Source organism: Streptomyces sp. NPDC052064, assembly GCF_055585925.1.
The window spans coordinates 281,533-505,948 of the sequence record NZ_JBVJJE010000001.1 but is presented as its reverse complement, the minus strand read 5'-3'; the positions used below and the strand labels follow the sequence as shown (position 1 = coordinate 505,948).

Sequence of the window (224,416 nt, the reverse complement as noted above, 5' to 3'; positions counted from 1 at the left end):
TGTGGGGAAGGTCAGACCTCGTCGGCCTTCCGCAGCGCGCTCCACGTCCGCGCGTCCACCACCCCGTCCGCCTCCAGCCCCTCCCGCTTCTGGAACGTCATCACCGCGTCGTGCGTCAGCGGGCCGAAGTCCCCGTCGACCTCGCCGACCGCGGTGATGCCGTGCAGATAGCGGAGCAGGCACTGCGCCTCACGGACCTGGCTGCCGCCCTCGCCCCGCTTGACGGTGAAGTCCCAGGTGCTGTTCCAGCCCGCGGTGTAGCCGACGCCGTGCTCCTCGTCCTCGTACACCGCCGGCTTCTCGCAGCTGGGCGGTGCCGCGGCGGCCGGGGGATCGTCGCGGAGAGCGTACGTCACCGCGGTCCCGCCCAGCACCGCCGTCGCCGCGAGTACCGCGACCAGCACCGGACGCCGCCACCGCCGGGGCCGCAGCCTCGGCAGGCGGGCGGAGGGGGAGGTGCCCGCGGCCTCCTCCACCCGGCGCAGCAGTGCGCCGGTGTCAGGAACCCGGGCGGCGCGCGCCGCGTGCGTGGGGGCCAGGCAGTCCCGGACGATCTCCCGCCAGGCGTCCGGGAGTTCGGGAGATAGGCGCAACTCCTCGGTACCGCACGCGTACCGCGTCGCCGCGTCCGTGCGTGCCTGAGTGCTTCCGCCCGGCAACGGGAAGGAGCCCGTGAGGACGACATGGGCGAGCACGCCGAAGGCCCAGACGTCGGCGGAGGGGCGTATGCGGGTGCCCCGCTCGTCGATCTCGGGCCACAGCAGCTCCGGTGGTGTGTAGTCGGGCGTGGCGAAGGCGGGTGCGTAGGCGTGCGTGCCCTCCAGTTCCGCCGCCATGTTGAAGTCCGCCAGCCGGACTGAACCGTCTTCCATCAGCAGCACGTTGGCGGGTTTCAGGTCGCCGTGCACCCAGCCCGCGTGGTGCAACTGGTGCAGGCCCTCGCAGATCTGGGCCAGCAGGGCCGGACCCGGCTCCGGCTGCGGGTCGTGTTCCAGTACGGCGTCCAGGGAGCACTCGGCCAGCTCCAGTACGAGCACGGTGGCGCCGTCCAGCTCCGGGTGCCCCGGGTCGTCGACCGTCAGGGTGTCGTACATCCGGATCAGCCGGGGCGCTCGCAGGCGGCCCAGCAACTCGACCTCGCGCTCGGCCAGTTCCCGCAGGTGTCGCAGCTGGCGTGGGGTGCGGGTGCCGGTGGGCAGGAACTTCAGGGCCGCCCGACGGGGCAGCTCCAGGCCCCCTTCCCCGGCGAGCCGGGCCGCGTACACGGTGGCGAAGGCGCCGGAGGCGAGGGGTTCGCGCACCTCCCACCGGCCGACGCGGTAGCCCTTCGGGACGGTGACGGCGTATGACCGGCCGGTCATCGGACCACCTCGCCGGCCGGGGTGGCCAGCACCACCAGGTCGTCCTCGCGGACCAGGTCGAAGCGGAGCGCGAGCGAGACCAGTGACTCCTTCTTGCCGTTGACGCGTTGACCGGGCGCGGCGGTGTCGGGGCCGGGGCGCAGCCGTAGTTTGAGGGTCAGGTAGTCGATGTTCCAGTACACGGCGGACCGTGTGACCGTCGGCCAGACGCCCCGCAACCGCTCCACCAGCTGCTCCACCGCCGGCAGCGACGCGTGCGGCTCTCCGCGCAGCCGGGGCTCGCACAGGGCGGCCAGCACCGCGAAGTACCGGCTGGTGCGGTCCAGAGCGAACGCCGGTGCCGTGGCGGCGCCGGGGAGTCCCCGGCGGTCGACGCTGCGGAAGGCGTGGCGTGGCGCCCACACGTCGAAGCTGAGCAGGTCTCCCGCGGCGGGCAGGACCACCCTCGAGAACTCGAACGCTACCGGGGCTTCCATACGGCCCGGCGCGATCTTGAGGTGTTCTCCCGCGCCCTCGGGGTTCTCCACCACGTAGGTCTGGTCCTCGCTGAGGTTGCTCAGCAGCCAGAAGGACCGGTGCGCTGTGATCTCTCCGGCGGCCCGGGGCACCCCTTCGTGGTCGATCAGGAGTCCGCCGTCCGTCCCGGCCCTGCCGAACGTCAGCCGTTCGCCCGCGGCGATCCTGACCTGCCCCTCCGCGCTGCCGTACATCGGTGGTACGACGATGACGCTGTACATGGAGTCGTCCCCCTCCTCCTGTGACGCCAGGGAGCGCAGCCCCCGGTCCGACGAGGGGAAGAGTATGGGACGTTCTTGAACGAGTACGAAGCATCGTGCCTGATGCAGCGCGTCTGTGAAGGGTTTGTGAGAGAAAGCGGCGGCGCTTCCACCGTGCCGGACCCGGACGACGAGGGAACCTCGGACCTCTCAGGGTCACTTCTCACCGGGCGGGGCGTACTCCTTGAGGTAGTGGGCGACGCGGGCGGCGTAGTCGCGGTACTTCGGGGGAACGCCGCCCGCGTTGTTCACCGTCTTGTACGACGTCCGGTAGGCGGCGGCGACCAGCACCCGGCGGTCGCCGCTCAGTCCGGTCTTCAGGCGCGGTTCGGCGAAGCACAGATAGCGGGCCATGGCCGGGATGGACTCGGAGGGGGTGAGCGGCGGCCTGGGGGTCTCCTTCGCGGGGACGCCGTCGGCGCGGATCCACCAGCGCAGGATGCTCGGGGTCCAGCGGGCGATGCCGTACTCGCCCTCCTTGCCCGCGTCCGGGTCGGAGAGATCGGGGTCGAAGTCGCTCTCCACCTTCAGCATCGCGGCGATGAGCGCCGGGGTGATCTCCGGCTGGACGCACTCGTGGGCCGAGTCGACGATGAGCCGCCGGTAGGCCACCGGCACGCCCTTGTCGGTGCGGAGCTCCAAGGTGCCGTAGGTGGCTGGGGTCACCTTGCGGGTCTCGCCGGCCTTGCTCCCGCCGTCGTCGCCGGGATCGGCCCAGGTGGCGACGCCGTAGCCGAGGGCGGCGACAGCGGCACCGGCCGCCAGGACCGCCATGCGGCGGGAGCGGCGGCGGGCCGGGCGCAGGCGGGGCAGGCGGAAGGAACGGTGGCCGGTGCCGGCGGCCGCCCGGACGCGGCCGAGCAGGGTCTCGCCGGAGACGCGGTCCTGGTGGGTGCGGGTCAGGCAGGCCGAGATGATCTGCCGCCAGTCGTCGGGCAGTTCGGGCGACAGGCGCAGCTCGTCGGTGCCGCGGGCGTAGGCGGCGGCCGCGTCGCGGCGGGCCGTCGGGGTCGCGCCGGGCAGCGGGAACGAGTCGGTGAGGACGAGGTGCGCGAGGACACCGAAGGCCCATACGTCGGCGGACGGGCGGATCCGGCGGCCCCGTTCGCCGATCTCGGTCCACAGGAGCTCGGGCGGGGTGTAGTCGGGAGTGGAGAACGCCGGGGTGTAGGCGTGGGTGCCCTCCAGCTCGGCGGCCATGTTGAAGTCGGCGAGGCGGACCGAACCGTCGTCCATCAGCAGCACGTTGGCCGGCTTCAGATCGCCGTGCACCCAGCCGGCACCGTGCAACTGGGCCAGGCCCTCGCAGATCTGCGCGAGCAGCGCGGGACCGGCCTCGGGCCGGGGCGCGGCGGTGAGCAGGGCCGACAGGGAGCCCCTGGCCCGCTCCAGGACGAGGACGGTGGCGCCGTCCAGTTCCGGGCGGCCCGGGTCGTCGACCGTCAGCGTCTCGTACATCCGCACCAGCCGCGGATGCCTCAGCCGCCGGTACAGCTCGACCTCCCGCTCGATCAGCTCGCGCAGATGGGTCAGCCGGCGGGGCGTGGCCGTGCCGGTGGGCAGGAACTTCAGGGCGGCCGTCCGGGGCAGCTCCGTGCTCTCCCCGGTGCGCCGGGCCGCGTACACACTGCCGAAGGCGCCGGTCGCGATGGGTTCGCGCACCTCCCAGGCGCCGACCCGGTAGCCCTTCGGCACCGGAACGGCGTAGGGCTCGGTCACCGGGTCACCCGGCCCGGCGACGGGCCCGCCAGGACGGTCAGGTCGTCCTCGCGGACCAGGTCGAAGCGGAGCGCCAGGGAGACCAGGGACTCCTTCTTGCCGTTGAGCCGCGGGCCGGTGTCCGCGCTCTCCGGGCCCGGCTTGAGGCGCAGTTTCACCGCGAGGTAGTCGATGTTCCACCGCACCGACGTGCGGGACGCGGCCGGCCAGATGGGGCGCAGGCGGTCGGCGACCTGGTCGACGGTGGGCAGCGGGGCGTGCGGGGTGCCGCGCAGGCGCGGTTCGCACAGGGCGGCCAGGACCGCGAAGTAGCGCTTGGTGCGGTCGAGGGAGAAGGCCGGAGCGGTCGTGGCGCCGTCGAGGCCGCCGGTGCCGCTCAGGTGGTCGTGGCGCGGCGCCCACACCTCCAGGGTCAGCAGGTCGCCGGCGGCGGGCAGCACGATCCGCGAGAACTCGAAGGGGATCGGCGCGTCCAGCCGCCCGGGCGCCAGCTTGACGTGTTCGCCCGCGCCCTCCGGGTTCTCCACGACGTAGGTCTGTTCGCGGCTGAGGTTGCTGAGGATCCAGAAGGCGCCGTGCGCGGTGATCTCACCGGCTCGGCGGGACACTCCGTCGTGGGTGATGTGCAGGTCGTTGTCGGGCGCCGATCGGCCGAACGTGAGGCGCTCGCCGGGCGCGAGTCTGATCTGGCTGAGGTTTCGCTCGTCCTCCGTGGTCGGCGGAGGTACCACGATGATGCTGTACAAGGTGCTCTCCCCGTGCCTGACAGCTACCACCGTCAGACTAGGGCGACGCACCAGGGCCGTGCCCCCCTCGTACGGGTGAGACACGGCCCTTGGATGTGATTGGCGCGAACTGTTCCGCCCGCCGGGTCCGTTCAGTAACGGGGGCGGTTGAACCAGGCCTTGCCGCCCGCGTTGCCGACGAACACCGCGACCAGGATGGCCAGGACGGTGTGCACCAGGCCCACGAGGATGAACGGGTAGATGCCGAGGACGGCGGTGATGATGGCGAAGACCATGATGGTGACGCGGGCGCCGTTGCCGCCGTTCTTGAACTTCGTCGCCAGGACGGCCGCGAACACCAGCCAGGCCAGGCCGAACACCACGTAGCCCCAGATCACGCCGGTCGACTGACCGACCAGGTCCTGGAAGGCGGTGTTGTCCTTGAGGGACTCGTCGTCCTTCGCGGCGTTGAGGGCCACGGCGGCGAAGGCGAAGAACGCCACGCCGAGGACCTGGAGACCGACGATGACCCACATCATCACCTTGGCCGCGTTCACCGAGCCCGGCATCGTCGTCGGCGCGGCGGGACCGCCGTAGGGGGACACCGGAGGGGCCTGCGGGTAGCCGTAACCGGGCGCCTGCCCCTGCTGCTGCGGGTAGCCGTAGCCCTGCTGCGGCTGCTGCTGCGGCTGTCCCTGGGGAGCGCCGTAGGGGTTGTTCGGATCGCCGTAGCTCATGGGGGACTTTCCTCCGTTGTTCCGTGTGCGGGGACGCGCGTGGCATCCGCACGGAGGAGAGTTCTTCAGACAGCGACCGTCCCCCCGTTGAGCTGCCCGCGGCACTTGTCAGGTCATCGTTCTTCACCACTGACTGGCTTGTCCAGCCGCATTCCCGATGTGTTGTGCAAGTGCAACATCACTGATCATGGGCGGATACGGGAGGAGGGGCCCCCTGGTGCCCGTATTGCGGCCGGATTGGAACCGTGGGCGGGTCATCCGCGAGGATGGGGCCATGACCGCCCAGATTCTCGATGGCAAGGCCACCGCAGCCGCGATCAAGTCCGATCTGACCGCCCGCGTGGCGGCGCTGAAGGAGAAGGGCGTCACGCCCGGCCTCGGCACGATCCTGGTCGGGGACGACCCCGGCAGTCAGAAGTACGTCGCCGGCAAGCATCGTGACTGCGCGCAGGTCGGCATCGCCTCCATCCAGCGCGAGCTGCCGGCCACGGCGACGCAGGAGGAGATCGAGGCGGCCGTCCGCGAGCTGAACGAGGACCCGGCCTGCACGGGTTACATCGTGCAACTGCCGCTGCCCAAGGGCATCGACGAGAACCGCATCCTGGAACTGATGGATCCGGACAAGGACGCGGACGGCCTGCACCCGATGAACCTCGGCCGTCTGGTCCTGAACGAGCCGGCTCCGCTGCCCTGCACCCCCAACGGCGTGCTGACCCTCCTGCGCCGCTACGGCGTGGAGATCAAGGGCGCGGAGGTCGTGGTGGTCGGCCGGGGTGTGACCATCGGCCGGCCGATGCCGCTGCTGCTGACCCGGCGCAGCGAGAACGCGACCGTGACCCAGTGCCACACCGGCACGCGTGACCTGTCGGCGCACCTCAAGCGCGCGGACATCATCGTCGCCGCGGCCGGTTCCGCCCATCTGATCCGCGCCGAGGACGTCAAGCCGGGCGCGGCCGTCCTCGACGTGGGCGTCTCCCGCAGCGCCGAGGGCAAGATCGTGGGTGACGTCCACCCCGACGTGGCCGAGGTCGCGGGCTGGATCTCCCCGAACCCCGGCGGAGTCGGCCCGATGACCCGCGCCCAGCTGCTCGTCAACGTGGTCGAGGCGGCGGAGCGCAGTGTCGGCTGAACGGGACGCGGGGAGCGCGGGCAGCGCCTCGGAGGCCGGGAACACGGAGAGCGTGTCGGTCACCCGGAGCGCGCAGAACGGTGCGGGCGCGGAGGGCGCCCCGGCCGGCCGGAGTGCGCAGGCCGTGCAGAGCGAGCAGGACGGGCCGAGTGCGCTCGACGGTGAAGCCGATCCGGGGGTGCGGGAGGAGGGCGAGGATCTCACCGTGCGGGACCCCGTCAGCGCGCCCGATGCCGAGGGGCGGCCGCGGCGGGTCACCCGGCGGTTTCCGTTGTTCACCAAGGACACCGCGCGGCCCGAGGGCGGTGGCCGGGCCGCGCCCGGGGACGCGTTCGCGCCGGCGCGGCAGTGGCCCGTCCTCGCCGTACTGGGGCTGGTCGGACTCGGGCTGCTGGTGACCGCGTTCGGCCAGTTCCGGCTCGGGACGCTGCTGATCGGCCTCGCCCTGCTGGGCGGTGGCGGGATGCGGTGGCTGCTGCCGGACGTCGGCATGCTCGCCGTCCGCTCCCGGTTCACGGACATCGTCACGTACGGCGTCATGGGCCTGACGATCGTCCTGCTGGCGATGATGGCGCAGCCGAATCCCTGGCTCCAGATCCCCTTCCTGAAGGACACGCTGCACTTCACGGTCACCAGCGAGTGACCGGACGGCGGTCCGTCCTCTCCCCCGAGGAAGGACGGGCCGCCGTCACGGCCAACCCTCCTGCACGGCGAAGAGCCTGTTCAACGGCTGTCAGTGTGCTGTGGCACGGAAGTGACGGTTCCGGTACTGGTTCCGGTACTTCCTCCGGCAGATTCGGCACGAAGTGGTGCAAGCACGGGGTTGGCATGGACAATCGGGACGGTTCAGGGTGTAGCACGCGCGGCTCCTGCGCTCCTGTACGCCCCCGCTCAGGGAACTGAGATCCTGAGTGGACGCATCCCTGTGGGTAGCCAGAACGGGGACTCGGCCAAGGCCGCCGACGCGCGGGGCGAACAGCGCGGGTAATAACAGCACGTACCGGGGGGAAGAGGGGGGAAGCAATGCCTCGTTGGAGGGCCTTGCCGGATGAGCTCGATCCGCAGATCAGGGAGTTCACCAGCCAGCTGCGCAGGCTCGTGGACCGCAGTGGTCTGAGCATCGCGTCGGTGGCGGACCGCACGGGCTACAGCAAGACGTCGTGGGAGCGTTATCTGAACGGCCGGCTGCTCGCGCCCAAGGGCGCGATCGTGGCGCTGGCCGAGGTCACCGAGACCAACCCGGTGCACCTGACCACCATGTGGGAGCTCGCCGAGCGCGCCTGGAGCCGCTCGGAGATGCGGCACGACATGACGATGGAGGCCATCCGGATCTCCCAGGCGCGCGCCGCGCTCGGTGAGTTCGGCGGTCAGGACTTCGGGAGCCCCTCGGCCGGTGCCAAGGGCGACGGCAAGTCGGCCTCCGCGGGGGGTGGCCAGGCGGCCCGCAGAAGCGGCAGCGCCACGGTCACGCCGGGGATCGCGGGCCCGGCCGGCGTGGCTCCGACCGTGCCGCCGCAGCCGACGGTCCCCGAGGTGCAGGACTCCACCGGCAGCGGTGTACGGGAGGACGGCGGCCGCAGTGGTTCGACCGGGGTCAACTCGTGGGGAATGGCCGGGTACCAGGGTCCGTCCCAGGGCCGCGGGGGAACGGTCGGCAAGGGAACCGGCTCCACGCCCGGTTCGGGCCACGCAACCGCCCGGACGCCGGGCGCGGGCGCGTATGGCGCACCGCCGCAGGACGCCGTCCCGGCGGGCGCCGGTGGTGTCGGCGGCACGGGCGGTTTCGGCGGTTCTGGCGGTTCTGGTGGCAAGCGGCGGACCGCGACGTTCCTCGCGGGTGTCGTGGGCGTGCTCGTGGTGATCGCCGGCGCGTTCTACCTCACCGGTGGCGGTGGTGACGACGAGGCCAAGGGCGGCACCAAGTCGCCCACGCCGACCGCCAGCACGAACCCGGATCTGCCGCCCGGCGTGAAGTGCAGCGGCGACAGCTGCACCGGCAAGGACGCGGAGAGCATGGGGTGCAGTGGTGACCTGGTGACCACGGCCGAGACCGCGACCGTCGGCACGACCGTCGTCGAGGTCCGTTACAGCGAGACCTGCAAGGCGGCCTGGGGCCGTATCACCCAGGCGGCACAGGGGGACGAGGTCCAGGTCAGCTCGGGCAAGGCGAAGCAGACCGGGAACATCACCGTCGCCGGCGACACCATCGCGTACACCCCGATGGTGTCCGTGAAGAACGCCGCCGACGCCAAGGCCTGCGCCAGGCTGGCATCCGGCCGGCAGGGCTGCACGGAGTAGGGGGACCGCCTGGCGCCTGGCGGCGCGGCTTACGGAGGGCGCCTGGCTTTCGACCCGGGGGGGCTGGGATCAGGCGGGTGTTTGGCACACCGTGGGGCGCTTCGCACCGGGGGTGCCTGGCGTGTGGCGGGTCGTCCTGCTCCTGGCGGGCGCTTGGCTTTCGGCTGGGGGAATGGAGTCCGGGGGGTCTGGCACGTGGCGGGGCGCGCGGCTTGCGGAGGGTGCTGGGCTTTCGGCCGGAGCCCCCGGGATTCGGCGGGTGATTGGCACACTGTGGGTCGCTTCGCGCCGGCGAGTGCCCGGCGTGTGGCGGGTCGTTTCGCGGAGCGCCTGGCCTCCGGCTCCGGGGAGCCTGGGATCCGGCGGTGCCTGGCGTGTGGCGGGTCGTCTTGTGCCCGGCGGGGCGTCTGGTTTTCGGCCCGGGGGGGGGGTGGGATCCGGCCGTGCCCGGTGCCCGGTGTGCGGCGGGCCGCCTGGCCCTGCCGGGCGCGCGGCACCCGGCGGGCGTCTGGCACAGCGTGGGGCGCTTCGTGTCCGGGGAACCCGTCGCTTCCGGCCGCGCCGGGCGCCAGGAAATCCCAGCAGCAGACCGGTCGTGGAACGAATTTGGGAGAGGGAGGAATGCTCGGGGGAATCGAGGGCACGCGAACCGTACCCCCACGGGAGTCCGGCTTGGTCGGTTCCCCCCCGGCGGCCGCCCTCGTCCTCCTCTCCCGGACGGGCGGCCGCCTTTTTGTACGGGTGCGGGTGAGTTGTGGGCTGGGCCACACCGACCCGGCCGTCCGGGATCCCGGATGCGCGATAGCCTGACCGCTGGATGGATCTCTTGACGCCAAGAGATCGATCAAACGTCCGGGGCAGGGACGCCCCACCGCCAGCTGTCATACGGAGAACGCCATGACCCGCACTCCCGTGAACGTCACCGTCACCGGCGCGGCCGGCCAGATCGGTTACGCCCTGCTCTTCCGCATCGCCTCCGGTCAGCTGCTCGGCGCGGACGTGCCGGTGAAGCTGCGCCTGCTGGAGATCACGCCCGCGCTGAAGGCGGCCGAGGGTACGGCCATGGAGCTGGACGACTGCGCGTTCCCGCTCCTCCAGGGCATCGACATCACGGACGACCCGAACGTCGCCTTCGACGGCACGAACGTGGGCCTGCTCGTCGGCGCCCGCCCCCGCACCAAGGGCATGGAGCGCGGCGACCTGCTGGAGGCCAACGGCGGCATCTTCAAGCCGCAGGGCAAGGCCATCAACGACCACGCCGCGGACGACGTCAAGATCCTCGTCGTCGGCAACCCGGCCAACACGAACGCCCTCATCGCGCAGGCCGCCGCGCCCGACGTACCGGCCGAGCGGTTCACGGCCATGACCCGTCTCGACCACAACCGCGCCCTGACCCAGCTCGCGAAGAAGACCGGCTCCACGGTCGCCGACATCAAGCGGCTCACCATCTGGGGCAACCACTCCGCCACCCAGTACCCGGACATCTTCCACGCCACGATCGCCGGCAAGAACGCCGCCGAGGTCGTGAACGACGAGAAGTGGCTGGCCGAGGACTTCATCCCGACCGTCGCCAAGCGCGGCGCCGCCATCATCGAGGCCCGTGGCGCCTCGTCGGCCGCCTCCGCCGCCAACGCCGCCATCGACCACGTCTACTCCTGGGTCAACGGCACCGCCGACGGTGACTGGGTCTCCATGGGCATCCCGTCCGACGGTTCGTACGGCGTGCCGGAGGGGCTCATCTCCTCCTTCCCCGTCACCACCAAGGACGGTAAGTACGAGATCGTCCAGGGCCTGGAGATCAACGAGTTCTCCCGCGCCCGGATCGACGCCTCCGTCAAGGAGCTCGAGGAGGAGCGCGAGGCGGTCCGCGGCCTCGGCCTCATCTGACCGGAGCCTCTCCGCGTTTGTGCGCAGGCCCCGTACCGGTTCCGTCCGGTGCGGGGCCTGCGGGCTTTCCGGCGCCCTTCCGGGAGCCGCCGTACCCCGCGACCACCGCCGCCGTGGCCGCCAGGACCAGCAGGGCGACCGTGCGCAGGGCCGGGGCCATGCCGCCCGAGAGGCCGTCGCGGGAGGCCAGGACCGTCCCGGTGACCGCGACGCCGAGCGCCGCGCCGATCTCCCGGGCGGCCGTGCCGAGGCCGGAACCGAGACCCGCCTGGTGGGGCGGCAGGGACGTGACGACGCCCAGGGTCAGCGTCGGCATGCACAGCCCGGTGCCCGCCGAGATGACCAGCAGCCAGCAGGCGTACACCGCGTAGGGCGTGCCCGCGCCGGCCGTCGACACGCCGAGCAGGCCGAGGCCGATGAGGGCCAGGCCGCCGCCGATGACCGGCCGGGGGTGCGCGACCCAGCGTGCCGCCAGCCTGGGCACCAGCGCCATGCCGACGATGAGCGGGACGATGGCGACGCCGGTGTGGGCGGGGCCGTAGCCCTTGACGCCCTGGAGGTACTGCGAGTTGAGGTAGAAGAGGGCGAACAGGCCGAAGAAGCCGGTCGCCATGCCGAGGGTGGCCGCGCGCAGCCGGGGTGCCGCGAAGACCCGCGGGTCGAACAGCGGGGTGCGCGAGCGCAGGGACTGGACCGTGAACAGGGCGAGGAGCAGGGCGCCCGTCGCGAACGCGAGCAGGATCCGCGGTGCGCTCCAGCCGTACTCCGGGCCCTCGATGATGCCGAAGAGGACGGCGACCAGCCCGGTGGTCAGGAGCAGGGTGCCGGCGGGGGCGAGGTGGCTGTGCGGGGAGCGGTCGGTGCGCGGGGTGGTGACGGCCACCGCGAGGGCGAGCAGCGCGGCCAGCGGGACCATCACGGCGAACAGGGCGCGCCAGGACAGGAACTGGCCGGCCAGCCCGCCGCCCAGGTTGCCGGCGAGCCCGCCGAGGCCGATCGCCAGCGTCCAGGAGGCCATGGCCCGGGCGCGTCCGTGCGGGCCGGCCAGGTGCATCAGGATCGACATCGTCGCCGGTGTGATCAGCGCGGCCCCGGCTCCCGAGACACCGCGCCCGGCGATGAGCAGCGCCGGGTCCCGGGCGAGGGCGCTGAGGCCGGCACCCGCCGCGAACAGGGCGAGCCCGGCGAGCAGGGCGCCCTTGCGGCCGTACCGGTCGCCGAGGGCGCCGGCCGGGATGAGGAGCCCGGCGAAGACGATGACGTAGGCGTCGACCGTCCACAGGATCTCGCTGGACGAGGGGTGCAGGGACGACGAACTCAACTGCGGGATCAGCAGGTTGACGGCGGCGACCATGCTCTGGGCGACCAGGACGCAGGCGCACAGGGCGAGCAGGGTCCGCCGTTTCAGGGCGTGCGGGGGCAAGGCTCCTCCCGGGGAGCTCGGTGGATGGGGGATCGCCTCGTCACCGTAGGCTCGGGCCGTACCTGTACTCCAGTGCAACCTCTGCAAGGGATCGATGCGTGTGACGCAATCAAGCGGCCTGGACCTGAATCTGCTGGTCGCCCTGGACGTGCTGCTGGAGGAGCAGAGCGTCGGCGGTGCGGCACGGCGGCTGCATCTGTCCGAGCCCGCGATGAGCCGCACCCTGGGGCGGATCCGCAAGGCTCTCGGTGACCCGGTGCTGGTGCGGGCCGGGCGGCGGATGGTGCCGACGCCGCGTGCGCTGGCCGTCCGGGCCGAGGTGAGCGCCGTGGTGGAGCGGGCCCGGGCGCTGTTCGCGCCCGCCGACACCGACCTGAGGACGGTGACCCGTACGTTCACCCTCCTCTGCCATGACGCCGTCGCCGCCGCCTGCGGCCCGGACCTCTTCGCCCGGGCGGCCCGCGACGCCCCCGGGATCCGCCTCCGCTTCCTCACCGAGAGTCATGTGGACGGGCCCTTCCTGCGCGAGGGCACCGCCGATCTGGAGGTCGGGGTGATCGACACCGTGGCGCCGGAGGTGCGGGTGGAGTCGCTGTACGAGGACCGGATGGTGGGGGTCGTACGGGCCGGGCATCCGCTGCTGGAGGGCGAGTTGACGCCCGAGCGGTTCGCCCTGGAGGCCGATCACCTGACCGTCTCCCGGCGGGGGAAGCTGCACGGGCCGGTGGACGAGGCGCTCGCCGGGCTCGGCCTGGCCCGCCGGGTGGTGGGGTCGGTGGGCACCTTCCCCGCCTCCCTCTTCGTCGTCCGGGCCACCGACCTGGCGGGTCTGATCAGCTCCTGGAGCGTGCCGCTGGCGCGGGCCCTGGGCCTGACCACCTTCGACGTCCCCCTCCGGCTGCCGCCGGTCCAGGTCGGACTGGCGTGGCACCCGCGCCACGACGCCGACCCCGCGCACGGCTGGCTCCGGGAGGCGGTGCGGGAGATTCTCGCCGAGTGGCCGGACAGCCCATAGGGGGCGTCCGCAAAGTCCCGCCTGCCCTGCGACGCCCCCCCAAGTCGCGCTGCAAGGCCCGTTCCGCGCCCGCTTTGCCCCTGCTTGACCGCATCTCCAGTGACACAGCGCACTTTCGGCCATGGATGACGCATGCATCGAGGGGAGAGGGGCAGGCGCACTCGGTCTCTTAGTGACACGTGTGTGACACAGGGGCGCTGATCAGGAACGGAAGGCGAAAGCGATCATGGCGGAAAGCAACGAACTCCAGGCGCGCAGCACCATCCACGCGGGAGGGGAATGGCGTGCGGCCGTCTCCGGCGCCACGCGCGAAATTCTCGACCCCGCGGACGCCCTGCCGTTCGCCGTGGTCGCGGAGGGTGACGAGAAGGACACCGATCTGGCGATCGCCGCCGCCCGGCGCGCCTTCGACGAGGGCGAGTGGCCACGGACGTCCGCCGCCGAGCGGGCCGCGCTGCTGCGGCGCGTCGCCGACCTGCTCGTGCGCGACCGCGAGCGGCTCGGGCTGCTGGAGGCCCGCGACGCGGGCAAGACCGTCGAGGAGGGGCGCGTCGACATCGACTGCGTCGCCGACGCCTTCCGGTACTTCGCCGACCTGGTCGCCGGCGAGTCGCCCGGCCGGGTCGTGGACGCGGGCTCGTCCGACATCCACAGTGTCGTCGTGCACGAGCCCATCGGCGTCTGCTCGATGATCACGCCCTGGAACTACCCGCTCCTCCAGGCCAGCTGGAAGATCGCCCCGGCCCTGGCCGCCGGCAACACCTTCGTCATCAAGCCCAGCGAGATCACCCCGATGACGACGATCGCGCTCATCGAACTGCTCGTCGAGGCCGGTCTCCCCGCCGGTGTGGCCAACATCGTCACCGGTCCCGGCCACTCGGTCGGCGCCCGCCTCTCCGAGCACCCCGACGTCGACCTGGTCTCCTTCACCGGCGGCCTGATCAGTGGCACCAAGGTGGCCCAGGCCGCCGCGGCCGGCGTCAAGAAGGTCGCCCTCGAACTCGGCGGCAAGAACCCCAACGTCGTCTTCGCCGACGCCTGCGCCACCGACGAAGGCTTCGACACCGCCGTCGACCAGGCCCTCAACGCCGCCTTCATCCACAGCGGCCAGGTCTGCTCGGCCGGCGCCCGCCTCATCATCGAGGAGTCCGTCCGGGACCGCTTCGTCGCCGAACTCGCCCGGCGCGCCGAGAAGATCCGGCTCGGCCGCGGCACCGAGGACGGCGTCGAGTGCGGCCCGCTGGTCTCCGAGCAGCAGCGCGCCAAGGTCGAGATGTACGTCGAGTCCGCCCTCAAGGAGGGCGCCGTGCTGCGCTCCGGCGGCAAGCGCCCCGAGCCCTCCCCGCAGCGCCCGGAGAACGGCTACTTCTACGAGCCGACCCTGCTCGACCACTGCCACCGCGAGATGCGCGTCGTGCGGGAGGAGGTCTTCGGGCCGGTTCTCACCGTCGAGACCTTCCGCACCGAGGACGAGGCCGTCGCCCTCGCCAACGACACCGAGTACGGCCTCGCGGGCGGCGTCTGGACCACCGACGCGGGCCGTGCTCGACGCGTGGCCGGCCGGCTGCGGCACGGCACCATCTGGATCAACGACTTCCACCCCTACCTGCCGCAGGCGGAATGGGGCGGTTTCGGCAAGAGCGGAGTGGGCCGCGAACTCGGTCCGGCCGGCCTCGCCGAGTACCGCGAGTCCAAGCACGTCTACCAGAACCTGGCGCCGAAGCCGGTGCGCTGGTTCGCGGGCTGACCCCCCACTGGCCCCCACTGCCCCGCCCTCAGAGCCCGTCGAGCCCGATCTCTTCGTCCCCTCTGGTTCATCCCCTCTGGAGCAAGTACGCCATGTCCCACAACCATGAGTACGACTATGTCGTGATAGGCGGCGGAACCGCCGGTTCCGTCATCGCCTCCCGCCTGACCGAGAACCCCGACGTCTCCGTCGCCGTCATCGAGGGCGGCCCCAGCGACGTCGGCCGCGACGACGTGCTGACCCTGCGCCGCTGGATGGGCCTGCTGGGCGGCGAGCTCGACTACGACTACCCCACCACCGAGCAGCCACGCGGAAACTCGCATATCCGGCACAGCCGGGCCCGGGTCCTGGGCGGCTGTTCCTCGCACAACACGCTGATCGCGTTCAAGCCGCTGCCCGCCGACTGGGACGAGTGGGAGGCCGCCGGCGCCAAGGGCTGGGGTGCGGTGCAGATGGAGGCGTACTTCGCGCGTCTGCTCAACAACATCGTCCCGGTCGACGAGCAGGATCGGAACGCCATCGCCCGCGACTTCGTCGACGCGGCCCAGGCGGCGCTGGACGTGCCGCGCGTGGAGGGCTTCAACCAGAAGCCGTTCACCGAGGGCGTCGGCTTCTTCGACCTCGCCTACCACCCCGAGAACAACAAGCGGTCCTCGGCGTCGGTGGCGTATCTGCACCCGGTCATGGACGAGCGCCCCAACCTGACGATCCTGCTGGAGACCTGGGCGTACAAGCTGGAGCTGGACGGCAACCGCGCCGAGGGCGTGCACGTGCGCACCAAGGACGGCGAGGAGATCCTCGTCAAGGCGCGCAACGAGGTCCTGCTGTGCGCCGGCGCCGTCGACTCGCCCCGGCTGCTGATGCACTCCGGCATCGGCCCGAAGACGGACCTGGAGAAGCTCGGCATCCCCGTCACGCACGACCTGCCGGGCGTCGGCGAGAACCTGCTCGACCACCCCGAGTCGGTCATCGTGTGGGAGACCAACGGCCCCATCCCGGAGAACTCCGCGATGGACTCGGACGCGGGCCTGTTCGTGCGCCGCGATGCCGAACTGCCGCACCCCGACCTGATGTTCCACTTCTACCAGATCCCGTTCACGGACAACCCGGAGCGACTGGGCTACCAGCGGCCGGAGTTCGGCGTCTCGATGACCCCGAACATCCCCAAGCCGAAGAGCCGCGGCCGGCTCTACCTGACCAGCGCCGACCCCGAGGTCAAGCCCGCCCTGGACTTCCGCTACTTCACCGACGAGGACGACTACGACGGCCGCACCCTCGTCGACGGCATCAAGATCGCCCGCGAGATCGCCAAGACCGAACCGCTGGCCGGCTGGCTCAAGCGCGAGGTGGCCCCCGGCCCGGACGTCACCGGCGACGAGGAGCTCGGCGAGTACGCCCGCAAGGTCGCCCACACCGTCTACCACCCCGCCGGCACCTGCAAGATGGGCGACGCCGACGACCAGCTGGCCGTCGTCGACCCCGAGCTGCGCATCCGCGGCCTGGAGGGCATCCGCATCGCCGATGCCTCCGTGTTCCCCACCATGACCACCGTGAACCCGATGATCGGCGTGCTCATGGTCGGGGAGCGTGCCGCCGAGCTGATCGGTGGTGGTGCCAAGTGACCGCGACCCTCGAACCCCCCACGGAGCAGACCATGGACACCACCCCCGTCTTTTCGGTGGAGGGCCTGTGGAAGGTGTTCGGCCCCAAGGCCGACCGCGTTCCCGCCGACCCCGAGCTCACCGCCCTCGACCCGGCCGAGCTGCGCGCCCGCACCGGCTGCACGGCCGCCGTCCGGGACGTCAGCTTCGACGTGCGCAAGGGCGAGGTCTTCGTCGTCATGGGCCTGTCCGGCTCCGGCAAGTCCACGCTGGTGCGCTGTCTGACCCGGCTGATCGAGCCGACGGCCGGCACCATCGCCATCGACGGCGAGGACGTCCGCGCCATGGACCGCTCCCGGCTGCGCGAACTGCGCCGCCACCGGGCCGCCATGGTCTTCCAGCACTTCGGCCTGCTGCCGCACCGCACAGTCCTCGACAACGTCGCCTACGGCCTGGAGATCCAGGGCATGGGCAAGGCCGAGCGGCGCGAGCGGGCCGCCGAGGTCGTCGCCAAGGTCGGCCTGGAAGGTATGGAGCACCGCCGCCCCGGCCAGCTCTCCGGCGGCCAGCGGCAGCGCGTCGGCCTCGCCCGCGCGCTCGCCGTCGACCCGGAAGTCCTGCTGTTCGACGAGCCGTTCAGCGCGCTCGACCCGCTCATCCGGCGTGAGATGCAGGAGGAGGTGATCCGGCTGCACCACGAGGAGGGCCGCACGATGGTCTTCATCACCCACGACCTCCAGGAGGCCCTCAAGCTGGGCGACCGCATCGCCCTGATGCGCGACGGCCAGGTCGTCCAGCTCGGCACGCCCGAGGAGATCGTGGGCTCGCCCGCCGACGACTACGTCCGCGAGTTCGTCCGGGACGTCCCGCGCGAGCAGGTCATGACCGTCCGTACGGCCATGCGCCGCCCGTCGGCGGACCAGGACGACAGCGGACCGGCGGTCCGGCCCGAGGCGACGGTCTCCGAGGCGATCGAGGCGGTGGCCCGCGCCGGCGCACCGGCCCGTGTCATGGAGGAGGGCCGCTGCGTGGGCATGGTCGACTCCGACACACTGCTCGGCGTCGTCGCCGGCACGGAGCAGCAGGCCCCGCCGGGGACCGAGCAGCCCAAGGAGGCGGTGTGATGGCGACCATCACCGCGTCCCCGACCCGTATCGGTTTGCCCGGCCTCCTCAGGCACCCGGCTGTTCGCAAGCTTCTCTTCCTGGCCCTCGCGGCAGCGATCCTCGTGCCGCTGGCCGCCTCCCGCTGGGCGAGCGGCGCCTGGCCCGGCGCGCTGACCGTCGACGTCTCCGAGCCGCTCGCCAAGGCCAGCGACTGGATCATCGACAACCGCGACAGCCACCCGCTGTTCCTGTACTTCTTCGGCCACGTCAGCAACGTCGTCGTGATCGCCGTACGGGCCGTCTACCTCACCCTCCTGGCCATCGGCTGGGCGGGCGTCACGGCCCTGGGCGCGCTGGTCGCCTGGCGTGTGGCGGGCGTCCGGCTGGCGCTCGGCACGGCCGTCGCGTTCCTCGCCTGCGGCCTGCTCGGCATGTGGGTGCCGACCATGCAGACGCTCGCCCTGATGGTCGTCGCGGTCGTCGCGTCGGTCGTCGTCGGCATGCTGCTCGGGCTCGCCGCCGGTCTTTCCGACCGGATGGACCGCGTTCTGCGCCCGGTCCTGGACACCATGCAGGTGCTGCCCGCCTTCGCCTACCTGCTGCCGGTCGTGCTGGTCTTCGGCATCGGCGTCCCGGCGGCAGTCCTGGCCACCGTCATCTACGCCGCTCCGCCCATGGCCCGCCTGACCTCGCTCGGTCTGCGCGGCGCCGACAAGGAGGTGCTGGAGGCCGTCGAGTCGCTCGGCTCCACCGCACGGCAGCGGCTGCTGACCGCCCGGCTCCCGCTGGCCCGCAAGGAACTCCTGCTCGGCGTCAACCAGACGATCATGATGGCGCTGTCCATGGCCGTCATCGCGGCCGTCATCGGCGCGGGCGGTCTCGGTGACCGCGTCTACCAGGCGCTGGCCTCGGTCGACGTGGGCGCCGCGCTCGCCGCCGGTATCCCGATCGTGCTGCTGGCCGTCGTCCTGGACCGCGTCACCGGCGCGGCGGGGGAGCGGCTCGGCGCCGACCCGGAGCCCCGCAGCGGACTCGGCTGGCTCCTCGCCCTCATCGGCGTGGTCGCCGTGGCGGTCGCCGGGCGTTTCACGGGCCGGCTCGACTGGCCCGAAGCCTGGATCGTCGGCATCGCCGAGCCCGTCAACCGTGTCGTCGACTGGATGACCGCGCACCTGTACTCCGGCGTCCCCGTCATCGGCGGCACCGCCGACTGGGCCGGCCACTTCACCACCTGGGTCCTCGACCCGGTGCGCGCCGGCCTCCAGTGGCTGCCCTGGTGGTCGGTCCTGCTGATCGTCGCCGCCCTGGCCTGGGTGATCGGCACCTGGCGCACCGCGCTCACCGCCGTCCTCGCCATGTCCGCGATCGGCGTCCTCGGCGTCTGGAAGCCGTCGCTGGACACGCTGTCGCAGGTCCTCGCGGCCGTCGCCGTCACCCTCGTCGTCGGCTTCGCCACCGGCATCGCGGCGGCCCGCAGCGACCGCCTGGAGCGGCTGCTGCGCCCGGTCCTGGACGTCTTCCAGACGATGCCGCAGTTCGTGTACCTGATCCCGGTCGTCGCCCTGTTCGGCGTCGGCCGCGCCCCGGCCGTCGCGGCCGCGATCGTCTACGCGCTTCCGGCCGTCGTCCGCATCACCACCCAGGGCCTGCGCCAGGTCGACCCGGCCGCGCTGGAGGCCTCCGGCTCGCTCGGCGCGACCAGCTGGCAGCAGCTGCGGCAGATCCAGCTCCCGCTGGCCCGCCCGGCCCTGCTGCTCGCCGTCAACCAGGGCCTCGTCCTGGTCCTCGCCGTCGTCGTCATCGGCGGCCTGGTCGGCGGTGGCGCGCTCGGCTACGACGTCGTCTTCGGCCTCGCCCAGGGCGATCTGGCGACCGGTCTGGTGGCCGGCGCGGCGATCGTCTGCCTCGGCCTGATGCTCGACCGGGTGACCCAGCCCACCGAACGCCGCGCGAAGAAGGGAGCGTGACATGCGAGTCCGCAATACGGCCCTGGTCGCCGCTCTGAGCTCCCTGGCGCTGCTCACCGGCTGCGGCGCCGCCGACATGACCAAGCAGGCCTCGCCCTTCGCCAACGCGCAGGGCGCCAAGACCGTGACCCTCTCCGTGCAGTCCTGGGTGGGCGCCCAGGCCAACGTGGCCGTCGCCCAGTACATCCTGGAGCACGAGCTGGGCTACCGCGTCGACACCGTCCAGGTCGACGAGGTGCCCGCCTGGGACGCCCTCAGCCAGGGCCGCGTCGACGCGCTCCTGGAGGACTGGGGCCACCCCGAGCAGGAGCAGCGGTACGTCAAGGACAAGAAGACGATCAGCCCGGGCGGCGAACTCGGCGTCACCGGCCACATCGGCTGGTTCGTCCCGACGTACCTCGCCAAGCAGCACCCGGACATCACGAACTGGAAGAACCTCAACAAGTACTCCCACCTGTTCCGCACCCCGGAGAGCGGCGACAAGGGCCAGCTGATGGACGGTTCGCCGTCCTACGTCACCAACGACAAGGCGCTGGTGAAGAACCTGAAGCTGGACTACCAGGTGGTGTTCGCCGGGTCCGAGGCGGCGCAGATCACCCAGATGAGGCAGTTCGCCAAGGAGAAGAAGCCCTTCCTCACCTACTGGTACACGCCGCAGTGGCTCTTCAAGAAGGTCCCCATGACCGAGGTGAAGCTGCCGCCGTACAAGGAGGGCTGCGACGCCGACCCGGAGAAGGTCGCCTGCGCCTACCCGCACACGCCGTTGCAGAAGTACCTGAACTCGGGCTTCGCGAAGAACGGCGGCAAGGCGGCGGCCTTCCTGAAGAAGTTCAAGTGGACGACCGAGGACCAGAACGAGGTCTCCCTGATGATCGCCGACAAGAAGATGACACCGGAGGAGGCGGCGAAGAAGTGGGCGGACAGCCACAAGTCCACGTGGAAGAAGTGGCTGTCCTGAGCGTCCCTACGGTCGCAGGCCTTCGGCGATCTCCCGCAGGGCCCGGGCGGCCCGCCGCTGGAGTCCCGGCCCGAAGGTGATCCGGGTGGCCCCTCGTGCGCCGAGTTCGGCGGGCGAGGGGCCTTCGCCGACCGGGACGCCCACGTTGATCGGCCCCTGGATCCCGGCCCGCAGCAGCGGCAGCACGTCCGGCGGGGCGCCGATCGGGTACACGCAGTCGGCGCCCGCCGCGACGTACAGCGCGGCCCGTTCGACGGCCCGTTCGGGATCGGCGACCCCGCAGGCGAAGGTGTCCACACGGGCGTTGACGAAGAGCCGGCCACCGGCCGCCTCCCGCACCTCGGCCAGCCAGTCGGCGTGCGCACGCGGGTCCTTGAGCACCCCGCCCTCGGAGTCCTCCAGGTTGCAGCCCACCGCCCCCACTTCCAGCAGCCGCTCCACGAGTTCCTTCGGCGCGAGCCCGTACCCGCCCTCCACGTCCGCCGACACCGGCACGTCGACGGCCCGGACGATCCGGGCGACCGCCGCGAACATCTCGTCGGCGGGGACCTGCCCGTCCTCGTAGCCGAGGGAGGCGGCGACCCCGGCACTGGGCGTGGCGAGCGCCGGGAAACCGGCCTCGGCGAACACCCGGGCGCTGGCCGCGTCCCAGGGCCCGGGCAGCACGAGGGGATCGCCGGGCGCCCGGTGGTGGTGGAGGGCGCGGAACGTGTCTGCCTTACTCATGGCGTGTAACCCCCTGGCGGAATCCGGCGACCGACCATCACCCGGTTCCAGTTGTTGATGGCGACGACCAGGCCGATCAGATGGGCCAACCGGGCCTCGTCGAAGTGCTTCGCGGCCCGCTCGTACACCTCGTCCGGCACAAAGCCGTCCGTCAGGACCGTCACGGCCTCCGTCAGCGCGAGTGCGGCCCGCTCCCGCTCGTCGAAGACATCCCCGGCCTCTTCCCAGGCCGCCAGCAGATCGAGCTGCTTCTCGCTCACGCCGTGCTCGCGGGCGATCGCGAGATGCATGTCCAGGCAGAACGCGCAGTGGTTGAGCTGCGAGGCGCGGATCACGACGAGTTCGGCCAGGGCCGGGTCACCGAGGCCCTTCTTCGCTGTGGCACTCAAAGCCGACATGGCCCGGGCGACCGCCGGGTCGAGCGCCCGTGTCCGAGCCGTCACTTGTACTGGCCCGGCTGGTAGTGCCCCGGCGCCATCCGGCAGGTCACCCCGAACCGGTTCCAGGCGTTGATCGTCGTGATCGCGGCGATGAGCTGCGCCAGCTCGGCCTCCTCGAAGTGCTTGGCCGCGTTCTCGTACACCTCGTCCGGCACGAAACCGTCCGTCAGGACCGTCACGGCCTCCGTCAGCTCCAGGGCCGCGAGCTCCTTCGCGGTGTAGAAGTGCCGCGACTCGTCCCAGGCGCTGAGCTGCACGATCCGCTCGACGCTCTCGCCCGACGCGAGGGCGTCCTTGGTGTGCATGTCGACGCAGAAGGCGCAGTGGTTGATCTGGGAGGCGCGGATCTTCACCAGCTCGTAGAGCTTGTGGTCGAGGCCCTGCCGGGCGGCGATCTCCAGCCGGACCATCGCCTTGTAGACCTCGGGCGCGTGCTTGGCCCAGTCCAGGCGGGCGGGCTGCTCGGGGGCGTATTCCTCGGTCGTAGTGATCGTCGTGTCAGGGGTATGCGTCGTCATGCCCTCGACCCTAGGAAGGAAGCAGCCCAGGAGTATGGTCCATTTCCATGGCGGAACAGTGGGCCACTTTGGGTATCGACCTGCACCTGGAGCCGACCGGCCCAGGTCTGCGCCGGGGGCTGACCGACGCCCTGCGCGAGGCGGTGCGCTCCGGCCGGCTGGCCCCCGGCACCCGGCTGCCCTCCTCCCGCGCGCTCGCCGCCGACCTGGGCATCGCCCGCAACACGGTTGCCGACGCCTACGCCGATCTGGTCGCCGAGGGCTGGCTCGCCGCCCGGCAGGGTTCGGGGACCCGGGTCGCCGATCGGACGGTGGTCCCGCCGGCGGGTACGGCACCCCACGCCCGCGACCGCGGCCGCCCCGCCTACGACCTCCGCCCCGGCAGCCCCGACCTGGCCTCCTTCCCGCGTGCGGAGTGGCTCAAGGCCGCCCGCCGCGCCCTGACCGCAGCGCCCCACCACGCCCTCGACTACGGCGACCCCCGCGGCCGCCCCGAGCTGCGCGCCGCGCTCGCCGGCTACCTCTCACGGGCCCGGGGCGTACGCGCCGAGCCCGAACGGATCGTGGTGTGCGCCGGATTCGCGCACGGGCTGAAGCTGCTCGGCACGGCCCTGCGGGCGCGCGGGGCACGGACGGTCGCCGTCGAGTCGTACGGCCTCGATGTGCACTGGAGGCTCCTGGCCGCGTCCGGTCTGCACACGGTCCCGTTGCCTTTCGACCGGCTGGGCACCGACCCGGGCGCGTTGTCCGCCGCCGACGCGGTCCTCCTCACGCCCGCCCACCAGTTCCCCATGGGCGTCCCCCTGCACCGCGACCGCCGCACGGCCGTCGTGGACTGGGCGCGCCGCACCGGCGGGCTGGTGCTGGAGGACGACTACGACGGCGAGTTCCGCTACGACCGTCAGCCCGTGGGCGCGCTCCAGGGCCTGGACCCCGACCGGGTGGTCTACCTGGGCACCGCGAGCAAGTCCCTGGCACCCGGGCTGCGGCTGGCCTGGATGGTGCTGCCGCCGGGCCTCACGGAGGAGACCGTGGCGGCCAAGGGCGGGGTCGACACCTGCGGGGTGCTGGACCAGCTGACCCTGGCGGAGTTCCTCACGTCCGGGGCCTACGACCGCCATGTCCGCGCGACCCGCCTGCGCTACCGGCGCCGCCGGGACGCCCTGGTCGCAGCCGTCGCGGACCGGACGTCCGAAGCCCGGGTCACCGGCATCGCGGCCGGCCTGCACGTCCTGCTGCGGCTGCCGTCCGGCACCGAGCAGTCGGTGCTCCAGGCGGCCCACTGGCAGGGCCTGGCGGTCCACGGACTCACCCGCTACCGGCACGCCGCCTCGGTCGCCGAGCCGGCCGACGCCCTGGTCGTCGGCTACGGGACACCGCCGGACCACGCGTGGTCGGGGGCGCTGGACGCGCTGTGCGCGGTTCTGCCCGGATAATCGCTCGAATTCCTCACCGGAATGCCGTTCAGCGGATATGGTCACCCCATGAGCGAAAGCACTTCCCTGCCCCGTGTGGCCCTGAAGAAAATAACCCCCGACGTATCCGCTGCAATGGCCTCCCTGCACACCGCCGCCGTTTCCGCGGCCCAGGACGCCAAACTCGAACCGGAACTGCTGGAACTGGTCAGGATCCGCGCCTCGCAGATCAACGGCTGCGCGTTCTGCATCGACATGCACACCAGGGACGCTCGCGGCCAGGGCGAGACCGAGCAGCGCATCTACGCCCTGAACGCCTGGCGGGAGACGCCGTTCTTCACCGAACGCGAGCGCGCGGCACTGGCGTTGACGGAGGCGGTGACGCTCGTCCACGACGGTCGCGTCCCGGACGCGGTGTATGCCGAGGCGGCCGGGGTGTTCGACGAGAACCAGATCGCGGCGCTCATCTGGTCGGCCACCGTCATCAACGCGTACAACCGGATCGCGATAGCGACGCGTATGGTGCCGAAGAGCTGAAGAATAATTGAGGCAGCCAGCGGAAAACGCGCCGGGTCGAATTCGACCCGGCGTCACTGTTTCCTCGCTGTTTCCTCGATTCAGCCGTCCGGTAGCGGCTCCATGAGGCCGTCCAGCCAATTCCGCCATTCCCCGGCCCGCCCCGCCGGAGGCACCCGCATCGGCCGCCCGATCCAGCTCGTCACGGGCCGGATCCCGTGCAGCGCGTTCACCAGCCACACCTCACGGCCGTCCAGCTCGGCCACGGACCGCTCCCGGTGTGCGATCCGGATCCCGGACCGCAGCGCCCGCTCCTGGACCAGCCCGGCCGTCACACCCGGCAGGACGGGCAGCCGGGGCGGAGGCAGGCACAGGGCGTCGTCCTCCCACCACAGCACGCCGGCGGTGGCGGACTCCAGCACCGTGCCCGAGGGCGCGATCAGCACCGCCTCCTCCGCGCCCTCGCCGGCGGCCCGGCGGCGCACCCGGGCCAGGGTGTCCAGGTCCGGGCCCTTGCGGCGGGGCACGGTACGCGGATCGGACTGGCCCGCCGCCCACAGGCGCACCCCCGTGCCGAGCGGCGGAGCGGGCCGCAACAGCAGCCGCAACTCCAGGGAACCCGCCGCGAGTTCCACCCGCGGAAACCACGCACCCGTGCGCGGCAGCAAGGCGGTCACGTCCTGCCAGAACGCGACGAGCCGGCGTGGCTCCGGTCCACCGCAGTCACCGCAGGCCCGCGCGAACCGCTCCCGGTGCCGGGCATAGGCCCGCACCCGGCCGCCGCGCACCAGCCACGAGTCCGCGACGAGCAGCCGACCCCCGGCCGTCCGGTCCGGGGCCGGGGCCAGGCCACGGCCGGGCGTCCACGTCCACAGGCCTTCCGCCACCGCCGGTCTTGTCACCAACAGCCTCCTCAGTACTTGCGTCCCGCGACGGCCGGTGCCCCGTGCCGGGGTCCGTACGGCGCGTGCTCCAGCCATGACCCGCACCACGGCAGCACCGGCGCAAGTGCCGCCGCCGCACGCTGTCCGACCCGGACGATCCGGCGGCGCGGCCGCAGATGGTCCAGGGCGGCACCGGCGGCGGCGCTGTTGAACAGGGCCGCCGCCCGCCGCACCTCGGCGAACCCGGCGACCGCCTCGCCGGTCACGGCGGCGATCGCCTCGGCGGCGGCCGCCGCGTCCGCGATCCCGCTGTTCATGCCGCGTGCCCCGAACGGCGGGAAGAGATGTGCCGCCTCGCCGGCCAGCAGCACCCGCCGGTGCGGATCGGTGAACGAGGCCGCCACCTTGCGCAGGAAGCGGTACGTCGACACCCACAGGACCCGCTCGCCGTAGCCGTCCCCGACGACCGAGGGCAGCCAGCGCCGTACGGCCTCCTCGGTGCCGAACTCCTCCTGCCGGTCGTCGTCCCGGCACTGGAGGTCGACCTGGAAGCCCCCGGTGAACGGCACGCGCATCACGCTGCGCCCGCCCACCCCGGGATGCTCGTAATGGAAGACCCGCTCCAGCGGCAGCTCCGCGCCCGGCACGTCGGCGACGTCCACGACGACGTGGAAGCCCTCGCCGTGCGTGCCCTCCAGGGCGATGCCCAGCTCGCGCCGGACCGTGGAACGGGCCCCGTCGGCGGCGATCGCGAACGCGCCGGCCCACACCCGGCCGTCCTCACCCGTCAGCCGGACCTCCGTCTCCGTGGTGCTCACGCCCGTCACGCGCGCGCCCCACACGAACTCCACCCCGGCCTGCGCACAGGCCGCCCGCAGGAACCGCTCGGTGTCCGTCTGGCGAAGGCTGGTGAAAGGCGGCGGGCCGGACGGGGGCGGGAACGTGCGGGCGTAGACCTCACGTCCCCGGTAGAGGGTGCGCCTGGTGTGCCAGGTCCGCCCGTACGAGGTGATCTCGGCGGCGAGGCCGGGCCGCATCGCGTCCAGCAGGCCGAGGGTCTCGCGGTGCACGAACAGGGCCCGGCTGCCGGGCCGTTCCCGGTCCTCCGGCTCCGCCTCCAGCAGGACGGCGGGCAGGCCGTGCGCCCGCAGCGCGAGAGCCGCCGACAGGCCCACGGGACCGGCGCCCACGACGAAGACCGGGGTCATGCCCGGACGCCTTCGGTGAGCATCCGGGCGATCTCCACCCGCTTCACCTTCCACGTCGCGGTCATCGGCAGGTCCTCGAACCGCCACTGCCGCGGCTCGGCCATCGCCGGCAGCCCTGACGTGGCCCGCCGCCAGCGCTCCGGGTCCAGGGGCCGCTCACCGCGCACGCACACCACCGGCACCGGTTCCCGGTCCGCGCCCGGCACGATGACGACCTCGCGCAGCTCCTCCAGCCGGGACATCAGCGTGTCCTCGACCTCCAGATTGCTGTGCACGGCGTCGATCTGGTCGACTTCCCGGTCGATCAGATACAGCGCCCCCAGGCGGCTCCGGTAGCCCATGTCGCCCATCTCCCACCAGCCGTCGGTGAGCTGACGGCCGTAGCGCTCCGGCATGCCGAGGTAGGTGAGGATCCGGCCCCGGGTACGGGCCTCGATCCGGCCCGGCGTGCCGGGCGGCACCCGCCCGCCCCCCGCGTCGGTGACCCGGACCCGGGTGAAGCCCGGTATCCCGAACCCGACCCGGCGGCCGTCCGCGCGGGCCGCGCTGCGCCGGGTCACCACCTGGAACGCCACCGGGCCCGTCTCGCTCTGCCCGTACAGCTGGACCAGCCAGGGCGTACGGCGCCGTGAGGCGCCCAGCAGCCGCCGTACGGTGCGCGGATGGATCGCGTCGAACGTCGAGCCGTACGCCCGGACCCGGGACAGCGGCGCACCGGGCGCGTCGGCCAGCTCCTCCCACAGCACGAACGTGTTGGGGTGCGTCTCCACGATGCCGGGCCGGTGCCGGACCAGCAGCGGTCCCACCGCGGCCGGATCCGGGTCGGTGATCAGCACGAGCGGGCTGCCGAAGTGCAGCAGGACGCCGAGCAGATGGTAAAAGCGCGAGTGCACGAACGACATGTGCAGCGCCGCCGGCTCGCCCCGCGTGGGCCAGCCCATCGCCTGCTGCGGCACGAGCCGGTTCCACATGGTGTGCGCGCAGTGCACGGCCAGTTTGGGGACGCCGGTGGTGCCCGAACTGTGGGTGATCAGGGCGGGTTCACGGGGGTGCAGCCGGACCGGCGGGGGAGGCTCGGCGCCGGCGTACTTCGCCAGGGGCTCCGCCCCGGCCGCGTCGTCCACGCAGAGCGTCCGCCGCACGAGCCCGGACAGGGCGAGCTCCCGCAGGCCGTCCAGGGTGGCGCTGTCGGTGATCAGCCAGGGCCGGCGCAGCCGTTCGAGGAGCTGCCCGGCCACCGCGGGGGCCAGCGCGGGCGACAGCAGCACCGGCACGGCGCCGATACGGGAGACGGCGCAGGTCAGCAGCATGATGTCGACGTTGTCCGCCTTGTGCACGACGACCTGCTCCGAGGGCCGCACCCCGGCGTCCCACAGCCGGCCGGACAGGTCCTCGACCAGGTCGGCCAGCACGGTGTAGCTCAGGTCGACCCCGAGGGAGGGGGCGACGTCCAGCGGCCGGTCCAGGGTGACGAAGACGGCCCCGTGCCGGTCGGCCGCACGCCGGAAGACCGGTCCCAGGTAGAAGCCGCGGTCGGTCAACAGGGGTGCTCGCATGGGGTCGTTCCTCTCTGCGGGGTTCACCAGGCGCCCCGTCGCACCAGATGGCGGCGCAGCTTCCCGGTAGGGGTGCGCGGCAGCGACGGGACGAAGCTGACGCTGCGGGGGACCTTGAACGCGGCGAGGCTCTCCCGCGCCAGGCCGACGAGTTCGTCCGCCAGGCCGTCCCGCACCGGCGGGGCGGGGACCACGAAGGCTCGCAGCCGGCTCGCGCCCCGCCCGTCGGGCACCGCCGCGACCGCCACCTCCCGCACCGCCGGATGGCCGCGCAGCACGGCCTCCACCTCCAGCGGGGAGACGGTGATGCCGCCGACCATCTCCATGTCGTCGGCCCGGCCCAGGTGCCGGTAGGAGCCGTCCGGTTCGCGGCACGCCCGGTCGCGGGTGGCCAGCCAGCCGCCGACCAGGGTCCGGGCGGTCTCCTCGGGCCGGTTCAGATAGCCGGGCGTCACCGTCGGCCCGCGCACCCACATCTCGCCCTCCTCGCCGTCCGGCACCGGGTGGCCGTCGCGGTCCCGCAGCTCCACCTCGAAGCCGGGGACGGGACGGCCGACGGTGCCCGGGTGGTTGTGGGCGAAGCCGTTGGCGCAGAACGCGTGACCGGCCTCCGTGGAGCCGATCTGCTCCAGCACGGGAGCCCCGAGCAACGCGGTCACCTGCCCGGCGAGCCCCTCCGGCAGCCCCTCGCCGGCCGACACCGCGGCCCGCACCGAGGCGAAGCAGCCCTCGTGCCCGTTGCCCCGCTCGGCCACCAGCGCGGCGTACGCGGACGGCACGGAGTACAGCAGCGTCACCCGGTGCCGGGCGACGAGTTCGTCGATGGTCGCCGGGGTGGGACGCCGGTCCACCAGCACCGCGGACGAGCCGGAGAAGAGCGGGAAGACGAAGGCGTTGCCGAAGCCGTAGGCGAAGAACAGCTTCGACACCGACAGGGTGACGTCCTCCGCCGTGATGCGCAGCACCCGCCGGCCGACCAGGTCGTGGTACGTCCGTGGGTCGCCGTGCGTGTGCACGACGCCCTTGGGGCGGCCCGTGGTGCCGGAGGTGTACTGGACGTAGAGCGGGGTGTGCGCGTCGACCTGGTGGGCGGGCGCGGGCTCGGCGGCGGGGGCGAGCGCCATGAGCTGGTCGGCACCCAGGCGGGCCCGCTCGGTGAACCGCTCCTCCAGGCCCGGCCCCGTCACACAGAGCCCGGCCCCGGTGTCCTCGGCCAGGAACGCGTGGTCGGACGCGGGGAGTTCGGGGTTGACCAGGACCGCGACGGCGCCGAGACGGGCGGTGGCGAGGAAGGCCGTCACCCAGGCGAGGGAGTCGGGCAGCGCCAGCAGCACACGGTCCCCGGCGCGCACCCCGTGCCCGGCGAGCACGGTTGCCGCCCGGGCCGCGAGGTCGTGCACCTCGCCGTGGGTCCAGGCCCGGTGCCCCTGGTGGAAGGCGGTCCGCCCGCCCCACCCACGCCGCTCGGCGAGCTCCGCCAGCTGGGCCGCGAGGTTCCCGGGCGCCTCGGCCTCGACGGGGTGCAGCACGACCTGCGGACTGGTCATCGCCGGGCCTCCTCGGCCGCCCCGGCCCTGTCCCCCGGCGGGGCCTGCTGCTGGATCCGGTCGGCCGTGTGCTGGTGCAGGGCCCGCATCGGGGCCGCCGTCTTCAGCAGCATCTCCTCGTACTCCGCGTCCGGATCGGAGCCGAGGACGATCGCTCCGCCCGCACCCAGATGCATCTGGCCGTCGGCGAACACGGCGGTACGGATGACGATGCTGAGATCCGCACCGCCGCCACAGCCGAAGTAACCGAGGGCGCCGGAGTACACGCCCCGGGCCTCGGACTCCAGCGAGTCGATGATCTCCAGCGTGCGCAGCTTCGGCGCGCCGGTCATCGACCCGCCGGGAAAACAGGCCCGGACACAGTCCACCGCGTCCGTGCCCGCCCGCAGCCTGCCCTCCACGGTCGAGACGAGCTGGTGCACGGTGGCGTACGTCTCCGTGGCCATGAGCTTGGAGACCCGCACCGACCCCGTCCGGCACACCCGCCCCAGGTCGTTGCGGAGCAGATCGACGATCATCAGGTTCTCGGCCCGCGTCTTGGCGTCCGACGCCAGCGCGTCCCGCAGCCGGGCGTCCTCCTCCGGCCCGTCGCCCCGGGGAGCGGTCCCCTTGATGGGCCTGGCCTCGGCGGTGCCGTCCCGCCCGATGCGCAGGAACCGCTCGGGCGAGGACCCGGCCACCTCCAGCTCCCCGAATCTCAGGAAGGCCGCGTACGGGGCCGGGTTGTCGCGGCGGAGTGTCCGGTAGAACTCGAACGCGTCGGGCGGTGCGGTCAACCGGGCGGCGTTGGTCAGGCAGACCTCGTAACTGGTGCCCGCCCGCAACTCCCGCTTGCACGCCTCGATGTCCGCGAGATACGTCGCCCGGTCGCGCACCAGCCACGGCTCGGCGGCGCCGGGGTCCGCAGGGGCCGGTGGCACGGGCAGGGGCGGCCGCTCCGTCGCCACGCAGGTGAGATCGGCCAGCGCGCTCTCCAGCCATTCGGAGGCCTCCCGAGCGGCCTGCGGGGTGTCCTCCGCCAGGCAGACGGCGTACGTGAAGCCCTCCTGGTGGTCCACCGCGATCACCCGGTCGGCGAACAGCCAGGCGGCGTCCGGGACCGGGGAGCGGTGACGGTTGGGCGACCCGCAGTCCGCCTTCACCTCATAGCCGAAGTAGCCGACGTAGCCCCCCGTGAAGTCGAACGGCAGCCCGGTCGCGTCCACCCGTCGGCTGGTCAACTGCCGCTTGAGGTAGTCGAAGGCACTGGCCGCGACCTTCCGCACCGGCCGCCCCGCCCGCTCGATCTCACAGCGCCCGCCGGCGACGTCGTACCGCACGAACTCGGCGAGCGGCCCGCTGTCGTCCCCGAAGAACGAGAACCGCGACCGACCCGGCTCCACCAGCGAACTGTCCAGCCAGAAGGCACGCGAGGATCCCGCGTACATCCGCGTGAAGGCCGCCTCGGCATCCACCGCACCACCGATCCGCCGACTGTGCAGCCGGTATCCGACGCGCTCGGGGCGACGGGGGCGGGGGATGGTGGCGCTGGGCGGGGCGACCGCGTCGGACGGGGCGGGGGTGATGGACAGATCGGCCCCGGCGCGCGGCTTCCGCCCCGCGGACGGGGCGGCCTCACCGGACATCCCGGCGCCGACGGACGGATCGGCGGCGGCGGACGGATCGGCGCCGACGGACGGATCGGCCGCGCCGGACCAACCGGACCCTGCGGAAGCACCGGTGGATGGACCAGCACCGGATGCCGGCACGGCCCCGCCGGACCACATGGGCCCGTCGGACGCCCCACCCGACTGGATCGCCGCTGCCCGGCGCGCGGCCGCAGGCCGACGGTCCGCCGCCGAGGACCGGGAGACGCCCGCCTCGCACTCCGGTACCACCACGCGGCGCCGGGCCGGGGCCTCGTGCGACGGCACCGCCGTGTTCTTCGTCCGCAGTTTGCCGACCCGCTCCGCGGTCAGGTTGCGGAAGTTCACGAGCATGCGATGGCCGAACTCCGTGAGGACGGACTCCGGGTGGAACTGCACGCCCCACAGCGGCCGGCTTCGGTGCCGCAGTCCCATCAGGACGCCGTCCTCCGCCCAGGCCGTGGCCTCCAGCATCTCCGGCAGCGGCTCGAGCACGGACAGCGAGTGGTAGCGGACGGCGGTGAAGTTCTGCGGCAGGCCCTGGAACAGGTCGCGTTCGTCATGCCGGATCGTGGACAGGTGCCCGTGCCGCGGCTCCGGAGCGGGCCCCACCACCCCGCACTCCCCGAGCGCTATGCCCTGATGGCCGAGACACACGCCGAGCACGGGAAGCGGGGAGGTCGCGAGCAGCCTGGCCGCGATGCCGAAGTCACGCGCGTGGGCCGGGTGTCCCGGGCCCGGGGACACCACCAGGTTGTCGAACTCCCGGAGATCCGGAAGCCCGTCGACGGCGGCGTCGTTGCGGACCACCACCGGCTCCTCGCCGTTGACCTCGGCGATCAGCTGGAACAGGTTGTACGTGTACGAGTCGTAATTGTCGATGAGCAGGGTCTTCACCCGCCCACCTCCCTCTGTTCGTTCGCGGGCCTATGTGGCCCGGCGTTTGTGCCGTCCGCGGAGCGCCTGGAGCGACGGGTACAGCCATTTCCTGAAGAAACGCTGGAGCCGCGGCATGAGAATCCAGGTGACGAGGGCCGTCACGCACAGGCACAACAGCAGCGTGCGGATCAGTGCATTGAGGTCACCGAGATAGGGAAGCACCGTCAGATTGAACAGGAGCACCGGCGGAAAAACCGCGCTCATATTCACGAACCACAATTTCCATTTCGACGGCGGAGCCGGCGGCGCGGGTGTCAGCGTCTGAGCCTCGAACCAGGCCCGGGCTCCCCGCACCCTCCTGCGTTCCGCCTCCTGGGCGAGCCCCTCCAGCCGGGCGTCCCACTGTGCCCGGGAGGGCGAATTCTCCCAGGCCAGGGCCGAACCCTCGCTGGTGAAGCGATAGACGACATGCCACTCCGCCCCTCCGTCGACAAGTACCCCACCCCCCAGAAACCCCGGTTGCCGCGCGGTCGCGCCCAGCATGGCCCATCCCCAGGAGTGGAAGTCGGCCGCCCGGCCCGGCATCACGCGATAGGCCACGGTGACCGTGACGGGATTACTGGTCACGCCGTCCCATACGGAAAGCGGTTCACTCGCGTTCAAGATTCAACAAACAATTTTCCGGTCGTCCGGAACGTGAAGTTTTTCGGCAGATGGGAAACCCCTCTGATCACCTGGGCGGGAGCCTCCGATCATCTGGGCGCAAGCGCGCTCTCCGCCTGCTCGACCGGCGCCTCCCCGAACCGCGACAACGCCAGCGCCCCGGCCACCGCCACCGCGAAACCGAGCACCGCCGGCCACCCCAGCCCCGGCCGCGTACGGTCCCCGAGCCACGCCACGCCGATCAACGCGGGCGCGACGGTCTCCCCGAGCACCAGTCCCGCGGTCGCCGTGGTCACCGACCCGCGCTGGAGGGCGGAGGTCAGCAACAGGAACGCGGCCCCGCCGCCGAGTGGCAGCGCGTACGCCGCCGGGTTCGCGACGAGCGCCTCGGGAGTCAGACCGTCGATGAGCCGCACTGCCACCTCCACCACCCCGAACCCGAGCCCGGCGCCCAGCCCGAGCGCGAGCGCCCGCCCCCGCTCCGGCAACCGCCCACCCACCGCCCCGAGCAGCAGCACCCCGCCCGCCGCGGCGAGCATCGCCCACCTCAGCCAGACCGGCCCGGCCTCCTCGCCCTCCGCCCCGGACGTCAGCCCCAGCAGCGCGAGACCGGCACACACCACCCCCACCGCCGCCCACTCCGTGCGGCTCAGCCGCACCCTCAGCAGGCGCGCCGCGAGCACGGCCGTCACCGCGAGGCTCGCGGCCAGCGCCGCCCCCACGGCGTAGATCGGCACGGACCGCAGCGCGGCGATCTGGAGCAGGAAACCGAGCCCGTCCATCCCGAGCCCGACCAGATACCGCCACTGCCGCAGCGCCCGCCACAACAGCGCCAGGTCCCCGCCCGGCCCGGTCGCCGCCGCCCGCGCGGCCATCGCCTGCAACACCGTCGCCGTACCGAAGCAGACCGCCGCACCAAGGGCGCACACCATTCCAAAGATCACAAAACGACAGTAGGGGAGGGGGCGTGAGCCGGGGGGTCATGCCCGCTCGCTCACACCGGTCTCTAGGCTGGCCGCTCGGCAGTACATGACAGGACACGCAGTACGACGGGGACACGGGGAGACACGCGCATGGCTGAAACACGGCGACGACTGCGCTCGAGCACGGTGGTGCTGGGCGGCATGGGTGTCCTCGCGGCGGCCCTGTCCGCGTGCGGCTCCGACCCGGACCGCCGCTGTGTGGACCGGGACAGCTACGACTACGTCAACGGCTACAAGATCGTCGCCGACAAGAACTGCAAGTCCGGCTCCTCGTCCTCCTCCTACGGCAAGGGCCGCAAGAAGACCGGCAAGACCAGCACCACGAACGCCGACTGGTACTACGACGCCGACGTCAGCGGCCGCTACGCCGACAACGGCACCTTCAGCCGCAGCGAGGCCGTCGACCGGGGCGGCTTCGGCTGCTCGGGCTCCGGCAGCGGCGGCGGCTGAGCGGGCCGTACGCACATGGAACGCCGCACCATCACCCCCCGCCCCGACTGGCAGCAGACCGTCGAGGAACAGGGCCTGATCTACCCCCTCACCCGCTACCCCGACGACTCCCTGCGCCCCTACTGGGACGAAAGCGCCTACTACGTCTTCACCCTTCCGGAGGTCGAGGCCCTGGAGGAGGTCGTCGAGGAACTCCACCGCATGTGCCTGGCGGCGGCCGACCACATCGTCGCGGAGGACCGTTTCGCGGATCTCGGCATCACCGACCCGCGCGTGTCCCGGACGGTCGCCGAGTCCTGGCACCGCCGCGCCGAACTCCCCTCCGTCTACGGCCGTTTCGACCTCCGCTACGACGGAACAGGCCCGGCCAAGCTCCTGGAGTACAACGCCGACACCCCCACCTCGCTGGTGGAGGCCGCGTCCCCCCAGTGGTTCTGGATGGAGGACCGCTTCCCCGGCGCCGACCAGTGGAACTCCCTCCACGAACGCCTGATCGACGCCTGGAGGAAACAGGCCGCCCTCCTCCCGCCGGGCAGCCCCCTGTACTTCGCGTACTCCTCCGCCGACGAACTCGGCGAGGACCTGATGACGGTCGCCTACCTCAAGGAAACAGCCGAGCAGGCGGGCATGGAAACCGACTGGATCTCCATGGAGGAGATCGGCTGGGACCGCCTCTCCGGCCGCTTCGTCGACAACCGCCTCCGCTTCATCCGCAGCATCTTCAAGCTCTACCCCTGGGAGTGGCTCACCACCGACCGCTTCGCCGACCATGTCCTGGAGACGTTGGACAACGGCGGCGGCACCGGCTCCACCCTCTGGATCGAGCCGGCCTGGAAAATGCTCCTCAGCAACAAGGCGCTCCTGGCCATCCTCTGGGAGCTGTACCCCGACCACCCCAATCTCCTCCCGGCCCACCTGGACGGCCCCCGGGACCTACCGGGCTGGGTCGCCAAGCCCCTCCTGGGCCGAGAGGGCGCAGGCGTCACGGTCCACGAGCCCGGATCCGCGCCCACCCTCCGCGACGAACCGTGCGTGTACCAGCAGCTGGCCCCGCTGCCCGACTTCGACGGCAACCGAGTAGTCCTGGGCGCGTGGGTGGTGGAGAACGAGTCGGCGGGCCTGGGCATCCGCGAGTCGTCGGGCCTGATCACGGACGAGTACGCCCGCTTCCTCCCGCACGTGATCCTTTAGGAAGGGCTGAGGGGACACGCCCTTCCTTCAAGGGGCGCGGGGACATTCAAGGGGCGCGGGGCTGTGGCATTCGCGGCTCCGCCGCGTGGGCGCGACCAGCCACAACGCACCCGCACCCGACAACGAATGGCAACCCGGTAGGCTGACCCGGGGGCCGTGACTGGCGCGCTGGGATGGATGAACCATCGGGGAGCGGCCCAGCCGATGAGGGTCGTGCGCCTGGGCCGTACCGTGAACGCTGAACGCAACGTCCGGAGGTCCCACATGCCAGCCGAGCCCCTCTCCACCGCTTCCACCGCCTACCGCGCCGCCCTCGACGTCATCCGCGCCGTGGAGCCGCGCGTAGCCGACGCCATCGGCCAGGAGGTCGCCGACCAGCGCGAGATGCTCAAGCTGATCGCCTCCGAGAACTACGCCTCCCCGGCCACGCTGCTGGCGATGGGCAACTGGTTCAGCGACAAGTACGCCGAGGGCACCATCGGCCGCCGCTTCTACGCCGGCTGCCGCAACGTCGACACCGTCGAGTCCCTCGCCGCCGAGCACGCCAAGGAACTCTTCGGCGCCCGCCACGCCTACGTCCAGCCGCACTCCGGCATCGACGCCAACCTCGTCGCCTTCTGGTCGGTCCTCGCCCAGCGCGTCGAGGTCCCGGCCCTGGAGAAGGCCGGCGCCCGCCAGGTCAACGACCTCTCCGAGGCCGACTGGGCGGAGCTGCGCCGCGCCTTCGGCAACCAGCGCATGCTCGGCATGTCCCTGGACGCCGGCGGCCACCTCACCCACGGCTTCCGCCCGAACATCTCCGGCAAGATGTTCGACCAGCGCTCCTACGGCACGGACCCGGCCACCGGCCTCATCGACTACGAGGCCCTGCGCACCTCGGCCCGCGAGTTCAAGCCGCTGATCATCGTCGCGGGCTACTCGGCCTACCCGCGGCTGGTGAACTTCCGGATCATGCGCGAGATCGCCGACGAGGTCGGCGCGACGCTCATGGTCGACATGGCACACTTCGCCGGCCTGGTCGCGGGCAAGGTCCTGACCGGCGACTTCGACCCGGTCCCGCACGCTCAGATCGTGACGACGACCACCCACAAGTCGCTGCGCGGCCCGCGCGGCGGCATGGTCCTGTGCGACGACTCCCTCAAGGACCAGGTCGACCGCGGCTGCCCGATGGTCCTCGGCGGCCCGCTCCCGCACGTCATGGCCGCCAAGGCGGTCGCCTTCGCGGAGGCCCGCCAGGAGTCCTTCCGCGACTACGCCCAGCGCATCGTCGACAACTCCCGCGCCCTCGCCGAAGGTCTGATGCGCCGCGGCGCGACCCTCGTGACCGGCGGCACGGACAACCACCTGAACCTGATCGACGTCGCCTCCTCCTACGGCCTCACCGGCCGCCAGGCCGAGGCCGCCCTGCTCGAGTCGGGAATCGTCACCAACCGCAACTCCATCCCGGCCGACCCGAACGGCGCCTGGTACACCTCCGGCATCCGCATCGGCACCCCCGCCCTGACCACCCGGGGCCTGGGCACGGCGGAGATGGACGAGGTGGCGGCCCTGATCGACCGCGTCCTCACCACCACGGAGCCGGGCACGACCAAGTCGGGCGCCCCCTCCAAGGCGGCCCACGTCCTCGACGCGAAGATCGCCGACGAGATCAGCCACCGCGCGACGGACCTGGTGGCGGCCTTCCCGCTGTACCCCGAGATCGACCTCGGCTGAAGCGCCCCGTAAGGAGCGCGGGGAACTGCGACCAGCCACGACGGGTCCGCAGTTCCCCACCGCCGAAACCACCCGCGGCCCTCTGAGACAATAAGCAACATGGCCTCTGACCGACCCCGCGTGCTCTCCGGTATCCAGCCCACCGCCGGCTCGTTCCACCTCGGCAACTACCTCGGCGCCGTCCGCCAGTGGGTGGCCCTGCAGGAGACCCACGACGCGTTCTACATGGTCGTCGACCTGCACGCGATCACCATCCCGCAGGACCCGAAGGACCTGCGTGCGAACACGCGCCTGGCCGCCGCCCAGCTGCTCGCCGCAGGGCTGGACCCGGACCGCTGCACGCTCTTCGTCCAGAGCCACGTCCCCGAGCACGCCCAGCTCGCCTGGGTCATGAACTGCCTCACCGGCTTCGGCGAGGCCGGCCGGATGACCCAGTTCAAGGACAAGGCCGCCAAGCAGGGCGCCGAGCGCGCCTCCGTCGGCCTGTTCACGTACCCCATCCTCCAGGTCGCGGACATCCTGCTCTACCAGGCGCACGAGGTCCCGGTCGGCGAGGACCAGCGCCAGCACGTCGAGCTCACCCGAGACCTCGCCGAGCGCTTCAACGGCCGTTTCGGTCAGACGTTCACCGTCCCGAAGCCGTACATCCTCAGGGAGACGGCGAAGATCTACGATCTTCAGGACCCGTCGATCAAGATGAGCAAGTCGGCGTCCACGCCGAAGGGCCTCATCAACCTCCTCGACGAGCCGAAGGCCACCGCGAAGAAGGTCAAGAGCGCGGTCACCGACACGGACACGGTGATCCGCTACGACGTGGCGGAGAAGCCGGGAATCAGCAACCTGCTCACCATCTACTCCACCCTCACCGGGGCCGGCATCGCCGAGCTGGAGGAGAAGTACGAGGGCAAGGGCTACGGCGCGCTCAAGACCGACCTCGCCGAGGTCATGATCGACTTCGTGACGCCGTTCCGGGAGCGCACCCAGCAGTACCTGGACGATCCGGAGACGCTCGACTCGATCCTCGCCAAGGGCGCCGAGAAGGCCCGCGCCGTCGCCGCGGAGACCCTCGCCCAGGCGTACGACAAGGTCGGCTTCCTGCCCGCCAAGCACTGAACCCGCTCCCGCGCACAGCCGTACCACCGAACAGCGCTGTACATCACTTCGGTTGCGCCTGCCTGTAACCGGGTCGTGGCCGTACAGTCGATAACCGGGTGGTCGTATCAGCGACCCGCAAACTTAACGACAGGAGACGACGTGGGGACCGTAACGATCGGTGTCTCGATCGCGGTCCCGGAGCCTCACGGCAGCCGGCTTCAGCAGCTGCGCGCGGGCTTCGGCGACGCCGCGGCTCACGGCATTCCCACGCACGTCACCCTGCTGCCGCCGACGGAGATCGACGAGTCCGCCCTGCCGGCCGTCGAGGCGCATCTGACCGAGGTCGCCGAGGCCGGCCGGCCGTTCCCGATGCGGCTGTCCGGCACCGGCACGTTCCGGCCCCTGTCGCCGGTGGTGTTCGTCCGGGTCGTCGCGGGTGCGGAGGCCTGCACCCGGCTCCAGGAGCAGGTCCGCGACCCCGCCGGGCCGGTGGTACGCGAACTGCAGTTCCCCTACCACCCGCACGTCACGGTGGCGCACGGCATCGAGGAGGCGGCGATGGACCGCGCCTTCGAGGAACTCGCCGGTTACGAGGCCGAGTGGCCGTGCACCGGCTTCGCCCTCTACGAGCAGGGCGCCGACGGTGTCTGGCGCAAGCTCCGCGAGTTCCCCTTCGGCGGCTCGGTCGTCCCGCCCCAGGCCGGGCATGTGGAGCGCGGCTCGGTCCCCACCCGGTGATCCGCTCGTAGGTCAGATCGGCAGCCGCCGGAAGACCCCGCGCGGCAGGTGCCGCAGCGCCGACATCACCACACGCAGCGCGCCCGGCACCCACACCGTCTCCGAGCGGCGCCGCAGCCCCAGCTCGACGGCCGTCGCCACGGCCTCGGGCGTGGTCGCGAGGGGTGCCTCGGGCAGGCCGGCGGTCATCCGCGTCCGGACGAAGCCGGGGCGTACGACCATGACGTGCACGCCCGTGCCGTGCAGCGCGTCGCCCAGGCCCTGTGCGAAGGCGTCGAGGCCGGCCTTGCTGGAGCCGTAGATGAAGTTCGCGCGGCGGGCCCGCTCGCCCGCGACGGAGGACATGACGACCAGCGAGCCGTGCCCCTGGGACTGGAGCGCGCGGGCGCACACCAGGCCCGCCGAGACCGCGCCGGTGTAGTTGGTCTGCGCGACCCGCACCGCGGCCTCCGGCTCCCGTTCGTCGTGGGCCTGGTCGCCGAGGAGACCGAAGGCGAGCAGCACCATGTCGATGTCGCCCTCGGTGAATACCTTGCCGAGCACGGCCTCGTGGGAGGTGGGGTCGAGCGCGTCGAAGGCGACGGTGTGCACGTCGGCCCCGAGTCCGCGCAACTGCCCGGCGGCCTCCTCCAGGGCGGGCGACGGGCGGCCGGCCAGCCAGACCGTGCGGGTGCGGCGGGCGATCAGCCGGCGGGCGGTGGCCAGCGCGATCTCCGACGTTCCGCCGAGGACGAGCAGGGACTGGGGGAGACCGAAGGCGTCCTTCATGACAGCTCCTAGAGGTTGCCTGGTGTGCCTGTGCCTGTGCCTGTGCCTAGAGGCTGAGGCGGCGGGACAGATCGGACGTGAAGACCCCGTGCGGGTCCAGTTCCGCCCGCAGGGCCCGGAAGTCGTCCAGCCGCGGGTACATGGCCGCGAGCAGTTCAGGGCGCAGCCGGGCGTCCTTGGCGAGGTAGACGCGTCCGCCGGCGGTGGCGACCTCCTCGTCGAGTTCGTCGAGGAACGCGCCGAGGCCGGGCAGGCCCGCCGGGATGTCCAGCGCCAGCGTCCAGCCGGGCACCGGGAAGGACAGCCAGCCCGGGTCGGACTCCCCGAAGCGCTTGAGGACGGCCAGGAAGGACGGGCAGCGGCGTTCGGAGATACGGCGCACGATGCGGCGCAGGGCGTCCTCCTGGCCGTAGCCGACGACGAACTGGTACTGCACCAAGCCGCCCCGGCCGTAGACGCGGTTCCAGTGGGGCACGCCGTCCAGGGGGTGGAAGAAGGCGGAGACGCGCTGGAGTTGGCCGACACGCGCGCGGGGGGCCTTGCGGTACCAGAGCTCGTTGAAGAGGCCCACGGTCGTGCGGGTCAGCAGGCCCTCGGGGAGGACCGCGGGGGCGGACGGGAAGCGGGAGGTGCGGAAGGACAGCGGGTCCCGGCGCAGGCGGGCGGGGAGGGCGTCCAGGGGCGCGTGGTCGCCGTGGGTGAGGACCGCGCGGCCGGTGGAGGTGCCCCGGGCCAGCAGGTCGATCCAGGCGACCGAGTAGCGGTAGCGGTGGTCGGTGGCCGCCAGCCGGGCCATCAGGTCGTCCAGGTCCGTCGCGCGTTCGGTGTCGACCGACATCAGCGAGGTCTCGACCGGCTGGAGCCGGATCGTCGCGGTGAGGATCACACCGGTCAGTCCCATGCCGCCCGCGGTGGCGTCGAAGAGCGGCGTGCCCGGGATCACCGTGCGGATCTCGCCGTCGGCGGTGAGCAGTTCGAAGGCGAGTACGTGCCGCGAGAAGGAGCCCGAGACGTGGTGGTTCTTGCCGTGGATGTCGGCGCCGATCGCCCCGCCGACGGTGACGTAGCGCGTGCCGGGGGTGACCGGCACGAACCAGCCGAGCGGCAGCAGTACCTCCATCAGCCGGTGCAGGGAGACGCCCGCGTCGCACAGCACGGTGCCTCCGTCGGCGTCGATCGCGTGGACGCGGTCCAGGCCCGTCATGTCGAGCACGGATCCGCCCGCGTTCTGCGCCGCGTCCCCGTACGCCCGTCCCAGGCCCCGGGGGATCCCGCCACGGGCCCCGCAGTCGCGGACGGCCGCCGCGGCCTCCTCGTAGGTCTGCGGGCGGATCAGCCGGGCGGCAGTGGGAGCGGTGCGGCCCCAACCGGTGACGGTGGTGTGGTCCAGGCCCATGACGTCCGGGGCGGAATCGGTGTCGGCAGACATGTCCCTGACCGTATCGCCCCAATGTGAGCTATTAGTTAGAGAACATGGCACCCCTCCCCGAAACGGGTGATTAATGGGATGTCGCTCAATATTGCCGGAGTTCAGGCCAGGTGGGCGTGAACAGTGAGTCCACATGGACGACCTCGACCACCTGCACGACATGGATCACCGGATCGTTTCGGCGCTCAGGGCGTGCGGCACCGACCCGCGCGTGGCCGGCGCCGCGCGTGCCCTGTCCTGGGCGGGGGAACACGCGGCGCTGTGGCTGACGGCGGGGCTCGCCGGAGCCACCGTGGACGGCGGACGGCGTGGCGCCTGGCTGCGCGGCACGGCCCTCACCGCGGGGGCGCACCTCATCAGCATGGGGGTGAAGCGGGTCGTGCGCCGCCCGCGCCCCGCGCACGTCGAGCCCTTGGTGCGCACCGCAGGCCGGCACTCCTTCCCCAGCGCGCACGCCACCTCCGCCGCTGCCGCCGCCGTCGCCTTCGGCGCCCTGGGAGCGCGCGCCGTCCCGCCGCTCGCCGCCGCCGTGTGCGTCTCGCGGCTGGTGGCAGGCGTCCACTACCCCTCGGACGTCGCGGCGGGCGCGGCCCTCGGCGCGCTCACGGCCCGGCTCGGCGCCCGCTGGGTGAGGGGAGAGGCCCACCATGACTGAGACGGCCGTCCTGCGGCAGCGCACCCCCCGGGAGCGGCTCACGCCACCCCGCAAGGTCGAGCTCCTGGCCGGTCTTCTCCGGACCGCGCGGCCCAAGCAGTGGGTGAAGAACGTCCTGGTGGTCGCCGCCCCGGCGGCCGCCGGCGAGCTCTTCTCCCGGCACGCCCTGACCCAACTCGCCCTCGTCTTCGTCCTCTTCACCGCCTGCGCCGCCGCCGTCTACCTCGTCAACGACGCCCGCGACGTCGACGCCGACCGCGCCCACCCCACCAAGCGCCACCGCCCGGTCGCCGCCGGACAGGTCCCCGTGCCCGTCGCCTACGCCGTCGGCGGCTGCCTCGGCCTGCTCGCGTCCGCCGCCGCGGCCTGGCTCTGCTCCCCGGTCGTCGCCGCCCTGCTGACGGCCTACCTCGGCATGCAACTGGCCTACTGCATCAACCTCAAGCACGTCCTGGTCGTCGATCTCGCCGTCGTCACCACCGGCTTCCTGATGCGGGCGGTGGCGGGCGGTCTCGCCCTCGGCATCCCGCTGTCGCGCTGGTTCCTGATCACGACCGGCTTCGGCGCGCTGTTCATGGTGTCGGCCAAGCGCTACTCCGAAGCCGTGCAGATGGCCGGAGAAGCGGGCACCACACGCGCGTTGCTCACCGAGTACACCACCGGCTACCTCCGCTTCGTCTGGCAGCTCGCCGCCGGTGTCGCCGTCCTCGGCTACTGCCTGTGGGCCATGGAGGAGGGCGGCGTCCCGCACACCAGCGTGCTGCCCTGGCGGCAGCTGTCCATGGTCGCCTTCGTCCTCGCCATCCTGAGGTACGCCGTCTTCGCCGACCGCGGCACGGCGGGCGAACCCGAGGACGTCGTCCTGCGCGACCGGGCGCTCGCCCTCATCGGTCTGGTGTGGGTGGCGATGTACGGCCTGGCGGTGGCCAATTGGTGACCACGCGCGCGTGGTCGAGACCCACGGCCCCCTGCCGCCGGGAGCTCCTGGGCTTCGCCGCCGCCGGTCTCCTCGCCTACGCCGTCGACCTGGCCCTGTTCACCTGCCTGCGCGGCCCCGCCGGACTCGGCCCGCTCACCGCCAAGGCCCTGTCCTTCGTGGCCGCCTGCTCGGTCGCCTACGCGGGCAACGCCCTCGGCACCTACCGGGACAGGCGGACCAGGGGCCTGCGTCCGTACGCCGCCTTCTTCCTGGTGAACCTCGCCGGTGCCGCCGTACAAGTGCTCTGCCTCGCCGTCAGCCACTACGGCCTCGGGCTCACCTCGCAGCGCGCGGACACCGTCTCCGGCGCTGTCATCGGCATGGCGCTGGCCACGATTCTGCGGTTCTGGGGTACCCGTACATGGGTCTTCCGGGCGGAGGGCAGAGTCGGATCATGGACTGGCTGAAAAGGCTCCCGGTCATCGGGCCGTGGGCGACACGGCTGATGATCACCCACGCGTGGCGGTCGTACGAGCGGCTGGACCGCGTGAAGTGGACGCGGCTGGCCGCCGCGATGACCTTCACGAGCTTCGTCGCGCTGTTCCCGCTGCTGACCGTGGCCGCCACGATCGCCGCCGCCACGCTCAGCACGGAGCAGCAGGACACGCTCCAGGACAAGCTCGCCGAGCAGGTGCCCGGCATATCCGACCAGCTGGACATCGCCGGCCTGGTGGAGAACGCCGGCACGGTCGGCCTCATCGCGGGCGGGCTGCTGCTGTTCACCGGCATCAGCTGGGCCGGTTCGATGCGTGAATGCCTGCGGGCGGTGTGGGAGCTGGACGACGAGGAGGAGAACCCGCTCCTGCGCTACGCCAAGGACGCGGGCGTCCTGATCGGCCTCGGCGGCGCGCTCCTCGTCACCATCGCCGCCTCCGCCGTGGCCTCCGCGATGATCGGCTGGATCACCCGGCAGCTGGGCATCGACGAGGGCGGCTGGAGCGGGGTCCTGCTGCACGTCGCCGCGTTCCTGATCGCCGTACTCACCGACTTCCTGCTCCTGCTCTACGTCCTGACGCTGCTGCCCGGCGTGGAGCCCACGCGCCACCGCCTGGTCGTGGCGGCGCTGACCGGCGCGGTCGGCTTCGAGCTGCTGAAGCTGCTGCTCAGCGGCTACTTGCAGGGCGTGGCGGCGAAGAGCATGTACGGCGCGTTCGGCGTGCCCGTCGCGCTGCTGCTGTGGATCAACTTCACCTCGAAGCTGGTGCTGTTCTGCGCCTCCTGGACGGCGACGCAGAGCAAGGAGGACGAAGTCCCGGACGTCACGGGCGAGTCCGGCGGCGCACCAGATCCGGCAGCGGCCACCGGCGGTTGACCAGGAACGCGCCGCCCGCGAGCAGCACCAGCACGCCGCCGGTGATGCCGAGCGCGATCCCGATGCCGCTGGAGCCGTCCGCGGCCGGGGCGCTGGCCACCGGCTTGGAACCGGTCCCGGCCGTGCTGCCCGCGCCGTTCCCGGAGCCACCGGCCTCGCCGGAGGGGTTCGCGCCGGGCTGGACACTGGCCTGCGCGGCGCTCCTCGGCGGCACCAGCTCGCCCACGGGCTGTACCTTCCCGGCTGCCTCGAAGCCCCAGTCGAACAGCCGGGCGGTCTCCTTGTAGACCTCGTTGTGCTCGGGCTTCTCCGGGTTCATCACCGTGACCAGCAGCACCTTGCCGTTGCGCTCGGCGACACCGGTGAAGGTGGCGCCCGCGTTGGTGGTGTTGCCGTTCTTGACGCCGGCGATGCCCTGGTAGACGGGCAGGCCCGCGTCGCCGCTCAGCAGCCGGTTGGTGTTCTGGATCTCGAAGGACTCACGGACCGGCTTCCCCTTCTTGCCCTTCTTCGTCTCGCCGGGGAACTTCGCGCTGACCGTCGAGGCGTACTCGCGGAAGTCCTTCTTCTGCAGCCCCGATCGGGCGATCAGCGTCAGGTCGTAGGCGGACGAGACCTGCCTCTCGGCGTCGTATCCGTCCGGGCTGACGACGTTCGTGTCGAGGGCCTGGAGTTCCTCGGCGTGCTCGTTCATCTCCTTGACGGTGTTGTCGACGCCCTTGTTCATGGCTGACAGCACGTGCACGGCGTCGTTGCCGGAGCGCAGGAAGACGCCGAGCCACAGGTCGTGGACCGTGTAGGTCTCGTCCTCCTTTATCCCGACCAGGCTGGAGCCCGAGCCGATGCCCGCCAGGTCGGAGGGGACGACCTTGTGCTTGGCCGTCCTCGGGAACTTCGGCAGCAGCGTGTCCGCGAACAGCATCTTCAGCGTGCTCGCCGGGGCCAGCCGCCAGTGCGCGTTGTGCGCGGCCAGCACGTCACCCGACTCGGCGTCGGCGACGATCCAGGAGCGGGCGCTCACGTCCTTCGGCAGCACCGGCACGCCGCTCGCCAGGTTCACCTGCGTCCCCGGCTGTCCGAGCCGGGCGCCGCCCACGGTCGACATCGACGCCGGGGGAGTGGCCGACGGGCTCGCCGACGGACTGCCCGACGGGCTCGCCGACGGACTGCCCGAGGGGCTCGGTGCCGCGACGGCCGCGGGTGCGGCCAGGGCGAGGGACGACAGGACGGCGGAGGTGACCAGCAGGGATCGCCTGGCGGTCTTCTTCGGAGCGGGCACGATCGGAAACGTACATGCCGTACGGGGGGAAGTCCCGCCTGTGCCCCCACCCCGGGAACGGAACCGGACAGGTTCTGGCGATACTGGTCTCATGAAGCTCAGCCGCCCCGTGTCCTGGTTCCTGCTCGCCTTCGGGGTGTGGAGCTGGGTCATCTGGATCACTTTCGTCAAGAACCTTGTCAAGGACAGCAGCGGGCTCGCCTTCGACGACGGTCATCCCACGGCGTACTTCTGGGTGCACCTGCTGCTCGCCGTCGTTTCCTTCGTATTGGGGACGGCCATCGGGGCCATCGGGTTGCGTGGTCTGCGCGCATTGCGCCGGACGTCATAACGGCAATCGGGAGACACGACACCGTGGCCATCGTCTTCGTACTCGTCGCACTGCTCGTCCTGGCCGTCATCGTGACGGCCAACTGGTACGTGTGGCGCCGCCTGTTCCACGACACGACCCGCGGTCCGGGCCTCACCCGCCGCGCGGGCGCCGCGCTGATAGCGGGCGGCTGGCTGCTGGCGATCACGGCCCTCGTAGCCGAACGCACCGGCGCCCCCTTCCGGCTCCAGCAGGTCCTGGCCTGGCCGGGCTTCCTGTGGCTGGCCCTGTCGATATACCTGCTGTTGGCGGTGGTGGCCGGGGAGGTCGTACGGCCCCTGCTGCGGTGGTTCCTCGAACGGCGGGCGAGAGCGGCGTCGCCCGGCCCGGTGACGCGGAGCCCCCTGGGCGGGACGGACTCGGAGACGACGCCCGGCACCCCGGCGAAAGCCGAGCCGCCCTCCGGCACGGAGCACCGCCCCCGCACGCCTGCCGTGCCCGGCGGGGCGGCGGCTTCGGCGACGGCGGCGGTCGGGCCGCTGACGGATCCTGCCGGTGTGCCCGGCGGGGCGCCCGCTTCCGCGGCGGCGGCCGGGCCGCGGGTGGAGAGCGACGCCGGCGTGCGCGGCGGAGCAGCCGCTTCGGCGGTGGCCGGGTCGCTGACGGATCCTGCCGGTGTGCCCGGCGGAGCATCCGCGGCAGTGGCCGCTTCCCAGGCGGATCGCGCCGGTGCGGTCGGTGGAGCGACTGCTTCCGCCACCGCCCCCCACCCGCAGGCGGATTCCACACCCGCCACCCCCACCGGCCCCTCCCGCCGCCTCTTCGTCTCCCGCGTCGTCGCCGGGGCCGCCGCGGCCGCCGCTGTCGGGACCGTCGGGTACGGGACGTACGGCGTGCTGCGTGGGCCCAAGGTGAAGCGGGTCACCGTGCCGCTGGCCAAACTGCCGCGCGCAGCGCACGGGTACCGGATCGCCGTGGTCAGCGATATGCACCTCGGCCCGGTCCTGGGCCGCGGCTTCGCGCAGAAGGTCGTCGACACGATCAACGCGACCCAGCCCGACCTGATCGCGGTCGTCGGCGACCTGGTCGACGGCAGTGTGAAGGACCTGGGACCCGCGGCGGCCCCGCTGGCCCAGCTGAGGGCCCGTCACGGGTCCTACTTCGTCACCGGGAACCACGAGTACTTCTCCGGCGCCGAGCAGTGGGTCGAGGAGGTCAGGCGCCTCGGACTCGACCCCCTGGAGAACGCCCGCAGGGAGCTGCCGCACTTCGACCTGGCCGGAGTCAACGACGTGACCGGCGAGGACGAGGGGCAGGGCCCCGACTACGCCCGGGCCCTCGGCGACCGCGACACCGCACGCGCGTGCGTGCTGCTCGCCCACCAGCCCGTGCAGATCCACGACGCAGTCGAGCACGGCGTGGACCTCCAGCTCTCCGGCCACACTCACGGCGGCCAGCTCTGGCCCGGCAACTTCCTCGCCGCCGCCGCGAACCCGACCGTCGCGGGTCTGGAGCGCTACGGCGACACCCAGCTCTACGTCTCACGCGGCGCGGGCGCCTGGGGCCCGCCCACCCGGGTGGGGGCACCCTCGGACATCACGCTGATCGAGCTGGCGTCGCAGCAGGCCTGACCCTGTGAGAGCGCTGTGAAACCGGACCGAAACGCCTATAGGTAAGTTCTTTCCCAACTCGGCAGATCTTCCTTCCGCCAGGTCAAACACCTGTGATTGGGTGAGGCCGCCACAAAGGGGTGTGGCACTGGCACAAGGGCCCCAAGGGCCTCGGGAGGGCAGGGCCGATGCGGTCGGTTCGCATGCGGATACTCGCGGGACTGCTCGTCCTGGCGGCCGTGGGGGTGGGTGCCTGGCAGCTCGTGCCGTCGAAGAAGGACGGCACGACCATCACGGTCGGCACGACGGACGCCGTCACCTCCCTCGACCCGGCCGGCGCCTACGACGCCGGTTCCTGGGCGCTGTTCAGCAACGTCTTCCAGTCGCTGCTCACCTTCGCCCCGGGCGGCACCGCACCCGTACCGGACGCGGCCAGGAGCTGCGCGTTCGCCGACGGCGACCTGACCACGTACCGCTGCGAACTGCGCTCCGGCCTCACCTTCCCGAGCGGCCGGAAGATGACCGGCGAGGACGTGAAGTACTCCTTCGACCGGATCCTGAAGATCAAGGCCCCGGTCGGCCCGGCGTCCCTGCTCGACACCCTCCGTTCCGTGGACGCCGACGGCATGACCGTCACCTTCCACCTGTCCTCGCCCGACGCCACGTTCCCGTTCAAGGTGGCCACCGGCGCGGGCTCGATCGTCGACCACACCGCGTACCCGGCCGACAAGCTGCGCACCGGCGACGGTGCCGACGGCACCGGGCCGTACACCCTCACCTCGTACACGAAGGACGACAAGGCGGTCCTCGCGCCCAACAGCAGCTACCAGGGCGCCGTCAAGGGCGGCGCGGACCGGCCCGTCGAACTGCGCTACTACGCCACCCCCGACGCCCTGGACACCGCATGGAAGGACAAGCAGGTCGAGGTCGCGACCGACCAGCTGCCGCCCGCGGTCCTCGCCGCCCTGAACCCGAGCGACCCCGTGCAGCGCGTCTTCGAGGCGGACGGCTCCGAGACCCGGAACCTGTACTTCAACACCCGCGCGGGCAAACCCCTGCACAACCGGAAGGTCCGCCAGGCCATGGCCTGGCTGATCGACCGCGAGCGGCTGGCCGCCACCGTCTACGACGGCACCGTCGACCCGCTGTACTCCCTGATCCCGGCAGGCCTCACCGGGCACACCGCCTCGTTCTTCGACGACTACCCCCGGCAGGACCCGAAGAAGGCACGGAAGCTGCTCACCCAGGCCGGCGTGACCCTGCCCGTCCGCTTCACGTACGGCTACGCCAAGGGCCGCGGTGCCGGTGAGCAGGAGGCCGCCGAGATCAAGCGGGAGCTGGAGGCGAGCGGCCTGTTCAAGGTCACCCTCAAGGGCTACGAGTGGACCGACTTCCAGAAGCGCTGGGCGGCCGGCACGCTCGACGCGTACGCCGTCGGCTGGGCCGCCGACTACCCCGACCCGGACACTTTCGGCGCCGCGCTCGTCGGCACCGGCAGCGCCATGAACACCGGCTACAGCAGCAAGACCGTCGACCGGCTCATCAAGGACAGCCGGCGCTACGCCGACCGCGGCGAGGCCGGCCGGGACTTCCAGTCGGTGCAGCAGACCGTCGCCCAGGACGTGCCGGTGCTCCCGCTGTGGCAGGCGAAGGAGTACGTCGTCACCACCGAGGACGTCGGCGGCGGCCAGTATCTGTCGGACGGCACGGGCGTGTTCCGCCTCTGGAGCCTCAGCGGAATCTGACGCCGTGCCTCAGGGGCCGCTGCGACGCGGGGCCGCCGGATCCGGGATCGCCCGCGTCATCCCCGGCAGGAAGTCGGTGAACAGCTCGTGCACCTCGCGCACCAGCGGCCGCAGCACCCGGAAGCGGGCCAGCGCGACGCCCCGCGCTGTCAGCCGGGCCCCGCGCTCGGCGAGCCGGTAGCTGCGCTCCCGTCCCTCGGTCCGGTCGAAGATCCAGTACAGGACGAGGCCCATCTGGGACAGCCACATCAACTCGGGCAGGATGTCCCGCAGTTCCTCGGCCACCTTGGTCTTCGTCGCCCCGGCCAGCACCTCCCGGTGGACGCTGATGGCCTCCTCGCGCGCGTGCTCCGACTCGGGGGAGAAGGGGCTGAGCGGGCTGTCCGGGTCGGCGGCGTTCTTGAAGAACTGCACCGCGAACTCGTGGTAGGGCGCGGCGATGTCCAGCCACGCCCGCAGCACGCCCGCGAGCCGGGCCTCCAGATCGGTCTCCCGGTCCAGGATCTCCCGGACCGCCACCTGGTGCTCGGCGGCGATCCGGTCGTAGAAGCCCTGGATCAGGTGTTCCTTGCCCTCGAAGTAGTAGTACGCGTTGCCGACGGAGACCCCGGCCTCCTTGGCGATGGCCCGCATCGTCGTCTTGTCGTAGCCGCGCTCCTGGAACAGCCGCATGGCCGTCTCCAGGATCAGGGCGCGGGTCTGCTCGGACTTGGTCGGGGTGGCGCCGTCGTCGGGGCCGTCGTTCTTCGCGGGCACGGAAAGAGAGCCTAACGTCAGCGTCCCGGCACCCGGTGAGGGGCGCAGGTGCCGTCGGCGCAGCCCGGCGTCGCCGACGCGGTTGAGCACATAGACGTTGCCCAGGTGCATAAGCCGAGCTTGGCCGACAGGGCCTCGAAGACGCCGCGCGTGTCGGTGACGGCCTCTCACGAGCCTGGCCCGGCAGCTCACCGACCCCTCAGGCCGCGCACCCCCCGATCCTTCGCGTGCTCAGCGCGATGTCGTCCATCCGGACGTCGTACGAGGAGGGGCTCGGGTCGGCCTGGTACAGCTGCCAGCCCAGCTTGAGTTTGTCGAACGTCGGGAAGACGAACGGGTCCGCCGTACCGCCGTGCCGGTCGGTGGAGACGGTCAGGTCGGGCCGCAGCACGCCGTCGAAGTAGACCGTGACGCGGTTGTCCGTGGCGTCCAGGTGGAACTCGACGCACTGCCACTTCCCGGCCGTCGCCGGCGCCGTGGTCTTCCACGCCGTCCAGTCCCCGGTCGGTCCGAGGTCGGAGCCGACGCCGTAGAAGTTGTGCTTCTCCGTGGGCACGTACTGGCCGCCGAGCGGACGGACCAGGGTCGGGGAGTCCGGGCCGGAGGCCTCCGCCAGGGTCCAGTGCGCCCAGTCGGGGGCGGTCGGGAACGCGTCCACCTTCAGCCGCATCCGGGCCCAGAAGCTGTTGCCGGGCGGGGCGAGGTGCGGGAACACCAGGAAAGCGCGGCCGTTGCCCTCGGTGCGGATGCGGAGTTCACGGCCGTGGCCGGCGGAGGCGGGGGCGACGGTCAGCGTGCCGTCGGAGGTGTCCGAGGTCCAGTCGCGGCCTTCCGTGACCGGGCCGAGGGGGAGGCGGTCGAAGCTCTCCCGCGCGAGGACCGGGGAGGGGGTCGCCGAGGCTGTGGGGGATGCCGTGAGCAACGCGGACGCGGCGGCCAGCAGCACGGCGGCGGCCCTTCTGAGGTATGCCATGCGGGCAGTCTGGCCACGGGGGTCACACCCGTGACAGATGCCGAGCCCCAAGTGGCCGGACAAGTTCCGTTTCTGTCCGGATCGGGTCACCCGACCTTGACCTCGGCGGACAGGTCCGGGATGGCGGACTCTGGCGTGCGGGCCGCCGCTGCACGGCTTCCTGCTCGACCGTGTGCAGACCCCTCGAACGGGGACCTTGCACGGCGAGGGCCCCGCTCCGGACCGAACCGGAAACAGGGCCCTCACAGTCGTACGGCGGACGACCTCAGAAACGGCGCGTGATCAGCGCCCGCTTCACCTCGGCGATCGCCTTCGTGACCTCGATGCCGCGCGGGCAGGCGTCCGTGCAGTTGAAGGTCGTGCGGCAGCGCCAGACGCCGTCGCGGTCGTTGAGGACCTCCAGTCGCTGCTCGCCCGCCTCGTCACGCGAGTCGAAGATGAAGCGGTGGGCGTTGACGATGGCCGCCGGGCCGAAGTACTGGCCGTCGTTCCAGAAGACCGGGCACGACGTGGTGCAGGCCGCGCAGAGGATGCACTTCGTCGTGTCGTCGAAGCGCTCGCGGTCCTCGGCCGTCTGGAGACGCTCGCGCGTGGGCTCGTTCGTGTCCTTCGTGATGAGGAAGGGCATGACGTCCCGGTACGCCTGGAAGAACGGCTCCATGTCCACGACCAGGTCCTTCAGGACCGTCAGGCCCTTGATGGCCTCGACCGTGATCGGCTTCTCGGGGTTGATGTCCTTGATCAGCGTCTTGCAGGCGAGGCGGTTCTTGCCGTTGATCCGCATCGCGTCCGAGCCGCAGATGCCGTGGGCGCAGGAACGGCGGAATGTGAGGGTGCCGTCGAGTTCCCACTTGATCTTGTGGAGGGCGTCGAGGACGCGCTCCTTCGGGTCGATCTCCAGCTGGAAGTCTTCCCAGCTCGCCTCCGCCGCGACCTCCGGGTTGAACCGGCGGATGCGGAAGGTGACCGTGATGTAGGGGGAGTCGGCGAAGCCGGGCTCGGGCTTTCCGGCCGCGTCCGACTTGTCCAGAACGGGGGTAGCCATCAGTACTTACGCTCCATCGGCTGGTAGCGGGTCTGGACGACCGGCTTGTAGTCGAGACGGACGGTTTCGGAGCCGTCGGCGCCGACCTCGCGGTACGCCATGGTGTGCCGCATGAAGTTGACGTCGTCGCGGTTCGGGTAGTCCTCGCGGTAGTGACCGCCGCGGGACTCCTTGCGGGCGAGCGCGGAGACCGCCATGACCTCGGCGAGGTCGAGCAGGTTGCCCAGCTCGATGGCCTCCAGCAGGTCCGTGTTGAACCGCTTGCCCTTGTCCTGGATCGACACGTTCCGGTAGCGCTCGCGCAGCTCCGCGATCTTCTCGACCGCCGTCTTGATCGTCTGCTCGGTACGGAACACCATGACGTTGGCGTCCATGGTCTCCTGGAGCTCACGACGCAGCGTCGTCACGCGCTCGGTGCCGGTGGAGTCGCGCAGCATCTCCACCTGCTTGATCACGAACTCGGCCGGGTTCTCCGGCAGCTCGACGAAGTCCGCCGTCTGGGAGTACTCGGCCGCGGCGATGCCGGCCCGCTTGCCGAAGACGTTGATGTCCAGGAGCGAGTTCGTGCCGAGGCGGTTCGCGCCGTGCACCGACACGCAGGCGACCTCGCCGGCCGCGTACAGGCCCGGGACGACCGTGGTGTTGTCCGCCAGGACCTCACCCTCGACGTTCGTCGGGATGCCGCCCATCGCGTAGTGCGCGGTGGGCTGGATCGGGATCGGGTCCGTGTACGGCTCGATGCCGAGGTACGTACGGGCGAACTCCGTGATGTCGGGCAGCTTGGCGTCCAGCTGCTCCGGCGGGAGGTGGGTGAGGTCGAGGTAGACGTGGTCGCCCTCGGGACCGCAGCCGCGGCCTTCCCGGATCTCCGTGTAGATGGACCGGGACACGACGTCACGCGACGCGAGGTCCTTCATCACCGGCGCGTACTTCTCCATGAAGCGCTCGCCGTCCTTGTTGCGGAGAATGCCGCCCTCACCACGGGCGCCCTCCGTCAGCAGGATGCCCATGCGCCAGATGCCGGTCGGGTGGAACTGGAAGAACTCCATGTCCTCCAGCGGGATGCCCCGGCGGTAGACCGCCGCCTGGCCGTCACCCGTCAGCGTGTGCGCGTTCGACGTCACCTTGAAGAACTTGCCGCAGCCGCCGGACGCGTAGATCACGGCCTTCGCCTGGAAGACGTGGATCTCGCCGGTGGCGAGCTCGTACGCCACCACACCGGCCGACTTCTTGACGCCGTCGACCTCGGTGATCAGCTGGTCCAGGACGTAGAACTCGTTGAAGAACTCCACGCCCTCCTTGACGCAGTTCTGGTACAGCGTCTGGAGGATCATGTGGCCGGTGCGGTCGGCCGCGTAGCAGGAGCGGCGGACCGGGGCCTCGCCGTGGTTGCGGCTGTGACCGCCGAAGCGGCGCTGGTCGATCGTGCCGTTCGGGGTGCGGTTGAACGGCAGGCCCATCTTCTCCAGGTCGAGGACGGAGTCGATGGCCTCCTTCGCCAGGATCTCGGCGGCGTCCTGGTCGACCAGGTAGTCACCGCCCTTGACCGTGTCGAAGGTGTGCCACTCCCAGTTGTCCTCCTCCACGTTGGCCAGCGCGGCGGCCATGCCGCCCTGCGCGGCGCCCGTGTGGGAGCGGGTGGGGTAGAGCTTGGTGAGCACGGCGGTGCGGCTGCGCTTCGTCGACTCGATGGCGGCGCGCATACCGGCGCCACCGGCGCCGACGATGACGGTGTCGTACTTGTGGATCTTCATGATTCTCGCAGCCCCGTGCCTAGCGGATGTTCGGGTCGAAGGTGAAGATCACCAGCGTGCCCAGCAGGATGGTGAACACCGTGGCGGTGTAGAGCAGGCCCTTGAGCCACAGCCGGGTGTTCGCGCGCTCCGCGTAGTCGTTGATGACCGTGCGCAGGCCGTTGGCGCCGTGCAGCATCGCGAGCCACAGCATCAGCAGGTCCCAGACCTGCCAGAAGGGGCTCGCCCAGCGGCCCGCCACGAAGGCGAAGCCGATCTTGGAGACACCGCCGTCCAGCACGAGCTGGATCAGCAGGTGGCCGAGTACCAGCACGACCAGCACCACGCCCGACAGGCGCATGAACAGCCACGCGGCCAGCTCGAAGTTGCCCCGGGTGGACTTCGGGGTCTTCTTGGTGCGCTTGCGCGGGGCCTCGATGAAGGGCGCGGGGTTGTCGACGGTGTAGACGGCGCCACCCTCGACGGGGCCGACGCCGGCGGCGGTCTTCTCAGTCGTGGACATTGGCGTCAGCTCCCGAAGAGTTCACGAGCGGCGTGGCCGAGGACGGGGTAGATCGCCCCGAGCATCAGCACGACCCACAGGGCGACGACGGTCCAGAGCATCTGCTTCTGGTAGCGGGCGCCCTTGATCCAGAAGTCGACGGCGATGACGCGCAGGCCGTTGAGCGCGTGGAAGAGGATGGCGGCGACGAGGCCGTACTCCAGCAGCGCGACGATCGGCGTCTTGTACGTGGCCACGACGGTGTCGTAGGCCTCGGGCGACACACGGACGAGTGCGGTGTCCAGCACGTGAACGAACAGGAAGAAGAAGATGAGGACGCCGGTGACTCGGTGAGCCACCCAGGACCACATTCCTTCCCGGCCGCGGTACAGCGTTCCAGCCGGCACGGAAGTTTCCTCCGGGAGCGGGGATTGGGGCCGCGCCGGCTTGGTGTGTCGGTCGGGCCCGGCCGGGTACGGTCCACCGGCCCCCAGCATCGTAGCGATGCGCTGCCGCTGGGCTGAGCCGGGGTCTGGCTGTGTGATCAAACTGGCATGCGTACGGGCTAGCCTTCGGCGGCTTCTGGGGTGGGGTGTCCTGTTATCGGCCCGGTGCGGCGCCGTTGTGGCTTGTCGCGCCCACGCGGCGGCAGCCGCACATCGATTACAGCCCCGCACCCCTGAGGGCGCCGACCAGCCGTTCCCTTGCCAGGCGCCGTAGCTCGTCGGCGACCACCATCCGCTCTTCCTCCGGATCGTTGGTCAATCGTGATCGGATGGCTTCCAGGAGGCGGTCCAGGGTCTCCGCCGGCGCGACGTCAGCCAGGCAAATGACGAATACGTGTCCGAAACGGGCCTCATAGGCGGCGTGAGCCGCGCTGAGGGCCGTGTGGGCCGCGGAGTAGGTGTCCGGCGGGAGGGGCGGCAGAGACTCGGCTGCCAGGGCCTCCGTCAGGTCGGGCCAGGTCAGGTCGTACGCCGCCTCGTCCGCCGCGGCCAGCAGGGAGTTCAGGTTCGGATAGGGGCGGTGTTCCGCGACACGCCGGGACCAGCGGGGGCTGCGCAGGCAGGAGAGGAGCGTCTGCTCCAGGGCCTCCGCGGAGGCCGCGTTGAAGCGCTCCACCGGTATGGCGAGTCGGCCGGGGAGGTCTGGGAGACGGTGCGCAGGCAGCGTGGGTCCTCGTGGGAGTCACGTGTGTCGGCAGGGCATGTTGTGAGAGATGTGACGTCACGCTATCGAGTACGACCATGATGTGTCCGACGGATGCCCGAATTTCACCCGGGAGAGAGAGATTCGCAACGCGTGGTGGACGCGCGCCGGGCGGCATCGGGTCTTAGGTTGGCGGGTGTGAGTCAGCACAGGCGCCGGGGTTCGGCGAAGCAGGTGAAGCAGCGGCAGAAGCGGCAGGTGCTGGTCGTGGCCATGGCCGTCGCCCTGGTCGTGATCGCGGCCGGGGTGGGTCTGGGACTCTGGGCGGTCTCGGGCGGCGACGGTGGAGCCACCGGGCCGGAGGCCAGACCCTCCCAGGGCCGGACAGCGGCCGCCCCGCACGGCACCTCGCCGGAGGACGCCCCGAGTCCGAGCCGCTCGTACGCCCTGTCCAAGGCGCCGCAGACGATCCCCGCCGTGCGCGAGCACACCGCGGCGCGTGGCCCGGGCTGGCGTCCCGCGAGCGGGAACCGCGTCGTCGTGGACGACCCGGCTCTGGCCGACGAGGGCCGGCTGATCGCCGGCGAGCTGGGGCTGACGTACCAGGGCGAGAAGGACGACCGGCGCGCCGGGGACGTACGGCTGACGCTGAACGAGGACAAGGGCGCGAACCCGGAGTCGTACGTCATGACCGTGCGCGGCGGGCGGGTGGAGATCAGCGGGCCCGCCGACGCGGGCGTCTTCTACGGCACCCGCACCCTCAAGCAGGAGGTGCACGACGGCGGCACGGCGCCCGAGGGCGTGGTGCGGGACGAGCCGGCCAAGCCGCAGCGCGGGTTCATGCTGGACATCGCGCGCAAGAACTTCACGGCCGACTGGATCGAGGACCGGGTCCGGGAGCTGGGCGATCTGAAGTTCAACCAGCTCGGTCTGCACTTCTCCGACGACCAGGGGTTCCGGATCGAGTCCGACTCGCACCCGGAGATCGTGTCCCAGCAGCATCTGACCAAGGCGCAGGTGCGGAAGATCGTCGACCTCGCGGAGAGCCGGCACATCACCGTCGTGCCCGAGATCGACTCCCCGGGGCACCTCGGCGCGGTCATCGACGCCCACCCCGACCTCCAGCTGCGCACCGCGCAGGGGTCGGCGGTGCAGGGGGCGATCGACATCTCCAAGAGCGAGAGCGCCGACATCGTCGACGACCTGCTGAACGAGTACGCGGATCTGTTCCCGGGCGGGCCGTGGCACCTCGGCGGCGACGAGTACCAGGCTCTGGTGCGCTCCGACCCGGAGGCGTCGTTCCCGCAGCTGGCCACCGCCGCGCGGGAGAAGTACGGCTCCGGCGCGACGGTCGCCGACCTCACCACCGGCTGGCTCAACGACCGGGCCGACACCGTCCGCAAGCATCAGCGCACCCCGCGCGCGTGGAACGACGGTTTCTTCCGCGGCACCTCCGTCAAGGCCGCCAAGGACATCCAGGTCGCCTACTGGACGGGCAAGGAGATCGGCGCCCGGCAGCCGGCGGAGTACCTGGGCGAGGGCCGGAAGGTGATCAACTACAACGACGAGTTCCTGTACTACGTGCTCGGTGAGCCGCAGACCTTCGTCTATCCGACGGGGCAGCGGATCTACGAGCAGTGGACGCCGCGGGTGCTGCGCGGCACCGAGGCCGTGCCGGAGCGCTACGACGGCCAGATCCTCGGCGGGTCCTTCGCCGTCTGGTGCGACCTCGCGAACTCGCAGACGCAGGACCAGGTCGCGGCCGGGATCCGGATGCCGCTGCGGGCGACCGTCCAGAAGCTGTGGGACCCGGGTCAGCCCCAGCTGTCCTGGGCGGAGTTCCGGGCGCTTGCGGACAGGCTCGGCTGACTGCGCGCGAATTGGCATCGGGAACATGAACGCCCTCGCCGGGGAGACCGGGGCGCCCGCGCTACTTCATCGAACCTCGCGACGCCGCCGAGCACGCCGTCCGCCGGGCCGCCGAGGTCGGGTGTGAAGTGAACGCCGACGCACTGGTGGACGTACTCACTTCAGACCCTGATCCCCTGGCCGAAAACCTCTTCTTTCGCTTCCTCGGCCAACTGGGCGTCGTGCCCCTGTGACGTTCCGGGGCCGTTGCGCGCAGTAAGGGGAAGTGCGGGTTCCGTGAGGGGTGAGGGCTGGAAGCGGCCTGGTGGGGCCCTGGACAAGGCCCGCGGAGGGAGGCGTGGATGAGCCTGGTGGAGTTGATCGCACAGGCCGACGAACGCGGTCTGGCGGTGAGCGGGCTGGCTTGTTTGGATCGGTGCGTGCCCCTGCTGGGCGGTGACGACGAGATCCTGCGGCCGCTGTGGGCGAGCCTCACCGACGACGCCGGTACCGGCGACTGGGGCGAGGGGCTGGAGCAGGCGCGCGGAAAGCTGGACGCCGCCGGCGCCGGGGACGAGGCGGCCGTGCTCGCCCACCGGATGCTCGAGGCCGCCCCCGCCGAGCGGTCCCCCGCCGGAGTACGGGTGTGGGCCGACGCCTGTTCCGTCGCCGCCCTCCAGATCCACCGCCTCCTCGACACCGCCGAGGACGACGCCTCGTCGGTCGACGTGCGCCGGGAGGGCCGTACGGACGGCATGTCGCCGCTCGTCGCCGCGGAACTGCGCCGCCAGATCACCGTCCTGGAGGTCCTGGCCGGCCACGGCCCGGCCGGGCTGAGGCGAGCGCTGGAGGTGTCGACCGAGGGGCGGCGGGTGCTGCGCGCGGTCGTCTCGCGCCGGAGTCGGCAACAGGCCTGAGGGCGTGGCCACTGGCCTCCGACCGGCCTAAACCCGCTTTCCTGGAAGAGTCCTGTGACTGTCGTGGGGCCGAGGTGGGGCGGTCCTGCACCGGTTGCGGGAAGCCGTCGATTCCGTGTGACGAAACGCCATGCCGCAGCGCTTTCCGGGACGTGACGACTCAGCAGGAAACGAGGCCCTCGGCCGCGGCGAAGCCGCTGCGGTGGGCGGCGGACACGGTGGCGACGATGCGCGAGGGAGCCCGGCTGCACCTGGACTACTCGGCACAGAGTCTGTGGAGCATCGACCGGATGATCGAGGGGATACGGCGGGAAGGAGCGCCGTACGCCGCAGTGCAGGAGGTGCTGCGCGGGTTCGGGGCCTACGCCGGTGAGGTGATGGCGCGCCAGACCGGGGCCGAGTGGTGGGCGACGGGCGGCGACCACTGGATCCGCACTCCCGACGGACGCCTCTGGGATCCCATCGACGAGGCCCGCCGCTGTTACGCCGGGGACGGCTCGCTGCGGCTGCTGTGCCGGGACGCGACGACCGCCGCGCCCCGGCCCTAGCATCAGGGCGAGAGCGCCACCGTGGGGTCGTTCCCGGTTCCGGGAGCGGTCGGCTCAGCGGCCGGCTCGTCGGACTTGCCGGCCTGCCCGGCGAGGGTGCGGATCTCGGGCAGGTCGTCGTAGAGGTTCTGGCCGGGGCACTCGGTCGGGGAGCCGTCGCGGTGGCCGGAGATGCGGTGCAGCGTGGCCTGCTGGCCCGCCTTGTACTTGCCGTTGTCGGCACCGGAGGTCAGCACCACCGTCCCGGTCGGGTCGATGCCGTACAGGCCGAGCTTCCAGGCCGCGACCTTGGCGACCGACTCGCGCACGGCGGTGTTCGCGGTCGTCTTGCTGTAGTCGCCGAGCACCGAGATGCTGCTGGTGCGGGCGTTGAAGCCGTAGGTGTGCGCGCCGCGGACGGGCTTGTCGATGCCGCCCGCACGGCCCTCGAAGACCGTGCCGCACTTGTCGACGAGGAAGTGGTAGCCGATGTCGTTCCAGCCGTTGCTCCGCACGTGGTAGAGGAACACGCCGCGCACGATCGCCGCCGACTCGGCGCAGGTGTAGTCGTTGGTGCCCGCCGTGTGGTGGACGAACATCGCCTGGGTGTCGGTGGTGTAGGTGGCCGGGTCCTTCACCAGGGACTCGTCGGCGCCCCAGGCGGAACGCGGCGTGACGGCGGGACGTTCGGCGTTGGGCCTGACGACGGCCGGCCCGACGACATCCGGTTCGACGACCGTGGTGTGCACGGCGTCCGACCCGCCGTCGGGGTCGACCAGCTCGACGCGCAGCCCCTCGGGCAACCGCACGCCCGACACCAGCACCTGGACGCCGTCCGAGGGCCCGGTCCACAGCGGCTGGGTGCCGGCGCGGACGCCGGCGCGGTGACGGTCGGGGCCGGTCTCGGGCGTCCGGACGTCGGTGTCGAGTGTGCGCCACGCGCTCCATTCGCCGCTCTCGCGGGAGCGGGTGCGTACCTGCGCGGTGCCGTCCAGAGCCGCGTCCGGGTCGTCCCAGGTGATGCCGATCATGCTGAACGGCTCGGTGGTGCGCGGGGCGAGGGACCGTTCGTGCGGGTCGCCGTCCGGCACCCGGACGGTGTGCACGCCGTCTGAGGAGGAGGCCCGGGCGGACTGGGTCAGGCCGAGGGCGCCGGCGGCCAGGGCGGTGGCGACGGCGGTGTGCAGCAGGAGGCGTGTCATTCGGGGCTCGATTCCGGCCCTCTTGGGGGCGATGAGGGCGATGGGGGCCAGGGGGCGACGGGATGCTCTGATCGTCATCGTCTTTCCCCCTCGCGGAGCCGTCCGTTCGGTCCGCCGGAGAAATCCGGCAAACGGCGGAGGGCCGGCGGAGGACCGGCAGGGGCCCCGTGCGGTGCACGGGACCCCTGGATGTCGCTTGTACGTCGTTGCCGCGTATGCCGTTACCGCGGCGGGCGAGTTGTCACGGTGTCAGCGTCTGGCCCAGGTGGGCGTCCGTCGGGGTGCCCAGTGCGGACTTGCCGAAGACGACGGAGTCGTCGTAGCCGAGGCCGGTGCTGTTGCTCGGCAGGTGCAGCAGGACGCCGTCGCCCCCGTCCTCGCCGTCGGCGCCGAACGTGAGGTCCGCCCGGCCGTAGCCGGACAGGTCCGTCAGCGACACCGAGGAGCCGAAGCGGTCGCCGGTCTCGGTGGAGCCAGGGACCCCGGAGGTGTCCTGCGAGATCCCCACCGAGCCGGAGCCGGTCAGACCGGACGCGGTGCCCTTGACGAGGATCGCGCTGCCCGCGTCGGCGCGGTTGACGCCGTCCCGGGTCAGATCCTCGCCCGGGGCGCCCGCGAGGGCGTCCGCGTAACCGTCGGCGTTGTAGTCGCCGACCGAGACGGAGGTGCCGAGGGCGTCACCGGACTCGTTGCCGCCCGGCACGTACGCCGTGTCCTGGTGGATCACGGTCATGCCGGTGGTCGTGAAGCCCGTGGACGTGCCCGGGACCATGGTGATCTGGCCGCCGGACTTCCCGCCGGACTCGGAGGCGACCGGCTGGCCGATGACGATGTCGTCGTAGCCGTTGCCGTTGACGTCACCGGCCGCGAGGGAGCGACCGCCCTTGACGGAGATGACGCCGACCTTGGCCAGACCGGTCGCCGAGCCCGCGAAGCGGACGACCCGGCCGATGCCGCCGGTGTCGCGGTAGTTCAGGGCGATGTCCGCGTAGCCGTCCCGGTTGAAGTCGCCGGTCGCGGCGTCGAGGTAGGAGACGGCGCCCGTGGCCGTGGTGAGGGTGCCGTACTCGGTGGCGCCGCCGGTCAGCCGGGCGTTCCAGTTGCCGCCCTTGCCGGTGCCGGCGGAGAAGACGTCCGCCTTGCCGTCGCCGTTGAAGTCGCCGACGGTGACCGTGGAGCCGAGCCTGGCGCCCGTCGAGGTGACTCCTGACGTGGTGTAGGAGAAGCCGGTGTCGAGGGCGGGGCCGTACATCACCGTGACCGCGCCGCGGTCGGCGTGGCCGCTGGTGTCGTCCTCGCCGGGTGCGCCGATCGCGAGGTCGGCGTAGCCGTCGCCGTTGACGTCGCCCCACGCGGTGGACGTGCCGAAGCCGTCACCGGACTCGTGGGAGCCGGGCACGCCCGGGCTGCTCTGCGAGAGCGTCACCTTGGCGGCGGTGACCGGGCCGTCGATGCCGCCCGGGACGACGGTGACGGTGCCACCGCCGCTCAGGGCCTTGGGCGTGCCCGCGACCAGGTCGGCGACGCCGTCCCGGTTGTAGTCGGAGGTGGCGAGGGCGTGCGAGATGCCCGGGGTCCTGGCGACCTGGGCGATCCGGGAGAGCTGGGAGTAGAGGTTCGCGCCGGGGCAGGCCGTCGCGTTGGTGTCCCGGTGGCCGAAGACCCGGGGCAGGGTGATCGAGGTGCCCTTGTCGACCTTGTTGCCGTCCTGGCCGGCCGGGCTGCCGGAGGTGAGCGTCACCTTGCCGGTCGGGTCGACGCCGTACATCCCGAACTTCCAGGCCACGAGCCGGGAGATGGCGTCGAGCGCGGCGCGGCTCGGCCGGGCCTTCTCGAAGTTGCCGATGTACGAGATGCCGACGGTGTCGGTGTTGAAGCCGACGTCGTGGGCGCCGGTGACCGGCAGGTCCATGCCGCCGCTGCGGCCCTCGAAGATCTGGCCGCACCTGTCGACGAGGAAGTTGTAGCCGAGGTCGTAGTAGCCGCGCGCGAAGTGCTCCTGCTGGATGGAACGCAGCCGGGCGCGGGACTGGGCGCAGGACAGGGTGTTGTCGCTGTCCATGCCGGTGTGGTGGACGACGGCGGCCTTGATCTCGGTGCCGTAGGCCGGTGTGCCGTCGTAGTCCGTGGAGGCGCCCCACTCGGCCTGCGTGATGATCGGCGGCTTGACGACCGTGGAGGGGCGGGGCGCGGGGACCGTGGGGGTCGGGGAGGGAGAAGCCGTCGGGGACGGGGGCGACGTGTCGCTGGGGGCGCCGGTCGGCGTGGCCGTCTCGGTCGGGGCCGTTTCGGTCGGGGTCTGGGTGGGGTCGGCCGGCTCCGTAGGCGTCGGGACGGGGGGCGTCGGTTCGGTCGTCGGGGCGGGGGTCTCCTCGGTGTAGGCCGCGGGCCGGATGCCGCCCTTCGGGTCGGTGCCCGGGTCCAGGAGCTTCACGTCCATGCCGGTGGGCTGGCCGCCGGCCTCCGTGCCGTCCGCGTTCACGACGCGTACCTCCACGCCGTCCGCGTCGCCGGTCCACAGGGACTCGGTGCCGCCGCGCAGCGCGGCCCGCTGCCCCTCCGCGCCGTCGGCCTGGGCCGGTTCGGCCGACAGCTTGTGCCAGCCGGACCAGCGCCGGCTCTCCAGATCCCGCGTCCGGACCTCCGCCGTGCCCCGGACCGGGGCGTCCGGGTCGTCCCAGGTCACCAGCACCGCGCTGAACCGGTCCGTGTCCTGCTTGGCCAGGCCCTTGCGTCCGGAGCCCTTGTCCTTGAGCTTCACCGTGTGGACGGCCGGCTTGCGGCTCTGGGACGCGCCGTCGGAACCGCCGGGCGGATCGGCCATCGCGTAAGTGACGACCCCTGCTCCGCTCAGGACGACGGCGCCGATGGTCAGCCACGCCCGTCTCTTCAGACTGAGCGGTTTGTACGCACGCGTGCTGCGAGGACTCAACTACCCCACCCCTAGAACTGGACACATTGGCACCCGCTGTCACACAGGTGCCACTCACCCAGCGCACATCTGTGGCCAAACATCACCCGGCTGTGCCGCTGTCGCGGTCCGTAGGGCGCGGGGAAAACCCGCCTGCTGTGACATTTCCCCGGAGCCCGGCGCTGATGATCGTGGAGGGCGTGGCATGGACGCGTTCCCCGCGGTGCGGCGCACGGGGCAGGACATTCCGGGCATCCGGGGTGTTCCGGCCGGAGTGATCCGCCGCGAACCCGGTACGGACGAGGATGGTTTTTGGGCCAGCGAGAGGAACCCCGGCGCGTGCAGGCGCGCGACGGGGAACTGGGCGTGGCCGTCGCACGGGCCCAGGACGGTGACGAGGCGGCGTTCGCGGCCGCCTACCGGATCGTGCAGCCCGGACTGCTCGGCTATCTGCGCGGACTGGTCGGGGACGACGCGGAGGACGTGGCCTCCGACGCCTGGCTGGAGATCGCCCGGGATCTGGGACGGTTCAAGGGCGACGGGGCCGGTTTCCGCGGCTGGACGGCGACCATCGCCCGGCACCGGGCGCTGGACCATCTGCGCCGCCAGCGCGTACGGCCGAGGTCGTCCGCGCTGGAGCAGGACGTCCTGGACCTGCCAGGGCCGCACAGCACCCACGACCAGGCGCTGGAGGCCATGTCCACCGAGCAGGCCCTGCGGCTGGTCAGGGACCTGCCGCAGGACCAGGCCGAGGCCGTGCTGCTCCGCGTCGTGGTGGGGCTGGACGGGCCGGCCGCCGCCCGTGTCCTCGGCAAGCGGCCGGGGGCCGTGCGGACAGCCGCGTACCGGGGGCTGAAACGTCTCGCCACCCGGCTGGGCGCCGAAGGTGTGACGGATGAGGCTCCCAGGACGCTGGGGGAGTCGAAATGAACGATGACGGCGGGCCGGGCGGAACTCCCGGACCCGGCGCCCTGAACAGGGCGGACGAGCGAGACGTATGGATCGGACCCGGAACGACGGGCCGGTCGGCCGGGCTGGTCGGGTCGTACGGACCCGGCGGGCACCGCGAGACGTGTGGATCGAGCAGGGACGGAACAGAACATGGGTGAACATCAGAGCGACGGCGGGTTTCCGGGCCGTCGGCGTGTACACCCTGGGCGTTCCGCGTACGACCATTACCGGACGGCGCGCGACGCCGACGGCCGGCTGCCCGGCCACCGCGGGACGGCCGGTCTCGACAGCCCGGGTCCCGGCTCCCGTCGCGTCCTCGACGAAGCCGAGCTGGAGGCGCTGCTCGCGGCCGTCCTCATCCTGGACCGGATCGACGCCGAGGCCGAGCAGCGGGCCGTGGCCGCGTTCCTGGCCGCCCGGGACGCCGGCGCCCACCGGTCCCGCACGCGCCGCCGGGACGACTGGCGGCCCAGCGAGCGGCGGCATCCGGGGCGTTCGCTGAAGACCACGCTCTCCGTGCTGCTCGCCAGTCTCACACTGGGCGGTGTCGCGGTCGCGGCGATCGGCTCGGTGGGATCCACCGACGGCGCCGACGACCGCGGCCGCCCGCCCGCCCCCACGCGCGGCCCCGGTGCCTCGGCGGGCGAGCCCACCGGCACCGCGCCCGGTTCCGCCACCGGTTCCGCGTCCGCGCGCCCGGACCGCCCCGCCCCCTCCCGGGACACCGAGGCCCGCTGTCGCGCCTACGAGCAGGTCGACGGCCGGGGCAAGGCCATGGACGCGACGGCCTGGAAGCGCCTCGTCGAGGCCGCGGGCGGTGAGAGGAACGTCACGGCGTACTGCGCCAGGCAACTGGCCCGGGCCGAGGCGAAGACCGGCAGCACCGCCAAACCGGAGAAGACCGCGGGCGCCCCCGGTTCCGCGGGCGCCGACAGCCGCTCGGGCAACAACGCGGGCACCGGCGCCGGCAACGCGGACAACGGATCGGGTGCCGGGCAGAGTGGCGGGGACGGCGCCGCCGACGGCGCGTCGTCCGGGGCCAAGGGCAAGCCCGCCCAACCCAACGACCGCCGTCCGTAGCAGAATTCGGCAACAGGAGCCAGAGAGTCACGTGTCCGCGCCCGGCCGCACCGCCCAGGTGCCTGGCCGCACCGTCAGGGTGCCGGTGGGTCCCGCCATGGCAACGGCCGGGGCCGCCACCCCCCACAGGAGAGGCCCCGGCCGTCGCGCGGCACGGGTCGCGCGGCGGCCCGTACTACCTACAGCGTCCAGGGTGCGTTTTCTGTCACACCCCACCCTGTCACGGCTTAGTTGCATCTCGGGCGGACATGGACGGGGAGTGGTTTCAGGTCGTAACGTGCCTTTCGCGCCAACGCGGAGGCACCAGGACCACCGCAACCACCTGCGGTCTTGTTACCGCAACGGCCTGCGGTCTTGACACCGCAACCATCAATTGAGGAACCACGACGGCGAGAACCCGGTCCGCGAGAGCGGCGCCGGCTTTAGGCGCATAAGGGGTGCGGTGCTGGGGGACGACGCGGAGCTGACCGCCGCGGTGCGTGCGGCACAGGACGGAGACGAAACCGCGTTCCGGACTGTGTACCGAGCCGTGCACCCGCGGCTGCTCGGGTACGTACGGACGCTGGTCGGCGACCCCGACGCCGAGGACGTGACGTCCGAGGCCTGGTTGCAGATCGCCCGGGACCTGGAGCGGTTCACCGGCGACGCGGACCGATTCCGAGGCTGGGCCGCCCGGATCGCCCGCAACCGCGCGCTGGACCACATACGCATGCGCGGGCGCCGGCCGGCGATCGGCGGCGACGAGACGGAACTGACCGGCCGGGCCGCCGAGTCCGACACCGCCGACGAGGCCATCGAGGCGCTCGCCACCGACGGCACGTTCTCCCTGATCTCCCGGTTGCCGCAGGACCAGGCCGAGGCGGTCGTGCTGCGCGTGGTCGTGGGGCTCGACGCGAAGACCGCGGCCGAGACCCTAGGCAAGCGCCCGGGCGCCGTCCGGACAGCGGCCCACCGGGGCCTGAGGCGGCTCGCCGAACTGCTCGGTGACGATCCGGAGGCCGATCCGGAATCGGCGGGGGTGCTCGACGCTCTGCCGCCCCAGCGAGAACCGCGCGGCGGTGCCATGGCGTCCGCACGTGTGAAGCAGAGCGTCGCGCGGACGCAGAAGGATGTGTGATGGCCGACGAGCAGTACTGGTGGCTGGACCGCGAAACGACGGAGCGTTTGCTGAGCGGAGAGCCACTCGAAGCTGTCGACGGCGCAGCCCCGGGCGAGGCCGAACGGCTCGCCGCAGCACTCCGCGCGCTCTCCGCCTCATCCCCGCTGACCAGCGAGGAACTCCCCGGTGAGGCCGCGGCGATGGCTGCCTTCCGCAAGGTGCGCGCGGAACGCCCCGACACCCCAGCGGCCCCCGCGGCCGATGGCGGACAGGCCGGTACCGAGGACCCCCATGCCGGGCTGGTCCGGATCGGAAGCCCGGGCGGCAGCGGCTCCGGCGACGTCCGGCGGCCGCGCTGGGCCCGTCCCGCGCGCCACGCCCTGGCCGCCGTGCTGGCCGTCGGCGTGGCCGGAGGTGCCGCCCTCGCGGCCGGAACCGGAGCCCTGAGGGCACCGTTCGGCAACGACGATCCCCACCCCGGCTCCTCGGTCTCGGCCGCTGTCACTCCGTCCGAGCGCCCGCTGGTGTCACACTCGCCGAGCGACGACGCGCAGGGCGGCTCCACGTCCGACGGAGCCCCGGGCGGCGGCTCGACGGGCGACGCCGGTGATCCCGGCAGAGACGCGGCACGCGACGACCCGGCCCCGAAGCCCGGCTCCGGCGACCGGGGAGACCGCACCGGCGGCAGCCGCGGGAAGATCGCTTCGGCATGCCGCGACCTCAGCGACGGCAAGCGGCTGGACGCCGACCGCAGGCGCGCCCTGCGGGACGCGGCGGGCGGCTCCCGGGTCGGGAAGTACTGCGAGGGCGTCCTGTCCGGCGCCGACGGCCGCTCGGGGGAGCGGCAGGACGAGGACACGGAACGGCGCAACCGCGAGGACAGGTCCGGCAAGCAGGACCGGAAGCAGGACGAGGCCGAGGAGAAGGCCGAAGAGAAGGCCGAGAAGCGGGCCGAGAAGCGGGGCGGCGACGATGACGGCGCGGACCGCGGCCGGTCCACGCGGTCTCTCGAACCCCTCCGACCTGCGGTTTCGTACTCCGCGAAAATCTCCTCGCCGAGGGTGTGACGTTTTCGGTCGCCCTGGCGCAGTAATGAGTGAGCCGACTGGTCATCGGCCGTCGCACGGAGCCGGGGTTCCCCCCGTACCTACGGCTCGTGCACCTGAGCGCGGGCGGGACACGTTCCCCCGGTCCCGCCCGCGCCCCAATTCCCCTTCCGCGTCCTCACCAGGACACGACGACCTTGTCGCCGTCGCGGACCTGCGCGTACAGCTCCGCGATCGCCCCCTCGTCCCGTACGTTGACGCAGCCGTGCGAGGCGCCCGCGTAGCCCCGGGCCGCGAAGTCGGGGGAGTAGTGCACGGCCTGGCCGCCGCTGAAGAACATCGCGTAGGGCATGGGCGAGTCGTAGAGCGTCGACACGTGGTCGCGGGACTTCCAGTAGACGGAGAACACACCCTCCCGGGTCGGTGTGCCGCGTGAGCCGAAGCGGACCGCCATCGTCGACACCGTCCGGCCGTCGATCATCCAGCGCAGCGTCCTGCTGGTCTTGTCGATGCACAGCACCCGGCCGGTCGTGCAGCGCGGATCCGGCGGATCGGCCGGCTGGCCGCCCATGAGGTACAGGTCCCAGGTGCCCGGCTCGCGGGTCATCCGCAGCAGCCGCTGCCAGGTGACGGTGTCGGTCCGCCCGGTGCGAGGCAGCCCCCGCTTGCCCTGGAAGCCGCTGACCGCCCGCTCCGTCGACTCGTCGTACGTGCCGGTCGGCCCGTCGAAGAGCCAGGCGACCTGTCGCAGCCGGGCCTGGAGTTCGCGGACGTCCCGGCCGGTGTCGCCGCGGGACCACAGCACGCGGGGCGGGGCGGGGGCGGCGCTCGGCTTTTCGTCGCCGGGCGGGGCGGGAGCGGTGCCCGGTCCGCCGTCGTCGGCGGGGGTGCGGGCCGGGGACGGGGTGCCGCCGGGTAACTCGATGTGTACTGGTGAGCGGCGCCTCCCGTCGCCGTCAGGGGCCTGCACGGTACAGCCCGCCAGCACGGCCGCCCCGGCGACTGCCACTGCGATCGCTGCTCTCCCCATGCCCGTGGTACGCACGCGGCCCTCCGTCGTCTCACCGGTGTGCCCGGATGTCACCTGAGATGTTCCCCGGGGATGACCCGTCGCGAACCAGGGGGCATGGTGGTGAGCGAGGTCCCTACAGTCCGTCCTGCGGGAGGCATCAGACCATGGCGCGCGAGTCGGAGTCCGGACTGCCCATCGAACCGGTCTACGGGCCGGACGACCTGCGGGACTGGAACCCGGCGGAGAAGCTGGGGGAGCCGGGGGCGTACCCCTTCACCCGTGGCGTGTACCCGACCATGTACACCGGCCGCCCCTGGACGATGCGCCAGTACGCGGGCTTCGGCACGGCCAACGAGTCCAACGCCCGCTACCGGCAGCTGATCGCCCACGGCACGACGGGCCTGTCGGTCGCCTTCGACCTGCCCACCCAGATGGGCCACGACTCCGACGCCCCGCTGGCGCACGGCGAGGTCGGCAAGGTGGGCGTCGCCATCGACTCGATCGACGACATGCGGGTGCTGTTCGGCGGCATCCCGCTGGACAAGGTCTCGACGTCGATGACGATCAACGCCCCCGCGGCCCTGCTGCTGCTCCTCTACCAACTGGTCGCGGAGGAACAGGGTGTCGCCGCCGACCGGCTCACCGGCACGATCCAGAACGACGTGCTGAAGGAGTACATCGCCCGCGGGACGTACATCTTCCCGCCGAAGCCCTCGCTGCGCCTGATCGCCGACATCTTCAGGTACTGCCAGGCCGAGATCCCGAAGTGGAACACGATCTCGATCTCCGGCTACCACATGGCCGAGGCGGGCGCGAGCCCGGCGCAGGAGATCGCCTTCACCCTCGCCGACGGCATCGAGTACGTCCGCACGGCGGTCGCGGCCGGGATGGACGTCGACGACTTCGGGCCCCGCCTGTCCTTCTTCTTCGTCGCCCGCACGACGCTCCTGGAGGAGGTCGCCAAGTTCCGCGCCGCGCGCCGGATCTGGGCGCGGGTGATGAAGGAGGAGTTCGGCGCGGAGAACCCCAAGTCGCTGATGCTGCGCTTCCACACGCAGACGGCGGGCGTCCAGCTGACGGCCCAGCAGCCGGAGCTGAACCTGGTCCGCGTCTCGGTCCAGGCCCTGGCGGCGGTCCTGGGCGGCACCCAGTCCCTGCACACCAACTCCTTCGACGAGGCGATCGCGCTGCCCACGGACAAGTCCGCGCGCCTCGCCCTGCGCACCCAGCAGGTCCTCGCCCACGAGACGGACGTGACGGCGACCGTCGACCCCTTCGCTGGCTCCTACGTCGTCGAGAGGATGACGGATGACATGGAGGCCGCGGCCGTCGAGCTGATGGCCAAGGTCGAGGAGCTGGGCGGCGCGGTCGAGGCCATCGAGCGCGGCTTCCAGAAGAACGAGATCGAGCGCAGCGCCTACCGCATCGCCCGGCAGACCGACTCCGGCGAGCGGGTCGTGGTCGGCGTCAACCGCTTCCAGCTCGACGAGGAGGAACCGTACGAGCCCCTGCGCGTCGACCCCGCCATCGAGGCGCAGCAGGTGGAACGCCTCACCAGGCTCCGCGCGGAGCGCGACCAGCCGACGGTGGACGCGGCCCTGGCCGCCCTGAAGAAGGCCGCCGAGGGCACGGACAACGTCCTGTACCCGATGAAGGACGCGCTGCGGGCCCGTGCCACGGTCGGCGAGGTGTGCAACGCCCTGCGGGAGGTGTGGGGGACGTACGTACCGAGCGACGCGTTCTGATCCTCCTGCCGCTCCTTCGGTGGTGTGCGTGCCGGGTATCCCGCGGCGGCGGGTGTCCGGTGCGGGGACACGGTGTCGACTAGAGACCGGCGCGCGCCATGTACTGCCCCAATCCGTCGCCCGTTTCGCCCGCCCAGCCCACATAGCCGTCCGGCCGTACCAGGAACAGGCCCTTTCCGTACGTGGCCTGCTCCGCCCCGCTGACCGCGTGCACCGGTTCGGGCAGCGCCGGCGCCGCCGTCCCCACCGTCACCAGCGTCCAGTGCGGCCCCCGGAAGGCGTCGAAGAGCCGTACGCCGTCCAGCGTGCCGTCCGGTGCGCGGTCGCCGGCCCGGAGGGCGCCCGGGGCCGTACGCGTCTCCTGGGTGAGGGACGACTCCCGGTACCCCAACCCAAGTTGGCGGGTCGCCTCGCCGCGCCGCGTCTCCCCGCGGTGGACGCTCGTCGACAGCCCGAGCATGTCCGCGGCGATCGGGCGCCGTTCCTCCTCGTAGGTGCCGAGGAGCGATGCCGGTGCACCGCCCGTCAGCACCGCGCCCAGCTTCCACCCCAGGTTGTAGGCGTCCTGGACGCTGGTGTTGAGGCCTTGGCCGCCGGCCGGGGAATGCACGTGCGCCGCGTCGCCGGCGAGGAAGACCCGACCGGAGCGGAAGCGGTCCGCCAGGGCCGCCCGGGGGCGGAAGTCCGAGGCCCAGCGCAGCTCGGTCACGGCCTCCGGCGTGAGGTGCGAGCGGGCGGCGACGACCTTCCGTATGGCCTCCAGGGAGAGGTCCGGGGTCGTCCCGTCCGGGAACTGCGCCATCAGCTGGAAGTCCTCCGTGCCGGCCAGCGGGCAGATCGCGAGGAAGCCGTCGCCGTCCCCGTCAGGCGGGAAGATGTGCCAGTTGTCCCGGTCCAGGCCGCTGATCCGGATGTCCGCCACCAGCGTCGGGTTCGGGTCGACGGTCTCACCCGTCATGCCGATGCCGAGCAGCCTGCGTACCGTCGAGCGGCCGCCGTCCGCCGCGACGGCGTACCGGGCGGTGACAGGCTCACCGGAGGTGAACTCCGCGCGGACCCCGTCCGCGTCCTGCGTCAGGCCGACGACCTGCCGGCCGAAGGCCACCTTTCCTCCCAGCTCCGCCAGCCGTGCCCGCAGGATCTGCTGCGTACGCCACTGCGGCACCATCCAGGGCTCGGTGTACGGCGAGTCCTCGCTCGCCTCGGCCGGGTCGAACATCCGGTGCTCGACCGTCCGCCTGCCGTCCTGCCAGACCACCCCCACCGGGTAGGGGCCGCCCGCCGCGCGGATCGCGTCGAGCACGCCCAGGTCGTCGAAGACCTCCATCGTGCGCGGCTGGATGCCCTTGCCGCGCGAGCCCGGGAAGAGCCCTTCCGCCCTCTCGACCACCAGCGCGGCCACGCCTCGCCGGGCGAAATCGATGCCGAGCGCCAGACCGGTCGGGCCCGCACCCACCACCAGTACGTCCGTATCCATGAGCCACCCCTCCTTAACGCTGTTAAGTTCTCTCCTTCCGATGATCGGCTTAACGGTGTTAAGTTGTCAAGCGTGAGTACGGAACGACGCGAGCCCCTGGACCGCCGACGAGTCGCGGACACCGCGCTGCGGCTGCTGAACGAGGTGGGCCTGGACGGCCTGACCCTGCGTGCCATCGCCCGGGAACTGGACGTGAAGGCGCCCGCCCTCTACTGGCACTTCAAGGACAAGCAGGCGCTGCTCGACGAGATGGCGACGGAGATGTACCGCCGGATGGTCGCCGGGGCCTCGCTCGACCCGGCCGACACCTGGCGGGAGCGGCTGCTGAAGGCCAACCGGGGGCTGCGTGCCGCCCTGCTGGACTACCGGGACGGCGCCAAGGTGTTCAGCGGCTCACGCTTCACCGGCATCGAGCACGCCGGGCAGATGGAGGACAACCTGCGCTTGTTCACGGCCGCCGGCTTCACCCTCGCCCAGGCGGTCCGCGCCCTCACCACGACGTATCTGTACACGCTGGGCTTCGTCACCGAGGAGCAGGGCGTCCAGCCGCTGCCGGGCGAGCGGCGCGAGGGCTACGACATGGACGAACGCGCCCGCCTGATGGCCGACTTCCCACTGTCGGCCCAGGCGGGCGCGGAGATCTTCGAGGACTACGACGGGCACTTCGAGGAGGGACTCGCCCTCGTGATCGAGGGGATCGGGGCGAGCTACGGCGTCTCATGACACCCCGGCTCAGGACCGCTGCGCGCGTGCCCGCCGTACGGCCCGGGTGACCACGGGGGGCAGCAGGTCCTTGGCGAGCCGGCGGGCCCGGGACGGGGCGGGCCGGGCCGGGCGCGCCGCGCGGGACTCGGTGACGGGGGCGGCCGGGGGACTGGCCGGTCCCGGTGCCACGTAGTGCCGGGACGGCGGGAAGGGCGGCGGCTTCATGCCCTTGGACCGGGCGCGGACCAGCCGGTGCCCGGCCGCCTCCTGCACGCTCAGCCCGACGTCCGTGCGCTGCCGCAGCATGTCGAGCAGTTCCTCCTGAAGCGGCTCGGGGTCGCCCCAGGTGCCGTAGAGCTTCTGCGTGCTGAGGCAGACCGGGCGCAGCCCGCGGTTGAGGACGGCCTCCCAGGCGGCGACCGAGACGCCCGGCGTGTGCTCGGAACGGAAGTCGTCGAGGACCACGATGCCCTCGGGCAGCAGGATGTCGTGGGCGGCGCCGATGTCGCCGTACACGTGCTCGTACAGGTGCGAGGCGTCGACGTGGACGAAGCGGCAGGTGTCCGGGGCCACCTTCTCGGACACCACCGAGCTGGGGGCCGCGATCACCGTCGGCAGCGTGTCGTGGAAGGACAGGTAGTTCCGCTCGAAGGCCTGCTGGGTGAGCGAGGCGTACGACTTCGTGGACTCCGCCTTGTTGGCCTCGTCCGGGGCGTCGCCCTCGAACAGGTCGCAGACGGTGAACTTCTCGCCGTCCTGGAGGTGGTGGCCGAGGAGGATCGCGCTCTTGCCCATGTAGACGCCGAGCTCCAGCAGGTCTCCGCTCATGCCCTGCTTCTGCTGCCGCTCCAGGAACCAGGTGAACAGCATCTGGTCCAGCGGCGGGAACCAGCCCGGGACGTCGGCGAGTTCGCCGGGGTACGTGTCGGTCGCTTGTGCGTTGGTCATGAGACGAGCCTTCTCCTTGAGCGTTGCCCCAACCGACGGTTGGTTGAACGTCCCGTGAACAGCTCAGCGACCCTTGGCCAGCAGGGCCCGCAACCGCGGCGTCAGCGGCTTCTCCACATACTGGTTCAGCAGCCACGCCAGCAGCAGCATCGAGGCAGCTGTGAGGGCGAATGTCGCCGCGGACGGCAGATCCAGGCCGCGGTGCAGGGCGTGGATCACCACCCAGCCGAGGTGTTCGTGGACGAGGTAGAACGGATATGTCAGCGCCCCCGCCACCGTCAGCCAGCGCCAGTTCGCCCAGCGCAGCCAGCCCAGCGCGATCGCGGCGACGGCGACGAAGCCGAAGGTCACGACGAGGGCGATGCCGAGCGAGGAGCGGTAGGAGAAGCCGCCCGCGTCGGGCGCGTGCCACAGCCCCTGCACGGCGTAGTGCTGACCGATCAGCCAGCTCACGGCGACGATGCCCCACCCGTAGGCGTCCCGCCGGTCGAGGTGGACGAGGTAGAGGCCGACGCCGCCGATGAAGAAGGGGGCGTACTCGGGCATCACGACGACGTCGAGCAGCGGCATGTGCGCGCTCGCCGCGATCACCGCCGCCAGCATCCAGCCGGCGCAGAACATGATCACCCGGCGCCGGTTGGCCCCGGGGAGCACGACGCACAGCGCGAACAGCGCGTAGAAGCGGACCTCCGCCCACAGCGTCCAGCACACCCCGAGCACCCGGTCCACGCCCAGCGGCATCTGAAGCATGGTCAGGTTCACCAGCGCGTCGCTCGGCGAGACCGCCTGATAGGCCACCATGGGCAGCGCGAACACCGCCGTCACGAGCATGACCGCCACCCAGTAGGCGGGCAGCAGCCGGGAGGCGCGGGAGGCGAAGAACGACTTCAGCGGCCGGCCCCAGCCGCTCATGCAGATCACGAACCCGCTGATCACGAAGAAGACCTGGACGCCGAGGCAGCCGTAGGCGAAGTACTCGTGCAGCGTGGGGAACTGCTCCTTGGGCGAGCTGCCCCAGGCCTCGGAGACCTCACCGTCGCGCCCGCCGTAGTGGTACGCCGCCACCATCAGCGCGGCCACCAGCCGCAGTCCGTCCAGGGCGCGCAGCCGGCCGCCGGAGTCCTTCCGGCGCGGTGGGACGGTCGTGGCGCCTGGCGGTTCGACCAGCACGGCGACTTCGGGCCGGGGCTTGGGAGTGCTGACGACCGTCTCGGTCACGCTGAAAACCTCTGTAGCTCGCATGTCGTTTCACCTGAGCCGCCTGTGGGCGGGCAGGGCGCCGGCTGTCACCCTAGGGCGGAGATCGACGCCAAAATGTTCGACGGAGTCAGCCTTCGCCTGCCGGCCTTCATGGGTTCATCTGGATGTCGCCGAGCCAGGCCGCCGGGCGGACCTGCCTCAGCGGCGCACCGCCTTGCGCAGCGCCCGCGCCCGCCGGACCACCCTGCGTGCCGTGGAATTGCGGGGCAGGAACGCCAGCCGCTGCGGAATACCGCCGGGCAGTCCGAGCGAGGTGAGTCGGCGCTTCTTGAAGTAGCGCCGGGTGCGCGGACCGAGATGGCGGGCGAGGAACTGTTCCGCCTGCGGGCGCAGGTCCGGATAGATCTGCGGCTGCATGGTGAACCCGACCGCGGTCACCAGGTCGGACAGCAACTCGGCCGGGAGCAGGTCGCCGTCCTCGCCGCCGTCCAGGTCGGGCAGCAGCGCGTCCGCCAGGGTGGTGGGGATCCGGTTGCTGTTCTGGTACGGCGTCAGCCGCTCCAGCAGCAGTTCGGTGCCGATGCGCGCGACCGGCAGCTCGTAGAACACCGAGGCCGTGAACAGCGCCGTGGAGAAGCAGCCGACGACCAGCGCGGGCCGGGTCCGGTCGAACAGCACCTCGGCGAGCACGGGCGTGTCCAGCACGGTGAGGTCCACGCCGAGCTTCTCGGCCTCGGTCTCCAGGGCGCGGCTGTAGCGGGCCGGTGCGGTCGGGTGGGGCTTGAAGACGACCGTGCGGTGGCCACGGGCGACGGCGCCCCGCATCATCCGCACGTGCAGGTCCTCTTCCTCCTCGGGGGAGAGGATGTTCAGCGCCGACAGGTACTGGCCGAGCAGCAGCGCCGCGTCGCCGGGCAGGTCGGGCAGCTCGGGCACGGTCTCGGTGACCTCGCCCAGCACCTTCAGGAACGCGGGCGACGGCACCAGACGCGCCGGCACCTCGAACTCGGTCAGCAGCATCGGCGTGAGCCCCGGCACCAGGTCGAGGTGCAGCAGCCGCCGCACGCGCGTGCCGACCAGCGGGTCGAGCTTGTTGCGCGTGGGGCCGTAGCTCATCAGCCCGTCGGCGTAGACGTCGATGGGGGCGTCGGTGAACAGCTGCGCCACCGTGAGCGCGGGCGCGACCTGGATGGACTCCAGCACCAGGCTCACCCGGTCGTCGCCGAGGCCCCACAGCATCCGCAGATAGCGCTCGAACAGCGGGATGTCGTCGGAGCGCGGCGTCCAGGCCCCGGGGTGGAACGGGCGGATGGCGTCGTTCCAGGACAGCACGTCGTCGAAGTGCTCGCGCAGCGGCGCGAAGCCCGGCATCTCGTCGAGGGCCGGGGTGGTCTCCGGGTTCGCGGAGTTGTTGAACACCAGCAGTACCCGGCGGTCCGGCTCCTCGAAGAGGTCCGAGTCGATCGCGGCGGCCAGGGTGGCGACGCCGTACAGCGTCGAGGCGCAGAAGATCTGTGTGGTCCCGGGCATCAGGCGGCCGCTCCCGCCGGGGTGACCCTGCGCCGCAGCCGCCGCAGCTTGGACGAGCGGTCCATGTCCATGGCCTCCAGTGCGTCACCGAGCGCGTCCTGTGGCATGCGCTTGATGGCCGCCGCGCTCATCGACCGCAGCTGCCTGGCCACGGCCGGTTCGAACCTGTCTTCGTTGGAAAGGTGGTGCGCGATGATCGCGCAGTACGTCCGTACCGCCTTCGGCAGCAGCCGGTCGGCCTCACGGTCGGCGGCCGTCTCCTCGATCACCTGGTCGAAGGCACGGATGAAGTCGAGCTGGCGGACATCGCCGATCTGCGTCAGGGACGAGGCCACCCCGCGCCGGTAGAACACGCCCAGCAGGCTCACCACGGCGAACGACTCCGCCTCGCGGTGCAGCTTCCATATCCACGGCCGGTCCTCGGCCGTGCGCAGCCCGTCGGTGAAGTGCAGCACGCCCCGGTCGAGGAGGCGGCGGTGGTAGGCGCCGGCCCAGGCGTAGGCGTAGTCCACCGAGGTCGAGCGGTGGGCGGGCAGGATCGCCTCCCGCGGGTCGAACGCCTCCCAGCGCCGGCCGACCGGCACCCGGGACACGGAACGGGCGCGCGCGGTGGCCTGCACATGGTCGGTGCGGATGAAGTCGCAGCCCAACTCGTCCAGGGCGGAAACCAGTTCGGCGAGGTAGCCGGGGGCCAGCCAGTCGTCGCCGTCCAGGAACGTCAGGTACTCGCCCTGCGCCGCGTCCAGGCCGGTGTTGCGGGCGGTGGCGAGCCCCCCGTTCTTCTCGTGTCGGATGTAACGCACCTGCGCGACATCCGAAAGGTCCTCGGCCGCCCGTTCGAGAATGGCCGGTGTTTCGTCCTTCGAATGGTCGTCGACCAGGATGAACTCGAAATCGCGGTCGGCATTCAACCGAAGGCTTCTGAGGGTGTCCGGGGCGTATTGCTGCACGTTGTAGAACGGCACGATCACGGAAAGCTTAGGCACCCGCAAAACGTTAGGAGGCCGTCCGGCTCCGCAACTTTCCGGTGCGCGTACACTGGGTGAACTCAATGTGTCAGAACGGTGCACCCCGTGTACTTCCCGGTTCGCCACGGGCCAGTTCGGCTCCCGGTGGGGTGTTGTTAACTTTTCGTTGAGTCGCGGTTCCGCCATACCTAGGAATTGCTTCCTAGCGTCTTCGACGTGCCAGCAAGTACACCGAACCGCCCGCGAATCGCCGTCCTCGCGGACTCCGACACCCGCTGGAAATGGGGTGCGCTCACCGCGCACCGCATCGCCCCGGGACAGTCCATGGAAACCGCACCGCGCGAGGCCGCGCAAGTCGGCCCCGCCCTCGACGGATTCCTGCTGCGCGGCCGGGCCACGCCCACGCCGCGCCAGCTGGAGGAAGTGGGCGTGCGCGCCGACTCGCTGCGGGAAGTCACCGCCGTCGAGTTCCTGCGCACCATGGCCGAGGAGTCCTACGACATCCTCGTCCTCGCCCTCGTCGGCGGCGGAGTGCAGGCGATGCTGCACGGCCTCAAGCGCGCTTGGGAGAACCGGACTTCGCGGCCCGTCGTCGTCACCGGCTACGTCGGTGTCGTCTACGAGAAGCTCGCCGACGGCCTGCTGCTGCGGCACGGCGCGGACCTGGTCCTCGCCAACTCCCGTCAGGACGCGGACCGTTTCCGGGCCGTCTACGAAGGGGTGGGCGCCGACGCCTCGTCGGTGACCGAGGTGGCCCTGCCGTTCCTCGGCGGTGCTCCCTACGCCGGCGAGCACGACCCCTCTGCGAAGCAAGGGCGCAAGCCCTACACGGTCGTCTTCGCCGCCCAGCCCTCCGTGCCGGACAGCCGCAAGGACCGTACGTACCTGCTGAACCGGCTGGTCCAGCACGCCCGTCGGCACCCCGAGCGCGAGGTGCTGCTGAAGCTGCGCTCCAGGCCGGGCGAACACACCACCCACATCGAGGAGTTGCCGTACCAGAAGCTGGTGCAGCGCCTCGATCCCCCGGCCAACTTCCGTCTGGTCTACGGGAACATGGGCGAGGTCCTCGACCGCACCGACCTGCTCGTGACGGTCAGTTCCACGGCCGCCCTGGAGTCGCTGCACCGCCGCATCCCGACCGTCGTGCTGACCGACCTCGGCGTCCGTGAGGCCCTCGGCAACCACCACTTCGTGGGCTCCGGCTGCCTCGCCTCCTGGGACCAGCTCGACGCCGGGCACCGGCCGGCGCCCGACGAGGAGTGGGTCGCCCGGCAGGGCGTCGCGGCGGACGGCACCTACGACTCCGCCTTCGACGCGGCACGCGAACGCATCGCCAAGCTGCTCGACCGGCCCGGCGGCCTGCCCCCGCTGACCCCCTACTACACACCCGTCACCGCGCCCGGCTATCTGCCCGGGATCCTCGCCCGCCACCACCTCGGCCCGGACGGCACCCCGCTGCCCGGCGCGCCGGCCGCCGACAGGGAGCCCGGACCGGTCCGGCAGATCGTGCGCCGGGCGGCGCGCGGCGCCTACCGGCACGGCGTGCAGCGCGTGGCGCCCGTCATCCGGCGGATGGGGGAGCTGTGAGCCGCCCCGAGCCCTCCGCCCAAGGAGCCCAAGGAGTAGACCCCATGTCCCACCCGGAAGCGGGACGAGGCGCCGCGGTGCGCCGCGTGCTCGCGGTGATCCCCGCGCGCGGCGGCTCCAAGGGCGTGCCCGCGAAGAACCTCGCCCCCGTCGGCGGCGTCCCCCTGATATCGCGGGCGGTGCGCGAGTGCCGCGCGGCCCGGCTGGTGACGGACGTCGTGGTCTCCACCGACGACCAGGCCATCGCGGCCGCCGCCCGTCAGGCCGGCGCCGAGGTCGTGCTGCGGCCGGCCGCCATCGCCGGCGACACGGCCACCTCCGAGGCCGCCGTCCTGCACGCCGTGGACGCCCACGAGGCCCTGCACGGGGCGGTCGTGGACGTGGTGCTGCTGGTGCAGTGCACCAGCCCGTTCATCGTCCGGGAGGACGTCGACGGGGTCGCCGCGGCCATCGTGGAGAACGGCGCCGACACGGCGCTCACCGTGGCGCCCTTCCACGGCTTCGTCTGGCGCGACGCCGAGGACGAGGTCGCCGCCGGGAGCGTGTCCGAGGCCGACGCCGCCGTCGGCGGCGGCTACGGCGTCAACCACGACAAGTCCTACCGCCCCCGCCGCCAGGACCGCCCCCAGGACCTGCTGGAGACCGGCGCCGCCTACGCCATGGAGGCGGCCGGCTTCCGCAAGCACCAGCACCGCTTCTTCGGCCGCACCGAACTGGTCCGCACCGACCCCGCACGCGTGCTGGAGATCGACGACCCGCACGACCTCGCCCGCGCCCGGGCCCTGGCACCGCTCTTCGACGCGGACCGCCCCGGCGCGCTCCCGACCGCCGACGACATCGACGCGGTCGTACTCGACTTCGACGGCACCCAGACCGACGACCGGGTGCTGATCGACGCCGATGGACGGGAGTTCGTCTCCGTGCACCGCGGAGACGGCCTCGGCATCGGGGCCCTGCGCAACTCGGGCCTGAAGATGCTGATCCTGTCCACGGAACAGAACCCTGTGGTCGCCGCCCGGGCCCGGAAGCTCAGGCTCCCGGTGCTGCACGGCATCGACCGCAAGGACCTCGCGCTGAAGCAGTGGTGCGAGGAGCAGGGCATCGCGCCGGAGCGCGTGCTCTACGTCGGCAACGACGTCAATGACCTCCCGTGCTTCGCCCTCGTCGGCTGGCCCGTGGCGGTCGCGAGCGCCCACGACGTCGTGCGCGGCGCCGCACGCGCGGTCACCACCGTCCCCGGTGGCGACGGCGCGATCCGAGAGATCGCCAGCTGGATCCTCGGCCCCTCTCTCGATTCCCTCACCAAGTAAGGAACTCTCTGCAATGAGCACCAACTCCCGCATCCGCACCTTCGGTACGCGCGAGGCCGGCCCCGGCCGCCCCGTCTACGTCACCGGCGAGATCGGCATCAACCACAACGGCGACATCGAGAACGCCTTCAAGCTGATCGACGCCGCCGCCGAGGCCGGCTGCGACGCGGTCAAGTTCCAGAAGCGCACCCCGGAGATCTGCACCCCGCGCGACCAGTGGGACATCGAGCGTGACACCCCCTGGGGCCGGATGACGTACATCGACTACCGCCACCGGGTCGAGTTCGGCGAGGACGAGTACCGCCAGATCGACGCCTACTGCAAGAAGAGGGGCATCGACTGGTTCGCGTCCCCGTGGGACACCGAGGCCGTCGCCTTCCTGGAGAAGTTCGACGTCCCCGCCCACAAGGTCGCGTCCGCTTCCCTCACGGACGACGAGCTGCTGCGCGCCCTGCGCGCCACCGGCCGCACGGTCATCCTCTCCACGGGCATGTCCACCCCGAAGCAGATCCGCCACGCCGTCGAGGTCCTGGGCAGCGAGAACATCCTGCTCTGCCACGCCACGTCGACCTACCCGGCGAAGGCCGAGGAGCTCAACCTCCGCGTCATCAACACGCTCCAGCAGGAGTACCCGAACGTCCCGATCGGCTACTCCGGCCACGAGACCGGCCTCCAGACCACCCTCGCCGCGGTCGCCCTGGGCGCCACCTTCGTCGAGCGCCACATCACCCTCGACCGCGCCATGTGGGGCTCGGACCAGGCCGCTTCCGTGGAGCCGCAGGGCCTCACCCGCCTCGTCCGCGACATCCGCACCATCGAGGCCTCCCTCGGCGACGGCGTGAAGAAGGTCTACGAGTCCGAGCTGGCCCCGATGAAGAAGCTGCGCCGCGTCGCCGGTGTGGTCGCCGAGGCGGAGATCGCCGACGCGGCGGGCGAGCCGGTAGGCGTCTGAACGCACAACCCCCACAACCCCCCTACGACGGGACGGTCGTACGTCGATGAGCCCCCGCGCCGGGAATGCCGGCCCCCACACTCTCGCCTTCGTCGAGAGTCCGGTACAGCTGCTGAACGTGCTGGAGTGGGCGCACGCGCATGCGTCCGGCGTGGGGCTCACCCTCGTGGTGCTGTCGCCCGTCGACCCGATGACGCGCGGCCAGCTGCGGCGGATGTCCGACCTGGCCCGCGACGAGGGGCACGAGGTCCGCTGGGAGGAGGCGCGCGGCGGCCCCATGGCGCCCTTCCAGACCATCGGCGGCCTGGCCGGCCTGCTCCGCAGAGCGCGCCGGGTGGTGCTGGGGGACCCCTTCTCCCGTTACGTCCAGCTGCTGCTGACGATCACACGGGCTCGCGACCTGGTCGTCGTCGACGACGGCACGGCGACCATGGAGTTCGTCGGGCAGCTGGCCCGGGGCGAACGGCTGGTGCGCTGGCACCGCAAGGGCGGCCGCCCCGGCCCGCGGGACCTGATCTTCGCGCCGGTGTCCTCCTCGGCCCGCCGCAGGCTGACCCCGGGGGACAAGCGCCAGGTCGAGATCTTCTCCTCCATGCCGATGGAGGAGACCCCGGCGGGCGTCACCGTCAGCGCCAACGACTTCGCCTGGACCCGGGCCCGCTTCGGCCCGCCCCGCATCACCAAGGGCGCCGACATGGTCGGCACGTCCCTGGTGGAGACGGGCGTGGTCGACGACGACCGCTACCTGGAGGCCGTCCGCGCGCTGGCCAGGACCCACGGCGCCACCCGCTACTTCGCCCACCGCCGCGAGAGCACGGACAAACTCCGCCGGCTCGCGGTGGAGACGGGCCTGGAGATCGTCCGCCCCGAACTCCCCCTCGAACTGATCGCCCGCCGCGGCCCCATCGGCCGGACGATCCTGAGCTTCCCCTCCACGGTCGTCCACACCCTCCCGCTCGCCCTCTCCGGCACCGAGGTCCGGGTCGCGGTCTGCGACATCGACCCGGCCTGGCTGACCGACCACGCCTCCCCTCGCGCCCAGGGCTTCCTGTCGGGGGTGACGGGGGCGGCGCGGGATGTGCATCGGTTGTCTACGGCGGGGGCGAGGGCGGGGGCTGGTTCGGAAGGTCCGACTGGTCCGGCGAGTCCGGCCGGACCGGGGGGACGGAGGGGCTCGGCGGCCTCCGAGGGTCCGACTGGCCCGGGGGATACGGCTGGCCCGGGAAGTATCACGGGCACGGGCACGGGCACGACGGGCTCGGCCGGGACGGCGGACTCGGTGCGCATGGCCGGCCCGGCTGGGACGCCGGGTGCAGCGGACATGGTCGGCTCGTCCGGGGCGGCAGGCCCGGCAGGCCCGCCCGGGCCGGCGGGCGCGGTGGCTGCCGGCTGAGGTGCCGGAGGCGCATCGGGAGCCGGCGGGGTCAGCCGGGTCAGGCGGCCTGTCAGGCGGCCCGGCGGTTCAGGCGGACCTGATCGCCAGGCAGGCCGGGCGGCGACGAGCCGAAGACCTGCGGCGGCTCACGCACGGGCAGGGCAGATCCATGCACCGACCGCGGTGGCTCGGCACGCACCGGTGGGCTCGGCCACGCTCCGGGGCGGGCTCACGCTCCGGCAGACGCCGGCTTGCGTGCCAGCAGGAACGCCCGAGGGCGTTGCTCCTCACCCTCGGCCTCCCGCAGCACGCGGGAATGGAGCTCCAGGCCGGCCTCCCTGAGCTGCGCCGCGACGGTCTCCGGGGTGCGCCAGTAGTAGTCGAGCGAGATCTCCTGCCCGAAGCGCTCGGTGAGGTGCGCACGGCCGTCCTCGGCACCGGACTGGAACCCGATCAGCACGGGCGCACCCGGCACCAGGACGCGGTGGAACCCGGCGAAGACCGAGGGCAGATGGTCGTCGGGCACATGGATGATCGAGTACAGCGCGACGATGCCGCCGAGCGTCTCGTCCGGCAGGTCCAGGGCCGTCATCGAACCGACGTGGAACCGCAGCCCCGGGTGCGCCCGGCGGGCCAGGGCCACCATGCGGGGTGAGACGTCCACCCCGAACACCGGCAGCCCCAGGTCGTGCAGCCGGGCCGCCACGTATCCGGGACCGCTGCCGATGTCGGCGACCGGGGGCTGCACCGGCGCCCCGGGGGCACGCACCAGGTCGACGAAGGCCGTCAGGAGGGCCCGCTCCAGCGGCCTCCCGGCGAGACTGTCCGGGAACCCGGCGGTGTAGTCCTCGGCGATGGCGTCGTACGAGGCCTGGGTGGACTGGACGAACTCGGGGCTGTCGGCGCGCACCGGGCGCACACTATCGGGGCCGTGCGTCCGCTAGGGCCTGTTGCGAAAGTGCCGCCTGCCGCGCGACGCCCGGCACGCACTCTCGCCGCACCGGCCGAAAGCCCGAGTACGCCCAGTACGAGGGCTTCCGGCCGGCACGCCGAGAGCACGCACCGGACGCCGCGCGGCCGCCCTTCGGGCGACGACGCCACTTTCGCAACAGGCCCTGGACGAACAAGGCCGTGTTCCCCGCGCAGGGCGTGGTATCCGTGGAGGAGGATGGATGGATACCGGCGCCGTGAGCCAGGTGTGGCCGATGTCACATGCTGTGGGTCGTGGTGCTGGGCTCGGCCCTAAAGGCGGGCGAGTTTACCCATCTCAGTTGATAGCTATGCGTCGGGCGGTCGTATTTTCTTCCTCGAATGGGTTGAAGTTTTGTTGATCGAGGGTCGGAAGACCACCCTGGCGCCCTACCCTTCAGAGGGTGAAGCAATTGATGTCACTGGAGTCCGAGGTCGATCTTCCCGGGGCAGCCGTACTTCCCGGTGCGCTGCCCGACGCTCTGTGCGCCGAGCTCATCGCGTTCCGGCGCGACCTGCACATGCACCCGGAGCTGGGCAACCAGGAGTTCCGCACGACAGCCGCGATCAAGGAGCGGCTCGAGAAGGCCGGCCTCAAGCCGCGCGTACTCGCCGTCGGGACAGGACTCGTCTGTGACATCGGCGTAGAGGGCGAGCAGTGGGGCGGGGGCCCCAGCATGCTCGCCATGCGGGCCGACATCGACGGCCTGCCCATCCCCGACATGAAGAGCGAGTGCCCGTACCGCTCGACCGTGCCCGACCGGGCCCACGCCTGCGGTCACGACGTGCACACCACCGTGGTCCTCGGCGCCGGTCTCGTCCTCGCCGAACTGCACAAGCAGGGCCTGCTGCCCCGCCCGGTCCGGCTGATCTTCCAGCCCGCCGAGGAGGTACTGCCCGGCGGTGCCGCCGACGTCATCAAGTGCGGGGCGCTGGAGGGGGTCGGCGCGATCGTCGCCGTGCACTGCGACCCCCGCGTGGACGCGGGGCAGGTCGGACTCCGGGAGGGGCCCATCACCTCCGCCTGCGACCGGCTGGAGATCGCCCTGAACGGCCCGGGCGGCCACACCGCACGCCCGCACCTCACGACCGACCTGGTCACCGCGGCCGCCCGCGTCGTCACGGACGTACCGGCCCTGGTCGGCCGGCGCTTCGACAGCCGGAGCGGGCTCGCCATCACCTGGGGCCGCGTCGAGTCCGGGCACGCGCCCAACGTCATCCCGCAGCACGCCGAGCTCTCCGGCACGGTGCGATGCCTCGACATCGAGGCGTGGCGGCAGGCTCCCGACGTCGTGGTCGCCGCGATCGACGAGATCGCCAACCTGCACCGTGCCAAGTCGGAGATCAACTACGTCCGCGGTGTCCCGCCCGTCGTCAACGAGCCCGGCGTGACCGAGCTGCTGCGCGACGCCATGATCGCCCGACGCGGCGTCGACTCGGTCATCGGCACGGAGCAGAGCCTCGGCGGCGAGGACTTCTCCTGGTACCTGGAACACGTCCCCGGTGCCATGGCCCGCCTGGGCGTGCGCACCCCCGGCGAACGCCACGTACGCGACCTCCACCAGGGCGACTTCGACGTGGACGAGTCCGCGATCAAGGTCGGAGTGGAACTCTTCACCGCCGCGGCCCTCGTCAACGGCCTGCGCTAGGGCTCGCCCGCTGGTGCCACGGCCGCAGCGGGGCGGCTCTTTTCGCGGGCTGCGGGTCGTCGTCACTTGTGGTCACGAAGGAACGTGGGGATCTCGCTGCGGGTCGGATAGTTCGGCAGGGGCGCGGGCTCGTCCTCAAGGAAGGCGGTGACGACGGCGGCGGCTCGGTTGTCGTTGTCGTCGAGGCCGTTCCACATGTGGTGTCCGACGCCGGGCATGTACTGCGTGCGCTGGATGGCGGGATCTTCGGCAAGGATGGCGGTCGCCCATTGACGGACCTGGGAGGAGCACTCGGCGATCATCAGCATCGTGGGGGTCCGGGAGTGCCTCAGTCGCGGGGCGATGGACGGAGAGTCCTTGAGCGTCTGCTGGACGCGGAGGCTGGCGGCGGCGCTGAAGGAGAAGTTCTGTTCCGTGTCCTCGACGGGAATGCGGTGCGCGTCGCGCGCGCAGTAGCTGGCTGCGGTGTCGCTGCCGAGATCGGCGGCGGTGAACGCGTTGTCGCCCTCTGCCTGTCCGATCAGCCCGGTGTCGGGGGTGAGGAGCCCGAGTCGCATGAGGCCGAATGCGACGGCGTACCGGGGGGTGCGTGTCGACCGCGGTCCGGTCATGGCCGGCGCGAGGCCGCGCGCGGATTCTTGGCCCTTGTGTCCGGCGATGCGCGTGGTGGGGCCGTCCATCGGGCCGGGCTCGGCGATGATCGCCCGGTGCAGGCGCGCCGCGACGCGTGGGTCGGCCAGGGCTCGCGTGAGCACGACTCCGCCTGAGGAGAATCCGAGGATGTCGACCCTGCCCTTGCCCAGGCGATCGACGAAGGCGGAGAGATCGCGGACCGACCTGGAGATCGTGTACTGGCTCATGGGGAGCAGGTCGCTTCGTCCCCCGCCGGCCTGCTCGTAGGCGTAGACGTCGTAGCCCTGTCGCGCCAGGAGCCGCAGGAACCGGTGGTCGAGCACCGAGATGCCGCGAACCGGTCCGCCGTGGAGGTACACGAGCGGAACGGGGTGCCGGGTGCCGGCGTTCGCGGGCGGGTAGTGATACACCGCGACCCGGCTGCCTGTGGCCAGGCTCCAGTGCTGCGCGGCCAGGAAAGGCAGGTCGGGCGGGTACCGCCGTTCCGTGGGCACGGTCGGGATGCAAACCGACGCCGTCAACGCCGCCGCGACGGCCACCGGCAGGAACGGTACGAGCCGCGCCGACCAGGTACGGCGCCGACCCCGCCACAGTGCGGCGGCAGTCGCGATTCCCAGGGTGGTCAACCACGCGGGGAGCCCCGAGCCTGCCCCGTCCGTGAGGACGATGAACGCCAGGAAGAGGACGACCAGCCCGGCGATGGCAGCCAAGGCCAGCAGCAGGCGACCGGCTAAGCGGACAGGACGTATCACGGACGGTGGCATGAGGGACTCCCCGTAGTTTCAGAACGCTGTTTCAAAACGACGTTATCAGGAAAGGTAGGCTGTTGGCGTGGGTAGGCCGAGAACGAACGACGAGGCCGTCAAAGAGCGGCTCCTGGCGTGCGCGATCGAGATGCTCGCCACCCGCCCGCGGGAGTCGGTCACGGTCCGCGCCCTGGCCACCGCCGCCGGGACGTCGACGACGGCCGTGTACTCCTTGTTCGGCGGCAAGGACGGCCTGATCGGCGAGGTGCGCAACAGGGCCGTGGCCGGCCTGTTCCAGGAGGTGTCGGCAGTGCCGGCCTCCGAGGACCCCCTGGCCGACCTCTACGCACTGGCCGCCGCGTACCGTCGATGGGGGCGTGAACACAGCCACCTCTACACGGTGCTGTTCGGTGGTGTGCAATCTTTCGACCCGTCCGGCGAAGTCGGCACCAGTGACCCCATCCGGCCGCTCCTCGCGGCGATCGATCGCGCCTTGGCGGAGTCCGTCCTCGCCGGCGAAGCGACGTTCATCGCCCTGTCGATCTGGGTGACCCTGCACGGGCTCGTGACGCTCGAACTGGCTGGAGCCCTCGACACCGCCACGGCCGAGGTCACATTCCGATCGACGATTCACGCGACGCTGCGCGGCTGGGCGACCCCCGCGGTGTTCCGCACTCTGCGGCACGCCGAGTCCCGAAGTCGGTAGCTCTTCCCTCGGACCCGCCCGGCTGACGCCCCCGCCCGACGGAGCCTCCGGTTGCGCCCCCGGCGGCCCGGGGGCAGCCTGGTGCGCGTGACGAGCAGGCACGCGCCGTGTCCCCGAGTGCACCTTTCGCCCCCGTTCGATCCCGTGGTTCACAAGGGCGTAACCGGCCATCGGCACAAATGGGTAACGGCCCCGCAGCGACCCGTTCCCAGGAGTGTCTACGCGCGTTAATGTGCGCCGAACCGAGCACCCGCTGCGGGGCTTTGGAGAATGGGGAGCTTCAAGATGCGTCGGATTTCCAAACTGACCCGCGTCGCGGTGGGGGTCGCGTCGCTGGGGCTCGTCGCCACGGCCTGTGGCGGCACCAGCAGTGACAGCGGTGACAGCGGCAGCGGCGACCGCGGCGTCGCCATCGCGTACGACGTCGGCGGCAAGGGTGACCAGTCCTTCAACGACGCCGCCTACGCCGGCCTGACCAAGGCGAAGGACGAGTACGGCTACAAGACCGCCGACATCGAGCCCACCGAAGGCGAGACCGACGCGGACAAGGAGCAGCGCCTGGTCTCGCTGGCCAAGCAGGGCTACAACCCGGTCATCGGCGTCGGGTACGCCTACGGCCCGGCGATGAAGAACGCGGCCGCCAAGTACCCGGACACCACCTTCGGCATCGTGGACTCCGTGGTCGAGGGCAAGAACGTCGCCTCCCTCGTCTTCGCCGAGGAGCAGGCTTCGTACCTCGCCGGTGTCGCCGCCGCCAAGGCCACCAAGTCGGACGTCGTCGGCTTCGTGGGCGGCGTGGACATCCCGCTGATCCACAAGTTCGAGGCCGGCTACAAGCAGGGCGTGGCGGACACCAAGCCCGGCGTGAAGGTGCTGTCCCAGTACCTGACCCAGACGGCCGAGGAGGGCGGCTTCGCCAGCCCCGACAAGGGCAAGGCCGCCGCCGAGGGGCAGATCGAGAAGAAGGCCGACGTCGTCTACCAGGCGGCCGGCCTGTCCGGGCAGGGTGTCATCGAAGCCGCCGCCAAGGCGAAGGTCTGGGCGATCGGCGTCGACTCCGACCAGTACAAGCAGGCCGCCCTCGCCCCGTACAAGAACTCCATCCTCACTTCCGCCCTCAAGGACGTCGGCGGTGCGGTCTACGCGCTGGCCAAGTCCGTCCATGACGACAAGCCCCTGACCGGCACGCAGACCTTCGACCTGAAGGTCAACGGCGTCGGCCTCTCCGAGGCGAACCCCGAGTACGCCAAGATCGCGGGACTCAAGGCGGCCGTGGACAAGGCCAAGGAAGGCATCAACGACGGCTCCATCAAGGTCAAGACCGAGTAGGCGAGTAGTACGTCAACGGTCTGCGGCAGCCGGAGCGGGCGGGCACCCCAGGGTGCTCGCCCGCTCCGCCGTTCCCAGGGGGCAGGGGCCAGGAACCAGGAATCGGATCACCCAGCGCCACGCCCCGTTTGCGGTCGGCAACCCCCGGGCCAAGACCCGGTGATGGCTTGGGCACGGGCGCATAACAAGGTGGACAGAAGGGGTTTTCAGGCAGGTCTACGCGCGTTAATCTGCGGCGAAGCCAGCGCCGAAGCTGAACCGTCCCGGCGCTAAGCGCCCCCGGGGTAGTGCGAGCACGTCCCCACGCCGCCCGGTACGCACTCTCGCCGCACCGGACGACGCGCGAACGCACTCGCACTGCCCCGGACCCGCTAGTACGACAGGAGCACCCACACATGCGCCGGATTTCCCGGATCACGGTCGCAGGCGCAGCGACCGCCTCCCTGGCCCTCGCCCTCTCCGCCTGCGGCAGCACCTCGACCTCCGGGTCGTCGGACTCGAAGGGGGACAAGGGCCTCGCCATCGCGTACGACGTCGGCGGCAAGGGCGACCAGTCCTTCAACGACGCGGCGTACGCGGGCCTGGAGCAGGCGCAGAAGGAGTTCGGCTACAAGACGGCCGACCTCGAGCCCACCGAGGGCGAGACGGACGCCGACAAGGAGCAGCGCCTGGTCTCGCTGGCGAAGCAGGGCTACAACCCGGTCATCGGCGTCGGCTACGCGTACGCCGCGGCCGTCAAGGGCGCCGCGGAGAAGTTCCCGAAGACCACCTTCGGCATCGTCGACGACGCCACGATCAACACCAAGAACGTCGCCGACCTGGTCTTCAGCGAGGAGCAGGCCTCGTACCTGGCCGGTGTCGCCGCCGCCAAGAGCACCAAGTCGAACGTCGTCGGCTTCGTGGGCGGTGTGGACATCCCGCTGATCCACAAGTTCCAGGCGGGCTTCGAGCAGGGCGTGAAGGACACGAACCCGAAGGTCAAGGTTCTCTCGCAGTACCTGACCCAGACGGCCGAGGAGGGCGGTTTCTCCAGCCCCGACAAGGGCAAGACGGCCGCCGAGGGCCAGATCGAGAAGAAGGCCGACGTGGTCTACGCGGCCGCCGGCCTGTCCGGCCAGGGCGTGATCGAGGCCGCCGCCGCCAAGAAGGTGTGGGCCATCGGCGTGGACTCCGACCAGTACAAGCAGGAGGCCCTCGCCAAGTACAAGGACTTCATCCTCACCTCTGCGATGAAGGACGTCGCCAAGGCGGTGTACAACCTGGCGAAGTCGGTCGAGGACGGCAAGCCCGAGACCGGTATCGTTCGTGGCGATCTGAAGACCGGCGAGGTGAGCCTGTCGGACTCCAACCCGAAGTTCGCGGACGACGCCGAGCTTCAGGAAGCCATCAAGACGGCCAAGGAGAAGATCATCAGCGGCGAGATCAAGGTCAAGAGCAGCTGACGACCGACTGCCTCGAAGCAGGCGGTAACCCCCGGGGTTACGTCCGCTCGACGGGGTACGGGGAGGCTGCTCCTCGTACCCCGTTGTCGCGGTGCGTCGGCCCCTTTGCATGCCGTAGGGGCGCTACGCGCGTAGACGACCCCCGTCCCCAGGAGAGTGCGCCATCAACGCGTCCAGCAGCCCTCCGGCCGGAGCGGCGGTCAAGGAATCGGTGACCGCCGTCGAGCTCGCCGGGATCACGAAGCGTTTCCCGGGCGTCGTGGCCAACCACGACATCCACCTCAGCGTCCGCAAGGGCACCGTGCACGCCCTCGTCGGTGAGAACGGCGCCGGCAAGTCGACGCTGATGAAGATCCTCTACGGCATGCAGAAGCCGGACGAGGGCACCATCACCGTCGACGGCGAGCAGGTCAGCTTCTCGTCGCCGGCCGACGCCATCGTCCGCGGCATCGGCATGGTCCACCAGCACTTCATGCTCGCCGACAACCTCACGGTCCTCGAGAACGTCGTCCTCGGCAGCGAGAAGCTGTACGGCATCGGCGCCAAGGCCCGCCGCAAGATCAAGGAGCTCTCCGAGCGCTACGGCCTCGGCGTCAAGCCCGACCTCCTGGTCGAGGAGCTCGGCGTCGCCGCCCGCCAGCGCGTGGAGATCCTCAAGGTCCTCTACCGTGGCGCCCGCACCCTCATCCTGGACGAGCCGACCGCCGTGCTCGTGCCGCAGGAGGTCGACGCCCTCTTCGCCAACCTGCGCGAACTGAAGTCCGAGGGCCTGTCGGTCATCTTCATCTCGCACAAGCTCGGCGAGGTGCTCTCCGTCGCCGACGAGATCACCGTCATCCGCCGCGGCACCACCGTCGGTACGGCCGTCCCCGCCGAGACCACCCCGCGCCAGCTCGCGGAGATGATGGTCGGCAGCGAGCTGCCCACGCCCGAGACGGCCGAGTCCACGGTCACCGACCGCCCCGTCATCAGCGTCGACCAGCTGCGCCTCGCGGCCCCCGGCGGCAAGGCCCTCCTCGACGACATCAGCTTCACCATCCACGCGGGCGAGGTCCTCGGCATCGCCGGTGTCGAGGGCAACGGCCAGACCGAGCTGGTCGACGCCCTCATCGGCCTGCGGTCCGCCGACTCCGGCACCATCCGGCTCGCCGACGAGGAGATCACCGCCTGGCCCACCCGCAGGCGCCGCGAGCAGGGCATCGGCTACATCCCCGAAGACCGGCACCGCCACGGCCTGCTCCTGGAAGCGCCCCTCTGGGAGAACCGCATCCTCGGCCACGTCACCGAGAAGCCGCTCGCCAAAGGCGTCTGGCTGGACCCGAAGGCGGCCCAGGAGGACACCCGCCGGATCGTCATGGAGTACGACGTCCGCACCCCCGGCATCGACGTCACCGCCGCCTCCCTCTCCGGCGGCAACCAGCAGAAGCTGATCGTCGGCCGCGAGATGAGCCACAAGCCGCGCTTCCTGATCGCCGCCCACCCCACCCGGGGCGTGGACGTCGGCGCCCAGGCAGCCATCTGGGACCACATCCGCGAGGCCCGCCGCGAGGGCCTGGCCGTGCTGCTGATCTCCGCCGACCTGGACGAGCTCATCGGCCTGTCCGACACGCTGCGCGTGATCTACAACGGCAAGCTGGTCGCGGACGCCGACCCGGCCACCATCACCCCCGAGGAGCTCGGCTCGGCCATGACCGGTGCCGCCACCGGGCACCTCGAGCACGCAGAGACCCCCGAGATCTCGAAGGCCGACGCCCCCGAGTCTCCGGAAGACGAGGCCCGCTGATGAAGAAGTTCGACAGGGAGCGCGTGCTCCTCGCGGTGGCCGGACCGGTCATCGCGCTCGCCGTGGCCTTCGTCCTGAGCGCGATCGTGCTGATCGCGTCGGGCAAGAGCCCCGTCGAGCCGTTCGCCCTGATGTTCGAGCAGATCGGCTTCTCGGACATCCAGGTGCTGGTCATCAACCAGGCGTCGATGTACTACATCGCGGCGCTCGCGGTGGCCATCGGCTTCCGGATGAACCTGTTCAACATCGGCGTCGACGGCCAGTACCAGCTCGGCGCCATGATGGCCGCCATCGTCGGCGCCCACATGAACCTTCCGGCCGCCCTCCAGGTCCCGCTGCTGCTCCTGACGGCGGTCCTCACCGGCGCGTTCTGGTCCGGCATCGCCGGTGTCCTCAAGGTCACCCGCGGCGTCAGCGAGGTCGTCGCCACGATCATGCTCAACGCGATCGCCACCTCCGTGATCGCCTACCTGTGGCTGCCGAACGTCTTCGGCGTGAAGGTCGGCAACAACAACACCACCGGCGAGATGCACGAGTCCGGCTGGATTCCCGGCATCGGCATGGGCGCGGCCGGCGAGATCTACGGCCTGGTGCTGCTGGCCGTCCTGCTCGGCATCGGCTACTGGGTCGTCCTGAACCGCACCCGCTTCGGCTTCGACCTGCGCGCCTCCGGCGCTTCGCAGACCGCCGCCGCGGCCAGCGGCGTGGACCCCAAGCGCATGGTGCTCAGCGCCATGCTGATCTCCGGCGGCATCGCGGGCCTGGCCGGCCTGCCGATCCTGCTCGGCGACACCCACACCTACAGCCTGAACTTCCCCACGGGCATCGGCTTCCTCGGCATCGGCATCGCCCTGCTCGGCCGCAACAGCCCCGTGGGCATCGCCTTCGCCGCCCTGCTGTGGGCCTGGCTCGACAAGGCCTCGCCCGAGCTGGACTTCCACGGCTACGACAAGGAGATCGCGGTCATCATGCAGGGCCTGATCGTGCTCTCGGTCGTCGTCTCCTACGAGGCCGTCCGCGAGTGGGGCCTGCGCCGCCAGCAGCGCCGGGTCGGCGCCGAACTGGCCGCCGGTCACGTCCTCGGCAACAACAACACCACGAAGGAGGTGGCTGGCCGATGACCACCGCGACCGACCTCAACCAGCCCACGCTGCAGCCCGCGGCGCCGACCGGCCGCCGACTGTCGTGGCCCGTGCTGCTGCTGATCATCGCCGCAGGCCTGGCGCTCACCTCGATCGTCCGCCTCATCACGGGCGCCGACGGCATCACCAACGTCAGCCAGATGTCCACCGCGCTCCAGCTCGCCGTGCCGATCGGCCTCGCCGGTCTCGGCGGCCTGTGGGCCGAGCGCGCGGGCGTGGTCAACATCGGCCTCGAGGGCATGATGATCCTCGGCACCTGGTTCGGCGCCTGGGCCGGCTTCCAGTGGGGCCCGTGGACCGGTGTCCTGGTCGGCATCGCCGGCGGCGCGATCGGCGGCCTGCTGCACGCCTTCGTGACCGTCACCTTCAACGTCAACCACATCGTCTCCGGTGTGGCCATCAACATCCTCGCCCTCGGCGCCACCCGCTACCTCGCGCCCCTCGCCTTCGAGGGCCACACGGGCGGCTCCGCCAAGCAGTCCCCGGCGGTGGACTCCCTCGGCAGCTTCACGGTGCCCGGCCTGTCCGACGTCCTGCGGGACCTCAACGCGCACGGCTGGTTCCTGATCTCCGACATCGCCGGCCTGCTCGGCGGCCTGGTCACCAACGTCTCCTGGCTGACCCTGATCGCCATCGCGCTGATCCCCGGTACCTGGTGGGTGCTGTGGCGCACCGCGTTCGGCCTGCGACTGCGCTCCTGCGGCGAGAACCCGGTCGCCGCCGAGTCCCTCGGCGTCAACGTCTACAAGTACAAGTACATCGCCGTGGTCATCTCCGGCGGTCTGGCCGGCCTCGGCGGCGTCTTCCTGTCCATCGTGGCCAACCCCTTCTACCTGGAGGGCCAGGTCAGCGGCCGCGGCTACATCGGTCTCGCCGCGATGATCTTCGGCAACTGGATGCCCGGCGGCCTCGCCATCGGCGCGGGCCTGTTCGGCTACACCGACAGCCTGAACCTGCGCGGCGGCTCGGCCAACGTCCACGCCCTGTTGCTGCTCGGTGCGCTCCTGCTGCTCATCGGCGCCATCTGGCTGGTGGTCCGCAAGAAGTACGTCCAGGCCGTGATCACCCTGGTCGTCGGCGGCCTGGTGTTCGCCTGGTACGCGACCACCAACGAGGTCCCCAACCAGGTCGTCTCCGCCACGCCGTACGTCATCACCCTGGTGGTCCTCGCCCTGTCCGCCCAACGCCTGCGGATGCCGAGGGCGAACGGCATGCCGTACCGGAAGGGACAGGGCAAGTGACCGGCGCAGGCCCGGACGTCGACTGGGAGAAGCTGCGCGCGGTGGCCCGGGACGCCATGTCCCGGGCGTACGCCCCGTACTCCGGCTACCCGGTCGGCGTGGCGGCCCTGGTCGACGACGGCCGGATCATCTCCGGCTGCAACGTCGAGAACGCCTCGTACGGACTCGGCCTGTGCGCCGAGTGCGGCTTGGTCTCCGAGCTGCACAACACCGGCGGCGGCCGGCTGACGCACTTCACCTGCGTCGACCGCGACGGCGCCACGCTCGTCCCGTGCGGCCGCTGCCGCCAGCTGCTCCACGAGTTCGGCGGCCCGGACCTCCTGCTGGAGACCCCGGCGGGCATCCTGCCGCTGTCGGAGATGCTGCCCCAGGCCTTCGGCCCGGGCCACCTCAGCAAGTAATCCCGTGCGGTCCCTCTGAGTCGCTCAGCGACCGGCTCAGGGGGGCCGTACGGCTTCTGGAATCCTCGGAAGGAAGCCCACGCCATGGCCATGGACGCCATCTCCGTCATCCGCACCAAGCGGGACCGCGGCGAACTCAGCGACGAGCAGATCGACTGGGTCATCGACGCGTACACCCGCGGGGAGGTGGCCGACGAGCAGATGTCGGCCCTCGCGATGGCCATCCTGCTCAACGGCATGAACCGCCGCGAGATCGCCCGCTGGACGGCCGCGATGATCGCCTCCGGCGAGCGCATGGACTTCTCGTCCCTGTCCCGCCCGACGGCCGACAAGCACTCCACGGGCGGCGTCGGTGACAAGATCACGCTCCCGCTCGCCCCCCTGGTGGCCGCCTGCGGCGCCGCGGTCCCGCAGCTGTCGGGCCGCGGCCTCGGCCACACGGGCGGCACGCTGGACAAGCTGGAGTCGATCCCCGGCTGGCGTGCCCTGCTCTCGAACGAGGAGATGCTGTCCGTCCTGGACGGTACCGGCGCGGTGATCTGCGCGGCGGGCGACGGCCTGGCCCCGGCCGACAAGAAGCTGTACGCCCTGCGCGACGTCACGGGCACGGTCGAGGCGATCCCGCTGATCGCCTCCTCGATCATGTCGAAGAAGATCGCGGAGGGCACCGGCTCGCTGGTCCTGGACGTGAAGGTGGGCACGGGCGCCTTCATGAAGACCCTGGAGGACGCCCGCGAACTGGCCTCCACCATGGTCGGCCTGGGCACGGACCACGGCGTGAAGACGGTCGCGCTCCTCACGGACATGGCCACGCCCCTCGGCCTCACGGCCGGCAACGCCCTGGAGGTCCGCGAGTCGGTGGAGGTCCTGGCGGGCGGCGGCCCCGCGGACGTGGTCGAGCTGACGATAGCCCTGGCCCGCGAAATGCTGGACGCTGCCGGGGTGAAGGACGCCGACCCGGCGAAGGCCCTGGCGGACGGCTCCGCGATGGACGTCTGGCGCCGCATGATCACGGCCCAGGGCGGCGACCCGGACGCGGCGCTTCCGGTGGCCCGCGAGCAGCACGTGATCAAGGCCCCGGCCTCGGGCGTCCTCACCCGCCTCGACGCCTACGACATCGGCGTCGCCGCCTGGCGCCTGGGCGCGGGGCGTGCCCGCAAGGAGGACCCGGTCCAAGCGGGTGCGGGCGTCGAGATGCACGCCAAGCCGGGCGAGAAGGTCACCGAGGGCCAGCCCCTCCTGACCCTTCACACGGACACCCCGGAGCGCTTCGAGTACGCGCTCCAGGCAGTCGAGGGCTCCTACGACATCGCGGCACCGGGCACGGACTTCACCGCGTCGCCGGTGGTGCTGGAACGTATCGCCTGATCTGGGCTTTCCACCTTCGGGTGAACGGGACCGGTGGACCGCCGCCGGTCCCGTTCGGTGTGTTGGATGGCGCCATGAGCGTGCGCGACGGCGACCACATCCTGACCGACAACGAGTGGGACCAGCTGGATCTGGGGGCAGACACGCTGCCCGAGCCCTTCGGTCTGGAACTCGACACCGGCGAGTTACCGGAGACGTGAGTCACCCGAGAAGCGCTGCCACCACCACCAGAACCGGCACCGCCAGCACCGTCGACAAGAGGATCGCCTCCCGCGCCAGCACCTCGCCCACCCGGTAACTGCTCGCGTACGTGAACAGGTTCTGGGCCGCCGGAAGCGCCGACGTCACCACCACGTCGAGCAGGGAGGCCCCGTGGAGGCCGAAGACGCCCGCTGCGAGGGCCCAGGCGGCCAGGGGCTGGATGACCGACTTGAGGGTGACGGCGAGGAGGACAGGGGCCCGTTCGGTGCCGCGCAGCGGGAGTGTGCTGCCGCGCAGGGAGATGCCGAAGGCCAGGAGGACTGCCGGGACCGACATGTTGCCGATGAGGGTCAGGGGGTCCATCAGGGGGCCCGGCACCGTCAGGCCCGACGCCGAAGCCGCCACACCGGCCAGGGAGCCCAGCGCTATCGGGTTGCGGAGGGGCGTGAGCAGGCGTTGCCACAGGGGCCGCTTCTCGCCGCCGCTCGCCAGGTCCAGGACCGTCAGTGCCACCGGCGTGACCCCCACCAGTTGGAACAGCAGCACCGGCGCGACCAGTGACGCGTCGCCCAGCACGTACACCGCGATCGGGATGCCGAGGTTCCCCGAGTTGACGTAGCTGGAGCACAGCGCGCCGATCGTCGTCCGGCCCACACCCCAGCCGCGCGCGACGCCCACCGCCACGAAGACACCCGCCGCCGCTGCCGTGCTCATCGCCGTGACCAGCAGCCGGTCGGAGAAGATCACCGACAGGTCGGCCTGGGCGAGGGTCGTGAAGAGCAGGGCGGGAGACGCCACGTGGAAGGCCAGCTTGGTCAGGACCTCCCGGCCGCCGTCGCCCAGATATCCCCGGCGACCGATCAGATAGCCGACCGCGATGACGACCGCGATGACCGCGAAGCCGCTCAGTACCCCCTGCACGACGCCCCCTCACCGGCGAGACGGGCATCGGACGGCGCGGGAGGGGCAGATGCATGGGGCATACAGCCAACCCTCGGGGGAAGGCCGTATGAAGGTCAATGTGATCCTTACGGTGCCGTCAGGACGAACAGCCGCGATGAGTTACAGCCGCCCGCCCGGTCTACCGATTGTGGACGCCATGACACCCCCCGTGCTCGTGCTCCCCGGCCCCGTCGCCCGGGACGAGGTGAGCGGACTGAGCGACGATGTGAGGGCACTGCTGCAAGCCGGCCGTGCCCGGGTCGTGGTGTGCGATGTCGGAGGCCTCGGGCCGCCCGGGCTCGCCGCCGTCGACCTGCTCGCGCGGCTCCAGCTCGCCGCCCGCCGGGCCGGGGGCCGGATCAGGCTGCGCGACCCCGATCCGGCCCTACGCGCCCTCCTCGACCTTGCCGGTCTCCGCTTCGAGGTGGAGGGGCAGGTCGAAGAGCGGGAACCAGCGCTTGGTGTCGAGGAAGCAGTGGAACCCGGTGATCCGGCCGTCTGAGATCTCCAGCACCTGGACCGCCCACGGCGTGAAGCCGCCGGTCTCCGGGTCCGGCTTGTACTGGGCGAACCCCGGCAGGCCGTTGACCTGGACCGGCACCAGCCGGGAGCCCGCGCAGGGCGCGCCGAGCGTCGTCATGAAGCCGGTGATGTCGCCGACGCCGGTCAGCCACAGGTCGAACGGCGGCATCGTCATGACCGCGTCCTCGTGCAGCAGGGCTGTCAGCGCCGTCATGTCGTAGCCCTCGAAGGCCGCCACATAGCGGTCCAGCAGCTTCTGCTGGTCCTCGTCCAGCGGGTCGGAGACGGTCGCGTCGGCGCCCGGCTCCTGCCGCTCGGCCAGGGTGGCGCGGGCCCGCTGGAGGGCGCTGTTGACCGACGCCACGGACGTGTCCAGCAGCTCGGCGACCTCGCTCGCCTTCCAGGCCAGCACCTCGCGCAGGATCAGCACGGCCCGCTGCTTGGCCGGCAGCTTCTGAAGGGCGGCCATGAAGGCGAGCCGCACGGACTCCTTGGCTATCGCCGCCTCCGCCGGGTCGCCGGTCGTGGGCAGCACGCGGGCGTCCGGCATGGGTTCCAGCCAGGTGTTGTCCGGGCGGGGGGAGAGGGCCGCCTGTGCGAGGGGGGTGGACTCGGTCAGGTCCATGGGCCTGGCGCGCTTGTTGCCCGCGGTCAGCATGTCCAGGCACACGTTGGTCGCGATGCGGTAGAGCCAGGAGCGCAGGCTGGAGCGGCCCTCGAACTTGTCGTAGCTGCGCCAGGCGCGGACCATCGTGTCCTGCACCGCGTCCTCGGCCTCGAAGGAAGAGCCGAGCATCCGGTAGCAGTACCCCGTCAGCTCGGTGCGGTGTGCCTCCAGCCTGGTGTCCAGATCTGTCGGTGTCGCCGTGCCGTTCGTCATCGTCCACCCACCCCTGGGGAATTTCTGTCACGCGCCATCGCGCCCAGCACTTCGGAAGCTACCGCAGCGCACTGACAACGGCCCTCCGAGCGCACAAACGCGCAGGCGGGAGCAGCGCATCAGACCAGCTGCTTGACCGACATCAGCAGATGCCGGTGCTCCCCGGCCACCTCGGCGGCCCCCTCGCCCGGCACCGCGTGCAGCAGCGCCCGCTGCCCCGCCCCCAGCAGTTCCAGCCGTACGCGCGGGCTCTCGAAGGACGTCAGCGCGTCCAGCAGATAGGCCGGGTTGAAGGCCACCGGCATCTCGTCGGCGCCGCTCAGCGTGGCCGGCAGCCGCTGGGCCGCCACGTCGTCGCCATAGCCGGCGCGGAGCAGGACGGACCCGTCGGACGAGAAGTCCAGTCGCACCGGACTGTTCGCCTCCGCCACCACCGCGACCCGCCGCACGGCCTCCGCGAGCCCTTCGCACTCCACCTCGGCGACCGCGGCCCCCGCCATGTCGAACAGCGACTTGTACGTCGGCAGCCGCCCCTCCAGGAGCCGCAGCGCCGTCCACGTGGGCCCGCCCTCGAAGCCGATCAGCCCGCCGCCCCCGGCCTGGCCCCACCCGATCCGCACGTCCCCGCAGCGCCCCAGCGACCGCGCGACATCCAGCAGGCGCCGCGCGGGCAGCAACGCTTCCACCACTCCCTCGGCCGCCGCCCCCGGTTTCCACTCCAGCCGCCGCACGGCGTACCGGTAGCGGTCCGAAGCGGCCAGTGTCATCTCCCCGCCGTCCAGGCGCAGTTGGACGCCCGTCAGGAGCGGCAGCGTGTCGTCGCGGCCGGCCGCGACGGCGACCTGGGCGACGGCCGTCGCGAACGCGGCGCCGTCCACCGTGCCGTACGGCGCGGGCGGCGCCGGCAGGGCCGGATACTCGGCGAGGGGCAGCGTCGACAGCCCGAACCGTGTACCGTCCGCCTCCACCGTGAACCGCGATGCCTCCAGCGCACAGCTCACCGGCCCGTCCGGCAGCACCCGGCAGACGTCCAGCAGCCGTCGCCCCGGGACGAGCACCCGTCCGGGCACCGCGATCCCGCAGTCGGCGTCCACCCGCACCGCGGCCTCGAAGTCGAACCCCGTCACGGCCAGCCGTCCCGCGTCCGCCTCCAGCAGCAGCCCGCCCAGCACCGGCACCGGCGTCCGCGCGGGCAGCGCCCGTACCGCCCGGCCCACGGCCTCGGCGAACGTCGTACGGTCGATGCGGAACTCCATGAAAAATCCCCCTGCTCGGTCCGGTGGTCAGCGGAGGCGGACGTTATCCGCGCCCACTGACAACCGGCCCCGACCAGGGGGCACAGTCCGGCTTCGAGGCTCAGGCGGCCGTGGCCAGCCGCCGCTGCATCCGCGCCGCCCGCGTCCCGAACACCGTGATCGTGACGACGCCCAGCACGGCGAGCAGGCCGACCCCGACCGTCCCGGCCCAGCCGCCCGCGTGGAAGGCGATCGCGCCGACCGTGCTGCCCGCGCTGGAGCCGATGTAGTACGCCGACTGGTAGAGCGCCGAGGCCTGTGCGCGGCCGGTCGTGGCCGTCTTGCTGACCGCCGACGAGGCCACCGCGTGGCCCGCGAAGAAGCCCCCCGTGATGAGGACCAGGCCCAGCAGGACCAGCGGGAGGGAACCGGCCAGGGACAGCAGCAGACCCGCCGCCGTCGTACCGCCGGCCGCGTACAGCGCGCCTCGGCGGCCCAGCCGGCCCACCAGGCGGCCGGCCGTCGACGCCGACACCGTACCGACGAGGTACACCAGGAAGACCGAGCCGATGATGCCCTGCGGCAGTGAGAACGGCGCCTCGGTCAGCCGGTAGCCGATGACCGTGTACACACCGCCGAACACCGTCATGAACAGCGCGCCGATCGCGTACAGCCGGCACAGCAACGGGTTGGACAGGTGGCCACGGACCGTCCGGGCCAGCACGCGCGGGCGCAGCGAACCCGCCCGGAAGTTCCTCGGCGCCGGAAGCAGCGTCCGGAAAGCCACCGCGCAGGCCACGGCGAGCGCGCCGATCACACCGACGGCGACCCGCCAGCCCCACTCCTGGGCGACCCAGCCGGTGATGACCCGGCCGCTCATCCCGCCGACGCTGTTGCCCGCGACGAACAGCCCGATCGCGGTGACCAGCGCCTTGGGGCTGACCTCCTCCGCGAGGTACGCCGTCGCCGACGCGGGAAGCCCGGCCAGGGCCGCGCCCTGGAGCGCCCGCAGCACGACCAGCACACCCAGCGACGGGGCGAAGGGCACCAGCAGTCCGACGGTCACCGCCACGGCCAGCGAGGCCGTCATGACCGCACGCCGTCCGAAGCGCTCCGACAGGGCGCTCATCGGCAGGACGAACAGCGCCAGCCCGCCCGTCGCGGCGGCCACCGTCCAGCTCGCGTCGCTCGCCGCCACTCCGAACTCGCCGGAGATCAGCGGGAGCAGCGCCTGCGTGGAATACAGCAGCGCGAAGGTCGCGACACCCGCGAGGAAGAGGGCGAGGCTCATCCGGCGGTAGCCGGGCCCGCCCGGGGACATACGTGAGTCGACAGCAGGGACAGAGGCATCGGCGCCCACGATGGTGGACGCCCCGGTACTGGCGGGAGACATGCCTCGAACCTACGGACGCGCCCACTGATCCGTCCAATGCATGAAACCGCCATAATCGTTCCCATGGAGCATCAACACAGTTCAACGGCTCGACTGTCACCGTCCAGTGACACAGAAGACATGGCGGAGATGTCGAAGGTGCTGGCGCCCCGTCTCGCGTACTTCGCCGGCGTCGCCCGCACCGAGCACGTCACCCGGGCCGCCCAGGAGATGAACGTCCCCCAGTCGACCCTCTCCCGGGCCATGGTCCGCCTGGAGCAGGACCTCGGCGTGGACCTCTTCGCCCGCCACGGCCGTACGGTCTCCCTCACCCCGGCCGGGCGCACCTTCCTCACCTCCGTCGAGCGGGCCCTGGCCGAGGTCGAGCGCGCCGCCGAGGAGGTGCGGGCCGACGCCGACCCCGCCACCGGCAAGGTCGCCTTCGGCTTCCTGCACACCATGGGCGCCGAGACGGTCCCGGGCCTCCTCCAGGCCTTCCGCGCCGACCATCCGCGGGTCCGCTTCAGCCTCGTCCAGAACTACGGCGAGGCCATGCTCGAACGCCTCCGCGCCGGCGAACTGGACCTGTGCCTGACGTCCCCCGTCCCCGACGCCCCCGACCTGGTCGCCCGCCGCCTCGACGAACAGAAGCTCCGCCTCGTCGTCCCCGCGGACCACTCCCTCGCGGGCCGCCGCCGCATCCGCCTCGCCGAGGCCGCGGACGAAATGTTCGTCACCCTGGAACCCGGCTACGGCCTCCGCCGTATCACCGACGACCTCTGCAAGGAGGCCGGCTTCAAGCCCCGGGTCGCCTTCGAGGGTGAGGAGGCGGAAACCCTCCGCGGCCTGGTGGCAGCGGGCCTCGGGGTCGCCCTCCTGCCCCCACCGGCCGTCCCCCGTCCGGGGGTGGTGGAGCTGACGGTCACGGCCCCCCGAGCGGCCCGCGAAATCGGCGTGGCCTGGCTGGAAGGCCACCCGGACACGCCTCCGGTGGCAGCCTTCAAAAGGTTCCTGCTCTCAAGAAGGGGCAGTCTCTTGCCCACCTGAGGGGCGCGGGGAACTGCGCGACAAGCCACAGACGACCCGCACCCGCCGGCGGCAAGAACCCCACGACGCTACCGGCGCAACGAAGAACCGAACCCCGCAGCCAACGGCATCCGCAACCCCAACGGCGGCGGCGCGGCGAACGCATCCCGCACAGGCCGGGACACCGCCCGACCGAACAAGGCCCCCATCACGAAGTCCTCGGCCAGCGCGAGGACTTCATCCCGGTACTGAGTCAACCCGTGCCCGTCCGCGTGCACTTCGAACCGGCACACATCCCGATTCGCCTTCTTCGCCCGCGCCGCCAGCCGGAACGACAACTCGGGATCCGTCCGCTCGTCGTTCGTGCCGTGCGCGATCAGTACCTGTCGTCCCACCAGCTGTTTCACCGGTTCGGGTGGCGCCGCCGCATCCTCCTCCGGCAGCCAGGGGGCGAGCGCCAGCACGGAGTTGACGGCCTCGTGCCCACCCGCCCGCAACCCGGCCCGGCCACCCATGCCGATGCCGGTGAGGCAGACGGGGACGTCTCCGTAACGCCGTACGACCTCGTCGGCGGCCCAGGCCGCGTCGGCCGCGAGGTTGGCCTCGCTGCCGTTCCAGCCGCGGTAGCGGTAGTGCACCACGTGCGTGGCGAGACCCTCGTCCCGGCCCGCGCGGGCCAGGCGCCGCCCCAGGGCGCGTACGGAGGCGGTCGCCACCATGGGGGACGGCCTGCGGCCGGAGACCTCGTCGCCGCCGGGGAGCAGCAGCACCACGCCGCTCACCGCCGACGGCTCCGGACCGAATGTCCTGCCCAGCCGGGCCCTGCGAACCGGCGTCGGTTGGTGTGCCATGACAGAACAGTGTCAGAAGCGCGGGTGTACTCGACCCGTCCTTGGGGTCACCGTTACGTATCGACGGAAACGTAAAGGATCCGAGCACGCGCCATCTACGCGCGTAGGAGTTAGAGTGCGGAAATGACGAGCCAGACCATCGCGAACACCCCGACACCGGACCAGATCCACCGGGCGCCCAAGGTTCTGCTGCACGACCACCTCGACGGCGGCCTGCGCCCCGCCACGATCGTCGAACTCGCCCGTGAGAACGGCTACTCCCAGCTCCCCGAGACCGACCCGGAGAAGCTCGGCGTCTGGTTCCGCGAGGCCGCCGACTCCGGTTCCCTGGAACGGTACCTGGAGACCTTCTCCCACACCGTCGGCGTCATGCAGACCCGCGACGCCCTGGTCCGGGTCGCCGCCGAGTGCGCCGAGGACCTCGCCGAGGACGGCGTCGTCTACGCCGAGGTGCGCTACGCCCCCGAGCAGCACCTGGAGGGCGGTCTGAGCCTCGAGGAGGTCGTCGAGGCCGTCAACGAGGGCTTCCGGGAAGGGGAGCGCCGCGCGCGGGAGAACGGCCGGCGCATTCGCGTCGGGGCCCTGCTCACCGCCATGCGGCACGCGGCCCGCGCGCTGGAGATCGCCGAACTCGCCAACCGCCACCGGGACCTGGGAGTGGTGGGTTTCGACATCGCCGGCGCCGAGGCCGGCTACCCGCCCACCCGGCACCTGGACGCCTTCGAGTACCTCAAGCGCGAGAACAACCACTTCACCATCCACGCCGGCGAGGCCTTCGGGCTGCCGTCCATCTGGCAGGCCCTCCAGTGGTGCGGCGCCGACCGGCTCGGGCACGGCGTGCGGATCATCGACGACATCCAGGTCCACGAGGACGGCAGCGTCGAACTCGGACGGCTCGCCTCGTACGTCCGGGACAAGCGCATCCCGCTGGAGCTGTGTCCGAGTTCCAACCTCCAGACCGGGGCGGCCGCCTCGTACGCCGAACACCCCCTCGGGCTGCTGCGCCGGCTGCACTTCCGGGCCACGGTGAACACCGACAACCGCCTCATGTCCCACACCAGCATGAGCCGGGAATTCGAGCACCTGGTCGAGGCATTCGGTTACACGCTCGATGACATGCAATGGTTTTCTGTCAATGCTATGAAGTCAGCGTTCATTCCTTTCGATGAACGGCTGGCCATGATCAATGACGTGATCAAGCCCGGATATGCCGAGCTGAAATCCGAATGGCTGTTCCGGCAAACCGCCTCCACCAGCGGTTCTGTGGCCTCGGAGGGCTGACCCGGGGGCTCATCGGCGCACAGGGAATGCGGGCGGTGTTCACCATCCGTCCGCATTTCGATGTTTGCGGCGGACGGCGCCGCGTGATTACGGTCGCTGTACCGCTCACACACCCCGTCATCCCATTATGAGGACGCATTTCATGAAGCAGTCTGCTGCCAAGTCCCTCGGTGTCGCCGCTCTCGGTGCCGCCTTCGCCGCCGCCGGTGCGGGTGCCGCCAACGCCGCCCCGGCCCTCCCGGACACCGCTCAGACGCTGGAGACCGTCACCCAGGCGGCCCCGGCGGACCAGCTCTCCCAGGCGCTGCCGGGCTCGGGCGAGGCGCTGGGCCAGGGGCAGACGGCGGCCGCTGCCGCTCCCGCCGCCGCCCAGCTGCTCGGCGGTCTGCCGGTGGAGGGCGTGCCCGCGCACGGTCTGCCGGTGGAGGGCGTGCCCGCGCACGGTCTGCCGGTGGAGGGCCTGCCCACGCACGGCCTGCCGGTCAACGGCGTTCCGGTCAGCTGAATCTCCCCGCCCGGACGGACCACACGCCGATGGGGCGCACCCGAACCAGGGTGCGCCCCATCGGCGTTCTCGTGAACGGTCGTCACCAGGCTGCCTGCGCCTTGTTCTGCACCTTGCTCTCCGAGGGCAACAGGATCCACAGCGCGATGTACAGCAGGAACTGCGGGCCGGGCAGCAGGCACGAGACCAGGAAGATCACCCGCATCGTCGTCGCGGAGGTGCCGAAGCGCCGTGCGAGCGCGGCGCACACTCCGCCGATCATGCGGCCGTTGGTGGGGCGGGCGAGGCGGGACATGTGCGGCTCCTTCAATGTCGGTGTGTGAGGCCTCTCGTCCGAGTACCCCATCTGCACTCCACGCTACGGAGACGAAGGGGGCAAAGCGTCGCTCCACGGGGCGATCCCGACCCTGGGAATCGTCGGGGTCCGACCCTGAGCCGGCTCCTCCGGGGGCGGGAGCGTACCGGTCAGGCGCACGATGGTGCGGCGGCGCAGCCAGGAGCGCCCGGCCGGGACGAGCGCGAGATGCGCGAGGGCCACGCCCGCGGTGTTCAGGAACAGCGAGTCGACGTCGACGACCTGACCCGGAACGCCGGTCTGGAGCAGTTCGATGCCCAGCGACAGCAGGGCACCGGCCGTGACGGTGCGCAGCAGGGACGCCAGCGGCGAGACGACCAGTCTGCCGCTCACCATCGGCAGCAGCACGCCCAGCGGGGCGAGCAGGGCCAGCCCCTCGCAGATCCGCCGGGCCGCCTCGGGCCAGCCCAGGGCGAGATCGGCCCGGATCCCGTCGAACGGCCGCAGATTGGCGGGCATCACCCAGGGCACGTCCAGCGGCCGCAGCGTGAGCCAGGCGACGAACGCGAGGTGTGCGACGAGGAGGACACCTCCTGTCACACGGATGCGGAACTCGGCGCTGCCGCCGATGGAGCCTTGACGCTGCACGCCCCCCTAGACGCGGCCTCCGGCAGGATCGGTTCCGGGAGACACCCCGATACGCCTGTGAGGCATGCGCCACAGCCCGGCGGAGCCCGGCCCGCTCACTCCCCGGCCACGTCCTTGGACGGCGGCTCCTTGCTGCCCGGGCGGGCCCGTACCTCGTCGGTGCACTCCCAGCGGCGCGGCGGCTCGGCGCCGGGGCCGCCCAGGACCACGGAGCCGTCGCCCTCGGCGGCCGCCGATTCGGAGAAGGTGCAGACGATCTGGGCGAGGGCGTAGGAGGTGAGGCTGTCCGGCGCCATGCTCAGCCGCAGCGTGTCCTCCGGGTCGCCGGGCCGCGGCCCGCCCACCGTGATGCCGCCGCGTACGTCCGTGCTGTAGCCGGCCTCCTTCTCGGCGGGCGACGGCGGCGTCGCGAGCTGGTCCAGCAGTCCCTGCGCCACCAGCATGCGCCGCTCGGAGTCGGCCGCGCCGTCCGGGACCCGTACGGTCCGGTCGACGGTCACCAGCGACGACCCGCACAGCAGGAACACCTGCACCGGCAGCCCCCGGGCGGCCTGCGTCGACACGTCCGGCTCGGCGAGCGAACACCGCACCCGCGAGGGCGCGGGCCCGAAGTTCGTCGGCACCTCCGTGGCCCGGATCCCGCAGCCGGCGAGCAGCAGGGCGAGCACCGACACGGCACCGATCCGCGCCCTGGACACGAGACGTGTGGTCATCAGGCGTCCCCCTTCGAGTCCTCGCCCCGGTCCTGGCCGGTGTCGTCCCCGTGCTTCGGCTCGCCCTCGGCGGGCTGTTCCCCCGGTGCGTACGTGTGCCGCGGGAGCCGCAGGGTGAACACCGCGCCCGAGTCGGGCGAGTTGGCCGCGGTGATCTCGCCGCCGTGGATGTGGGCGTTCTCCTGGGCGATGGACAGGCCCAGGCCGCTGCCCTCGGAGCGCGGCCGGGAGGCGCTGGCCTTGTAGAAACGGTCGAAGACGTGCGGCAGGACGTCCTCGGGGATGCCGGGCCCGTGGTCCTGCACCTCGATGACGAGCGAGTCGTCCGCCTCGCGGACGGACACCCGCACCGGGGAGCCGCCGTGCTTGAGCGCGTTGCCGATGAGGTTGGCCAGGATGACGTCCAGACGGCGCGGATCCAGCCGGGCGTGGATGCCGCGCTCGGCGTCCAGCTCGACCGCGTCCAGCCAGGCGCGGGCGTCGATGCACGCGGTGATCTGGTCGGCGATGTCGACGTCGTCCAGGACCAGCCGGGCGGTGCCCGCGTCGAAGCGGGTGACCTCCATCAGGTTCTCGACCAGGTCGTTCAGCCGCCGCGTCTCGCTGACCACCAGCCGCACGGCGGGCTCGATCATCGGGTCCATGCTCCCGGTCTCCGCCTCCAGCTCCTCCTCGAGCACCTCCGTAACGGCGGTGATCGCGGTGAGCGGCGTACGCAGTTCATGGCTCATGTCCGCCACGAACCGCCGGGACGCCTCGTCCCGCGCGGCCATGTCGGCGACGCGCTTCTCCAGAGCCTCGGCCGCGTTGTTGAACGTCCGGGAGAGGTCGGCGAGTTCGTCGGTCCCGGACACCCTGAGCCGGGTGTCGAGCTTGCCCTCGCCGAGCCGCCGTGCGGCCGCCCCGAGTCGCTGCACCGGCTTCAGCACGGTCGTCGCGGCGGCCTGCGCGAGCAGCGCCGAGCCGATCAGCGCGAGCCCCGTGGCGATCCCCAGCGACCAGGCCAGCGAGTTGAGGTCCTTCGCCTCCGGCTCCAGCGACTTCAGCATGTAACCGGTCGGACCGCCGCCGATCACCCGCGTCCCGGCCACGAGGTACGGCGTGTCGTGGTCGACAACCCGCTGCCAGTACAGGTGGTGCGGGTGCTTGTTGGCCTCGTCGACCTTCTGCGTCTTGTTCACCGCCGTGCGCAGCGAGACCGGCACGTCCCGCAGCGAGAAGCCGCTCAGCCCGCCGGAGCTGCCGTAGACGGTCCTGCCGTCGGCGTTGCTCGCGACCAGCAGCACGCTGAAGCGCTGGTCGCTGCCGGCCATCTGGCCCGCGGTGTGCTGGAGCTCGTCCTGCGTCGGATGCTCGGGCAGCGCACCCGCCCGGTTCTGCATCTCCTGCTCGAAGTCGCGCAGTACGGCGTCCTGGGCGCGGGTGAGCACCGCCTCGCGGTTGAGCCAGTACGCGATGCCGGACGCGGACACGGCGGCCGTCAGCGCCACCAGGCCGAAGACGACGACCAGCCTCAGACGCAGGCTCGTGAAGCGCAGCCGCGACAGAACTCCCTTGCGCGCCGCGGTCCAGCCGCGGTCCCCCCCTTGGTGGTGCCGCTGTGTCACTGAGGCGGATCCAGCCGGTAGCCGACACCACGCACGGTACGGATCAGCGTCGGGGACGAGGGCACGTCCTCGACCTTGGCGCGCAGCCGCTGGACACAGGCGTCCACGAGCCGCGAGTCGCCCAGGTAGTCGTGCTCCCACACCAGCCGCAGCAGCTGCTGCCGGGACAGCGCCTGCCCCGGCCGCCGGCTCAGCTCCAGCAGCAGTCGCAGCTCGGTCGGCGTGAGCTGGAGATCCTCGCCGTTCTTCGTCACGGTCATCGCCGAGCGGTCGATGACGAGGCTGCCGAACGTCGCCGCGTCGTTGGACTCCCGCTCCCCGCGCCGCAGCACGGCCCGGATCCGGGCGTCCAGCACCCGCCCCTGCACCGGCTTGACGACATAGTCGTCGGCGCCGGACTCCAGGCCGACGACCACGTCGATGTCGTCGCTGCGCGCGGTCAGCAGAATGATCGGCAACTGGTCCGTGCGCCGGATGCGCCGGCACACCTCGAACCCGTCGATGCCGGGCAGCATCACGTCCAGCACGATCAGATCCGGCCGCTGCTCGCGCAGCAGCTTCAGACCGTCCTCACCACTGGCAGCGGTCGCCACCCGGTGACCCTGGCGCGTCAGAGAGAGCTCCAGGGCCGTCCGGATGGCGTCGTCGTCCTCGATCAGCAACAGGGAAGGCACGGGCACATTCTGGCCCATGGAGGGGTCGGGGTTCGACCTGTGGGCCGAGATGAGACCCGCGCGTAGCGCCGATGTCTGTGTACGGGCCGTGGCGGCCCTGTGGCCGACCCCTGTGACAGGTCTGTGACAGTCGGCGGACACGGCCATGAAAGTGCCGCGGCAAGCTTTTCGGCACAAGGCAGGAAAGCCCGCCCGACGGCGGGCCGCACACCGGAAGTCCACGACGGGGGGCGCGAGATGAACACGCTGCACGGCATCAGCACCAGCGCAGTGATCACGCGTCTGCACGACGTGAACCGGGGTTCCGAGAAGTCCGGTGCCGTGAGCGGGCGGGGGTGCGCTCGCGGCACCGGGCGTCAGCACACCGCGTTCATGACGGTGGTTGACGCGCACACGGGGGAGAGCAAGGGGACGGGGGCGGCTCACGGGGGAGCCGCGTACAGGGAGGACTCGGGGGAGCGCCGCTCGCTGTCGGAGGCGGAGTTCACCGCCTACGTCCAGGAGCGCCGCGCCTCCCTGTACGCCACCGCCTACCACCTCACCGGCGACCGCTTCGAGGCCGAGGACCTGCTGCAGAGCGCGCTGTTCTCGACGTACCGGGCGTGGGACCGGATCAGTGACAAGGCGGCGGTCGGCGGATACCTCCGCCGCACCATGACCAACCTGCACATCAGCGCCTGGCGGCGCCGCAAGCTCAACGAGTACCCGACCGAGGAACTGCCGGAGACGCCCGGCGACACGGACGCGATGCGCGGCACCGAACTGCGCGCGGTCCTGTGGCAGGCGCTGGCCCGGCTGCCCGAGCTCCAGCGCACCATGCTGGTCCTGCGCTACTACGAGGGCCGCACGGACCCGGAGATCGCGGACATCCTCGACATCAGTGTCGGCACGGTGAAGTCCAGCATCTGGCGGTCGCTCCGCCGGCTGCGCGAGGACGAGGTCCTCAGCTTCGGCCGTGACGAGGAGGACGCCTTCGGCGAGCTCGTCGCCTGAAGGCTGGGGGGGGGAGCACCAGAAGGGCCCCACGGGGGACTGGAACCGGGGCCCACGGGGGAACTGCGGAGACGCTGGGGGGCGTCTCCTCAGGACAGTGGGGGGACCACGGGGGAGGACAAAGGGGGAGCACAAGAGCGGGACTGGAGGGCCGGGGGGTCCGTCCAGTCCCGCTTTTTCGTTGCCTAGGCCGCCGTACCGAGGCTCGCGCACCGGCCGGCCGCCGCGGCCGCCAGCCGGCCCATCGCCTCGTCGCGGTCGCAGGCGTACGCGCCCAGCGTGGTCTGGCGGGCGACGATCGAGCGTTCCTCCCGCATCAGACGCCAGCCGCGGCGCAGCAGGAACGGCACCGACTTGCGGCCCTCCTTCAGATCCCGCAGGAAGCGGCGGCGGAACGTCTTCACCGGGCCGCGGCTCAGGCACAGCGCGTCGGCGAGGACGCCGAGCTCCTGGCAGCGCGTGACGATCTCCGCGGCGAAGATGCCCTCCGCGATGAACAGCGGGGTACGCCCGATGTCCACCGTCTCCGTGCCGGTGCGGGCGCTCAGCGCGATGTCGTAGACGGGGACATCCGTATGGCCCGTGCGGCACAGCCGGGTGATCGCGGCTATGGCGGTGTCCGCGTCCCACGACTCCGGATGGTCCCAGTCGATGTCCGAACTGCCCGCCACCAGCGGCAGCGTCGGGTCGTCGCCCTCCTTGTAGAAGTCGTCGAGCCGCAGCACCGGGAGGCCGGAGCGGGCCGCGAGGAGGGACTTGCCGGAGCCGGATGGGCCGCAGAGCAGCACGACTCGCGTCGGTATGGGCAGAGGAGAACTCACGGGACACCAGTGTGAGGCATCCATCGGGGGCCGTACGACCCCGCGGGGCGCCTTTGATGCACGCGTCACACCTCAACTACCCTTTGTTCTCAAGTGATTACCCAGTGCATCAGAAGGTGGCCGTCCTCGCGACCGCTGGAGCGGCGCTGGGAGCGGGTACGGGGACGGCCGCCGCGGACACCGGCCCGGTCCTGGGCATGGTCAACACCCGCCCCACCTTCCCCGGCACAATCGGCCCCCAGTCCGGCCTCCAGGCCACGACCGGCACGCTCGGCCACGTCACCGGCCCGGTCGCGGGCCTCAAGCCCAACCCGCTCGCCGGCACGGGAGCCGACCCGCTCGACAACGGCGTCGGCACCCAGCTCGCCGACTTCAAGCCGATGACGTCCCAGGCGCTGACGGGGCCGGTGACACAGGCGCGGTCGGTCGGAAGCATTCCGGTGCCGGGCCAGGCCGCGGGGCTGCTGTCGCAGTAGCTCACCGGCTCCGCAGCGGGACCTCCCGGACCAGCCAGGACACCGCGAACGCCACGGCGCACAGCGCTGCCGTGCCGAGCGCGACTCCGTGCAGCCCGTCCACCACGCCCGTCCGGAAGGCGTGCCGGACCGGTTCCGGCAGGTCCCGCAGCAGCTCGGGGGTGAGCTCGCCGTTGGTCAGCCGCGCGCCGTCGGCACCGAGCCGGCCCGTGACGGCGTCAGTGAGCCGGCCCGTGTAGACGGAGCCGAGGACGGCGACACCGAGCGAACCGCCGATGGTGCGCAGCAGCGTCTGGGTGCCACTGGCCGCGCCCATGTCGCGCGGTTCCGCGCTGTTCATCGTGATGAGCATCGTCGGCTGCATCAGGCAGCCGATGCCCACGCCGAGCAGCAGCGTCAGGCCGGAGGCCACCGGCGCCGACGTGGTGGTGCCGAGGGCCAGCAGGGCCGTCGCCCCCGCCGCGGCCAGCGCGCCGCCCGCGATGGGGTAGGCGCGGTAGCGGCCGCCGTCGCCGACGCGGCGGCCGATGACGAGCTGCGCGCCCATCATGCCCAGCATCAACGGGAGCAGCAGCAGCCCGCTCTCGGTGGACGACATGTCCCGCACGAACTGCATGTACTGCGGCAGATAGCTCGCCGCCGCCAGCATGGCCGCGCCGGTGACGAAACTGAGGATCTGCGCCACGGTGAAGTTGCGGTCGCGGAACAGCCGGGGTGGGATCACCGGTTCCGGGGCGCGCCGCTCGACCCGCACGAAGGCGGCCAGCGCGGCCGCGGAGACCACGGCGAGCCCGATGATCTGCGGTGACGACCAGGCGTACGTCGTCCCCGCCCAGCTCCCCAGCAGCGTCAGGGCGAGAATCGCGCCGGTCAGCAGTCCGGCGCCGGCGAGGTCGATGCGCGGCTCGGCGCGGGTGGCGCGCAGTCGCACGCCGAAGCCGACGAGGGCGAGCGCCGCGGCGCCGACCGGAACGTTGACGTAGAACACCCAGCGCCAGTCGAGCTGGTCGGTGAGGAAGCCGCCGACCAGTGGTCCGCCGATCATCGCGGCGGGCAGCAGTATCCCGATCAGTGACTGGGCGCGCCCGGCCTCCGCCGGGGTGAGCAGCGTGCCGATGAGGGCGAGCGCACCCACGAACAGTCCGCCCGCGCCGATCCCCTGGAGGGCACGGAAGGCGATCAACTGGCCCATGTCCTGGGCGACTCCGCACAGCACGGAGCCGATGAGGAACACGGTGATGGAGGTGAGGTAGCCGTACTTGTGGCCGTACAGGTCGCCGAGTTTGCCCCACAGGGGCGTGGTGACGGCCGTGGTGAGCAGGTAGGCCGTGATCACCCAGGACAGGTGCTCCAGGCCGCCCAGGTCTCCGACGATGGTGGGCAGTGCGGTGCCGACGACGGTCCCGTCGAGCGTGGCGAGGACGATGCCGAGCAGCAGGCCGAGGACGACGAGCCGGGAGGGCGGGGCGTCCGACTGGGCCGGATGCGCTGTGTCCGCAGGCGAGTCCGCGGTCTGCTCGGGGCGGGCCTCGGCCGTCATGCGACGTAGCCCCGGACGGACTTGGCGTCCCGCAGGGCGTGGCCCCACCAGGCGAGCTGGTCGAGCAGGGCCTTCGCGGCCGTGTCGGCGGCGGGGTCGGCGCAGTTGCCGTCCGCGTCGAAGCGGCTCCACGCGTCGTGGAAGCTGACGGTGTTGCGGATGGTCATGGCGTTCAGCTCGGCCATGACGACCCGCAACTGTTCCACAGCGCGCAGACCGCCGGACAGGCCGCCGTACGAGACGAAGCCGACGGGCTTGCCGTGCCACTCCTCGTTGTGCCAGTCGATCGCGTTCTTCAGGGACGCCGGGAAGCTGTGGTTGTACTCGGGCGTGACGAGGACGAAGGCGTCGGCCTCTGCGAGCCGCGGTGACACGAGGGCCAGCCGCTCCTCGGTGCCGGGCGGCGGCTGCTGACCGAACGCCGGGAACACCGTCGGGAGCGGTGTCTCCGCGAGGTCCACGACGTCGGCGCGCAGGTCGTCGCGCTGGTCGAGGTGGCCGGTCAGCCACTTCGTCACGACGGGCGCGAAACGTCCTTCACGGGTCGAGCCGACGAGGACGGCGACGCGGAGGGGCGGGGTGGTCGTGGGCATGGGTCTCCCCCTGGTGGTGTACGGCGTATCTCTGTGCGTACAACGTACACATCGATGTGTACGACGTCTACTGGCGATACGCTGTACACGACAGTCGAGGGAGAGGAGCCGGGCCATGCCGGTCGCGAAGCAGGAGGGCGACGAGAGCGGGACCGAGGCGCCTTCTCTCTGGGAGCGCATGGAGCGGTCGGCCCCGGCGCCCCGTGCCTCGCTGACCCTGGAGCGGATCGCCGCCGCCGCGGTCGAGATCGCCGACGAGGAGGGCGGTGCCGCCGTCACCATGCGCCGCCTCGCGGCGAAGCTCGGCGTCGCCCCCATGGCGGCCTATCGGCACGTCGACGGCAAGGACGACCTCTGGGCGCTCATGATCGACCGGGTGTCCCGGGAGTTGACCGCGCCGGACGGGACGACGGACTGGCGGGAGGTGCTGCGCTCCTACGCCCTCCAGGCACGGGAGCTCATGCTCGCCCACCCGTGGATGGCGGCCATGCCCACCCCGGTGATCATGCTGACGCCGTCGCGCATGGCCGTGGCGGACCGGCAGGTGGCCGCGCTCGCCGCCTGCGGCCTGGACGCCGACTCGGTCATGGCCGCCCTACGGACCGTCACCTCCTTCGTGCACGGCTCGGCCCAGACCGAGATCGGCCTGCGGGAGTACCAGGAACGCCACGGATGGACCAGCGGCGACGAGACGCGTCAGGCGCTCGCCCCGCAGATGCGCTACCTGATGAGCACGGGCCGATACCCGGCCTTCGAGCAGTACCTCCTCAACGCGTCCCGCAAGGACGACCGGGCCTGGGAGTTCGTGTTCGGCGTCGACTGCGTGCTCGACGGCATCGCGCAGCGGCTCGGCATCTGACGGGGCTTCTCCAGTGCGCGCACGAGAGAAGCCCCGGCCCTCCTGGACGGAGGAGGACCGGGGCTTCCGCTGTGAGGGGCACTTAGTACGAGGAACCCGACGCGCCCAGTGACCCTGTCGGGTGCCAGACCGTTTTTGTCTCCAGGAACGCCGTCATGCGGTCGATACCGGGAGTCTCCGCGTAATCCACAGGCTGTGGACGGAGGACGCGCTTGAGGTTGTCGGCCGCGGCGATCTCCAGTTCCTTCGCCAGGACCTCGTCGGCGCCCGCGAGGTCGATCGCGTTGACGTCCTGGTGGGCGGCCAGCGGGGTCGCGATCTCCGCCGTACGGCCCGACAGGACGTTGACCACGCCGCCGGGGACGTCCGAGGTGGCCAGGACCTCGGCCAGGGACAGGGCGGGGAGCGGGGACTTCTCGCTCGCCACCACGACCGCCGTGTTGCCGGTCGCGATCACCGGGGCGACGACCGACACCAGGCCGAGGAAGGACGACTCCTGGGGTGCCAGTACCGCGACCACGCCCGTCGGTTCGGGGGAGGACAGGTTGAAGAACGGGCCCGCGACCGGGTTGCCGCCGCCGACCACCTGGGCGATCTTGTCGGTCCAGCCCGCGTACCAGACCCAGCGGTCGATCGTCGCGTCCACGACCGCCGCCGCCTTGGACTTCGACAGACCCTCGGCGTCGGCCACCTCACGCGTGAACTGGTCGCGGCGGCCCTCCAGCATCTCCGCGACGCGGTAGAGGACCTGGCCGCGGTTGTACGCCGTCGCGCCGGACCAGCCGCCGAACGCCTTGCGGGCGGCCACTACCGCGTCACGGGCGTCCTTGCGGGAGGACAGGGGCGCGTTCGCCAGCCACTTGCCCTTCGAATCGGTCACCTCGTACACCCGGCCGCTCTCGGAACGCGGGAACTTCCCGCCCACGTACAGCTTGTAGGTCTTCAGTACGGTGAGTCGCTCAGACATCGAGGTACGCCTCCAGGCCGTGGCGGCCGCCCTCGCGGCCGAAGCCCGACTCCTTGTAGCCGCCGAACGGCGACGTCGGGTCGAACTTGTTGAACGTGTTGGACCAGACGACGCCCGCGCGCAGCTTGTTCGCGACCGCCAGGATGCGGGAGCCCTTCTCCGTCCAGATGCCGGCGGAGAGGCCGTACGGCGTGTTGTTGGCCTTGGCGACCGCCTCGTCCGGGGTGCGGAAGGTCAGGACCGACAGCACCGGGCCGAAGATCTCGTCGCGGGCGACGGTATGTGCCTGGGTGACGTTCGTGAAGAGCGTCGGGGCGAACCAGTAGCCGCTCTCCGGCAGTTCGCAGGCCGGTGACCAGCGCTCGGCGCCTTCCGCCTCGCCCTGCTCCACGAGGGAGGTGATGCGCGTGAGCTGTTCCTCGGAGTTGATCGCGCCGATGTCCGTGTTCTTGTCGAGCGGGTCGCCGAGGCGGAGCGTCGACAGGCGGCGCTTGAGGGAGTCGAGGAGCTCGTCGTGGATCGACTCCTGGACCAGGAGGCGGCTGCCGGCGCAGCAGACCTGGCCCTGGTTGAAGAAGATGCCGTTGACGATGCCCTCGACGGCCTGGTCGATCGGAGCGTCGTCGAACACGATGTTGGCGCCCTTGCCGCCCAGTTCGAGCGTGACCTTCTTGCGGGTGCCGGCGACCGTGCGGGCGATCTCCTTGCCGACGGCCGTGGAGCCGGTGAAGGCGACCTTGTTCACGTCCGGGTGGGCCACCAGCGCCGCGCCCGCGCCGCCGTAGCCGGGGAGGATGTTGACGACTCCCTTGGGCAGGCCCGCCTGGCGGCAGATGTCCGCGAAGAACAGCGCCGAGAGCGGGGTGGTCTCGGCCGGCTTCAGGACGACCGTGTTGCCGGTCGCGAGCGCCGGGGCGATCTTCCACGCCAGCATGAGCAGCGGGAAGTTCCAGGGGATGACCTGGCCGGCCACGCCGAGCGGCCTCGGGTTCGCGCCGAAGCCCGCGTGGTCGAGCTTGTCGGCCCAGCCCGCGTAGTAGAAGAAGTGCGCCGCGACCAGGGGGAGGTCCGCGTCGCGGGTCTCCTTGATCGGCTTGCCGTTGTCGAGGGTTTCGAGGACGGCGAGCTCGCGGGAGCGTTCCTGGATGATCCGCGCGATGCGGAACAGGTACTTGGCGCGCTCCGAGCCGGGCAGCGCCGACCACTTCTCGAAGGCCTTGCGGGCGGCCTGCACCGCGCGGTCGACGTCCGCCTCGCCGGCCTGGGCTACCTCGGAGAGCACCTCCTCGGTGCTCGGCGAGACCGTCTTGAAGACCTTGCCGTCGGCCGCCTCCACGAACTCGCCGTCGATGAACAGGCCGTACGAGGGCGCGATGTCGACGATCGAGCGCGACTCGGGGGCCGGGGCGTATTCGAATACCGATGACACGTTTTCCCTGTTCATGGGGTCTCAGTCCACCGTCACGTAGTCGGGGCCGGAGTAGCGGCCGGTGGCCAGCTTCTGGCGCTGCATCAGCAGGTCGTTCAGCAGCGAGGAGGCGCCGAAGCGGAACCAGTGGTTGTCCAGCCAGTCCTCGCCGGCGGTCTCGTTGACCAGGACGAGGAACTTGATGGCGTCCTTGGAGGTGCGGATGCCGCCGGCCGGCTTCACGCCGACCTGGATGCCGGTCTGTGCGCGGAAGTCACGTACCGCCTCCAGCATGAGGAGCGTGTTCGCCGGGGTCGCGTTGACGGCGACCTTTCCGGTGGACGTCTTGATGAAGTCCGCGCCCGCCAGCATCCCGAGCCAGCTCGCGCGGCGGATGTTGTCGTACGTCGACAGCTCGCCGGTCTCGAAGATGACCTTCAGGCGCGCGGACGTGCCGCAGGCCTCCTTCACGGCGGTGATCTCGTCGTACACCTTCAAGTATCGGCCCGAGAGGAACGCCCCGCGGTCGATGACCATGTCGATCTCGTCGGCGCCCGCGGCGACGGCCTCGCGGACGTCGGCCAGCTTGACCGTGAGCGGGGCGCGGCCGGCCGGGAACGCCGTGGCGACGGAGGCCACCTTCACGCCGGAGCCGGCGACGGCCTCCTTGGCCACGGCCACCATGTCGGGGTAGACGCAGACCGCGGCCGTGCTGGGCGTCGTACGGTCGGTCGGGTCGGGTCGGACCGCCTTCGCGCCGAGCGCCCGGACCTTGCCCGGGGTGTCCGCGCCTTCCAGCGTCGTCAGGTCGACCATCGAGATGGCGAGGTCGATGGCGTACGCCTTCGCGGTCGTCTTGATCGAACGGGTACCGAGGGAGGCCGCACGGGCCTCCAGTCCGACCGCGTCGACGCCGGGAAGCCCGTGGAGGAAGCGGCGCAGCGCGCTGTCGGACGCGGCGACGTCCTTGAGGGGGTGAGCTGCGGTGAGTGCAGAACTGGGCATGGTCACCAGACGAGCATATCTACGCGCGTAGCGGCTGTACAGCCCCTGAGTTTGCTCGGGTGGGGTCGGGGTTCGTTGGGGTGGTCCACGTCCGGTCCGGCAGAATCGAGGCATGACGAGCCCCGAGTCCCAGTCACCAGCGCCGCAGCCTCCGGAGCCCGAGTCCAAGGACCGGGTGTACCGGTCGGTTCCGGCCATCGCCGGCGGCGTGCTGCTGCTCGCCATCGTCGGGTGGCTCGGCGTCGACGCGGTGGTCTCGGGCGACGGGCGTACGCCGTGGATGGCGCTCGCCGTGCTGATCCTGATCGTGCCGCTGGTCGTCGCCTTCACGCTGCGGCCCGCCGTGTACGCGGGTGACGACCGGCTGCGCATCCGCAACCCGTTCCGCGTCATCGTGCTGCCCTGGGGACAGATCTCCTCGCTGAAGTCCGCCTACTCGAACGAGGTCCGCACCGAGTCCGGCGCGAAGTACCAGCTGTGGGCCGTGCCCGTCTCGCTGCGCGCCCGCAAGAAGGCCGCGCGGCGTGAGATGCGGGCGACGGCCCAGGCGCGGCGGGAGATGGGGCGGGACGAGGGGCGCGGCAGCGCGCTCGGGATGCGTGCGGGGCTGGGGCAGGGCCTCGGGGGAGATCCGGTGTCGGACGGGCCCGTGCGGGCGGAGACCGACCGGATCATGGATGAGCTGCGGGGGCTGCACGAGGCGCGGCAGCGGGCGGAGACGGCGCAGGGGGAGGTGACCGTGCGGTGGGCCTACGAGGTGGTGGGGCCGGCGGTCGCGGGGGCGCTGTTGGTGTTGGTTCTGCTGGTGCTGGGCTGAGGGCGCCGGCCCCGGGCGGGGTGCGCGGCTTTGTCTGGGTCGGTCCCGGGTCGGGGTGCGGGGCCTTGGTGGGGTTGGCCCCGGGGCGGGGCGCTCGGCTTTGTCTGGGTCGGTCCCGGGCTGGGGTGCGGGGCCTTGGTGGGGTCGGTCCCGGGCCGGGGCGCGCGGCCTTGTCGGAGTCGGCCCCGGGCCGGGCTGCCCGGCTTCGCCGGGGCCGACTTGATCCCCGTGCCGGGGAGCGGCTGTGAGAACCGCGCGTGCGGTCAGATGCCCGCCGCCGTCGACAGGTCGCGCTTGATCGACGCCAGTAGGTCCGTCGCCTGTGCGCGGGCCGCGGGGAGGTCGGCGTGGGTCGCGACCGGGACCACGACCTCCAGGTAGCACTTCAGCTTCGGCTCCGTGCCGCTCGGGCGGACGATCACCCGGGCGCCGTCGAGGGTGTAGCGCAGACCGTCGGTGGGCGGGAGGGTGTCCGTGCCCTGGGTGAGGTCGTCGGTGCGGGTGATCGGCAGGCCGGCGAGTTCGGTCGGGGGCTGTTCGCGCAGGCGGCGCATCGCGGCCGTGATGAGGGAGAGGTCCTCGACGCGGACCGAGAGCTGGTCCGTGGCGTGCAGGCCGTGTTCCACGGCCAGGTCGTCGAGGAGGTCGAGGAGGGTGCGGCCCTCCTCCTTGAGCTGCGAAGCCAGTTCCGTGATCAACAGCGCGGCCGTGATGCCGTCCTTGTCGCGTACGCCGTCCGGGTCGACGCAGTAGCCGAGGGCCTCCTCGTAGCCGTAGCGCAGGCCCTCGGCGCGGGCGATCCACTTGAAGCCGGTGAGGGTCTCGACGTGGGGGAGGCCCGCCTTCTCCGCGATGCGGCCGAGGAGGGAGGACGAGACGATCGACTCCGCGAAGGTGCCGGTCGCTCCGCGGCGGACCAGATGGGCGGCGAGGAGCGCGCCGACCTCGTCGCCGCGGAGCATGCGCCAGTCGTCGCCGTCCTGCACGGCGGCGGCGCAGCGGTCCGCGTCCGGGTCGTTGGCGAGGATCAGGTCGGGGGCGGGTGTCATCGCGCGGGCTTTCGCGAACGCCAGGTCCATCGCGCCGGGCTCCTCCGGGTTGGGGAACGCGACGGTCGGGAAGTCCGGGTCGGGGTCGGCCTGCTCCGTGACGAGGGCCGGTTCCGGGAAGCCGGCGCGGGCGAAGGCGGCGAGGAGGACGTCCTTGCCTACGCCGTGCATCGCCGTGTACACCGTGCGGGCGGTGCGGGGGGAATCCTTGGCGAGTACGGCGTCGGTGCGGGCGAGGTAGGCGTCGAGGACGCTGTCGTCGAGCGTGTCCCAGCCTTCGGTGGGGCGGCGGACGGTGGTGAGGGACGGGACGGCGGCGATCTCTGCCGCGATGTCGACGTCCGCCGGGGGGACGATCTGGGAGCCGTCGCCGAGGTACACCTTGTAGCCGTTGTCGCGGGGCGGGTTGTGGCTGGCGGTGACCTCCACCCCGGCGACCGCGCCGAGGTGCCTGATCGCGAAGGCGAGGACGGGGGTGGGGAGCGGGCGGGGGAGGACGGCCGCGCGGAGGCCGGCGCCGGTCATGACGGCGGCGGTGTCGCGGGCGAAGTCGCGCGACTTGTGGCGGGCGTCGTAGCCGATGACGACGAGGCCGGCGCCCCCGTCCCGCTGGGAGTGACCCTGCTTCTTGAGGTACGCGGCGAGGCCGGCGGCCGCGCGGATGACGACCGAGCTGTTCATGCGCATGGGGCCGGCGCCGAGTTCGCCGCGGAGGCCGGCGGTGCCGAACTGGAGGGTGCCGCTGAAGCGGGCGGCGAGTTCCGTGTGGTCCTGGGCGTCGATGAGGCGGGCGAGCTCGGTGCGGGTTTCCGGGTCGGGGTCCTCGGTGAGCCACGCCTGGGCCTGTGCGATGAGTTCGTCGTGCACGGTCTGTGTCAGCCTCTCGGTTGTGGGTGGTTCCGGGGGATGCCTGCGGCGGCCCGCTCGGGTGCGGTGGGGTGCGCGCAGCGCCTTCGCGGTGGTGGGTCGGGGCCGCGCCGGGGGGTGTCCGTCCTTGGAACGGCGCGATGGGGTCGAGTGCCGACTGACTGTCCGCTGACGCGCCAACCGCTGCGGGCGTACACCCCCCCGACACGTCCCCTTCTCGCCGTCGGCGGGTGCGGGCCCGTCGTGGCCGCCCTAGTTGCGGGCCGCCCTGCCGCTCGGGGGAGGCACCCCGTTCCGCCGGGTTGCGGACCCACCCGGCCCAGCAGCGGCGCCGGGTCGCTTACAGGCGTCCCAGGACCTGCGCGAGAAGTGAGCCCATCCTCGTCGCGGAGTCGCGGCCGGCCTGGAGGACCTCTTCGTGGTTGAGGGGCTCCCCGGTCATACCCGCCGCCAGGTTCGTCACCAGGGAGATGCCCAGGACCTCCGCGCCCGCCTCACGCGCGGCGATCGCCTCCAGGACCGTCGACATGCCCACCAGGTCCGCACCGATGACCCGGGCCATGCGGATCTCGGCCGGAGTCTCGTAGTGCGGGCCGGGGAACTGGGCGTAGACGCCCTCCTCCAGGGTGGGGTCGACCTCCTTGCACAGGGCCCGCAGGCGCGGGGAGTAGAGGTCGGTGAGGTCGACGAAGTTGGCGCCGATGATCGGGGACGTCGCCGTGAGGTTGATGTGGTCGCTGATCAGGACCGGCTGACCGGGGCGCATGCCCTCGCGCAGGCCGCCGCAGCCGTTGGTGAGGACGATCGTCTTGCAGCCGGACGACACGGCGGTGCGGACGCCGTGGGCGACGGCGGCCACGCCGCGGCCCTCGTAGTAGTGCGTACGGCCGAGGAAGACAAGGGCGCGCTTGTTGCCGATCCGGTACGAGCGGATCTTGCCTCCGTGGCCCTCGACCGCCGGCGGCGGGAAGCCGGGCAGCTCGGTGACCTGGAGCTCGGCCTCGGGAGCGCCGAGGGCGTCCACGGCCGGGGCCCAGCCGGAGCCCATCACGAGGGCGACGTCGTGGGTCTCGGCGCCCGTGAGTTCGCGCAGGCGGGCCGCGGCGGCGTCGGCGGCGGCCCTCGGATCTGCTGGGGAGGCGCCCTGGATGTCGTCCGGAAGAAGAGATGCGTTCACGCCGACGAGGGTAGCCGGTGATTGCCTACGCGCGTAGATGGCGGAGCTCACGGGGGCGTGATCGTTGTCTTGTCGTTTCCGACGAAACAGGGCTCAGCAGGGGCGCTTGCGCAGTTCCATCACATAGTCGTGCGGGGCGCCGGCCGACTCGGCCGCGTCGGCGATCTCACCCAGGTAGCGGGCTGAGGGCAGGCCGCCCTCGTAGGCGTTGAGGGTGAACGCCCACGCCTGTTCGTCGCCCTCCAGGGTGTGGACCCGCACGCGTGTACGGCGGTAGATGTCGAGCCCCACGCCCTCCCAGCGGTCGAGCGACTCCTCGTCCATGGGGGCGATGTCGTACAGCGCGACGAAGACCTGGGATACGGGGTCCTCGACGATCGTCGGCAGGGCGCCCTCCCAGCCCATGTGCTCACCGCCGAAGGCCAGTCGCCACCCGTTCAGCCAGCCGGTGGCGCGCAGCGGCGAGTGCGGGGCGCGGCGGGACATCAGCCGCGCGTCGAGGTTGCCGGCGTACGCGGCGTAGAGCGACATGGGGAGAGGGTACGGCAGGTGCCCCGCGGTCACTCGCGTAACGGAGCCGCATCGGGCGGGCCCCGGGGCGGTGCCACGTGGAGGCGTGCGGGACAATGGAGTACGTGACTCGGATCGTGATCATCGGTGGCGGACCCGGCGGATACGAAGCGGCCCTGGTGGCCGCGCAACTCGGTGCGGAGGTGACCGTCGTCGATTGCGACGGTCTGGGCGGGGCGTCGGTGCTCACCGACTGCGTGCCGTCGAAGACCCTGATCGCCACGGCCGAGGTGATGACCACCTTCGATTCCTCGTACGAGGAGCTGGGGATCATCGTCGCGGACGACACCCCGCCTCTGGAGCAGAGCGCCCGGGTGGTGGGGGTCGACCTGGGGAAGGTCAACCGGCGTGTGAAGCGGCTCGCGCTCGCCCAGTCGCACGACATCACGGCCTCCGTGACGCGTGCCGGGGCGCGTGTCCTGCGCGGGCGCGGGCGGCTGGAGGGCATGCAGGCGCTCGACGGGTCGCGGAAGGTCGTGGTGCGCGCCGCCGACGGGAGTGAGGAGACCCTCACGGCTGACGCGGTGCTCATCGCCACCGGTGGGCACCCTCGGGAGTTGCCCGACGCCCTGCCCGACGGTGAGCGGATCCTGAACTGGACCCAGGTGTACGACCTCGACGAGCTCCCCGAGGAGCTGATCGTGGTCGGGTCGGGTGTGACCGGTGCCGAGTTCGCCGGTGCCTACCAGGCGCTCGGGTCGAGGGTGACGCTCGTGTCCTCGCGCGACCGCGTGCTGCCGGGTGAGGACCCGGACGCGGCCGTCGTGCTGGAGGACGTCTTCCGGCGGCGTGGCATGAACGTCATGGGGCGTTCCCGGGCGCAGTCCGCCAAGCGGGTCGGGGACCGGGTCGAGGTGACCCTCTCCGACGGGCGGGTCATCACCGGCTCGCACTGCCTCATGGCCGTCGGTGCCGTGCCCAACAGCGCGGGCATGGGGCTGGAGGACGCCGGGGTCAGGCTGCGCGAGTCCGGTCACATCTGGACCGACAAGGTGTCGCGTACGACTGCTCCGGGCGTGTACGCGGCCGGTGACGTCACGGGCGTGTTCGCCCTCGCCTCCGTGGCCGCCATGCAGGGACGTATCGCCATGTACCACTTCCTGGGCGATGCCGTGGCCCCGCTGAACCTGAAGACCGTCTCGTCGAACGTCTTCACCGACCCGGAGATCGCCACCGTCGGCTACACCCAGGCCGATGTCGACGGCGGGAAGATCGACGCCCGGGTCGTGAAGCTGCCGTTGCTGCGCAACCCGCGCGCGAAGATGCAGGGCATCCGCGACGGCTTCGTCAAGATCTTCTGCCGGCCGGGGACCGGGATCGTGGTGGGCGGTGTGGTCGTGGCGCCGCGTGCCTCGGAACTGATCCACCCCATCTCGATCGCGGTCGACAACAATCTGACCGTCGAACAGATCGCGAACGCCTTCACCGTCTATCCCTCGCTGTCGGGCTCGATCGCGGAGGTGGCACGGCAGTTGCACACCCGCAAGGAGACCGGCGAGAGCTGAGGCCGAACCCGGCTCCTCGCTGGTCACGGGGAGTGTTCGCCCATTCGTACGGCATAGGCGGCGGGACTAGGCCCTATACCACTTCCCGCTGTTCCGTGCGAACATCTTCTGCTATTCAGCGCAAACTGCTGAAAGCAGACGGTCGCTGGCGTTACTGTCAGTTTCGTGTTCGCTGCAGAACGTCGCCAATTGATCCTCGAAATGGTGCGAGCGAACGGGGCCGTGTCGCTCCGTGAGCTCGCCCGCGTCGTCCAGACCTCCGAAGTGACCGTACGGCGGGACGTGCGCGCGCTGGAGGCAGAAGGACTCCTCGACCGCCGGCACGGCGGTGCGGTACTGCCGGGCGGTTTCACGCGGGAGTCCGGCTTTCCGCAGAAGTCTCATCTCGCGACCGCCGAGAAGACCGCCATCGCCGACCTCGCCGCGAGTTTCGTGGAGGAGGGCGAGGCGATCGTGGTCGGGGCGGGTACGACGACCCAGGAGCTGGCCCGCCGGCTCGCCCGGGTGCCCGGGCTGACCGTCGTCACCAACTCACTGCTGGTCGCACAAGCGCTGGCCCATGCCAACCGGGTCGAGGTCGTGATGACCGGCGGTACACTCCGCGGCTCGAACTACGCCCTGGTCGGCAGCGGTGCCGAGCAGTCCCTGCACGGGCTGCGGGTGTCGCGGGCGTTCCTGTCCGGGAGCGGTCTGACCGCGGAGCGCGGGCTGTCCACGTCCAACATGCTGTCGGCGTCGGTCGACCGGGCGCTGGTGCAGGCGGCCGGGGAGGTCGTGGTCCTCGCCGACCACACCAAGCTCGGGACGGACACGATGTTCCAGACCGTGCCGACGGATCTCATCACTCGCCTTGTGACGGACGAGCCGCCCGCCCACGACGACCGTGCGGCGACGGAGCTTCAGGCGCTTGCCGACCAGGGAGTGCAGATCGCTGTCGCGGGGGCGCCGGGGGGTTCGGCGGGGGCGGGAGGCCCCGGGGGTGACGCCGTCCCGGCGCGTCAGCAGCGTCGGGATGTGCCGTTGCCCGGGCCTCGGAGGCAGGCGCCGGGAGCGGGGAGTGGGTTGCGGTCGGCCACGATGCTCGGGGATCAGAGTCCTGGGGCGGAGCGGGCCAGGGTTGCGGATCTGCGGCGGCGTTGAGCCGACGGGTGGGCTGAGTCGCTGCTGGTTGCCAGGTGCTCGGCGTTGTTGCCGGGGCGGTGTGGTCCGCAGCCCGGCGTGGAGGGGGCAGCCGGCTGCTGAGGCCGGGGCGTTGCGCACCCCGGCTGCGGGGTGCCGCTGCGCCCACCCGTGCCGCCCTTTAGCGGCACGATCGCCCGCAGCCAGGGCGGCCACGACTGCCCGCAGCTGAGCGGAGACGGAGACACCCCCGGCGCGGCCCCGACTCGGGGCCGCGCCGTAGGTCTTGTCAGTCCTGTCCGGTCAGTCCTTGATCTCGCAGATCGCCGCGCCCGACGTGACCGAGGCGCCGATTTCCGCGCTGAGGCCCTTGATCGTGCCGGACTTGTGGGCGTTGAGGGGCTGTTCCATCTTCATGGCTTCCAGGACGACGATCAGATCGCCCTCCTTGACCTCCTGGCCCTCCTCCACCGCGACCTTGACGATCGTGCCCTGCATCGGGGAGGCGAGGGTGTCGCCGGAGGCGGCCGGGCCCGACTTCTTCGCCGCGCGGCGCTTGGGCTTGGCCCCGGCCGCGAGGCCCGTGCGGGCGAGGGACATGCCCAGGGACGTCGGGAGGGAGACCTCCAGACGCTTGCCACCGACCTCGACGACCACCGTCTCGCGCCCCGGCTCCTCGTCCGCCTCCAGGGCGTCCGCAGCCGCCACGAAGGGCTTGATCTCGTTGACGAACTCCGTCTCGATCCAGCGGGTGTGGACCGTGAACGGGTCGGACGAGCCGGTGAGCTCGGGCGCGAACGCCGGGTCCTTCACCACCGCACGGTGGAACGGGATCGCCGTCGCCATGCCCTCGACCTGGAACTCCTCCAGGGCACGGGCGGCCCGCTCCAGTGCCTCCTTGCGTGTGCGGCCGGTGACGATCAGCTTGGCCAGCAGGGAGTCCCACGCCGGGCCGATGACCGAACCGGACTCCACGCCCGCGTCCAGCCGCACGCCCGGACCGGACGGCGGGGCGAACGTCGTGACCGTGCCGGGGGCCGGCAGGAAGTTGCGGCCCGGGTCCTCGCCGTTGATGCGGAACTCGAAGGAGTGCCCCCGCAGCGCCGGGTCGTCGTAGCCGAGCTCCTCGCCGTCGGCGATGCGGAACATCTCGCGGACGAGGTCGATGCCGGCGACCTCCTCGGTGACCGGGTGCTCCACCTGGAGGCGGGTGTTGACCTCCAGGAAGGAGATCGTGCCGTCGAGGCCGACGAGGAACTCCACGGTGCCCGCGCCGACGTAACCGGCCTCCTTCAGGATCGCCTTGGAGGCCGAGTACAGCTCCTCCACCTGCGCGTCGGACAGGAAGGGGGCGGGGGCCTCCTCGACCAGCTTCTGGTGCCGGCGCTGGAGGGAGCAGTCTCGCGTGGAGACCACGACCACGTTGCCGTGCTGGTCGGCCAGGCACTGGGTCTCCACGTGCCGCGGCTTGTCGAGGTAGCGCTCGACGAAGCACTCGCCGCGACCGAAGGCGGCGACGGCCTCGCGGACCGCCGAGTCGTACAGCTCCGGGACCTCTTCCAGCGTCCGCGCGACCTTCAGACCGCGGCCACCGCCACCGAACGCCGCCTTGATGGCGATCGGCAGACCGTGCTGCTCGGCGAAGGCGACGACCTCCTCCGCACCCGACACCGGGTCGGGCGTGCCCGCCACCAGCGGGGCGCCCGCGCGCTGCGCGATGTGCCGGGCGGCGACCTTGTCGCCGAGGTCGCGGATGGCCTGCGGGGGCGGGCCGATCCAGATCAGGCCCGCGTCCAGGACCGCCTGCGCGAAGTCCGCGTTCTCGGAGAGGAAGCCGTAGCCGGGGTGGATCGCGTCCGCGCCCGACTCGCGCGCGGCTTTCAGCACCTTCTCGATGTCGAGGTAGCTGGTGCCCGGCGTGTCACCGCCCAGGGCGAACGCCTCATCCGCGGCGCGGACATGCAGAGCGTCCCGGTCCGGGTCGGCGTAGACGGCCACGCTCTTGATGCCGGCATCCCGGCAGGCCCGGGCCACGCGGACAGCGATTTCGCCACGGTTGGCGATGAGCACCTTGCGCACGATGAGGCTCCCTCCTTGAAACAAGCCGAGTTTAGGGACTGCCGACACGGCACTTCGACCCGTCCCCAGTGGTGAGCTTGCCCACACGGAGCGTGATGCCAGGCTCGCTCGACCCGCGAAATCCCTTGTCGCGCCGTGGTACGCAGTACTCCTCCGGGGAAACCCTAGCCCTCCCCTGTGGTCAAGGTCTCTGTCATCACGTGCTGCGGGCCACTCGGTTTCTTTGTGGAGTCCCTACGAATGGCCCAATGATTCTTTGCCCGCTGCCGGACCCTTGTCCCTGGGTTTACCGGTCAGTAGCGTTCGCGATGTCTCGGAGGGACGTCGGAGGAAGAGGGTGGGCCCGGTGGTGCGCAGGCCGGTGGCGTGGTTCGTGGCGGTGGTGCTGCTCGGCGAGGCGCTCGGCATCGCCGCGCTGAACTGGTTCCTCGGTGTCGTCGTCGACCGGCAGGACATGTCCCTGGCCGGGCTCGACCCGCACATGATGTCCGTGTCGTCGAAGGCCGGCGGGATCGCCTTCGGCCTCTACTTCGCGCTGTGCGGCCTGGTCGCCCTGCTGGTGGCGCTGCGGGACCGGCCCGCGGCGGGCTTCGGTCGGGTGCTGCTGATCAGCGCGGCGGTCGTGCACGGGCTGCTCGGCGCCTTCACCTGGGGACTCGTCGGCTGGCCCGCGTTCCTGTTCATGATGCTGGTGCTCGGCCTGATCGTGCTGCTGCTGATGACGTACGACCGTCCGGCCGAGCCCGCCGACGCCGCGCCCCAGGACGCGGCGGGCGGCGGCGGGGCCCCGGTCACTTCTCCGCCGGCGCCCACAATTCCGTGATGCCGACGCCCAGTTCGGCGAGCAGCCGGCGTACGAGGGGCAGGCTGATGCCGATCACGTTGCCGTGGTCGCCGTCGATGCCGTCGATGAACGGGGCCGAGCGGCCGTCCAGCGTGAACGCCCCGGCGACGTAGAGGGGCTCGCCGGAGGCGACGTAGGCGGCGATCTCCTCGTCGGTGGGCTCGCCGAAGTGGACGACGGTGGACGCGGTGGCGGAGGCGTAGCGGCCGGAGAGCGTGTCATAGACGCAGTGGCCGGTCTGGAGGGTTCCGGCGCGTCCGCGCATCGCCTTCCAGCGGGCGGTGGCCTCCTCGGCGTCCTCGGGCTTGCCGAGGGCCTGGCCGTCCAGGTCGAGCACCGAGTCGCAGCCGATCACGATCGCGCCCTTGGCCTCGGGCCGGGCCGCCACGACGGAGGCCTTCGCCTCGGCGAGGGCGAGCGCCAGCTCGGCGGGGGTGGGGGCGGTGACGGCGTCCTCGTCGACGCCGCTCACGATCACCTCGGGGGCGAGACCGGCCTGGCGGAGCAGTCCGAGCCGGGCGGGGGACTGGGAGGCGAGGACGAGTCGGCGGCGCGGCTGATCTGTCATGCGTTCAGCGTATCGGCGTCACCTGTCGCGTCTCACCTCACGCCGATCACGATCATCGCGAGCACCATGGCCAACGCCATGAGAACGCCCAGCCGCCGAAGCATGTCCTGCGTGTCCCGCAGTTCTTTCGGCGGTTCGTTCTCGGGGTCGGACCACAGCATGCCTTCCATGGTCGGACGGGGGGTGGGGGCGACGCCTGAGTACGAGTACTCAACTTGTCCCGGCCCCCACCCCTACGGGTCAGCCCGGCCAGTACGTGCGGCCCCATGCCGCCGGCCCCGGCTGGGGCAGGCGGTGGGCCGCGATGCGGGACGGGTCGGACCAGGAGTCGCGGGTGGCCGGCGCGCCGGGCGGCGTTGCGGCTGCCGCCGCGGCGCGGGCCCTGACCACCGCCAGTGCGGCGGCCAGCTCCTCCGGGGTCGGGTTGCCCCGTACGACCTTGATCGTCATGTGGGCCTCCTGGGTTCGCCGGTGCTAGAGGGGGATGTTGCCGTGCTTCTTCGGAGGCAGGGATTCCCGCTTCGTACGCAGTTGACGCAAGCCCCGCACGACGTGCCGACGGGTGTCGGACGGCATGATCACCGCGTCGATGTAGCCGCGCTCGGCCGCGACGTAGGGGTTGAGGAGGGCGTCCTCGTACTCCTGGATCAGCCGGGCGCGGACCGCCTCCAGGTCCTCACCGCCCTCCTCGGCCTCGGCGAGGGTGCGGCGGTGCAGGATGTTGACCGCGCCCTGGGCGCCCATGACGGCGATCTGGGCCGTGGGCCAGGCGAGGTTGAGGTCGGCGCCCAGGTGCTTGGAGCCCATGACGTCGTAGGCGCCGCCGAAGGCCTTGCGGGTGATGACGGTGATGAGCGGGACGGTCGCCTCGGCGTAGGCGTAGATCAGCTTGGCGCCGCGCCGGATGATGCCGTCGTGCTCCTGGTCGACGCCGGGCAGGAAGCCGGGGACGTCGACGAAGGTGATGACCGGGACGTTGAAGGCGTCGCAGGTCCGCACGAAGCGGGCCGCCTTCTCGCTGGCCGTGATGTCCAGGCACCCGGCGAACTGCATCGGCTGGTTGGCGACGATGCCCACCGGGCGGCCCTCGACCCGCCCGAAGCCGGTGACGATGTTCGGCGCGTACAGCGGCTGCGTCTCGAAGAACTCGGCGTCGTCCAGGACGTGCTCGATCACCGCGTGCATGTCGTACGGCTGGTTCGCGCTGTCCGGGACGATCGCGTCCAGCTCGCGGTCCTCGTCGGTGACCTCGAGGTCGGCCTCCTCGGGGAAGGCCGGCGGCTCGGAGAGGTTGTTGGACGGCAGGTACGACAGCAGCTGCTTGACGTACTCGATGGCGTCCTTCTCGTCGCCCGCCATGTGGTGGGCGACTCCGGACGTCGAGTTGTGCGTCCTCGCTCCGCCCAGCTCCTCGAAGCCGACGTCCTCGCCGGTGACGGTCTTGATGACGTCGGGCCCGGTGATGAACATGTGCGAGGTCTGGTCGACCATGACAGTGAAGTCGGTGATGGCGGGGGAGTAGACGGCCCCGCCCGCACACGGGCCGACGACCAGGCTGATCTGCGGGATGACACCCGACGCGTGGGTGTTGCGGCGGAAGATCTCGCCGTAGGCGCCGAGGGAGGCGACGCCCTCCTGGATCCGGGCGCCGCCGGAGTCGTTGATGCCGATGACCGGGCAGCCGGTCTTCAGGGCGAAGTCCATGACCTTGACGATCTTCTGCCCGTAGACCTCGCCGAGGGCCCCGCCGAAGACGGTGAAGTCCTGCGAGAACACGGCGACGGGACGGCCGTCGACGGTGCCGTAACCGGTGACGACCCCGTCCCCGTACGGCCGGTTCTTGTCGAGGCCGAAGTTGGTGGAACGGTGCCGGGCGAACTCGTCGAGTTCGACGAAGGAACCCTCGTCGAGCAGGAGCTCGATCCGCTCACGGGCCGTCAGCTTGCCCTTGGCATGCTGCTTCTCGACCGCGCGTGCGGAGCCGGCGTGCGTCGCTTCCTCGATGCGGCGTTGCAGATCCGCGAGCTTGCCCGCGGTCGTGTGAATATCAGGCTGCTGCTCTTCCGGCTCGGACATCGGGATGCGGCTCCCTGCCTGCTCAAAAGGGGGGACGGTTACTCATCCGTAGCGTAGTGGGGTGCTTCCGCTTCGGCAGTGCGGCGTTTACCACACCTAGGGTGGCTTGCATGACGCCGCGAGATGCATCAGAGCCGAACGGTAGCCGTTGGTCGGACCTGGACCGTCCGCCCCTCAACATCACCGCCCTGCGCAGGGGTCTGGTGCGTGAGGGCGGGCTGTGGTCCGAGGTGGACGTGGTGCAGCGCACCGGCTCCACGAACTCCGACCTGGTGGCCCGGGCCGCCGAGGGCAGGGCCGCCGAGGGCGCGGTGCTCGTCGCCGAGGAGCAGACGGCCGGGCGTGGCCGTCTCGACCGGCAGTGGACGGCGCCTCCCCGCTCCGGCCTGTTCTTCTCCGTACTTCTCACGCCGAGCGAGGTGCCGGTGGCGCGGTGGGGGTGGCTGCCGCTGCTCACGGGTGTCGCGGTGGCGACGGGGCTGTCGCGGGCGGCGGGTGTCGACACGGCGCTGAAGTGGCCGAACGACCTGCTGGTCACCGTGCGGGGCGAGGAGCGCAAGGCCGGGGGGATTCTGGCCGAGCGGGCGGGTGACGGCGGGGTCGTCATCGGCGTCGGCATCAACGTCACGCTGAAGGAGGACGAGCTGCCGGTGCCCACGGCGGGGTCGCTGGGGCTGGCCGGGGCCGTGAGCACGGATCGGGATCCGTTGTTGCGGGGAGTGCTGCGGGCGCTGGAGGAGTGGTACGGGAAGTGGCGTGCGGCGGGGGGTGATGCGGGTGTCTGCGGGTTGCAGGAGGCATATGCGGCGGGGTGCGCGACGCTCGGGAGGGAAGTGCGGGCGGAGTTGCCGGGGGACCGGGCCGTGGTGGGGGAAGCGGTTGCGGTGGACGGGGACGGGCGGTTGGTGCTGGCAACGGGGGAGGGGGTGCAGGAGCCTGTCGGCGCCGGGGACATCGTGCACCTGCGGCCCGTGTGAGGCTGAGGCAGGGGCCTTGCGCAGCCCGGCGGAGCGGGGTGCCTCCCCCAAGCTCTCGGCTTCGCTCGAGCAGGGGGGACCCCCATCGCCCACCCGTGCCGCCCCAGGCGGCACGCATGCCCGCGGATCACGGCAGCCCGGTCTTCGCGACGCCGGTCGGCATCATCAGCCCGTCCGGCGATCACCCCCCGGCTCCACCTGACGGAGTGAGCTGGCGCACACCTGCCGTAGAGTTGAGGCCGGTCGATACATGACCGTGACAGATCGGAAGGGCAGCACGCGTGACCGTCGAAGACCCGGATTCCGGCACGGACGCGCAGGGCGCCGACCCCGGCGAGGACCCGCTCGCCCTGCGCCTCGAAGGGCTCATTCTGGGGGCCGAGCGCCGGTACACCCCGTTTCAGGCGGCCCGCAGCGCCGGCGTCTCCATGGAACTGGCCTCCCGCTTCTGGCGGGCGATGGGCTTCGCGGACATCGGGCAGGCCAAGGCGCTCACCGAGGCGGATGTCCTCGCACTGCGGCGCCTCGCCGGTCTCGTCGAGGCGGGGCTGCTGAGCGAGGCGATGGCCGTACAGGTGGCCCGGTCCACCGGGCAGACCACCGCGCGGCTCGCCGAGTGGCAGATCGACTCCTTCCTGGAGGGGCTGACCGAGCCGCCCGAGCCGGGCATGACGCGCACCGAGGTGACGTACCCGATCGTCGAGCTGCTCCTGCCCGAGCTGGAGGAGTTCCTGGTCTACGTCTGGCGGCGGCAGCTCGCCGCCTCGGCCGGACGGGTCGTGCAGGCCGCGGACGACGAGGAGATGGTGGACCGGCGGCTCGCGGTCGGTTTCGCCGATCTGGTCGGGTTCACGCGGCTGACCCGCCGGATGGAGGAGGAGGAGCTCGGCGAACTGGTCGAGGCCTTCGAGACCACCGCCGCCGACCTGGTCGCCGCGAACGGCGGCCGGCTGATCAAGACCCTCGGCGACGAGGTGCTGTACGCCGCCGACGACGCGGGCACGGCCGCCGAGATCGCCCTGCGGCTGATCGAGACCATGGCGCACGACGAGACCATGCCGGAGCTGCGCGTCGGCATGGCGTTCGGCACGGTGACCACCCGTATGGGTGATGTCTTCGGTACGACCGTGAACCTGGCCTCCCGGCTCACGTCGATAGCTCCGAAGGACGCCGTGCTCGTCGACACCGCTTTCGCCGAGGAGCTGATCCGCACCCAGGACGCCCCGTCCTCGGAGGCGGAGGCGGCGGAGGAGGCCGCGGCGGCGGAGAAGGAGGGCGAGGAGCCGCCGACGTACCGGTTCGCGTTGCAGCCGATGTGGCAGCGGCCGGTGCGTGGGCTGGGCGTCGTGGAGCCGTGGCTGCTCACGCGGCGGGGCGGCGGCTGACGGGGCGGACCGGGCCGGTCCGGGACCGACCGGGGCTCTCAGCCCGGCGGGTCCACGCACAGGGCGATGACCGGCACGCACAGGCCCGGGTCCTGCGGTTTCTTCGGCTTCTCGGGGTCGGGTGCCGGGGCGGGCACGGTCCGGCTCGGCGGTGAGGGCGGGGTCTGGGCCGGGCGCGGGGCCTTGCCGTTGCCCGTGGCCGTCGCAGCCGGGGGCCGTGCCGTGTCGGCGGCGGTCGTGAGCCGGGGAGTCGCGGCCGTATGTGCCCCTCGGGTGTCGGCGGACGTGGACGTGTGCACGGCCGGGGCGGGCGAGGCGGCGGTCGGGCCGCGGGTGCCCGGCGACGGGGTCAGGCCGCCCAGGGCGGTGGGTGATGAGGGGCTCGCCTCGGGGGTGGCGGGGGCGGTGGCGCCGGGGTTCGTGGCCTCCTCCGTGCCGGTCGTGACCGGGTCCGGGTGAGGCTCGGCCTCGACGGTGCCGACGCTGTCGGTGCCGGGGCCTGAGGTCAGGCGTACGAGGCTCAGGACGCCGGCCGCCAGGGCGAGACCGCCGGCGGCGAGCAGGGCCTTGCGGGGGCGGGGTTTGCGGTGGCGGCCTCGGGTGTGTGGGGAGAGGGGGCCGGTTTCGGCCGGGGCCGATTCGTGGGAAGCGCCTGGTTCGTAGGGTGTGGCCGGATCCGGCCGGCGGGGTGCCGGTGTTCCGGTGTCCCGCTGCGGCGTCGGCGGCGTGTTCGTCGTCGTCATGGTCCCTCCCCGGTACGCACGCGCCCCCAGTGCGCCGTGGCGGATGCACGCTATGCGCTCCCATGGGCGATCGGACCGGAGTTGGGGTGGTGTCACCCGAACGGGTGGGCGGGATGGTGGTGCGGGAACCGGACGCGTCCGCTCTTTCGCGGGTGGGGCGGGGCTGCGATGATCGGAGCGGCGATGTTGTTAACCCGCGTTAACCGGAGGGTGTCATGAGTGAGGAACGGTTCGGGGAGTTCGTGCTGGTGCGGCGGCATGAGCAGGGGCATGTCGCGGAGCTCGTCCTCGACCGGCCCAAGGCCATGAACGCGGTGTCGACGGAGATGGCGCGGTCCATCGCCGGGGCGTGTACGGCGCTGGGGGAGGACCGGGACGTACGGGTGGTCGTGCTGACCTCGACACATGACCGGGCGTTCTGTGTCGGGGCCGATCTGAAGGAGCGGAACTCGTTCAGCGATGCGGAGCTGGTGCGGCAGCGGCCGGTGGCGCGGGGGGCGTACACCGGGGTGCTGGAGTTGCCGGTGCCGACGGTGGCGGCGGTGCACGGGTTCGCGCTGGGGGGCGGGTTCGAGCTGGCGCTGGCCTGTGACGTGATCGTCGCGGACCGGACGGCGGTGGTGGGGTTGCCGGAGGTGTCGGTGGGGGTGATCCCCGGTGGTGGGGGTACGCAGCTGCTGCCGCGCCGGGTGGGCGCGGCGCGGGCGGCTGAGCTGATCTTCTCGGCGCGGCGGGTGGAAGCTGTCGAGGCGGGGGAGTTGGGGCTGGTCGATCAGGTGGTGGAGGAGGGGCGGGACCGGGAGTCGGCGTTGGAGCTGGCTGCTCGGATCGCCGGGAATTCGCCTGTGGGGTTGCGGGCGGCGAAGCGGGCGTTGCGGTTGGGGCAGGGGCTGGATCTGCGGGCCGGGCTCGAGGTGGAGGACGCGGCCTGGCGGGCTGTGGCGTTTTCGGGGGATCGGGCGGAGGGGGTCGCTGCGTTCAACGAGAAGCGGAGGCCGGAGTGGCCGGGGGAGTGAGCTGAGGGTGGTTGTCCCGTGCTCGGCGGTTGTGCTGGGGCGGGGTGGGTGCGCGGCCCGGCGGCCGCGACGGCCGGATCGTTGCGGGGGGACCCCCATCGCCCTCAGCCGCACGACTGCCCGCAGCTGGGCCGGCTCAGGGGCGTCCAGTCCTCCCCGTTCGCCCCGTCAACAGAACCAAATGGCTGGAAACTGCCTAGCCTGGGGTGATGGGTGAGGACAGACGGCTCGTGGCTGTCGTCGCGTTGGCTCAGGGGATGGCGGCCGCGCACGGGTTGCGTGAGGCATGGCGTGCGGCGGCTGTCGGGGCGTGCCGGGCGCTGGGCGGGAGCTTTGCCGCGCTGTCGGTGTGGGAGCGGGAGCTCGGGCGGCTGAAGGTCCTCGTGAACGTCGGTGAGCTGGCCGACGGGGAAGAGGAGTTCCCGGAGGACGAGTCCTATCCGGTCCACCAGTTCGCGGAGATCACCGAGTTCCTGCACGAGCAGTGGGCCGGTGGCGGGGAACCGGACGCCTGGGTCGAGACCGCCGAGGGGCCCGCCGCCGGGCGGCGCCCGGGATACTGCCATCAGCGCGTCGCCGCCCTGCGCCGCCGTGGCCGCGGCTGCTGCGTGGTCGCGCCCATCGTGCTGCACGGCCGTGCCTGGGGGGAGCTGTACGTCGCCCGGCGGGTCGGGGAGCCCGTCTTCGAGCGGGCCGACGCCGACTTCGCCACCGTCCTGGCCGCCGTCGTCGCCGCTGGTATCGCCCAGACCGAGCGGCTGGAGGAGGCCCGGCGTCTCGCGTTCACCGACGCGCTGACGGGACTGGCCAACCGCCGTGCCGTGGACGTCCGCCTGGAGCAGGCGATCGAGCGGCACCGCAGGGACGCAGCCGTCGTCAGCCTCGTCGTCTGCGATCTGAACGGGCTCAAGCGAGTCAACGACACCCACGGGCACGCCGCGGGTGACCGGCTCCTCGAGCGTTTCGGCTCGGTGCTGTCGCTGTGCGGGGCCATGCTGCCCGGGGCCCTGGCGGCGCGGCTCGGCGGGGACGAGTTCTGTCTGCTCGCGGTCGGGCCGTCCGCCGACGAGGTCGTGAAGGCGGCCGGTGAACTGTGTCGCCGGGCCGCCGAGTTGGAGCTCGGCGACGGTGTCGCCTGCGGAGTCGCGTCCACCGAGGATCCGATCGGGCCTGTGCGCTCGGCTCGGCGGCTCTTCCGGCTCGCCGACGCCGCCCAGTACCGGGCGAAGGCCGAGCGGGCCACGCGGCCGGTCGTCGCCGGCCGGGCCGGGCCCGACGATCCCGTCGTGCGGCTCGCGGACGAGCCGTCCCAGGAGACCGACGGTGAGCGCCGGCGCTTCCGTGGGCGGCACGCACCGTAGCGAGCGGGCCGGGGCGGCGCGCGTGTGACGTATCGGTAAGGGGTGAACCGGGCCCCCAGTGGTGACATCATCGAATTCACTGCGTACGCTCCTGAATATGGATATGCACACTGTGGTGGTGGGGACGTCCGGGGTGACCGCGTCCGACGTGCTCGCCGTGGCGCGCGGCGGCGCCCGCGTCCAGCTCTCCGAGGAGGCGCTGGCCGCCCTCGCCGCGGCCCGCGAGATCGTGGACGCGCTGGCGGCCAAGCCCGACCCCGTGTACGGCGTGAGCACCGGCTTCGGGGCCCTGGCGACCCGGCACATCAGCCCGGAGCTGCGCGCACAGCTCCAGCGCAACATCGTCCGCTCGCACGCCGCCGGCATGGGGCCGAGGGTGGAGAGGGACGTCGTACGCGCCCTGATGTTCCTGCGGCTGAAGACCGTCTGCTCCGGGCACACCGGCGTACGGCCCGAGGTCGCGCGGACCATGGCCGATCTCCTCAACGCCGGTATCACCCCGGTCGTGCACGAGTACGGCTCCCTCGGTTGCTCCGGCGACCTGGCGCCGCTGTCCCACTGCGCGCTCACGCTCATGGGGGAGGGGGACGCCGAGGGCCCCGACGGTGTCGTACGCCCGGCCGCCGAACTCCTCGCCGCGCACGGCATCCAGCCGGTCGAACTGCGCGAGAAGGAAGGCCTCGCCCTTCTCAACGGCACCGACGGCATGCTCGGCATGCTGGTCATGGCCCTGGCCGACCTCGACACGCTCTACCGGTCCGCCGACGTCACGGCCGCCCTGTCGCTGGAGGCCCTGCTCGGCACCGACAGGGTCCTCGCCCCCGAGCTGCACGCCATCCGGCCGCACCCGGGGCAGGCCGCCAGTGCCGCCAACATGCTGGCCGTGCTGAAGGGCTCGGGGCTGACCGGGCATCACCAGGACGACGCGCCGCGTGTCCAGGACGCCTACTCGGTGCGCTGCGCCCCGCAGGTCGCCGGGGCCGGGCGGGACACCATGGCCCACGCCCGGCTGGTCGCCGACCGCGAGCTGGCCTCCGCCGTGGACAACCCCGTCGTGCTGCCCGACGGGCGCGTGGAGTCCAACGGCAACTTCCACGGGGCGCCCGTCGCCTACGTCCTGGACTTCCTCGCCATCGCCGTCGCCGACCTCGGCTCCATCGCCGAACGGCGCACCGACCGGCTGCTCGACAAGAACCGCAGCCACGGCCTGCCGCCGTTCCTCGCCGACGACGCCGGTGTGGACTCGGGCCTGATGATCGCTCAGTACACCCAGGCCGCGCTGGTGAGCGAGATGAAGCGGCTCGCCGTACCGGCGTCCGCCGACTCGATCCCGTCCTCCGCCATGCAGGAGGACCACGTCTCGATGGGCTGGTCGGCGGCGCGCAAGCTGCGCACGGCCGTCGACAACCTCACCCGGATCCTGGCCGTCGAGCTGTACGCCGCCACGCGCGCGATCGAACTGCGCGAGGGGCTCACCCCGGCGCCTGCGACACGGACCGTCATCGACGCCCTGCGGGAAGCGGGAGTTCAGGGCCCGGGACCGGACCGGTTCCTGGCGCCCGACCTGGCCTCGGCGGACGCGTTCGTGCGCGACGGGCGGCTGTTGGCCGTGGTGGAGACGGTCACCGGCCCGCTTCGGTAGACGGCGCTTGAAGAAGTGGAGACAAGGCCGGCCGGGGCCCCGCGTGGCATGGCCCCGGCCGCGTGACGTCAGAAGCCGGCCTCAGAAACCGAGCCGTTCCCGGCGGACCGAGTACGCGACGAAGCCCGCGCCCAGCGTGAGGAAGAACGTGCCGCCGATGACGTACGGCGTGCTGTCGAAGCTGCCCGTGTCGGCGAGGCGGGTGCCGGTGACGGAGTCGCCCGCGGTCGTGGCCGCGATCCGCGCCTGCTCCATGACCTGCGGCGACGGGCTCGCCGCGACCGCGTCTCTGACCGGGGAGTCCGACGTCGCGTTGGCGGACGGGACGAACCACAGGGCGCCCAGCAGGGTCGCCGCGGCAGTGGCGGTCAGCAAGGGACGGCGAGCGGATGACACGGAATATCGATCCCCTTGTGGCGCTGGCGAATTGGCCGTGTAGGGCGATGTTAGTGAAAGTCGCGGGTCACGGGAAAGTCACGGGAGGTCCTGGACGTACGCTCGCGCCATGAGCACTCCAGAGACATCACGTTTTGTCCGGCTTCGAGTGGAACTCGTCCTCGAGGTCGAGGACGCGGACGGGATCACCAAGGCCGCGCTGCGCCGGATCGCCGACGAAGGTGCGATGCCGGCGGCGGAACGGGCCCATGCCGAGGGCGCTGTGACGGAAGACACGGCCGAGGCCCTCGCGTACCTCGTGGATCCGTTCGACCTGGTCAGTCAGGTGCCGGGCGTGGAGCTCCAGCAGGCCTCCTGGAGCAGCGAGCGGATCGACTACGACCCCGATTCGCCGGACTGGGACCTCGACGAGGATGATGGCGACGACGACAGCGACAGCTGAGGCACTTGGGAAAATAGTGACCCCGGGCGGCAACCGTCGTCCGGGGTCTCTGCGTCTCAAGCGGCGCACCGACCTCATCCGTACCGTCCGCGCCAGTCCGCCGCGGACGGGCGCGGACGTGGTGATCACCACACGTGCGTGACATGGGGAACCGGGCGAACCGGTCGTAGCGTTGAAAGTTACCGGCGAGGACTCACGAGTCCTGACGGGGGCACTTGGGACTGTGACGGGGACACTCGGGGTTTTGGGGAAATCGGCAACGATGGAGAAGCGTGTGATGACGGTCAGTAAGCGGCGCAGGGGCCTGACGGTCGCGTCCGCACTGCTCGGCGGAGTGCTGGTGCTCTCGGCCTGTTCCGGCGGCGATGACAGTGCCTCCGGGAGCGACGGCGGCGACACCTCCCAGTCCAAGGTCGACGAGGCCGCGGCCAAGAAGGCGTCCAAGGCCCAGATCAAGATCACGCCCGAGGACGGCTCCGACAACGCCTCCATCAACAACTCCGCCGCCGTCGCCGTGAGCAAGGGCACGCTCACGAGCGTCAAGATGACGACGTCCGACGGCACGGAGGTCAGCGGCCAGATATCCGCCGACAAGACCAGCTGGAAGCCCAGCACGCAGCTGGAGCGCTCCACCACCTACAAGCTGTCGGCGGAGGCGAAGGACTCCGACGGCCGCGTCGCCCATGAGAACGCCTCGTTCACCACGGTCTCCCCGGCCAACAGCTTCATCGGCAACTTCACCCCGGACGACGGCACCACCGTGGGCGTCGGCATGCCGGTCTCGATCAACTTCGACAAGGCGATCACCAACAAGGCCGCGGTCCAGAAGGGCGTCAAGGTCAGCACGACCAGTGGCCAGGAGGTCGCCTGCCACTGGTTCAACGCCAACCGCATGGACTGCCGCCCCGAGGACTACTGGAAGGAAGGCTCCACCGTCACGCTGAAGCTCGCGCTCGACGGTGTCGAGGGTGCCGAGGGTGTCTACGGCGTCCAGCAGAAGACGGTCACCTTCAAGGTCGGCCGCAACCAGGTCTCGTACGTCGACGCGAAGACCAAGCAGATGAAGATCACGCAGGACGGCAAGGTCGTGCGGACCATCCCGATCTCCGCCGGCTCACCGGAGAACAAGACCTACGAGGGCATCATGGTGATGTCCGAGAAGTTCAAGGAGACGCGCATGAACGGCGCGACCGTGGGCTTCACGGACGACGACGGCAAGGGCGAGTACGACATCAAGGACGTGCCGCACGCCATCCGCCTCTCCAGCTCCGGCACCTTCATCCACGGCAACTACTGGGGCGCGAAGTCCATCTTCGGCAGCGTGAACACGAGCCACGGCTGCGTCGGTCTCCAGGACGCGAAGGGCGCCGACGACCCGAACACGCCGGGCGCGTGGTTCTACAACAACTCGATGATCGGTGACGTGGTGGTCGTCGAGAACACCGGCGACAAGACCGTCGCGCCGGACAACGGGCTCAACGGCTGGAACATGAGCTGGGCCGACTGGAAGGCCGGTTCGGCGGTCTGACGACCCCGTAGCCGCACGTAAGGGAGCCGCCGCCCTGCCCCGATCCCGGGGCGGGGCGGCGGCTTCCGTCTTCTCCCCGTCCCTTGTGTCAAGGAGAACACGCGTGCGCAATCGTCCCGCCCTGTAACGGAGTTCCGGCAGCCGTGTAACAGCCTGCCGACGGATCTCTTACCTTCCTCTCATCTATTGAGCACCTGATCACCCCTCGGCATACTGCCTATTCCGGGGGGTGTACGCCTATGCGTACGAGACCACCCCCGGCCGGGTGAACGGGGAATTCGCCCGGTACTTCTGCAAGGGGGAAACTTGCGCAGACAAGTGAAAAGGGCGTGCGCGGCCACGGTCGCCACAGCGGCAGCCGTGGCCCTGGCAGCGGGGATGACCAGCCCGGCGTCGGCGAACGGCGAGCAGACGACCGCAGCCGCGAAGCAGGCGTCGGTCACCGCCAAGCACCGCATCACACTGATCACCGGCGACCGGGTCGTCCTGGACGCCAAGGGCCGTGTCGTCGGCCTGGAGCGGGCCAAGGGACGCGAGGACATTCCCGTCCAGGTCCGCAAGCTCGACGGCCACACGCTCGTGATCCCGGCCGACGCGGCCCGCCTGGTCGCCACCGGCAAGCTCGACCAGCGGCTCTTCGACGTCACCGAGCTCAACAAGTCCGCGACCCGCAAGGCCCAGAAGAAGGGCCTGAAGGTCATCGTCGGCTACCAGGGCAGCGCCGCGGCCACCAAGGCCGACGTGCGCGACGCCGGCCGGCTCAGCCACTCCCTGAAGACCGTGAACGCCGATGCGGTGCAGACGCCGCAGGAGGACGCGCCCGAGCTGTGGGACGCGGTCACCAACGGCGACAAGACCGCTTCCGGCATCGCGCACGTCTGGCTCGACGGCGTCCGCAAGGCCAGCCTCGACAAGTCCGTCCCGCAGATCGGCGCCCCCAAGGCGTGGGCCGCCGGCTACGACGGCAAGGGCGTGAAGATCGCCGTCCTGGACACCGGTGTCGACGCCACCCACCCCGACCTCAAGGGCCAGGTGATCGGCGCCAAGAACTTCACCACCTCGCCCGACACCTCCGACAAGGTCGGCCACGGCACGCACGTCGCCTCCATCGCCGCCGGTACCGGCGCGAAGTCCGGCGGCAAGTACAAGGGCGTCGCGCCCGGCGCGAAGATCATCAACGGCAAGGTGCTCGACGACGGCGGATTCGGCAGCGACTCCGAGGTCCTCGCCGGCATCGAGTGGGCCGCCGCGGAGGGCGCCGACGTCGTCAACATGAGCCTGGGCGGCGGCGACACGCCCGCGATCGACCCGCTGGAAGCGGCGGTGAACAAGCTGTCCGAGGAGAAGGGCATCCTGTTCGCCATCGCGGCCGGCAACGAGGGCGACTTCGGCGAGCAGACCGTCGGCTCGCCGGGCAGCGCCGCCGCGGCCTTGACCGTCGGCGCGGTCGACGACAAGGACGTGCTGGCCGACTTCTCCAGCCGCGGCCCCGGCATGGACGGCGCCCTCAAGCCCGACGTGACCGCGCCCGGCGTGGACATCACTGCGGCCTCCGCCCCGGGCAACCAGATAGCCGCCGAGGTCGGCGAGAAGCCGGCCGGCTACATGACGATCTCCGGTACGTCGATGGCGACCCCGCACGTCGCGGGCGCCGCGGCGCTGCTGAAGCAGCAGCACCCGGCGTGGAAGCACGCCGAGCTGAAGGGCGCCCTGACCGGCTCCACGAAGGGCGGCAAGTACACGCCGTTCCAGCAGGGTTCGGGCCGCATCCAGGTCGACAAGGCCATCAAGCAGTCCGTGATCGCCGACCCGGTCTCGGTGAGCTTCGGCGTCCAGCAGTGGCCGCACACCGACGACAAGCCGGTCACCAAGGAACTGACGTACCGCAACCTCGGTACGAAGGACGTCACGCTGAAGCTGACGTCGACGGGCACCGACCCGAAGGGCCAGGCCGCCCCGGCCGGCTTCTTCAAGCTCGGCGCCACCTCGGTGACCGTCCCGGCCGGCGGCAAGGCCTCCGTCCCGTTCACCGTGAACACCAAGCTGGGCGGCACGGTCGACGGCGGCTACTCGTCGTACGTGACGGCGACGGGCGGCGGCCAGACCGTCCGCACGGCCGCCGCCGTGCAGCGCGAGGTCGAGTCGTACGACGTCACGCTGAAGTTCCTCGACCGTGACGGCAAGCCCACCAAGAACTACAGCGCCGACCTGGCCGCCGTCTCCGGCCTGGGCAAGGGCAAGTTCTTCATGCCGTACGAAGCGGACGGCACCGTCACCACCCGTGTGCCCAAGGGCGGTTACGTCCTCAACACGAACGTCTACGTGGGCGACGACCCCGAGAAGTTCCAGGGCGCCGACTGGCTGGCCCAGCCCAAGCTGAACGTCACCAAGAACACGACGGTCACGCTGGACGCCCGCAAGGCCAAGCCGGTGGACATCACCGTGCCGGACAAGGCGGTCAAGTCGGAGTTCGCCTCGGCCGACTACACGGTGGAGACGAAGGACTCCAGCTACGGCTTCGGCTGGCTCCTCGACTCGTACGCCGACATCCGCACCGCGCACGTCGGCCCGCAGATCACCGACGGTTCGGTGACCCAGCAGTGGGACGGCCACTGGACCAAGGGTGACAAGGAACAGTACGACGTCACCGGCGGCGGCAAGGTCAAGCAGCTCGCCACCGGCTACACCAAGCACTACAAGGCGAGCGAGCTCGCCACGGTGAAGGCGGGCCTCGGCGCCGCGGCGAAGGGCAAGAAGGGCTCCATCAGCGCCGTGGGCTGGATGCCGTGGAGCAACAGCGCCTCCTCGATCGGCGTTCAGCAGTCCCTGCCCGGCACGCGGACGCTGCACCTGTCCACCGCGGGCGGCGTGCAGTGGCAGCTCGAGTTCGCCCAGTACGGCGGCGTCGACGCGGACGGCTTCCCGGTCGACGAGGCCGGCTACACGCTGGGAACGCAGAAGTTCGCCGCCGGCAAGACCTACTCGAAGACCGTCAACACGGCCGTCTTCGGACCGCGTCTCAACGCCGACTTCGGCCTCTTCCGTGAGGGCAACCAGCTCTACGGCTCCCTGCCGCTGTTCGCGGACGGCAAGGGCAACGCGGGCTACTCGACCTTCTCCGCGGTCGACACGACGCTGTACCGCAACGGCAAGAAGGTCGGCAGCAACAACGACCCGCTGTTCGGCGACAAGCAGTTCAATGTCCCGGCCGGTGACGCCGAGTACAAGCTGACGACGTCGGTCAAGCGCAGCGTCAAGGTCGCGGCGGCCTCCACCCGCATCGACGCGAGCTGGACGTTCCGCTCCAAGAAGACCTCCGGCATCAAGCAGCTGCCCGCCTCCACGGTCCGCTTCAACGCGGCCACGGGCCTGGACAGCAAGGTCCCGGCCGGCAAGACGGTCAGCATCCCGGTCACCGTCGAGGGCGCGGCCAAGGGCAGCAACCTGAAGTCGCTGTCGGTGTACGTGTCGTACGACTACGGCAAGACCTGGAAGAAGCTCACCGTCAAGAAGGGCAAGGTCAGCTTCAAGAACCCGGCGAAGGGGAAGGCCATCTCCTTCCACGCCAAGATCGCCGACAAGAAGGGCAACAAGTCGACGGTCTCGATCTACAACGCCTACTACGGCAAGTAGGCCGTAGGGCACGTCCGTCACGGGCCCGTCGGGAGCTTCGGCTCCCGGCGGGCCCCGCCGCATCAGGAGGGGCCTCGTATGACCGCCGCAGTGACCGCCATGATCACCGCCGTCGTGGGCGTCCTCGGCACGCTCTTCGCGCCGGTGCTCAGCCAGCGGCTGACCGCACGGCAGCGGGACGAGGAGACCCGGGCCGCCGAGGAGCGACGGCGGTTCGAGGAGCGCAGAGACGCGTACACGGCGATGAACAGGGCCTCACGCCAGTTCCACACTCTCCTGAAGGACGCCCTGCACCGCCTGCGTGACGGGGTCTACGGCGATGCCGAACGCGACCAGCTGGAAGAGACACGGCGCGACTACCGGGACCGGTACGCGCAGGCCCAGATGATCGTCCCCGAGCGCATCCTGGAGGCCTCACGGTCGGTGAACGAGGTCCTCGCGGGCATCGACGCGGCGGTCAAGCGGCTCGATCGTGGCATGGCCCGGGACGGCGAGAGCGCCGAGGGCGCCCTCCTCGAACTGAAGGAGGCCGAGCCGCGGCTGTCCGTGATGCGCAGGCTGATGCGGGAGGATCTCGGCGTCGCCGAGTGAGGCGGAGACGTCGCTCACTCCGACTCCGTCGAAGCCCTGGTGCCCGAGCGGGTCGCGTCCGCGCCCCAGCTCGCCAGCAGCCGCAGCGCCTCCGCCGACGGGGAGCCCGGTTCCGCGTGGAATGTGATCAGGGACTGCTCGGCGTCGTCGACCAGGCGGAACGTCTCGAAGGACAGGGTCAGGTCGCCGGCCAGAGGGTGCCGCATCCGCTTGACGCCGTAGCTCTTCTCCTTGACGTCGTGCGCGGCCCACAGCCGACGGAACTCCTCGCTCTTCACGGAGAGCTCGCCCACCAGGGCGGACAGCCGCGGGTCGTCCGGACGGCAGCCCGCGTCCATGCGCAGATAGCCGACGATGTCGGACGCCTTCTGGTCCCACTCGACGAACAGCTCGCGGTAGTCGGCCCTGAGGAACACCAGCCGCGCCCAGTTGCGCTCCGCCGTCGGCAGCTCCCCCCAGTCGCCGAAGAGGGCCGCGGCCATCCGGTTCCAGGCCAGGATGTCCGAGCGGCGCCCGACGACGTACGCCGGGACGCTGTCGATCGAGTCCAGCAGATGCCGCAACGCCGGCCGTACCTGCTGGGCCCGCGCCGCCTGCTTCTTCTTGTGCTGCTTCGGCTTCGCCAGGTGCATCAGGTGGGCGTGCTCGGCGCCGGTCAGCCGCAGGGCGCGCGCGATCGCCTCCAGCACCTCCGCCGAGACGTTGCGCCCGTTGCCCTGCTCCAGCCGTGTGTAGTACGCCACGGACACCCCGGCCAGCTGAGCCAGCTCCTCACGGCGCAGCCCCGGCACCCGCCGCCGCCCGAAGTCGGGCAGCCCCACGTCCTCCGGCTTCAGCCGGGCACGCCGGGTGCGCAGGAACTCACTGAGCTCGGCACGCCGGCCCAGGCCCCCGCCGGTATCCGGTGCGGGCTCCTGTACGGGTTCGGGCTGTTCGTCCATGCCCTCCAGTATTCACGGTCGTACGCACACGAGCCTGACCCCGCCAGTGGTACGCACGCTGTGCATACGCAAAACCGTGGTCTGGGTAGACGCTCACGGATTTGGCACGGTGGTGATCGTGCCCGGTCGGAACATCAGAAGGCAGCCGGGCACGGAACCTCGCTAGGAGAACCCCCGGCATGACCACTGTTGCTGCGTACGCCACACCCGCACCCAAGGCTCCGCTGGAGCGCACCACCATCGAGCGCCGCGAGGTCGGCGAGTTCGACGTCCTGATCGACATCAAGTTCGCCGGTATCTGCCACTCCGACATCCACCAGGCCCGGGAGGGCTGGGGCGAGGCGATCTTCCCGATGGTCCCCGGCCACGAGATCGCCGGTGTCGTCTCCGAGGTGGGTCCGGGCGTCACGAAGTTCGCCGTCGGCGACCGCGTGGGCGTCGGCTGCATGGTCGACTCCTGCCGCGAGTGCGAGAACTGCAAGGCCGGACGCGAGCAGTACTGCGTCCAGGGCAACGTCCCGACGTACAACGGCATAGGCAAGGACGGCGAGCCCACCTACGGTGGCTACTCGCAGAAGGTCGTCGTCGACGAGAACTTCGTCGTCCGCGTCCCCGACGGCCTCTCCCTCGACGTCGCCGCGCCGCTGCTGTGCGCCGGCATCACCCTCTACTCCCCGCTCAAGCGCTTCGGCGCCGGTCCCGGCAGGAAGGTCGCGATCGTCGGCCTGGGCGGCCTCGGCCACATGGGCGTGAAGATCGCGCACGCCCTGGGTGCCGAGGTGACGGTGCTGTCGCAGTCCCTGCGCAAGCAGGAGGACGGCCTGAAGCTGGGCGCGGACCACTACTACGCCACCAGCGACCCGAAGACCTTCGAGGAACTGGCCGGCACCTTCGACCTGATCGTCTCCACGGTCTCGGCGCCGCTGGACTTCAACGCCTACCTCTCGCTGCTGAAGACCGAGGGCACGCTGGCCAACGTCGGCGCTCCCGAGGAGCCCATCGCCCTCAACCTCTTCTCGGTGATCGGCGGCGGCAAGACCCTCGCCGGTTCCATGATCGGCGGCATCGCGGAGACCCAGGAGATGCTGGACTTCTGCGCCGAGCACGGCCTCGGTGCCGAGATCGAGCTGATCCGCGGTGACCAGATCAACGAGGCGTACGAGCGCGTGGTCGCCAGCGACGTGCGCTACCGGTTCGTGATCGACACCGCGACCATCTGAGACCGGACGGCTTCCGTATCCGCCCTGAGGGCCCCGGCAGCGCGCCGGAGCCCTCAGGGCGGTCGTGATGCACGAGGAGGTGCCCGCGGGGTACATGGTGGAGTGCACCAGGGGGTTCGCCAGGTACGTCAGGGGAGGCCCGCCATGACTGTGCAGCTGAACCACACCATCGTCGTCGCGCACGACAAGCGCGTCTCGGCCCGGTTCCTCGCCGACATCCTGGGACTGGACGTGAGCCCGCCCTACGGCCCGTTCCTCCCGGTCGAGATCCCCAACGGCGTGACGCTCGACTACATGGACAGCCCCGGCGCCATCACGCCGCAGCACTACGCCTTCCTCGTCTCGGAGGACGAGTTCGACCAGATCTTCGCCCGGATCCAGGAGGCCGGTCTGACGTACTGGGCGGACCCCTTCCACAGCCGCCCCGGCGAGATCAACCACAACGACGGCGGCCGCGGCGCCTACTTCGACGACCCCGACGGCCACCGCCTGGAGATCATCACGCGGCCCTATGGCAGCGGCGGGTGAGCCGGCGGCTGAGCTTCGGCGCTCCGCTCGTCACATCTTCGCGCCGTCCTTCGTCATACCGGCGAAGGCGACATCAGAACGCGAAGAGCTGAAGAGCTGGGGAGCAGCCATGACATCACCGATCCTGGTCACCGGCGGCACGGGCACTCTGGGCGGCCACGTCCTGCCGTTGCTGCGCGCGTCCGGCCACGACGTGCGGGTCCTCACCCGGCGCGCCCGACCCGCCACGGACGGCGTCGAGTACGTCACCGGCGACCTGCTGAAGGGCGAGGGCGTCGAGGCCGCCGTCGACGGCGTGGAGACCGTGCTGCACATGGCGGGCGGCCCCAAGGGTGACGACGAGGCGACCCGCACCCTGGTGCGCGCCGCGTCCCGGGCCGGCGTACGGCACTTTCTCTACATCTCGGTCATCGGCGCGGACCGGGTCCCACTGGCCTGGATGCGGACGAAGCTGGAGTCGGAGCGGGCCGTCGCCGATTCCGGCATCCCATGGACGACCCTGCGCGCGGCCCAGTTCCACGACCTGGCGCTGACCATGGTCGAGAAGATGGCGAAGCTGCCGGTCTTCCCGGTGCCCGGTGGCCTCCGGCTCCAGCCGGTGGATTCGCGGGAGGTCGCCGCCCGCCTCGCGGAACTGACCCTCGGCGACCCGTCCGGCCTCGTCGCGGACATGACGGGGCCGGACGTCCACGACCTCGCGGCCCTGGCCCGCCCCTACCTCCGCCTGCGCGGTCGGCGCCGCCCCATGCTGCCGGTGCGGATCCCCGGGAAGGCGGGGCGGGCGTACCGGGCGGGGGCGAACCTGACGCTGGAGGGGGCGGAGGAAGGGAAGCGGACCTGGGAGGAGTTCCTCGCGGAGAAGCTGGGCTGATCCTTGCCGGCTCGGTGCTACCGGGCCGTCGGCTGGTCCTGCTCGCCGAACGTCCACACGGCGCGGGACCCCGGGCCGACGACGAGGGCCGAGTGACCGATCCTCTCCTCGTGCCGGTACGACACCGGCCTGTTCAGCGACATCTCGACCTGCCTCAGTCCCACCTGGTCGAGCGGCACGGCGTCGAACCGCAGCGTGGTGCCGCCGCCCTTCGCGACGGCGCCCCCGCCGGGCAGGGACCGTACGGTGAACCCGCCGGCCTTCAGCAGCGGCACCGTGTTGGCGAGGTCCCGGGCGGTCACCGCGAGCCGGATGCCGGTCACGTCCCGCATCAGGTGATCGCGGTAGGCATCGGGCAGATAGCGCTCCCGGCCCACGTCACCGGGGTGTGCGGCGGGCTCGGTGTTGCCGCGCGGGTCGGCGAAGTACTCCGGCCGGTACTCCATGCCCCAGGCGCCGAAGAGGTCGTACCGGTCGGTGGTGAAGACGGCGTCGAACCAGGGCACCGGGACGCCGTCGCCGAAGTCGCGGGTCTGCCGGAACTCGACGGGCTCGCTGATCCCCAGCTCGCGCAGCCGGGCGATCACCCTCGCCAGGTCGCCTTCCCGTTCCGTCGAGACGCCCATGCCGGTGGCGCCGAGGGTGCCGTCCTTGCCGGGGAGGTCGCCGACCCCGAACAGCTCGATGTAGGTCTCGCGGCCCATCAGATAGCGGCCGGTCCAGGTCTGCCCGCCGGAACCGGTCGTGGTGCGGACCTGGAAGTCGGCGAAGTCCCGCAGATAGGCGGAGTGCTCGATGGCGTCGGCGGTCTCCCGGTCGAGGACGCCGTAGGCGTGGTTGTAGAACAGGAGCTGCCGCCCGCCGTCCTCGGCATGCGCGGAGCTCACTCCGCCCTGGACCGCCCCTGCGAGGGCGAGGGCGACGACCATGATCATCTGTAATGCTCGTCCGACCGTCATGCGGAGGAGCGTAGAGCGGGAAGAATCGCTTCCGCCGGGGATTGTGGCGTCTGTCAGGGGCCCTTGCTCAGTAGCCCTGGGTCAGGGGGCTCCCGGCCGCCCATGTCGAGGCGGAACGGTGGGTACTGGTCGGTCATCAGGGCGGCGTACGCGGTCACCCGGGCGCACCAGCGGGCGAGGCCGAGCAGGAAGTCGAAGAGGTGCCGCGGATAGCGGGCGGTGAACAGCAGGACGACCACCGCGACCAGCGAGAGGAAGGGCATCAGCCCGGTGCCCCGCCAGCCGTCCCCGTCGCCCCAGCCCCAGCCGCCGCCCACGAACATCGCGACGACGATGTACTGCGGGATCGCCAGCAGCCACCACTTGACCAGGACCAGTCCGCGCGAGAGCCGCTCGGGATGGGCGACGTCGAAGCGGGCCGGATAGTCGGGCACGTCGGAGAGGGTGAACGGCGGGTACCGGTCGGTGCCGAGCGCGGTGTGGGCGTAGTAGCTGACCCGCCAGTTCCACCGCAGCACGCCGACGTTGAAGTCGAAGAGGGACCGGGGATACCGGGCGGTGAACAGGATGGCGAAGAACGCGACGACGCTCACGAGGACGAACGCGATCCACAGGAAGAACAGCACGATGTAGTGCGGGATGGCGAGCAGCCACTTCACCAGCCACAGCCACCGGGACAGCCGGGCGTCGACGGACGCCTCCAGACGTACGGGCGACGCGGTGACAGGAATCATGGGGCGGAACTCCCTTCGCTTGCAGGCTCGCAAGCGAAGAGGAGCCCCGCGACCTGGGCGGGGCCGTTCGCGCGTCCCGGTCCGTTACGACGGGACGGGGGCGGCGCTGTTCGGCTCGTCGGTGCCGTCCGGTTCCTGCGGCGGATCGCTGAGCTGCTCGCGCACGTAGTTCCAGACCACCGCGATCAGCGCGGCGACGGGGACGGCCAGCAGACTGCCGACGATGCCGGCCAGACTGCCGCCCAGCGTCACCGCCAGCAGCACCACGGCCGCGTGCAGGCCGAGCCCACGGCTCTGGATCATGGGCTGGAACACGTTGCCCTCGAGCTGCTGCACCACGACGATGATGGCCAGCACGATCAGCGCGTCCGTCGGGCCGTTGTAGACGAGTGCGATGAGGACCGCGACGAAGCCGGCGAACAGGGCGCCGACGATCGGCACGAACGCGGAGACGAAGGTCAGCACCGCCAGCGGGAGCACCAGCGGTACGCCCAGGATCCACAGGCCCAGTCCGATCAGGACGGCGTCGAGCAGGCCGACGGCCGCCTGGGAACGCACGAAGGCGCCCAGCGTGTTCCAGCCGCGCTCGAACACGGTCGGAACGTCGGCGGCGAGCCGGCCGGGCAGCTGGCGGGAGAGCCACGGCAGGAACCGCGGGCCGTCCTTGAGGAAGAAGAACATCAGGAAGAGGGCGAGAACGGCGGTGACGACGCCGTTCACCACGGTGCTCACACCTGTGACGACAGCGCCCACCATGCTGCCGAGGCCCTCCTGGGCGCGGGCGACCGCGCTGTCGAAGGCCTTGTTGATCTGGGCGTCACCGATGTTCAAGGGCGGCCCGGCGGCCCACTCGCGCAGCTTCTGGATGCCCTCGACCACGCCGTCGGTCAGCTCACCGGACTGGGACGCCACCGGCACGGCGATCAATGCCACGACACCCGCGGCGACCAGCAGGAACAGCACGGTCACGACCGACGCGGCGAGCGCGGGCGGCCACCCGCGGCGACGCAGGAAACGGGCCGCGGGCCAGGTCAGCGTGGTCAGCAGCAACCCGACGACGAGCGGCCAGACCACCGACCACATCCGGCCCAGCAGCCACAGAGCCACCGCCAGCATCGCGAGCACCAGGAGCAACTCTCCGGAGACGCGTGCCGATATCCGGAGCGCGTCACGGGTCTTCGTGGAACTCAAGGGCACAGTCACGGGGGCACCTTATTGCCACTGCGCCCCGTGTGTTCCAGTGGTGCCGCTGTTCAAGCCCCGCGCGTCACCAGAGGCCGGCGCTCACCCGTCGGCCTTGGCCACGCCGATCGGGCAGGACACGCCCGTACCACCGATGCCGCAGTAACCCGCCGGGTTCTTGTCCAGGTACTGCTGGTGGTAGCCCTCCGCCGGGTAGAACGGGCGGCCCTCCGCCGGGACGATCTCCGTGGTGATCTCGCCGTAGCCGGAAGAGGTGAGGACCTTCTGGTAGGAGTCGCGGGAGGACTTGGCGGTGGCCGCCTGCTCGGGGGTGTGGGTGTAGATCGCCGAGCGGTACTGCGTGCCCACGTCGTTGCCCTGGCGGAAGCCCTGCGTGGGGTCGTGGGACTCCCAGAACGTCTTCAGGAGGTGCTCGTACGAGACCAGCTTCGGGTCGTAGACCACGCGGACGACCTCCGTGTGGCCGGTCAGGCCCGAGCAGACCTCCTCGTACGTGGGGTTCTCCGTGGAACCGCCCTGGTAGCCGACCAGGGTCGTCCACACCCCTGCCGGGAGCTGCCAGAACTTGCGCTCGGCGCCCCAGAAGCAGCCCAGGCCGAAGTCGGCGGTCTCCAGACCCTCGGGGTAGGGGCCGAGCAGTGGGTTGCCGAGGACGGTGTGGCTGTCGGGGACCGTGAACGCCGGCTCCGAGCGGCCGGGCAGCGCCTGCTCGGGGGTCGGCAGCTGGGGCGTACGGCTGTGCAGGAACATGCGGTCTCCAATCGGCGCGACACCCACGCGGGGCGACGCCACGTTCAACGTGCGGGGGGCGGAGGGAATTCCGGCCGGGGCCGCGCCTCGGGGCGCTGCGCCCCGGGCGGCGGGAGCGGGTGTCTCACGCGGCGGGAGCCGGTGCTTCGGGCGGCGGGGACCTGTGTCGTGGCCGGGGCCGCGTTTCGGGGGTGGCCGGGGCTCAGCGTCTTCCCGGCCGGGGTCGGTGTTGTGGGCGGTGGGAGCTTGTGCCTGGCGAGGCCGGAGCCGGCGACTCGGCCCGCCGGAGCCGGCGTCTCGGTGCTCGCCGGAGCCGGCGTCCCGGTGCGCCCCGGCCCGCGTCTCGGCGCCGCCGAGCAGGCGTCTCAGTGCGGCAGGCTCGCCGGGCTGCCGCCGTTCGCCTCGTAGCCCGCCACTGCCAGTGCCCGGTACACCGCGAACTCAGCTGCGGGGTCGGTGGACAGGGTCCAGGGCAGGGCGCCGACATGGCCGTCGATGTGCACCAGCTGGTTCATGGCTTCCGCCCAGCGCTCGCCGCGGACCAGGAAGAAGACCAGCAGGTGCCGCACGTGCGCCAGCATCGGGTCGTCGGGGCGGGCCGAGTGCACCGCGTGCAGCGCGCCGTGGACCGACTTCGTGACGACCTCGGTCTGCCAGAAGCTGCTGACCAGGGTCACCTCGGGGAGGTGCTCGAACACCGCGAAGAGGGGCATCGCCGCAAGGAGGGAGCCCTTGGGCGCGCGGGCCGCCGCGGCCTCCGCGAACTCGTACGCCAGCTCACGCGAGCCGTGCCACTTCTCGCACCAGTAGTGCAGCGCGGCCAGGTGCGCTCCCATGTGGGCCGGGGCGCGGTCCAGGATCTTCAGCCAGAGCTGCTCGAAGTCCTTCTGGGAGTAGCCCAGCCCGCGGGCGACCGACAGCTCGACGATGTACGGGATCGGATCGCCGGGGGCCAGCAGCGCCGCCTCGCCGCACGCCGCCTTCGCCTCCTCCATGATGATCCGGAACTCGTCCGTCCCGGGCGTCGCAGTACGCCACGCCTGCTGCACCAGGAACTCGGCGTGCACCGCCGCGCCGCCCGCGTCCTTGGGTGCCTCGGTCCGCCACACCCGCAGCCACTGCCCGCCCGGCGCCTCGCTCACCCCGCCGGGCCGCTGAGAGAGCTCCAGTGAGGCCGCACCCGCGAAGGCCTGCACACGCTGCCAGCGCCGCTCGCCCTCCGTCTCCGTGCCCGCGAGGAGCTGCTGCGCCGCGCGGTGGTCCTGCGTGCGCTGCACCACGTCCAGGACGTCCAGCAGATCCTGGTCGGGGCCGGGCATGCGGATGTCCAGCTCCTCCTCGGGGACGAAGCCGTAGTTCGCCGGGTCCGCGGCGTCCGGGTGGTCGGGCGAGACCAGACCGATCGCGGTCCCGCGCCCGCGCCGCAGGAAGGGAAGCAGCACGAAGCCCAGCATGACCAGTGCGATCAGGACCCAGAGAATCTCCATGCGACAAGCGAACCAGACCGCGCCGACAATTGGCCAACCTGGTCCACGAACCTGTGGAAAACCCGGCCGGGCCGCCCCCCGCGCCGTGCCCACCGCCCTGTGGGAAACCCCGCTCCGGGGCCCGCGTCTCCTCGTCCCCCGGCACTCATCGCGTCGGCGCACTACCCTCGGTGCCCATGAGCGACAGGCACATCAGTCAGCACTTCGAGACGCTCGCGATCCACGCGGGCAACACCGCCGACCCCCTGACGGGCGCGGTCGTCCCGCCGATCTACCAGGTGTCGACCTACAAGCAGGACGGCGTCGGCGGCCTGCGCGGCGGCTACGAGTACAGCCGCAGCGCCAACCCGACCAGGACCGCGCTGGAGGAGAACCTCGCCGCCCTGGAAGGCGGTCGCCGCGGTCTCGCGTTCGCGTCCGGGCTGGCGGCCGAGGACTGCCTGCTGCGTACGCTGCTCAGCCCCGGCGACCACATGGTCATCCCCAACGACGCCTACGGCGGCACGTTCCGCCTGTTCGCCAAGGTCGCCGCGCGCTGGGGCGTGGAGTGGTCGGTCGCCGACACGAGCGACCCGGCCGCCGTACGGGCCGCCGTCACCCCGAAGACCAAGGCCGTGTGGGTGGAGACCCCTTCCAACCCGCTCCTCGGCATCACGGACATCGCCGCCGTCGCTCAGGTCGCCCGGGACGCGGGCGCCCGCCTCGTCGTCGACAACACCTTCGCCACGCCCTACCTCCAGCAGCCGCTCTCGCTCGGCGCGGACGTCGTCGTGCACTCGCTGACCAAGTACATGGGCGGCCACTCGGACGTCGTCGGCGGCGCGCTGGTCACGGGCGACCCGGACCTGGGCGAGGAACTGGCCTTCCACCAGAACGCGATGGGCGCGGTCGCCGGGCCCTTCGACTCCTGGCTGGTGCTGCGCGGCACCAAGACGCTCGCGGTGCGCATGGACCGGCACAGTGAGAACGCCGCCAAGGTCGTCGACATGCTCACCCGGCACGCGCGCGTGACCAGCGTCCTGTACCCGGGCCTGCCGGAGCACCCCGGTCACGAGGTCGCCGCCAAGCAGATGAAGTCGTTCGGCGGCATGGTCTCCTTCCGCGTGGCGGGCGGCGAGGAGGCGGCCGTCGAGATCTGCAACCGCGCCAAGGTGTTCACGCTGGGCGAGTCCCTGGGCGGCGTCGAGTCGCTGATCGAGCACCCCGGCCGGATGACACACGCCTCCGCGGCCGGCTCGCTCCTCGAGGTGCCCGGCGATCTGGTGCGGCTGTCCGTCGGCATCGAGAACGCCGACGATCTGCTGGAAGACCTTCAGCAGGCACTCGGCTAGGACGCCCCCGGCGGGGTCACCAGCTGGTGAGAGGTGGAGTCGTGTCCGACGGCGGCTCCACCCACGGGCGGGCCGTCAGCGCCCACGCCGTGAACGCCACGGCCGCCGCGAACAACAGCAGCCACAGCAGGCGCCGCGCGACCGTCCTGCGTCGCAGCATCCGGCCGCCCCGGCGCACCGCCTCCACGTGGATCTCGGGCGGCACGGACCGCGACGGCGCCTGCTCGAGCAGCCGCCGCACGGCCGCCTCACGGTCGTTCCCGCTCATGTCCGCCTCCGTTCACCGGGAGGGCGCCCGCCGGGGTGGCTCTCACGCAGAGGGCTCATGACGGCACCGCCTTCGCGGCCGTCACTGCCGGAGCCGGGCTCCGCGCGCGGTGCAGCAGGGTCGTCGTCGCCCGGTGGCAGATGGCCCGTACGCGCTCCGTGGACAGGCCGAGCAGGGCCGCCGTCTGCTCCTCGGCGACGCCTTCGTAGAGCCTGAGCACGAGGATCAGCCGCTCCTGCGGGGTGAGCGGGGCCAGGGGACTCACCGGGTGCGGTCGGGCGCGGCCGGGACCGCCGTAGTGGTGCCACGCGCCGCGCGCGAAGCGGGCGGCCACATACTGCCGTGTGCGGTCGTACGGATCCTCGCCGCGCAGCCGGTCCCAGCACGCGTACGTGTGCGCCAGCGACAGGGTCAGCAGGCGTCGCGCGCGGGGGTTGTCGTCCGGGGCCTCCGCGGTGAGCAGGGTCGCGGTGTGCAGCAGCCGCCCGGCCGCGCCCGCGACGAACGCCTCGAACTCCCGGGCTCGCCGGGTTGCCTGGGACGCATGCCGTTGTCGCACCGCGCCTCCCGCCCGACGGCGACCCTGAGGATGCGGGTCCGGCCGGGTACGGGCGCGACGGCCGTGTACAACGGGGACCCGGTCTCATATCAGGCCAGGTGCGGCCCTCAGGTCAAGAGCCGCGCACCGGGTCGGGACGGCGGACGACCCGGCCGGCGCGGGCGGCCGCCTGGCCAAGAGCCCCGCCCGGGCCACACGTGCGTTGCACCCCCGTCTGCCACAAGCCGCATCGGGCGGTTCTCATGACGGCGACTGCGCCTCCGGCCCCGGTACCCCCGACACTGCCATCCGGGCGGACAGCGCGCTGTTGAAGCGCGTGAGGAGCGAGCAGAACGCCTCGCGCTCCTCGGGCTGCCAGTCCTCGGTCAGCTCGGCCATCAACTGCCGCCGGGACGAGCGCACTTCCTCCAGCCGCGCCTGCCCGCGGGGGGACAGCTGGAGTACCACCGCCCGCCCGTCCTCGGGGTGCGACGTGCGCTTGACCAGGCCGGTGTCCACGAGCGGAGCCACCTGCCGGGTGACCGTCGAGGAGTCGATCCCCATGCTCGCGGCGAGCGCCTTGACGCCCATCGGGCCTTCCTTGTCGAGACGGTTGAGCAGCAGGTACGCGGCGCGGTCCATGGAGTTGCGCACCTGCCCGACCCCGCCGAGCCGGGTCTGTTCGGCACGGCGGGCGAACACCGCCACCTCGTGCTGGAGGGTTTCGAGAAGACCGGTGTCACCGACGGTCGTCATGTCCATCGACATTTCAGGTGTTGTGGGCATGGCCGGGGGCTCACTTCGTGGAGGGCTGGCTGATTGGGGGACAGGGTACGCGGCCGGGGCGCGGGCCGTACCGGCGCTGCGCAAAGCGGGTCTCGGAGGTTGGTCACAACGACCGTTCCCGTCCGTGAACTGCGATGCTGGAGTCATGAGCTACAGCACGGCTGACTCCTTGCGCCCCGTCACCCTCGACGACGTGCGCGGCGCCCAGAAGATGCTCTCGGGCGTGGCGCGGGTGACCGCGATGGAGGGCAGCAGGCACCTGTCCCAGCTGGTCGGCGCGCCGGTGCACCTCAAGTGCGAGAACCTCCAGCGGACCGGTTCGTTCAAGCTGCGCGGTGCCTACGTCCGGATCGCGGGTCTGCTGCCCGAGGAACGCGCCGCCGGTGTCGTCGCCGCGAGCGCCGGCAACCACGCGCAGGGCGTCGCCCTGGCGTCCGCGCTGCTCGGCGTGCGCTCCACGGTGTTCATGCCGAAGGGCGCCCCGCTGCCCAAGGTCAGCGCCACCCGGGACTACGGGGCCGAGGTGCGGCTGCACGGCCACGTGGTCGACGAGACGCTGGCCGCCGCGCAGGAGTACGCGGCCGAGACGGGCGCGGTGTTCATCCACCCCTTCGACCACCCCGACATCATCGCGGGCCAGGGAACGGTCGGCCTGGAGATCCTGGAGCAGTGCCCGGAGGCGCGCACGATCGTCGTCGGCATCGGCGGGGGCGGGCTGGCCGCCGGGATCGCGGTGTCGGTGAAGGCCCTGCGGCCGGATCTGAAGATCGTCGGCGTCCAGGCGGAGGGCGCGGCGGCCTATCCGCCCTCGCTGGCGGCGGGCCGTCCCGTCACGGTCGAGAATCCGGCGACGATGGCCGACGGCATCAAGGTCGGGCGGCCCGGCGACGTGCCGTTCGGAATCGTCGGCGAGCTGGTCGACGAGGTGCGCACGGTCAGCGAGGACGAGCTGTCCGCCGCGCTGCTGCTGTGCCTGGAGCGGGCCAAGCTGGTCGTGGAGCCGGCCGGGGCGAGCCCGGTCGCGGCGCTGCTGAGCCGGCCCGGCTCCTTCGAGGGGCCGGTCGTCGCGGTGCTGTCCGGCGGCAACGTCGACCCGGTGCTGATGCAGCGGGTGCTGCGGCACGGCATGGCCGCGCAGGGCCGCTACCTGGCCGTCCGGCTGCGGCTCACGGACCGGCCCGGAGCGCTGGCCACGCTTCTGGGCGTGTTGTCAGTGGTCGACGCCAACGTCCTCGATGTGAGCCACGTACGAACCGACCCACGGCTCGGGCTCACGGAGGCGGAGGTCGAGCTGCACCTGGAGACGAAGGGCCCGGCACACTGTGCCGAGGTGGGCCAGGCGCTGCGCGAGGCGGGTTACACGGTCATGGGCTGACCGCCTTTGCTCCCCGGATCGGCGCACTGATCGGCATGTCCGTCCGTACCGGTCCGCGACGGCATGACGATGCCCCCGGCACCGCGAGGAGCCGGGGGCAGGTCAGGACGTGAGCCGGGGAGGTTCAGCCCTCGTACGGCTCGGCCTTGAGGATCTTCACCGAAGCCTTCTTGCCGTTCGGCAGCTCGTACTCCGCGTCCTCGCCGACCTTGTGGCCGATCACGCCGGTACCCAGCGGGGACTGCGGGGAGTACGTCTCGATGTCGGCGCTCGCGTACTCGCGCGAGGCGAGCAGGAACGTCAGCGTGTCGTCCTCGTCACCGTCGAACGCGATCGTGACGACCATGCCGGGCGCCACGGCGCCGTCCGCCGCGGGCGCCTCGCCGACCTTGGCGCTCTCGAGGAGCTGGGTGAGCTGGCGCACACGGAGTTCCTGCTTGCCCTGCTCCTCCTTGGCTGCGTGGTACCCGCCGTTCTCACGCAGGTCGCCCTCCTCGCGCGCGGCAGCGATCTTCGCGGAGATCTCCGCCCGCGCGGGACCAGTAAGGTACTCAAGCTCAGCCTTGAGCTTGTTGTACGCCTCCTGGGTCAGCCAGGTGACGTTCTCGCTGGTCTGGGTCACAGGTGCTCCTCGTAGGTACTGGGAATACAAAGCATCGCCCTACCCAGAAGCATGTTCCTTCACGGATGGGCGAAACCACGAGCCTAACAATTCAGGAGCGGAAGGGGGAGGACATAAGCCACCAGTTTCACGTCAGCGCAGGTCAGGCGCTACGTATTGCAGGTGACCCCGGCGGGGTCTCAGCCGGTGTGGCAGCCCAGCAGCTCGGCCGTCGTCCCCGGGGAGGTCGTACGGAGCGTGACGACCTTGTCGATGCGGGTGGCGTCCCCGTCGAAGCGGAAATCGGCCCGGCCGACCTCGGCACCGTTCTCCGCCTGCGAGCGCACGGTGCAGTAGCCCTCGGCACCGGCGTCCTTGCGGACCTCCAGGTGCACCTGCACGGACTCCTTGCCGGGCTCGAAGCTGATCACCTCGGCGCTGATCTCGCTCTGTGCGACGTAGTGGTAGCCGAACCAGCCAACGAGCCCCAGCAGCGCCACCGCGAGGACGGCGCCGACGACCTTGAGGGTGCGGTCGGCGCGCTCGTCCGAGGAACGGCCGTAACGCCCCTCGGGCAGTCGCGTGCTCGCCGTACTCATGATCGTCCTCCAGGCGGGGCCGGGACGAACGTCCCGTGAGGGGCCCGGGACCCGGGTCCCGGAATTATTCGCTTCCCGATTCGGTCACTATAGAAGCCGCTGATTGCGCCGACGCACACAGGGCGCCGACTTACTGAGGAATGAGTCTTGACTGACCAGTTGCGACTGATGGCCGTTCACGCCCACCCCGACGACGAGTCGAGCAAGGGCGCGGCGACCATGGCCAAGTACGTGTCCGAGGGGGTGGACGTGCTGGTCGTGACCTGCACGGGCGGGGAACGCGGCTCCATCCTCAATCCGAAGCTCCAGGGGGACAAGTACGTCGAGGAGCACATCCACGAGGTACGCAAGAAGGAGATGGACGAGGCCCGGGAGATCCTGGGCGTCAAGCAGGAGTGGCTCGGTTTCGTCGACTCGGGCCTGCCCGAGGGCGACCCGCTGCCGCCGCTGCCGGAGGGCTGCTTCGCTCTGCAGGACGTCGACCACGCGGCCGGTGAGCTGGTGCGGAAGATCCGCGCCTTCCGTCCCCAGGTGATCACCACCTACGACGAGAACGGCGGCTATCCGCACCCCGACCACATCATGACCCACAAGATCTCGATGGTGGCGTTCGAGGGGGCGGCGGACACCGAGAAGTACCCGGAGGCCGAGTACGGCCCCGCGTACCAGCCGCGGAAGCTCTACTACAACCAGGGCTTCAACCGCCCCCGCACCGAGGCGCTGCACCAGGCGATGCTCGACCGGGGCATGGAGTCGCCCTACGGGGACTGGCTCAAGCGCTGGGAAGAGTTCGGGATGAAGCAGCGCACGCTCACCACGCACGTCCCCTGCGCCGACTTCTACGAGATCCGCGACAAGGCGCTGATCGCGCACGCCACGCAGATCGACCCGGACGGCGGCTGGTTCAAGGTGCCGATGGAGATCCAGAAGGAGGTCTGGCCGACGGAGGAGTACGAGCTGGCGAAGTCCCTCGTCGATACCTCCCTCCCCGAGGACGACCTCTTCGCGGGCGTCCGCGACAATGCCTGACATGAGCGCAAGCGCAAGCCTGGCAATGACGCACCTCGTCTCCTTCGCCAAGGAGGTCGACGAGGACAAGGTCACCCCCGGCGTCCTCGGCTTCATCGTCTTCGCGGCGATGGCCCTGGCGGTGTGGGCCCTGATGAAGTCGATGAGCCGGCACATGAACAGGGTCGACTTCACCCAGGTCCCGGACCCCAAGGCCGAGCAGGCGGAGCCGGAGCCCGCGGACGCGGAGACCTCCGGCCAGGGCAAGCAGCAGAGCTGACGCCCCCTCCCGGGGCGACCGTCCCCGGGGGCACCCGTCGGTGGCCGTACGCCGCCGACGGGTACGTCGCGTGCGGCGAAGGCGCAGCCTCCCGCTGTTCGGCTCGTCGGACAGCGGAGGTCGGCGCAACCTGACCGACGCAGGCCGGGGCGTCCAGCCCGCGGCTATGACGGCTTGGATCAGGCCCGGGAATCTGCGGTCCAAGTCCTCCTGGCGGAGGCGCATGTAGAGCCCGTTCCCGACGTCACGCTGGTACACCAGGCCCGCTTCGCGCAGCACTCGCCAGTGACGGGTGCGACTGGACTTGCCCACCGGGAGGTCGAAGGAAGCGCACAGCCGCTCCTCGTCCGGCCGTTCGGCCAGTTCGGCCACGCCGGTGGGGGAGTCATGTCTGCACCTGCATCGCGTCGCCGAGTCCTGTCGCGTATCCGCCTGGCACTGCGCAAGCTCCTGCTCAGCGAGCACCGGCCTTTCATGACCCTCTGACCAGGTGGGTCCACCCACCTGCACCTCTACGTCTTCGACTCCACCGCCACTCCCATCACCTCCCGCGCATGCCGGTTCGGCACCATGCCCAGGCGCCAGGCCTGCCAGCCCGCCTCCAGGGTCACGCCGCGTTCCAGCAGCAAGGCGTACGCGTCCAGGTAGTCGTCCAGCTTCTGGTCGCGCAGCGGATGGCTCGCGCGGGACAGCTGGGCCAGTTCCTCCTCGGCCACGGCCGTGCCGACCTCCATGCCGCCGGGGGCCGCGTACGGCAGGAGCGTGCAGCGCAGGAAGCGGGCCCAGTCCTCGCCCCGGCGGTCGCCGTACGAGGTGAAGAGGGCCGCCGCCTCGTCGCACAGCGCCAGGGCCTGCTGGGTGCGGGCGTTGCCCGCGTCCACGACGGCCAGTTCCAAACAGGTCCACGCCTCGCCGTGGGCGACGCCGATGCGCTGGAAGTCGGCGCGGGCGTCCACCAGGAGCTGGCGGGCGAAGCCCGAGTTGCGCAGCGAGCCCGTCTGGGCCGCGCGCTGGTCGCGCGTGACACGCGCCGAGTGGTGGCGGGCGCAGGCCAGGCCGTAGACGTCCCGCATCCGGGAGAACATCGTGCGGGAGCGTTCCAGTTCGCGGACCGCCTGGTCCAGGTTGCCCGTCTCCTCCAGGGCCTGGCCGAGGTAGTACAGCGTCCACGCCTCGCCGCGGGCGTCCTCGTTCTCGCGGTGCCGGGCGGCGGCCCCGCGCAGTTCCTCCACGGCCGGGGACGCATCACCGGCGACCAGCAGGGCGCGGGCCAGCTGGGTCAGGGCCCAGGCCTCGCCACGGGCGTCGCGGGTGCGGCCGTACAGCTCCAGGGCCGCGCGCAGCTCGGATTCGGCGCGTGGGACGTCGCCCATGCGCAGGCCGAGCTGGCCGAGCTGGAAGTGGGCCCACGCCTGGCCGTGCACGGACTCGCCGGCGCGGTGCAACACCAGCGACTCGGTCAACAGGTCCAGCGCCTCGGCCACCCGGGCGCGGTCCCGCTCCACCGCCGCCAGGGCGTGCATCGTCCACGCCCGGTCCGTCGCCAGCTCGGGGGAGGACTGGAGGGCCAGGGCCTCGCGGAGCTTCGCCGACGCCTCCGTCAGGTTGCCCTGGTGGTGCAGGGTGATGCCGAGGGAGCACAGGGCCCGGGCGGCGCCCGCGTCGTGATGGGCCTCCCGGTAGAGGTCGACGACCGAGGCGAGGGTCGTACGCGCCTTGTCCAGTTCGCCCAGCTGCCGCGCCGCGATGCCGGTGCGCCACTGCACCGAGCGGACCAGCAGGCCCTCGTCCACCGCCTGGGCCAGCTCGCTGATCTCGCCCAGGCGGTAGAGGTCGCCGCGCAGCAGGCAGTAGTCGCACAGGGCGCCCAGGAGGTTCAGGACCGCCGCCTGGTTCACGCCCTCGGCGTGCCGCAGCGCCGCGGTGATGAAGCTCGACTCGTCGTCCAGCCAGCGCAGCGCCTCGTCGAGGGAGGGGAAGCCGTACGGGCTGAAGCGGTTCGTGCGGGTCGACATGTTGCCGTCGACCATGCGCAGCACCGAGTCGGCCAGTTCGGCGTAGTTCACGATCAGCCGTTCCTGTGCCGCCGTGCGCTCGGCCGGTTCCTCCTCGTCGAGGAGCCGGGCCTGGGCGAAGGCGCGGACCAGGTCGTGCAGCCGGTAGCGGTCGCCCCGGACGTGGTCGATCAGGCCCGCGCGGGTCAGGGCCTGGAGATGGCGCTTCGCCTCCGCCTCGTCGGTGGCCAGCAGCGCGGCGGCCGCGGCGGCGCCCAGCGAGGCCCGGCCGGCCAGGGCCAGCCGGCGCAGCAGCCGACGTGCGGGCTCCGGCTGGTCGGTGTAGCGCAGCCACAGGGCGCGTTCGACCGGATCGACCGGGCCGTACGCGCCGAGGTCCGTGGCCAGCGCGCGCGGCGAGCGCGGACCGAGGCACGAGCCGGCGATGCGCAGCGCCAGCGGCAGCCCGCCGCACAGCTCCCGGACCCGGTCGGCGGACTCGGCGTCGTACGGACCGGAACGGTCCTGTGCCGCCGCGCCCAGCAACTCCTCCGCACCCGCCGCGTCCAGCGGCGTCACGGGCAGCTGGTGCACCCGCGCGGGCAGCTCCGCCGGCTCCAGGGGTTTCCGCGCGGTCACCAGCACCAGGCTGTCGGACCGCTCCGGGACGAGGGCGCGGATCTGCTCGGCGTCCGAGGCGTCGTCCAGGACGACCGTGACCGGGAGGCCGGTGAGATGCTGGTGGTACAGCTCGCTCAGCCGTTTGACCTGCTGGTCGGGGGAGGAGCGCTCGCGGAACAGCAGTTGCTCGCGGGGCGCGCCGAGCCGGTTGAGCAGATGCAGCAGGGCGTCGCGGGTGGACAGCGGGGACTCGCCCGGGCCCTCGGCGCGCAGGTCGACGACGCAGGCGCCGCGGAAGTAGTCCTTCAGATCGTGCGTGGCGTGCACCGCGAGGGTCGTACGGCCGCTGCCGGGTGCGCCGTGCAGGACGACGACCGTCGGCTGGGTCTCCGTGCTCGCGCGGGCCGCCTGCACCCACTGCCGGATCTGCGCCAGCTCGGGCCGCCGCCCCGCGAACGGCTCCGCCGGTTCCGGGAGCTGGGCGAAGGACTGCTCCAGCACGTTGCGCCCGCGCGCCGCCGCGCTCTTGTCGGCGCCCCGCAGCCGCGGCCCCGTCTTCTTCGGTCCCGTGGAGGCGGCGAGCACCCGCTGCTGGTCCAGGAACGGCCGGATGCCCCGCACCTCCAGTGCCGTCAGCCACTGGAGCCGCAGTTGTTCGGGCCCGCCCGGCTGGCTCACGGCCCCGGCCCGGTGGTGTGCGGCCGGCAGATGCGAGCCGACGACCTTCACGACGGTCGCCGCGGCGCCCACGACACCCACGGTCACGCCCGCGCCCAGCGCCGTCCCGGTACTCGTGCCGAGGGCCATGTCGGCGACGACGGCCGCGACCGCCGCGACCCCGGCCACCAGCAGCGGTGTCCCGGCGCCCTCCCGGGCGTAGCGCTGCCCGAAGGTGAGCTGTCCGGCCGCCGCCTCGTCCAGGGCGCGTGTGTAGGCCTCGTACTCCTCGGCCGCGCTCTGCGCCATCGCGTCGAGCGCCCCGCGCGCCCGCGCGAGCAGCACGTTCCCGTCGGTGCGCCCGCCCGTCCGGCGTACCTCCTCCTCCACGGCCCGTGCCAACAGCCGCTCGGCCTCCGCCCGATGACTGTCCCGCATGTCACGTCCCCCTCCGGCGGCAACGGCGTTCTCTCAGTCGTTGCGGTCGTTCCCTCGGTCGTTTCCTTGGTCAAGTGTGCTGCCGACGGCGCATCGGGGCGAGGGGGCGTGACCGGCCCGATTGTGTGAAGACACGGGCCCGTTGGCGCACGGCGCGTCCGGCGGGCGTGCGCCGGGAGTGGCGCCCGCGAGGCGCCTGACGCGTGCCGGGCCGGGTACTGCGGCAGGATGGACACCATGCCGAACCGACTGGCGCACGAGACGTCCCCCTACCTCCTTCAGCACGCCGACAACCCCGTCGACTGGTGGCCCTGGTCGGCGGACGCCTTCGAGGAGGCCCGCAAGCGGAACGTGCCCGTGCTGCTCAGCGTCGGCTACAGCAGTTGTCACTGGTGTCACGTGATGGCCCACGAGTCCTTCGAGGACCAGCAGACCGCCGAGTACCTCAACGCGCACTACGTGAGCGTGAAGGTCGACCGCGAGGAGCGCCCGGACGTCGACGCCGTCTACATGGAGGCCGTGCAGGCCGCGACCGGCCACGGCGGCTGGCCCATGACCGTCTTCCTCACCCCGGACGCCGAGCCGTTCTACTTCGGCACGTACTTCCCGCCCGCCCCGCGCCAGGGCATGCCGTCCTTCCGGCAGGTGCTCCAGGGCGTCCACCAGGCGTGGGAGGACCGGCGGGACGAGGTCACCGAGGTCGCCGGAAAGATCGTCCGGGACCTGGCCGGGCGGGAGATCTCCTACGGGGACGCCCAGACCCCCGGCGAGCAGGAACTCGCGCAGGCGCTGCTCGCGCTCACCCGTGAGTACGACCCGCAGCGCGGCGGATTCGGCGGGGCGCCGAAGTTCCCGCCGTCCATGGTGCTGGAGTTCCTGCTGCGCCACCATGCCCGCACCGGTGCCGAGGGCGCCCTCCAGATGGCGCAGGACACCTGCGAGCGCATGGCCCGCGGCGGCATCTACGACCAGCTCGGCGGCGGCTTCGCCCGCTACTCGGTCGACCGCGACTGGATCGTGCCGCACTTCGAGAAGATGCTGTACGACAACGCCCTGCTGTGCCGGGTCTACGCCCACCTCTGGCGCGCCACCGGCTCCGAGCTCGCCCGCCGGGTCGCCCTGGAGACCGCCGAGTTCATGGTGCGCGAGCTGCGCACCGCCGAGGGCGGCTTCGCCTCCGCGCTGGATGCCGACAGCGACGACGGAACGGGCAAGCACGTCGAGGGCGCGTACTACGTGTGGACGCCGGAGCAGCTGCGCGAGGTCCTCGGCGAGCAGGATGCCGAACTCGCCGCGCAGTACTTCGGCGTCACCGAGGAGGGCACCTTCGAGCACGGCCAGTCCGTCCTCCAACTGCCGCAGCAGGAAAGCCTGTTCGATGCCGGGAAGATCGCCTCCATCCGGGAGCGGCTGCTGGCGAAGAGGGCCGAGCGTCCCGCCCCCGGCCGGGACGACAAGGTCGTCGCCGCCTGGAACGGCCTCGTGATCGCCGCGCTCGCCGAGACCGGCGCCTACTTCGACCGGCCCGACCTCGTCGAGGCCGCCCTCGCAGCCGCCGACCTCCTCGTCCGGCTGCACCTCGACGAGCAGGCCCGGCTCACCCGCACCAGCAAGGACGGCCACGCCGGCGCCAACGCGGGCGTGCTGGAGGACTACGCCGACGTGGCGGAGGGCTTCCTCACGCTGGCGTCCGTCACCGGGGAGGGCGTCTGGCTGGAGTTCGCCGGGTTCCTCCTCGACCACGTCCTGGTCCGCTTCACCGACGAGGAGTCGGGCGCCCTGTTCGACACCGCCGCCGACGCCGAGCGGCTGATCCGCCGCCCGCAGGACCCCACCGACAACGCCGCCCCGTCCGGCTGGACCGCGGCGGCGGGCGCCCTGCTCAGTTATGCCGCGCACACCGGGTCCGGGCCCCACCGCACCGCCGCGGAGCGGGCCCTCGGCGTCGTCAAGGCGCTCGGACCGCGCGTGCCCCGCTTCATCGGCTGGGGGCTCGCCGCCGCCGAGGCCGCGCTGGACGGGCCGCGCGAGGTCGCGATCGTGGGACCGTCCCTCGACCACGAGGGCACGAGGACCCTGCACCGCACGGCACTGCTGGGCACCGCACCCGGAGCCGTGGTCGCTGTCGGAGCCCCGGAGAGCGACGAGTTTCCGCTGCTCGCGGACCGTCCGCTGGTCGGCGGTGAACCGGCCGCGTACGTCTGCCGTAACTTCACATGCGACGCCCCGACGACCGAAGCCGAGAGGTTGCGTGCGGCGTTGAGCGACTGAGGTCGGGCATCAACGGAAACACGCTCTTTCGTCACGGTGGGGGACCTCGACTACGTCGTCGCCTCGCCGACCGTGCGGCGTGACGCGGCCGACCTGCCCAACGTCAAGGCCGCCATGGAGCACTCGGCCCAGGTCGCCACCTTCGGCACCGGTCCGGACCGCATCGAGATCCGCCAGATCCAGATCACCGCCGGAGGCGCGCGATGAGCCAGGAGTCCACCGTCCCCGGTGAGGTCGTCGAGACCGCCGAGATCCCCGAACCGGGCGCCGTCACCATCGTCGTACCGACGTTCAACGAGTCGGCGAACGTACGGCAGTTACTGCACCAGATCACCGAGGCCGTGCCGGCCCGGCTGCCCTGCGAGGTCGTCTTCGTCGACGACTCCACCGACGACACGCCCGAGGTCATCCAGAAGGCGGCGCAGGACTGCCCCTTCCCGGTGACCGTCCTGCACCGGGAGGAACCGGTGGGCGGGCTCGGCGGCGCGGTCGTCGAGGGCATGAAGGCGGCGACCTCCGACTGGATCGTCGTCATGGACGGCGACTGCCAGCACCCGCCGTCCCTCGTGCCCGACCTGGTCGCCACGGGCGAGCGGGCGAACGCCGGGCTCGTCGTCGCCTCCCGGTACATCAAGGGCGGCAGCCGGGCCGGGCTCGCGGGCAGCTACCGCGTCGCCGTCTCGCGCGGGGCGACCTGGCTGACCAAGGCGCTGTTCCCGCGCCGGCTGCACCGCATCAGCGACCCGATGAGCGGCTTCTTCGCGATCCGCCGCAGCGCGGTCACGGCCGAGGTGCTCCAGCCGCTCGGCTACAAGATCCTCCTCGAACTCGCCGTCCGCAGCCGCCCGCGCCGGGTCACCGAGGTGCCCTTCGTCTTCCAGGACCGGTTCGCCGGGGAGTCCAAGTCGACCGCGCGGGAGGGCTTTCGCTTCCTGCGCCACCTGGCCGGGCTGCGCGCCGCCTCGCCGGTCGCGCGCATGGTCGGCTTCGGCCTGATCGGGCTCACCGGCTTCGTACCGAACCTGCTGGGCCTGTGGGCGCTGACCGCCGTCGGCATGCACTACGTACCGGCGGAGATCCTCGCCAACCAGCTCGGCGTCGCCTGGAACTTCCTGCTCATCGAGCACCTGCTGTTCCGTGAGCGGCGCCGGCACCGCCGCTGGTGGGACCGGGCCGGACGGTTCGCGCTGCTCGCCAACGCCGATCTTGTCCTGCGGATCCCGCTGATCGCGCTGTTCGTGCACCAGTTCCACCTGGGTGTGCTGTCCGCCACCGCGCTCGCGCTGGTGACGACGTTCGTCCTGCGCTTCGCGGCCACCGAAGCGCTGGTCTATCTGCCGCGCCGGGGCCCTGAGAAGCCCGTGCGCGAGAGCCGCACCGCCAGGAGAGCCGGGTGAGCGAGTACCGGAGAGGGACCGCACTCGCCGGCGTGGGCGCGCTCACGGCCGGCCTCCTGCTGACCGCGCCCCGGCCCGCCTCCGCGGCCGACCTCATCGGGAACCCGGGCTTCGAGACCGCCGGCACCGGCGACATGTCGAGGGCGACCGCGAGGCCCTGATCACCGAGTCCGCCGAATGCGCCCCGGTGGTGACGCCGGGCAGGCGGTACGACCTCGGCCCCTGGTACAGGACGACCACGCCCGACGCGGCGATCACGCTGTTCCGGCACGACGCGACGGCCGGCAGTACCGGACCGACCTCAGGACGCTGGACCTGGCGGGCCGGCTGGACCGAGGCCACCGTCCGCACACCCGAGGTCCCGGCCGGCACCGACCGCATCTCCTGGGGCGTCTCCGTCTACGGCACCGGCTCGGCCACGACCGACGACCACACGATGGAGCAGGTCGCCGGCCGACCCGTTGAGCCTGGGCCGGAACGAGGACGGGATCGCCTGCGGCAACGGGGGATATGAGGAGGAGTCAGCTTCCGAACTCGGCGAGGGCACGTTCCACGATGGCCTCCAACTGCTCGTGGTGCGCGCCCTTCCAGTACGCCCGGCCGCACGCGGTGCACTGCGCGAACACGTCGTACGTCGCGTGCGTGCCGTGTTTGAGCTGGTCCGCCACCTCGTCCTTGCTCGCCTTGCGCAGCAACCCGTTGCAGGCCGTGCACCGGGTCCAGGGCCGCAGTTCGGGCTGGAAGCGGTCCAGGACGTCCCGAAGCTGCTCCTCCGGCCGGGTGCTGTAGACGAACGCCCCCGCCCACAACTCGCGGCGCCGCAGCAACCCCCGGTCGCGGCTCAGCATGACCCGCTGCTCGGCCGCCGAACGGGCGGCGAGCGCCGGGTCGCCGATGTCGGTCGACTCGTAGGCCGTGTCCACGCCGAGAAGGCGGAGCCGGCGGGCCAGTGTGCCGAGGTGTACGTCGAGGAGGAACCGCAGGGGAGCGCCCGGCACCCGCTGGGGGCGGGCGACGGTCCGTACGGTCACCGACTCGCCGGCTGCCGGGACGTGCGAGACGGGCACCTCGCGGCCGTCCACGACCAGGGCGCCCACCTCCGTCAGCGGTACGCCCAGCGACTCGACGACATGGCCCAGGCTGGAGGCGCCGTCGGTGGCCGCCCGCACGGTGCCCGACCGTCGGGTCTGGGGGACGAACACGTGGAGCTCGGGGGCGAACTCGACGTGGATCTCGGGACCGTTCACCCGGTCAGGATGCCACGGCGGCGGGCGCCGGCCTCAGGGTTTTCCGGTCGCCAGGCCGTGTTCCAGGACGTCCAGGGCACGGTCGACGAGCTCCCGGATGTCCTCCCGGTGGCCGGTCTCGGCCCAGTAGTGGGAGACCTCCATCAGCCCGCCCATCACGGACATGGCGAAGACCCGCAGCTCCAGGCTGTCGGGGTCGAGCCCGGAGCGCTCGGCGAGTGCCTCGCGGAGCAGCCGGCCGGTCGCCGCCATGCTCTCCATCATGCGGGCACGGACGGCGGGGACCTCGACCCCGAGCCGGGTCCGCATCCGGGTCACCTCGGGTTCCTCGGCGAGGCTCAGGTCGAGGGCCGTGCGCATCACGTGCCGCAGGACGTCGGCCCACGACTCGTCCTCCGGCCGGGCCCGCAGCTCTTCCAGCATGACCGGGTCCCACTCGTCCGTGATCACGATGTCCTCCTTGGTCGGGAAGTACCGGAAGACGGTCGACGGCGACACCTCGGCCCGGTCGGCGATCTGCTCGATCGTCGTGGCGTCGTAACCCTGCTCCTCGATCAGCGAGTAGGTCGCGGCGCGGATCGCCTGGCGGGTCTTGATCTTCTTCCGCTCCCGGAGTCCCAGTCGGGGCCGGTCGGCGGGGGTGGTGCGTGCTGCCGTCATGAAGGTCATTGTCGGGCATCGGCATCGGCATCGGCATCGGGCTCGGCCATGGCCGGGGAGCCGTCCCCGCCGTCCGGGGCGATCCGGGTGCCGGGCAGGAACGCCCCGGAGAGCAGTGCGGCGACCAGGGCCGCGACGCCGCACACCAGCAGGACGACGCCCATGCCGTGGACGTACGCGCGGTTCGCGGAGGCGGCCAGGTCGGCCATGCCGGTGCGCTCGGCGACGAGGTGCGCGGCGACCACGGACTCCCCGGCGGTGTCGGCGGCCCCGGCGGGCAGCCCGGTGACGTCGAGCCGGTCCCGGTAGGCGCCCGCGAGCAGGCTGCCGAGCAGGGCGATGCCGATCGCACTGCCGACCTGGCGCAGGGTCATGAGGAGCCCCGAGCCGCTGCCGGCCCGGTCTGAGGGCAGCGCCGCCAGAGCCCCGTCCATCGCCGGGACCACCGCGAAGCCGAAGCCCATGCCGGTGACGGTCAGCCACAGCGCGGTGAAGCCGTAGCCGGAGTCGGCCGTCGTACGGCTGCCGAGGAACGCGGCGAAGGCCAGGACCACCAGGCCACAGCTGACCACCGCCCGGGGACCGAACCGGGCGACGACCGACTGGGCACCGCGCGCGGCGACCATCAGCCCGCCCATCATCGGCAGCAGCCGCAGGCCGGTGCCGAGGGCGTCGTGGCCGAGGACGGCCTGGAGGTAGGGCGGCAGCAGGAACAGCAGGCCCGCCAGGACGAAGGTGACCAGGGTCGCGGTGAGCCCGTTCACGAGGAAGCCGCGGTGGCCGAGCAGCTCCATGTCGATCATGGGCCGCGCCGCCCGGCGCTCGCGCCGCACGAGCCCGGCCAGCAGCACCACGGCTCCGGTGAGGAACCCGGCCACCACCGGGTCGCCCCAGCCGCGCGTGGGTGCCTCGATGACGGCGAAGACGAGCGCGCCGAGACCGGCCGCGATGAGCGCCGTCGCGACGGTGTCGACCCTGGGAGAAGCCGGGTCGCGGGTCTCGGGGAGCAGGAAGAGGCAGGCCGTGATGCCGATGGCGACCATCGGGACGTTGATCAGGAAGATCGAGCCCCACCAGAAGTGGTCGAGCAGCCAGCCGCCGAGGATCGGGCCGAGCGGCATGCCGAGCGCGGAGGCGGCCGACATGACGCCGATGGCCTTGCTGCGCTCGCCGGGCCCGAACAACGAGGGCAGCACGGACAGGGCGAGCGGCATGACCAGCGCGCCTCCGATGCCCATCACGGCACGGGCGGCGACGACCCAGGTCACGTCCGGGGCCAGGGCGCCCATGACCGAGCCGGCGAGGAAGATCCCCAGCCCGGTGACCAGCATCCGCCGCCGTCCGAACCGGTCGCCGAGCAGCCCGGCCGGGAGCATCAGCGCGGCGAAGACGACAACGTAGGCGTCCGCCATCCACTGTTGCTCGCCGGTGCTCGCGCCGAGCTCCTGAGCCATGGTGGGCAGCGCGATGTTGAGGATCGTCAGGTCGAAGCCGAGCGTGAGCATGCTCGCGACCAGGGCTCCGAGAGCCCACCAGCGACGCGCGTCGGGCGTGATGACAGTAGCCATGAAATGAGAGTAACTGTCAAAAGGTAGGCACTGTCAATCGTTCGCGATTCTCGGGCACGCAAAAAGGCCACGGCTGCGAGCCGTGGCCTTGGAGGGGGCGAGAGGGTCACCCGTGCTGGTACGCCACCAGCGAGATCCCCACGTAGTGCGCGATGAAGGCCGCCAGGGTGAAGGAGTGGAACACCTCGTGGAAGCCGAACCAGCGCGGTGACGGGTTGGGCCGCTTGATCCCGTAGATCACGCCGCCCGCGCTGTAGAGCACGCCGCCGACGATGACCAGGACGAGTACGGCGATGCCGCCGGTCCGCATGAAGTCCGGCAGGTAGAAGACGGCCGCCCAGCCCATCGCGATGTAGCACGGCGTGTAGAGCCAGCGCGGGGCGCCGACCCAGAAGACGCGGAAGACGATGCCGGCCGCAGCCGCGGCCCAGACGCCCCACAGCAGCCACTGACCCTTGGCGCCCGGCAGGAGCAGCATGGTCAGCGGCGTGTAGGTGCCCGCGATGATCAGGAAAATGTTGGCGTGATCCAGGCGGCGCAGGACGCCGTCCATGCGCGGACTCCAGTCGCCCCGGTGGTACAGCGCGCTCACGCCGAACAGCAGGCACGCCGTCAAGGCGAAGATCCCGCAGGCGATGCGCCCTCTGGTCGAGTCGGCGAGGGCGGTCAGTGCCAGGCCCGCGACGAGAACGGCCGGGAACATACCGAGGTGCAGCCAGCCGCGCAGCTTGGGCTTCACCGGGTGCGGCAGGGAGAGCGCCGTCGGACCACGGCCGTCGGCCGGCGTGTCCGTAGGCGCGTCGGGGGCGAACGCAGTCATGGCCGAATGGTAGCTACGGAACCGTAAGTGACCCATCGGTCCGGTCGATCGGCCGATGAAGAGTGGCCATCCTCTCATCGTGGCCGAACGATGGTTACGCAAACGGAGGGTCAGGTGAACCCAACGTGCATGCAAAGAGGTCAGAAGAAACCGTGGCGATCCTCACGTTGCTCACCTGTGCGCTCCTCTGGACAGATGGGCGCACGCGTCGGATGATCAAATGAGTGCGGTCGGCACCGGATGAGCGCCAAGTTTCACCGTGAAGCATCCGGGTCGCAGCCCCCACGGGGCCTCCACATCAAAAAAATCCCTCATTTAGGAGCAATCGTGGCGCGCGATATCGCGGCTCCCACCGTCCCCACCACCCATCAGGGGCTGATCTCGTGGGTCAACGAGATCGCAGAGCTGACCCAGCCGGACAACGTGGTCTGGTGTGACGGATCCGAGGCCGAGTACGAGCGACTGTGCGAGGAGCTCGTCCAGAAGGGCACCTTCCGGAAACTCGACCCGATCAAGCGCCCCCACTCCTACTACGCGGCCTCCGACCCCACCGACGTCGCCCGCGTGGAGGACCGGACGTTCATCTGCTCCGAGAAGGAGGAGGACGCGGGCCCGACCAACCACTGGAAGGCCCCCGCCGAGATGCGGGAGATCTTCCAGGGCTCCGGGGGCCAGGGCGGCCTGTTCCGCGGCTCGATGCGCGGCCGGACCATGTACGTCGTGCCCTTCTGCATGGGCCCGCTCGGCTCGCCGCTGTCCGCGCTCGGTGTCGAGATCACCGACTCGGCGTACGTCGCCGTCTCCATGCGCACGATGACCCGCATGGGCCAGGCCGTCCTTGACGAGCTCGGCGACGAGGGCTTCTTCGTCAAGGCCGTGCACACCCTGGGGGCCCCGCTGGAGCCCGGCCAGCAGGACGTCCCCTGGCCCTGCAACAAGACCAAGTACATCTCGCACTTCCCCGAGGACCGCGAGATCTGGTCCTACGGCTCCGGCTACGGCGGCAACGCCCTGCTCGGCAAGAAGTGCTACGCCCTGCGCATCGCCTCCGTGATGGCGCGTGACGAGGGCTGGCTGGCCGAGCACATGCTGGTCCTGAAGCTCACCCCGCCGCGCGGTGAGTCCAAGTACGTGGCGGCGGCCTTCCCGAGCGCCTGCGGCAAGACCAACCTCGCCATGCTGGAGCCGACCATCCCCGGCTGGACGGTCGAGACCATCGGCGACGACATCGCCTGGATGCGCTTCGGCGAGGACGGCCGGCTGTACGCCATCAACCCGGAGGCCGGTTTCTTCGGTGTCGCGCCCGGCACCGGCGAGCACACCAACGCCAACGCGATGAAGACGCTGTGGGGCAATGCGGTCTTCACCAACGTCGCGCTGACGGACGACGGCGACGTCTGGTGGGAGGGCATGACCGAGGAGCCGCCCGCCCACCTCACCGACTGGAAGGGCAACGACTGGACGCCCGAGTCGGGGACGCCGGCCGCGCACCCGAACGCCCGCTTCACCGTCCCCGCAGCCCAGTGCCCGATCATCGCGCCGGAGTGGGAGGACCCGAAGGGCGTGCCGATCTCGGCGATCCTCTTCGGCGGCCGCCGTGCCACCGCCGTACCGCTGGTGACGGAGTCCTTCGACTGGAACCACGGCGTGTTCCTCGGCGCCAACGTGGCCTCCGAGAAGACCGCCGCCGCCGAGGGCAAGGTCGGCGAGCTGCGCCGGGACCCCTTCGCCATGCTGCCGTTCTGCGGCTACAACATGGGCGACTACATGGGCCACTGGGTCGACGTGGCCAAGGGCAAGGACCAGTCGAAGCTGCCGAAGATCTACTACGTCAACTGGTTCCGCAAGAACGACGAGGGCAAGTTCGTCTGGCCCGGCTTCGGTGAGAACTCCCGTGTCCTGAAGTGGATCGTCGGGCGCCTGGAGGGCACGGCGGAGGGCGTCGAGACGCCGATCGGCATCCTGCCGACCAAGGGCGCCCTCGACACCGACGGCCTCGAACTGGCCGACTCCGACCTGGACTTCCTGCTCACCGTCGACAAGGAGGTCTGGCGCGAGGAGGCCTCCCTGGTCCCCGAGCACCTCAACACCTTCGGCGACCACACGCCCAAGGAGCTGTGGGACGAGTACCGCGCGCTGGTGCAGCGCCTGGGCTGAGACAGCCCTCCACCGACGCCGCGGCCGGCTCCGATCGTGCCCTGACCAGCAACATCGTCACGGCCGGCCGCGGTGACAGCATCACCTTCGCGCTTTGGCGAGTGGGAGTGAGTGCCGCGTCCTTGCCCTGTGTGGTGCCGCGTGCCCGGTTCCTCAAGGGAACGAGGGTTCTTGTGCCGAACGGGTGACGGCGTGTGTCAGCCGGCCGGGCGACGACCCGCAGGAGGGGGCGAGGGCGTCGGCGGCCGTGTACGTCAGGCGCTGAGTGCTCCGACCGCGCCCGGGAAGGCCGGGGCGGAACCCGCGAGTTCGCGGGGCTGCCCGGGTCGTTCCCGTGTGACTCCCAGGAGTGGCGGACCCGGGAGCGGGTACCCGAGGGCCCTCACGAAGGGGTCAGTGGCGCCCGGTCCGCGCGTCGCTGCGGGTGCGCGCGGACCGGGGCCGTCGGGGGGAGCCCCCGAGGGGGCTCAGCGGGACGCGAGTTCGCGCGGCTCCAGAGCCGCCGTGTGGGCGTCCATCCGCTCGGCGGCCAGGATGGCGGCCGCCGTGTCCGCGCGGGAGGCGGCGACCACCAGCGCGCGGCCCGCCAGGGCGTGCGCCCGCCGGTGCAGGGCTGCCGCGCCGCGCTCGCGGCGGGTGCCGCTCATCGGTGCACGCACCGGCGTCCGCCCTCCCCGCAGCCGGCTCACCTGCCCCGCGAGTCGCTCCGCCGCGGTGTCCAGGTCGGCCGAGGCCTCCGTCGCGCGCAGCTCGTCCGTGACGGCGAGCAGAGCGGCGAGATGGCCCGCGAGCTGGATGTCCAGCTCTTCCTCGCGGGAGCGGTGGGGGAAATCGGGGTCGGGGCCGTCCACCGTGCTGTGGACCGACTTGGTGCGGATCGGTTCGTACATGGGAGGGCCTCCTGAGTGCTTACAGGAAGCCATCCTAGCTTAGATTTCGTCTAAAGTTGAGTTGTTCGCAAAACCGGACTGGCTGCACACGTACGGTGAGCGAGGTTCCGATCGGCCCGGCTGCGGGTCAGGCCCGGCCGTAGGTCAGGCCTGGCTGTAGCCGTCCAGGAAGTGCCCGATCCGGCCCACCGCGTCCCGCAGGTCCCCGACCGTCGGCAGGGTCACCACCCGGAAGTGGTCCGGCTCAGGCCAGTTGAAGCCGGTGCCCTGGACGACCATGATCTTCTCGCGCCGGAGCAGGTCCAGGACCATCCGCCGGTCGTCCTTGATCTTGAAGACCTTGGGGTCGAGGCGCGGGAAGAGATACAGCGCCCCCTTCGGCTTCACGCAGGTCACGCCCGGGATCTGGGTCAGCAGCTCATATGCGACGTCCCGCTGCTCGCGCAGCCGGCCGCCCGGCAGTACCAGGTCGTTGATCGTCTGGCGTCCGCTGAGTGCCGCGACGACGCCGTGCTGTCCCGGCATGTTCGCGCACAGCCGCATGTTCGCCAGGATCGTCAGGCCCTCGATGTAGGAGTCGGCGTGCGCGCGGGGCCCGGAGATCGACATCCAGCCGACCCGGTAGCCGGCCACCCGGTACGCCTTCGACATGCCGTTGAAGGTGAGGGTCAGCAGGTCGGGGGCGACGGCGGCGGTCGGGGTGTGCGTGGCACCGTCGTAGAGGATCTTGTCGTAGATCTCGTCCGAGCAGACCAGCAGGTTGTGGCGGCGGGCGATGTCGGTGAGTCCCTTGATCATCGCCTCGTCGTAGACGGCCCCGGTCGGGTTGTTGGGGTTGATGATCACGATCGCCTTGGTGCGGTCGGTGACCTTGCGCTCGACGTCGGCCAGGTCCGGCATCCAGTCGGACTGCTCGTCGCACCGGTAGTGCACGGCGGTGCCGCCGGACAGGGAGACGGCGGCGGTCCACAGGGGATAGTCCGGGGCGGGCACGAGCACCTCGTCCCCGTCGTCCAGCAGGCCCTGCATCGCCATCACGATCAGCTCGGAGACGCCGTTGCCGATGAAGACGTGCTCGACGTCCGTCTCGATGCCGAGGGTCTGGTTGTGCATCACGACCGCGCGGCGCGCGGCCAGCAGTCCCTTGGCGTCTCCGTACCCGTGCGCCGAGGACACGTTCCGGAGGACGTCCTCCAGGATCTCGGGCGGGCACTCGAAGCCGAACGCGGCCGGATTGCCGGTGTTCAGCTTGAGGATGCGGTGACCGGCGGCTTCCAGCCGCATCGCCTCCTCGAGCACCGGGCCCCGGATCTCGTAACAGACGTTGGCGAGCTTGGTCGACTGGATCACCTGCATGTCTGGGAGCTTACGGCCCGGTATTGCGTCACGGGTCGTGTTTTCCGCCACGTGAGACGCGTCGATTTGGGCGGATATCGCCGCACGCTGTCCCACCAGCACCATTGATACCTAGAATTCGCCGTCATGTTCAGGCCATCCGAGTACGCCGACGGAGCGACGAGCGGCGAGCCCCAGGGCCCGCCGAACGTGTACTTGCCGCAGGCCGACCCGCCCCCGGCGTACGACACGTACGCCGATCCGGCGGCGGCGCACGGATGGCAGGACGTGTTCGACCCCGCGGGCGCCCGGGGCCGGGGCGCCCAGGACCCAGCGCGCGGCATGGGCGACACGCGTGAGCTGCCGCCGGTGCCGGTGCCGGTGCATGGCCGGTCCGGCGCCGGCCGTCACTCCCGGCGGGGACGGGGGTCGTGGCGTGCCCGCCGCGTGGCGGTCGCCGCCGGAGCCGTGGGCGCCGTGTCGGCGGCCGCGCTGATCGCCGGTCTCGGCTTCTCGGACGGGCCCTCCGGCGGAGCAGGCGAGGGTGGCGGCGGCCGGTCGGGACCGATGGCGGGGGAGTCGCCGACGGCGCCCTCCACCGGCACCGGTCGGACAGCGACCCCCGGGACCACCCTCGTCGGCCGGCCGGCGAACAGTGACGGGCTGTCCGGCGCCGCGTCCGCGAGTCCGTCCACGGGGATGAGCCCCCACCCGTCCGAGTCCGGGGCGGACGCCCCGAGCCCCTCGGCCGGCACCCCCACGGCCGGCACTCCGACGACCTCCGCTCCCGCCGCCACCGCCTCGGCCCCGGGCCGATCCGAGCGAAAGCCCGGACACGGCCCCGGCGGTACCAAGGGCCCCAAGTAGTCCGCCCACCAGGGCCGTTGAGTAGGGTCGGGCCGGGCGGCAGGTTCCGCGCGCGGAACAACTCCTTGCCCCACCGCCTTGCGACGATCACAATGCGCATGACAACAGTGCAGGCGGCCGGAAGATTTCCGGCCGCCTCCGTCGCAAGAGGGGACCCCCCATGAGAAAACCTCTCGCAGCCGCGTTCTTCGCCCTGGCGATAGCCGGGGCAGGCGCGGCTCCCGCGACCGCTGCCGAGGCCGCCCCCACGGGCGTCGGCAAGGTCGCGGACACGGGCTCGGCCACGTCCGCCGTGCCGGACGTGGTCGCGTCCGTGGAGCAGACGCTGTCCGGGCTCAACCCGTCGGCCAGGGCCGTGAACCTCGCCGGCACCGTCGCGCTCAGCAACTGCTCCGGTTCCGTCGTGCGCATGCCGGACTCCGAGGCCAACGACCCGGCGCTGGTGATGACCAACGGCCACTGCCTGGAGTCCGGCTTCCCCGGCCCCGGCGAGGTCCTCGTCGACAAGGCGTCCAGCCGCACGTTCAGCCTGCTCAACGCCTCCGGCTCGCGCGTCGCCACCCTGCGCGCCGCCAAGCTCGCGTACGGCACGATGACCGACACGGACGTCGCGTTCTACCAGCTCACCACCACCTACGGGCAGATCAAGAGCTCGTACGGCATCAACCCGCTGACGCTGAACGACACGCACCCGGTCGCCGGCACCGCCATCAGCATCCCCTCCGGCTACTGGAAGCGGATCTACAGCTGCGACATCGACGGGTTCGCGTACCGCCTGAAGGAGGGCGACTGGACCTGGAAGGACTCGGTCCGTTACACCTCCGCCTGCAACACCATCGGCGGCACGTCCGGCTCGCCCGTCGTCGACCAGGCCACCGGCAAGGTCGTCGCCATCAACAACACCGGCAACGAGGACGGTGAGCGCTGCACGGTGAACAACCCCTGCGAGGTCGACAAGAGCGGCAACGTGACGGTCCGCAAGGGCATCAACTACGCCCAGGAGACCTACCAGATCCCGTCCTGCTTCGGCATCGACAACAAGCTCGACCTGAGCGCGAGCGGCTGCACCCTGCCCAAGCCGTAAGGCCGGGGCAGGCCCCTCCGGGTCGGGCGGTCACGCGGGAGTCCCGCGAACCGCCCGGCCCGCCAGGGCGTCCGTGCGACGCCCGTCCTCGATCACGAACCGCCCGTCGACCAGCACGTACGGGATGCCCGTCGGGAGCACGCGCGGCTCGGCGAAGCTCGACCCCGCCGCGACCGTCGCCGGGTCGAAGAGCACCAGGTCGGCCACGTACCCCTCGCGCACCAGGCCCCGGTCCGGCAGCCGGAGCCGGGCCGCCGGGCGCGAGGTGAGGTGCGCGACGCACTCCTCCAGCGACAGCACCCCCAACTCCCGCACGTAGTGCCCGAGGTAGTGCGGGAACGTTCCGTACGCGCGCGGGTGCGGCTTGGCGCCCTGGAGGATGCCGTCCGAGCCCCCGGTGTGCACGCGGTGGCGCATGATCGCCCGGACGTTCTCCTCGTGGCCGACGTGCTGGAGGATCGTCGGCGCCAGCCGGTCGGCCAGCAGCAGCCCGCGTGCGGTCACCCAGGGGGCCTCGCCCCGCACGTCCGCCGACTCCCGCACCGTCCGGCCGACGAACTCGGCCAGCGCCGGATCGCCCACGCCCGAGATCTCGATCGTGTCCCACTCGATGGGCACGCCGTGGCAGCCGTCCGAGCCGGTGACCTCCAGGTCGTGGCGGATCCGCTCGGCCGTCTCCTCGTCCGCCAGCCGCCCGATGACCTGCTCGGGGCCGCCCGCGCTCGCCCAGCTCGGCAGCATGGCCGCCAGCGTCGTACAGCCCGGTGTGTAGGGGTACGTGTCGAGGCTGATGTCCGCCCCGGCCGCCAGCGCCTCGTCCAGCAGGGCCAGCAGCTCGGGCGCCCGGCCCTTGTTCACACCGAAGTTCATGGTGGCGTGGGCGAGATGCAGGGAGCAGCCCGCCTCCCGGGTCAGCGCGACCATCTCCTCGTACGCCTCCAGGGCACCCGCGCCGTAGGAGCGGTGGTGCGGGCAGTAGTAGCCGCCGTACGACGCCACCACCCGGCACAGCTCGGTCAGTTCGGCGTCCTTCGCGTACATGCCGGGCGTGTACGTCAGCCCCGAGGACATGCCGACGGCGCCCTGCTCCATGCCCTCGGTGACCAACTGCCGCATCCGGTCCAGCTCTTGCGGGCTGGCCTCCCGGTCCTCCCAGCCGACGGCGAGCGCGCGGACCGTGCCCTGGGGGATGAGATAGGCCGCGTTCACGGCGATCCCGCGGTCCAGGCGGTCGAGGTACTCGCCCACCGTCCGCCAGTCGAAGTCGATGTCGTCGCCCGGGCCGTTCCATCCGGCGATCGCCCGGCGCACCTCACCGAGCGTCCGGTCGTCGACCGGCGCGTACGACAGCCCGTCCTGGCCGATGACCTCCAGCGTGACGCCCTGCGCGGCCTTGGCGCTGTGGTCGGGGTCGCGCAGCAGGGCCAGGTCGCTGTGGGCGTGCATGTCGACGAAGCCGGGGGAGAGGACGAGGCCCTCGGCGTCCACCTCCCGGCGTGCCTTCGGCCGCTGGCAGCCGGCCGCGGCGGCCTCCTTGACGATCGACACGATCCGGCCGCCGTCGACCACGACATCGGCCCGGTAGGAGGGTTCGCCGGAGCCGTCCACGACGTCCGCGTCCCGGATGACGAGCTCTTCCATCGCGCCGTCCTCCTAGAAGAACGTACGGACGTAGTCGACGACCGTGCCGTCCGCCTGGGCGACGGGGATCAACGGCCACTTGTCGAACGACGTGCACGGGTGGGACAGACCCAGACCGACCCAGTCACCCACCTCCAGATCCGCCTCCGGCGTGGTGCTGAGCCAGGCGTGCTGGTCGGACAGGGCCGTCACCGACACGCCGGCGGCCGGACGCTCGGCACCGTCCCGGCGGATCACCTGGGCGAAGGGCAGGTCGAGGTCGTAGGCCGCGTCGCGCTTGCCCGCGTTGACGAAGGCCTGCTCGGCGGAGGGCCGCGACACGACCTGCGTCCACAGCCGGAACGCCGGCTCCAGGGCGCCCTCCTCGGGCACCCGGTTGAACGGGGTCAGCTTGCGGTAGTGGCCGTCGTCGTGCGAGACGTAGGCGCCCGAGCGCAGCAACTTCAGGACGGGCAGGGAGAGTTCGGGGATCTCCGCGAAGACGTCGGCGACCGCGTCGAACCAGGCGCTGCCGCCCGCGCTGACGACGATCTCGTCCACACCGGAGAACCGTCCGGCCTCGTCGAAGTCGGCGGCCAGCGCGACCAGCCGCCGCAACCACGCCGTCACGCGCTCCGTGTCCGCCTTCGGCACCTCGCCCTCGTACCCCGCGACGCCGACCAGCCGCAGGGACCGCGTGCCCGCCACCGCGTCCGCGACCGCCGCGCACTCCGCCTCCGTACGCACACCGGTACGAGCGCCCTCCCCGGCGGCGAGTTCGACGACGACGTCCAGCGGGCGCCGGGCATCGCCCAGCGCGGCGTCCATCAGCTCCACCCCGCGCACCGAGTCGACGTAAGCGACGAAGCGGAACTCCGGGTCGGCGTCGAGCTCGGCGGAGACCCAGCGCAGGGCCGCCGGGTCGACCAGCTCGTTCGCCAGGAACACGCGCCGGGTCCCGAACGCGCGCGCCACCCGCACCTGATGCGGCACAGCCAGCGTGATGCCCCACGCCCCGTGCTCGATCTGCCGCTGGAACAGCTGCGGCGCCATGGAGGTCTTGCCGTGTGGCGCGAAGGCCAGGCCGTGCCGGTCCGCGTAGGTCTCCATCAGCCTCAGGTTGTGCTCCAGGCGCTCGGCGGACAGCGCGAGCACGGGTGTGGCGAAGCCGCCGGTGAAGAGGTTCCGGCGCTGGGCGGCCAGCTCGCCCACGGTCAGGCCGTCGGCGTCCGGCGGGAGGCCCTTGAAGCGGTGGTCGACACGCTCGGCGGCGAGCCGGGCGAGGGACTCGGCGGCGGTATCGGCTGTCATGAAGCCTCCCTGATCAGGAGTGTTGCAGTGTCTGCAACATTCATTGCGTATATCGCTCCACGCTGTCTAACATCTCGGCCACCGCCGGTCAATGAATCCGCCACCGACCGGCCCGACGAGGAGCTACGAGCATCGTGACCCCCACCGGACCCTGCAACGCCCCCGACGTCGTGGACGTCGTCGCGCTCGGCGAGTCCATGGTCACGTTCCTGCCGTCCCGGCCGGGGCGGCTCGCGGACGTCCCCTCCTTCGACCGGGGCATCGGCGGCGCGGAGTCCAACACGGCGTGCGTGCTGGCCGCCGCCGGGCACTCCGTGCGGTGGGTCAGCCGGGTGGGGGACGACCCGTTCGGCGACCACCTGGTCGAGGCCATCGGCGGGTACGGGGTCGACGTGGCACACGTCCGGCGCGACCCCGCCCGCCCCACCGGCATCTACTTCCGCACCGCCGGGGACCGGGCCACCGACGCGCACGAGGTGGCGTACTACCGGGCCGGTTCCGCGGCCTCGGCCATGTCGGCCGGCAACGTCGACCTGGACGCGGTCCGCTCCGGCCGCGTGCTGCACCTGTCCGGGATCACGGCCGCACTGTCCGGGACCTGCCTGGACCTGATGCGCGAGCTGACCGCGCGCCGGCCCGGTCGCCCCCTGGTCTCCTTCGACGTCAACCACCGGCCCGGCCTGTGGCGCGACACGGACGCCCCGAAGGTCCTGCGGGACCTCGCGCGGGGCGCGGACCTCGTGTTCGTCGGGCAGGACGAGGCCTGGGGGCTGCGCGGCGCCGAGGCCGTCCGCGCCGCCCTCCCCGAACCCGAGGTGCTGGTCGTGAAGCAGGGCGCCGCGGGAGCCACCGTCTTCGAGAAGCGGGACGTCACCTTCGTGCCCGCCCCGCGGGTCGACGTCGTCGCCGCCGTCGGCGCCGGGGACGCCTTCGCCGCCGGGTTCCTCTCCGCCACCCTGCGCGGACTGCCCGTCCGGGACCGGCTGCGGCACGGCCATCTGCTGGCCGCCGCCGCCCTCACCGTCCCCGGCGACCTCACCGCGCCGCCCGCGCGGGAGCACGCCGACCGCCTCGCGGCCCTGGACGACGCGGCGTGGGGGAGACTGCGACTCGGCCCCGGCTGGACGCGAGCCGTCGACCAGGCCGTCGCACGGGCCGAGGAGGAGGTACGTACGCCATGAGCCAGACCGTCGACCGCGCGCTCAGCATCCTGCCGCTGCTCGCCGAGGGCCCCGCCGACCTGGGGCAGGTCGCCGACCGCCTCGGCGTGCACAAGTCCACGGCCCTGCGCCTGCTGCGCACCCTCCACGAGCACGGCCTCGTCTACCGCCAGTCCGACCAGCGCTACCGTCTCGGCGCCCGCCTTTTCGCCCTCGCCCAGGAGGCGATGGAGAACCTCGACGTCCGCGAGATCGCCCATCCCCACCTGGTCCGCCTCAACGAGAGCTGCGGGCACACCGTGCACCTCGCCGTGTACGAGGAGAACGAGGTCCTCTACATCGACAAGGTCGAGAGCCGCTACCCGGTGCGGATGTACTCCCGCATCGGCAAGCCCGTCGCCATCACCGTCGCCGCGGTCGCGAAGCTGCTGCTGGCCGACCTGCCCGAACACGAGCGGCGGGCGGTGGCGGAGAAGCTCGACTACCCCACGTACACGGCCCGTTCGACACCCAGTGCCGCCGCGTTCCTGCGCGAGCTGGAGAAGGTGCGCGAACAGGGCTGGGCCACCGACCTCGGCGGCCACGAGGAGTCCATCAACTGCGTCGCCGCGCCCATCCGCGGCGCCGACGGCCGGGTCGTCGCCGCGATGTCGGTCTCCGCGCCGAACGTCGTCGTCACCGCCGACGAACTTCTCACCCTCCTGCCGCTGGTGCGCCGTACGGCGGACGCCATCAGCGGCGAGTACTCCGGCAGAACACCAGTGAAAGGCACCGAATGACGGACAAGATCGCGCTCACCCCCGAGACCCACACCACCCCGCCGGCGAAGTTCTCGCACGGCGTGAAGAAGGGCAACATCCTCCAGGTCGCCGGCCAGGTCGGCTTCCTGCCCGCCGAGGAGGGCAAGCCGCCCACGCCCGCCGGGCCGGCCCTGCGCGAGCAGACCCTCCAGACCCTGGCCAACGTCAAGGCGGTCCTCGAAGAGGGCGGCGCCGGCTGGGACGACGTGATGATGATCCGCGTCTACCTGACGGACGTGGCCCACTTCGCCGAGTTCAACGAGATCTACAACGCGTACTTCGAGGAGCAGGGCCTGACCCAGCCGCCCGCCGCGCGCACGACGGTGTACGTCGGTCTGCCCGCGGGTCTCCTCGTCGAGATCGACGCGCTGGCCGTCCTCGGCTGACCCACCCCCCACCTCGCCTTTTCGAGGCGCGGCGCCCACCGATGCGCCGCGCCGCGCTCCCCCCTACCCAGAAGCTGTATGCATTTACGCAGAGGACCCCCGAATGTCCCATCCGCTCGCCGCGTCCGCCCCCGCCGAGACCCCACCCCACACCGGAGGTCTGCTCCTCCTGGTCGACGGTACGGCCGGACTCCTGCTCACCGCCGCGCTCGGCATCGCCCTGCTGCTGTTCCTCATCATCAGGATGAGACTCCAGCCGTTCGTCGCGCTGCTCGCGGTCTCCATAGCCGTCGGCCTCGCGGCCGGCCTGTCGGTCACCGAACTCTTCGGCACCGTCCAGAAGTCGGACGCCGTCTCCACCATCGAGTCCGGCATGGGCGGCATCCTCGGCCATGTCGCCATCATCATCGGCCTGGGCACCATGCTCGGCGCGATCCTCGAAGTCAGCGGCGGCGCCGAGGTGCTGGCCGGTCGCCTGCTCGGCCTGTTCGGCGAGAAGCGCGCCCCGCTCGCCATGGGCCTCACCGGCCTGATCTTCGGCATCCCGGTCTTCTTCGATGTCGGCATCTTCGTCCTGGCGCCGATCGTCTACGCCGCCGCCAAACGCTCCGGCAAGTCGATCCTGCTCTACTGCCTGCCGCTGCTCGCGGGCCTGTCCGTCACCCATGCGTTCCTGCCCCCGCACCCCGGCCCGGTGGCCGCCGCCGGTCTCCTCCACGTCGACCTCGGCTGGGTCATCCTCATGGGCATCGTCTGCGGTCTGCCGGCCGTGGTGGCCGCGTGGGCGTACTCCGCGTGGATCGGCCGCCGCATCTTCGTCGCCGTGCCGCAGGACATGGTCGAGGCGGCGGAGGAAGCGAAGCAGGCGGTCATCGCCGAGCAGCGGGCCGCCGGGACGGAGCCGAGCGAGCAGCCGGTCTCCCTCGGCACGGTCCTCGGCATCATCGGCACCCCGCTGGTCCTCATCCTCGCCGCGACCTTCTCCTCGATCGCCCTGGCCCCCTCCACCCTCCGCTCGGTGATCGAGTTCTTCGGCAACCCCTTCGTGGCGCTCACACTCGCCCTGTTCCTCGCGTACTACCTGCTCGGCATCCGCCGCGGCTGGTCCCGCAAGTCCCTGGAGACGGTGTCGACCGCGTCCCTGAAGCCGGTCGGCAACATCCTGCTCGTGGTCGGCGCGGGCGGCATCTTCGGCGCCGTCCTCAAGGCCAGCGGCGTCGCCCAGGCCCTCTCGGACACGTTCAACGACGTGGGCCTGCCGGTGCTCGTCCTCTCCTACCTGATCTCCGTGGTCCTGCGCGTCGCCCAGGGCTCGGCGACGGTGGCCATCGTGACGACGGCGGGCATCGTGGCGCCCCTGCTCTCCGAGGGGGACCACTCCCAGGCATTCGTCGCCCTGGTCATCATGGCCATCTCCGCCGGCTCCATCTTCGCCTCGCACGTGAACGACGGAGGCTTCTGGATGGTCGCCAAGTACTTCGGCATCAGCGAGCGGGACACGCTCAAGACGTGGACGGTGCTGGAGAGTGTGCTGTCGGTGGCGGGGTTCGTGGTGGCGGCGGTATTGAGCCTGTTCGTGTAGGCGTCTGATAACGAAGTCGGAGCCGGCTGTGTGCGACACAGGTTTGTCGACCATACTGCTCCGCTGTGGAGCAGCGCATAGGTTCGAGCAGCCAGCCCCTGGAGGGCGCCGGATTCGACCCGGCCTTCATCCCCGGGCTCACGTCACCCGTGTCCGGAAGGACGGAGGACGACGGGCCGGAGAGGGAGCCTGAGGTCGCCGAAGCCGAGGAGGCCGAGGAGGCCGCCCCCGAGCCGGAGGAGACGGCGGAGACGTCCCCTTCCGAGCCGGAGGAGGCCGACGTCGACGGCCCCGTCTTCGAGGCGTCCGACCGCCGCGCGAGGATGGTCGCCGACCACAGAGGCGTCCGACTGTCCCTGGACGACCAGGAATGCGAGTTCCGCTGGGACGAGATCGGGGCGGTCGAAACGGAGACAGCCCGCTTCGGCAAGCGCTACACCGTCACCGTCCACACCCCTGACCGGCGCTGGTACCCGATCGAGATCGAAGCACCGGCCAGGAGCCGTTTCACGGAGTGGGACGAGCAGTTGGACGCGGTACTGGACGCCTACTTCGAGGAAGACGCCGAGTAGCCGGCCGGGTGACTACCGGCAGTACTGGGTTTCCTTGCCGATCGACCGGTACATGCAGTCCGCGTTCTCCAGCAACTGCAACACCGCGTCCCGGTTACGGGAGGTCTCCCGCTCGATCACCTCGTCGGGCGGGTAGAACCCACCCCCACCGGACCTCGGATACATCTCGAACGTGTATCCGAAGATCTTGTGCGTGCCCCAGAGGTAGTCGTCGATCGACCCGTCCGTGATGTACAGGTCGCTGGACTGCTCCGGCGTGTACCCGTTGCTCGCGGCCATCTTCTGCCCGACCGCCTTGAACGCGGCGTTGTCGTCGGCGGTCATCCCGGTCGTCGTGTCGGAGTTCGTGTAGCCGAACGGCCACAGCACCAGCTCGCTGTACGTGTGGAAGTCGACGCCGGCCTTGATCTGCTGCACTCCGCCGACGACCCGGCTGCGCACGAAGTCGGCGACGACCTTCACCTCGGGCGCCGACTCCGCCGCGGGGCCTCGGTACGTCTCGGAGGACGTCGAGCCCGAGGAGCCGCCGCAGCAGCCCCAGCGGTAGTTCCAGTTGCGGTTGAGGTCGGTACCGATGTACGAACTGCCGCTGTTGGGCTGGCGGTTCTTGCGCCACGAGCGGTACGACCCGCTCGCGATGTCGTACTCGCCGCCGTCCGGGTTGATGTCCGGGACGATCCAGATCTCACGGTTGTTCACCATGCTGGTGACGCGTGAGTCGGAGCCGTAGTCGGAGGTCAGCTCGCGCAGCAGGTAGAGCGCCATCTCGACGGTGAGGTGCTCGCGGGCGTGCTGGTGGTGCGTGAACAGCACCTCCGGCTCGGACTCGTCGCTGCCCACGTTGTCGCTGATCTTGATGGCGACGATGTTCCGGCCCTGGTAGGACTTGCCGATCACACGCTGGCTGGCGATGGAGGAGTTGGCCGAGACGATCGAGTTGATCTCGCTCGTCATCTCCGCGTAGTTGTGGTAGCGCGAGTCGGCCGACGGAAAGTCGTGGATCCTGACGTCGTCCTCGCCGGCGGACCGGTCGGGCACCGCGCCGAGCGGGGTGACCTCGTAGCCCAGAGTGCGCAGCTTCTTGATCTGGTCCGCGCGTCCGGAGACGACGACACCGTGGCCGTGGGCCTCGTCCACGGTCACGCCGGTGCGCTGAAGTGCCGTGCGGTCCTTGGCCGTCGAGTGCATATGGATCTCGTACTGCCGGACGTCGTCGGCCGACGGGGCGGCCTTGCGGGCGCTGTCGGCGGTGGCGTCGGTCGTCGTCGCGGAGAGGGGCGCCGCGAGGGCGAGTGCGAGGAGGGCGGCGAGGGCGGCGGTGCGTCTGCCGGTGCGGGCACCGGAGCCTCGTATGCGGAGTCGCATGAAGTCTCCTTGTGGGAGGTGGGGTTGTTCCGTGCGACGTACGTGGTGCGGGTGGCGCACATCGTTCTGCCAATGGCATGAGCAGGTCAAGACCGAAAACGGTCGCGCAGTTTACGCGTTCGGCGCGGCGGTCGAGCTGTCCTCGCCGAAGTACACCCACGGGTGTGACTCGTGCGTGCATACATGTACGCAACGGGGGAGAGTGAGGATCCGCGCAAGGGGAGCCGGAGTGTCCGGATCCTCGGACCACACCCCCCAGAGGACTGGCTGATCATGGGCGGATCAGCGCCACGACGGGACCACCATCTGCCGGTCGAGACGACCAGCTTCGTCGGTCGGCGTGGCGAACCGACCCGCCGCGGCCCTGCTGCACGGCACCGAGGGCGTCCGCATCCTCGCCACCAGCCGGCACCGGCTCCGGCTCACCGAGGAGCACCTGCTGGAGGTGCGACCGCTGCCGGTGCCCGATCCGGACGGCGACCTCTCCGCCGCCGCGGGCTGTCCGGCCGCGAGGTGTGTCCAGGAGCCGGCCCGCCCGTCCCCGGGGAGTCCCGCGCCCCGCACGACGACACCGCGTCCGTCTCACCCGCCGCGAGGCCGAGGGCGCCCGGCTCGTCGCCGATAGGGCTCGCCAACCAGCAGATCGCCGACCGTCTGGTGATCGCCCGCCGCACCGCCGAAGGCCATGTGGAACGCGTCCTCGGCAAGCTCGGCTTCAGCAGCCGCAGCCAGATCGCCGCCTGGGTGACGGCCCAGCGCTGACCCGCCCGTACCGCAGACCCCCGAGGGGAACCCATGACCACCCGACAGCCCCCGACGCCCACCGCGTTCGACCACCGCATGGCCGTCTTCGACACCGACGACGATTTCGTGGCCGCCGCCCTGCACTTCCTCGGCGAAGGCCTCGCGGCTCCCGGTGAACCACCCCCCGTGGTCATCGCCGACCCCCGCAACCTGGACCTCCTGCGGGACGCCCTCGGCAGCGATGCCAAGGACGTCACCTGCATCCCGCACACCGACTGGTACACCGGCTCCGCCGCCAATGCCGTCGCCCGGGCCGCCGCCCACCTCACCGCCCACGCCGGCCCCGGCGGCCGGATCCACCTCCTCATGGAACCCGTATGGAGCGGCCGAGCCGGCCGCTCGGCCCGCGAGACCACCGAGTGGATCCGCTACGAGGCCCTCGCCAACCTCCTCTTCGCGCCCATGGCCACGACCGCCCTGTGCGCGTACGACACCCGCACCGCCGGCCCCGCCGTCGTCGCCGCGGCCCGCCGCGCCCACCCCGGCACGGACGTGTACGAGGACCCGGTGCGGCTCGCGGCCGAACTCGACGCCGTCCCGCTGCCGCTGCCCCCGGCCGACGCGCAGTACCTCGCGGAGCCGCACGCCGCGGCCGTGCAGGCCTGGGCGGAAGCCCGGGGGCTTCCCGCCGCCGACGCCGAGTTGTTCGCCACGGCCGTCGCGGAGACGGCGGCGGCCCTGGCGCCGCTCGGCGGCACCGCCCTGCTGTGGGGCGAGGCGCCCGCCTGCGTCTGCGAACTGCGCTCGGCCCGCCCCGTCGGCGACCCGCTCGCCGGCTTCGTCCCGCCCCCGCCCACCGGCCCGGAACCCGGCCCGGGCCTCTGGTACGCGCGCCAGGTCTGCGCGTACGTGGACATCCGCGACGAAGCCGAGGCAGCCACGGTCCGCCTCCAGTACGCGTAACCCGTACGCCCCCGAGCCCTCCGCCGTCCGCGAGGCACGCGCCAAGGCACGCAGGAAGCTGGAGGGATGGGGGCTCGCGGAGCGCGGTGAGGTGGCGGACGTCGCGGAACCGCTCGTCGGCGAACCAGCCGCCGGGACCTGCCCGGGCAGGAGCGTCGTACGCGCATCACGTGAAAACCGGGTACGCCCTCTTGTCCCACCGGCGCCTTTGGGCTTTCTTGACCTGCATGGCGGACACCACGGAAAACACCACGGACCACGAGGCATCGCAACACCCCCCGCAGCGCAGGGCGAGTTGGAAGTACATCGGCCCGGGCATCGTCGTCGCGGCGACCGGCGTCGGCGCCGGCGACCTGGTCGCCACGCTGATCGCGGGCAGCAACTTCGGCTACACCCTCCTGTGGGCCGCGATCATCGGCTGCCTGGTGAAGATCTCACTGGCCGAGGCGGCGGGCCGCTGGCATCTGGCCACCGGCCGCACCCTGTTCGACGGCTGGGCGAGCCTCGGCCGCTGGACGACGTGGTTCTTCGCGGTCTACGTCGTCGTCTGGGGCTTCGTCTACGGCGCGGCGGCGATGTCGTCGAGCGCGCTGCCGCTCCAGGCGCTGTTCCCCGACGTGATGGACCTGGAGTGGTGGGGCATCGCCTGCGGTCTGGTCGGTCTGGTCTTCGTCTGGTTCAACAAGTACGCGGTGTTCGAGAAGGTCATGACGGTCCTGGTGGGCGTCATGTTCCTGGTGACGGTGTACCTGGCGATCCGCGTCACGCCCAACATCCCCGACGCCTTCGCGGGCCTCCTCCCGGTGCTGCCCGACGAGAAGGACTCGATCCTCAACACCCTGGGCCTGATCGGCGGCGTCGGCGGCACGATCACCCTCGCGGCCTACGGCTACTGGGTCAACGCCAAGGGCTGGACCGACACCGGCTGGATGAAGGTCATGCGCCTGGACAACCGCGTCGCCTACGCCACGACCGGCATCTTCGTCATCGCCATGCTCTTCGTGGGCGCGGAGCTGCTGCACTCGGCGAACGTCGCGATCGCGAGCGGCGACAAGGGCCTGATCCAGCTGGGCGACATCCTGGAGGACGAGTACGGCGCGGCGACCGCGAAGTTCTTCCTGATCGGCTTCTTCGCCACGTCCTTCACCTCGCTGATCGGCGTCTGGCACGGCGTGAGCCTGATGTTCGCCGACTTCGTGGCCCGTCTGTCGGGCAAGGGCCAGGCCAAGGGCGAGGAGGTCGCCTCGGGGACACGCGAACGCTCCTGGCCCTTCCGCGCCTACCTGATCTGGCTGACCTTCCCGCCCATGATCCTCCTCTTCGAGGGCCAGCCTTTCCGGCTGATCATCATCTACGGCGTCCTCGGCGCGGCCTTCCTGCCCTTCCTCGCCGGCACGCTGATCTGGCTCCTGAACTCCCCCCGCACACCCAGGGAGTGGCGCAACGGCCCGCTCAGCAACGCGATGCTCGCCGTCGCGGGCCTGCTGTTCCTGATCCTGTGCGTGAAGCAGATCTGGGACCAGCCTTGGGGGGAGTTCTTCTAGAGCGGGAGAATGTCTCACCGCAGTACCGAGACGTTCCCAGCGAGGACGAGGACCGAGGACCCGACGGATGACGCAGCAGTACCCATCACCACCCGGCCCCGGCTTCGGCCCACCTCCACCGCAGTACGCGCCCGCACCACCTCCGTATGCCCCGGCCCCGCCCCAACCGGCGACGGCCGGCCCGGACTTCCTGGCCGTCGACAAACGCAACGCCGTCGTCGTCGACGCGTCCGGCGTCGCCTTCGAGTCGTCCGGGCTCACGATCGAGTTCCGCTGGCCCGAGATCCGCAGCGTCCACTACCGGGCGAGCCCCAACGGCAAGGCGCTGATGGTCGCCGTGATCCACATGGACGGCAGGTTCTTCGAGTGCGTGGTGGAGGCCAAGCCGAGGTCGCGACTTCAGGAGTGGTTCCCGCAGCTGGCGTGGGTGCTCGGGCACTACCGGCCGATGGGGTGAAGGGGCCGCCCTCACCCCACCGGTGACCACGGCAGCCCGTGCTTCTTCTCCTCGCACGCCGAGATCTTCAAGCCCGCCGACGCCATGCCCGGCCTCCTTGCCGCCGGGCATGGTGCGCCGCATCTCGCACATCCGGAGCTCCTCCGCGTCGCCCCGGAACCGTCGGCGTTGCCGTCACCGTCGACGTCCGTGTCCGCCTCGATGTTCCGCTCCTGGAAGCCGTGGGCCTCAGGTCACAAACCGAGGCCCACCGTCAACACTGAGCCCTCTGTGACCACCGGCCGGGATCCCCCGAGATCCCGCCGACGACCGGCAAGATGCTCAACCTGCCCCGTTTTGGCGCATCTTGTGCAATGGCAGTTGCTCCCGAGCTACACAAACGCTGTTCTCCGGTCACAGAGCCGTGGATACAGTGCTGAGGTAGTCACGCAGTGAAGTCACCAAGGTGTGCCGCAGTAACACCCGGCGCGCCGACGGGCATGGGGAAACGGGGAGCTGCGCGTGCCAACTGCCATCGCCGTGACCAGTGCCGACATGGCGCTGCCGCCACAGGACGAACGCACCCTGCCCGCCGTCGTGCTGCGGGACGTCGACCGGCGCCCCCTGGAGCAGGCGCTCGCCGAGATGCAGACCCTGGTCGAGCACCACGGGCATGTGATCGTGGTCTGCTCACAGGCCGCGCCCACCGCCGTGCAGCGACGGCTGCACACCCTGCGCTCCCTCATGGAGAGCGACCGGATCGCCGTCTTCCGCCCCGATCTGCCCCCGCTCGGACTCGCCGTCCTGGCCCGCCAGTTACGCCAGCTCGCGTCCTGCGACATCAGCCCCGGCGTGCTCGCCTCGGCCGGCCGGCTGCTCGTCCACTACATCCACGCCGGGGCGCTGCTCAACTCCGTGGCCCGGCTCGACCGCGTCCCCGTCGGCCTGAAGTCGCACGCCAAGTCCTGGGTGCCCGGCAGCCAGTTCGGCGTCCTCGCCCATCCCGAGCCGCAGCTCGTCAGGATCACCCCCGAAGCCGCCCTCCCCGGCCCCGAGTTCGGCACCTGGATGCTGGTCGCCAAGGGGCAGCTCCAGTCCGACTGGGTCACCGGCACCCTCGCCCCCTCCTGGAAGGTGCAAGGACTGCGCGAGATCCCCCTGCCGGCCGAATCGCCCGACTGGTGGGGCACCGGCAAGCTGATCGAGTTCTGCAGCTACCTGCCCGACCTGTCGGTCCTCTACCAGCTGGTCACCTCCGTACGGCGGACCCGCTGCCACTGGTGCGGCATCGACGTCATCGGCGACCGCTGCGTCTTCTGCTCGGCCACGCCCCCCGACCACGACAGCCCACCCCTCAAGCAGCTCGAGAACCGAACGGCCGTCGGGTGAGCCCTGACAGCCCTGGCACCGCTCGTCAGCACTGCTCCGATCCCGCTCGACCGATATCCCCAACGAGGTTGTACGGTTCATGAATTCCCGTCAGCGCCGCGGCGTGATTCTCCTGCTCCTGTCGGTCGTCTGCGCCCTCGGCGCCTTCGCCGGCGTGCTGTCCGTCATCAGCGACGTGAAGTCCAAGGTCGGCCCCGAGGTCACCGCCTACCGGCTCAAGTCCGACGTACCGCCCTACACCACCCTCAGCACGGGCCAGTTCGAGAAGATCAAGATGCCCGAACGGTGGCTGTCGGACAACGCGGTCACCGACCTGCGGGAGATCCAGGGCAAGATCGCCGTGACCACGCTGCAAGCGGGCTCCCTGCTCCAGTCCGACATGATCGTCCGCCAGCCGGCCCTCCAGCCCGGCCAGCAGGAGGTCGCCATCATGATCGACGCGGCGACCGGCGTGGCCGGCAAGATCACGCCAGGCTCCTCGGTCAACGTCTACGCCACCTTCGAGGGCAAGCGCGAGGGCGACCCCGACCAGTCGAAGATCATCGTGACGAACGCCAAGGTCCTCGACGTCGGCCGACTCACCGCCCTGAAACCGGACGAGAACAACCGCACCCAGCAGCCCACCGACGCCGTCCCCATCACCTTCGCGCTGTCCGCCCGGGACGCCCAGCGCATCACCTACGCCGAGTCGTTCGCCCAGCGCGTCCGCCTCGCCCTGGTCGCGCCCGGCAGCGACACCACCGTCCCGGAGCAGGACCGGACGTACGAACTCGCGAAGGACAAGTGAGAGGCCCGCATGCCCACGAGGATCCTCCCGGCAGTCGGTGACGCGGACGCCGTCCGGTCGATCACGACGCTCCTCAGCCAGCTCCCGGACGCCGAGCCGGTGGCCCCGGTGGTCGACTCCACCCAGCTCATCGACACCCTCGCGCGGCTGGCCGCCGAGTCCGTCGACGAACTGCCCGAGGTCGTGGTGGTGCACGAGCGGATCGGCCCGGTCCCCGCGCTGGAACTGATCCGCGAGGTGGCCCTGCGCTTCCCGGCCGTCGGCGTCATCCTCGTCACCTCCGACGCGAGCCCCGGCCTCTTCCAGGCCGCCATGGACTACGGCGCCCGCGGCCTGGTCGCCCTGCCGCTCAGCTACGAGGAACTCGCGAGCCGCGTCCAGGCGGTCGCCCAGTGGTCCGTCGGCGTACGACGGCACCTGGGCGCCGGCGGCGACGTGTTCACCGGTGTCGGCGGCACCGTCGTCACGGTCAGCGGGGCCAAGGGCGGCGTGGGCGCCACACTGACGGCGATCCAACTGGCGCTGGCCGCCCAGGCCTCGGGCCGCGGCACGGCCCTGGTCGACATGGACCTCCAGACCGGCGACATCGCCTCCTACCTGGACGTCCAGTTCCGCCGCTCCGTCGTCGACCTGGCCGCCATCACGGACATCTCCCCGCGCGTCCTGGCCGACGCCGTCTTCCGCCACGACACCGGACTCTCCCTGCTCCTCGCCCCGGCCGAAGGGGAACGCGGCGAGGACGTCACCGACCGCGCCGCCCGCCAGATCGTCAGCGCCCTGCGCTCGCGCTACGAGGTCGTCGTCATCGACTGCGGCGCCCAGCTCGGCGGCGCCGGAGCGGCGGCCGTGGAGATGGCGGACCGGGCCCTGCTCGTCACCACGCCGGACGTGGTCGCCGTCCGGGGTGCCAAGCGGGCCGTGCGGATGTGGGACCGGCTCCAGATCCGCAAGGCCGAGGAGACCACCGTCGTCGTCAACCGGCACAGCCGCGCCACGGAGATCCAGCCGCCGCTGATCCAGCGGATCACCGGCACGACGGTCGCGGCCACCGCGATCCCCGCCAACTTCAAGGAACTCCAGAGCGTCGTGGACGCGGGCCGCATCCACGAACTGGAGAACAAGAGCTCGGTGAAGCAGGCCCTGTGGGGCCTGGCGGCCGAACTGGGCCTGGTCAAGACCCCCGACGGTGCCCAGAAGGCGGGCAGGTTCCGGAGCGGCGACCGGGGGTCGGTGAGCTTTCGGCGGAGGAGGGAGGGATGAGCGTGCTGCCTGTCTCAAGAGAGCGCGACCAGGGTCAGGTCACCATCGAGTTCCTCGGCATGACACCGACGATCATCGTGACGCTGATCGCGCTGTGGCAGGTCGTCCTCGTCGGCTACACCTTCATCCTCGCGGGGAACGCCGCGGACGAGGCGGTACGCAAGGCGACGGCGACGGAGCCGGGCGCGCGGCAGGCCGCGTGCGAGGCGGCGGGGCTGCGGCACCTGTCGGAGGCCTGGCGATCCGGTGCCGAGGTGACCTGCGGCGGAACCGGCTATGTGACGGCCGACGTCACGCTCCAGGTGCCGATCCTCTTCCCGGGCACGCTGTCCGTCCCGATCCCGGTCCACGGCCACGCCGGCGCGGTCGAGGAGGCGGACTGAGATGCCCAACACGCGCAGGGACCGCGGCCAGGTCGCCATCGAGTACATCGGCTTCCTGCCGATCCTGCTGCTCGTCGCCCTGGCGGCCGTACAGCTCGGCCTGATCGCCTACACGGCCCAGCAGGCCGGCACGGCGGCCCGGGCGGGGGCGCGCAGTGCGTCGCTGGAAGGGCCGTACGAGGCGGACTGCCGGGCCGCGGTGAGCGACTGGCTGGCCGACGGGACCAGCTGCCCGGCGTCGTACGGCGGGGACGAGGTGACGGTCACGGCCACCGTGCAGATCCCGTCCCTCGTGCCGGGCTGGGACTTCGACCCGGCCGTCAAGACCGCGACGATGCCGCGCGACCACTGAACGGAGCACCGGACTCATGAGCCTGCGAGCACGCATCAACTCCCCGGAGGAGAACGGAAACCGGGGCGAGGACGGCCACATGGTCGCCTCCTACCGGGCCAAGCTCCTGGAGGAGATCGACCTCGCGGAGATGAGTTCGCTGGCCGCCGCCGAGCGCCGGGCGCGGCTGGAGCGGGTGCTCGGGCACATCATCAGCCGTGAGGGCCCGGTCCTGTCGACGGTGGAGCGCTCGCAGCTGATCCGCAGGGTGGTCGACGAGGCGCTCGGCCTGGGCATCCTGGAGCCGCTCCTGGAGGACGCCTCCATCACGGAAATCATGGTCAACGGCCCGGACGCCATCTTCGTGGAGCGCGGCGGCCGGGTCGAGCAACTGCCCCTGCGCTTCGCCTCGAACGACCAGCTCATGCAGACGATCGAGCGGATCGTCTCCACGGTCAACCGGCGCGTCGACGAGTCGAACCCGATGGTCGACGCCCGCCTCCCCTCCGGCGAGCGCGTCAACGTCATCATCCCGCCCCTGTCCCTGACGGGCGCCACCCTCACGATCCGCCGCTTCCCGCGCTCCTTCACACTCCAGGAGCTCATCGGCCTCGGCTCGCTCGACGAGCACATGCTGTACCTGCTGGCGGGCCTGGTGCAGGCGAAGTTCAACGTCATCGTCTCCGGTGCGACGGGCACGGGAAAGACGACCCTGCTGAACGCGCTCTCCGGGCTCATCCCCGAGGGCGAGCGCATCATCACCATCGAGGACTCCGCCGAACTCCAGCTCCAGCAGCCCCACGTCATCCGCCTGGAGTCGCGCCCGCCCAACGTCGAGGGCAAGGGCCAGGTCACCATCCGCGACCTGGTCCGCAACTCCCTCCGTATGCGCCCCGACCGGATCGTGGTCGGTGAGGTCCGCGGCGGCGAGTCGCTGGACATGCTCCAGGCCATGTCGACGGGCCACGACGGCTCGCTGGCCACGGTCCACGCCAACAGCGCGGAGGACGCGCTGATGCGGCTCCAGACCCTGGCGTCCATGTCGGACGTGGAGATCCCCTTCGTGGCGCTGCACGACCAGATCAACAGCGCGGTGGACGTCATCGTGCAGCTGACCCGGTTCGCGGACGGCGCCCGCCGCATCACCGAGGTCGCGCTGCTGGACAGCCACGGCAGCGACCCGTACCGCCTGGTCACGGTCGCCCGCTTCCACGCGCAGCCCATGACTCCCGACGGCCGTATCCACGGTGTCTTCGAGTACTTCCCGCTCCCACGTCGCACCGCCGACCGCCTCTACATGGCGAACCAGCCCATCCCGCAGGCCTTCGGCATCGCCCGGTCCGCGGAGCAGCTAGCCACCCGAGAAGCCAGGTAGGACCGACCGATGGAACTGCACACGCTCATCACGCTCACCACCGGCATCACCCTGCTGACCTGCGTCCTCACGGTGACCGGCCTGCACTCCTACGCCATGGGCAAGGCACAGCGGCAGGCACTCGTCGACCGCCTGTCCGCCACCGGCCAGATCCCGGTCGGCGGCCGGCGCCGGAACTTCCGCGGGATCGACCGCCGCCTGCGGCGCACCAAGCTCGGCAAGAAACTGGAGCTGCGCCTGGCGGCCACCGGCCTGGACATCACCCCCGGCGAATTCTTCGTCTACATGCTCGCCGCCGTCGCCGGCCTGTGGCTGATCGGCCAGGCGGCACTGGCCCCCTTCTTCGGCCCGCTGGCGGGCCTCCTGGGCATCGGGGTGGCGGTCCAGTTCCTCAACTGGCAACGCCAGAAACGCATCGAGAAGTTCATCAACCAGCTCCCCGAGATGGCCCGGATCCTCGCCAACGCCACGCAGGCGGGTCTCGCCCTGCGCACCGCGATCGGCATGGCCGCGGAGGAGATGGAGGCCCCCGCGGGCGAGGAACTCGGCAAGGTCTCCGCGCAGTTGGCCGTCGGCGCGTCCATGGACGACGCCCTGAGCGAACTGGCGGACCGCCTCCCCTCCCGCGAACTGGTCGTCCTGGTCACCACACTCGTCCTGTCGAACCGGGCGGGCGGCCAGGTGGTCAGCGCGCTGCGCAACCTGACGGAGACGCTGGAGGAACGCAAGGAGACGAGGCGCGAGGTCCGCACGCAACTCTCCCAGGTCAACATGACGTCGTACGCCGTCCCGGTCCTGGGCGTCGGCTCGCTCTTCCTCATGAACGGGGTGAAGGACGGCGCCCTGGAGCGCATGACCGACTCCGCCTTCGGCCAGGCGGCGGTCATCATCGCCTTCTCCCTCTACGCGGTCGGCTTCGTCCTCATCCGCCGCCTGTCCCGCATCGACGTCTGAAGGCCGGAGGCACACCATGGGACTGCTTCTCGCCCTGCTGACGGGCCTCAGCGTCTGGGGCATCTTCGCCGGCATCCGCATGTACCGCGCCGAGGCCAAACTGCCCGGCGACCTCGCCCTGGCCCTGGAGGTCGGCTCCACCCGCACCGGCGCCGTCGACTCCCTCATCGACCGTCTGGGCATGCGCTACGCCCCCGCCGTGCTGCGCCTGATGGGCCCCAAGCAGGTGGCCAAGTACCGCCGCAAGATCGACCTGGCGGGCAACCCCGGCGGCCTCACGATCGACCGCTACGCGGCCCGGCGGGCGGTGTACGGGGCTCTGGGCGGGGTGGGCTTCCTGGTCTTCCTGATGCGGGGCCAGCTCCTGGTGGCCCTGCTCCTGCTCGCCTTCGGCGCGTTCTGGACGGAGGTCGGCATCTGGTCGGCCATCCGCATCCGCAAGGACGTCATCGAACGGACCCTGCCTGACTTCCTGGACGTCCTGGCGGTCGTGGTGAGCGCCGGCCTCGGCTTCCGCCAGGCGCTGGACCGGGTCGCGTCCAAATACGAGGGCCCCTGGGCCGACGAACTCCGCATCACCCTCCGCCAGATGGACCTCGGTATGAGCCGCCGCCAGGCCTTCGCGGAACTGCGCCGCCGCAACGACTCCGAGCAGGTCGCCATGTTCGTGACGGCGTTGCAGCAGGGCGAGGAACTGGGCGCACCGATCGTCGACACGCTGGTGGCACTGGCCAAGGACATGCGGCGTACGGACGCCCAGAACGCCCGCCGCAAGGCTGCTCGGGCGGTCCCCAAGGCCACGATGATGATCACGACCTTCATGGTCCCGGCCACGATGCTCCTCCTGGGCGCCGGACTGATCCTCGGCTCGGGCACGGACTTCGGCTCGGTGACGGGCGAGTAGGCAAGCGGGGAGGGCCGCCAGCATGTCGCTGACAGAGGAACGAAACGGACTGCTACGCCGTCGCCGCCGCGCCGCGAACCCACCGGAGATCACGACACCACCGGCGGGGACGGTCCTGCCGGTGCATGCGCGCACGGGGGCGCCTGATGTCCCGGTGACGTCGGTTACGCCCGCGCTGCCGCCGGGGTGGGAGGCGGTGGGCGGGAGTGGTGGCGCCGGGGGGAGCGTTGGCGGAGGGCCGACGGCCCGGGCGGGTGCGGGGGACATGCCTGTGCAGGGTCCGCCGCCGGTAGCCGGCAACGAGCGGGCGGGGTATGCGAACGGCGGGCCGGAGCCGCACGCGAACGGCCGGTCGGCCGCCGACGGCGCTCAGCCCCCGCAAGGGTTGTCCGCACTCGACAACGAAAGCCGCACGGGTGGTACGGCTGGGAACCCCACCCCGGCCACAGACCGGTCCGACCGGCCCGCACTCGCGAACCCGGCGATCCCCATCCAGATCAACGCCCTACAGGCCATGTGCCGCCAAGTCTTCGGCTTCCGCCTGGCCATGATCGCCCTGGCCACCCCCACCGCCCTCCTCAACGCCAACGAGGGCCTGCCCACCCGCCTCGTAGGCGCAGCCGTGGTCGTCACCTTCATGACCTCCTACGTCCTCTTCAGAGACTGGGAACGCTTCGGCCCCCTCCTCCTTCGCCACCCCACCCTCCTCGCCGCGGACACCCTCTTCGGCGCCCTCCTGCTCATCTCCGCAGGCCCGGACAGCACCCTCGCCTACGTCAGCGTCTGCACCCCCCTCCTCGCCGGCCTCGTCTACGGCTGGCGCGGAGCCGCCGTCTTCGCCAGCCTCCAGGCCCTGCTCCTCCTCCTGATCCACGCGGCACAGGAGAGCCCCCACCCGGGCCTCGCCGAGTCGACCCTCCTGCCCGGCCTCTGCGTCATCGCGGGAGCCGTCGGCTCCAGCCTCCGCAACCTCATGCTCCGCTTCGGCGCGGCCACCCAGGCCCTCACCACTGTCCAGGCCCGCCTCGCCGTGACAGAGGCGGTCAGCGCCGAACGCGCCCGCCTGGCCCGCGAGATGCACGACTCGGTCGCCAAGACCCTGCACGGCGTGGCCCTGGCCGCCGACTGCCTGACGGGCTCGGCAGGCGCCGACCGCATGGACCCGGCCCTGGTCAGACAACAGGCCGCACTCGTCGCCCGTTCAGCCCGCCGAGCCGCCGCCGAATCCCGCGAGCTCCTGGCCGACCTGCGCCGCGAATCGGACCCCGACCAGGCCACGGACGTCTTGGTCGAACTCGCCGCCCGCACCCGCGACTTCGGCGCCCGCACCGGCCTCCCCGCCGTCTACCACCCCACCGGCGACCACTCCGTACCCCCCGTCCCGCCCGCGGTGGCCCGCCAACTCCTCACCATCGCCTCGGAGGCCATGGAGAACGCCCACCGCCACGCACACCCCACCCGCGTCGACGTCCGCGCGGGCGTCCACGGCGACCTGCTCCGCATCAGCGTGTACGACGACGGCCGCGGTCTCCCGCCCGGCACCACGCTCGAACAACTCCGCCGAGCGGGCCACTTCGGCCTGGTCGGCATGGTCGAACGAGCCGCCTCGGTCGGCGCCCGCATCCGCATCGGCCGCGGCGGCCACCCGACGGGCACGGAAGTCCGCCTGGAACTCCCGCTGGCAGCCCTGACCACCCCCCACGCCTGACCCCACGACACGAGAGGAGGCCCCGGATGCCGGACCACACCCCGCCACCGCCACCGTCACCACCGCCGCCACCACCACAGAACCCGTTCGCCGACCTCCCACAGCCCGCACAGCCCCGGGGCCTCCGGGTCGTCGTGGCGGACGACAACCCCGTGGTCCGCGCCGGCCTCACCGCACTCCTCTCCGGCCGCGCGGACATCACGGTCGCAGCCGAGGCCGCGGACGGCCGCCAGGCCTACGAGGCCGCCCAGCAGCACCGCCCGGACGTCATCCTCCTCGACGTCCGCATGCCCGGCGTGGACGGCATCTCGGCGCTCCCGTACCTGGTGCAGATCGCCCCGGTGGTGATGCTGACGTACAGCAGGGAGTCGGAGATCGTCCAGGAGGCCCTCCGCCGTGGAGCCGGCGGTTACCTGGTGCACGGCGAGTTCACGGCCGACCAGCTGGTCGACGCCGTACGGGACATCAAGGAGGGCCGGGCCCACTTCACCCCCACGGCGGCGGGCGCCCTCCTGGCCCGACTCCGCCAGGACCAGACACCGACCCCGCCCCTGCCCGAGGGTTTGGGCCGGTCATCGAGTGCGACTGCATACGGAATTTCCAAGTCCGCAAAATCGCATATCCAACCCCAGCAAGCACCACCACCAGCATACTTGCCACCGACCCGCATTCCATATCCACCCGCTTCTTCAGAAAACCTTTCGCAAGTGCAACCGCATGTGGGACAGTCTTCGTCTGGGTGGACGAGTGGCTCTCCGGCCGCTCCCGACAGGTCGCGGTTCCAGCTGAGTACGAGGGAGGCGGAGATCATGGACCACATCGCGTCCGGCATGACCAACCAGCAGATCGCCGCCACCTGCTTCATCAGCGAGAAGACCGTCAAGAACCACATCAACCGCATCTTCGCCAAGCTCCACAGCACCAGCCGCTCCGAGGCCGCCGCGAAATGGCTCGGCACGGCACCGGACTCACACCGAGGACTGGGGTGACCTTCGGTGACGGAATGGGGGGAGAGCCGGTCGGGCCCGCGCGATTGGGCCCGGAATTGGGCCCTGGGGCCCTCTGTCGGACGGGGTGTCCAGCCGTACGTTCCTCGTGTCGAAAGCGGCACAGCCGAACCCGGAGGGGAACACCATGAGCGACCTGATGCTGAAGACCGCCGTCGCGACCAAGGTCCGCGTGAACGGCTGGAAGAACACCACGGCGGCGGCGATGCAGCGCCGCGCCGGCGACAAGGGGCAGACGGCGGTCGAGTATCTGGGCATCATCGCGGTGGTGGTGGCGATCGTGTTGGCGATCACCGGTACGAACATCGGTCAGACGATCCTCGGGAAGATCCAGGCGCAAATCGCCAAGGTCGCTCCTTGATGCGACTTCGCCGCTACGGCGACGCAGGGCAGGCCTTCCCCATCTACATCACGGTGGTGGGGGGCCTGCTCTTTCTCGCGTTCGCCTACTTTGCGGTCGGCCAGGCCGCGGCGAATCGGAACGGCGCCCAGACTGCTGCCGATGCGGCGGCTCTCGCGGCGGCTCAGGACAGGCGGGACCAACTCGCAGGCGCGTGGGTGAAGGACGTACTCGACCCGACCAAGTGGCCGGGCATTTTCGAGGGCAATGCCGAGGGGCTCCAGCCGTCGTGCTGGCGCGCGCACGAACTCGCCGCACAGAACGACGCTCAAGTGCTGAGCTGTGAGCCTGAGGGACTGCTGGGCTTCACGGTCAAGGTGGAGACCAACAAGTCCGTCGGTGAGTCTGTCGTCCCTGGTACCGCGGAGCGGAAGTCGGATGCGACCGCCACAGCCGTGATCGAGCCGCTCTGCGACCCCCCTGCTGATGACGCCGGTCCCGACGTACTGCCGCAGCTCTCGTGCGAGGACGGGGAGGTCTGGAAGCTGGATCCGGACGATCTCGATGTTCTGCCCGAGCCCGAGGACCTCTTCGATGTCCACCTGGCCGACCCACAAGCGAACGACGAGTGATGAAGGAAGCAAAGAGATGAGCATTCGGTTCACTGCGAAGGCCCGCAGGGGGATGGTCGCAATGACCCTTGCGGCCGGACTGGCCCTCGGCGTGACCGGCTGCGGCGGCGGTGGCGGCGACGATGACAAGCCGAGCCCGTCGGCGTCCGCATCCAAGGACAGTGGATCCAAGCCGAGTGCTCAGGAGGGGCAGGCGGAGACGCCGCTGGCGGAACTGAGGGGCACAGACGGACTGCTTCTTCAGATCACATCCGCCGCGAGGGACTCGGGTGGCTTCCTCACCGTGAACGGAATCGTGAAGAACGACGGAGACAAGTCCGTGGTGATTCCCCCTCAGACCAGCGGTGACGAGACGGAGGTCATCAAGCACGGTCCCTCGCTGGGCGGCGCCACCATCGTGGACGCCAAGGGGAAGAAGCGCTACTACACGCTGCGCGACACGGAAGGGCGCCCGCTCACGACAACGGGCCTCGGGAACCTCGAAGCGGGGCAGACCCTCCCCGTCTTCATGCAGTTCCCCGCACCGCCGAGGGACACGACCGAGGTCAACTTGCAGGTACCGACATTCTCCAGCGGCACCATCAAGATCTCCGGATGAGGCCGGCCATGACCCCAATGCCCACCCGAACGGCAACCCCACGCCTCGCCCTGGTCCTCACCGCCGCCACCCTCATGGTCGCCACGAACATCTACGGCGCCGTCTCGGCCCACGCCGACGAAACCCCCGGTGTCCCCCCTGGCACCGAGGCCTCCGCCTCCGCCCCCGTCGAGGTCGACCCCAACGACCCGGATCTCAAGCTCCCCGAGGGCGCTACCCTGGCCGCCGCCAAGGTCTTGGACATCAAACAGGTCGTAGAAGACCAAAGTGGCGACGAGCGCCGCGAAGACACCAACGCCGACGTCAAGTTCGCCCTCCAGGCCGAGGTCCTCTTCGGCAAGGACAGCGCGAAACTCAGCGCCCAGGCGAAGGCCCGCATCTCCGCGATCGCCGAGGAGATCAAGACCCAGAACGCGACGAAGATCCGCGTCTTCGGCTTCACGGACAACCTCGGTACCTCCGCCCACGGCGACGTCCTCTCCCGGCAACGTGCCGACGCCGTACAGAACGTCCTGGACCAGGAACTGACCGACTCCAACGTCACGTACGAGGTACGGGGCTACGGCGAGCAGTACCCCATCGCGGACAACTCCACGGAAGCGGGCCGCAAGAAAAACCGCCGTGTCGAGGTTTCCTTCCCGCGCACGGAGAGCTGAGTCACCAGCACGCCTTCACCCGGGGCCCGTCTCGCGCCACCGCAGGCAGGGACGGGCCCGGGCTCTGCGGTTCAAGTTGGGCCAAGGGTGGGTCCCGGGGCCCATGTGTCAGTGTTCGATTCTCCATAGCCTCAGCCGGGTGCCCGCCTTGAACGCTCGCCCGCTGAACTGAGGTCACACATGTCCGGTGCCGGTAACTCGACACCCCCGACCGGGATTTGGGGTGCGCAGAACACCCCCTCCTGGGACCGGCGTGTGCCACTTCCACGGGAACTGGGCTGGGCGCAGGTACTCCTGTGGGTGCAGTTCGCGCTGACGGTGCTGTACGTGGTCACCGTGCTGTCGGTGGTGACGTACTACTCCGGGGAGATCTTCGGGATCCTGGTGTACGACTCGCTGCCCAGCGTGGCCGGGGTCTACCTGGCCCGGCGCCTGTGGCGGGGCGGGGTGTGGACGAGCCGCGCACTGATCGCCGTACAGGCGTGGATCGTGTGGCTGTCGTTCGGCACGCTGATGCACGGTGATCTGCGGGGCGTCACACAGGCCGCGATGCCGGTGGCGGTCATCGTGCTGTTGCGCCGGGCCCGGTCGCGAGAGTGGTTCGAGACCCCTCCCCAGGACAGGGAGGAGCCCCGGGCATTCAGCCTGGCGAGGATGATCCGCTGGCGGCGGGACGAGGGCCAGACCGCGGTGGAGTACGCGGGGCTCGTCACGGTCGTCGCCGCGATCATCGTCGCCCTGTCGGTGGGCGGCCTCGGGGGGCGCATCGCCGACGGCATCCAGTCGGCGGTCTGCTCCGTGACGGGTATGGCCTGCCCCGCGTCGCAGGGCGACGGTACGGAGACGGGTGCTGCAGAGGGCGACGACGGGACACGGGAGGGCGGCTCCGATGCTGACACCGGGGGCGGTACCGGCGCCGGCCCCGGCGGCGACGCACATGCGGACGGCGGTGTCCACGCCGACGGCGGGAGCGGGACGGACGGCGGCGAGGGGGCAGACGGCAGCGGTACCGGTACAAGCGCGGGCGCCGGTTCCGACGGCCAGGAAGGCACGGCCGCAGACGCCGGAACAGACTTCGGCGGCGGTACGGGTGGCACCAACGGCGGCAGCCCCGCATCGGCCCAGATCATCACCTATGACGGCGCGGGGGCGAACGACACCGTTCCGCTCGCTCCGGGTCCCTTCGACGACAAGTCGCTCTGGGGCGACGTACATGACCAGGAGCGTCACGACAGGACGTTCATGGACCATGTCCGTGGCTTCTTCGTGGCGCCGACCAAGAGCTTCCTGGCCAGCACCATGGACTTCGTCGACGACCCGGTCGGCTCGATCAAGGACAGCTGGAACGGCCTGAAGGGCTACACGACCGACTGGTGGGGCGACAAGGCCGACGAGCTGGGCGAGGAGTGGGACAAGGGGAACTACGTCTCCTCCGTATGGGGCTGGGCCAACTCGCCCGAGGACTTCGTGTCCGACCTGGCGGTCGACACGATCGTCGACAAGGAGAACTGGGAGAAGGGCAACTACGGCGCATCCATCGGCAACACCGTTGTCGGCGTCATCGGCATCTTCAGTCCGAAGACCATCACGAAGTTCACCAAGTTCAAGAAGCTGGCCGAGGTCGGTGAATCCCTCGACAAGGCGGCGGACGCGGCCGAGAAGGCGCGCAAGGCGGCCAAGGTGGGCGATGTCGAGGGCGCCCGGAAGGCGGCGAAGGACGCCGACGAGGCGGCGGACGCGGCCGAGAAGCAGGCCCGCGAGTCGGGCTGCACCATCGCGGCGCCGGCCCGCCGGATCCCGTACGGCGCAAACCCACCCGGAACCATCACCGGCTCCTCCGGCACAGGCACCACGATCCTCGCCGCCGGCCCGTCCGACTCCCCGTACGTCATCCTCGCCGAGGGTGGCTGCGACGAGGAGGCCAAGGAGCGGGCCCAGGATGCCCGGGAGAAGGCGGACGAGGCGGACAGGGTCGCGGACGGGGCCGAGTTGGCGGATCGCTATGAGGCTGCCAGGAAGGCACTCGAGGACGAGGGCGTCCAACACGCACCGCGGAAGATCGACGAGTTCGTTCGGCGGGCAAAGGACAACCCGGACCCGGACAAGAAGGAGATAGGCAAGGAGGATGCGGCTCGGGCGTTGGATGAGATCTCCAAACTGGCCGGGACGAAGAACATCTCCAAAGAGGCGCGTTCGTCGCTGACCAGCAAGGTCACGAACGCCAAGAACACCGACGAACTCAGCCAGGCACGTGCTGAGCTGAACGCCGTCCAGCGGGCTGCCGACGGCGAGGCAGCACCTGGCACGACCGTGCACACCGCTGTCGGCAAGGACTTCGGCAAGGAGAACATCGATCTCGGCAACGGTGAAACGGTGAACATCTCCGAGATCAATGACGCCGACGTGCTCTATCGGGGCAAGGACGGCAAGGTCCACGCCGTGGAGGTCAAGAACACGGGCAATGCCACCATCAAGGCCGACTTCGAACGGCAGGTCGAGGATCTGGCCAATTGGGAGGGGAAGGGCAGCCTAGGCAGGGCTACTCGAGTCGAGATCGAGACCACTGAGAAATGGACCAATATCTTCAGCGGCTACAAGAGCGGAAAGCGGGACGGCGTCAAGTACAAGCCTGAAGGGACACCGGCCGGAACAATAGCGAAAAACGGGGTGCCCGTACGGATCGCGGGTACGGACATCTCCCCGAGTCAGCTCATGCGTATGGAGGCAGAGATCCAGGCCCGGAAGCAGGCTGGGACGATGGACTGGTCCAGGATGAAGGATCCGAGGGAAGCGATGGATTACCTGGGCGTCTCATGACGCCAGCGTCCCGGGAAGCTGCCGGGGCACGGACGGAGAGCGACTTGTGGACACCTACCTGCTGCCCGCTGCCATGCGCGAGCTGCCACCGCCTTGGCACGATCTGACATACCGCAGGTCTCAAGCTCTGGAGGCACTCGCCCCCACAGAGGAGAGACGTGAGCAGGCTCGGCACGTGCTGCGCGCCTGCCTGCCCGACCGACGGCAGAGCGTGCATGACTGGGACGAGGAACTACGGGACTTCTACGACGACCGCGATGACCACACCTTGGACGAGGCAGACGCCTGGTTGACCCGGATCATGCCGACCACGTCCCAGGTCACTCGGGAGCGGGTGGTACAGGTGGTCGGAGCCTGGGCTGACTTGGGGATTCCCACGGTGCCTGAGCCTCCGACTGAACAGTGGGTCGACAGGGTGGCGGCGGAGTGGGCCGCCTCGGTACGGCAGGCGCTGGCGTACGACGCCTTCGCTTTCATCGAGCGTGCAACCACCGCCGGATCGCTGAACGAGGGGGAGGCTGAAGACGTTGCGCTGCTTGCAGCCGCGTTCGTGCGGGTCGGCGTGGCGGTTGAGGCGGCGGTGCGCGTGCTTGTCTCGCTCGGTCGTCCGCGCGGCGAACAGGCCCTGAGGGAGCTCGTGAACGACGACGAGGTCCGGGACTTCCGCCCGTACGTGCGTTCCCGGCTTCTCGGGCTGCGCCGTTCGGTGTACGACGTTCGTGCCCGAGAAGCCACCCGCGACGAGGAGCCGCTGCTGCCCGAAGGGCTGCAGGGCTTTCCGTATTCCTGGCAGAACGACTTCGGCTGGGGTGCGACCGCGCCGGATTCCCACAGCCTCGCCCAGGCGCGTTCAGCACTGGAGGCGTGTCTGACTGTCGAGCGGGTGCCGGATGACGCGCAGATGTGCAGTGACGCTCCGGCGGACTGCAGTGCCATTGCTGAGGTGGTGCGCGCTCTGATGCCGTACCCACGGCTGGTCACTCGCGAGCGAATGAACCAGGCGTGGCGCGAGTGCCAGTTGTTGGGGTTCGAATTTCAAGGCATCGACGCCGCATGCTTCGCCAAGGTCTGGTGCAAGAGGATCGCTGACCGGGTCACCGCAGCCGTCTTCCGCTGGCTCGCTGACCTCCCGCAAGGCGGAGGAGCGGCAGGCGACAAGGAACCGGCTGTTCTGTCGGCAACGGCCCCCTGGGCTGCGGAACTCGCCGAGCGGTGCGCTCGGTGCGGCAGCGCGGTACAGGAGGCCATCTGGTTCCTCCACCGCACGGATGACGTGCCGGGCAGCCGTGAAGCCCTGGCGCGACTGGCCTTCGACCCGAGCCTGCCGGTCACGACGAGGAAGGCCGCGCAGCAGTGGACGTCATGACGCCTCCCCCAGAAGCCGCTGCACTGGTGGCAGAACCGGATTCCTGCCGTGATCCACTTTCCGGCGAGCGACTCGGCTGTTCCGGTTGTCCTGCTCTGGAAGCCTCGCCTCTTACCGGGAGCCGACCGTGAACCGCAGCCCCACCCTCCTCGCAGCGCTCACGCTGACCGCCGCTGCGGCCCTGACGCTGTCCGCGTGCGGGAGCGATGACAGCTCCAAGAGCAAGGACAACGACAAGATCGCGGGAGCCGACACGGGAAGCGGAACCTCAGCATCTCCGACCGCCGCCGAACGTCCGAAGATCGACCTCCCGTCCGACCTGTCCTACACCTTCGACTGGCCCGAGACCGGGGACAAGGAGAAGGACGCGATCCTTTCGGACAGCGAGCAGTCCATCAAGGCTGTGGACTCGGCGATCGTCAACCAGGACGCGCTCGACGAGTCGTACCTCTACTACTACGAGGGCGAAGCCGCCGCCACCACGCAGAAGTTCATTCAGAACTACGTCGATCACGAGGCCGCCATCACGGGCGCCTACCGCTTCTACGCCCCCCAATTGGCGGTCGACAAGGACGGAACGGCGTCGCTCAGTTACTGCGAGGACCAGGGCCAGGCGTACGTGAAGTACCTCAAGACCGACAAGGTCAAGAAGACGAAGGTCACTGCCAAGAGCTACGTCGTCTACCACACGTCGCTCAAGAAGAACGACAAGGGTGTATGGGTGATCCAGAAGATCGTTTCGCAGAGCGGGAGTCCCAAGTGCCAGCCCTGATGCGTCGTGCCGTCGACGAACGGACGGCGAACGGCACGAGGGACTGGTCGAGGATGAAGGGCCCCGAGAGCGCCAAGGCGTACCTGGGCATCGACTGACCGGACGACGGAGACGAGACGGTTGCGCGACGGCAGGGGTGAGCGAGTCGGATACGGAGCCCAATGCCGAGGAGATGTGGGACCCGCAGGTGGCGCGGTGGCGCGAGCTGGAGGGCGACTACGTCCTGCCCCACTCCCTGCGGTCCCTGCCACAGCCCTGGGACGAGTGCGACTGGAGGCGGATCGCCGAACTGCCCCGCACCGACGAACGACTGGCGGAAGCCCGGCGGGTGGTGACCGTACTCCTGGACGACCCGGAACTGACTCCGCAGGTACCTCAGCCGCCGTCGCCCGGCCTGTTGTGGCATGTGTGGGAGGAGTTCCACCAGGCCGTCGGGGAGAGCATGCCCCGCACGAGCGACGTGACATGGTCGGGTGTGGACGAGTTGGTCCGAGCGTGGCGAGGCCGACCGCAGCTCTATCCGCTGCAACGGCACGTCGTACGGCACGTCGAAGCGGCGATGCTGGCCATGATCCCGTCACTGCGGGACGACATCGCCGACTCGGTCTTCCGCTGGCTGGCTCTCGACCCTGACCGGGGCCGCTTCGCCGACCGGGCGGTGGGCCTGGCGGAGCGTTGCGTGGCCGAGGACATCGGTGCCGACTCGGCCATCGAACTGCTGGGCGCGATGGGCGGCCCGGCGGCCAGGGCGGCACTGCAGCGCCTGTCGGTGAAGCCGGACGGTCCGGCGAGTTGGGAGAACGCGGAAGCGGCGCAGGGCATGCTCTTCGACCGGTGGAGCGACGGGACCCGCTGATGATCTATGACGTCCTCTTGGTCGGGCCGCCGGTTTCGCCCATGTCGCTCGCCGAGGCCCTGGCGGGGGCAGTGAGGACAGAAGGCGCCGATGTCGACGTGGCCGACCGGGACGGCGACCAGAGCCGACGCGACTGGACCGCACCTGTCCTGTGCGGCTACCTCAGGCTGCGCGGCGACCTGTCGTTGGAACTCGACAGCTACGTGGAGGACGCCCTGGTCGACGAGGCACCGGCTGAGCCGGAACTCGCTCGGCGCCTGGCCATGGCGTTGGGCGTTCCCGTTCTCCATCCGGCCGAGGAGGACCTTCCGTCGGCGTACTGGCTGGCGACCTCGTCAGGAGAGTCCGTTCGCGCCAGGCTGTATGCGTCGGACGACGAACCTCCCGTGTACACGATCGACGCGGTCGAGTCCGCGGTCGCCCAACTCCCTCACATTCGTGTCAGTGACCTGCCGGAGATCGCCCGCAGAAAGGGTGACAGGTAGTGGCGCCATCGAGCCTCGTCATGGCCTCGATCCGGATCGGCGGGATCTGTGTTACGGGATGATCTCGACGAACACACCCTCCCGTACTCCCCACCCCGCCATCACCCCTGCCTCGGCCTCCACCACATGCCGGGCACGGAGCCGCGGCATCCCCAACCGTCCCGGCCGCATGGTACGCACGGCGATGACGCGAAGGTGCCGATCGAGATAGGCGACATCGATCGGCATGCGCATACGAAAGGTGTGCACGCTGTTGGCGGGGGAGAGCAGGATCGCCCCGTCGACGGAGTCCCGCCCCAACAGCCCCTTCGTCCGGGCACGATAGGAGGTGGCGATCTCCAAAGGAACAGTGACAGACGGCCCTTCACCGCCATGCACGACCAGCTCCCCGCGCCCGTCCCGCCAACGCCGCCCCATTACGGGCCACCTCCGACTGCGCCACCTGCCACTTGCCAACGGCTGTACGAACCCGAACGTATCCGTAGAGGCGTAGGCCTCACATGGGTCCACGGGACCATTACCTTTGCTGGTTCGTGAGTGAAACGCCCGGCATGCCATCCCTCCTGACGGATGGATTGGCGCGTTATGCAACCGTTACGGCTTGAACTGGTCGGCGAAACGCCGATTCCTCCCCATACACCCCGCGAGTTGACAACCTTCACTCTGGTGCGGCTCCACACCGCTGTATAGCTTTGGTTCGCTCAAGAGAAGCGTCGCCTTTTAACGGGAGCCGATCGTGAACCGCCGCCCCACCCTCCTCGCAGCGCTCACGCTGACCGCCGCTGCGGCCCTGACGCTGTCCGCGTGCGGGAGCGATGACAGCTCCAAGAGCAAGGACGACGACAAGATCGCAGGGGCCGACGCCGGAGGCGCCGGCACCGCATCGCCCACCGAATCGGCCCCACAGGCCGCCGGTCGCCCGGAAGTCAAGCTGCCGTCCGACCTGACCATGACCTTCGAAGGCGGCAAGACGGGTGATGCCGTCAAGGACGCCGTACTCGCCGACAACGCCGAGCGCATGCGTGCCGTCAATGCGGCGATTACGGGAACGGACCCCGAGGCGAAGGCGATGAACTTCTACAACACCGGCAGGGCGTTGGAGGCAGCCGCGGTCTGGGTGGACAAGTTCAAGAAGGCCAACCTTGGCATCACGGGCACCATTCGGTACTACGACCGGACTGTGACGCTCGACGGCAGCAAAGCGGCGTCGGTCGTGTTCTGTGCCGACGAGAGCAAGGGCTACGCCAAGGACCTCAAGACGAACAAGCCCAAGGTCACCACCCCTTCCGATGAGGACTTCATCCTCTACAACACACGGCTGGAGAAGAACAGCGACGGGGTCTGGCAGACCGCGCGCATCGTTTCGACCGCAGGAGCGAAGCAGTGCCTGAAGTGAAGCGAAGAGCGCTCGGAGGCCTCACCCTGGCCGTGGCCTTTGTGGCTTTGGGTGCACCGAGTGTTTGGGCCAAAGTCACTCCCGACGGCACAACCGAAAGTGATACGAGCACGTCGAAGCCATCGGGGTCGGTGAAGGGTGACACGCTCGCGTCGTCGGCCGGCGGCGTGATCGTCTTCGACCGTTCGAAGAACGGCTCGGGTGAGTCCGCCGGGGGTGTTACGTCCACGAGTTCGTGGTCCCCGCCCCCCTGCTACTACGCGCCGAAGTACACGCCTGAGCAACTCCAGAAGACCCTGGAGCCCATCTGGGAGTCCGAGTCTACGGGCTACCAGTGGGACGGGCAGCAGCGCGACCGCTACGTCAACGGACATCCGTACAAGGACTTCAACAAGGACAAGTCCGGCGAAGGATACTGGTGGGATGCCTACGTCCCTGAGAGCCAGGTCGGCGCCCCGGGTTCACTCGACTGCACCAAGCCGATCTTCTGGGTGGACAATGGGGACCCGCCGCCCGCGAACGTGCCCGAGGCCATCACGCCCGAGGTACTCGCCCAGCTCGCATACGCCGAGATCCGGGTGCCCTCGACCACGGTCGAACTCGCACCCCAGCAAACCACGAAGGTCAATCTGCCGACCTGGGCCTGGCTGGATGCGGCAAAGTTCAAGCCGGTGTCGGTGACGGCCAGCGTCCCGTTGCTGGACATTCAGGCGACGACCACAGCCGAACCGGCCTCCCTGAAGATCGAGCCGGGCACGGCCGACTCCGTCACCTATCCCGCCTCGGGCGAGTGCCAGATCAATGCGGATGGCTCGATCGGTGAACCGTACGCAAAGGGCAAGGCTGATCAGACTCCACCGTGTGGAGTGAAATATTTGCGCTCATCCGGTGACGGCTCATACAAACTCAGGGCAACCGTCACCTGGAAGATCCACTGGACAGGCACCGGTGTGCAGGGTGAACAACTCCTACCTGACGGCACGTTCGGCGCTGACCAGGACGTCGTCGTCCAGGAGATCCAGTCCGTCAACCGTTGAAGGCCTTCAGACCCCAGGCTGGGCGATCGCTCTCCTCAGGAGGCGGTCGCCTGCCTTGTTTCAAAGGTGCACGGGTGGACTCACTGGCTCATACAGGGCGTCGCTGAAATCATCGGCAAGGCGAAGAAGCTCGCCGAGGATGGGGCAGGGGAGCGCGGGTGACCACCGACGGGCGGTACGTCAGGCTCGGCGACGTTGCCCTCGACTGGCCGCCGGGGAGTGGCGGGGTCGGCGTGCCGGCCGGGCCACCGGGCCGCGTTCGCTGCGGCTCACCGGGGAGGCCGCCGACGGGACCATCCGCACCGCCGCCACCGATGCGGAGGGCGTGCGGAAGGCGCGGCAGCTCATCGAGGAGGGACGGGCGACGGCCGGTCGCGGAGCCGGGCCGCACCCCGTCGTCGTGGTGTCGCCGGGGACGCCGGTGTTGTCGCCAAGGCCGTCGAGCGGTTGGCCGAGGCCGGGGCCGACAGCGTGATCCTTCAGTCCACCCGGTGACGAACCGGAACCCGGGTATCAGCATCAATGTCAGTGCCCGGTGCCACACTCACCGGCATGAGTATCGGAGACGTGCGGCTGCGCGATGTCGTGGAGGACGATCTCGACGCGTTCTGCGCTCACGAGCAGGATCCCGAGGCAGCCCGGCGGTCGAGGTTCACGCCCCGGCCGCGGGAGGCCTTCATGTCCCACTGGAAGGAACGGGTCCTCGGGGACGACACCTGCTTCGTGCAGACCGTGACCGTGGACGGTGACGTCGCAGGCAACTTCGTCGCCTGGTGGGAGGAGGATCGCCGCTTCCTGGGGTACTGGTTGGGGCGCGCGTACTGGGGGCACGGCATCGGCAGCAGAGCCCTGGAACTTTTCCTGGCACGGGAGAAGAACCGGCCCCTGTACGCCGATCCCTTCATCGGTAACACCGGTTCCGTACGGCTTCTCGAAAAGCACGGCTTCCGCCCCGCCGGCACCGTCCAGTACGGAGACGACGAGCATGTCCTGCTGGTTCTGACGTGACCGTGCAGCGGACCTTCCAAGACCTCGTCGCCGAAGGTGCCTCCGTCCCCACCGAAGGCTGGGACTTCTCCTGGTTCGAGGGGCGGGCCACCGAGGCGCGGCCCTCCTGGGGATATGCGACGTCGATGGCCGAGCGGCTGGGGCGGGCGAGTGCCGGGCTCGACATCCAGACCGGCGGCGGGGAAGTACTGGACTTCGCTCTCGCCAAAGCCCCGAAGCGGCCCCTGCTCGCCGTCGCCACCGAGGGCTGGCCGCCGAACGCGGCCAAGGCGACCGCCCTGCTCCGTCCCCGCGGGGTCGCGGTCGTCGCCGCAGCCGAGGACGACCCGCTGCCCTTCGCCGACGGTGCCTTCGACCTGGTCGTGAGTCGGCATCCCGTCCGCCCGCACTGGGACGAGATCGCCCGCGTCCTCCAGCCGGGAGGGACGTATTTCGCCCAGCACGTGGGGCCGGCCAGCGTCTTCGAACTCGTCGAGCACTTCCTCGGTCCCCAGCCGGACGAGGTACGCGACGGTCGCCATCCCGAGCGCGAACGGGCCGACGCCGAGGCCGCGGGGCTCGACGTCGTCGAGCTGCGGGCGGAGCGGCTCCGCATGGAGTTCCACGACATCGGCGCGGTCGTGCACTTCCTGCGGAAGGTGGTGTGGATGGTGCCCGGATTCACTGTCGAGGCATACGAGCCGCAGCTCCGCACGCTGCACGAGCGGATCCAGGCGGAAGGGCCCTTCGTCGCCCACAGCACCCGGCACCTCTTCGATGCCCGCAAGTCGGGACAGCACACCTAGGGGGTGTTCGCCAAGCCCCGCCTGCCCCGCGACGCCCGGCACGCCGAGAGCACGCACCGAACGCCGCAGGGACTCCTCGATGCCGCCCGCGGCGGTGAGCTCACGGAACACGGTGCCGGCCCAGCCGGTCGGCGCCGCCGGCCACTTCGCGAAGTGCTGCGGGGGCGCCGGCAGCGCCCCGCCGGTTCCCAGCGCCCCGTCAGTCCCCCCGCCGACCGTCCCCGCAACCGGCAGCCGCGTATGCGTCGCCTTCCGACGCGTGAGCAAAGCATGGCTGCGCGGGCGGACCGCGCGGTGGAGGGGGCTGCGCGGCGCCAGGGCCTCGGGATCGAGGCGGTGTGGGGTCAAGCGGGCGCTTCCGGCCGGGTCACCCGTCAGGGGGATACGGGGACATGTTGGTGACTGTGCCCCAAAGCGCGGCAAATCCTACGAATCCTGCCTCAGGGTGCACGATTCCCCTGCGTTTGGGCTGCGCATGGGCTGCGTTTCAGCCAGGAGTAAGCCGTGAGTGAGAGGCTCCGCGGGCATCGGCGCGTCGCCGGATGGCTTCGGAGAGTAGTTGTGGCCCGCCGATGCGCGCAGCATCACTTACGAAGGGTTATGGTGGAGACCCCCCCTCGGGCCGGTCCGTATCCCCCCCACGGACCGGCCCGTTTTTTTGTGCGTCAAAGCTGGCCCGAAGTACCGGCCGGAATTCTGCGTTCCGCACCCATGGGCGGCCCACGGCGGTGGCGAGGGTAGGCTTCGCCTCCGGGGACTGCCACACGGACAGGGACCGCCTGCGGCCACGACCGGGCCGTACGCCGCGGCCTGTCCGATCCGTACGGAGGGGCTGACAATCACGTGAACCTGCGCGACAAGCTGCGTGGCCTGCTGGTCAGGCTGTACGCACGCCGGGTGGAAGGCCACCTGGACCACGCTCAGGTGCCCAAGCACATCGGCGTCATCATGGACGGCAACCGGCGCTGGGCGAAGGCCGCCGGTTCCAGCACCGTCCACGGTCACCGGGCCGGTGCCGAGAAGATCGAGGAGTTCCTCGGCTGGTGCAGCGAGACAGACGTCGAGGTCGTCACCCTCTGGCTGCTGTCCACGGACAACTTCGACCGGCCGCAGGAGGAGCTCGTCCCGCTGCTCGGCATCATCGAGGACGTCGTGCGCACCCTGGCCTCCGACGGCCGCTGGCGCGTGCACCACGTGGGTACGCCCGATCTGCTGCCCTCCGGGATGCAGGCGGTCCTGAAAGAGGCCGAGGAGACCACCGCGCACGTCGACGGGATACTGGTCAACGTCGCCATCGGCTACGGCGGCCGCCAGGAGATCGCCGACGCCGTGCGCTCCATGCTGCTCGACGCCCAGGACCGGGGCACCTCGATGGAGGAGCTCGCCGAGGCCGTCGACATCGACATGATCGGGCGTCACCTCTACACGAGCGATCAGCCCGACCCCGACCTGGTGATCCGTACCAGCGGCGAGCAGCGGTTGTCCGGATTCATGCTCTGGCAGACGGCGCACTCCGAGTACTACTTCTGTGACGTGTTCTGGCCGGCCTTCCGCAAGGTCGACTTCCTGCGCGCCATGCGCGACTACGCCGCTCGCCACCGGCGCTACGGCGGCTGATAGGCCGCTCGCCACCGGCGCCACGGCGGCTGGTGCGCCGCCCGCCACCGGCGCCACGGCAGCTGAAACGCACTCCGGCGCACTGCGCCGGACGCGTGACTTCGCGCGACCCCGCAGGCCGCCGGCACCACTGTGCACGCACCTGTCACCGCACGTCGAAACCTTCCCGGTACCCCTCCGAAGACGCGCGTAACGCGGATTTCACCGGTCCGCCGTCATATGCCGTGGCATGGCGACGCTCGTTCGAGGGCATAAGTCAGACAGGTCGACGCCCGAACCACGGGTGTCGGATCTCAGCGGACGGCACGGGGCCGTCCGCCCGGGAGGCCCTTTGCACCAGCCCGATCGTGCGGTCACAGCACGGACGAAGAGGCGGAGGGCCGGTTCTCGGCCCGCGCAGGGCGGCCGACGACCGGTCCAGCTCCACTCCGTCGCTCCCCGACCTCATCCGAGGGGGTACGTCCTTCCGTGGTGACCAGCACAAAGCGCCACAAGCCAGACCGGCGCACCTATGTTCTCGACACCAGCGTCCTGCTGGCCGATCCGAACGCCCTGAGCCGCTTCGACGAGCACGAGGTCGTGCTTCCCATCGTCGTGGTGACGGAACTGGAGGCCAAGCGGAACCATCCCGAACTCGGCTACTTCGCCCGGCAGGCCCTGCGCCTGCTCGACGACTACCGGGTGCGGTACGGCCGCCTCGATGCCCCCATCCCGACCGGGGACCTCGGCGGAACCGTCCGTGTCGAGCTCAATCACTCGGACCCCAGCGTGCTGCCCAGCGGCTACCGCCTGGGGGACAACGACTCCCGCATCCTCGCGGTCGCCCGCAACCTGCAGGCCGAGGGGTTCGACGTCACAGTCGTGTCGAAGGACCTCCCGCTCAGGATCAAGGCGTCCTCCGTCGGACTCCTCGCCGAGGAGTACCGCGCGGAGCTCGCCATCACGGACTCCTCCGGCTGGACCGGAATGTCCGAAGTGACCCTGCCCGGCGAGCAGGTGGACATCCTCTTCGAGGAGGGGCACGTCTACGTCCCCGAGGCCGCCGACCTGCCGGTGCACACGGGTCTGATGATCCAGTCGGAGCGCGGCAAGGCGCTCGGCCGGGTCACGCCCGAGGGCAGCATCCGTGTCGTACGCGGTGATCGCGAGGCGTTCGGCATCAAGGGCCGCAGCGCCGAGCAGCGGATCGCGCTGGACCTGCTGCTCGATCCGGACGTCGGAATCGTGTCGATGGGCGGCCGGGCCGGCACCGGCAAGTCGGCGCTGGCGCTGTGCGCGGGTCTGGAGGCGGTGCTGGAGCGCCGTCAGCACCAGAAGGTGATGGTCTTCCGTCCGCTGTACGCGGTGGGCGGGCAGGAGCTCGGTTATCTGCCCGGTACCGAGGCGGAGAAGATGAGCCCCTGGGCGCAGGCGGTGTTCGACACGCTGTCGGCGGTCACCAGCCGGGAGGTCATCGAGGAGGTCACCGCCCGCGGGATGCTGGAGGTGCTGCCCCTCACCCACATCCGCGGCCGTTCGCTGCATGACGCGTTCGTGATCGTCGACGAGGCACAGTCGCTGGAACGGAACGTACTTCTTACCGTTCTGTCCCGTATCGGAGCCAATTCACGGGTGGTTCTCACTCATGACGTGGCTCAGCGGGACAACCTCAGGGTCGGCCGGTACGACGGTGTCGTCGCCGTCGTCGAGAAGCTGAAGGGTCATCCGCTGTTCGCGCATGTGACCCTGACCCGGTCCGAGAGGTCGCAGATCGCCGCTCTTGTGACCGAAATGCTCGAAGACGGGCAGATCTGACCGTCCTGCCCTAAACGGGGGCGGTTACTCAGTAGTTGGCGCCGTCCGGAAAGGCGAAGAGCCTAGCCGGGCGGCGCCTTCGTGCGTGCCCTTTCTGTGAATCTCCCGCGTCAAACGGGATGTGAGCTTTCACACCCAACTCGGAATTGCCTTGCCCCGTCGTGTTGCGGCAGAGTCTCTCTCCTGTCAGGCCCCGCATACGACACACCTGTACCCCCAGCGGTACGGCACCACTAAAAGCACAGCTTCAACTGCATAGCGATGTCGTATGCCGCCCGAGCATCACGCGGCACTCCCCGTGAGGGAGTTGCCCACCGGGCCCGCGCCTCCCGTGACCCCGCAGTTGGGGAGGCCAGTGCCAGGGGCACGATTGCGTCCGCGAGGGTCACCGAAGCGGGCGATGCTGGAAGGAAAACCGTGTGAGCCGGATCTCGGTCCGGGGATTCGCAGTGGCTTCGGCCACGGCGGTCACCGCTGTTGGAAGCGTCGTCGGCGTTGCCTCTGGCAGCACCGCGCAGAACAACGACGCTGAAGCGACGGCCAGTGGCACCACGCTGCTCGCGGACATTCCCGCGGGCCAGCAGGCCCAGGTGCAGACGGCGTCGCTGACGCAGCAGGCCGACGCCCAGGCCATCGCCGCAGACGCGAGCGCGAAGAAGGATGCCGAGGAGGCCGCCCGCAAGGCTGCCGCCGATACGGCCATCGCCAAGAAGGAAGCCGCCGAGAAGGCCGCCAAGGCAGCCAAGGAGCGCGCGGAGGCCAAGGAAGCCGCCGCCAGCCGCTCCAAGGACATCTCCGACTTCCCCGTCGCGACCTCCTACTCCATCGCGCAGATCCAGGCGATGGCGCGGCAGTTGGTGCCGGCGGGTCAGTTCCAGTGCTTCAGCAACATCGTGGACCACGAGTCCGACTGGAACTACAAGGCGGTCAACCCTTCCTCCGGGGCCTATGGCATGTTCCAGGCGCTGCCCGGTTCCAAGATGTCGTCCGTCGGTGCCGACTGGCGGACCAACCCGGCCACCCAGATCAAGTGGGGCCTGAACTACATGAACGACCGCTACGGCAGCCCGTGTGACGCCTGGTCGTTCTGGCAGGCCAACAACTGGTACTGAGCCCGCGGCCCTGAGCCGCAGCCATCCTCAGCGCGAGCCCCTCACCGTCGTACGGTGAGGGGCTCGCGCCATGTACGGTCTTGACGGACGACTCCAGGGGGAGTGGTGCGGAGAGACGGGGGAAAAGGACGGATCATGTCGCGAGTGCCAGGGTGGCTCGGCCGGCTCGGTGCCGGACTGACCGAGATGAGCGAGCGGTGGAACGAACGCCGCGCCGAGGCCGAACGGGAGCGGGACGAGACCGAGTCCCGGACATCGTCCGACGAACACGTGCCGCCGCCCCCGGACTACGCCCCCGACGTTCCCGCTCGGCCCGATCCCGCGCTGGCCGTGCCGTGGGGGGTGCGTGTCGCGGCGGAGGCCGGCTGGCGGCTGCTCGTCCTCGCGGGCACGCTGTGGGTGCTGACGCGGATCATCAGCGCCGTCCAGCTGGTCGTGCTGGCGTTCGCGAGCGCACTGCTCATCACCGCGATCCTCCAGCCGACCGTGGCGCGGCTGCGGCGGCTGGGGGTGCCGCGCGGTCCGGCCACGGCGCTGACCGCGATCCTCGGCTTCGTCGTCATGGGCCTCATCGGCTGGTTCGTGACCTGGCAGGTCATGGAGAACATCGACGACCTCTCGGGCCAGATCCAGGACGGCATCGACGAGTTGCGGAACTGGCTGCTGAACAGCCCGTTCCACGTCACGGACAAGCAGATCAACGAGATCGCCAAGAACCTGCGAGAGGCGGTCGGCGCGAACACCGACCAGATCACCTCGGCGGGGCTGGAGGGCGTGACGGTCGTCGTCGAGGCGCTGACGGGCATTCTGCTGGCCGTGTTCTCGACGCTGTTCCTGCTCTACGACGGCAAGCGGATCTGGGAGTGGACGCTGAAGCTGGTGCCGGCGGCGGCGCGGCCGGGAGTGGCCGGGGCCGGACCGGCGGCGTGGCGGACGCTGACGGCATATGTGCGGGGCACGGTGATCGTCGCGCTGATCGACGCGATCTTCATCGGGCTGGGGATCTACTTCCTCGATGTGCCGATGGCCGTGCCGCTGGCGGTGTTCATCTTTCTGTTCGCGTTCATCCCGCTGGTGGGTGCGGTCGTGTCCGGGGCGCTGGCGGTGGTGGTCGCGCTGGTCACCCAGGGCGTGTTCACGGCTGTCATGACGCTGGCGGTGGTGCTGGCGGTCCAGCAGATCGAGGGCCACATTCTGCAACCGTTCATCCTGGGGCGGGCGGTGCGGGTGCATCCGCTGGCGGTGGTGCTGTCCGTGGCATGCGGGGGGATGGTGGCCGGGATCGGGGGTGCCGTGGTGGCCGTGCCGTTGGTGGCCGTGACGAACACGGTCGCTGGATATCTGCGGGCGTACTCGCGGCAGTCGGCGTTGCGGCAGGCGGTTCGGCCGCGGGGAGCCACGGCGGTGAGTGCGGAGCCTGAGCCGGAGGCGCCGTCGGAGTAGAAGGCAGGCAGGCCCCGCCCACCGGTCAGGTGGGCGGGGCCTGCGACGTGCGGTGTGCGGCCGGGGGTTACTCGGCCAGAACCGCCTCGGCGTCCAGCGTGACGCCGACCGCCTGGACGACGGAGGCGATCTTGAACGCCTCCTGGATGACCTCGCGGTCGAGGCCGGCCTTGCGGAGGACCTGCTCGTGGGAGTCGAGGCACATGCCGCAGCCGTTGATGGCGGAGACCGCGAAGGACCACAGCTCGAAGTCGACCTTGTCGACGCCGGGGTTGCCGATGACGTTCATCCGCAGACCCGCGCGCAGGGTGCCGTACTCGTGGTCCGAGAGGAGGTGCCGCGTGCGGTAGAAGACGTTGTTCATCGCCATCACCGCGGCGGCGGCCTTCGCCGCCGTGTAGGCCTCGGGCGACAGGTTCGCCTTCGCCTCCGGCTCCAGCTCGCGCAGCACGATCGGGGAGCGCGAGGCGATCGCGGTCGCGAGGACCGTGCCCCACAGCTGCTGGGCCGGCAGGTCCGAGTTGCCGATGACCGAGCCCAGGTTGAGCTTCAGGTCCTTGGCGTAGTCCGGTATGGCGGACTTGAGTGCGTCGAGGGACATGTCAGATCACTCTCCGGAGAGCAGCGCGACCGGGTCGAGGGTCTCGTCGCCCTTCGACCAGTTGCAGGGGCAGAGCTCGTCCGTCTGGAGCGCGTCCAGGACCCGCAGGACCTCCTTCGGGTTACGGCCGACCGAACCCGCGGTCACCATCGAGAACTGGATCTCGTTGTTCTGGTCCACGATGAACACCGCGCGCTTGGCGAAGCCGTCCTCGCCTTCGATGCCGAGGTCGCGCATCAGCTCGTGCTTGGAGTCGGCCATCATCGGGAACGGCAGGTCACGCAGGTCGTCGTGGTCCTTGCGCCAGGCGTGGTGGACGAACTCGGAGTCGCCGGAGAAGCCGAGGACCTGGGCGTCGCGGTCGGCGAACTCGTCGTTCAGCTTGCCGAAGGCGGCGATCTCGGTCGGGCACACGAAGGTGAAGTCCTTGGGCCACGCGAAGATGACCTTCCACTGACCCTCGTAGGTCTTGTGGTTGATCTGCTGGAACTCCTTGCCCTTCTCCAGTGAGACGCAGGCGGTCAGATCGAACTCGGGGAACTTGTCACCGACAGTGAGCACACGCTCTCCTTGCAACGAAGAAACACCCGGATTGCGGGTGTTTCCCATGGGTTGGACGTTATTGATGTTGACACAGGGGCGATTGATTACGGAAATAGCTACACTCGGTCGGGTTGATCGGAGGTAGTTATCAGTGACCGTGAGTAATAAGCGCAGGCAGCCCAGCCTCGCCCAGCTGCGGGCCTTCGCAGCTGTCGCCGAGCACCTGCACTTCCGGGACGCCGCCGGGGCGATCGGCATGAGCCAGCCCGCCCTCTCGGGGGCCGTCTCGGCGCTGGAGGAGACACTCGGAGTGACGCTCCTCGAGCGTACGACGCGCAAGGTGCTGCTCTCACCCGAGGGCGAGCGGATCGCCGTAAGGGCCAAGGCGGTGCTGGGCGAGGTGGGCGCCCTCATGGAGGAGGCCGAGGCGGTCCGGGCCCCGTTCACCGGTGTGCTGCGGCTCGGGGTGATCCCGACGGTGGCGCCCTATCTGCTGCCCACGGTCCTGCGGCTCGTCCACGAACGCTATCCGCACCTCGACCTCCAGGTGCACGAGGAGCAGACCGCCAACCTGCTCGACGGCCTCACCAGCGGCCGGCTCGACCTGCTGCTGCTCGCCGTGCCCCTGGGTGTGCCTGGCGTGACCGAACTGCCGCTGTTCGACGAGGACTTCGTCCTCGTCACGCCGTTGGACCACCGGCTCGGCGGCCGCGAGGGCATTCCGCGGCAGGCGCTGCGCGAGCTGAACCTGCTGCTGCTCGACGAGGGGCACTGCCTGCGCGACCAAGCCCTCGACATCTGCAGGGAGGCCGGGCGGGACGATGTGCCGGTCACCACCACCGCCGCCGGACTGTCCACGCTCGTGCAGCTCGTCGCGGGCGGGCTCGGCGTCACGCTGCTGCCGCGCACCGCCCTCAAGGTGGAGACCTCCCGCAGCAACCAGCTCCTCACCGGATACTTCGCCGAACCGGCCCCCACCCGCCGGGTCGCCCTGGCGATGCGGACCGGGGCCGCGCGCGGCGCGGAGTACGAGGAACTGGCGGCCGCCCTGCGGGAGGCACTGCGGCCGCTGCCCGTACGGGTGCTGGAGCGGGACGCCTGACGACCCGTACGGTCCGTAGGCCTGCTACTCGGTGCGCAGCCCGTCCGGCCGCATCAGCTTCAGCAGCGGAGGCAGGCTCAGCAGCGTCACCACGAGAACGACGCCGGCGCCGACGCCGGTCATCGACAGCACGCTCTCCCAGTCCACGCCCAGCGGTCTGTCCGTCATCTTCAGCAGTACCGCGCCCAGTGTGAGCCCGACCGTCGTGGCCAGCGCCAGTCCGAGACCGATCGGGATCGCCGTCTGCCACAGCACGGACAGGGTCAGCGTGCGGCGCCGGGTGCCGAAGGCGATCAGTGACGACAGCAGTTTGCGGCGCTCGCGCAGCTGCTCCAGCTGCGACACCAGCAGACTCGCGCCGATCAGCGCCAGCACGCACGCGGCGCCGACGAACAGGCCGGTGCGGATGGAGTTGTAGGTGTCCGTGCGCTTGCTGGACACCCACGTCGTCGGATCGGTGGGCAGGTCGAGATGGCGAGCCGTGTTCCGCGCGTACTCGGGCGCGTCCGCCAGCCCCTGGTCGAGCGCGAGGTAGATGTGCCCGGAGACGCCCCGCGCGGCGCCCGAGGGCAGCGCGCCCGGCGTCAGCAGGAAACCGCCGCGCTTCCACCCGGTCGGGTCCTTGATCGATCGCGCCTGCTTCACGTCGGCCGGTACGGTCCAGGGCGCCGGCCTGTGATCATCTTCGGAGCCGTCGATCGAGTCGAACCACAGCGTGCTGCCGGGCTTGGACATGCCAGGCGCCGTGTCGTCGTTGTCGCCACCCCGGACGACGAAGGAGTCACCGTCCTCGCAGGAGGGGAGGGAAGCCACCTGGCGCAGGGACGCGCAGTCGGCGATGGTGACCTGGGCCATGTTCTCGGCGAACTTGCGCCGGTCGCCGACGTAGCCCTCGTCGTAGGCGTAGACCTTCTCGACTCCCTGGGTCGCCTTGAAGTCGGCCGCCGCCCGGGCGAGCGGCACCTTGTCCAGCAGGGTCGCCCCCATCTGGGCCCGGGTGAGGTCGTTGGCGGTGTGCTTGGTGTACTGGCCCTGCAGCCCGGAGAACAGCATCTGCAGGGCGATGGCGCCCGCCACCGCGACCGCGATGCCGTTGACCATGCGGGCGGCCGTGCCGCTGCTCAACTGGAGTCGGCGGATGGCCAGTTGCCAGGCGACCCCGCCGGAGTCGAGCCGGCGCACGACCGTCTCCACGACCCACGGCAGCAGCGCGGTCACCCCGACGAGCAGCAACAGGACGCCACCGGTGACCTGGTACTGGTTGAACTCCCCGCTGCTTCGGCCCTTGCCGATCATCGGGTAGAGCAGTCCGAGCCCGCCCAGCGGCAGCAGCAGCCGCCACCACAGCCGACGCCGTGGGGGCTTCGCGGTGCGCACCACGCCGAGCGGCTCGATCACCACGCCCCGCAGCGCGAACAGGGTGACCAGCACGGCGGCCGCGGGGACCGCGACCGCGACCAGCAGGGCGAGCAGGGGGGAGGGGGTCAGATAGCTCGGGAACACGCTCACGTCGAACAGGTCCAGAGAGCCTGCCATATCCCGGGCGATCAGGAAGAAGACCGTGCCGAGGACCAGGCCCGCCACGGCGCCGGCGAGGGCCTCGCCCGCGGCGATCCGCCGGGTCATCCGGCTGTCCGAGCCGACCAGCCGCAGGGCCGCGAGTCGCCGGTCCCGGCGCTCACCGCCGAATCGCACGGCCGCGGCGATGAAGACACCGACGGGCATCAGCAGCACCAGGAACACGACGAGGGTGAGCAGGACCAGGACGGGGTCCGTCTTCTCCGGGATCGAGTGAGGGGCGCCGAACCGGTCGATGCGGACGACCAGGTAGCTCCCCTCCTTGACCACGAGGTCGTCGGCGCCGCGATAGAAGGCGAGTTCCTGGGAACCGATCAGTCCGGGTTCGGCGATGGCGCCGACGATCCGCTCCGGCAGCCGCTCCCGCAGCAACTTCCCCTCGCCGGACTCCAGCAGCCGCTTCAGCGCGGGGGAGACCACCATCTCGCCCACCCCCGGGAACTCCGAGACCCCCGGCGGCAGGGGCGCCTTGGGGCCCTCGGGCTGCAACTCCCGCCCACGCACCTCCTTGTCGTGGAAGGTCGTCCGGGCCTCGCCGACCACCAGCGTGTCGTCCGCTTTCCGCATCGGCGGGTTGTTGTACGTGAGGTCGGTGCGCGCCTCCTCCCGGTCGTGCCGGACGGCCAGCGCGTTGGGGACCGCGGTGGTGATCAGCAGCAGTGCCACGCCGAGCCCCACGCCGACGGCGGTGAGCAGCATCCGCGCCCACCCCTCCCGCCCGCCGGCGAAGGCGAACCTGGCTCCCATGCCCAGGTCGCGAGACCACTGGCGCGCTTTCATATGGCGCGCTCCATGTCCCTGGACTTCCCGTCGCGTACGACGATCTCGCGGTCGGAGTAGGCGGCGACCCGGGCCTCGTGCGTGACGAGCACGACGGCCGCGTTGGTGGAGCGGGCCGCTTCCGTCAGCAGCCCCATCACGCGCTCGCCGTTGAGCGAGTCGAGCGCGCCGGTCGGCTCGTCGGCGAACAGCACCCTGGGGTTGGTGACCAGCGCCCGGGCCACGGCCACCCGCTGCCCCTGACCGCCGGAGACCTCGCCGGGCCGCTTCTTGCGCAGGTCGTCGACCTCCAGCCGCTCCATCCAGCTGAGAGCGGCCCGCTCGGCCTCCTTGCGGGAGGTGCCGTTCAACCGCAGCGGCAGCGCCACGTTCTCCACACAGGTCAGCTCGGGCACCAGCTGACCGAACTGGAACACGAAGCCGAACTCGGACCGGCGCAGCGCACTGCGCTGGGCATCGCTCATGGTGGCCAGCTCACGCCCGTTGTACGTGATCGACCCGGAGTCCGGCGTCACGATCCCGGCGAGACAGTGCAGCAGCGTCGACTTCCCGGACCCGGAGGGGCCCATCACGGCGACGACCTCACCGGGGTGGATGGAGAACTCGGCGCCGTCGAGCGCGGTGGTCGGCCCGTACGCCTTGCACAGGTGCTCGGCGGCGAGCAGGGAACCGGGAGGGAGGCTCATGCGGACACCTCCTGACGCAGCTTGTCGAGACGCGCGGCCGTCAGCTCCAGCCAGCGCAGGTCCGCCTCCATGTGGAACAGCGCGTGGTCGCAGATGAGCTGGTCGGCGAGGTCTCCCTTGCGCTTGCGGTCGGTCAGGACCCGCATGCTGCGCAGATGCTCCGAGCGCTGGGTGTCGAGGATGTCGCCGGCGTTCCGCTCCGTGAGCAGCGCGAGGACGACCTTGGTGTAGAGGGTCGACTGGAGGTACGGCTCCGGCTTCTCCGGCGTCGCGAGCCACCGCTCGACGTCCGTGATGCCGGCCTCGGTGATCGCGTACCGCTTGCGCTCGGGCCCGCCGCCGGCCTCGATGCCGTCGACCTCGACGAGCCCGTTCTTCAGCAGCCGGGACATCGTCGAGTAGACCTGGCCGTAGTGCAGGGGCCGGTCGTGACCGAACTTCTCGTCGAAGGCCCGCTTCAGGTCGTAACCGTGACGCGGGCCGGACTCCAGGAGCCCCAGGAGAGTGTGACCAATGGACATGACGGGGACTGTATACGGGGTGTATACGCATGATGTATACACGGTGCGTCTAGATCATGGCCGGATGTGACGGGAGCGCAGGCCGGGCGCGGTTGTCACGGTTCTGCAACAGCGGGTTTTCACCCGCGGGGCCGGGCAGCGGTCCCCGGCCCCGCCGGCGCCTGAGGATGAGGCCGTTCAGGCCGGCGGGGGCCCGGGAGGGGAGCCCCCGGGCGGCCGCCCGCGCCGGGGCAACGGCCTGGTCTCCCGCGGCAACCGCCCCGCTTCGGCCAGCGCCTTCCGCAACAGGAACTCGATCTGCGCGTTGGCCGACCGCAGTTCGTCCCCGGCCCACCGCGCCAGCGCCTCGTACACCGCCGGGTCCAGCCGCAGCAGCACCTGCTTGCGCTGCTGCTGCGGCCGGCGCTGCGAACCCGGACCTTCGGGAGGCACCGTCACTGGTACAGGGACCCCGTGTTGAGGACCGGCTGCGCGGCGCGGTCTCCGCACAGCACCACCATCAGGTTGGAGACCATCGCCGCCTTCCGCTCGGAGTCCAGCTCCACGATGTCCCGTTCGGTGATCCGGGCGATCGCGGCCTCGACCATGCCCACCGCCCCGTCGACGATCTGCCGCCGGGCCGCGACGACCGCTCCGGCCTGCTGCCGCTGGAGCATCGCCGAGGCGATCTCGGGGGCGTACGCGAGGTGGGTGAAGCGCGACTCGATGATCTGCACCCCGGCCGCCTCCACGCGCGCGTGCAGTTCGACGGCGAGCTTCTCGGTGATCTCCTCGGCGTTGCCGCGCAGCGAGAGGCCGTCCTCCTCGTGGGCGTCGTAGGGGTACTCGATGGCGATGTGCCGCACCGCCGCCTCGGTCTGCGTGGAGACGAACTCGATGTAGTCGTCCACCTCGAAGACGGCCTGGGCGGTGTCCTCGACCCGCCACACCACGACCGCGGCGAGCTCGATGGGGTTGCCGTAGGCGTCGTTGACCTTCAGGACGGCGGTCTCGTGGTTGCGGACGCGCGTCGAGATCTTGGTGCGCGACGTGAGGGGGTTCACCCAGCGCAGGCCGTCCTGCCGGATCGTCCCCCGGTAGCGGCCGAAGAGCTGGACGACCCGGGCCTCGCCGGGCGCCACCATGTTCAGGCCGCACATGGCCAGGAACGCCGTGAGCCCGACCAGGATGCCGCCGATGATCAGGGCGGCCTTGGCTCCGCCCCCGTCGACCGACGTGGCGGCCGCGATCAGCCCGGCGCCGGCCAGCAGGCCGAGCAGCCCGAGCAGCAGGGCGAGCCCGCCGCCGATGCTGTGCGCGGTGAACTCCCGCACCCGGGGCGCCGGCATCTCGGGCACATCGGCCGTGGCCTGCGGTTGGTCTGTGGACATGGGTGATCCCCCGTTC

At 71.1% G+C, this 224,416-nt stretch carries 207 protein-coding genes, 3 pseudogenes and 1 riboswitch; of the genes and pseudogenes, 119 read left to right on the top strand and 91 right to left on the bottom strand.

Annotation, left to right across the window (positions count from 1 at the left end):
* Window positions 1-11: 11 nt before the first annotated feature.
* The 5 genes from ACZ6TU_RS02350 to ACZ6TU_RS02330 form a co-directional block, all read right to left on the bottom strand.
* Window positions 12-1,361, bottom strand: coding sequence for a protein kinase domain-containing protein (locus tag ACZ6TU_RS02350; protein WP_467671866.1), 1,350 nt, complete (start codon window positions 1,359-1,361; stop codon window positions 12-14).
* On the bottom strand, window positions 1,358-2,098 hold the full coding sequence (locus ACZ6TU_RS02345) for an FHA domain-containing protein (RefSeq protein ID WP_467671865.1): 741 nt from the start codon (window positions 2,096-2,098) through the stop codon (window positions 1,358-1,360). Before ACZ6TU_RS02345 ends, ACZ6TU_RS02350 begins: the two co-directional genes overlap by 4 nt.
* A gap of 195 nt (window positions 2,099-2,293) precedes the next feature.
* A complete protein-coding gene (locus ACZ6TU_RS02340) occupies window positions 2,294-3,856 on the bottom strand; it encodes a protein kinase domain-containing protein (RefSeq protein WP_469546059.1) in 1,563 nt (520 codons plus the stop codon).
* Window positions 3,853-4,602 (bottom strand): FHA domain-containing protein, encoded by a 750-nt coding sequence (locus ACZ6TU_RS02335; protein ID WP_467671861.1) that lies wholly within the window; start codon window positions 4,600-4,602, stop codon window positions 3,853-3,855. Before ACZ6TU_RS02335 ends, ACZ6TU_RS02340 begins: the two co-directional genes overlap by 4 nt.
* Before the next feature lie 131 nt (window positions 4,603-4,733).
* Window positions 4,734-5,318, bottom strand: coding sequence for a hypothetical protein (locus ACZ6TU_RS02330; protein WP_467671859.1), 585 nt, complete (start codon window positions 5,316-5,318; stop codon window positions 4,734-4,736).
* 274 nt (window positions 5,319-5,592) lie between these two features.
* Between ACZ6TU_RS02330 and ACZ6TU_RS02325 the strand changes: the two genes are divergently transcribed.
* From ACZ6TU_RS02325 to ACZ6TU_RS02310, 4 genes are all read left to right on the top strand, one after another.
* Window positions 5,593-6,447, top strand: coding sequence for a bifunctional methylenetetrahydrofolate dehydrogenase/methenyltetrahydrofolate cyclohydrolase (locus ACZ6TU_RS02325; protein ID WP_086602564.1), 855 nt, complete (start codon window positions 5,593-5,595; stop codon window positions 6,445-6,447).
* A gap of 178 nt (window positions 6,448-6,625) precedes the next feature.
* Window positions 6,626-7,090 carry a DUF3017 domain-containing protein gene (locus ACZ6TU_RS02320; RefSeq protein ID WP_467672570.1) on the top strand — a complete coding sequence of 155 codons (465 nt, stop codon included), beginning with the start codon at window positions 6,626-6,628 and terminating at the stop codon, window positions 7,088-7,090.
* A 380-nt stretch (window positions 7,091-7,470) separates the two neighbouring features.
* A complete protein-coding gene (locus tag ACZ6TU_RS02315; RefSeq protein WP_467671858.1) occupies window positions 7,471-8,745 on the top strand; it encodes a helix-turn-helix domain-containing protein in 1,275 nt (424 codons plus the stop codon).
* An 897-nt stretch (window positions 8,746-9,642) separates the two neighbouring features.
* Window positions 9,643-10,632 carry a malate dehydrogenase gene (locus tag ACZ6TU_RS02310; protein ID WP_467671856.1) on the top strand — a complete coding sequence of 330 codons (990 nt, stop codon included), beginning with the start codon at window positions 9,643-9,645 and terminating at the stop codon, window positions 10,630-10,632.
* Here ACZ6TU_RS02310 and ACZ6TU_RS02305 read toward each other — a convergent pair.
* A complete protein-coding gene (locus ACZ6TU_RS02305) occupies window positions 10,625-12,055 on the bottom strand; it encodes an MFS transporter (protein ID WP_467671854.1) in 1,431 nt (476 codons plus the stop codon). The two genes, ACZ6TU_RS02310 and ACZ6TU_RS02305, sit on opposite strands and share 8 nt — an antisense overlap.
* Before the next feature lie 94 nt (window positions 12,056-12,149).
* Between ACZ6TU_RS02305 and ACZ6TU_RS02300 the strand changes: the two genes are divergently transcribed.
* The 6 genes from ACZ6TU_RS02300 to ACZ6TU_RS02275 all read left to right on the top strand — a co-directional run bounded on the left by ACZ6TU_RS02300 (window position 12,150) and on the right by ACZ6TU_RS02275 (window position 20,449).
* Window positions 12,150-13,070 carry a LysR family transcriptional regulator gene (locus tag ACZ6TU_RS02300; RefSeq protein ID WP_467671852.1) on the top strand — a complete coding sequence of 307 codons (921 nt, stop codon included), beginning with the start codon at window positions 12,150-12,152 and terminating at the stop codon, window positions 13,068-13,070.
* Window positions 13,071-13,296: 226 nt separating this feature from the next.
* Window positions 13,297-14,817, top strand: a complete 1,521-nt coding sequence (locus tag ACZ6TU_RS02295) for an aldehyde dehydrogenase family protein (protein WP_467671850.1) — start codon at window positions 13,297-13,299, stop codon at window positions 14,815-14,817.
* Between the two features lie 92 nt (window positions 14,818-14,909).
* Window positions 14,910-16,439, top strand: coding sequence for a GMC family oxidoreductase (locus ACZ6TU_RS02290; RefSeq protein WP_469546052.1), 1,530 nt, complete (start codon window positions 14,910-14,912; stop codon window positions 16,437-16,439).
* A gap of 32 nt (window positions 16,440-16,471) precedes the next feature.
* Complete coding sequence (locus ACZ6TU_RS02285; protein WP_467671846.1) at window positions 16,472-17,542, top strand: quaternary amine ABC transporter ATP-binding protein; 1,071 nt, start codon at window positions 16,472-16,474, stop codon at window positions 17,540-17,542.
* Window positions 17,542-19,491 carry an ABC transporter permease gene (locus ACZ6TU_RS02280; protein ID WP_467671844.1) on the top strand — a complete coding sequence of 650 codons (1,950 nt, stop codon included), beginning with the start codon at window positions 17,542-17,544 and terminating at the stop codon, window positions 19,489-19,491. Before ACZ6TU_RS02285 ends, ACZ6TU_RS02280 begins: the two co-directional genes overlap by 1 nt.
* Before the next feature lies 1 nt (window position 19,492).
* Entirely contained in the window at window positions 19,493-20,449 is a 957-nt protein-coding gene (locus ACZ6TU_RS02275; RefSeq protein ID WP_467671842.1) for an ABC transporter substrate-binding protein, read from the top strand.
* A 6-nt stretch (window positions 20,450-20,455) separates the two neighbouring features.
* Here ACZ6TU_RS02275 and ACZ6TU_RS02270 read toward each other — a convergent pair whose 3' ends face one another.
* Genes ACZ6TU_RS02270 through ACZ6TU_RS02260 form a run of 3 tightly spaced genes read right to left on the bottom strand, consistent with a single transcriptional unit; the run spans window position 20,456 to window position 22,133 of the window.
* Window positions 20,456-21,175: an isocitrate lyase/PEP mutase family protein gene (locus ACZ6TU_RS02270; protein ID WP_467671840.1), complete on the bottom strand. Its 720-nt coding sequence runs from the start codon at window positions 21,173-21,175 to the stop codon at window positions 20,456-20,458.
* Window positions 21,172-21,618, bottom strand: coding sequence for a carboxymuconolactone decarboxylase family protein (locus tag ACZ6TU_RS02265; RefSeq protein ID WP_469546045.1), 447 nt, complete (start codon window positions 21,616-21,618; stop codon window positions 21,172-21,174). The genes ACZ6TU_RS02270 and ACZ6TU_RS02265 overlap by 4 nt, the downstream gene beginning before the upstream one ends.
* On the bottom strand, window positions 21,615-22,133 hold the full coding sequence (locus ACZ6TU_RS02260) for a carboxymuconolactone decarboxylase family protein (protein ID WP_469546042.1): 519 nt from the start codon (window positions 22,131-22,133) through the stop codon (window positions 21,615-21,617). The genes ACZ6TU_RS02265 and ACZ6TU_RS02260 overlap by 4 nt, the downstream gene beginning before the upstream one ends.
* Window positions 22,134-22,180: 47 nt before the next feature.
* On the opposite strand from ACZ6TU_RS02260, the gene pdxR reads away from it, so the two are divergent.
* The gene (pdxR, locus tag ACZ6TU_RS02255; protein WP_467671834.1) at window positions 22,181-23,569 is read left to right on the top strand and encodes a MocR-like pyridoxine biosynthesis transcription factor PdxR; all 1,389 of its coding nucleotides are present in this window, start codon (window positions 22,181-22,183) and stop codon (window positions 23,567-23,569) included.
* Between the two features lie 48 nt (window positions 23,570-23,617).
* Window positions 23,618-24,085 carry a carboxymuconolactone decarboxylase family protein gene (locus ACZ6TU_RS02250; protein ID WP_469546037.1) on the top strand — a complete coding sequence of 156 codons (468 nt, stop codon included), beginning with the start codon at window positions 23,618-23,620 and terminating at the stop codon, window positions 24,083-24,085.
* Between the two features lie 80 nt (window positions 24,086-24,165).
* Here ACZ6TU_RS02250 and ACZ6TU_RS02245 read toward each other — a convergent pair whose 3' ends face one another.
* The 7 genes from ACZ6TU_RS02245 to ACZ6TU_RS02215 form a co-directional block, all read right to left on the bottom strand.
* The gene (locus ACZ6TU_RS02245) at window positions 24,166-24,966 is read right to left on the bottom strand and encodes an aminotransferase class IV (RefSeq protein ID WP_469546035.1); all 801 of its coding nucleotides are present in this window, start codon (window positions 24,964-24,966) and stop codon (window positions 24,166-24,168) included.
* An 11-nt stretch (window positions 24,967-24,977) separates the two neighbouring features.
* The gene (locus tag ACZ6TU_RS02240; protein WP_469546032.1) at window positions 24,978-26,156 is read right to left on the bottom strand and encodes an FAD-dependent monooxygenase; all 1,179 of its coding nucleotides are present in this window, start codon (window positions 26,154-26,156) and stop codon (window positions 24,978-24,980) included.
* Window positions 26,153-27,712, bottom strand: coding sequence for a class I adenylate-forming enzyme family protein (locus ACZ6TU_RS02235; RefSeq protein WP_467671826.1), 1,560 nt, complete (start codon window positions 27,710-27,712; stop codon window positions 26,153-26,155). Before ACZ6TU_RS02235 ends, ACZ6TU_RS02240 begins: the two co-directional genes overlap by 4 nt.
* Before the next feature lie 23 nt (window positions 27,713-27,735).
* Window positions 27,736-29,259 carry an AMP-binding protein gene (locus tag ACZ6TU_RS02230; RefSeq protein ID WP_467671824.1) on the bottom strand — a complete coding sequence of 508 codons (1,524 nt, stop codon included), beginning with the start codon at window positions 29,257-29,259 and terminating at the stop codon, window positions 27,736-27,738.
* Window positions 29,256-31,781, bottom strand: coding sequence for an aminodeoxychorismate synthase component I (gene pabB, locus ACZ6TU_RS02225; protein ID WP_469546028.1), 2,526 nt, complete (start codon window positions 31,779-31,781; stop codon window positions 29,256-29,258). The genes ACZ6TU_RS02230 and pabB overlap by 4 nt, the downstream gene beginning before the upstream one ends.
* A gap of 30 nt (window positions 31,782-31,811) precedes the next feature.
* Window positions 31,812-32,348, bottom strand: a complete 537-nt coding sequence (locus tag ACZ6TU_RS02220) for a hypothetical protein (protein ID WP_467672568.1) — start codon at window positions 32,346-32,348, stop codon at window positions 31,812-31,814.
* A 167-nt stretch (window positions 32,349-32,515) separates the two neighbouring features.
* On the bottom strand, window positions 32,516-33,358 hold the full coding sequence (locus ACZ6TU_RS02215) for a DMT family protein (RefSeq protein ID WP_469546571.1): 843 nt from the start codon (window positions 33,356-33,358) through the stop codon (window positions 32,516-32,518).
* 141 nt (window positions 33,359-33,499) lie between these two features.
* Between ACZ6TU_RS02215 and ACZ6TU_RS02210 the strand changes: the two genes are divergently transcribed.
* From ACZ6TU_RS02210 to ACZ6TU_RS02190, 5 genes are all read left to right on the top strand, one after another.
* Window positions 33,500-33,859, top strand: a complete 360-nt coding sequence (locus tag ACZ6TU_RS02210; RefSeq protein ID WP_467671820.1) for a hypothetical protein — start codon at window positions 33,500-33,502, stop codon at window positions 33,857-33,859.
* 15 nt (window positions 33,860-33,874) lie between these two features.
* Window positions 33,875-35,050, top strand: a complete 1,176-nt coding sequence (locus ACZ6TU_RS02205; RefSeq protein WP_469546025.1) for a glutathionylspermidine synthase family protein — start codon at window positions 33,875-33,877, stop codon at window positions 35,048-35,050.
* Window positions 35,051-35,196: 146 nt separating this feature from the next.
* Window positions 35,197-35,282: riboswitch (ZMP/ZTP riboswitch) on the top strand.
* Window positions 35,255-36,763, top strand: a complete 1,509-nt coding sequence (locus ACZ6TU_RS02200; protein ID WP_467671816.1) for a glycine hydroxymethyltransferase — start codon at window positions 35,255-35,257, stop codon at window positions 36,761-36,763. (Overlaps the previous riboswitch by 28 nt.)
* Before the next feature lie 99 nt (window positions 36,764-36,862).
* Window positions 36,863-37,876: a tryptophan--tRNA ligase gene (gene trpS / locus ACZ6TU_RS02195; RefSeq protein ID WP_467671814.1), complete on the top strand. Its 1,014-nt coding sequence runs from the start codon at window positions 36,863-36,865 to the stop codon at window positions 37,874-37,876.
* A 141-nt stretch (window positions 37,877-38,017) separates the two neighbouring features.
* Window positions 38,018-38,596, top strand: coding sequence for a 2'-5' RNA ligase family protein (locus tag ACZ6TU_RS02190; protein ID WP_467671812.1), 579 nt, complete (start codon window positions 38,018-38,020; stop codon window positions 38,594-38,596).
* A 12-nt stretch (window positions 38,597-38,608) separates the two neighbouring features.
* On the opposite strand, the gene ACZ6TU_RS02185 is transcribed toward ACZ6TU_RS02190, so the two are convergent.
* Both ACZ6TU_RS02185 and ACZ6TU_RS02180 read right to left on the bottom strand, forming a co-directional pair.
* Window positions 38,609-39,364 carry a decaprenylphospho-beta-D-erythro-pentofuranosid-2-ulose 2-reductase gene (locus ACZ6TU_RS02185; protein WP_469546019.1) on the bottom strand — a complete coding sequence of 252 codons (756 nt, stop codon included), beginning with the start codon at window positions 39,362-39,364 and terminating at the stop codon, window positions 38,609-38,611.
* Window positions 39,365-39,410: 46 nt separating this feature from the next.
* Window positions 39,411-40,793, bottom strand: a complete 1,383-nt coding sequence (locus tag ACZ6TU_RS02180) for an FAD-binding protein (RefSeq protein ID WP_467671810.1) — start codon at window positions 40,791-40,793, stop codon at window positions 39,411-39,413.
* Window positions 40,794-40,926: 133 nt separating this feature from the next.
* On the opposite strand from ACZ6TU_RS02180, the gene ACZ6TU_RS02175 reads away from it, so the two are divergent.
* From ACZ6TU_RS02175 to ACZ6TU_RS02160, 4 genes are read left to right on the top strand one after another with little or no spacing between them, the layout of a single operon-like run.
* Window positions 40,927-41,448, top strand: coding sequence for a phosphatase PAP2 family protein (locus tag ACZ6TU_RS02175; RefSeq protein ID WP_469546015.1), 522 nt, complete (start codon window positions 40,927-40,929; stop codon window positions 41,446-41,448).
* Window positions 41,441-42,385, top strand: a complete 945-nt coding sequence (locus ACZ6TU_RS02170; protein ID WP_467671806.1) for a decaprenyl-phosphate phosphoribosyltransferase — start codon at window positions 41,441-41,443, stop codon at window positions 42,383-42,385. The genes ACZ6TU_RS02175 and ACZ6TU_RS02170 overlap by 8 nt, the downstream gene beginning before the upstream one ends.
* Complete coding sequence (locus ACZ6TU_RS02165) at window positions 42,382-42,834, top strand: GtrA family protein (RefSeq protein ID WP_469546011.1); 453 nt, start codon at window positions 42,382-42,384, stop codon at window positions 42,832-42,834. Before ACZ6TU_RS02170 ends, ACZ6TU_RS02165 begins: the two co-directional genes overlap by 4 nt.
* Window positions 42,822-43,739 (top strand): YihY/virulence factor BrkB family protein, encoded by a 918-nt coding sequence (locus ACZ6TU_RS02160; protein WP_469546009.1) that lies wholly within the window; start codon window positions 42,822-42,824, stop codon window positions 43,737-43,739. Before ACZ6TU_RS02165 ends, ACZ6TU_RS02160 begins: the two co-directional genes overlap by 13 nt.
* Here the strand turns inward: ACZ6TU_RS02160 and ACZ6TU_RS02155 are convergent.
* The gene (locus tag ACZ6TU_RS02155) at window positions 43,687-45,018 is read right to left on the bottom strand and encodes a D-alanyl-D-alanine carboxypeptidase family protein (protein WP_469546006.1); all 1,332 of its coding nucleotides are present in this window, start codon (window positions 45,016-45,018) and stop codon (window positions 43,687-43,689) included. The two genes, ACZ6TU_RS02160 and ACZ6TU_RS02155, sit on opposite strands and share 53 nt — an antisense overlap.
* A 91-nt stretch (window positions 45,019-45,109) precedes the next feature.
* On the opposite strand from ACZ6TU_RS02155, the gene ACZ6TU_RS02150 reads away from it, so the two are divergent.
* From ACZ6TU_RS02150 to ACZ6TU_RS02140, 3 genes are all read left to right on the top strand, one after another.
* Entirely contained in the window at window positions 45,110-45,349 is a 240-nt protein-coding gene (locus ACZ6TU_RS02150) for an SCO4848 family membrane protein (RefSeq protein ID WP_010047056.1), read from the top strand.
* A 23-nt stretch (window positions 45,350-45,372) separates the two neighbouring features.
* Window positions 45,373-46,959: a metallophosphoesterase gene (locus ACZ6TU_RS02145; protein ID WP_469546002.1), complete on the top strand. Its 1,587-nt coding sequence runs from the start codon at window positions 45,373-45,375 to the stop codon at window positions 46,957-46,959.
* Window positions 46,960-47,126: 167 nt separating this feature from the next.
* The gene (locus ACZ6TU_RS02140; protein WP_469545998.1) at window positions 47,127-48,683 is read left to right on the top strand and encodes an ABC transporter substrate-binding protein; all 1,557 of its coding nucleotides are present in this window, start codon (window positions 47,127-47,129) and stop codon (window positions 48,681-48,683) included.
* Window positions 48,684-48,692: 9 nt separating this feature from the next.
* Here ACZ6TU_RS02140 and ACZ6TU_RS02135 read toward each other — a convergent pair whose 3' ends face one another.
* The 7 genes from ACZ6TU_RS02135 to ACZ6TU_RS02105 all read right to left on the bottom strand — a co-directional run bounded on the left by ACZ6TU_RS02135 (window position 48,693) and on the right by ACZ6TU_RS02105 (window position 54,814).
* A complete protein-coding gene (locus tag ACZ6TU_RS02135) occupies window positions 48,693-49,439 on the bottom strand; it encodes a TetR/AcrR family transcriptional regulator (RefSeq protein ID WP_469546568.1) in 747 nt (248 codons plus the stop codon).
* Between the two features lie 199 nt (window positions 49,440-49,638).
* On the bottom strand, window positions 49,639-50,412 hold the full coding sequence (locus ACZ6TU_RS02130) for a hypothetical protein (protein WP_467671794.1): 774 nt from the start codon (window positions 50,410-50,412) through the stop codon (window positions 49,639-49,641).
* A 265-nt stretch (window positions 50,413-50,677) separates the two neighbouring features.
* Window positions 50,678-51,457: a succinate dehydrogenase iron-sulfur subunit gene (locus ACZ6TU_RS02125; RefSeq protein ID WP_467671792.1), complete on the bottom strand. Its 780-nt coding sequence runs from the start codon at window positions 51,455-51,457 to the stop codon at window positions 50,678-50,680.
* Window positions 51,457-53,211 carry a succinate dehydrogenase flavoprotein subunit gene (gene sdhA / locus ACZ6TU_RS02120; RefSeq protein WP_467671791.1) on the bottom strand — a complete coding sequence of 585 codons (1,755 nt, stop codon included), beginning with the start codon at window positions 53,209-53,211 and terminating at the stop codon, window positions 51,457-51,459. The genes ACZ6TU_RS02125 and sdhA overlap by 1 nt, the downstream gene beginning before the upstream one ends.
* Window positions 53,212-53,230: 19 nt before the next feature.
* Complete coding sequence (locus ACZ6TU_RS02115) at window positions 53,231-53,713, bottom strand: succinate dehydrogenase hydrophobic membrane anchor subunit (RefSeq protein WP_010047073.1); 483 nt, start codon at window positions 53,711-53,713, stop codon at window positions 53,231-53,233.
* A gap of 5 nt (window positions 53,714-53,718) precedes the next feature.
* The gene (sdhC, locus tag ACZ6TU_RS02110) at window positions 53,719-54,099 is read right to left on the bottom strand and encodes a succinate dehydrogenase, cytochrome b556 subunit (protein ID WP_031107855.1); all 381 of its coding nucleotides are present in this window, start codon (window positions 54,097-54,099) and stop codon (window positions 53,719-53,721) included.
* Window positions 54,100-54,355: 256 nt separating this feature from the next.
* Window positions 54,356-54,814 (bottom strand): 2-oxo-4-hydroxy-4-carboxy-5-ureidoimidazoline decarboxylase, encoded by a 459-nt coding sequence (locus ACZ6TU_RS02105; RefSeq protein ID WP_469545992.1) that lies wholly within the window; start codon window positions 54,812-54,814, stop codon window positions 54,356-54,358.
* 300 nt (window positions 54,815-55,114) lie between these two features.
* On the opposite strand from ACZ6TU_RS02105, the gene ACZ6TU_RS02100 reads away from it, so the two are divergent.
* From ACZ6TU_RS02100 to ACZ6TU_RS02090, 3 genes are all read left to right on the top strand, one after another.
* Window positions 55,115-56,710: a beta-N-acetylhexosaminidase gene (locus ACZ6TU_RS02100; protein WP_467672562.1), complete on the top strand. Its 1,596-nt coding sequence runs from the start codon at window positions 55,115-55,117 to the stop codon at window positions 56,708-56,710.
* Window positions 56,711-57,051: 341 nt separating this feature from the next.
* Window positions 57,052-57,606: a hypothetical protein gene (locus ACZ6TU_RS02095; RefSeq protein WP_469545989.1), complete on the top strand. Its 555-nt coding sequence runs from the start codon at window positions 57,052-57,054 to the stop codon at window positions 57,604-57,606.
* Between the two features lie 152 nt (window positions 57,607-57,758).
* Entirely contained in the window at window positions 57,759-58,154 is a 396-nt protein-coding gene (locus ACZ6TU_RS02090; protein ID WP_467671785.1) for a hypothetical protein, read from the top strand.
* Window positions 58,155-58,156: 2 nt separating this feature from the next.
* Here ACZ6TU_RS02090 and ACZ6TU_RS02085 read toward each other — a convergent pair whose 3' ends face one another.
* Both ACZ6TU_RS02085 and ACZ6TU_RS02080 read right to left on the bottom strand, forming a co-directional pair.
* The gene (locus ACZ6TU_RS02085) at window positions 58,157-59,413 is read right to left on the bottom strand and encodes a peptidoglycan recognition protein family protein (protein WP_467671783.1); all 1,257 of its coding nucleotides are present in this window, start codon (window positions 59,411-59,413) and stop codon (window positions 58,157-58,159) included.
* A gap of 163 nt (window positions 59,414-59,576) precedes the next feature.
* The gene (locus ACZ6TU_RS02080; protein ID WP_469546564.1) at window positions 59,577-62,159 is read right to left on the bottom strand and encodes an N-acetylmuramoyl-L-alanine amidase; all 2,583 of its coding nucleotides are present in this window, start codon (window positions 62,157-62,159) and stop codon (window positions 59,577-59,579) included.
* Between the two features lie 399 nt (window positions 62,160-62,558).
* On the opposite strand from ACZ6TU_RS02080, the gene ACZ6TU_RS02075 reads away from it, so the two are divergent.
* The 4 genes from ACZ6TU_RS02075 (at window position 62,559) to ACZ6TU_RS02060 (ending at window position 66,443) form a co-directional block, all read left to right on the top strand.
* Complete coding sequence (locus ACZ6TU_RS02075; RefSeq protein WP_469545985.1) at window positions 62,559-63,176, top strand: RNA polymerase sigma factor; 618 nt, start codon at window positions 62,559-62,561, stop codon at window positions 63,174-63,176.
* A gap of 171 nt (window positions 63,177-63,347) precedes the next feature.
* Window positions 63,348-64,277, top strand: coding sequence for a hypothetical protein (locus tag ACZ6TU_RS02070; protein ID WP_469545982.1), 930 nt, complete (start codon window positions 63,348-63,350; stop codon window positions 64,275-64,277).
* Between the two features lie 442 nt (window positions 64,278-64,719).
* Window positions 64,720-65,394 (top strand): RNA polymerase sigma factor, encoded by a 675-nt coding sequence (locus ACZ6TU_RS02065; protein WP_467671777.1) that lies wholly within the window; start codon window positions 64,720-64,722, stop codon window positions 65,392-65,394.
* Window positions 65,394-66,443, top strand: coding sequence for a hypothetical protein (locus ACZ6TU_RS02060; protein ID WP_467671775.1), 1,050 nt, complete (start codon window positions 65,394-65,396; stop codon window positions 66,441-66,443). Before ACZ6TU_RS02065 ends, ACZ6TU_RS02060 begins: the two co-directional genes overlap by 1 nt.
* A gap of 157 nt (window positions 66,444-66,600) precedes the next feature.
* Here the strand turns inward: ACZ6TU_RS02060 and ACZ6TU_RS02055 are convergent, their stop codons facing one another.
* Window positions 66,601-67,452: a L,D-transpeptidase family protein gene (locus ACZ6TU_RS02055; RefSeq protein WP_467672558.1), complete on the bottom strand. Its 852-nt coding sequence runs from the start codon at window positions 67,450-67,452 to the stop codon at window positions 66,601-66,603.
* A 146-nt stretch (window positions 67,453-67,598) separates the two neighbouring features.
* Between ACZ6TU_RS02055 and ACZ6TU_RS02050 the strand changes: the two genes are divergently transcribed.
* Window positions 67,599-69,179, top strand: coding sequence for an acyl-CoA mutase large subunit family protein (locus ACZ6TU_RS02050; protein ID WP_467671773.1), 1,581 nt, complete (start codon window positions 67,599-67,601; stop codon window positions 69,177-69,179).
* 79 nt (window positions 69,180-69,258) lie between these two features.
* Here ACZ6TU_RS02050 and ACZ6TU_RS02045 read toward each other — a convergent pair whose 3' ends face one another.
* A complete protein-coding gene (locus ACZ6TU_RS02045) occupies window positions 69,259-70,656 on the bottom strand; it encodes an FAD-dependent oxidoreductase (protein WP_469545977.1) in 1,398 nt (465 codons plus the stop codon).
* A gap of 72 nt (window positions 70,657-70,728) precedes the next feature.
* Here ACZ6TU_RS02045 and ACZ6TU_RS02040 point away from each other — a divergent pair, with 72 nt between their 5' ends.
* Window positions 70,729-71,379 (top strand): TetR/AcrR family transcriptional regulator C-terminal domain-containing protein, encoded by a 651-nt coding sequence (locus ACZ6TU_RS02040; RefSeq protein WP_469545974.1) that lies wholly within the window; start codon window positions 70,729-70,731, stop codon window positions 71,377-71,379.
* A gap of 9 nt (window positions 71,380-71,388) precedes the next feature.
* Here the strand turns inward: ACZ6TU_RS02040 and ACZ6TU_RS02035 are convergent, their stop codons facing one another.
* From ACZ6TU_RS02035 to ACZ6TU_RS02020, 4 genes are all read right to left on the bottom strand, one after another.
* A complete protein-coding gene (locus ACZ6TU_RS02035; protein WP_469545970.1) occupies window positions 71,389-72,309 on the bottom strand; it encodes a class I SAM-dependent methyltransferase in 921 nt (306 codons plus the stop codon).
* 63 nt (window positions 72,310-72,372) lie between these two features.
* Complete coding sequence (locus ACZ6TU_RS02030) at window positions 72,373-73,527, bottom strand: acyltransferase family protein (protein ID WP_467671765.1); 1,155 nt, start codon at window positions 73,525-73,527, stop codon at window positions 72,373-72,375.
* Window positions 73,528-73,707: 180 nt separating this feature from the next.
* Window positions 73,708-75,039, bottom strand: coding sequence for an alpha-2,8-polysialyltransferase family protein (locus tag ACZ6TU_RS02025; protein ID WP_467671764.1), 1,332 nt, complete (start codon window positions 75,037-75,039; stop codon window positions 73,708-73,710).
* Window positions 75,039-76,025 (bottom strand): glycosyltransferase family 2 protein, encoded by a 987-nt coding sequence (locus ACZ6TU_RS02020; RefSeq protein WP_467671762.1) that lies wholly within the window; start codon window positions 76,023-76,025, stop codon window positions 75,039-75,041. Before ACZ6TU_RS02020 ends, ACZ6TU_RS02025 begins: the two co-directional genes overlap by 1 nt.
* A gap of 198 nt (window positions 76,026-76,223) precedes the next feature.
* Here ACZ6TU_RS02020 and ACZ6TU_RS02015 point away from each other — a divergent pair, with 198 nt between their 5' ends.
* The 4 genes and pseudogenes from ACZ6TU_RS02015 to ACZ6TU_RS02000 all read left to right on the top strand — a co-directional run.
* Entirely contained in the window at window positions 76,224-77,594 is a 1,371-nt protein-coding gene (locus ACZ6TU_RS02015) for a DUF6716 putative glycosyltransferase (protein WP_469545967.1), read from the top strand.
* Between the two features lie 44 nt (window positions 77,595-77,638).
* Window positions 77,639-78,904 carry a cytidylyltransferase domain-containing protein gene (locus ACZ6TU_RS02010; protein WP_467671758.1) on the top strand — a complete coding sequence of 422 codons (1,266 nt, stop codon included), beginning with the start codon at window positions 77,639-77,641 and terminating at the stop codon, window positions 78,902-78,904.
* Between the two features lie 13 nt (window positions 78,905-78,917).
* Window positions 78,918-79,856: an N-acetylneuraminate synthase family protein gene (locus tag ACZ6TU_RS02005; RefSeq protein WP_467671756.1), complete on the top strand. Its 939-nt coding sequence runs from the start codon at window positions 78,918-78,920 to the stop codon at window positions 79,854-79,856.
* A 46-nt stretch (window positions 79,857-79,902) separates the two neighbouring features.
* Window positions 79,903-80,961, top strand: a pseudogene (locus ACZ6TU_RS02000) (ferritin family protein); the annotation flags it as partial.
* A gap of 499 nt (window positions 80,962-81,460) precedes the next feature.
* Here ACZ6TU_RS02000 and ACZ6TU_RS01995 read toward each other — a convergent pair.
* Window positions 81,461-82,141 carry a class I SAM-dependent DNA methyltransferase gene (locus ACZ6TU_RS01995; protein WP_467671754.1) on the bottom strand — a complete coding sequence of 227 codons (681 nt, stop codon included), beginning with the start codon at window positions 82,139-82,141 and terminating at the stop codon, window positions 81,461-81,463.
* Window positions 82,142-82,616: 475 nt separating this feature from the next.
* Between ACZ6TU_RS01995 and ACZ6TU_RS01990 the strand changes: the two genes are divergently transcribed.
* Entirely contained in the window at window positions 82,617-83,849 is a 1,233-nt protein-coding gene (locus ACZ6TU_RS01990; RefSeq protein WP_467672556.1) for a M20 family metallopeptidase, read from the top strand.
* Between the two features lie 62 nt (window positions 83,850-83,911).
* On the opposite strand, the gene ACZ6TU_RS01985 is transcribed toward ACZ6TU_RS01990, so the two are convergent.
* Window positions 83,912-85,246, bottom strand: a complete 1,335-nt coding sequence (locus ACZ6TU_RS01985) for an alpha/beta fold hydrolase (RefSeq protein ID WP_469545963.1) — start codon at window positions 85,244-85,246, stop codon at window positions 83,912-83,914.
* A gap of 67 nt (window positions 85,247-85,313) precedes the next feature.
* Between ACZ6TU_RS01985 and ACZ6TU_RS01980 the strand changes: the two genes are divergently transcribed.
* From ACZ6TU_RS01980 to ACZ6TU_RS01940, 9 genes are all read left to right on the top strand, one after another.
* Window positions 85,314-85,934: a TetR/AcrR family transcriptional regulator gene (locus ACZ6TU_RS01980; protein ID WP_467671750.1), complete on the top strand. Its 621-nt coding sequence runs from the start codon at window positions 85,314-85,316 to the stop codon at window positions 85,932-85,934.
* A 285-nt stretch (window positions 85,935-86,219) separates the two neighbouring features.
* Window positions 86,220-87,263, top strand: a complete 1,044-nt coding sequence (locus ACZ6TU_RS01975; protein WP_467671748.1) for a BMP family lipoprotein — start codon at window positions 86,220-86,222, stop codon at window positions 87,261-87,263.
* Window positions 87,264-87,658: 395 nt separating this feature from the next.
* A complete protein-coding gene (locus ACZ6TU_RS01970; protein ID WP_467671746.1) occupies window positions 87,659-88,705 on the top strand; it encodes a BMP family lipoprotein in 1,047 nt (348 codons plus the stop codon).
* Between the two features lie 211 nt (window positions 88,706-88,916).
* Window positions 88,917-90,488: an ABC transporter ATP-binding protein gene (locus tag ACZ6TU_RS01965; RefSeq protein ID WP_469545958.1), complete on the top strand. Its 1,572-nt coding sequence runs from the start codon at window positions 88,917-88,919 to the stop codon at window positions 90,486-90,488.
* Complete coding sequence (locus tag ACZ6TU_RS01960) at window positions 90,488-91,609, top strand: ABC transporter permease (protein WP_467671742.1); 1,122 nt, start codon at window positions 90,488-90,490, stop codon at window positions 91,607-91,609. The genes ACZ6TU_RS01965 and ACZ6TU_RS01960 overlap by 1 nt, the downstream gene beginning before the upstream one ends.
* Window positions 91,606-92,871 (top strand): ABC transporter permease, encoded by a 1,266-nt coding sequence (locus tag ACZ6TU_RS01955; RefSeq protein WP_469545954.1) that lies wholly within the window; start codon window positions 91,606-91,608, stop codon window positions 92,869-92,871. The genes ACZ6TU_RS01960 and ACZ6TU_RS01955 overlap by 4 nt, the downstream gene beginning before the upstream one ends.
* Window positions 92,868-93,272, top strand: a complete 405-nt coding sequence (locus tag ACZ6TU_RS01950; protein ID WP_467671738.1) for a cytidine deaminase — start codon at window positions 92,868-92,870, stop codon at window positions 93,270-93,272. Before ACZ6TU_RS01955 ends, ACZ6TU_RS01950 begins: the two co-directional genes overlap by 4 nt.
* Window positions 93,273-93,362: 90 nt before the next feature.
* Window positions 93,363-94,640 carry a thymidine phosphorylase gene (locus ACZ6TU_RS01945; protein WP_467672554.1) on the top strand — a complete coding sequence of 426 codons (1,278 nt, stop codon included), beginning with the start codon at window positions 93,363-93,365 and terminating at the stop codon, window positions 94,638-94,640.
* 74 nt (window positions 94,641-94,714) lie between these two features.
* Complete coding sequence (locus ACZ6TU_RS01940; RefSeq protein WP_467671737.1) at window positions 94,715-94,840, top strand: hypothetical protein; 126 nt, start codon at window positions 94,715-94,717, stop codon at window positions 94,838-94,840.
* A 1-nt stretch (window position 94,841) separates the two neighbouring features.
* Here ACZ6TU_RS01940 and ACZ6TU_RS01935 read toward each other — a convergent pair whose 3' ends face one another.
* Window positions 94,842-95,762, bottom strand: a complete 921-nt coding sequence (locus ACZ6TU_RS01935) for an AEC family transporter (RefSeq protein ID WP_467671735.1) — start codon at window positions 95,760-95,762, stop codon at window positions 94,842-94,844.
* 136 nt (window positions 95,763-95,898) lie between these two features.
* On the opposite strand from ACZ6TU_RS01935, the gene ACZ6TU_RS01930 reads away from it, so the two are divergent.
* Window positions 95,899-96,285: an STAS domain-containing protein gene (locus tag ACZ6TU_RS01930; protein WP_467671733.1), complete on the top strand. Its 387-nt coding sequence runs from the start codon at window positions 95,899-95,901 to the stop codon at window positions 96,283-96,285.
* Here ACZ6TU_RS01930 and ACZ6TU_RS01925 read toward each other — a convergent pair.
* From ACZ6TU_RS01925 to ACZ6TU_RS01915, 3 genes are all read right to left on the bottom strand, one after another.
* Complete coding sequence (locus ACZ6TU_RS01925; RefSeq protein WP_467671731.1) at window positions 96,169-97,185, bottom strand: sigma-70 family RNA polymerase sigma factor; 1,017 nt, start codon at window positions 97,183-97,185, stop codon at window positions 96,169-96,171. The genes ACZ6TU_RS01930 and ACZ6TU_RS01925 overlap by 117 nt on opposite strands.
* A 119-nt stretch (window positions 97,186-97,304) precedes the next feature.
* The gene (dnaN, locus tag ACZ6TU_RS01920) at window positions 97,305-98,441 is read right to left on the bottom strand and encodes a DNA polymerase III subunit beta (protein ID WP_469545950.1); all 1,137 of its coding nucleotides are present in this window, start codon (window positions 98,439-98,441) and stop codon (window positions 97,305-97,307) included.
* A gap of 100 nt (window positions 98,442-98,541) precedes the next feature.
* On the bottom strand, window positions 98,542-99,813 hold the full coding sequence (locus ACZ6TU_RS01915; RefSeq protein ID WP_469545946.1) for an MFS transporter: 1,272 nt from the start codon (window positions 99,811-99,813) through the stop codon (window positions 98,542-98,544).
* Window positions 99,814-99,876: 63 nt separating this feature from the next.
* Between ACZ6TU_RS01915 and ACZ6TU_RS01910 the strand changes: the two genes are divergently transcribed.
* Window positions 99,877-100,839 carry a LysR family transcriptional regulator gene (locus ACZ6TU_RS01910; protein ID WP_467671725.1) on the top strand — a complete coding sequence of 321 codons (963 nt, stop codon included), beginning with the start codon at window positions 99,877-99,879 and terminating at the stop codon, window positions 100,837-100,839.
* 68 nt (window positions 100,840-100,907) lie between these two features.
* On the opposite strand, the gene ACZ6TU_RS01905 is transcribed toward ACZ6TU_RS01910, so the two are convergent.
* The gene (locus ACZ6TU_RS01905) at window positions 100,908-101,669 is read right to left on the bottom strand and encodes an alpha/beta hydrolase (RefSeq protein WP_467671723.1); all 762 of its coding nucleotides are present in this window, start codon (window positions 101,667-101,669) and stop codon (window positions 100,908-100,910) included.
* Between the two features lie 123 nt (window positions 101,670-101,792).
* Between ACZ6TU_RS01905 and ACZ6TU_RS01900 the strand changes: the two genes are divergently transcribed.
* Window positions 101,793-102,950 carry an adenosine deaminase gene (locus tag ACZ6TU_RS01900; RefSeq protein ID WP_469545943.1) on the top strand — a complete coding sequence of 386 codons (1,158 nt, stop codon included), beginning with the start codon at window positions 101,793-101,795 and terminating at the stop codon, window positions 102,948-102,950.
* A 142-nt stretch (window positions 102,951-103,092) separates the two neighbouring features.
* Window positions 103,093-103,455 carry an ATP-binding protein gene (locus ACZ6TU_RS01895; protein WP_469545940.1) on the top strand — a complete coding sequence of 121 codons (363 nt, stop codon included), beginning with the start codon at window positions 103,093-103,095 and terminating at the stop codon, window positions 103,453-103,455.
* 82 nt (window positions 103,456-103,537) lie between these two features.
* Here ACZ6TU_RS01895 and ACZ6TU_RS01890 read toward each other — a convergent pair whose 3' ends face one another.
* The 5 genes from ACZ6TU_RS01890 to afsQ1 form a co-directional block, all read right to left on the bottom strand.
* On the bottom strand, window positions 103,538-103,750 hold the full coding sequence (locus ACZ6TU_RS01890; protein WP_467671717.1) for a PspC domain-containing protein: 213 nt from the start codon (window positions 103,748-103,750) through the stop codon (window positions 103,538-103,540).
* 63 nt (window positions 103,751-103,813) lie between these two features.
* Window positions 103,814-104,398, bottom strand: a complete 585-nt coding sequence (locus ACZ6TU_RS01885; RefSeq protein WP_467671715.1) for a VanZ family protein — start codon at window positions 104,396-104,398, stop codon at window positions 103,814-103,816.
* Window positions 104,399-104,493: 95 nt separating this feature from the next.
* Window positions 104,494-105,111 carry a hypothetical protein gene (locus ACZ6TU_RS01880; protein ID WP_467671713.1) on the bottom strand — a complete coding sequence of 206 codons (618 nt, stop codon included), beginning with the start codon at window positions 105,109-105,111 and terminating at the stop codon, window positions 104,494-104,496.
* A complete protein-coding gene (locus tag ACZ6TU_RS01875) occupies window positions 105,111-106,718 on the bottom strand; it encodes an ATP-binding protein (RefSeq protein ID WP_467671711.1) in 1,608 nt (535 codons plus the stop codon). Before ACZ6TU_RS01875 ends, ACZ6TU_RS01880 begins: the two co-directional genes overlap by 1 nt.
* On the bottom strand, window positions 106,715-107,392 hold the full coding sequence (gene afsQ1, locus ACZ6TU_RS01870) for a two-component system response regulator AfsQ1 (protein ID WP_010048893.1): 678 nt from the start codon (window positions 107,390-107,392) through the stop codon (window positions 106,715-106,717). The genes ACZ6TU_RS01875 and afsQ1 overlap by 4 nt, the downstream gene beginning before the upstream one ends.
* Before the next feature lie 237 nt (window positions 107,393-107,629).
* On the opposite strand from afsQ1, the gene ACZ6TU_RS01865 reads away from it, so the two are divergent.
* Window positions 107,630-108,385 (top strand): SigE family RNA polymerase sigma factor, encoded by a 756-nt coding sequence (locus tag ACZ6TU_RS01865; RefSeq protein WP_469545934.1) that lies wholly within the window; start codon window positions 107,630-107,632, stop codon window positions 108,383-108,385.
* A 185-nt stretch (window positions 108,386-108,570) separates the two neighbouring features.
* Here the strand turns inward: ACZ6TU_RS01865 and ACZ6TU_RS01860 are convergent, their stop codons facing one another.
* A complete protein-coding gene (locus tag ACZ6TU_RS01860) occupies window positions 108,571-109,230 on the bottom strand; it encodes a uridine kinase family protein (RefSeq protein WP_467671707.1) in 660 nt (219 codons plus the stop codon).
* Window positions 109,231-109,262: 32 nt separating this feature from the next.
* Between ACZ6TU_RS01860 and ACZ6TU_RS01855 the strand changes: the two genes are divergently transcribed.
* On the top strand, window positions 109,263-109,682 hold the full coding sequence (locus ACZ6TU_RS01855) for a hypothetical protein (protein ID WP_469545931.1): 420 nt from the start codon (window positions 109,263-109,265) through the stop codon (window positions 109,680-109,682).
* A gap of 1 nt (window position 109,683) precedes the next feature.
* Here the strand turns inward: ACZ6TU_RS01855 and ACZ6TU_RS01850 are convergent, their stop codons facing one another.
* Together ACZ6TU_RS01850 and ACZ6TU_RS01845 are read right to left on the bottom strand one after the other, a co-directional pair.
* Window positions 109,684-111,222, bottom strand: a complete 1,539-nt coding sequence (locus tag ACZ6TU_RS01850; protein ID WP_467671705.1) for an MDR family MFS transporter — start codon at window positions 111,220-111,222, stop codon at window positions 109,684-109,686.
* Window positions 111,219-111,815 carry an NADPH-dependent FMN reductase gene (locus tag ACZ6TU_RS01845; protein ID WP_467671703.1) on the bottom strand — a complete coding sequence of 199 codons (597 nt, stop codon included), beginning with the start codon at window positions 111,813-111,815 and terminating at the stop codon, window positions 111,219-111,221. Before ACZ6TU_RS01845 ends, ACZ6TU_RS01850 begins: the two co-directional genes overlap by 4 nt.
* 115 nt (window positions 111,816-111,930) lie before the next feature.
* Between ACZ6TU_RS01845 and ACZ6TU_RS01840 the strand changes: the two genes are divergently transcribed.
* On the top strand, window positions 111,931-112,674 hold the full coding sequence (locus tag ACZ6TU_RS01840; RefSeq protein WP_467671701.1) for a TetR/AcrR family transcriptional regulator: 744 nt from the start codon (window positions 111,931-111,933) through the stop codon (window positions 112,672-112,674).
* 82 nt (window positions 112,675-112,756) lie between these two features.
* Here the strand turns inward: ACZ6TU_RS01840 and ACZ6TU_RS01835 are convergent, their stop codons facing one another.
* The 3 genes from ACZ6TU_RS01835 to deoC are packed head-to-tail and all read right to left on the bottom strand — an operon-like array spanning window position 112,757 to window position 116,054.
* Window positions 112,757-113,641 carry an aldehyde dehydrogenase family protein gene (locus ACZ6TU_RS01835; RefSeq protein ID WP_467671700.1) on the bottom strand — a complete coding sequence of 295 codons (885 nt, stop codon included), beginning with the start codon at window positions 113,639-113,641 and terminating at the stop codon, window positions 112,757-112,759.
* Window positions 113,634-115,070: an aldehyde dehydrogenase family protein gene (locus ACZ6TU_RS01830; protein ID WP_467671698.1), complete on the bottom strand. Its 1,437-nt coding sequence runs from the start codon at window positions 115,068-115,070 to the stop codon at window positions 113,634-113,636. Before ACZ6TU_RS01830 ends, ACZ6TU_RS01835 begins: the two co-directional genes overlap by 8 nt.
* Before the next feature lie 21 nt (window positions 115,071-115,091).
* The gene (deoC, locus tag ACZ6TU_RS01825; RefSeq protein ID WP_467671696.1) at window positions 115,092-116,054 is read right to left on the bottom strand and encodes a deoxyribose-phosphate aldolase; all 963 of its coding nucleotides are present in this window, start codon (window positions 116,052-116,054) and stop codon (window positions 115,092-115,094) included.
* Window positions 116,055-116,166: 112 nt separating this feature from the next.
* On the opposite strand from deoC, the gene ACZ6TU_RS01820 reads away from it, so the two are divergent.
* Window positions 116,167-116,871 carry a PH domain-containing protein gene (locus ACZ6TU_RS01820; RefSeq protein WP_467671694.1) on the top strand — a complete coding sequence of 235 codons (705 nt, stop codon included), beginning with the start codon at window positions 116,167-116,169 and terminating at the stop codon, window positions 116,869-116,871.
* 263 nt (window positions 116,872-117,134) lie between these two features.
* Here the strand turns inward: ACZ6TU_RS01820 and ACZ6TU_RS01815 are convergent, their stop codons facing one another.
* The 3 genes from ACZ6TU_RS01815 to ACZ6TU_RS01805 form a co-directional block, all read right to left on the bottom strand.
* Window positions 117,135-118,787: a phospho-sugar mutase gene (locus ACZ6TU_RS01815; RefSeq protein ID WP_467671692.1), complete on the bottom strand. Its 1,653-nt coding sequence runs from the start codon at window positions 118,785-118,787 to the stop codon at window positions 117,135-117,137.
* Window positions 118,788-119,127: 340 nt separating this feature from the next.
* Window positions 119,128-119,964, bottom strand: a complete 837-nt coding sequence (locus ACZ6TU_RS01810) for a purine-nucleoside phosphorylase (RefSeq protein WP_467671690.1) — start codon at window positions 119,962-119,964, stop codon at window positions 119,128-119,130.
* A gap of 93 nt (window positions 119,965-120,057) precedes the next feature.
* A complete protein-coding gene (locus ACZ6TU_RS01805) occupies window positions 120,058-120,495 on the bottom strand; it encodes a gamma-glutamylcyclotransferase family protein (protein WP_467671688.1) in 438 nt (145 codons plus the stop codon).
* 95 nt (window positions 120,496-120,590) lie between these two features.
* Between ACZ6TU_RS01805 and ACZ6TU_RS01800 the strand changes: the two genes are divergently transcribed.
* Both ACZ6TU_RS01800 and ACZ6TU_RS01795 read left to right on the top strand, forming a co-directional pair.
* Window positions 120,591-122,039 carry an NAD(P)H-quinone dehydrogenase gene (locus tag ACZ6TU_RS01800; RefSeq protein WP_467671686.1) on the top strand — a complete coding sequence of 483 codons (1,449 nt, stop codon included), beginning with the start codon at window positions 120,591-120,593 and terminating at the stop codon, window positions 122,037-122,039.
* 165 nt (window positions 122,040-122,204) lie between these two features.
* The gene (locus ACZ6TU_RS01795; protein ID WP_467671684.1) at window positions 122,205-123,179 is read left to right on the top strand and encodes a DeoR/GlpR family DNA-binding transcription regulator; all 975 of its coding nucleotides are present in this window, start codon (window positions 122,205-122,207) and stop codon (window positions 123,177-123,179) included.
* 282 nt (window positions 123,180-123,461) lie between these two features.
* On the opposite strand, the gene ACZ6TU_RS01790 is transcribed toward ACZ6TU_RS01795, so the two are convergent.
* Complete coding sequence (locus ACZ6TU_RS01790; RefSeq protein ID WP_467671682.1) at window positions 123,462-125,237, bottom strand: acetyl/propionyl/methylcrotonyl-CoA carboxylase subunit alpha; 1,776 nt, start codon at window positions 125,235-125,237, stop codon at window positions 123,462-123,464.
* Window positions 125,238-125,583: 346 nt separating this feature from the next.
* Between ACZ6TU_RS01790 and ACZ6TU_RS01785 the strand changes: the two genes are divergently transcribed.
* Window positions 125,584-126,060, top strand: coding sequence for a hypothetical protein (locus tag ACZ6TU_RS01785; RefSeq protein WP_469545918.1), 477 nt, complete (start codon window positions 125,584-125,586; stop codon window positions 126,058-126,060).
* On the opposite strand, the gene ACZ6TU_RS01780 is transcribed toward ACZ6TU_RS01785, so the two are convergent.
* The 4 genes from ACZ6TU_RS01780 to ACZ6TU_RS01765 all read right to left on the bottom strand — a co-directional run bounded on the left by ACZ6TU_RS01780 (window position 126,029) and on the right by ACZ6TU_RS01765 (window position 128,725).
* Window positions 126,029-126,649 carry a Maf family protein gene (locus ACZ6TU_RS01780; protein WP_467671678.1) on the bottom strand — a complete coding sequence of 207 codons (621 nt, stop codon included), beginning with the start codon at window positions 126,647-126,649 and terminating at the stop codon, window positions 126,029-126,031. The two genes, ACZ6TU_RS01785 and ACZ6TU_RS01780, sit on opposite strands and share 32 nt — an antisense overlap.
* A 32-nt stretch (window positions 126,650-126,681) precedes the next feature.
* Window positions 126,682-126,810, bottom strand: a complete 129-nt coding sequence (mmpB, locus tag ACZ6TU_RS01775; protein WP_010045609.1) for a morphogenic membrane protein MmpB — start codon at window positions 126,808-126,810, stop codon at window positions 126,682-126,684.
* Window positions 126,811-126,889: 79 nt separating this feature from the next.
* Window positions 126,890-127,099 (bottom strand): acyl-CoA carboxylase epsilon subunit, encoded by a 210-nt coding sequence (locus ACZ6TU_RS01770; protein ID WP_031132777.1) that lies wholly within the window; start codon window positions 127,097-127,099, stop codon window positions 126,890-126,892.
* Between the two features lie 24 nt (window positions 127,100-127,123).
* Complete coding sequence (locus ACZ6TU_RS01765) at window positions 127,124-128,725, bottom strand: acyl-CoA carboxylase subunit beta (RefSeq protein WP_467671676.1); 1,602 nt, start codon at window positions 128,723-128,725, stop codon at window positions 127,124-127,126.
* A 110-nt stretch (window positions 128,726-128,835) separates the two neighbouring features.
* Here ACZ6TU_RS01765 and ACZ6TU_RS01760 point away from each other — a divergent pair, with 110 nt between their 5' ends.
* Window positions 128,836-129,702, top strand: coding sequence for a biotin--[acetyl-CoA-carboxylase] ligase (locus ACZ6TU_RS01760; RefSeq protein WP_467671674.1), 867 nt, complete (start codon window positions 128,836-128,838; stop codon window positions 129,700-129,702).
* Between the two features lie 281 nt (window positions 129,703-129,983).
* Window positions 129,984-131,087, top strand: coding sequence for an adenylate/guanylate cyclase domain-containing protein (locus ACZ6TU_RS01755; RefSeq protein ID WP_467671672.1), 1,104 nt, complete (start codon window positions 129,984-129,986; stop codon window positions 131,085-131,087).
* A 38-nt stretch (window positions 131,088-131,125) separates the two neighbouring features.
* On the opposite strand, the gene ACZ6TU_RS01750 is transcribed toward ACZ6TU_RS01755, so the two are convergent.
* A complete protein-coding gene (locus tag ACZ6TU_RS01750) occupies window positions 131,126-131,830 on the bottom strand; it encodes a hypothetical protein (RefSeq protein ID WP_469545911.1) in 705 nt (234 codons plus the stop codon).
* Window positions 131,831-132,045: 215 nt separating this feature from the next.
* Here ACZ6TU_RS01750 and ACZ6TU_RS01745 point away from each other — a divergent pair, with 215 nt between their 5' ends.
* The 3 genes from ACZ6TU_RS01745 (at window position 132,046) to hutH (ending at window position 135,849) form a co-directional block, all read left to right on the top strand.
* Window positions 132,046-132,846, top strand: a complete 801-nt coding sequence (locus tag ACZ6TU_RS01745; RefSeq protein ID WP_469545909.1) for an enoyl-CoA hydratase/isomerase family protein — start codon at window positions 132,046-132,048, stop codon at window positions 132,844-132,846.
* Window positions 132,847-133,055: 209 nt separating this feature from the next.
* Window positions 133,056-134,207 carry a GGDEF domain-containing protein gene (locus tag ACZ6TU_RS01740; protein ID WP_469545906.1) on the top strand — a complete coding sequence of 384 codons (1,152 nt, stop codon included), beginning with the start codon at window positions 133,056-133,058 and terminating at the stop codon, window positions 134,205-134,207.
* A gap of 103 nt (window positions 134,208-134,310) precedes the next feature.
* Window positions 134,311-135,849: a histidine ammonia-lyase gene (gene hutH, locus ACZ6TU_RS01735; protein WP_467672552.1), complete on the top strand. Its 1,539-nt coding sequence runs from the start codon at window positions 134,311-134,313 to the stop codon at window positions 135,847-135,849.
* An 81-nt stretch (window positions 135,850-135,930) separates the two neighbouring features.
* Here the strand turns inward: hutH and ACZ6TU_RS01730 are convergent, their stop codons facing one another.
* A complete protein-coding gene (locus ACZ6TU_RS01730; protein ID WP_467671664.1) occupies window positions 135,931-136,245 on the bottom strand; it encodes a hypothetical protein in 315 nt (104 codons plus the stop codon).
* A gap of 109 nt (window positions 136,246-136,354) precedes the next feature.
* Here ACZ6TU_RS01730 and ACZ6TU_RS01725 point away from each other — a divergent pair, with 109 nt between their 5' ends.
* From ACZ6TU_RS01725 to ACZ6TU_RS01710, 4 genes are all read left to right on the top strand, one after another.
* Window positions 136,355-136,687: a hypothetical protein gene (locus ACZ6TU_RS01725; protein ID WP_467671662.1), complete on the top strand. Its 333-nt coding sequence runs from the start codon at window positions 136,355-136,357 to the stop codon at window positions 136,685-136,687.
* 277 nt (window positions 136,688-136,964) lie between these two features.
* Window positions 136,965-138,215, top strand: a complete 1,251-nt coding sequence (locus ACZ6TU_RS01720; protein WP_467671660.1) for a L,D-transpeptidase — start codon at window positions 136,965-136,967, stop codon at window positions 138,213-138,215.
* A gap of 318 nt (window positions 138,216-138,533) precedes the next feature.
* Window positions 138,534-141,848: a S8 family peptidase gene (locus tag ACZ6TU_RS01715; protein ID WP_467672550.1), complete on the top strand. Its 3,315-nt coding sequence runs from the start codon at window positions 138,534-138,536 to the stop codon at window positions 141,846-141,848.
* Between the two features lie 78 nt (window positions 141,849-141,926).
* On the top strand, window positions 141,927-142,439 hold the full coding sequence (locus ACZ6TU_RS01710; RefSeq protein WP_469545900.1) for a hypothetical protein: 513 nt from the start codon (window positions 141,927-141,929) through the stop codon (window positions 142,437-142,439).
* 14 nt (window positions 142,440-142,453) lie between these two features.
* On the opposite strand, the gene ACZ6TU_RS01705 is transcribed toward ACZ6TU_RS01710, so the two are convergent.
* The gene (locus ACZ6TU_RS01705) at window positions 142,454-143,380 is read right to left on the bottom strand and encodes a helix-turn-helix domain-containing protein (RefSeq protein WP_469545898.1); all 927 of its coding nucleotides are present in this window, start codon (window positions 143,378-143,380) and stop codon (window positions 142,454-142,456) included.
* 179 nt (window positions 143,381-143,559) lie between these two features.
* Here ACZ6TU_RS01705 and ACZ6TU_RS01700 point away from each other — a divergent pair, with 179 nt between their 5' ends.
* From ACZ6TU_RS01700 to ACZ6TU_RS01690, 3 genes are all read left to right on the top strand, one after another.
* Entirely contained in the window at window positions 143,560-144,600 is a 1,041-nt protein-coding gene (locus ACZ6TU_RS01700) for an NAD(P)-dependent alcohol dehydrogenase (protein WP_467671654.1), read from the top strand.
* A gap of 144 nt (window positions 144,601-144,744) precedes the next feature.
* Window positions 144,745-145,128: a VOC family protein gene (locus ACZ6TU_RS01695; protein WP_467671652.1), complete on the top strand. Its 384-nt coding sequence runs from the start codon at window positions 144,745-144,747 to the stop codon at window positions 145,126-145,128.
* A 109-nt stretch (window positions 145,129-145,237) separates the two neighbouring features.
* Window positions 145,238-145,999, top strand: coding sequence for an SDR family oxidoreductase (locus tag ACZ6TU_RS01690; protein WP_467671650.1), 762 nt, complete (start codon window positions 145,238-145,240; stop codon window positions 145,997-145,999).
* A gap of 17 nt (window positions 146,000-146,016) precedes the next feature.
* On the opposite strand, the gene ACZ6TU_RS01685 is transcribed toward ACZ6TU_RS01690, so the two are convergent.
* The 5 genes from ACZ6TU_RS01685 to ACZ6TU_RS01665 form a co-directional block, all read right to left on the bottom strand.
* Complete coding sequence (locus tag ACZ6TU_RS01685; RefSeq protein ID WP_467672548.1) at window positions 146,017-146,934, bottom strand: DUF5829 family protein; 918 nt, start codon at window positions 146,932-146,934, stop codon at window positions 146,017-146,019.
* 77 nt (window positions 146,935-147,011) lie between these two features.
* The gene (locus ACZ6TU_RS01680) at window positions 147,012-147,692 is read right to left on the bottom strand and encodes a DUF4389 domain-containing protein (protein ID WP_469545893.1); all 681 of its coding nucleotides are present in this window, start codon (window positions 147,690-147,692) and stop codon (window positions 147,012-147,014) included.
* Window positions 147,693-147,776: 84 nt separating this feature from the next.
* The gene (locus tag ACZ6TU_RS01675) at window positions 147,777-148,883 is read right to left on the bottom strand and encodes an AI-2E family transporter (protein WP_467672546.1); all 1,107 of its coding nucleotides are present in this window, start codon (window positions 148,881-148,883) and stop codon (window positions 147,777-147,779) included.
* 93 nt (window positions 148,884-148,976) lie between these two features.
* Complete coding sequence (msrA, locus tag ACZ6TU_RS01670) at window positions 148,977-149,645, bottom strand: peptide-methionine (S)-S-oxide reductase MsrA (protein WP_467671646.1); 669 nt, start codon at window positions 149,643-149,645, stop codon at window positions 148,977-148,979.
* Window positions 149,646-150,010: 365 nt separating this feature from the next.
* Window positions 150,011-151,132, bottom strand: a complete 1,122-nt coding sequence (locus ACZ6TU_RS01665) for a hypothetical protein (RefSeq protein WP_467671644.1) — start codon at window positions 151,130-151,132, stop codon at window positions 150,011-150,013.
* Window positions 151,133-151,308: 176 nt separating this feature from the next.
* Between ACZ6TU_RS01665 and ACZ6TU_RS01660 the strand changes: the two genes are divergently transcribed.
* Window positions 151,309-152,463 carry a cystathionine gamma-synthase gene (locus ACZ6TU_RS01660; RefSeq protein WP_469545888.1) on the top strand — a complete coding sequence of 385 codons (1,155 nt, stop codon included), beginning with the start codon at window positions 151,309-151,311 and terminating at the stop codon, window positions 152,461-152,463.
* A gap of 16 nt (window positions 152,464-152,479) precedes the next feature.
* On the opposite strand, the gene ACZ6TU_RS01655 is transcribed toward ACZ6TU_RS01660, so the two are convergent.
* From ACZ6TU_RS01655 to ACZ6TU_RS01645, 3 genes are all read right to left on the bottom strand, one after another.
* Complete coding sequence (locus ACZ6TU_RS01655; RefSeq protein ID WP_467671640.1) at window positions 152,480-152,731, bottom strand: hypothetical protein; 252 nt, start codon at window positions 152,729-152,731, stop codon at window positions 152,480-152,482.
* A gap of 55 nt (window positions 152,732-152,786) precedes the next feature.
* Window positions 152,787-153,290 (bottom strand): sigma factor-like helix-turn-helix DNA-binding protein, encoded by a 504-nt coding sequence (locus ACZ6TU_RS01650; RefSeq protein ID WP_467671638.1) that lies wholly within the window; start codon window positions 153,288-153,290, stop codon window positions 152,787-152,789.
* Window positions 153,291-153,530: 240 nt separating this feature from the next.
* A complete protein-coding gene (locus ACZ6TU_RS01645; RefSeq protein ID WP_467672544.1) occupies window positions 153,531-154,037 on the bottom strand; it encodes a MarR family winged helix-turn-helix transcriptional regulator in 507 nt (168 codons plus the stop codon).
* A gap of 163 nt (window positions 154,038-154,200) precedes the next feature.
* On the opposite strand from ACZ6TU_RS01645, the gene ilvA reads away from it, so the two are divergent.
* A complete protein-coding gene (ilvA, locus tag ACZ6TU_RS01640) occupies window positions 154,201-155,430 on the top strand; it encodes a threonine ammonia-lyase (protein WP_469545883.1) in 1,230 nt (409 codons plus the stop codon).
* 124 nt (window positions 155,431-155,554) lie between these two features.
* Here the strand turns inward: ilvA and greA are convergent, their stop codons facing one another.
* Together greA and ACZ6TU_RS01630 are read right to left on the bottom strand one after the other, a co-directional pair.
* The gene (gene greA / locus ACZ6TU_RS01635) at window positions 155,555-156,052 is read right to left on the bottom strand and encodes a transcription elongation factor GreA (protein ID WP_467671634.1); all 498 of its coding nucleotides are present in this window, start codon (window positions 156,050-156,052) and stop codon (window positions 155,555-155,557) included.
* 179 nt (window positions 156,053-156,231) lie between these two features.
* On the bottom strand, window positions 156,232-156,630 hold the full coding sequence (locus ACZ6TU_RS01630; RefSeq protein ID WP_467671632.1) for a DUF4307 domain-containing protein: 399 nt from the start codon (window positions 156,628-156,630) through the stop codon (window positions 156,232-156,234).
* Between the two features lie 147 nt (window positions 156,631-156,777).
* Here ACZ6TU_RS01630 and mca point away from each other — a divergent pair, with 147 nt between their 5' ends.
* Both mca and ACZ6TU_RS01620 read left to right on the top strand, forming a co-directional pair.
* Window positions 156,778-157,659, top strand: a complete 882-nt coding sequence (mca, locus tag ACZ6TU_RS01625) for a mycothiol conjugate amidase Mca (RefSeq protein WP_467671630.1) — start codon at window positions 156,778-156,780, stop codon at window positions 157,657-157,659.
* Complete coding sequence (locus ACZ6TU_RS01620; RefSeq protein ID WP_467671628.1) at window positions 157,652-157,918, top strand: hypothetical protein; 267 nt, start codon at window positions 157,652-157,654, stop codon at window positions 157,916-157,918. The genes mca and ACZ6TU_RS01620 overlap by 8 nt, the downstream gene beginning before the upstream one ends.
* Before the next feature lie 512 nt (window positions 157,919-158,430).
* Here the strand turns inward: ACZ6TU_RS01620 and ACZ6TU_RS01615 are convergent.
* The gene (locus ACZ6TU_RS01615) at window positions 158,431-161,628 is read right to left on the bottom strand and encodes a tetratricopeptide repeat protein (protein WP_467671626.1); all 3,198 of its coding nucleotides are present in this window, start codon (window positions 161,626-161,628) and stop codon (window positions 158,431-158,433) included.
* 237 nt (window positions 161,629-161,865) lie between these two features.
* Between ACZ6TU_RS01615 and ACZ6TU_RS01610 the strand changes: the two genes are divergently transcribed.
* The 4 genes and pseudogenes from ACZ6TU_RS01610 to ACZ6TU_RS01595 all read left to right on the top strand — a co-directional run.
* The gene (locus tag ACZ6TU_RS01610) at window positions 161,866-163,899 is read left to right on the top strand and encodes a thioredoxin domain-containing protein (protein WP_469545876.1); all 2,034 of its coding nucleotides are present in this window, start codon (window positions 161,866-161,868) and stop codon (window positions 163,897-163,899) included.
* 36 nt (window positions 163,900-163,935) lie between these two features.
* On the top strand, window positions 163,936-164,106 hold the full coding sequence (locus ACZ6TU_RS01605; protein ID WP_467672606.1) for a hypothetical protein: 171 nt from the start codon (window positions 163,936-163,938) through the stop codon (window positions 164,104-164,106).
* Complete coding sequence (locus ACZ6TU_RS01600) at window positions 164,103-165,296, top strand: glycosyltransferase (protein ID WP_469545872.1); 1,194 nt, start codon at window positions 164,103-164,105, stop codon at window positions 165,294-165,296. The genes ACZ6TU_RS01605 and ACZ6TU_RS01600 overlap by 4 nt, the downstream gene beginning before the upstream one ends.
* Window positions 165,293-165,765, top strand: a pseudogene (locus ACZ6TU_RS01595) (galactose oxidase); the annotation flags it as partial. The gene ACZ6TU_RS01600 and the pseudogene ACZ6TU_RS01595, both read left to right, overlap by 4 nt.
* 52 nt (window positions 165,766-165,817) lie before the next feature.
* Here ACZ6TU_RS01595 and ACZ6TU_RS01590 read toward each other — a convergent pair.
* From ACZ6TU_RS01590 to trhA, 4 genes are all read right to left on the bottom strand, one after another.
* On the bottom strand, window positions 165,818-166,543 hold the full coding sequence (locus ACZ6TU_RS01590; RefSeq protein WP_467671620.1) for a Mut7-C RNAse domain-containing protein: 726 nt from the start codon (window positions 166,541-166,543) through the stop codon (window positions 165,818-165,820).
* 33 nt (window positions 166,544-166,576) lie between these two features.
* On the bottom strand, window positions 166,577-167,203 hold the full coding sequence (locus ACZ6TU_RS01585) for a TetR/AcrR family transcriptional regulator (protein ID WP_467671618.1): 627 nt from the start codon (window positions 167,201-167,203) through the stop codon (window positions 166,577-166,579).
* Window positions 167,204-167,208: 5 nt separating this feature from the next.
* A complete protein-coding gene (locus ACZ6TU_RS01580; RefSeq protein WP_469545868.1) occupies window positions 167,209-168,771 on the bottom strand; it encodes a DHA2 family efflux MFS transporter permease subunit in 1,563 nt (520 codons plus the stop codon).
* Window positions 168,772-168,877: 106 nt separating this feature from the next.
* Window positions 168,878-169,591 carry a PAQR family membrane homeostasis protein TrhA gene (trhA, locus tag ACZ6TU_RS01575; RefSeq protein ID WP_467671614.1) on the bottom strand — a complete coding sequence of 238 codons (714 nt, stop codon included), beginning with the start codon at window positions 169,589-169,591 and terminating at the stop codon, window positions 168,878-168,880.
* A 327-nt stretch (window positions 169,592-169,918) separates the two neighbouring features.
* Here trhA and ACZ6TU_RS01570 point away from each other — a divergent pair, with 327 nt between their 5' ends.
* Window positions 169,919-171,748: a phosphoenolpyruvate carboxykinase (GTP) gene (locus tag ACZ6TU_RS01570; protein WP_467671612.1), complete on the top strand. Its 1,830-nt coding sequence runs from the start codon at window positions 169,919-169,921 to the stop codon at window positions 171,746-171,748.
* 467 nt (window positions 171,749-172,215) lie between these two features.
* On the opposite strand, the gene ACZ6TU_RS01565 is transcribed toward ACZ6TU_RS01570, so the two are convergent.
* Together ACZ6TU_RS01565 and ACZ6TU_RS01560 are read right to left on the bottom strand one after the other, a co-directional pair.
* Window positions 172,216-172,638: an SCO4983 family protein gene (locus ACZ6TU_RS01565; protein WP_467671610.1), complete on the bottom strand. Its 423-nt coding sequence runs from the start codon at window positions 172,636-172,638 to the stop codon at window positions 172,216-172,218.
* Between the two features lie 144 nt (window positions 172,639-172,782).
* Window positions 172,783-173,994: a pyridoxal phosphate-dependent aminotransferase gene (locus tag ACZ6TU_RS01560; RefSeq protein WP_388062683.1), complete on the bottom strand. Its 1,212-nt coding sequence runs from the start codon at window positions 173,992-173,994 to the stop codon at window positions 172,783-172,785.
* A 126-nt stretch (window positions 173,995-174,120) separates the two neighbouring features.
* Here ACZ6TU_RS01560 and ACZ6TU_RS01555 point away from each other — a divergent pair, with 126 nt between their 5' ends.
* Together ACZ6TU_RS01555 and ACZ6TU_RS01550 are read left to right on the top strand one after the other, a co-directional pair.
* Window positions 174,121-174,840 (top strand): hypothetical protein, encoded by a 720-nt coding sequence (locus tag ACZ6TU_RS01555; protein WP_469545861.1) that lies wholly within the window; start codon window positions 174,121-174,123, stop codon window positions 174,838-174,840.
* A gap of 160 nt (window positions 174,841-175,000) precedes the next feature.
* The gene (locus tag ACZ6TU_RS01550) at window positions 175,001-175,924 is read left to right on the top strand and encodes a S1 family peptidase (protein WP_469545858.1); all 924 of its coding nucleotides are present in this window, start codon (window positions 175,001-175,003) and stop codon (window positions 175,922-175,924) included.
* Between the two features lie 30 nt (window positions 175,925-175,954).
* Here ACZ6TU_RS01550 and ACZ6TU_RS01545 read toward each other — a convergent pair whose 3' ends face one another.
* Window positions 175,955-177,565, bottom strand: a complete 1,611-nt coding sequence (locus tag ACZ6TU_RS01545) for an N-acyl-D-amino-acid deacylase family protein (RefSeq protein ID WP_469545855.1) — start codon at window positions 177,563-177,565, stop codon at window positions 175,955-175,957.
* A gap of 12 nt (window positions 177,566-177,577) precedes the next feature.
* On the bottom strand, window positions 177,578-178,855 hold the full coding sequence (locus tag ACZ6TU_RS01540) for an amino acid deaminase (protein WP_467671602.1): 1,278 nt from the start codon (window positions 178,853-178,855) through the stop codon (window positions 177,578-177,580).
* 134 nt (window positions 178,856-178,989) lie between these two features.
* On the opposite strand from ACZ6TU_RS01540, the gene ACZ6TU_RS01535 reads away from it, so the two are divergent.
* From ACZ6TU_RS01535 to ACZ6TU_RS01515, 5 genes are all read left to right on the top strand, one after another.
* Window positions 178,990-180,036, top strand: a complete 1,047-nt coding sequence (locus tag ACZ6TU_RS01535; protein ID WP_467671600.1) for a sugar kinase — start codon at window positions 178,990-178,992, stop codon at window positions 180,034-180,036.
* On the top strand, window positions 180,033-180,794 hold the full coding sequence (locus tag ACZ6TU_RS01530; RefSeq protein ID WP_467671598.1) for an IclR family transcriptional regulator: 762 nt from the start codon (window positions 180,033-180,035) through the stop codon (window positions 180,792-180,794). The genes ACZ6TU_RS01535 and ACZ6TU_RS01530 overlap by 4 nt, the downstream gene beginning before the upstream one ends.
* Entirely contained in the window at window positions 180,791-181,201 is a 411-nt protein-coding gene (locus tag ACZ6TU_RS01525) for a RidA family protein (protein ID WP_467671596.1), read from the top strand. Before ACZ6TU_RS01530 ends, ACZ6TU_RS01525 begins: the two co-directional genes overlap by 4 nt.
* Window positions 181,202-181,304: 103 nt before the next feature.
* On the top strand, window positions 181,305-182,783 hold the full coding sequence (locus tag ACZ6TU_RS01520) for a GntP family permease (protein WP_467671594.1): 1,479 nt from the start codon (window positions 181,305-181,307) through the stop codon (window positions 182,781-182,783).
* 65 nt (window positions 182,784-182,848) lie between these two features.
* Window positions 182,849-183,355, top strand: coding sequence for a hypothetical protein (locus ACZ6TU_RS01515; RefSeq protein WP_467671592.1), 507 nt, complete (start codon window positions 182,849-182,851; stop codon window positions 183,353-183,355).
* Window positions 183,356-183,367: 12 nt separating this feature from the next.
* On the opposite strand, the gene ACZ6TU_RS01510 is transcribed toward ACZ6TU_RS01515, so the two are convergent.
* Window positions 183,368-184,720 (bottom strand): M14 family metallopeptidase, encoded by a 1,353-nt coding sequence (locus tag ACZ6TU_RS01510; RefSeq protein WP_467671590.1) that lies wholly within the window; start codon window positions 184,718-184,720, stop codon window positions 183,368-183,370.
* A gap of 513 nt (window positions 184,721-185,233) precedes the next feature.
* Between ACZ6TU_RS01510 and ACZ6TU_RS01505 the strand changes: the two genes are divergently transcribed.
* From ACZ6TU_RS01505 to ACZ6TU_RS01395, 23 genes are all read left to right on the top strand, one after another.
* Entirely contained in the window at window positions 185,234-185,482 is a 249-nt protein-coding gene (locus ACZ6TU_RS01505; RefSeq protein WP_467671588.1) for a LuxR C-terminal-related transcriptional regulator, read from the top strand.
* A gap of 33 nt (window positions 185,483-185,515) precedes the next feature.
* On the top strand, window positions 185,516-186,427 hold the full coding sequence (locus ACZ6TU_RS01500) for an anti-sigma factor RsbA family regulatory protein (RefSeq protein ID WP_469545847.1): 912 nt from the start codon (window positions 185,516-185,518) through the stop codon (window positions 186,425-186,427).
* A gap of 227 nt (window positions 186,428-186,654) precedes the next feature.
* Complete coding sequence (locus ACZ6TU_RS01495; protein WP_467671584.1) at window positions 186,655-187,971, top strand: Nramp family divalent metal transporter; 1,317 nt, start codon at window positions 186,655-186,657, stop codon at window positions 187,969-187,971.
* A 67-nt stretch (window positions 187,972-188,038) separates the two neighbouring features.
* Window positions 188,039-188,428: a hypothetical protein gene (locus ACZ6TU_RS01490; protein ID WP_467671582.1), complete on the top strand. Its 390-nt coding sequence runs from the start codon at window positions 188,039-188,041 to the stop codon at window positions 188,426-188,428.
* Between the two features lie 534 nt (window positions 188,429-188,962).
* Window positions 188,963-189,796 (top strand): hypothetical protein, encoded by an 834-nt coding sequence (locus ACZ6TU_RS01485; protein ID WP_469546555.1) that lies wholly within the window; start codon window positions 188,963-188,965, stop codon window positions 189,794-189,796.
* Between the two features lie 79 nt (window positions 189,797-189,875).
* Window positions 189,876-190,583: a Flp pilus assembly protein CpaB gene (cpaB, locus tag ACZ6TU_RS01480; RefSeq protein WP_467671580.1), complete on the top strand. Its 708-nt coding sequence runs from the start codon at window positions 189,876-189,878 to the stop codon at window positions 190,581-190,583.
* A gap of 9 nt (window positions 190,584-190,592) precedes the next feature.
* Window positions 190,593-191,843 (top strand): AAA family ATPase, encoded by a 1,251-nt coding sequence (locus ACZ6TU_RS01475; RefSeq protein ID WP_467671578.1) that lies wholly within the window; start codon window positions 190,593-190,595, stop codon window positions 191,841-191,843.
* A complete protein-coding gene (locus ACZ6TU_RS01470; RefSeq protein WP_469545841.1) occupies window positions 191,840-192,226 on the top strand; it encodes a pilus assembly protein in 387 nt (128 codons plus the stop codon). Before ACZ6TU_RS01475 ends, ACZ6TU_RS01470 begins: the two co-directional genes overlap by 4 nt.
* 1 nt (window position 192,227) lies before the next feature.
* Window positions 192,228-192,578, top strand: coding sequence for a TadE/TadG family type IV pilus assembly protein (locus ACZ6TU_RS01465; protein ID WP_466094163.1), 351 nt, complete (start codon window positions 192,228-192,230; stop codon window positions 192,576-192,578).
* A gap of 16 nt (window positions 192,579-192,594) precedes the next feature.
* Entirely contained in the window at window positions 192,595-193,932 is a 1,338-nt protein-coding gene (locus ACZ6TU_RS01460) for a CpaF family protein (protein WP_467671574.1), read from the top strand.
* 9 nt (window positions 193,933-193,941) lie between these two features.
* Complete coding sequence (locus ACZ6TU_RS01455; RefSeq protein ID WP_467671572.1) at window positions 193,942-194,886, top strand: type II secretion system F family protein; 945 nt, start codon at window positions 193,942-193,944, stop codon at window positions 194,884-194,886.
* A gap of 16 nt (window positions 194,887-194,902) precedes the next feature.
* Window positions 194,903-195,790, top strand: a complete 888-nt coding sequence (locus ACZ6TU_RS01450) for a DUF5936 domain-containing protein (protein ID WP_467671570.1) — start codon at window positions 194,903-194,905, stop codon at window positions 195,788-195,790.
* A 22-nt stretch (window positions 195,791-195,812) separates the two neighbouring features.
* On the top strand, window positions 195,813-197,498 hold the full coding sequence (locus ACZ6TU_RS01445; RefSeq protein ID WP_467671568.1) for a sensor histidine kinase: 1,686 nt from the start codon (window positions 195,813-195,815) through the stop codon (window positions 197,496-197,498).
* Window positions 197,499-197,524: 26 nt separating this feature from the next.
* Window positions 197,525-198,487 carry a response regulator gene (locus ACZ6TU_RS01440; protein ID WP_469545834.1) on the top strand — a complete coding sequence of 321 codons (963 nt, stop codon included), beginning with the start codon at window positions 197,525-197,527 and terminating at the stop codon, window positions 198,485-198,487.
* Between the two features lie 145 nt (window positions 198,488-198,632).
* Window positions 198,633-198,866, top strand: coding sequence for a hypothetical protein (locus ACZ6TU_RS01435; RefSeq protein ID WP_467671564.1), 234 nt, complete (start codon window positions 198,633-198,635; stop codon window positions 198,864-198,866).
* Window positions 198,866-199,477, top strand: coding sequence for a pilus assembly protein TadG-related protein (locus ACZ6TU_RS01430; RefSeq protein ID WP_467671562.1), 612 nt, complete (start codon window positions 198,866-198,868; stop codon window positions 199,475-199,477). The genes ACZ6TU_RS01435 and ACZ6TU_RS01430 overlap by 1 nt, the downstream gene beginning before the upstream one ends.
* Before the next feature lie 16 nt (window positions 199,478-199,493).
* Window positions 199,494-200,075: a hypothetical protein gene (locus ACZ6TU_RS01425; protein WP_467671560.1), complete on the top strand. Its 582-nt coding sequence runs from the start codon at window positions 199,494-199,496 to the stop codon at window positions 200,073-200,075.
* Between the two features lie 8 nt (window positions 200,076-200,083).
* Window positions 200,084-200,731 carry an OmpA family protein gene (locus ACZ6TU_RS01420; RefSeq protein WP_467671558.1) on the top strand — a complete coding sequence of 216 codons (648 nt, stop codon included), beginning with the start codon at window positions 200,084-200,086 and terminating at the stop codon, window positions 200,729-200,731.
* 255 nt (window positions 200,732-200,986) lie between these two features.
* Window positions 200,987-203,548: a Flp family type IVb pilin gene (locus ACZ6TU_RS01415; protein ID WP_469545828.1), complete on the top strand. Its 2,562-nt coding sequence runs from the start codon at window positions 200,987-200,989 to the stop codon at window positions 203,546-203,548.
* A gap of 46 nt (window positions 203,549-203,594) precedes the next feature.
* Window positions 203,595-204,914, top strand: a complete 1,320-nt coding sequence (locus ACZ6TU_RS01410) for a hypothetical protein (RefSeq protein ID WP_467671555.1) — start codon at window positions 203,595-203,597, stop codon at window positions 204,912-204,914.
* A 127-nt stretch (window positions 204,915-205,041) separates the two neighbouring features.
* Window positions 205,042-205,686 (top strand): hypothetical protein, encoded by a 645-nt coding sequence (locus ACZ6TU_RS01405; protein WP_469545825.1) that lies wholly within the window; start codon window positions 205,042-205,044, stop codon window positions 205,684-205,686.
* Between the two features lie 136 nt (window positions 205,687-205,822).
* On the top strand, window positions 205,823-206,542 hold the full coding sequence (locus tag ACZ6TU_RS01400; protein ID WP_467671551.1) for a hypothetical protein: 720 nt from the start codon (window positions 205,823-205,825) through the stop codon (window positions 206,540-206,542).
* Window positions 206,542-207,027 carry a hypothetical protein gene (locus ACZ6TU_RS01395; RefSeq protein ID WP_469545821.1) on the top strand — a complete coding sequence of 162 codons (486 nt, stop codon included), beginning with the start codon at window positions 206,542-206,544 and terminating at the stop codon, window positions 207,025-207,027. The genes ACZ6TU_RS01400 and ACZ6TU_RS01395 overlap by 1 nt, the downstream gene beginning before the upstream one ends.
* A gap of 51 nt (window positions 207,028-207,078) precedes the next feature.
* On the opposite strand, the gene ACZ6TU_RS01390 is transcribed toward ACZ6TU_RS01395, so the two are convergent.
* On the bottom strand, window positions 207,079-207,444 hold the full coding sequence (locus tag ACZ6TU_RS01390; protein ID WP_467671547.1) for a DUF192 domain-containing protein: 366 nt from the start codon (window positions 207,442-207,444) through the stop codon (window positions 207,079-207,081).
* A gap of 319 nt (window positions 207,445-207,763) precedes the next feature.
* Here ACZ6TU_RS01390 and ACZ6TU_RS01385 point away from each other — a divergent pair, with 319 nt between their 5' ends.
* The 9 genes and pseudogenes from ACZ6TU_RS01385 (at window position 207,764) to ACZ6TU_RS01345 (ending at window position 217,219) form a co-directional block, all read left to right on the top strand.
* Window positions 207,764-208,423: a hypothetical protein gene (locus ACZ6TU_RS01385; protein WP_467671545.1), complete on the top strand. Its 660-nt coding sequence runs from the start codon at window positions 207,764-207,766 to the stop codon at window positions 208,421-208,423.
* The gene (locus ACZ6TU_RS01380) at window positions 208,411-209,460 is read left to right on the top strand and encodes a hypothetical protein (protein WP_469545817.1); all 1,050 of its coding nucleotides are present in this window, start codon (window positions 208,411-208,413) and stop codon (window positions 209,458-209,460) included. Before ACZ6TU_RS01385 ends, ACZ6TU_RS01380 begins: the two co-directional genes overlap by 13 nt.
* Before the next feature lie 149 nt (window positions 209,461-209,609).
* A pseudogene (locus tag ACZ6TU_RS01375) lies at window positions 209,610-210,016 on the top strand (LLM class flavin-dependent oxidoreductase); the annotation flags it as partial.
* The gene (locus tag ACZ6TU_RS01370; RefSeq protein ID WP_469545816.1) at window positions 210,013-210,468 is read left to right on the top strand and encodes a GNAT family N-acetyltransferase; all 456 of its coding nucleotides are present in this window, start codon (window positions 210,013-210,015) and stop codon (window positions 210,466-210,468) included. The pseudogene ACZ6TU_RS01375 and the gene ACZ6TU_RS01370, both read left to right, overlap by 4 nt.
* Window positions 210,465-211,253: a class I SAM-dependent methyltransferase gene (locus ACZ6TU_RS01365; protein ID WP_467671539.1), complete on the top strand. Its 789-nt coding sequence runs from the start codon at window positions 210,465-210,467 to the stop codon at window positions 211,251-211,253. Before ACZ6TU_RS01370 ends, ACZ6TU_RS01365 begins: the two co-directional genes overlap by 4 nt.
* Window positions 211,254-212,096: 843 nt before the next feature.
* Complete coding sequence (locus ACZ6TU_RS01360; RefSeq protein ID WP_467671537.1) at window positions 212,097-212,870, top strand: isoprenyl transferase; 774 nt, start codon at window positions 212,097-212,099, stop codon at window positions 212,868-212,870.
* 468 nt (window positions 212,871-213,338) lie between these two features.
* Entirely contained in the window at window positions 213,339-214,664 is a 1,326-nt protein-coding gene (locus tag ACZ6TU_RS01355; RefSeq protein WP_467671535.1) for a PhoH family protein, read from the top strand.
* A 419-nt stretch (window positions 214,665-215,083) separates the two neighbouring features.
* Window positions 215,084-215,776, top strand: a complete 693-nt coding sequence (locus tag ACZ6TU_RS01350) for an aggregation-promoting factor C-terminal-like domain-containing protein (protein WP_467671533.1) — start codon at window positions 215,084-215,086, stop codon at window positions 215,774-215,776.
* Between the two features lie 135 nt (window positions 215,777-215,911).
* Entirely contained in the window at window positions 215,912-217,219 is a 1,308-nt protein-coding gene (locus tag ACZ6TU_RS01345) for an AI-2E family transporter (RefSeq protein ID WP_467671531.1), read from the top strand.
* Between the two features lie 67 nt (window positions 217,220-217,286).
* On the opposite strand, the gene ACZ6TU_RS01340 is transcribed toward ACZ6TU_RS01345, so the two are convergent.
* Both ACZ6TU_RS01340 and ACZ6TU_RS01335 read right to left on the bottom strand, forming a co-directional pair.
* A complete protein-coding gene (locus ACZ6TU_RS01340) occupies window positions 217,287-217,820 on the bottom strand; it encodes an alkyl hydroperoxide reductase (protein ID WP_469545811.1) in 534 nt (177 codons plus the stop codon).
* A gap of 6 nt (window positions 217,821-217,826) precedes the next feature.
* Window positions 217,827-218,381 carry a peroxiredoxin gene (locus ACZ6TU_RS01335; RefSeq protein ID WP_190195680.1) on the bottom strand — a complete coding sequence of 185 codons (555 nt, stop codon included), beginning with the start codon at window positions 218,379-218,381 and terminating at the stop codon, window positions 217,827-217,829.
* A gap of 133 nt (window positions 218,382-218,514) precedes the next feature.
* On the opposite strand from ACZ6TU_RS01335, the gene ACZ6TU_RS01330 reads away from it, so the two are divergent.
* Window positions 218,515-219,465, top strand: a complete 951-nt coding sequence (locus ACZ6TU_RS01330; RefSeq protein ID WP_467671527.1) for a LysR substrate-binding domain-containing protein — start codon at window positions 218,515-218,517, stop codon at window positions 219,463-219,465.
* Window positions 219,466-219,489: 24 nt separating this feature from the next.
* On the opposite strand, the gene ACZ6TU_RS01325 is transcribed toward ACZ6TU_RS01330, so the two are convergent.
* The 5 genes from ACZ6TU_RS01325 to ACZ6TU_RS01305 form a co-directional block, all read right to left on the bottom strand.
* Complete coding sequence (locus tag ACZ6TU_RS01325; RefSeq protein WP_469545807.1) at window positions 219,490-221,823, bottom strand: ABC transporter permease; 2,334 nt, start codon at window positions 221,821-221,823, stop codon at window positions 219,490-219,492.
* A complete protein-coding gene (locus ACZ6TU_RS01320; RefSeq protein ID WP_469545804.1) occupies window positions 221,820-222,509 on the bottom strand; it encodes an ABC transporter ATP-binding protein in 690 nt (229 codons plus the stop codon). Before ACZ6TU_RS01320 ends, ACZ6TU_RS01325 begins: the two co-directional genes overlap by 4 nt.
* Window positions 222,506-223,030: a PadR family transcriptional regulator gene (locus tag ACZ6TU_RS01315; RefSeq protein ID WP_467678689.1), complete on the bottom strand. Its 525-nt coding sequence runs from the start codon at window positions 223,028-223,030 to the stop codon at window positions 222,506-222,508. Before ACZ6TU_RS01315 ends, ACZ6TU_RS01320 begins: the two co-directional genes overlap by 4 nt.
* Window positions 223,031-223,207: 177 nt before the next feature.
* On the bottom strand, window positions 223,208-223,468 hold the full coding sequence (locus tag ACZ6TU_RS01310; RefSeq protein WP_467678691.1) for a type II toxin-antitoxin system antitoxin: 261 nt from the start codon (window positions 223,466-223,468) through the stop codon (window positions 223,208-223,210).
* On the bottom strand, window positions 223,465-224,400 hold the full coding sequence (locus ACZ6TU_RS01305; protein WP_467678693.1) for an SPFH domain-containing protein: 936 nt from the start codon (window positions 224,398-224,400) through the stop codon (window positions 223,465-223,467). Before ACZ6TU_RS01305 ends, ACZ6TU_RS01310 begins: the two co-directional genes overlap by 4 nt.
* Window positions 224,401-224,416 lie beyond the last annotated feature (16 nt).

What these genes read in the sequence shown, in the direction of transcription:
- ACZ6TU_RS02350 (WP_467671866.1), bottom strand. Translation starts at nt 1,361, where the DNA reads ATGACCGGCCGGTCATACGCCGTCACCGTCCCGAAGGGCTACCGCGTC.
- ACZ6TU_RS02345 (WP_467671865.1), bottom strand. Translation starts at nt 2,098, where the DNA reads ATGTACAGCGTCATCGTCGTACCACCGATGTACGGCAGCGCGGAGGGG.
- ACZ6TU_RS02330 (WP_467671859.1), bottom strand. Translation starts at nt 5,318, where the DNA reads ATGAGCTACGGCGATCCGAACAACCCCTACGGCGCTCCCCAGGGACAG.
- ACZ6TU_RS02325 (WP_086602564.1), top strand. Translation starts at nt 5,593, where the DNA reads ATGACCGCCCAGATTCTCGATGGCAAGGCCACCGCAGCCGCGATCAAG.
- ACZ6TU_RS02315 (WP_467671858.1), top strand. Translation starts at nt 7,471, where the DNA reads ATGCCTCGTTGGAGGGCCTTGCCGGATGAGCTCGATCCGCAGATCAGG.
- ACZ6TU_RS02310 (WP_467671856.1), top strand. Translation starts at nt 9,643, where the DNA reads ATGACCCGCACTCCCGTGAACGTCACCGTCACCGGCGCGGCCGGCCAG.
- ACZ6TU_RS02300 (WP_467671852.1), top strand. Translation starts at nt 12,150, where the DNA reads ATGCGTGTGACGCAATCAAGCGGCCTGGACCTGAATCTGCTGGTCGCC.
- ACZ6TU_RS02295 (WP_467671850.1), top strand. Translation starts at nt 13,297, where the DNA reads ATGGCGGAAAGCAACGAACTCCAGGCGCGCAGCACCATCCACGCGGGA.
- ACZ6TU_RS02290 (WP_469546052.1), top strand. Translation starts at nt 14,910, where the DNA reads ATGTCCCACAACCATGAGTACGACTATGTCGTGATAGGCGGCGGAACC.
- ACZ6TU_RS02285 (WP_467671846.1), top strand. Translation starts at nt 16,472, where the DNA reads ATGGACACCACCCCCGTCTTTTCGGTGGAGGGCCTGTGGAAGGTGTTC.
- ACZ6TU_RS02280 (WP_467671844.1), top strand. Translation starts at nt 17,542, where the DNA reads ATGGCGACCATCACCGCGTCCCCGACCCGTATCGGTTTGCCCGGCCTC.
- ACZ6TU_RS02275 (WP_467671842.1), top strand. Translation starts at nt 19,493, where the DNA reads ATGCGAGTCCGCAATACGGCCCTGGTCGCCGCTCTGAGCTCCCTGGCG.
- ACZ6TU_RS02270 (WP_467671840.1), bottom strand. Translation starts at nt 21,175, where the DNA reads ATGAGTAAGGCAGACACGTTCCGCGCCCTCCACCACCACCGGGCGCCC.
- ACZ6TU_RS02260 (WP_469546042.1), bottom strand. Translation starts at nt 22,133, where the DNA reads ATGACGACGCATACCCCTGACACGACGATCACTACGACCGAGGAATAC.
- pdxR (WP_467671834.1), top strand. Translation starts at nt 22,181, where the DNA reads ATGGCGGAACAGTGGGCCACTTTGGGTATCGACCTGCACCTGGAGCCG.
- ACZ6TU_RS02250 (WP_469546037.1), top strand. Translation starts at nt 23,618, where the DNA reads ATGAGCGAAAGCACTTCCCTGCCCCGTGTGGCCCTGAAGAAAATAACC.
- ACZ6TU_RS02240 (WP_469546032.1), bottom strand. Translation starts at nt 26,156, where the DNA reads ATGACCCCGGTCTTCGTCGTGGGCGCCGGTCCCGTGGGCCTGTCGGCG.
- ACZ6TU_RS02235 (WP_467671826.1), bottom strand. Translation starts at nt 27,712, where the DNA reads ATGCGAGCACCCCTGTTGACCGACCGCGGCTTCTACCTGGGACCGGTC.
- ACZ6TU_RS02230 (WP_467671824.1), bottom strand. Translation starts at nt 29,259, where the DNA reads ATGACCAGTCCGCAGGTCGTGCTGCACCCCGTCGAGGCCGAGGCGCCC.
- ACZ6TU_RS02220 (WP_467672568.1), bottom strand. Translation starts at nt 32,348, where the DNA reads ATGCCGGGCCGGGCGGCCGACTTCCACTCCTGGGGATGGGCCATGCTG.
- ACZ6TU_RS02215 (WP_469546571.1), bottom strand. Translation starts at nt 33,358, where the DNA reads ATGGTGTGCGCCCTTGGTGCGGCGGTCTGCTTCGGTACGGCGACGGTG.
- ACZ6TU_RS02210 (WP_467671820.1), top strand. Translation starts at nt 33,500, where the DNA reads ATGGCTGAAACACGGCGACGACTGCGCTCGAGCACGGTGGTGCTGGGC.
- ACZ6TU_RS02205 (WP_469546025.1), top strand. Translation starts at nt 33,875, where the DNA reads ATGGAACGCCGCACCATCACCCCCCGCCCCGACTGGCAGCAGACCGTC.
- ACZ6TU_RS02200 (WP_467671816.1), top strand. Translation starts at nt 35,255, where the DNA reads ATGAGGGTCGTGCGCCTGGGCCGTACCGTGAACGCTGAACGCAACGTC.
- trpS (WP_467671814.1), top strand. Translation starts at nt 36,863, where the DNA reads ATGGCCTCTGACCGACCCCGCGTGCTCTCCGGTATCCAGCCCACCGCC.
- ACZ6TU_RS02185 (WP_469546019.1), bottom strand. Translation starts at nt 39,364, where the DNA reads ATGAAGGACGCCTTCGGTCTCCCCCAGTCCCTGCTCGTCCTCGGCGGA.
- ACZ6TU_RS02180 (WP_467671810.1), bottom strand. Translation starts at nt 40,793, where the DNA reads ATGTCTGCCGACACCGATTCCGCCCCGGACGTCATGGGCCTGGACCAC.
- ACZ6TU_RS02175 (WP_469546015.1), top strand. Translation starts at nt 40,927, where the DNA reads ATGGACGACCTCGACCACCTGCACGACATGGATCACCGGATCGTTTCG.
- ACZ6TU_RS02170 (WP_467671806.1), top strand. Translation starts at nt 41,441, where the DNA reads ATGACTGAGACGGCCGTCCTGCGGCAGCGCACCCCCCGGGAGCGGCTC.
- ACZ6TU_RS02160 (WP_469546009.1), top strand. Translation starts at nt 42,822, where the DNA reads ATGGACTGGCTGAAAAGGCTCCCGGTCATCGGGCCGTGGGCGACACGG.
- ACZ6TU_RS02150 (WP_010047056.1), top strand. Translation starts at nt 45,110, where the DNA reads ATGAAGCTCAGCCGCCCCGTGTCCTGGTTCCTGCTCGCCTTCGGGGTG.
- ACZ6TU_RS02140 (WP_469545998.1), top strand. Translation starts at nt 47,127, where the DNA reads ATGCGGTCGGTTCGCATGCGGATACTCGCGGGACTGCTCGTCCTGGCG.
- ACZ6TU_RS02130 (WP_467671794.1), bottom strand. Translation starts at nt 50,412, where the DNA reads ATGGCATACCTCAGAAGGGCCGCCGCCGTGCTGCTGGCCGCCGCGTCC.
- ACZ6TU_RS02125 (WP_467671792.1), bottom strand. Translation starts at nt 51,457, where the DNA reads ATGGCTACCCCCGTTCTGGACAAGTCGGACGCGGCCGGAAAGCCCGAG.
- sdhA (WP_467671791.1), bottom strand. Translation starts at nt 53,211, where the DNA reads ATGAAGATCCACAAGTACGACACCGTCATCGTCGGCGCCGGTGGCGCC.
- ACZ6TU_RS02115 (WP_010047073.1), bottom strand. Translation starts at nt 53,713, where the DNA reads ATGTCCACGACTGAGAAGACCGCCGCCGGCGTCGGCCCCGTCGAGGGT.
- ACZ6TU_RS02100 (WP_467672562.1), top strand. Translation starts at nt 55,115, where the DNA reads ATGGCCGTCGCCCTGGTCGTGATCGCGGCCGGGGTGGGTCTGGGACTC.
- ACZ6TU_RS02095 (WP_469545989.1), top strand. Translation starts at nt 57,052, where the DNA reads ATGAGCCTGGTGGAGTTGATCGCACAGGCCGACGAACGCGGTCTGGCG.
- ACZ6TU_RS02085 (WP_467671783.1), bottom strand. Translation starts at nt 59,413, where the DNA reads ATGACGATCAGAGCATCCCGTCGCCCCCTGGCCCCCATCGCCCTCATC.
- ACZ6TU_RS02080 (WP_469546564.1), bottom strand. Translation starts at nt 62,159, where the DNA reads ATGGCCGATCCGCCCGGCGGTTCCGACGGCGCGTCCCAGAGCCGCAAG.
- ACZ6TU_RS02070 (WP_469545982.1), top strand. Translation starts at nt 63,348, where the DNA reads ATGGGTGAACATCAGAGCGACGGCGGGTTTCCGGGCCGTCGGCGTGTA.
- ACZ6TU_RS02060 (WP_467671775.1), top strand. Translation starts at nt 65,394, where the DNA reads ATGGCCGACGAGCAGTACTGGTGGCTGGACCGCGAAACGACGGAGCGT.
- ACZ6TU_RS02055 (WP_467672558.1), bottom strand. Translation starts at nt 67,452, where the DNA reads ATGGGGAGAGCAGCGATCGCAGTGGCAGTCGCCGGGGCGGCCGTGCTG.
- ACZ6TU_RS02050 (WP_467671773.1), top strand. Translation starts at nt 67,599, where the DNA reads ATGGCGCGCGAGTCGGAGTCCGGACTGCCCATCGAACCGGTCTACGGG.
- ACZ6TU_RS02045 (WP_469545977.1), bottom strand. Translation starts at nt 70,656, where the DNA reads ATGGATACGGACGTACTGGTGGTGGGTGCGGGCCCGACCGGTCTGGCG.
- ACZ6TU_RS02035 (WP_469545970.1), bottom strand. Translation starts at nt 72,309, where the DNA reads ATGACCAACGCACAAGCGACCGACACGTACCCCGGCGAACTCGCCGAC.
- ACZ6TU_RS02025 (WP_467671764.1), bottom strand. Translation starts at nt 75,039, where the DNA reads ATGCCCGGGACCACACAGATCTTCTGCGCCTCGACGCTGTACGGCGTC.
- ACZ6TU_RS02010 (WP_467671758.1), top strand. Translation starts at nt 77,639, where the DNA reads ATGTCCCACCCGGAAGCGGGACGAGGCGCCGCGGTGCGCCGCGTGCTC.
- ACZ6TU_RS02005 (WP_467671756.1), top strand. Translation starts at nt 78,918, where the DNA reads ATGAGCACCAACTCCCGCATCCGCACCTTCGGTACGCGCGAGGCCGGC.
- ACZ6TU_RS01990 (WP_467672556.1), top strand. Translation starts at nt 82,617, where the DNA reads ATGTCACTGGAGTCCGAGGTCGATCTTCCCGGGGCAGCCGTACTTCCC.
- ACZ6TU_RS01985 (WP_469545963.1), bottom strand. Translation starts at nt 85,246, where the DNA reads ATGCCACCGTCCGTGATACGTCCTGTCCGCTTAGCCGGTCGCCTGCTG.
- ACZ6TU_RS01975 (WP_467671748.1), top strand. Translation starts at nt 86,220, where the DNA reads ATGCGTCGGATTTCCAAACTGACCCGCGTCGCGGTGGGGGTCGCGTCG.
- ACZ6TU_RS01970 (WP_467671746.1), top strand. Translation starts at nt 87,659, where the DNA reads ATGCGCCGGATTTCCCGGATCACGGTCGCAGGCGCAGCGACCGCCTCC.
- ACZ6TU_RS01960 (WP_467671742.1), top strand. Translation starts at nt 90,488, where the DNA reads ATGAAGAAGTTCGACAGGGAGCGCGTGCTCCTCGCGGTGGCCGGACCG.
- ACZ6TU_RS01955 (WP_469545954.1), top strand. Translation starts at nt 91,606, where the DNA reads ATGACCACCGCGACCGACCTCAACCAGCCCACGCTGCAGCCCGCGGCG.
- ACZ6TU_RS01945 (WP_467672554.1), top strand. Translation starts at nt 93,363, where the DNA reads ATGGACGCCATCTCCGTCATCCGCACCAAGCGGGACCGCGGCGAACTC.
- ACZ6TU_RS01940 (WP_467671737.1), top strand. Translation starts at nt 94,715, where the DNA reads ATGAGCGTGCGCGACGGCGACCACATCCTGACCGACAACGAGTGGGAC.
- ACZ6TU_RS01930 (WP_467671733.1), top strand. Translation starts at nt 95,899, where the DNA reads ATGAGTTACAGCCGCCCGCCCGGTCTACCGATTGTGGACGCCATGACA.
- ACZ6TU_RS01925 (WP_467671731.1), bottom strand. Translation starts at nt 97,185, where the DNA reads ATGACGAACGGCACGGCGACACCGACAGATCTGGACACCAGGCTGGAG.
- dnaN (WP_469545950.1), bottom strand. Translation starts at nt 98,441, where the DNA reads ATGGAGTTCCGCATCGACCGTACGACGTTCGCCGAGGCCGTGGGCCGG.
- ACZ6TU_RS01915 (WP_469545946.1), bottom strand. Translation starts at nt 99,813, where the DNA reads ATGTCTCCCGCCAGTACCGGGGCGTCCACCATCGTGGGCGCCGATGCC.
- ACZ6TU_RS01910 (WP_467671725.1), top strand. Translation starts at nt 99,877, where the DNA reads ATGGAGCATCAACACAGTTCAACGGCTCGACTGTCACCGTCCAGTGAC.
- ACZ6TU_RS01905 (WP_467671723.1), bottom strand. Translation starts at nt 101,669, where the DNA reads ATGGCACACCAACCGACGCCGGTTCGCAGGGCCCGGCTGGGCAGGACA.
- ACZ6TU_RS01900 (WP_469545943.1), top strand. Translation starts at nt 101,793, where the DNA reads ATGACGAGCCAGACCATCGCGAACACCCCGACACCGGACCAGATCCAC.
- ACZ6TU_RS01895 (WP_469545940.1), top strand. Translation starts at nt 103,093, where the DNA reads ATGAAGCAGTCTGCTGCCAAGTCCCTCGGTGTCGCCGCTCTCGGTGCC.
- ACZ6TU_RS01890 (WP_467671717.1), bottom strand. Translation starts at nt 103,750, where the DNA reads ATGTCCCGCCTCGCCCGCCCCACCAACGGCCGCATGATCGGCGGAGTG.
- ACZ6TU_RS01880 (WP_467671713.1), bottom strand. Translation starts at nt 105,111, where the DNA reads ATGACCACACGTCTCGTGTCCAGGGCGCGGATCGGTGCCGTGTCGGTG.
- ACZ6TU_RS01865 (WP_469545934.1), top strand. Translation starts at nt 107,630, where the DNA reads ATGAACACGCTGCACGGCATCAGCACCAGCGCAGTGATCACGCGTCTG.
- ACZ6TU_RS01860 (WP_467671707.1), bottom strand. Translation starts at nt 109,230, where the DNA reads ATGGATGCCTCACACTGGTGTCCCGTGAGTTCTCCTCTGCCCATACCG.
- ACZ6TU_RS01855 (WP_469545931.1), top strand. Translation starts at nt 109,263, where the DNA reads ATGCACGCGTCACACCTCAACTACCCTTTGTTCTCAAGTGATTACCCA.
- ACZ6TU_RS01850 (WP_467671705.1), bottom strand. Translation starts at nt 111,222, where the DNA reads ATGACGGCCGAGGCCCGCCCCGAGCAGACCGCGGACTCGCCTGCGGAC.
- ACZ6TU_RS01845 (WP_467671703.1), bottom strand. Translation starts at nt 111,815, where the DNA reads ATGCCCACGACCACCCCGCCCCTCCGCGTCGCCGTCCTCGTCGGCTCG.
- ACZ6TU_RS01840 (WP_467671701.1), top strand. Translation starts at nt 111,931, where the DNA reads ATGCCGGTCGCGAAGCAGGAGGGCGACGAGAGCGGGACCGAGGCGCCT.
- ACZ6TU_RS01835 (WP_467671700.1), bottom strand. Translation starts at nt 113,641, where the DNA reads ATGTCTGAGCGACTCACCGTACTGAAGACCTACAAGCTGTACGTGGGC.
- deoC (WP_467671696.1), bottom strand. Translation starts at nt 116,054, where the DNA reads ATGCCCAGTTCTGCACTCACCGCAGCTCACCCCCTCAAGGACGTCGCC.
- ACZ6TU_RS01820 (WP_467671694.1), top strand. Translation starts at nt 116,167, where the DNA reads ATGACGAGCCCCGAGTCCCAGTCACCAGCGCCGCAGCCTCCGGAGCCC.
- ACZ6TU_RS01805 (WP_467671688.1), bottom strand. Translation starts at nt 120,495, where the DNA reads ATGTCGCTCTACGCCGCGTACGCCGGCAACCTCGACGCGCGGCTGATG.
- ACZ6TU_RS01800 (WP_467671686.1), top strand. Translation starts at nt 120,591, where the DNA reads ATGGAGTACGTGACTCGGATCGTGATCATCGGTGGCGGACCCGGCGGA.
- ACZ6TU_RS01780 (WP_467671678.1), bottom strand. Translation starts at nt 126,649, where the DNA reads ATGACAGATCAGCCGCGCCGCCGACTCGTCCTCGCCTCCCAGTCCCCC.
- mmpB (WP_010045609.1), bottom strand. Translation starts at nt 126,810, where the DNA reads ATGCTGTGGTCCGACCCCGAGAACGAACCGCCGAAAGAACTGCGGGAC.
- ACZ6TU_RS01770 (WP_031132777.1), bottom strand. Translation starts at nt 127,099, where the DNA reads ATGACGATCAAGGTCGTACGGGGCAACCCGACCCCGGAGGAGCTGGCC.
- ACZ6TU_RS01765 (WP_467671676.1), bottom strand. Translation starts at nt 128,725, where the DNA reads ATGTCCGAGCCGGAAGAGCAGCAGCCTGATATTCACACGACCGCGGGC.
- ACZ6TU_RS01760 (WP_467671674.1), top strand. Translation starts at nt 128,836, where the DNA reads ATGACGCCGCGAGATGCATCAGAGCCGAACGGTAGCCGTTGGTCGGAC.
- ACZ6TU_RS01750 (WP_469545911.1), bottom strand. Translation starts at nt 131,830, where the DNA reads ATGACGACGACGAACACGCCGCCGACGCCGCAGCGGGACACCGGAACA.
- ACZ6TU_RS01745 (WP_469545909.1), top strand. Translation starts at nt 132,046, where the DNA reads ATGAGTGAGGAACGGTTCGGGGAGTTCGTGCTGGTGCGGCGGCATGAG.
- ACZ6TU_RS01740 (WP_469545906.1), top strand. Translation starts at nt 133,056, where the DNA reads ATGGGTGAGGACAGACGGCTCGTGGCTGTCGTCGCGTTGGCTCAGGGG.
- hutH (WP_467672552.1), top strand. Translation starts at nt 134,311, where the DNA reads ATGCACACTGTGGTGGTGGGGACGTCCGGGGTGACCGCGTCCGACGTG.
- ACZ6TU_RS01725 (WP_467671662.1), top strand. Translation starts at nt 136,355, where the DNA reads ATGAGCACTCCAGAGACATCACGTTTTGTCCGGCTTCGAGTGGAACTC.
- ACZ6TU_RS01720 (WP_467671660.1), top strand. Translation starts at nt 136,965, where the DNA reads ATGACGGTCAGTAAGCGGCGCAGGGGCCTGACGGTCGCGTCCGCACTG.
- ACZ6TU_RS01710 (WP_469545900.1), top strand. Translation starts at nt 141,927, where the DNA reads ATGACCGCCGCAGTGACCGCCATGATCACCGCCGTCGTGGGCGTCCTC.
- ACZ6TU_RS01705 (WP_469545898.1), bottom strand. Translation starts at nt 143,380, where the DNA reads ATGGACGAACAGCCCGAACCCGTACAGGAGCCCGCACCGGATACCGGC.
- ACZ6TU_RS01700 (WP_467671654.1), top strand. Translation starts at nt 143,560, where the DNA reads ATGACCACTGTTGCTGCGTACGCCACACCCGCACCCAAGGCTCCGCTG.
- ACZ6TU_RS01695 (WP_467671652.1), top strand. Translation starts at nt 144,745, where the DNA reads ATGACTGTGCAGCTGAACCACACCATCGTCGTCGCGCACGACAAGCGC.
- ACZ6TU_RS01690 (WP_467671650.1), top strand. Translation starts at nt 145,238, where the DNA reads ATGACATCACCGATCCTGGTCACCGGCGGCACGGGCACTCTGGGCGGC.
- ACZ6TU_RS01685 (WP_467672548.1), bottom strand. Translation starts at nt 146,934, where the DNA reads ATGATCATGGTCGTCGCCCTCGCCCTCGCAGGGGCGGTCCAGGGCGGA.
- ACZ6TU_RS01680 (WP_469545893.1), bottom strand. Translation starts at nt 147,692, where the DNA reads ATGATTCCTGTCACCGCGTCGCCCGTACGTCTGGAGGCGTCCGTCGAC.
- msrA (WP_467671646.1), bottom strand. Translation starts at nt 149,645, where the DNA reads ATGTTCCTGCACAGCCGTACGCCCCAGCTGCCGACCCCCGAGCAGGCG.
- ACZ6TU_RS01665 (WP_467671644.1), bottom strand. Translation starts at nt 151,132, where the DNA reads ATGGAGATTCTCTGGGTCCTGATCGCACTGGTCATGCTGGGCTTCGTG.
- ACZ6TU_RS01660 (WP_469545888.1), top strand. Translation starts at nt 151,309, where the DNA reads ATGAGCGACAGGCACATCAGTCAGCACTTCGAGACGCTCGCGATCCAC.
- ACZ6TU_RS01655 (WP_467671640.1), bottom strand. Translation starts at nt 152,731, where the DNA reads ATGAGCGGGAACGACCGTGAGGCGGCCGTGCGGCGGCTGCTCGAGCAG.
- ACZ6TU_RS01645 (WP_467672544.1), bottom strand. Translation starts at nt 154,037, where the DNA reads ATGTCGATGGACATGACGACCGTCGGTGACACCGGTCTTCTCGAAACC.
- ilvA (WP_469545883.1), top strand. Translation starts at nt 154,201, where the DNA reads ATGAGCTACAGCACGGCTGACTCCTTGCGCCCCGTCACCCTCGACGAC.
- ACZ6TU_RS01630 (WP_467671632.1), bottom strand. Translation starts at nt 156,630, where the DNA reads ATGAGTACGGCGAGCACGCGACTGCCCGAGGGGCGTTACGGCCGTTCC.
- ACZ6TU_RS01620 (WP_467671628.1), top strand. Translation starts at nt 157,652, where the DNA reads ATGCCTGACATGAGCGCAAGCGCAAGCCTGGCAATGACGCACCTCGTC.
- ACZ6TU_RS01615 (WP_467671626.1), bottom strand. Translation starts at nt 161,628, where the DNA reads ATGCGGGACAGTCATCGGGCGGAGGCCGAGCGGCTGTTGGCACGGGCC.
- ACZ6TU_RS01610 (WP_469545876.1), top strand. Translation starts at nt 161,866, where the DNA reads ATGCCGAACCGACTGGCGCACGAGACGTCCCCCTACCTCCTTCAGCAC.
- ACZ6TU_RS01600 (WP_469545872.1), top strand. Translation starts at nt 164,103, where the DNA reads ATGAGCCAGGAGTCCACCGTCCCCGGTGAGGTCGTCGAGACCGCCGAG.
- ACZ6TU_RS01585 (WP_467671618.1), bottom strand. Translation starts at nt 167,203, where the DNA reads ATGACGGCAGCACGCACCACCCCCGCCGACCGGCCCCGACTGGGACTC.
- ACZ6TU_RS01580 (WP_469545868.1), bottom strand. Translation starts at nt 168,771, where the DNA reads ATGGCTACTGTCATCACGCCCGACGCGCGTCGCTGGTGGGCTCTCGGA.
- trhA (WP_467671614.1), bottom strand. Translation starts at nt 169,591, where the DNA reads ATGACTGCGTTCGCCCCCGACGCGCCTACGGACACGCCGGCCGACGGC.
- ACZ6TU_RS01565 (WP_467671610.1), bottom strand. Translation starts at nt 172,638, where the DNA reads ATGTACGAACCGATCCGCACCAAGTCGGTCCACAGCACGGTGGACGGC.
- ACZ6TU_RS01560 (WP_388062683.1), bottom strand. Translation starts at nt 173,994, where the DNA reads ATGCAGGTGATCCAGTCGACCAAGCTCGCCAACGTCTGTTACGAGATC.
- ACZ6TU_RS01555 (WP_469545861.1), top strand. Translation starts at nt 174,121, where the DNA reads ATGTTCAGGCCATCCGAGTACGCCGACGGAGCGACGAGCGGCGAGCCC.
- ACZ6TU_RS01550 (WP_469545858.1), top strand. Translation starts at nt 175,001, where the DNA reads ATGAGAAAACCTCTCGCAGCCGCGTTCTTCGCCCTGGCGATAGCCGGG.
- ACZ6TU_RS01545 (WP_469545855.1), bottom strand. Translation starts at nt 177,565, where the DNA reads ATGGAAGAGCTCGTCATCCGGGACGCGGACGTCGTGGACGGCTCCGGC.
- ACZ6TU_RS01540 (WP_467671602.1), bottom strand. Translation starts at nt 178,855, where the DNA reads ATGACAGCCGATACCGCCGCCGAGTCCCTCGCCCGGCTCGCCGCCGAG.
- ACZ6TU_RS01530 (WP_467671598.1), top strand. Translation starts at nt 180,033, where the DNA reads ATGAGCCAGACCGTCGACCGCGCGCTCAGCATCCTGCCGCTGCTCGCC.
- ACZ6TU_RS01525 (WP_467671596.1), top strand. Translation starts at nt 180,791, where the DNA reads ATGACGGACAAGATCGCGCTCACCCCCGAGACCCACACCACCCCGCCG.
- ACZ6TU_RS01520 (WP_467671594.1), top strand. Translation starts at nt 181,305, where the DNA reads ATGTCCCATCCGCTCGCCGCGTCCGCCCCCGCCGAGACCCCACCCCAC.
- ACZ6TU_RS01510 (WP_467671590.1), bottom strand. Translation starts at nt 184,720, where the DNA reads ATGCGACTCCGCATACGAGGCTCCGGTGCCCGCACCGGCAGACGCACC.
- ACZ6TU_RS01500 (WP_469545847.1), top strand. Translation starts at nt 185,516, where the DNA reads ATGACCACCCGACAGCCCCCGACGCCCACCGCGTTCGACCACCGCATG.
- ACZ6TU_RS01495 (WP_467671584.1), top strand. Translation starts at nt 186,655, where the DNA reads ATGGCGGACACCACGGAAAACACCACGGACCACGAGGCATCGCAACAC.
- ACZ6TU_RS01490 (WP_467671582.1), top strand. Translation starts at nt 188,039, where the DNA reads ATGACGCAGCAGTACCCATCACCACCCGGCCCCGGCTTCGGCCCACCT.
- ACZ6TU_RS01485 (WP_469546555.1), top strand. Translation starts at nt 188,963, where the DNA reads ATGGCGCTGCCGCCACAGGACGAACGCACCCTGCCCGCCGTCGTGCTG.
- cpaB (WP_467671580.1), top strand. Translation starts at nt 189,876, where the DNA reads ATGAATTCCCGTCAGCGCCGCGGCGTGATTCTCCTGCTCCTGTCGGTC.
- ACZ6TU_RS01475 (WP_467671578.1), top strand. Translation starts at nt 190,593, where the DNA reads ATGCCCACGAGGATCCTCCCGGCAGTCGGTGACGCGGACGCCGTCCGG.
- ACZ6TU_RS01470 (WP_469545841.1), top strand. Translation starts at nt 191,840, where the DNA reads ATGAGCGTGCTGCCTGTCTCAAGAGAGCGCGACCAGGGTCAGGTCACC.
- ACZ6TU_RS01465 (WP_466094163.1), top strand. Translation starts at nt 192,228, where the DNA reads ATGCCCAACACGCGCAGGGACCGCGGCCAGGTCGCCATCGAGTACATC.
- ACZ6TU_RS01460 (WP_467671574.1), top strand. Translation starts at nt 192,595, where the DNA reads ATGAGCCTGCGAGCACGCATCAACTCCCCGGAGGAGAACGGAAACCGG.
- ACZ6TU_RS01455 (WP_467671572.1), top strand. Translation starts at nt 193,942, where the DNA reads ATGGAACTGCACACGCTCATCACGCTCACCACCGGCATCACCCTGCTG.
- ACZ6TU_RS01450 (WP_467671570.1), top strand. Translation starts at nt 194,903, where the DNA reads ATGGGACTGCTTCTCGCCCTGCTGACGGGCCTCAGCGTCTGGGGCATC.
- ACZ6TU_RS01445 (WP_467671568.1), top strand. Translation starts at nt 195,813, where the DNA reads ATGTCGCTGACAGAGGAACGAAACGGACTGCTACGCCGTCGCCGCCGC.
- ACZ6TU_RS01440 (WP_469545834.1), top strand. Translation starts at nt 197,525, where the DNA reads ATGCCGGACCACACCCCGCCACCGCCACCGTCACCACCGCCGCCACCA.
- ACZ6TU_RS01435 (WP_467671564.1), top strand. Translation starts at nt 198,633, where the DNA reads ATGAGCGACCTGATGCTGAAGACCGCCGTCGCGACCAAGGTCCGCGTG.
- ACZ6TU_RS01430 (WP_467671562.1), top strand. Translation starts at nt 198,866, where the DNA reads ATGCGACTTCGCCGCTACGGCGACGCAGGGCAGGCCTTCCCCATCTAC.
- ACZ6TU_RS01425 (WP_467671560.1), top strand. Translation starts at nt 199,494, where the DNA reads ATGAGCATTCGGTTCACTGCGAAGGCCCGCAGGGGGATGGTCGCAATG.
- ACZ6TU_RS01420 (WP_467671558.1), top strand. Translation starts at nt 200,084, where the DNA reads ATGACCCCAATGCCCACCCGAACGGCAACCCCACGCCTCGCCCTGGTC.
- ACZ6TU_RS01395 (WP_469545821.1), top strand. Translation starts at nt 206,542, where the DNA reads ATGATCTATGACGTCCTCTTGGTCGGGCCGCCGGTTTCGCCCATGTCG.
- ACZ6TU_RS01390 (WP_467671547.1), bottom strand. Translation starts at nt 207,444, where the DNA reads ATGGGGCGGCGTTGGCGGGACGGGCGCGGGGAGCTGGTCGTGCATGGC.
- ACZ6TU_RS01370 (WP_469545816.1), top strand. Translation starts at nt 210,013, where the DNA reads ATGAGTATCGGAGACGTGCGGCTGCGCGATGTCGTGGAGGACGATCTC.
- ACZ6TU_RS01345 (WP_467671531.1), top strand. Translation starts at nt 215,912, where the DNA reads ATGTCGCGAGTGCCAGGGTGGCTCGGCCGGCTCGGTGCCGGACTGACC.
- ACZ6TU_RS01340 (WP_469545811.1), bottom strand. Translation starts at nt 217,820, where the DNA reads ATGTCCCTCGACGCACTCAAGTCCGCCATACCGGACTACGCCAAGGAC.
- ACZ6TU_RS01325 (WP_469545807.1), bottom strand. Translation starts at nt 221,823, where the DNA reads ATGAAAGCGCGCCAGTGGTCTCGCGACCTGGGCATGGGAGCCAGGTTC.
- ACZ6TU_RS01320 (WP_469545804.1), bottom strand. Translation starts at nt 222,509, where the DNA reads ATGAGCCTCCCTCCCGGTTCCCTGCTCGCCGCCGAGCACCTGTGCAAG.
- ACZ6TU_RS01315 (WP_467678689.1), bottom strand. Translation starts at nt 223,030, where the DNA reads ATGTCCATTGGTCACACTCTCCTGGGGCTCCTGGAGTCCGGCCCGCGT.
- ACZ6TU_RS01305 (WP_467678693.1), bottom strand. Translation starts at nt 224,400, where the DNA reads ATGTCCACAGACCAACCGCAGGCCACGGCCGATGTGCCCGAGATGCCG.